This is a genomic window from Streptomyces sp. CB03234, assembly GCF_001905885.1.
Lineage (GTDB): Bacteria > Actinomycetota > Actinomycetes > Streptomycetales > Streptomycetaceae > Streptomyces.
The window spans coordinates 165,351-396,036 of sequence record NZ_LIYH01000008.1 but is presented as its reverse complement, the minus strand read 5'-3'; the positions used below and the strand labels follow the sequence as shown (position 1 = coordinate 396,036).

The window sequence follows — 230,686 nt, the reverse complement described above, 5'->3', positions numbered from 1 at the left end:
CTCCGGCCGCGAGCGCAGCAGCGCCAGCTGGTCGCGGTTGCGCAGCAGCGCCAGCATGCCGTTACCGATCAGGTTGACCGTCGTCTCGTGGCCGGCCACCAGCAGCAGGCCCGCTGTCGAGATCAGCTCCTGCTCGGTGAGCCGGCCGTCCTCCGTCGACGCCACGATCAGCGCGCTCAGCAGATCCGGCTGGGCGTCCTCGTTGCCGGTCGCCGTACCCGATGCCCGGCGCTTCTCCGCGACCAGGTCCGTGAAGTAGCCGCGCAGCAGCCGGTTCGCCTCGTGCGGCGGCATCGGCGCGTCGTCCTCGTACGTCGGGGTCAGCGCGGCCGTGCTCCAGACCCGGAACTGCGCCCGGTCCGCCACCGGCACGCCGAGCAGCTCGCAGATGACGGTGATCGGCAGCGGGAACGCCAGCTCCGTGATCAGATCGGCTGTGCCCCGCCCGGCGAACGTGTCGATCAGCCCGTCCGTGATCTGCTGCACGCGCGGCTGCATGGCCTCCACACGGCGCGGTGTGAACGCCTTCGCGACCAGCTTCCGCAGCCGCGTGTGGTCGGGCGGGTCGCAGTTGAGCATGTGCGGCTCGGAGCCCTCCTCACCCTCCGCGTACAGGCCCGACCGGCGCAGCGCCTCCCACGCGTGCTTCGGGTCGCGGGACAGCCTGCCGTCGGCGAGCGCCGCCCGGGCGTCCTCGTAGCGTGTGATCAGCCAGTGCTCGATGCCGTTCGGGTCGCGGATCAGATGGACCGGGGCCTTCGCCCGCATCCGCGCGTACACGGGATACGGATCGGTCCGGGCGTCGGTCGCGTACAGCTCGTGAGGCCCCGGGGCCCCCGGCCGCGGATCGGCCATGACACGTACCTCCTGACTAGACCGTCGGAACCATCGGAGCGGGATTCGGTCGGGTGACGTCGGCCGCGGGCAGCTCGCCGTCGACGAGGTACGCGGTGACGAGCTCGTCCGCGCCCGGATTGCCGTAGAACGGGAACACGCGGTGGTGCGCCGTGTCCGCCACGGTGAGCAGCCGGGACGTGTCGCCCAGGACCTCCCGCATCCGGCGGGCGGCTGCCAGGGGTGTCGACATGTCGTCGGCGGCCTGGACGAGGAGGATGCTGTCCGCCGGGTTGTCCGGACCGAGCCGGGTCACCGGCTCGCTGGGCGGCACGGGCCAGAACGCGGGCGCCTTGATGCCGGCCATCGCCGCCCCGGTGAACGGGTGCGTACGGGACGCCCGCTCCATGTCGCGCTCGTACAGGTCGACATTACGCGGCCACGCCCAGTCGCCGGCGAGGATGGCGAGCTGCGCCACCGTGCCGCTCTCCTCCTTCGGCTGCCCGAACATCTGGCCGAGGAAGCCCATCGTGGCCGGCTCCAGCTGCCCGCCGTGCACCGCCGAGCGCACGATGTCACCCAGGAACGGGTAGTTGCGGTCGCTGTTGAGCATGCCGACCACGATCAGCCGGGCCAGCGTACGGTCCAGCGGGAATCCCGCGACCGTCACCTCGCGGTCGGTGTCGACCCGGGCCAGCACCCCGTCGTACGCCGCGCGCACCGCCCCGTCCGTGGCGCCCAGCCCCAGGTCGGCGTCGCGCGCGGCGGCCCAGCGGGCCCACCGCGTCAGCGCCCGCTCGCCGTTGGGCGGGAAGTCCGTGAACAGCCCCCGCCACACCCAGTCCGGGCTGCAGATGCTGTCCAGCACCACCCGGTCGGCGTGCTCGCCGAACATCTGCGTCCACACAGCGCCCAGGTACGTACCGTACGAATAGCCGAGGTACGAGATCCGGTCCTCGCCCAGCGCGCCCCTGATCACCTCGATGTCCCGGGCGATGTTGCGGGAGCTGGCGTACGGGAGGATGTCCAGGGCGTGCTCGGCCACCTTCGCCGCGACGTTCGCCTGGAACCGCACCTCGTGGTCGAAGTCGCGCGGGTGGTGGAAGACCCAGAACCGCTCCTCCGGTTCGAGCCCGCACACCACGGGGCTGCTGCGGCCCATGAACCGGTGGTCGAAGGCCACCACGTCGTACTGGGCCAGCACCTCCTTCGGCAACTGCCCCACGAGCTGCGCGCCGAGGAGCGTGCCCCGGTTGCCCAGGTCGTCGCCAGGACCGACCAGCAGCACACCGCGCCGCCGCTCGGGGGCGGTCGCCCGGTGGCGGACCAGGCCGAGCGTGAGCGTGCGGCCGGCGGGCGCGCGGTAGTCGAGCGGGACCGTCAGCTCGGCCGCCTCCAGGCCGCGCAGTGCCTCCTCGTCGTCCGCCGGGCGCCACACGGGCGACTGCGCCTGGAAGGCCCGTACGGCGTCGGTGAGCAGGTGGGGTTCGTGCCGGGCGGCCGTCACGACGGGCTCCCTTCCCCGGCCGGGCCGCCGTCCGCCGCCGCCGCGCGCAGCGTGAGGTCGGTGTCCGGCAGCTTTCCGGTCAGCAGGTACGCGGCGGCCGCGCGGTTCACGCCCGGGTCGCCGTGGAACGGGAAGACACGGTGCTGCACGGCACCGGCCAGCGTGACCAGACGCGTGTTGTGGGCGAGGAGTTCCCGCATCCGCCGGGCACCCCGGGCGGGCGTGAACATGTCCTGCTCCGACTGGACCAGCAGGACGCTCTCCGCCCGGTTGTCCGCACCGAGCACCGTCACCGGCTCGGCCGGCGGCACCGGCCAGAACGCACCCGCCTTCGGGCCTGCCATCGCGGGCCCGATGAAGGGATGCCGCGCACCGTGCCCGGCCAGGTCCCGCCGGTACACCTCCATGTCGCGCGGCCACGCAGCGTCCCCGCACAGCACGCCGAGCTGCGCCACGGCGCCGCTCTCCTCCTTGCCCCGCCCGAACATCGCGCCCAGCGCCCGCAGTGTCGACGGCGCCGCCTCGTCCCCGTGGACGGCGGCCCTGACGATGTCGCCGAGGAAACCCCAGGCGCGGTCGCTGCTGAGCAGCACCATCGTGAACAGCCGCAGCATCGTGCCGTCCACCGGCATCCCCGCCACCGGCAGCGGCTCGCGATCGGCCCGCCCCGCCAGCGCGTCCAGGGCCGCCCGTACGGTGGGTGCGTCACGGCCCAGGTCCAGCTCGCCGTCCCGCTCCGCCGCCCAGTGCGCCCAGCGCTCCAGCGCGGCCTCGCAGCTCACGGCGTAGTCCAGGAACATCCGCCGCCACACCGACGACGGATCGATGACGCTGTCCAGGACGACGCGGTCGGCGTGCTCGCCGAACATTTGCGTCCACACCGCGCCCAGGTAGGAGCCGTAGGAATGCCCCAGGTAGGAGATGCGGTCCTCACCGAGTGCGCGGCGGATCACGTCCATGTCGCGGGCGATGTCGCGGGACGTCAGATACGGCAGGACGTCACCGGCCGCGTCGAAGCACCGCTCCACGACCGCCCGCTGGAACCGCGCCTCGCTCTCCACGTCCTGTGGCCGGTGGAAGATCCACAGCCACTGGTCGGGCGTCAGACCGCAGGACAGGGGCGCGCTGCCGCCGCTGAACCGGTGGTCGAAGCCCACGACGTCGTACCCGTCCAGCACGTCCGCCGGCAGGTCGCGCACCAGCTGCGGCACCAGCAGCGTGCCCGGATTGCCCGGGTCGTCGGGACCGACCAGCAGGACCCCGCGCCGCCGCCCGGCGGAGCGGGCGGGGTGCCGGGCCAGGGCCACTTCGAGCGTGGGCCCGTCGGGCCGGGCGTGGTCCACCGGAACGGTCACGGTCGCGCACTCCAGACCGGCCAGGGGCGTGTCGTCCCCGGCCGGACGCCACGAGGGGCGCGGCGCGGAGAACCGTACGGATCGATGTTCCGTCACTACTTCCCCATCTCCTCAGCTCGCGGTGTGTCAAGGACGGATCTCGTACAGGGCGTTGAGGGGCGTGGGGCTCGGCAGTCGCTTCACGGACCGCAGCCCGGCCTCGGCGCACAGCGCGCGCACCTTCCCCGGCGGCAGGCCCATCAGTCCGAGCGCCGCGCCGCCGGCCGCACGCGACGCGGGCACGCTGTACAGCACGCTCGCCCCGTACAGCATCGCGGCGGCGGACCCGCTGTTGTCGGCGGGCCGGTCCGCGCCGTTGCTCTCCAGGAGCAGGAACACACCGTCGGGCGCCAGCGCCCCGCGCACCGCGCGCAGGGCCGCCGCTGGGTCGGGCGCGTCGTGCAGCACGTCGAAGCACATGACCAGGGCGTGGTCCCCGGTCGCGGGCAGCAGCCGCTCCGCGTCGCCCTCGACGATCTCGACGCGGTCGGTCACACCGGCGTCCGCGGCCTCCTGCCGTGCGCGCTCCACGTTGAGCCGCAGCCGGTCGTAGCCCGTGCAGCGGCAGTTCGGGAACGCCTGCGCGAGCAGCACCAGGGCGCGGCCGCCGCCGCTGCCGACATGGGCGACCGGCGCACCCGACTCCAGCCGCTTCGCCAGGCCGTCGATCGCCGGGATCCACTGCGGGAGCAGCAGCGTGTTCAGCCAGCTGGAGCTCATCTGCCACATGGTCCGGTACAGGGCGGCGGGATACCGCTCCTGCGGCACACCCGCACCCGTGCGGAACGCCTCCACCAGCGCGTCGCTCATCGCCGCCAGGGCCGGTACGAGCCGCGAGGCGCCGCCCATGAAGAACGGCGACTCCTCGAACGCCACCACGGCGGCGTGCTCGGCGGGCAGCGTGAACCGGTCGGCGCCGCCGTCGCCCGTACCGTCCGGGTCACCCGGGTCGACCGTCACGTAGCCCGCGCTCGACAGGCACAGCAGCCACTCCCGTACGTACCGCTCGTCGAGCCCGGTGCGGGACGCGAGGTCCGCGCTGCCGGAGGGGCCCTGCTCGGCCAGCGCGCGGAACAGCCCGAGCTGGTCGCCGAGCGCGCACATGATGCTGACCATGCCGCCGCCCATGTCGTCCAGGAAACGGCCGGCGAATGCCTCCGTCGCGGCCATGTCCAGGCCACGGGTCTGAGCCTCCATCACGGCGCCTCCCAAAGGGGTCGGGGATCGTGAGGCGGCACGACTCTAGGTGGCCCGCCGGAAGGGGGCCTTCTCTCAGGTTGCTGACGCCCCCTGGGCCTTGGAGCACGTTGGCCGAGATTGCTACTATCATCGATAGTGATGCGGTGAGAATACTGAGGACACGTCATGACGGGTAAGCGGAGCTACGGCCAGTTCTGCGGGCTCGCCGCCGGGCTGAACGTGATCGGTGAGCGCTGGGCGCTGCTGGTCGTACGGGAACTGCTCATCGGCCCGGCGCGGTTCAACGAGCTGCTGGCCAACCTGCCGGGCCTCGGCCCGAACCTGCTCTCGGACCGCTTGCGCGCACTCACCGACCACGGCGTGATCGAGGCGGCCCCGGTTCCCGGCGACGGCCGCGGCCGGCAGTACCGACTCACGCCCCGAGGGGAGCAACTCAGGGAACCACTGCTGTCACTCGCCCGCTGGGGCATGCCCTTCCTCACCGAGGAGGACGCCACGTCCGGCTGCGCCCGCGCCGCCTGGGGTTTCCTGGCCGTCCAGGCGATGATCCAGGGCCGGCCCGTGCACGGTGTCGATGAGGCCTACGAGTTCCGGGTGGCCGACGAGGTCTTCCACATCGAGGTGCGCGACGGCACCGCCGCCACCCGGCGGGGACCCGCCGCCGAGCCCGCCCTGGTGGTCACGACGGACGCGGACACTTTCGTGCGCATCGGCGCCGAGATGCGCACCCCGTTCGAGGCCCTGCTCTCCGGGCGGCTCAGGATCGACGGCCACTACGACGCCGTGCAGCGCTGCATGGAGTTCATGGGCCTGCTCGACGCCCCGAGACGCCCGGCGCCGGCGGGGGCTCCGCCCGCGGCCTCGACCGCGGCGTCGACCGTGGCGTCGACCGGTTCCGGAAGCGTCTGACGGTCCATCAGTCCTCTGAGTCCTCCGAGGTCGCGGACCGCGCCCCCGTCGGCGTCGCCCGCCCGACCGACACCGGAGAAGGGACTCGCACCATGACCGAATCCGCCACGCACTCCACCGCGCCCGCGGCTTCCACCGCGCCCGCCACGCCTTACAGGCCCGCGACGCCCGGTCGTGAACTGGCCGGCACCGCCGCCCTGGTGACCGGTGCCTCCAGCGGCATCGGCGAGGCCGTCGCCCTCGCACTCGCCGAGCGCGGAGCCCATGTCACCCTCGTCGCCCGCCGCGCCGACCGCCTCCGGCAGGTCGCGGAGAAGATCACCGGCAACGGCGGCGAGGCCCACGCGGTCCAGGCCGACCTCGGCGAAGAACCGGGCGCCCACGCCGCCGTGGAGGCGGCTGTCGGCGCCGCCGGCCGGCTCGACATCGTGGTCAACAACGCCGGCGTCCTACTGCTCGGCCCCGTCGAGGACGCCCCCACGGACGAGTGGTGGCGCATGGTCCGGCTCGACCTCATGGGCGTCGCCCTCGTCACCCGCGCCGCCCTCCCGCATCTGCTGCGCGCCGCCCGCAGCGCACCCCGGCAGGTGGCGGACGTCGTCAACGTCAGCTCCGTCGGCGGCCGGATCGCGACACCCGGCACGGCCGTCTACAACGCCGCGAAAGCCGGAGTCAACGCCTTCAGCGAGTCACTCCGTCAAGAGGTGACCCGGCGCTACGTACGGGTCTCGGTCATCGAACCCGGCTTCGTCGCCACCGAACTGCCCCTCCAGTCACGGCCGGAGGTGCTCGCCGCACTCGCCGACGGCTTCGACCCCGGACCGCCGCTGGCCCCGGCCGATGTGGCCGACGCCATCGCCTACACCGTCACCCGGCCCAGGCACATCGCCCTCAACGAGATACTGCTGCGCCCCACGGAACAAGTGGCCTGACTTCTCCGCCCCGTCCGGGCACCACGCCCGGACGGGGACTTGTGCCGTTGACAGTCACTTCAGCAACTGATAGCAATATGCGCATTGCGCTTGCCGTCGGCAAAGGAACCGACCAGCCGGTGCCGGTCGATTCGGCCGAGCACGCCTTGCGCATTGCACATGCGGGACATCACCCAATACGACCGGGCGGAACGCGCCGCGCTTCCACGCGCACCGCCCCGGAAAACGGAGGGCGCCCCATGTCCGTATGGCCGTCAGTGCCGCCGCATTTACGTTCCGGCCTCCGCCGGGCCCCCGCCGCGTCGCGCTGGGGCCGGCGTCTGCAACTCGGTGCGGGACTGGCCGATTTCGCCGCCCGCGGATTCCACTGCGGGCGGCCGACGAGCCGCGACATCCTGGAACGCCACGCACGTGCCTTCCTGGGCGGCTTCAACACCGCCGTCCGGTCCACCCCTTCGGTCACCCACCACGAGCTCGGCCACCTCGACGCCGGTGAGCGCGGCTTCGCGTACGAGGGCGCCGGCATGGCGTACGCCCTGCTCGACACCGCCCTGTTCGGCCGCGGCCGTCGCACCACAGTGCTGCGGGAAGGCCCCGGCCGCGCGTACACGCACCTCATCCACGTCGGCGCCGGCTGGGCCCTGGCCCGGCTCCGCCACCCCGGCGCCCGTGCCCTCCTCCGCCTCGACCCGCTGCACCAGTGGCTCGCCCTCGATGGGCACGGCTTCTCGCACGGCTTCTTCGGCGGCCGCGCCGCCGTCGCCCGGTACGCGCGCGGTGCCACGCCCGGCCGCGCAGCCGCCGTCCGCCACCAGGGCCTCGGCCGCAGCCTGTGGTTCCTGGAGGCCGCCGACCCCGACCGCATCGCCCGGACCGTGGGCGCTTTCCCCGAGGACCGGCGCGGCCACCTGTGGAGCGGCGTCGGCCTGGCCGCCTGCTACGCCGGGGGCGCCGACGACGACGAGCTGGACCGGCTGCGCGCCCACGCCGGACCGTACGGCCCCGACCTCGCCCAGGGCGCCGCGTTCGCGGCGGAGGCCCGCCGCCACGCAGGACACGTCCCCGAGCACACCCGGCGGGCCGTACCCCGGCTGACCGGGACCGACGTGGACGCCGCCGCCGACTGGACCGTCGCCGCGCGCGACCAACTCCTCGGCGACGGAAGCCTCGACGACTACCTGCTCTGGAGAGTGCTGATCGCCCGCCGGGCCGTCACCGCCGGCTGATCCGCCGCACGGCGCACGTTTCACATCGCGTCACCCGTTTCACCCCGCGAGCACATTCCACGGATTCCGTCCTGCACGGAAACCGCCATTCCCCGTTGCACATTTTCCGTTTGCCGCCCGTTCTGCGTTTCCGCGCTCAGGCGCTCAGGCGCTCACGCGCTCACGCGCTCACGCACGGAAAATCCCGAACCGCACCACATCCCGGCGTCGAATTCCGGAGGGAACATGCTCCGTCGTCCCTGGCGTGCCCTCGCCGCCCCCGTCGTGGCGGTCGTGGTCGCCTCCTGTCTCGGAATCGCCGCCCGCCAGCCAGGAACGCCGGCGGCGGAGCGAGCAGAACTCGCGAGCAGGTTCCAATTCTCCCGCACCGCACTCAACGAAGAGCCACCCAACGCCCGCGACGTCCGCCAGGTCCAGCCCGCCCTGGAGCGGATATCCGGCTGGATCTCGGCCGTGGGCGCCGGTGCCGCCGTCGGCGACATCGCCGGCACCGGCCGCGAGGGCGACGTGTGCCTCGTCGACCCGCGCGACGACTCCGTCACCGTACGGCCCCTGCCCGGATCCGGCGGCACGTACGAGCCGTTCACGCTCACCCCCGCCGGCACCGGCCTGCCCTGGGACCCGTCGACCATGGCCCCGATGGGCTGCGTCACCGGCGACTTCGCGCAGCACGGCCGTACCGGCGTCCTCGTCTTCTACTGGGGCCGCTCCCCGGTCCTCTTCCTGCGCCGCGACGGGGCCGCCACACCCACGGCCCAGGCGTTCCACGCCACCGAACTCGTCTCACCCATGCAGGTGTGGAACACGACCACCGTCAACCACACCGACATCGACGGCGACGGCCGCCCCGACATCCTCGTCGGCAACTACTTCCCCGACGGCGCCAGGGTGCTCGACCCCAGGGCCGCGGACGACCCGCGCATGGCCATGCAGGACGGCATGTCCAACGCCCGCAACGCCGGCACCGCGCACGTCCTGCGATGGACGTCCGGTACCACCGGCACCCGGCCCACCGCCGCTTTCGAGGACCTCCCCGACGCCCTCCCGTCCGCCGCCCGCAACGGCTGGGCGCTCGCGCTCGGCGCCCAGGACCTCACCGGCGACGGCCGCGCCGAGCTGTACATCGCCAACGACTTCGGCGCCGACCGCCTCCTCGTCAACCGCTCCGAGCCGGGCCGCGTCCGCCTGACGCTCGCCGAGGGCCGCCGCGACGTCATGACACCCAAGTCGAAGGTGCTGGGACGGGACTCCTTCAAGGGCATGGGCGTCGCCTTCGCCGATCTGACCGGCACGGGAGAACCCGACATCCTGGTCAGCAACATCACGCTCCCGTACGCCCTGCACGAGAGCAACTTCGTCTTCACCAAGGACGGCCCCGCCTCGGACCTGCTCAGCGGTACCGCCCCCTACCGCGACCGCAGCGAGGACCTCGGCCTGTCCCGCTCCGGCTGGTCCTGGGACGTCAAGACCGGCGACTTCGACAACAACGGCTCACCGGAGATCCTCCAGGCCGTCGGGTTCGTCAAGGGCCACATCAACCGCTGGCCCGAGCTCCAGGAACTCGCCATGGCCAACGACAGCGTCCTCCACTCGCCGCGCAGCTGGCCCGACATCGTCCCCGGCGACGACCTGTCCGGCGACGCCGACAACCGCTTCTGGGTACGGAACGCCGACGGCCGCTACACCGACCTCGCCGACGAGTCCGGACTGCGGCAGGACGTGCCGAGCCGGTCGTTCGCCGTCACCGACGCCGACGGCGACGGCCGCCTCGACATCGTCGTCGCCAACCAGTGGGGCGACTCCTCGTACCACCACAACCTCAGCCCGGCCGCACCGCACTTGACGCTGCGCCTCCGCGTCCCGGCCGCCACCGGCGACGGCACGGCGACGACCCCCGCGATCGGCGCCCGCGTCACACTGCGCACGGCCGACGGCCGGGTGACCGCCCAGCAGCTCCAGCCGGCCAACGGCCACACCGGCGTCAACACCACCGACCTGCAGTTCGGCCTCGGCGCGCACGCGAAGGCCGGTGCGGCCGGCGGCGCGGCCGCACCCGTCACCGCCGAGATCAGCTGGCGCGACGCCGCCGGACAGCACCGGATCACCCGGACGTTCCAGCCCGGCCGGCACACCGTCGTCCTCACCGATCCCGCCCGGACCGCGACCACCCGCCCGCAGAGCTGAGGGGTACCCGTGACCACCACCGTCCCCGCCTCCACCGCGGCCGCCGAAGCCGCCGCGCCCGCGACAGCCGAGCCGGGGCTCAGCCCCGCACAGCGCCGCAGCAAGGCCCTGCGCCGCTTCGCCCTGTCCATCACGGTCCTCAACATCGTCGGCCTCGCCTGGCTCGGCTTCGAACAGGCCTTCATCACGCCGTTCGTCGCCGTCGGTGTCGCGTACGCCGTCGAACTCCTCCTGGAGACCGCCGACGCCGCCGCCCACGGCCGACGGCCCCGCTACCTGGCGGGCAGCTTCGGCGAGGTCCTCGACTTCATGCTGCCCGCCCACATCACCGGCCTCGCCTGCTCGATGCTGCTGTACGCCAACGACCGCCTCTGGCCCGTGGCGTTCGCGGCCGCCGTCGGCATCGGTTCCAAGTACGTCGTACGCGCCCGCGTCCGCGGCAAGTCGCAGCACGTACTCAACCCGTCCAACACCGGCATCGTCGCCGCACTGCTGCTGTTCCCCTGGGTGGGCATCGCACCGCCGTACCAGTTCACCGAGTACCCGCCCGGCATCGTGCGGTGGATCATCCCGCTGGTCGTGCTCGTCGCCGGGACCATGCTCAACGCCAAGCTGACGGGGAAGATGCCCCTGCTGTACGGCTGGATCGCCGGGTTCGTCCTCCAGGCGCTCATCCGGTCCGCCGTCACCGACGTCTGGCTCGCCGGCGCGCTCCTGCCGATGACCGGCGTCGCGTTCATCCTCTACACCAACTACATGATCAGCGACCCGGGGACGACCCCCTTCCCGCCGCGCCGTCAGTTCGCGTTCGGCCTGGGCATCGCCGCCGCGTACGGGGTCCTGATGGTGTTCCACGTCAGCTTCGGGTTCTTCTTCGCCCTCGGCATCGTGTGCCTCGTGCGGTGGCTGGCCCTGGTGAGCCTGCCCGTGACACGGCCCCTCTGGGACCGGCTCAGGACCCGCACGGCCACGGGGCCGGCCCGTGCCGCCGCCGGCGCCACGTCCAAGGAGGCTTCGTGACGTCCACGATCGCCGTCGTCGGCATGGCGTGCCGGTACCCCGACGCCGACGACCCCCACCAGCTGTGGCAGACCGTGCTCGCCGGGCGCCGGGCCTTCCGCCGCATCCCGCCCGAACGGCTCCGCGTCGCCGACTACCAGGAAGGACCCGGAGGCCCCGACGCCCCGGACGGCATCCACGCCCGACAGGCCGCCGTCCTGGAGAACTGGACCTTCGACCGCTCCGCGTTCCGCGTACCGGGCCCCGCCTACCGCGCCACCGACCTGACCCACTGGCTCGCCCTGGACGTCGCGGCCGCCGCCCTGCGCGACGCCGGACTCCCGGACGGCGACGGCCTCGACCGCGACCGCGCGGGCGTCGTCATCGGCAACTCCCTCACCGGCGAGTTCTCCCGTGCCGGACTCGTACGGCTCCGCTGGCCGTACGTCCGCCGCACCCTGGACCAGGTTCTGCGCGACCGGGGCACGGCCCCCGCCGAGCGCCGCGAACTCCTCCAGGCGCTGGAGGAGGCCTACAAGGCACCGTTCCCCGCCCCCGGCGACGAGACCCTCGCCGGCGGGCTCGCCAACACCATCAGCGGGCGCGTCTGCAACCACTTCGACTTCCACGGCGCCGGCTACACCGTCGACGGCGCCTGCGCCTCCTCGCTCATCTCCGTCGCCACCGCGTGTGCCGCGCTCGCCCAGGGCGACCTGGACTTCGCGCTGGCCGGCGGCGTCGACCTCAGCCTCGACCCGTTCGAGCTGGTCGGCTTCTCGCGCCTCGGCGCACTCGCCCGCGGCACCATGCGCGTCTACGACCGCAACCCCACCGGGTTCCTGCCCGGCGAGGGCTGCGGCATGGTCGCCCTCGCCCGCGAGGACGACGCCGTACGCATGGGCCTGCGCGTCCACGCCCGCATCGAGGGCTGGGGGCTGGCGTCCGACGGCCACGGCGGCCTCACCCGCCCGGAGCGCACCGGGCAGGCCCTCGCCCTGCGCCGCGCCTACGCCCGGGCGGGGTTCGGTCCCGAGCGCACGGGCCTGGTCGAAGGCCACGGTACGGGAACGGCTGTCGGTGACGACGTCGAACTGGCCGTGCTGGACGCCGAACTGAGAGCAGCGGGTGCCGGTGGAGTGCGGCCGCCCGCGCTCGGCAGCATCAAGGCGAACATCGGCCACACCAAGGCCGCGGCCGGTGTCGCCGGGCTGATCAAGGCGGTCCTCGCCGTCCGGGACGGCGTGCTGCCGCCCACCACCGGGTGCCCCGACCCGCACCCGCTGCTCGGTGCGGACGGCGCCGCCCTGCGTACCCTCGCGGAACCGGAGGACTGGCCGGACCGGGAGCGCCACGCCTCCGTCAACTCCCTGGGCTTCGGCGGCATCAACGCCCATGTCGTGGTCGGTACGGGACCGGCCCCGCGCCCCTCGGTGCTCACCGCCGTCGACCGCCGCAGGTACGCGCCCGCGCCCGGCCGGGAGGTGTTCCCCGTCAGCGCCGACGACCCCCACGACCTGGCGTCCCGCCTCCAGACGCTCGCCACGACCGCGGAGACCCTGTCCGGGGCGGAGTTCGTCGACGCGGCGGCCGAGCTCGTCCGTCGCGCCGACCCCGGCCGCCGCTGGCGCACCGCCGTCGTGGCCGGCGACCCGGCCCAGCTCGCCGAGCGCCTCCGGCACGCGGCGGGGCGGCTCCGGGACGACGCCCAGGACCGGGCGTTCACGGCCGACACACGCGACGGTACGTTCACGGGGTCCGGCCCCGCGGCCCGCCTCGGCCTGCTGTTCCCGGGCCAGGGGACGGAGGCCCACACGGCCGCCGGGACGCTGAGCCGACTGGTCCCGGTGGACGACCTGTTCGTCGCGGTACCGCAGGCGAAGGAACCGGAGACCGGGCCGTCCGCCGAACCGCCTGCCCAGTCGGCCGCCGACACCGCCGTCGTCCAGCCCGCCGTCGTGGCGGGCTCCCTGGCGGGGCTGCGCTACCTCGACGAGCTCGGCGTACGGGCGGACGCCGCGCTCGGCCACAGCCTCGGTGAGCTGACCGCCCTGTGCTGGGCCGGCGCCCTGGCCCCGGCCGACGCCGTCCGGCTCGCGGCCGCGCGCGGCTCCCTGATGGCCCGGCACGCCGAATCCGGCGGCGGCATGCTCGCCGTCGCGGCGCCGCCCGACGCCGCCGAGGCCCTGCTGCACGGCACCGACGCCGTCGTGGCCGCCGTCAACGGGCCCCGCCATGTCACCGTCGCCGGGCCCCTGCCCGTACTCGACCTGATCCGGGAGCGGGCGGCCCGCGAAGGCACGCCCGCGCTGCCGCTCCCCGTTTCGCACGCCTTCCACTCGGCCGCGATGCGCCCCGCCCTGGCCCCGCTCGCCCGCTGCTTCGCGGACGCCCCGCTGGCTCCGCTCACCCGTACGGTGGTGTCCTCCGTCACCGGGACGGTCGTCGCGCCGGACGCCGACCTGGCGGCCCTCCTCACCGAACAGATTCTCGCGCCCGTGGCGTTCGCCAGCGGGGTACGGGAACTCGCCCGCCACGCCGACCTGCTGCTGGAGGTCGGCCCCGGCCGCGCCCTGACCACGCTGGCCGCCCCCGGCACCGACCTACCGGTGCTGTCGCTCGACACGACCGGCGGACCCGAGGTCGTGGCCACCGCCACGGCCGCCCTGTACGCGGCGTGCGGGGCCGACCCGTCACCCTGGACCCGCCACCGCTTCTCCCGCCCCATCGACCTGACCCGCCCCCGCCGCTTCCTCACCAACCCCTGCGAACTCGCCCCACCCCCGGACCCGTCCGACCCCGGCCACACCCTCACCGGCGCCCGGCCGCCACACACGGCGAACGGTCCCGAAGCCGGGCGCCCGTCCGCCCAGGCCCGGAGCGCCGCCGCCGAGCCGGGCGCCCCACAGAGCCATGCGACCCCCGACGACGACCCGTTGTCCGTCGTACGTGCCGTGATCGCCGGCGCCCTGGAGCTCGACCCCGAGTCGATCCGCGCCGACGACCTGCTCCTCGCCGATCTGCACGTCAACTCGCTGCGCGTCGCGCAGATCGCCGCCGACACCGCCGCACGCCTCGGCCGGGCCGCGCCCGCCACCACCGCGCCGCTCGCCAACGCGACCGTCGGCGGGCTCGCCGCGTATCTCGCCGAACTGCCCCCGGCCGGCTGTGGCGACGGCGACACGGGCGGCACCGCGGGCGTCGGGCCCTGGGTGCGCGCGTACACGCACCGCCTCGTGCCGAGTCCGCACCCCGGGCCCGTACCGGGGGACACACCCGCGTACGCCTGGACCCGGGCCGCCGACGCGCACCCCCTGGGCGACACCATTCGCGAGGCGTTCCCCGACGGCACCGGGCCCCGCGCCACGGTCGTCGTGCTCCCGCCGCACGAGCCGGGCCCGGCGGCCGCGCCCGTCGAAGCCTGGGCCGCGGCCGTGCACGCGGCCGTCTCCGGGCCGGGGCCGCTCGTGCTGGTCCACCACCGGGGCGTGGGCGCGGCGATGGCCCGCAGCATCGCCGTCGAACGCCCCGACCTGGCCTGCCTCGCTGTTGACGTGCCGTCGAACCCCGACGGCATCCGCTGGGCCGCCGCCGAGGCCGCGCGGGGCGTCACCGGCTACACCGAGGTGACGTACGACGACGAGGGCGCCCGCCACCTCCTGGTCACCGCCCACCGGCCGTTGCCCCCGCCCGACCCGGCAACCGTCCCGCTCGGTCCCGACGACGTGTGCCTCGTCACCGGCGGAGCCAAGGGCATCGGCGCCGAGTGCGCCCTCGCGCTCGCCCGCGCCACCGGTGTCCGGCTCGCCCTCGTCGGCCGCAGCCGCCCGGAGGAGGACGACGAAGTCGCCGGCAACCTGCGACGGTTCCACGACGCCGGACTCACCGTCCGCTACCTTCGGGCCGACGTCACCGACCCGGCCGCCCTCCGCGCCCGGACCACCGAGGCCGCCGGACACCTCGGGCCGGTCACGGCCGTACTCCACTGCGCGGGGCTCAACGAACCGGGACTCCTGGAAACCCTCACACCTCAGCGGCTGCACGCCGCCACCGCGCCCAAGACCGGCGGCCTCGACGCCGTACTCGCGGCCGTCGACACCGGGCGCCTGCGGCTGCTCGTCACCTTCGGATCGGTCATCGCGCGCATCGGCGTACCGGGGGAGTCCGACTACGCCCTCGCCAACGAACTGCTGCGGCTCCGCGTGGAGGAGACCGCCGCGGCGCTGCCGCACTGCCGCTGCCTGAACGTCGAGTGGTCGCAGTGGTCGGGCGCCGGCATGGCGCACCGGCTCGGCGCCGTGGAGTCCCTGCGCCGCCGGGGCGTGGCGCCCATCCCGGTCGCCACGGGCACGGACCTGCTGCTGTCGCTGCTGGCGGCGCCGGACCTGCCGAACACGGTCATGGTGGCGGGACGGCTGCCGCGCATGCGGACGCTGCACCACAGTGACGAGGGGCTGCCGCTGTCGCGGTTCCTGGAGCAGCCGGTGGTGCACCAGCCGGGTGTGGAGCTGGTGGCCGACGCGGAGCTGAGCCTGGGCACCGATCCGTACCTCGCCGACCACGTCATCGACGGCGTACCCGTACTTCCCGCGGTGGTCGGCCTGGAGGCCATGGCCCAGGCGGCGGCCGCCGTCACCGGCGCGTCGGGCGGACAGCGGCTGCCGCCGCCCGGCTTCACGGACACCGTCTTCCAACGGCCGGTCACGGTACCCGGCCACGGCTCGCGTACCGTGCGCGTCGCCGCGCTGCGGCACGACGACGGCACCGTCGAAACGGTCCTGCGCAGCGCCGAAACCGGCTTCGCCGTCGACCACTTCCGTGCCCGCTGCCGCTTCCCGGGCCACGACTCCGGCCCCCTGGCCGCACCCCTCCCGTCCACGGCCACCCCCCAAACCGCCACCGGCACCGCGCCCGCGAACGGATCCGCGCCCCGAACCGCCGCACCTGGCACCGCGTGCGCCCCGACCGGCAGCACGGCGGCGCCCTCTGCCGAGGCGACGGCCGAGGCGACGGCCGAGGCCGCTCCGACGGAGCCCGCGGCCGGGATCGCCGCCGGGCCTGCCCCCGGGCCCGGAACCTGGCCCGGGACCCGCGCCCCGGCGCCCGGAATCTCCCCGGCCGGCACCGCCGCCGGCACCACGCCGATCGGGACCACGCCGATCGGGACCACGCCGAGCGGGACCACGCCGAGCGGGCCCGTTCCCGGGGGCGCCGACCGTCCCGGCGGTGTGCCGCACCGGCCCGGTCCGGCGACGGACGGCGGCCCCAGGTCGCCGTACTACGGCGACCTGTTCTTCCACGGCCCCCGTTTCCACCACCTCCGCCGCTACGAGCTGCTCAGCGGCCGGCGGTGCGAGGCCGTGGTGGACGCGGCGGCCGGGGCTGAGTGGTTCAGCGGGTTCCACAGCCCGTACCTGGCCCTGGGCGACCCCGGCCTGCGGGACACCTTCATCCATCTCCTCCAGGGCTGTGTCCCGCACCGCCGGGTCCTGCCCGTCGCCGTGGACGCCGTACGGATCCACCGGCGCGCCCCGAGCGGCGGCACGGTAGTCGTCCGGGCGTACGAGACCGCCCAGGACGCCGACGGCTACCGCTACGACCTGACCGTGGAGGCTGCCGACGGCACGCTCCTCGAGACCTGGCAGGGCCTGCGGCTCAAGGACGTCGGCCCGCTGCCCCGTACGGCGCCGTGGACCGCCGAGCTCCTCGGCCCGTACCTGGCCCGGGCCCTGGACCGGCTGCTGCCCGACGCCCGGGCCGACCTGGCCGTCGGCGCCCCCGGCGACGGCGACGGGCGCCCCTCCGGGCGTTCCCCGGCACTGGCCTCCGCGCTCCTCGGCGACGGCCGGCACTCCTACGTCACCCGGGCCCCCGACGGGCGCCTCGTCGCCGAGAAGGGCTTCGTCTCGGCGAGCCACCACGCCGGCCACGTCCTCGTCGCCGTGGCCGACCGGCCCGTGGCCGTGGACTGGGAGGGCGTCACCGAAGAGCAGCCCGCACGCCGCGGCGACGACGTACTCGGCCGGCAGGCCGCGGCCGCCGCGGAGCAGCTCGCCGCCCTCACCGGCGAAGGCCCGCAGCACGCTTTCACCCGCGCCTGGACCTGTCGCGAGACCCTGACCAAGCTCGGCGTGGACCTGGGTACGGACCCCGGCGCGCCCCTCCTCGTGGAACGCGCCGCCGACGACGGCTGGGTGCTGCTGCGCTCCGGCGAGTTCCGGATCGCCAGCGTGGTGGCGGATGTCGCCGGCCTGCCCCACCCCGTCGCCGTGTCCCTCTGCGTCGGCACCCCCGCCGGGGCCCGCCCGACCGCCCGGACGCCCGCAGAAAGGAACCACACGCCCTCATGACCCGACCCGCCTACGTCCACCGCCACCGCGTGCCGTTCGAGGAGACCAACCTCACCGGCAACGTCTACTTCGCCCACTACGTACGGTGGCAGGGCCACTGCCGCGAGAGCTTTCTCGCCGAGCACGCCCCGCAGACCGTGGCCGCGCTCGACGACGGCCTCGCCCTGGTCACCGTGGCCTGCGGCATGGAGTACCTGCGCGAGTGCCGTGCCCTGGACGACATCGACATCCACATGTCGCTCCGACACGTCGCGGGCAGCCGCGTCACCATGGACTTCGCGTACTGGCGGGCCGCCCCCGGCCCCCGGGAGCTGGTCGCCCGCGGCCACCAGACCATCGCCTGCATGCGGCGCGACGGCGACCGCATGGAACCCGAGCCCGTTCCGCTGGAGCTGCGCGCCGCCCTGGAGCCGTACCAGCCCGTCGCCGCCGTGCGCTGAACCCGAGCCGCACGCCGAACGGCCCGGCGCCCTCTGGGCACCGGGCCGTTGGGACGCGCAGCCCCGGCGGGCGTCAGCCGGCCGCCGACGTCTCCGCCTCGCACACCACCAGCGACAGGCCCCGCGGCGTCATCGACACGTCACCGATCCGCAGCCCCGCCTTCCCGGCCAGATCCGCCAGCTCGTCGAGGCGGCGCTCCCGGCCCCCGTACACCAGCATCATCACCAGATCCAGCTCGGCGAGCCCCGCCGCCCCCGGGCCGCCCGCGCCCTCCTCCACCAGGTGCTCCGCGATCAGCACCCGGCCCCGCGGGCCGACCGCCTCGGCGCACCGGCGCAGCACGGCCAGCGCGTGCTCGTCCGCCCAGTCGTGCAGCACGTTGACGAGCAGACAGGCGTCCGCGCCCGACGGCAGCGTGTCGAAGAAGCTGCCGCCGCTGAACGTGCACCGCTGCCCGGCCTCCGACGCGCCCCACGCCTCGCGCCCCGCCGCCACCGTCGGCGCCCGGTCCAGCAGCGTTCCCTTCAGCCCCGGTCGGGCGCGCAGTACCTCGGCCAGCACCCCGCCCGTACCGCCGCCGACGTCCATCACATGCCGGACCGCCGACCAGTCGAACCCGGCCGCGACGTCCCCGGCGATCCAGGAGGCGCGCTGCGCCATCGCCGCGTCGAACGCGGCCCCCAGCGCCGGCCGGGCCGCCAGGTCCTCCCACACGGGGCGCCCGTACGTCCGTTCGTGGACCGGGCCGCCGGTGCGCAGTGCCTCCAGGATGTGCACACACGTCCGGTCGCCCCGTGCCACCGGGCCCTCCAGATCGAGCCACGGGCGCATGCTGCGCGGGTGATCGCTCTGGAGCAGCCGGGACAGGCCGGTCGGCCCGAACACGGCGGGGCGCGGCTCCGTGAAGACGCCGCGCCGGGCGAGCAGCCGCAGCACCCGGCGCAGCGCGTCGGGCACGGCGCCCGACCGTTGGGCCAGTTCGGAGACGTCCTTCTCGCCCTCGGCGACGAGGTCGGGCACGCCGAGCGTCACCACGGCCCGCAGCGCCCACGGGGTCATCGTGTCCTTGAGCCGCAGCAGGTGGACGAACGCGTCGTCGTCGGCCATGGCTGTCCTGCCCTCCTAGGGACGCAGCGCGTACAGCGCGGTGAACGGATTGCCGGTCGGCACCTGCTCGACCCGGCCGAAGCCGGCCGCTTCGGCCAGGTCGCGGATCCGGCCGGGCGGCAGACCGAGCGTGCCGAGGCCGGGCGCGCCGTCGGCGAGCGCGGTCGGCAGGCAGTACAGGGTGCTCGTGGCGTACAGCACGGTGGACTGCGGCCCGGTGTTGTCCGCGGGGTCGTCGGCGGACAGCGACTCCAGCACCAGCAGCGTCCCGTGCGGCGCCAGCGCCTCCCGTACGGTGCGCAGCAGCTCCTCGGGCGCGGCGACGTCGTGCAGCACGTCGAACAGGGTCACCAGCACCAGCGGCCCGCCCGGCCCGCCGTCCTTCTTCGCGAGGGCCGCGAGCGCGCCGCCCGCGTCGGCCTCCTCCACCGTCACCCGGCCGTCGAGGCCGGCGGCGGCGACGGCCTCGCGGGCGCGCCGCACGTTCGGGCCGTGCAGGTCGTACCCGGTGAACCGGCAGTTCTCGAAGGCCCGCGCCATCCGCAGCAGCGCCCGCCCCCCGCCGCAGCCGATGTCCGCGACGGCCCCGCCCTTCTCCAGCGCGGGCAGCAGGCCGTCGACCGCCGGGATCCAGTGGTCGGTCAGCAGCCCGTCCAGCCAGGTCGCGCTCATCCGCTCCATCGCCGTGAACAGCCCGTCGGCGTACGCGGACCGCGCGACGCCCTCACCGGTACGGAAGACGTCGGCCACCTCGTCGACGGCGGCCGCGAGCGGCGGCAGCAGCTCGTACCCCGGCGCCATGTGGAACGGCGACCCCTCGAACGCGAGCACCGCCGCGTGCGCCGCGGGCAGCGTGAACCGGCCGTCGTCCGGGTCGTGCTCCACGTACCCGGCGGCGGCCAGGCCGCGCAGCCACTCGGTGACGTACCGCTCCGACAGGCCGGAGCGCTCCGCGAGTTCGGCGGGCGTCGCCGGGCCGCCCCCGGCCAGCGCGGTGAACAGTCCCAGCCGTACCCCGAGGGCGCACAGCACGCCCGCCATGGCCGCGCCGAGGTCACCGACGGCCCGCTCCAGGAATTCCCGTACCTCCACCGGATCGGTCCCCGGCGGCATCCCGGGCACCGCCCCGCCGGCCATCGCGGCCATGGCCCCGCCGGGCATTCCCGGCACGGACCCCGGGTGGGCGGCCGCGGCGCTCACCGACCACCCGTGCGGCCCGGCCGGCGCGCCCTGCGGCAGGAACAGCGTGTGGGCGCGGCCCGCGGCCGCCGTCCAGTAGCCCGTGAGCAGCTTCCGCTCGGTCACCGGGTCCGCGATGTCGAGGTTCTCCCACCCGAAGTGGCAGACCTGGAGCAACGACCCCTCCAGCCCCGCCGGTTCGATCCACAGCCGTCCGCCCAGCGCCGCCGTCCACGACGGTCGCCGCAGCTCGAACTCCAGGTACGGCATGTACGAGGGGAACTCCTGCGCGGCGTCCACCATCCGTGTCACCCGCATCCGTACCGTCCCGCTGGCGTCGCCCATGACGAGTGTCAGTTCCTCGTCCGGCGCCAGCGACCCGGTCGAGCGCTGCAGCCAGTGCTGCACCCCGCCCGGGCCGGTCAGCTCCTGCCACGCCCGGTACGGCGACACGGGCAGCGGTATCTGGAGGTACGGCCCGACCCGCCGCCACGGCCACCGCCAGCCGGTCCCGGTCCGCAGGTGCGCGGCGAGCTGGTCGAGGATGCCCGGCCAGCCCATGCCGTTCCACGACCGCCAGTCCGACGGTGGGTTCTCGGCCTCCTCGACGACGGTCACCGTGCAACCGCCCGTCCCGCTCATGGGGCCGGCCGGGGCGATGGTCCACGTCACCGCCGTGGCCGGCCCGACCCCCACCCACCGCCACAGCAGCCGCAGCCTGCCGGACGTGTGCGCCCGCGGCGGTACGGCGGCGAGGGTGCGGCACCAGAAGAACTCGCCGTCCTCGAAGTCCAGCATCGACTCGCGCCCCGCCACGGCCCAGGCGCCGCGGCACACCGCGAGCCACTGCGCGACGCGTTCGGGATCGGTGAGCGCGGCCCACACCTCGCCGGGGGACTCCGGCACGGTGACGGTGCTGACCAGCCGCTCCCACCGCTCCTGCGCCACGGGTACGGCGCTGCCCTGGAGGGGTGGGAAGGCCGCGGCGGCACGGCCGAGACCGGTCGCCGGGGCGAAAGGCGGGTGCGGGCGCGGGGGTTCGGCTGTCATGGGCACCTTCCTCGTCTGGGGCATACGGGACACCGGAGGTACGGGACACCGGAGCTACGGGACACCCGGAGTACGGGACACCGGGCGTGCGGGACTCCGGGGCGTACGAGAAAGCGGCCGGCGGGGTGTCGTCCCCGCCGGCCACCGCCGTTCCTACGCGCCGAACTGCTCCTTGGGCAGGTAGCCGCCCATGGTGAAGCGCAGGCTCGTCACATAGGCGATCGGCGAGTCCTCCTGGCGTTTGATGTCGTGCAGCGGCAGCATCCGGTAGATCTGGCCCTTGCCGGGCGAGCCGGCCGGCGGAATCTGGCGCACGTCGTCGATCGTGAGGATGATCGGCTCCTTGTTGACCAGCTTCAGCCCCAGCTTGGGCATGTCGAAGATGGCGCCCACGGCCATACGGCACGCCTTGGCGGCCGGGCCCTCACCCGCGTACGGGTCGAACGGGGTGCGGATCTGCCCGGCGGACAGGCAGTCCGGGTTGAGTGTGACCGTGATGGGGCCGAGCTCCTCGCAGGAGCCCTCCATCTTCATCTCGATGAGGTTGGTGTACACCTCGGCGTTCGACCACTCCTCGGACGTCGGCTCGGAGCGCACCACGCGCACGAAGCCGCTGAACGACACGGTGTACTCACCGACGCCGGGCACGGCGAAGGTGTCGACCGAGGTGATGCCGAGGTTGTCGATGCCCGGAACGGGCGGCGTCCAGGGCGTCACGTCGGTGCCGGAGTAGCGGTTGGGCACGCCGTCGGTGGTGACCGGGCGGCCGAAGACCACGGACGGCTGCTGTGTCTCGGTGGACATCTCTCTCCTTTCGGTGGATCGGGGATGTCAGGGCAGTCGCTGCTGCGTGGTCCAGTCGCAGCAGGTAAGCCCCGGCTGGTCGGGAATGCCGTCCTGGTCGGTGTCGATCTCGCCGTCGACGGTCGAGTACACGTCGCGCGAGTTCAGGTCGATGACGCCGTCGCCGTCCCAGTCGTTCAGCTTGCCCTTGAACGTGCCGAGGATGAACGCGTTGGTCATCGGGCCGACCTCGGGGTCGTGCAGGGTCGACAGGACGCCGTTGCCGGGGGTGAGGATCTGCTCCAGGGGCTGGCCCGCGATCCGGGCGAGGTTGACGTGGCCCCAGCCCTGGAAGCGGCCGCGGACGTACCGGATCGCCCACTCGTCGTGGACCTTGAACTGCGGCTCCAGGTGCCAGGTGCCGTAGCGGGCGAAGCCGATGTTGGCCTCGCGGACGCCCGCCGACGGGTCGTCGGCACGGCCCGACTTGAAGAACGGCCGGGGCACGAGCGACTCGAAGAAGAAGTTGCCCCGGTCCCGGCGGGTACGGTCCGTGAAGCCACGGAACAGGTAGTTGTCCACGTGCGGGGAGCCGTCGGCGTGCAGGCCCTCGATGGTCTTCGCGATGACGAGCTGCTTCTCGCGGGTCGCGACGTTCGGGCAGGCGTGCGCCTGGCCGTAGATCCGCGCCAGGCCCTGCGGGGCCAGCGAGATCTTGCCCCAGTGCTGGTTGGAGTCGTCCAGCCGCACGTAGAGGTCGCAGTGGATCAGCAGGAAGATCGTCTCGTCGAAGGTGCGGCCCGGCGTGAACCTGCCGGCCCGCCCGTCGAAGGCCGGGTCACCGGTCTGCAGCTCGCTGATGAACAGCTTGGACCACTCGGCGATCTCCGGGTCGGAGTCCTTGAGGAACGTCTGGAGCGTCGCCACGGCCTCCGGGCCGCCCAGCTTCTCCACGGCCCACAGCGCGTCCCAGCGCACCTGGCGGTCGCGGTCGTTGCGGATGGCCTCGGCCAGCAGCTCGATCGCGTCGCCGTGGTCCCGGTCCGCGTACTCGAAGAGCGCCTGCTCGCGCATCGCCGGGTCGGGGTGGTTCAGCGCCTGGTCGCGCAGCTCGTCGTTGCTGCGGTTGTCCAGCCGGATGGCCACCCGGTCCAGGGCGTAGCCGAAGTCGCTGGCCCAGGCCGCGGGGTCACCGGCGACGAAGCGCGGGTCGACGTTGCTGAGGGTGGTGCGGTACGCGAAGTTCAGCGCGTCCCGCTGCTCCGTACCCAGGTCCTCCAGCAGGACGGGGTCCGCCGCCGCGTCCGCCCAGGCGCCCGCTTTGCCGTCGGCGAGAGCGGCCGGGGACTTGTTGCACAAGTCGATAGCCATGTTCTGCGCTTCCTTCCCTTGAGGGCACATCGCTATCTGTAAGTTAAGTGAGTTTTGCTGGTGTGCCTTCTCTCAAGTTGGCAAGGCGTCAGGTCCGCACCGCGGCGGGCGGGAACAGGGGGTCGCCGGCCCCGACGAGCACCAGCGCGTCGGCGTTGCCCGGTCCGGCCGGCCGGGCGAGGAGCCGGGACAGCGCGGCCATCCCGGGCCGCAGCGCCACCGGCACCATCCCCATGCGCCGCGCCTGCGCCACCGCCCCCATGGCATGGGCCTGCCCGGCCCCGCTCCACAACGACCACTCCGCGACCACGGTCGCCGCGTACGGCAGGTGCGGCGCCCACCGCAGGGTCTCGCGCCGCAACACCTCGTTGGCGAGGGCGTACCCGCCCATGTTCCGGTGCGGCGCCCGCGCGGTGACCGAGCCGAACACCACCAGGTGCCGCAGCTCCTCGGCGTCGATGCCCGCCAGTACGTGCCGCAGGGTGCCCACCTTCGCGTCCCGCAGCTCCCGCAGGTCATCGGCCCGGGTACGGGCGACCGGACCGCCCGCGACGAGCCCCGCGCAGTGCACCACGGCGCGCACCGGGCCCGGCACCCGCCGCAGCGCGGCGTCGGTCGCACCGGCGTCGGTGAGGTCGACGCGCAGCGCCATGACCCCGCTCTGGTCCCGCAGCCGCCGCCATACGCCGGCGTCGCGCCCGGCCAGCTCCTCCGGCGCCGAGACGTCCAGCAGCACGGGTCGCATCCCGTGCACCACCGCCAGCACACTCGCCACCCGCAACCCGAGCCCCCCGAGCCCGCCCGTCACGATCGCGGTTCCCCCGCACGGCATCGCGGTTCCCCCGCACGGCCCGGTGCCTCCAGGCGGGCCGGCGCCTTGGCACGCGTCGGTGCCGTCCCGCGACGGGGGCCCCTCGCGGGACTGCACGCGGGACGTCAGCGCGGCGGGCTGCCACCCGAGTCGCGCCACGGCACCGGCCGCCGGCACCCCCGTCCTGCCCGCCACCCGCAGCTCGCCCCCCACCGCGTCAGCCACCCCGGCGAGCCTCCCGGCGTCCCATCCCGCCGGCCATGGCGCACTGCGGTCGGCCGGAAGCTCCGCCGACGCGACTCGCAGCCGCCCCGCGGACTCCCGCGCCGCCGCCCGCAGCAGACTCGCCCCGCCGGCCCCCCGGTGCAGCAGCACCACCCGCCCCGCCCCCGCCTCGGCGCGTGCGACCGCGTCGAGCAGCACCGCGTCGTACGCGTCGCGGTACCGCTCGCCCAGCACCACCGCCACCCCCGGCGCCCCGCCCGGCCGGGACGCCCGGCGCAACGCGTCCGCCACCGGGCCGTCCTCCGCCCCGAGCACTGTCCAGTCGCGCACCCCGCCGCCCGTCCCCGGGGCGACATCGGGGACCGGCTCCGGGACCGCCCGGAACGCCCGTACCCGGCCGCCGCCCCCGACTGCCTCGCCGCTCACCGGTTCAGCGCCGTGAGGAGCGTGGGAATGGCCTCACCCTGGAAGTCGACGTCCACGTCGAAGTCGTTGATCATCCCTTCCAGGACCAGCAGCGACAGCAGCGGGAACACGAACGCCGGCGCCGCCGCGACCCCCGACCGCCGCTGGAGGTCGAACAGCCGCGTCGCGAACGGCGCGAGGCGGAACTGCCCCGCCGTACGCCCCGTCGTGGCCGCGACCAGCTCCTCGACACCGGCCTTGAACGCGGTCAGGTCGCACTCGTCCGGTATGTGCTCCGCACTGCGCAGCACCACCTCGGCGCAGTCCGCGCCCCGCCCCAGGGACATGTTCATGAAGAACTGTGCGAACAGCTTCCGCACGTCGGGCGCCAGCTGGATGACGAACCCCGCGTCCAGCAGCACCACCGCGCCGTCCGGGTCCAGATACAGGTTCCCGGGGTGCATGTCGCAGTGCACCAGACCGTCGATGAACAGCATCCGGTACACACCCTGCAGCACCTGCCGCACGATCTGCCGGCGTGCCTCACGGTCCATCCCCGACGCCTCGAAACGGTGCAGTGGCTCCATGAACTCCATCACCAGCGCCCCCGGCCCGGAGGCCTCCGGCACCGGGGCCGGCAACCGGAAGCCGGGCAGGGCGGACAGGTTGGCGCGCAGCTTCGCCAGTGCCCTGGCCTCCTGCTCCAGGTCCAGCTGGGCCAGCACGGCCCCGCCCACCTCCTCCACCATCCGCCGCGCGGGCACCCGGCGCAGCGGCGGCAGCTGCTGCACCACCCGGGCCCCGGCCCGCAGCAGGGCGACGTCCGCGTACATGTGCCGCCGGATGCCGGGGCGGCGCAGCTTCACCGCCACCGTACGGCCGTCCGCGAGGCGTGCCCGGTGCACACAGGCGATGCTGCCGCTGGCGGTGGCCCTGCGCTCGAACGCCGTGAACGGCCAGTCCCGGCCTGGCGGATAGGCCTCCGCCAGCGCCCGCGACGTCTCCGCCGCCGTCATCGGCGCCACCCGGTCGTGCAGCCGCCCGAGGGCGCCGCACACCCGGGGCGGCAGCAGATCGGTGCGGGTGCTGAGCAGCTGCCCGCCCTTGACGAACGTAGGCCCGAGGTCGCTGAGGAGCCGTACGGCCCGGCCGTTGACGGCGTCGGACCGCCCGCCGCGGCCGGCTCGCAGCGAGTCGAACAGGCCGCCCGCGGCGTGGCGGACGGCGGTCGCGGTGATCACGGCGAGCCGACCGGCGAGCGCCGCGGGGGCAAGCCGCCGCGACGGCGCAGAGAAGTGGTCCACGGCATTCCTTCCGCTCCACGGCTGGTGACTTGGGAAACACTTACCGATGAGGAAGCCGAACGACCAGATGTCCGTACGAAAAGGCGGGAAACCACGGCGAGTTCACGCCGTTGACAGCACATGACTACTACTTAATATGAGAGCGATCCGGTGGGCGGCCGCCCACCGTGCGGAGCTCCAGGCCCCCGTCGAGCATCGGAGGACAGATGTCGGACCACCACGGCCCCGTCCCGCCGGAACCGCCCGTCGGGGAACTGCGCCGCGGAGCGGTCCGCGTGACGCTCCGTCTGGCCGCGGAGCCGGACCGTGTGTGGCCCGCACTGACCGAACCCCACGCGCTCGCCAGCTGGTTCGGGGACTTCTCCGCACCGCTGCGCGTCGGCGCGGACACCCGCCTCGACTTCGGTGACGGTGACTTCTTCACGGTGCGCCCGACGGCGATCGTCCCGGGGCGGAGCGTCGCCTTCGACTGGCGGTTCCTCGGCGTCGGCAAGCCGCAGTCCGTCGTGTGGACGCTGCGGCCCGGCGCCGAGGAGGGCCCCGGATCCGGGTCGGTACTGACCGTCGAGGACCACGACGACACGCGCGGCCCCGCCGAGGCCGCTCAACTCCTCGACGGCTGGGCCGACTTCCTCACTCGCCTCGGCACGCACATGCACACCGGCCGCAACACCCGCTACCAGTGGCGCGACGACATCGACGGCTCCGTGGACCTGCCCGCCGAACCGTTCCGGCCGCTGCGCCACCCGGCCGTCCTCGACTGGCTCCCCATCGCCGTGGACGGTTTCCGGCCCGCCTGGTTCTTCATCGTCGACGACGAGGGCCCCCGGCGGTTCGCCGTCAGCGACTGGCAGCTCCGGCTCGACGAGGAACTCACCTTCACCGTCGAGATCCCCGACGCCCGCACCCACCCCGCCTGCCGCGTCTCCACGGCCCCCGCGGGGCCCGGCAGAACCCGGCTGTCGTTCGTGCACCACGGATGGACCCGGCTCGGCCTGGCACAGGGCCGCGCCCAGGAACTGCGCCGACGCTTCGCCGCGACCTGGGTCGCCTCCCTCCGCACCGCCCGCGACAAGGCCACCACGGCCGGTACCGGCAGCCTCGGCGGCACCGACTGACCCGGTGGCTCCCCGGACGGCCCCGGGCCACGGAGGCCGACCCGCGACCCCGTGACCCCGCGACACGCCCGGAGCCGCACCCCGCGCCGTACGGCAGCAACCGACCGAGCCGTACGTCCCGCCCCCGACCGATCCGTACAGCGCGCCCCGCACACCGCCGCTCGTCCCCCCGCCCGCACGCGCCGCGTCAAGGAGGCGACGGACCATGCCCCCGTACCCGCCCGCCCCCGCGCCACCGGCATCACCGGCCGACGACCGGCTCGCCTCGGTCGAACGCGCCGTACGCCGGATGCGCGACCGCCTCGGCGAGGCCCAGTGCCTCTCCGACCACGCCGAGGCCGGCCTCTTCAGCCCGTTCCACTTCCACCGCGTGTTCCGCAGCGTCACCTCCGTGACGCCCGGCCGCTTCCTGGCCGCCCTGCGCATGGCCGAGGCACAGCGGATGATGATCCGCGGTGCGCCCCGCGTCACCGATGTGTGCACCGCCGTCGGCTACTCCAGCCTCGGCACGTTCACCACCCAGTTCACCAGGCTCGTCGGTATGTCCCCGAGCCGCTTCAAGCTCCTCGTCGACGAGCACGGCGACCGCCGCATCGGTGACATCGCCGACACCTGCGACGTCGCCGGAGCCGGGGGACTGCCCGCCACCACGCGTCCACGCCCGTACGAGGACACCCGCGGCGACATCACCGGCGAGGTCACCGGCGCCGGGCGCGACGCCCGCGGGCTGCTGTTCGCGGGCCTCTACCCGTATGGCGTACCGCAGGACCTGCCGGTGGGCTGCGCCGTCACGACCACCCCCGGAGCCGTGCGCCTCCGCGTGCCCGACGACGGCGCCTACCACCTGCTCGCCGTCTGGTTCGACCGTGACACCCGGGTTGCGGACGCCCTCGACGACCCCGCGGGCGAACGCCGCCTGGTCGGCACGGCCCGCGCGCCGCGCCGCGGCTCCCCGGCCCCCCTCACGCTGCGGCTGCGAGCCCCGCTGATCAGCGACCCGCCGATCGTGGTCGCGCTGCCCCTGCTCCTCGCCCTCGCCACCGAGACGACGCGCGTGGCGGACACCACCGGCCGCCGCCCCCGCACCACAGCGCCCGCCGCCGCCTCCGGCAGCGGCTGACCCGCCCGCCGTCGGACCATCCACCTGGGGGAGAGATGCTGACGTCCACCGAGTGCACCACCTTCCTCGACGCCATGGCCGCCGTTCCCGGGCCGGTCGCCGTCGTGACCACCGTCGACCCGTCCGGCGCCCCCTGGGGCTTCACCGCCAGCTCCTTCTGCTCACTGTCGCTCCACCCACCCCTGATCCTCGTCTGCCTCGCCAAGTCGGCGTCCTGCCACCCGGCGTTCACGCGGTCCGACGCGTTCCTCGTCAACGTGCTCGCGGACGATCAGGCCGACATCGCCCACCGCTTCGGCCGCACCGGCCTCACCGACAAGTTCGCGGACGGGCCCATGACGCCCACCGAACTCGGCATCCCCGGCCTCCTGGGCGCCGCTTCCCGCCTGGTGTGCGCCACCCACGCCGTCCTCGACGGCGGCGACCACAACATCCTCGTGGGCCGCGTCCACACCGCCATCGTCCAGGAGCGGCGTACGCCACTCGTCTACTGCAACCGCCGCTTCACCTCTACCGCCCGCGCCGGCTCGCGGTGAAGCTGTGGCCCGCGTGGACACGCAACCGTAGAGCGATTCGCGGCGCCCAGCTGGGCCATCAGGATCTGCAGGCGGCGGTACAGCGTGCGGCGGCTGCATCCCATTTCGCGGGCGATGACGTCGTCGCTCGCGCCACCCGCCAGGAGCCACAGCAGGCGGCGGTCGGCGGGGGGCAGTCCGCCTGGGCGGGTGGTGTGGCCGTGGAACGGCAGGGCGTTCTGCCACGACTGCTCGAACAGTGCCATCAGTGCGGAGAGCAGGCCGAACGGCTGCACGACGAGCATGGTGTTGTGCACGTCGGCCTCCTTGATCGACAACGACACGAGCGCGTACGCCTCGTCGATGACGACGAGTTCGACCGGCACCGACGGCAGCACCCTGGCCTGCTCACCGGCCTTGACGCACGGTTCGACGACCTCCGCCAGGTGGCCGGGGTGCTCCAGCGACTCCCGCGAGTACACGACACGCTGCGTCACACCGCGGGCGAGCGTGGCCAGCGCGTCCGGGCCGCCGCCTGGTCGATGCCCTACTGTGCCCAGGCCCGGAACGGGGGGTACGTCGACGGCGTGCTGCGGCCCGGCATGGTCCTCACCGTCGAGCCCGGCCTGTGCTTCCAGCCGGACGACCTCACCGTGCCGGAGGAGTGGCGCGGCATCGGCGTCCGCATCGAGGACGACCTGGTCGTCACCGACGACGGGCACGAGAATCTGTCGGCGGGCCTGCCGCGGTCGGCGGACGACGTCGAGGAGTGGATGGCCCGGTTCGCGGGCTGACTCCGAGGCGTAACGGCGGTGAGGGCTCAGGCGGCGGTCGCAGCGGCCCTGAGCGGGAGGAACCACCCGGGGCCGCGAGGTCAGTCGGCGGACTCGGTGCGCGCGGTGAGCAGCCCCTTCTCGGCGATCGCCGCCAGGGACAGTGTCCGGTACCCCATGGAGTCGAACAGAACGGTGATCCGGTCGCCCTCCTCACTCATGACCGTGCCGTCGCCCCACTCGCTGTGCCGGACCTGCGTACCCGCCGGGTACGAGGCCGCGGCGGGGTGCCGGGGCCGGGCGTCGTCCGGGTCCCCCACGCCCTCGGCGACTGTGCCGTCGGTCGAGGTGGGTGGGCGGCACACATCGCAATGGCCGCACGGGGGGTCGTACGGCTCACCGAAGTAGCCGAGCAGGAAGCGACGGCGGCAGGAGGTCGTCTCGGCGTACGCCAGCACCATCGCGAGCCTCGACCGCTCCAGCCTCCTTTGTGACTCCGCCGCCTCCACCGCCCGCGCGGTGGCGTCCTCGGACGTCACGCCCGGAACGGAACGCACCTCCCCGTCGGCGTCGGTGCGCACAGCTCCCGCCTGCTCCAGGAGGTTGGCCGCGGCCGTGACGCGGCGGTGTGACAGGTCCGTCCGCTCACCGACGTCGTCCAGGGCGACGGAACCGTTCCGTTCGTGGATCTGCTCCGCGACCTCGCCGAGGGTCTCCTCGTCGGGTGCCCGGGTGGCGAAGAGACGCTGGAGGCCGCTGTCCTCCGGCCGGTAGTGGAGGACCGCGACCGCCGGGTCTCCGTCGCGCCCGGCTCGGCCGATCTCCTGGTAATAGGCGTCGAGGGAACCGGGAACCGAGGCGTGGAGTACGAACCGGACGTCCTCCTTGTCGATGCCCATGCCGAAGGCGGACGTGGCCACCACCACGTCGGTCCCGCCGGACAGGAAGGCGTCGTGCACCCGGGAACGCTCACCGGCTGCCAGACCGGCGTGGTAGGCCGCGGCCGACAGGCCCAGCCCGGCGAGCTCGGCCGCGTACTTCTCGGCATCCTTGCGTGTCGCGGTGTACACGATTCCGGGCTTGCGCTCCGCCGCCGCGCGCTCCACCACCGCCCGGCGCTTGTCGGCGTCGTCCGGGAACCGGCGTACCTCCAAGGTGATGTTCGGGCGGTCGAAACCGGCCACGACCAGTGCGGGGTCCTCCATGTCCAGCCGCCGCACGATCTCCTCGCGGACCGGGGGAGCAGCCGTGGCCGTGAGCGCGAGGACCGTGGGCCGGCCCACCCGCTGGACCGCCTGCGCCAGGCGCAGGTAGTCGGGACGGAAGTCGTGGCCCCAGGACGCCACGCACTGCGCTTCGTCGACGACGAACAGCGAGGGCGCGGCACGTGCGAGGCGCTCGATCACCTTGTCCTTCGTCAGCTGTTCGGGGGAGAGGAACAGGTACTCGGCGTCGCCGTGCCGCACCGCCTCCCACGCTGCCTCCGTCTCTCCCGCCGCCTGGGCGGAGTTGACCGCGACGGCCTCCGGGGCGTGGTGGCCCAGCAGGCCGGCGATCTGGTCCCGCTGCAGGGCGATGAGCGGGGAGACGACGACGGTGGGCCCGGGAAGCAGCAGCGCGGCCACCTGGTACACCGCCGACTTGCCGGCGCCGGTCGGCATGACCGCCAGCGTGTCGCGGCCCGCCATGACCGCTTCCATCGCGGTCAGCTGCCCGGGCCGCAGGGCCCGCCAGCCGAACACGTCGGCGGCGGTGCGCTGCAAACGGTCCGAAGTGCCGGGGTCGCTTTCCTGCGGCATGGTGCCTCATTCCTGTACGTGGCTCAGCTGCGGTCCGGCCGCCCTTCCTCCCCGGTCGTCATGAGGTTCGTGTACCCCGCCCGCCGGGGGTTTGTCCGGTTGCGGGCGCATCAGCATGAATGTCCGATGAGCGGGTAGCCGCATTTCACTTGATCGACCGGGTGGATCCGTCTCTGCCCAGGCCGCCGGGGAGGCAGCATGCGAGGACCGGGGTACGGGCCGGGGGCCGGCGCGCTGGTGCTGGCCGTCCTTGCCGCGGTCAGTGCCTGCGGCACGCTTCCCGAACGGCGCGATGAGGTCACCGCGGAAGTCACCCGTTTCGAGCAAGCGCTGGACGCCGGACAGCACGAGCGGCTGTGCGCGGCTCTCGCTCCCGCCACCAGGGAGGAACTGGAGCACTCCGCCGAGACCCGTTGCGAGCAGGCCATCGGCCGGGCGATCGATGAGCGGGAGCTTCCCGCGGCGGGCGCTGTACGGGGCGTGGATGTGTACGGCGATCAGGCCCGGGTGGTGCTGGAGCGGGACACCGTGTTCCTGTCGCACTTCCCCGCCGGCTGGAAGGTGACGGCCGCCGGGTGCCGGCCGCGCCCCGAGCGGCCGTACCAGTGCGAGATCAAAGGCGGGTGACCACACATGAGGACACTGTTCATCGGAACCCTGCTGGTGATCGTCGGCGGTCTGGCGTACTTCATGGCCCTGGGGCTGATGCACCGATGAGCCCCGCACCGGAACCCGGCGGGGCGGCAGCGCCGGACCAGCACCGCGTACGGCGGTTTCTGCGGCACAACAGCCTCGGCCTGTTCTTCCTGGTCACGTTCGTGCTCGCCCTGGCCGGACAGGCGGTGGCCGGGTACGCGGCGTTCAACAACCAGCTCGTCGCCGACGGGCTGGCTCCCGTCGGCTTCGGGGCGTACGTGACGTCGTCGGACTTCGCCGTCGACGTCACGGAGAACTGGCAGTCGGAGTACCTGCAGTTCTTCCTGTACATCTTCGCCACCGTCTGGCTGCTGCAACGCGGGTCACCGGAATCCAAGGAACTCGACAAGGCCGGTACCGAGTCGGACAAGGACCAGATGGTCGGGGAGCACGCCACAGCGGACTCCCCGCGCTGGGCCGCGTACAAGGACTGGCGCGGAGTCGTCTTCTCGCGCTCGCTGGGCCTGGTCATGGGTGGGATCTTCCTGCTGTCCTGGCTCACCCAGTCGGTCACCGGTGTCGCGGCCTACAACGAGGAGCAGTTGCGCCGGTTCCAAGCCCCCACCACATGGGCCCACTACCTGTCCTCCGCCGACTTCTGGGACCGCAGTTTGCAGAACTGGCAGTCCGAGCTGCTGGCGGTCGCCTCCATGGCCATTTTCGCCATCTATCTGAGGCAACGCGGATCACCGGAGTCCAAGCCCGTCGGCGCGTCGCACTCCGCCACCGGCGTCGAAGGCTGAGCCGCTCACGGGCAAGCCTCCAGGGCAACCGCCTCAAGGGCAACCGCCTCCAGCGCAACCGCTTCAAGGAGGCGGTGAGGCAGCGCAAGGAAGCACCCGAAGGGCACCCGCCGAGCGGTGGAACGGGCAATCCGGTGCTTGAGTGACTCATCGGACATGATGCGAAGAAGGGGTTTTCCATGCGAGTGCGTGATTCCGTGGTCGTGGTCACCGGGGCTTCCAGCGGCATCGGCCGCGCCACCGCCGTTGCTTTCGCCCGCAAGGGGTGCCCCGTGGTCCTGGCGTCGCGGCGCGCGGAGGCGCTGGAGGCGGTCAGGCAGGAGTGCGAACGTCACCGTGGCGCTGAGGCGCTCGTCGTGCCGACCGACGTCACGGACCCCGGGGCGGTCGATGAACTCGCCCGGCGCACGGTGCGGCGCTTCGGCCGCATCGACGTCTGGGTCAACTGCGCGGCCGTCACCGTGTTCGGACCCTTCCAGGAGGTCCCCCTGGAGGACTCCCGCAAGGTCATGGACGTCAACGTCATGGGGTACGTGCACGGTGCCCGCGCCGCCCTCCGTGCCATGCGCGAGCAGGGCCGGGGAACGCTGATCAACGTCTCGTCCATCGTGGGCGTCGTCAGCCAGCCGTACACCCACGCCTACGGCATGTCCAAGTACGCCACCCGGGCGCTGAGCGCGAGCCTGCGCCAGGAGCTGCGGCTGGACAAGGCGAAGGGCATCCACGTGTGCACGGTGCTGCCGGCCACGATCGACACACCGCTGTTCGATCACGCCGCGAACTACACGGGCCGCAAGCCGCTGGCGATGCCCCCGGTCTACACGCCGGAGCGGGTGGCGCGGGCCATCGTGGACCTGGTGCGCGCGCCCCGCCGTGAAGTCGTGGTCGGTCCGGCGGGCCGTTCCATGGTGCTGGAGTCCAGGGTCATGCCGGGCATGGTGGAGCGGATGATGGCCCGCCAGGTGGACAAGGCCCACCTGTCCCGCAAGGAGCCCGCCCCGGCCGGCCACGGCAACCTGCACGTACCGGCGCCAGGGACGGGCGCGGCCCACGGCGGGTGGGGTGGGCGCCGCCGTACCGCGATGCGCCGGCTGACCACTGCCACCGTGCTGGCCTGTGCGGCGGTGGGCGCCGCACGACGGGTCCGCCCCCGTTGAAGACCTCCGGCAGACGGAACGTCCCTACGGTTGCGTGATCCGGTCGCGCAGCCAGGAGTCGACGCTGCTGAGCGCCGTCCTGGCCATGGCCGTGGGGTGGCCCGTGAAGCCGTGGGGGGACTCGGGGTAGACCTGGACCTCGACGTCATTGCCGCCTGCCGACAACCGGGCCGCCATCGCCAGGTTGTCCTCCAGCAGGACGTCCGCGCTTCCGACGATCAGCAGCGTTGGGGGGAGCCCGCCGAGGAAGCCGTAGACGGGAGAGATGTCGGGAACAGTGCGGTCCTCCACATGTCCGGCGTACGCCTGGATGAAGTACTCGTCCGCGATGCGCCGGCCGGCCGGGGTCCGCGCGCTCAAGTCGTAGGTGCCGAACTGGAGCGCGGCGCCGGTGAATCGGCCAACGGCACCTCTGTCTCTCAGCCGGAGCAGGGTCGCCAGGGCGAGTGTGGCACCCGCGGAGCTCCCGCCGATCGCAAGCCGGGACGTTCCGAAGCGGGCCTCGGCTTCTTCGACGAGCCAGAGCGCCGCTGCTTCACAGTCGTCGGGTGCCGCCGGCCAGGGGTGCTCAGGCGCCAGCCGGTAGTCGACGCCGACGACGGCGAGCTGCAGGGCGTCTGCGAGCCCGCGGTTGCGTCCGTCTCCTCGCGCCGCGGAGTCCATGTAGAAGCCGCCGCCGTGTATGTCCAGGTAGACACCCCGCGGCGGCCCGTCCACGGGCGTGAAGATCCTGACGGGGACGCGCAGTTCCGCGACTTCGATCGTCTCTTCGACGGCAGGCGGATCGGTGGCACGAGGAGCGGACCTCCTCGCGCGTGCCTCCTTGAGCTCCTCCAGTGTGCTGGGGCCACGGCCTGCCGCACGCCGCTTGTAGAACTCACGAGCTTCGTCGACCTGCTCCGCGGGTACGTCGGCGAACAGTGCCTCCAGCGCGAATCGCACGCGCCCTCCTCATCATTCGGGTCTCGACTCCACGCTATCGCCGACTGCTCCTGTGGAAGCACGTGCCCGTGCACGCCCGGCTGTCACGGCAGCCCATGGCTGATCACCCACCAACCACTGGACGCGTCTGCGCGCGCTCAGGCTCGCTCTGCGCAGCCTGGCCCGGTGAGACGCTCGGCGCTGCCACTGGGCACGTCCGGATGCATCTGGACCCATCGGCCGTCGATGGACTTCATCTCCACCCCGTAATACGGCTGGGGCGCCACAGTGGTCGCGTCGCACATGGCGGCGACCGGGATCACGCCGAACTGCAAGGACCTCGTGGTCCGGGCCGGATCGGCGCCCCTGTCGAGGACGTCGATCCGGTCGGCGAGGGCGGCGGCGTGCCCGGGGTCGGCGTGGTGTGCCGGATTGCCGTGCGGTGGTGTCCTAGCCGTCCTTGCCCATGGCTTTGCGGACGGCGTCCTTGGTGCGGTCCATGAGGGCGGCGACGGGTCCCACCATGACGTTGGCCGCCGCGGACTCGACGCCGGGGTGGGGCCGGGTGGGCGCCATCATCTCGGCGGCTTTGACGGCCCTGGCCATGGCGGCCAGCCCGGCCGCATCCGTGCTGCGGCGGATGTGGATGAACTCGTAACGCTCCTCGGCCCGTGCGTGGGCCTGCACATCGGCGCGCAGTGCCTGGAGCCGGGGCAGGAACTTCGGGTCGTCGGTGTCCATGTCGTCGAGCGCGGCAAGCGTCTCCTTGGCCGCCCGCTCCTCGGCGAGCCGTTCATCGACGACCTGCTCCCCACCCGGCAGGCTGCGGCGCGCGAAGGGGTGGACGACCTCTTCCTCGGCGGTCTCGTGGACCGCGAGGAGGCGTACGAGACGTCGGAAGGCCTCCCGCCGCTCGTCGCCCTCGGCGTGCTCCACGTCGTCCAAGAGGTTGCGGATGTCTCCGTGCTGGCGCATCAGCAATGCCACGACGTCGTCGTCCGCGGCGTTGTCCTGGCCCGCCGGAGGCGTAGGGATCTGGGACACGTCGGCTCTCCTACTTCTCCCGCATCGCGGGGTCGGGGTGCTCGCCCTCGGTCTCGACGCGGTACTCGCGCCCGAACATCTCGTCGTGCTGCGCCATCACCCGCTCACTCGGCGGCTCTTCACCGCCGTGGATCTGCGCCTGCATCCGCTCGAAGCGCTCGTGCGCCTCGCGCACATAGCCCGCACCCAGCGTGGTCAGGTCCATCTGGGTGTCGAGCAGCTCGCGCAGGTACGCTTTGTTCGGCTCGAACGTCAGTACGTTCGGTAGCTCGGGTGCCAGCACCGACTCCGGGTCACGGCCGTCGTGGCGGCGCATCAGGTCGCAGGCCAGGTGCAGGTGCTCCAGCTCCATGTTCAGATGCAGCTCCCAGACGGCCTTCACCTTGGGATCGCTCTCCTGCTCCATGAAGGAGTAGTACAGGTAGCACTCGTTGTACTCGTGGGTGACCAGCTGCTCCCACCATGTCTCTCCCGGGTCGACCAGCGACTCGTAGTGGGTGACGTGCTCCTCCTCGATCAGCCCGATCTCCTGGTACAGCTGGCGGGCGATCGGCTCCATGTAGGTGGGGCCGGTGTTCATGTAGAAGTTCATCGTCTGCTGCTCGGCCGACAGGATCGTCAGCGCGTGCAGCTTCGACAACGGGCTCGTGGCCTCGCGGTCGTACGGGTCACGGACGTTGTCGAACGGGTGACGGTGGTGGAACTTCGTCGGCCGGCCCGGCATGACCTCGGTGAGGCTGTCGACGATCGACTCGGCCTTGCGGTGCTCGATCATCTCGTACAGGTTCGCGTACCGGTACAGATGGTCGAAGTCCTCCAGCACACCGAACTGGTACGCCTGCTTCAGATACGGATCCGGCTCCATCCGGGCCACCCAAGCGGTCAGGTCGACCGCCACCTGCTCATAGGCGATCGTCGTCTCCAGCACCGACGACACACCCGGCAGCAGCCAGTTCACCACCTTCTGCTGCTGCGCCTCGATGTAGCGGGTCTGCGCCAGCTGCCGCTTGACCTCGGGGTCGACGGTGTTGCGGGCCAGCTGGTGGCTGAAGAGGACCGCCTCGACCTCGATGCCGTTCATCGTGATGATCCGGCAACGGGTGTACGGGTCGCAGCGGTCCGGGTCGATCGGCTCGACATCGAGCTCGCGCCAGTTCCTGATCTGACGGTCCAACGGGATACCACGCTGCTGCAGCGGATCGAACGTCATCCATGCCTCCTGGAGGCCGGTCGTGGGTCACACGGCTGGGTACCCCTGAAGGTGAGGGAGGAACAATGCAAAGACAGGGGCATGGCCATCCCTAGCCATTCGAAGCCCCGGCACTGCGCGGATCCGGTCTTCGTCATCCCGATGGGCCACCGCACGACTCGGGCCGGACCGGCACCGGGACCATCGCGGGTCGCCCGTGGCCCGCCCGAAGTGCATCGCCCGGTTCCCCGGCGGAGACTGTGTGCGGGGACGTTCCGGCATGCCGGCCGACCGATGGGGCCGCCGGCCGTGATCGCCTGCTCAGCCTCCCGCCGAGCGCCGTGACGACGCTGTTGCCGCGCTTGTCCACGGTGAGCCGGGTACCCGCTCTGCGCTTGGCATGTCCACCCACCGCCCCGGGCGCCTCGGCCGCTGTCCGGGGCAGAAAGGCAGAACCCGATGAACCGGTCGGCGCCTTCTCCCGCTCCCCCCGGCGGACCCCCTCAGCCTCGCAGGTCGATGGCCGTGACCGCGGTCATCGGAGTGGCCGTCATGGCAGCCGTCGACGAGATCGTCTTCCACCAGGTTCTGGGCTGGCACCACTTCTACGACCGCTCCACCACCGGCGTGGGCCTCATGTCCGACGGTCTGCTGCACACGGGGGAGTTGCTCGCCCTGGTCGCCGGGTTCTTCCTGTACGCGGACCTGCGCCGCCGCCGCGCCCTGGTTCCCGGCCACGCCTGGGCGGGGTTCTTCCTCGGTCTGGGTGCCTTCCAGCTGTTCGACGGGATCGTGGACCACAAGCTGCTGCGTCTGCACCAGATCCGCTACGGCGTGGACGTCACGCCCTACGACTGGGCGTGGAACGGGTGCGGCCTGCTCCTGCTCCTGGCCGGCCTCGCCCTGGGCGTCCGCGCCGCCCGGCGTACCCGCACGCCGGCACCGTGACACCGGCACACGTCCACCCCGGCCCGGCCGACGCGCCCGCCGCCCTGGCCGGGCCGCTGACCGCCGCTGCCGCCCTGCTGGTGGCCGGCGCCTACCTGGTGGCCGCGGCTCGCCTGCGCCGCCGCGGGGACGCGTGGCCGTGGTGGCGGGATGTGTCCTTCACCGGCGGAAGCGCCGCGTTGGCATGGGCGGTGGTGGGCGGGCTGCCGGACGGTCCCTTCACCGCGCACATGGCCCAGCACCTGCTCGTCGGCATGGCGGCACCGCTGCTGCTGGTCCTCGCCCGCCCCCTCACCCTCGCTCTGCGCGGCACGCCGGCCGGCCCCGTACGGCGGTGTCTGCTGGCGGTGGCGCGTTCACGGCCCGCCGGATGGCTCGCGTTCCCGCCGGTGGCGGCCCTGCTGGACATCGGCGGCCTGTGGCTGCTCCACCGCACCGGCCTGTTCGCCGTCACCCGGCATCACCCCGTGTGGCACCTGGCCGTGCAGGCGCACGTACTGGCCGCCGGAGCGCTGTTCACCTTCACCATCTGCCAGGTCGATCCGGTCCGCCGCCGTTGGGGCCCGGCTTTGCGCGGTGTCACGCTGCTCGCCGCCGGCGCCGGCCACGCCGTACTCGCCAAGACCCTCTACGCCGCTCCGCCTCCCGGCACCTCGTACGACGCGTCGGACCTGCATACCGGCGCCCAACTCATGTACTACGGCGGCGACCTGGTCGAGCTCGCCCTCGCCGTCACCCTGGCCATCCAGTGGTACGCGAGGACCGGCCGCGCCCACGCCCGCCGCGCCGTCCTCACCGGTCCGCGACAGGCCGGCTGACCGCGGCCTGTGACCACTGTCACCAGCCCGTCCGGCACCGTGTGCCCGAGGCGGTGTGGTGAGGTGTGGTCCATGACGACGACCGACTCGACGACCGACCCGACGCGTGACGCGACGCGTGACGCGATCGTGGTGCCGGAGCTGTATGTCGGCTATCCCGGGGTGGCCTTCGGAGGCCATGTCGCCGGCCTGCTCGCCCAGCGTGTGGAGGCCGGGACCGTACGGGTGGATTTCCGCGGTCCCGTGCCGGTCGAGACGCCCGTGCGGATCGCCCGAACGGCGGACGGCGGCTGCGAGTTGGGGCACACCGGCCGGCCGCTGGTGACGGCGGCTCCGGCCCGGGGGCCGCTGCTCGACGTGCCCGAGGCGCCGTCCTGGGACGAGGCGTGGGCGGCGGCCGAGACGTTCCGGGCGGACCCGCCCGACGGTGTGATCGACTGCTTCGGCTGCGGTCTCCGTACGCCCGGACGCGGCCTGCGCCAGCATTGCGCCCCGGTGCCGGGCCGCTCCGTCGTGGCCTGCGGCTGGACCCCGGAGCCCACCCTCGCCGGCCCGGACGGCCTCCTCCCGCCGGAGCTGGTCTGGGGCGTCCTGGACTGCCCGGGCAACTGGGCGGGCCGCCTGCTCGGCACCCAGCGACCGGGCGCGGTCACCGCCTCCCTCACGGGGACGCTCCTGCGCCCGGTGGCCGTGGGCGAGCCGTACGTCTCGTACGCCTGGCTGCTCTCCGAATCGGGCCGCAAGCATCGTATGGGCGTCGCCCTCGCCACGGCCTCCGGCGACCTCTGCGCCCTGGGTGAGTCCCTCTGGCTCGACCCGCGCCCCCAGGGCTGAGGGGCCGGCTCACGCGCCGTGCCCGAGTCGCAGCAGGGCCGCACGGTCCACCTTGCCGTTGACCGTGCGCGGGAAGTCCGGCAGGAGCAGGATGCTTTCGGGGACCATGACGGCGGGGAGCAGCTCGGCCATCCGCGTCCGCAGGGTTCGTTCGTCGGCGAGGTGATCGCCGGGTGCCGTCGCAGGCGGTGCGGTGGAGGCCAGGGCGAAGGCGATCAGGCCCGTTCCGGTGTCGTTGGCGACGACGACCGCCTCGCGGACGCCCGGCTGGGCCGCCAACTGGGCTTCCACTGCACCGAGTTCGACCCGGTGGCCACGGATCTTGACCTGGTGGTCGCGGCGGCCGACGAAGTCGAGTGTGCCGTCGCGGTTCCAGCGGACGAGGTCCCCGGTCCGGTACATGCGCGCGCCGTCGACGCCGGCGAACGGGTCGGTGAGGAAGACCCGCCCGGTCGCCTCCGGCCTGCCGTGATAGCCGCGGGCGACGCCGGCGCCGCCGATGTACAGCTCGCCGGTGACGCCCACCCGCACCGGGCGGCATTCCTCGTCGAGTACGTACAGCCGGGTGCCCGGGACCGGCCGGCCGATGGACACGGGCCCGGGAGCGTCGAAGCGCGCATAGCTGGCCCAGACGGTCGCCTCGGTGGGACCGTACTCGTTGACCAGTGCCACTTTTGTGTCGGACAGCAGCTCGAAATGACGGTGCAACAGCGACTGGGGGAGGGGCTCGCCCGCGACGGTGACCGTGCCGAGGGAGCGCAGAGCGTCCATGCCCAGGTGCTCGGCCGCGTCGAGGAGGACGGCATACAGGGACGGTACGCACAGCAGGTGGGTGACGCCGTGCCGGGCGACGAGCCGGACCAGCAGGCCGGGGTCGCGTACCTCTTCCGAGGTGGCGACCACCAGATGGCCGCCGGCCGTGAGGGTGCCCCAGATCCCCGCGACGGAGGAGTCGAAGGCGAGCGGTGACACGAGGAGGAACACCGGCTCGCCCGGGTACACCGTGCGGCGGGCCGCGGTCGAGGCGGCGAGTTCACGGTGACCGACCAGGACGCCCTTCGGCTCGCCCGTGCTGCCCGAGGTGTAGATGAGGTAGGCGGTGTCCTCGGGTCCCGCGTCCTCGTACGACGGCTCGTGCGGCTCGTACCGCTCGTGCGGCTCGTGCGGCTCGTGCGGCTTCCGTGGGTGTACGGACGTGTCGTCCGCAGCCCGGCCGGCCGCCCCCTGGTCCTCCTCCGTCCAGTTGCCCCCCACCACTACGCGCGGCAGGCCGGGCGCGACGGCGCGGGACGCCGTCAGCGGTGTCACGGCCACGGCGGTGACACCGGCGTCCGACAGGATGGAGCCGATGCGCGCGTCCGGATGGGCGGTGTCCACGGGCACGTACGCGGCGCCGCAGCGCAGTGTGCCGAGGACGGCGGCGACCATCGCCAAGGAGGGCTCGGCCAGAACGCCGACGCGGTGTCCGCGCGTGACGCCGGCCGCGGCCAGCCCGGCGGCGACGCGCGTCGCCCAGGAGTCGAGCTGCCCGTACGTGACCGACGCGCCACCGCTGCTCACGGCCACGCGCTCGGGATGGGTCCGCATCCACTCGGTGACGCGTACGTGGACGGGCACGGTGTCGGTATCCGTACCCGTCAGCTGCTCCCCGTGGCCCAGGGCCAGGAGCGTGTCCGGGTCCACCTCCTCCGCCGGATCCGGGAGCAGGTCCGCCACGGCCGTCGCCGCGGCCGGTACGGACTCGCTCACGGGCGCGTCGAGCTCCGCGAGCGACCGCTCGATGGCGTGCAGGGTGGGGTCGTGGCGCAGCATGTCGCGGTGGCTCACCTCGACGTCGTACGCGCGGAAGTCACGGAAGCCCAGTTCCGACCAGTCGCGGTCGTCCTCGCCCATCAGCGCCACGTCGTCGGGGTGGTAGCGGTCCGGCGTGGCGAACAGACGCACCGGGATGTCCTGGGGCCGGGGCCGGTAGCCGGTGACGGCCGTCCAGAGGGATCCGTACACACGCAGACGCGCTTCGAAGGAGGCGAGGTCGGCTTCGAGGATGTCCTCGCTCCTGTCCTTCAGCGCGTGGAAGACCTGGGCGGCGTCCAGCTCGCCCGCGGGCATCTCCAGGCCGGTGGCCGAGGCGATGCCCGCCAGGCGCTGCTGGATCAGTTCTTCGAGGACGAGGGGCCGGCGGTAGAGCGAGGTGTTGAACAGGGAGACGGACAGCACGTTCCAGCCCCGGGCGCGCAGCTCGCGCGCCAGCTCGTAGGCGAAGGTGCCACCGGAGCAGTAGCCGGCCAGGTGCAGGGTGCGGGGCAGCGCGGACTCCTCCACGACGCGCACGAAGTCGGCCGTCATCTCGTCCAGGTCCGTGAAGGGCAGGCCGTCGCGCGGGTCGAGCCCCCGCGCCTGGAGCCCGAACACGGGGCGGTCGAACGGCGCCCCGCCGAAGCGCTGCAGACCGATGACCCCGCCCCCGCCCGAGGGCAGGAGCAGCAGGGGCGCTCCGGCGCCCTTCTCGTTGAGCGTCACGAGCCGCTTGCCCGACGCCGGTACGCCTCGTCGGATCCAGTCGCTGATACCCCGGAACGTCTGGGCATCGAACACGACCTGCACCGGGAAGTCCGTACGGAACGCCTTGCACAGTGCCGTGGTGAGGCGGGCAGCGGCCAGCGAATTGCCCCCGGAGTCGAAGAAGTTGGTGTCGAGCGACGGCGGCGTCGAACCGAGGACGCGGAACCACTGTGCTGCCACGACCACTTCCACGGCATCGCGTTCGACGAAGGACGACATGGTGGGGGACTCCCTTGGATGACGGGGCGGATCAGGCATGGGGGTGGAGACAGAAACCCGGCTACGACTACGGCCGGTCCGCGGCTACGGATACGCACGCCGGTCGGCGCTCGCCATGGGCGTGAGTGACGGCGGTACGGAGGAACCCACTGCGACGGGCGTGCCTGCGGGTGCGGCTGATGATGAGCCGGCTCTCCGCGCGGTACGCGTCGCACAGTTCATGGTGGGCCGGCTCGCCCCCGGCACACCCGCCGGACACTAGCAGATGGTTCGAACACCCCTGTCCGGCAAGGGCTTTGAGCGAGCGATGTCACACGCGCTTTACAATCGGGCAGGAGTGTGCAACGTTTCGATCAGCGCCGGGCTCGTGCTGGAGGCGCCGACAGCGGTCGCACGTCTCGACCGGACCGAGCGACCATCGGTCGACGAGGACCGCTCCGCACGTACACACCACCGTTTCGGGGGAAACGACGATGAAGACGCCGCATTGGCATCGCTCGCGCAGGCTTGCCGCCCCAGGGGTACGGCAAGCCGGTTGACGCGGCCCCACCCGTGTAGGGTGACGCTCCATCGCGGCCAACGCCCTTTGTTTTGCACGGTCTTTGGCCCGCGACGCGCGAACACACAACTTCACCAGGGCGGCAGGGCCCAGGAAGCCGGTGCGAATCCGGCACGGTCCCGCCACTGTGACTCAGGCTCCGCCTGACAGTCAGGAACTGACCTGTCGCCTTTCTTTCCGACCGCTTAGGGGACGTGGAGATCCCTGAAGGAGGCATCTCGCCATGGCTCGACCCATCAGTACACGCCACCGGCGCTTCTCGCGACGCACCTGGTCACCGTGATCTGAGTCCGGAACCATCCGCGTCCGGAGCGCCTGCCTGCCCGGCCGGCGAAAGCCTCGGCGAACGCATTCCGCGACACACACGCACTGCGACACACACCGCGCCCACCGTGCCCGCCGCCCCGGGCGCGCGCGGCGTTGGAACCGCGTCCTGTCAAACCACCCGCCCGGAAGGGGCTGTTCGTCTTGCTCGTCCCCCGGCCCCCGAGGGCAGGCCATCGACCATGACCGACCTCGCGACCCCACCACCCGCTCTCGTTCCCCTCCGCCGCAACTGGAGGTTCCAGAGCTACTGGCTGGGCACCACCGTCGGTGCCATCGGCACGTCGATGTCCCTCCTGGTGTATCCCCTCCTGGCACTGTCCCTGACCGGGTCGCCCCTGCAGGCGGGACTGCTCGCGGCGACCCAGTCCGCGACGGCAGTCCTGCTCGGCATACCGGCCGGTGCGCTCGCGGACCGGTTCAGCAGGCGCAACCTCCTGCTGACCTCCGAGGCGCTGAGGACACTGGCGACCGCGGCCGTCCTCGCCTCCGTGGCCACGGGCGCGGCGAGCGTCGCGGGGCTGTTCGCGGCGGCGGCCGTGCTCGGCGTCTCCGGCGCCATCGGCATGCCCGTACGGCGCCTGGCGCTGCGCTCCATCGTGCCGCCCGAGCACCTGCGCCAGGCCCTGAGCCAGGACGAAGTACGGGTGAACATCGCCATGCTCGCCGGGCCGCCGCTGGCGGGGCTCCTGTTCGCGGCGGGGCCGGTCCAGCCCTTCGTCGCCGTGCTGGCCTGCTACGTGGCGTCGATGGGCTCCGCCTTCCTGACCCGGCTGCCGGCGACCGGGCAGCAGCCAGGCCGGCTCAGGCCGTCGGTCCTGTTCAAGGGCGCGACGGTCGGCCCCCGGATCGTCTGGAGGGACGCGGTCCTGCGCGCCGTCACGGGACTGATGACGATCGAGAACTTCATCTTCGCCGCGCTCAACCTCATACTCATCAACCACTTCCAGCAGCAGGGCGTCGACGCCCGCACCATCGGCCTGGCACTGTCGGGGGAGGCCATCGGCTACCTCACCGGCGCGGCTCTGGTGACCCGACTGCACCGCCGGTTCCGCCCGGGTGTGCTCCTGCTCGGCGTCGTGTGGACCTCCCTGCTGGTCACGGCCGCACTGCTGCTCCCCTCCTCCCCGGTGCGCGTGTTCTGCCTGCTCTTCCTCATCTCGCTGGGGAAGCCGGCCCTGTACGTACTGATCGACGTCATCGTTTTCCAGCAGGTGGACGACGCCGTCCGTGGACGGGTCATCTCCGGCAGCTTCACCGTCCTCGCCGTAGGGGGTCCGCTCGGAAGTGCCGCGGCCGGCCTGCTGCTGGGCCACCTCTCGCACCACACCGCGATCGGGCTCCTGTGCCTGGTTCTTGTGATCCCCCTGTGCGCGGCGACCGTTTCGCGGAAGCTGCGCCGCGCCGACTGGCCGGACCAACCCTAAGGACACGCACGTGAACGCAGAACGACCGCGTCCCGGCACGCTCGACGCGACCGCCGTCCAGGACCTGGTCCGCGCCCAGGCCGCGGACGTACTGGGGCACGATCCGGTCCGCGCGTCGGACAACTTCTTCACCCTGGGCGGAGACTCCGTACGGGCCGGGCGCCTGGTGATGCGCCTGACGAAGGCACTGCCCGGGGACGGTGCCGTCGACATCCAGGACGTCTTCGGCGCCGCCGACTTCGCCGACCTGGCCGCGCGCATCGACGCGCGCCTGCGCGACGGCGCCGCCGCAGCGTCACCGGCATCCGGTGGCCCACGTGACGCCCGCGCCACCGGCGGGTACGAGGAGTCAATGCCGGAGCACGGTGCGGGCCGCCGGCCGGTACCGCTGTCGTACGGTCAGCTGCGCAGGCTGCAGCGGGACGCCGACTCCGTCGGAGCGCGCATCCCGCACCATGTCTCCACGTCGTTCCGGATCCACGGCCCTCTGGACCCCGCGAGCCTCGAAGCCGCCTGTCTCGCGCTCGTCGAACGGCACGAGGCGCTGCGTACGGTCTTCGAGCTCGACCTCCGGCACGGCCGGCACCGGGCGTACCGGCTCGATGCCCACCAGCTGGACCTCTCCCGCCTCTTCCGGGTACGGCGGCTGGGCGCCGAGGCGGAGGTGGAGGACGAGGTGACCGCCGAGCGGACGGCCCTGTTCGACCTGGCCACCGAGGCGAAGCTGCGGGTCCTGGTGCTCGTCACCGGCAAGGACGCGGCCACGGTCGTGGTCACCGCCGAGCATCTGGTGTGCGACGGGGACTCCTTCGCGATCCTGCTCCGGGATCTGGCGGCTCTGTACAACGCCCGCGTCACAGGCGCACCGCAGGACGCCGCACTGCCTCAACTCCCGCCACGGTGCTGGGCGGAGGAGGAGAAGCGCCGGCACCACGCCGCACTGGAGGAGCGGCTGGCCCACTGGCGGAGCCGGCTCGACCCGCTGGAGGCGCTGCCCGAGGTACGGCTCACGGGCATGCGGGATCCCGACGTGTGGCCGACGACCGCGGCCCAGGTGCACGGCCGGCTGTCCGCCGCCACCGTGCGGCGGCTGCGCGAGACCTGTGCGGCCGAGGCGGCGACGCCGTTCTGCGGGTTCGTCGCGGCCCTGGCGCTGGCCGTCCTCGACGACGCGGGCCACACCGTGCCGGGCATGGTGAGCCCGACGTCCGGCAGGCCCGCGGGCTGGGAGGACGACGTCGACTGGTTCGCCACCTCGGTCATCCACCGCTTCCGCGTCAACACACAGCTGACCGTCGGCGACGTGGTCCGCTCCGCGAAGCAGTCCGTCGCCTCGGGCCTCGCGCACTCCGTGCCGCTGCCGTTGCTGCTGGAGCATCTCCAGTTCAACAGGGACCTCGAGCAGCGCTGGCGCCCCTGGCTGTACCTGGCGGTCGACGCCGAGGACGGCTCGCCCCTCCCTCTGCACGGCGTCGACGTCGAGCCGGCGGTCGCCGATGCGCGGCTGGCCCTGCGGGCGGGCGTGACCGTACGGGTGGACGTGCACGACTTGCACCACCCGGGCAACGACGCTGTGGGCGCCACCGTGCTCCTCCAGTACGAGCGCGAGGTGTGGCCCGCCGAACGCGCCGAGGCCTTCATGGAGACCTTCACCCGGATGGTGGCCCTGGTCTCCGAGAACCCGGCCGGCATCGATGTCGCCACCCTGCTGCGGACCTACCGGCCCGGACCCGGCCGGTAGCGGCCGCGTACCCCCTCCTCACCGCCCGGCCCCACCCAACCCCCCACCCACACTTCAGGAACCAGCTCATGGCGCACCTTCCCAGCCCTCGGACGACCAGGGGCACAACGGCGACGACCACGCCGGACACGCGGCCCGTCCTTCTCGTCCTCGACTACCCGGGGCACCGTCCCGAGGCGAACCTCTCCGACCTGCGCCTGGAGGACGCCGGGTTCGACGTGCGGTACCTCCTGGCACGCCCGCTGCCCAGGGACCTCACCGCCGAGGCCTACACCAGGCGGGCGCTGGAGAGGGCGGGAGACGTGCCGGGGGCCGTCCACGCGGTCCTGGCCTACTGCATGTCGGCCTCGCTGGCCCGGCACGTCGCCGAACAGACCTCGGCCACCCGTCTCCTCCTCTTCGACGCGGAACGCTCCACCGCCGCGACCCTCGCCGCTGAACTGCTCGCCGCCCTGCGTTCCTACGACGAGGGGGCCCAACTCCCCGACTGGTGGAGCGAGGACGCCCTCGCGCGCCGTCCCGACGCCGTCATGGAACGGATCGAGGCCCACCTCTTCGAGGTGATCCGCACCGCGCTCGCCCAGGACGCGGGCGATCCGGACCCGGACGAGGTGGAGGACCCGGCCGTCAACCAGGTCGCCCGCAGCCTGATGGGCACGTACCTGGACTGGTTCGCCCACCTCGTGGCCGCGTACGACGCCGACTCACGCGCCCGATCCGGCACCCGCGCCCGATCCGTCACTCACGCCCCCTCCCGTGCCGTCGCCCACATCGTGTCGGCCGGGCACGTCCTGCCCGACGACTGGCCGGACATCGACTCCGCGGCACGCCACGCGGTGGAGACCGGCCGGATCGGCCTCGCGGCGGCCGAGGAGACGCGGGGCCTGGCCCTGCGGATCCTGCGGCCGGGCAGCCCCAGCCCGGTGACATGAGCCGGAGCGTTCACCAGGGGCCATACCCGCCGGCCGGAGGGCCGGCGGATGGAGAACCAGCAGCACACACGGGGGGAAAGAACATGCCGAGTCCGCTCGGGGGAATGCCGCGGGACATCCGGACGGGGACCGTGGCCACGCTCGGCCCCGCCGGTACGGACGCGCACGCGGAGGCGGCCCGCCATTTCGGCCGCGTCCTGCTCGCCGACTCCTTCAACGCGGCCATGGACCTGGGCCTGTCCGAGGGCGTGCAGGTGCTCGTCGCGGCCGGGTTCGTGGAGCGTGACGAACACACCCTGGTGGACAGCTGGGTGGACATGCACTTCCGGAACTACGACCGGATACGTCTGGTGGCCACCTGGGAGAGCCCGACCAAACCCATGTGCGTCGCGGTGAACCGGGCCCGCGCCACCTCCCTGGACACCGTGGATTCCCTCGCCATACACCCGGCCACGGCGGCCTTCGCACGTAAATTCGTACCGCATGCCGTCCCCCGCTACGTCAATGCCAAACCGATCGCCGTCCAATGGGCCGTGGAAGGGCTCGTGGACGGCTGCATAGGATCGCTCGACATCGTCCAGGAGAACAGCGAACTCGACGTCAAGCACATCTGGCAACCAACGATGGTGTGGTGTCTGTACGAGCCGAAAAGCGCCCCGGTCCCGACCGTCCATGAAGCGGAAAGTGCGTCCGCTACACTGTTGCAAAAATCCTGGACGGGGAAGAATCGGTCCACACCCGGACAACCCCGCGCGGACAATAGGGAGCGCTCATGAAGGTCCTTATCGCCGGTGGTGCCGGCTTCATCGGCAGCACCGTCGCCTCCGCCTGCCTCGACGAAGGCATCGAGCCCGTCATTCTCGACAACCTGGTGACCGGTCGGAAGGAATTCACGGCCGGCCGGGTATTCTTCGAGGGGGACATCGCGGACGGAAATCTCATCGACGAGATCTTCGCCGCCCATCCGGACATCGAGGCCGTCGTCGACTGCGCCGCGCTCATCGTCGTCCCCGAATCCGTCGCCCAGCCGCTGCGCTACTACACGGAGAACGTGGCCAAGGGGATCACGTTCCTCGGACACCTCGCCCGCAACGGCTGCCACCGGCTCATCTTCAGCTCCTCCGCCTCCATCTACGCCACGGGCACGGACTTCGCCGTCGACGAGGACTCGGCGCTCGCCCCGCTGAGCCCCTACGCCCGCACGAAGGCGCTGTTCGAGACGGCGCTCGAGGACATCAGCTCGACCGGGGAGATGAACGTCGTCTCCCTGCGCTACTTCAACCCCATCGGCGCCGACCCGAAGATGCGCACGGGACTCCAGGTGCGCCGGCCCACGCACGCGCTCGGCAAGATGATCGAGGCGCACCGGCTGGGCGAGACGTTCCAGATCACCGGCGTCGACTGGCCCACCCGGGACGGCTCCGGCATCCGCGACTACATCCACGTGTGGGACCTGGCGCGGGCGCACGTGCAGGCGCTGCGCCGCTTCGACTCGCTGTTCCCGTCCGAGCCCCGTACGACCTACCGGGTCATCAATCTGGGCACGGGCACCGGCACCACCGTACGGGAGCTCCTCGACGCCTTCGCGACCGTGACGGGCGCGCCGCTGCCGTCGGTGGAGACCGGGCGCCGCCCCGGCGACAGCGCCGGCGCCTTCTCCCGCGGCGAACGGGCCGCCGAACTGCTCGACTGGCGCCCGAGCCATTCCCTCGAAGAGGGCATCAGGGATTCCCTCACCTGGTTCGAGAAGCGTGATTCCATTATCGGTACGGATCCCCAGGCGTAAGGTGACATGAATTCAGACCACCCACTGTCCATCGAAGAAGCGATTCCGCCGCCCGGTATCCGGTCACGTATCGGGCCGATTTCACTTCTGGCAGCGAAATATCCGGGCGCGATAGGCGCGTGGGTGGCCGAGATGTCCTACGGCGTGGCCAGGCCGATTCATGACGCATTGAAACGGGAAATGGGAGCCGAAACGCTCGGCTACAATGACCCCGTCAGTATCGGCCTGGCGCGCGAATCAATCGTCCGCTGGATGAAGAACGGATACGACTGGTCCGTACCTGAAAATTCCATCGGATTCGTCAGTGATGTCGTCACCGGATACGGTGCGGTTCTCCAGCATTTCCTCCCGGCCGGTTCCGACGTCATTGTCCCGACCCCCGCGTATGCGCCACTGCTCACCGTTCCTTCCTTATTCGGGCACCGTGTGGTGCAGGTTCCGTCGCGGACCGGCGATACGGGCCACCACATGGATCTGGAGGGGATCGAGCGGGCTCTCGAGCGGGGTGCGCGCCTGGTGGTGCTCTGCAATCCGAACAATCCCACCGGGCGGGTTTACACCGCCGGGGAACTCGGCCGGCTGGCGCGGCTGGTCGACCGTCACGGTGCCCGCGTGTTCAGCGACGAGGTCCACGCGCCACTGACCCTGGCCCCGGTTCCCCACATCCCCTACGCGACGATCAGCGCGGCCGCGGCCTCCCACACCATCACGGCGACCTCCGCGTCCAAGGGGTGGAACATCGCCGGACTGAAGTGCGCCCAGCTCATCTTCTCGGCACCCGAGGACGCCGAACGCTGGCAGCAGGTGGCCGACTTCTTCGTCAGGTCCGTCTCCCGGCTCGGCGTGGCGGCGCTCCGTGCCGCGTACGACCACCCCGAATCCCACGCCTGGCTCGCCTCCGTCCGCGCCCGGCTCGTCCGCAACAACGCGCTCGTCGCCGACACCGTGGCCCGTCACCTGCCCGAAGTCCGCCACTTCCCCGCCGAGGCCACCTACCTCGCGTGGCTCGACTGGCGTGGGCTCGGACCGGACGAACCGGCCGCCTTCTTCCGGGACCGGGTCGGTCTCGCCATGTCCGAGGGGTCGGAGTTCGCGGCCCCGGGACACCTCCGACTGAATTTCGCGCTGCCGGAAGACCTGCTGCGCACAGCGCTCTCGGCACTGGTCCGCGGAGCGGACATCCTCCGGTCCGGCCGGCAACACGGGAAAGCGGTGACGCACCATGCTTGAAATTCTCGTCGTGGGATACGGCGTGATGACCCGCGGAATCCTTCCGCACCTTCTGCGGCGCGAGGAACTGTCCGTCTCCCTGATGAGCCGGCACCTCACCTCACCTCCGTATCCGGAGGTCCGGCTCGTCCGGGCAGCGGAACTGGAACGCCCCGACGTCATTCTCGGCTGCTTCGAGGACGACGACGCGAGCCGGGACTTCTGGACCTCGCCGCACGTGACGGAAGCCGTCGCCCGTGGGCGCTCCGCCTGCATCGAGATGTCCACCCTGAGCCCGGCATGGATCGACGCGTGGCACGGGCACATACGCCAGTCCGGCGGCGTGGCCGTCGAATGCCCGGTCACCGGCAGCCGCTCGGGAGCGGCCGACGGCACCCTGTCCGCCTTCGTCCACCAGAGCGCGTACGACGCCCGCGTGGAGACCGTGCTGAACGCGTTCACCCGGCAGCGCTACAGCTTCGGCACGGCCGGGAACCCCACACGCTTCAAACTGGTCTACAACGCCTGGGGAGCGGCGCTGCTGCACTCGCTCACCGCGTTCGTCCCCACCCTCCGCACCGTCCTCGACGACGACTTCCACGTGGCTGCCCGCATCCTGTCGAGCGACGGCTGGATGGCCCCGGTGTGCGCGAGCAAGCTCGACCGGATGGTCGAATCCCGGTTCGACGACCCTGACTTCGCCCTGCGCCACATGGTCAAGGACCTGCGGTACGCCCACGACGTCCTGCCCCCGCCGCACCCCCTGCTCGACCTGGTCCACGACTCCTTCACCCGTGCCCTGTCGGCCCACGGCGGTGACGCCGACTACTCCGCCGTCACGGGAACGGGAACGGGAACGGGACCGGGAACCGGAACGGCCACGGGAGCAGGAACCGCGACCACGACCGCGACCGGAAGCGGGCGGTCATGAGGGCGACGGACCTGGAGAACCTGCGGCCCCATCTGACGTCCGTCTGCCGGACCGTGACCGCCGCGTCCGTCGCGCTGTCGGGTTCCCTCTCCCGCGGCGAGGCCCGGATCGTCGGCGGGCGCGTCCTGTCGGACCTCGACCTGATACCGGTCGTGGCGGCACCCGAGGACGCCGCCCTGGCCCGCAAACAACTCGCCCCGGTCCTGCAGGAGCTGGCGGACCGGTACACGATCACCTGCACGGCGGCGCTCACGCTGGAGGAGAAGTTCCTCCGCGTACGCCACGCCGGATACGTCACCAGCATGGCGACCCAGCCGTTCGTCTGGGATCCGCTCGGCGTACGGCACCGGCTCGACGCCCGTGAGGACACCACCACGCGCCCGGCCGACGTACTGCCGTGGCTCGCTCAGCCCGTGACGTACTACCTGGCGAAGGCCGGCGCCACCGCGCCCGAGGAGAACCTGGCGAAAGCGGCCCGCGCCGCCCGCCGTCTCCTGGACGCCGCCGGCCTCCGGCCCGACGCGCCCGAACCGCTCACCGAGCACACCCCCGACCACCCCCCTCTCACGGCTGATGCCCGGCGCGGTATCGCCGAAGCGTGCCTGCGTGCCGTACGGGACGTTGCCGCCGCGCACGGGCTCACCCTGCTGCCCTCCTCGCGGGAGTTCCTCGCGCGGACGGGCTCGCCGCACCACGCCGAGGGCACGCGCGAGACGTTCCACGCCGTGCGCGACCGCGCGTTCCTGGAGAACCAGGGCCTGCCGTTCGGCCTGTCCGCCATGACGGCCCGGCCCACCGCCTGAGAAAGGTCCCCGCATGTCGCTCGTCCTGCCCAACTCCTTCGCCTGCGCGTCCCGGACGGCTCTGCTCGACACCGCCGCGCCGGTCGACTTCCGCCCTCTCGCGCAGCACGGTGTGCCGGACCTCGTCACCCGGCAACTGGCAGCCGTCTCCCGGTTCCTCGTGACCGTGTCCCGGGTGCGTTCCTCGGTCTGCGCCGACCGGTCCATCGACTTCACCGAGACGCTGGTCAAGATTCCGGTCCGTGCCGGCGGACAGGACCGGCTCTTCCCCGTCGTCACGTACGTGGACCACGAGTACTCGTTGATCCGCGGATATCTGCTCGGCTTCCACAAGCTCTTCGCGGCCGGCGCGCACCACGCCACCCTCCCGCTCGTCGCCCTGCCGGGCCTCGATCTCGACTTGCGGGACGACGGCCCCCGGGCGGGCGACGAGAGCGACCTGCCGCCCGAGCAGAGCCTGCCGTTCCTGCTCTGGACGGACTACGCGGTGGCGGACGCGCGGTCCCACGGCTGGCGCGCACTCGACGTCGAGCAGTACGAGAGGACCCGGCTCGCCTTCCTGGAGTGCGCGCGCCCGGAACAGACCGTCGCCGGCGAGAAGGCCACGGTACGGGCCCTGTACGAGACCGCCGACCGGTTCCTGATCCCCGGCACCCGGGCGCTCGAGGTCTGAGGGCACGGAGTTCCGGTGAGTACCGCCCGGCTTACGAGACCTGGCCTACCGGTCGAGGATCAGGTCGCCGGCGCGGGCGAGGACCTCGGCCCGGCTGCGGCCCTCGTGGTCGGCGGCGAGCGAGTGGTGTCCGATGGCCACACAGAAGGCGATCAGGCTGCGGGCCTCGACCTCGTCGGGGTCGGAGCAGAAGGTGCCGATCATCTCGCGCAACAGGGCCATACGCCGGTTGTCCACGCGCCGCAGGCGCTCGGCGACCGCGGCGTCGCGCCGGGCCCAGTCGCGGACCGCGAGGTCGATGGGGAGCAGCCGGCCGCTGGAGAAGGTGAGCATGCCCGCGCGCTGGGCCTTGGTCCTCGGGTCGCCGCCCTCGCGCTCGACCCGGTCGATCACCTCGTCGGTGCTCTCCCGCTCCCAGGCGTCCAGCATCGCCTCCAGCAGCGCGTCGCGGTCGGCGAAGTACCCGTAGAACCCGCCCTTGGTGACGCCGAGCCGCTTCGCCAGCGCCTCGACCCTGACGGCGTCCGGACCGCCGTCGGCGAGCACCCGCAGCCCTTCCTCCACCCACCTGTCGCGCGGCGTGCGAGCAGCGCCCACGATGTGCTCCACCTCACTCATCGACCGATATACGCATCCGTATATGTGGGTCTAACCTCGACTTGTACGCAAGCGTATAACGCGGGGCGGCAACCGGCGTCCCGAGGCGGAAAAGGCGGCAGCAGCCATGAAACTTCCCCGCACGGCCCACACCGGTCAGCCATGGCGGATCCATGAGCTCACCCCGGACTTCCGGACCGAGGACGTGTGGTCCTTCCGCACCCCCGGCGCCGGGCCGGACGACTTCCCGCTGATGCTCGACGCGATGCGGACGGGCGGCGGATTCGCCAAGCAGACCCCTGCCGTCCGGTTCCTGTTCGCGCTGCGCTGGAAGCTCGGCGCCCTGTTCGGATGGGACGAGCAGACGGCGGGCCTGGGTGCCCGGGTCCCCTCGCTGCGCGACCGCCTCCCGAGCGACCTCCGCGAGACCGTGGACGAGACCGCGGACGGCCCCGACTCCGGCAGGAGCCCCTTCACCCTCGTGTACGAGCTCGCCGACGAGTCCGTCCGCGAACTGGCGAACAAGACCTGCCACACCCTCATGCACCTGGGGTGGGTGCGCGACGGCGACGGCGACCACGAACTGCGGATGGCGGTCCTGGTCAAGCCCAACGGCCGGTTCGGGCGGCTGTACATGGCCCTCATCGCACCGTTCCGATACCTGATCGTCTACCCGGCGCTGACCCGCCAGTGGGAGCGCGCCTGGCGGGACCGCGCGCTTGTGCCGCCCGAGGGCGGCAGCCCCCGACCGTGACCGGGGTGGCCGGGGTGGCCGGGCGGTCAGTGGCCTGACGACACGGTGAGGTCCCCGCGCAGGAAGCGGCGCAGTCTGGCCAGCGGCCAGGTGTTGATGACGTCGTCCTTGGTGAGCCAGCCCCGCTGCGCCGTGCCCACGCCGTAGCGCATGTACGGCAGATGGGTCACCGCGTGGGCGTCGGAGTTCACGGCGAACCTCACGCCGTACCGCTTGGCCCGCAGGATGTCCTCGTCGCACAGGTCCAGGCGGTTGGGGTGGGCGTTGATCTCCAGGGCCACCCCGGTGCGGGCGCAGGCCTCGAAGACGGCGTCGAAGTCGGCGTCGATGCCGGGGCGTTTGCCGAGCAGCCGGGTGGTGGGGTGGCCGATGACGGAGACGTGCGGGTTCTCGCAGGCACGGACGAGGCGGCGGGTCAGCTCCTGGCGGCTCTGGTTGAAGTGCGAGTGGACGGAGGCGACGCACAGGTCGAAGGTCTCCAGGAAGTCGTCGGGCCAGTCGACCGTCCCGTCCGGGCCGATGTTGAGTTCGGTGCCGTGCAGCAGCCGCATCCCGTGGTACGCGCGGTCCAGTTCCCTGACCCGCTCCCGCTGGGCGAGGATCTTCTCCCTGGTCATGCGCTGCATGGCGAGGTCGGGGGCGTGGTCGGTCACCGCGTAGTAGGCGTAACCGCGCTCGGCGGCCGCGGCGACCATCTCCTCCAGCGGGGCGAGACCGTCGGTGAGGTCGGTGTGGGTGTGCAGGTCGCCCCTGATGTCGCTCTCCTGCACCAGTTCGGGCAGTTCGTCGCGCAGTCCGGCGGCGATCTCGCCCCGGTCCTCCCGCAGGGTCGGCGGGATCCAGGGCAGTCCGAGGCGGGCGTAGATCTCCTCCTCCGTCTCCGAGGTGATCTTCTTGCCGCTCCTGGCGTGGAAGAGGCCGTACTCGGACAGCTTGAGCTTGTGGCGCACGGCGATCTCGCGGGTGCGGATGTTGTGCGCCTTGGAACCCGTGAAGTACTGGAGGCCGGCACCCCAGGAGTCCGGCGGGAGGACCCGGACGTCGATCTGCAGGCCCTTGGTGGTGCGGATGGACGTCTTCTTCTCGCCGTGCGCGATGACCTCGGCGGTGTACGGGAGGCTGCCGAGCGCCTCCATGAACGGTGCCGACCGCTCCGCCGCCACCAGGACGTCGATGTCGCCGATGGTCTCGCGCATATGGCGCAGCGACCCGGCGTAACCGCAGCGCGCGCAGCCGGTGATGCGGGACAGTTCGGCGACGAGCTGCTCGGCGGTGTCCATGGCGGAGTCCAGGAGGATGCGGTCCCCGGCCTTCTGCATGAGCCGGATGCCGTGGAGGATGTTCTCCTCGGTCTTCTCGCCGAAGCCCTTCAGGTCGCGCAGGCGCTCCTGCTGAAGGGCGTCGAGCAACTGGTCCACGGAGGAGATGCCCAGCTCCTCGTAGAGCACCATGGCCTTCTTCGGGCCGAGCATGGGAATGGTGATCAGCTCGCGGACCCCGGCGGGGATGGCCTCGCGGCGCTCCTCGACGGCGGAGACGTGGCCGGAGGTGAGGTACTCGACGATCTTGTCGGCGATGGACCTGCCGACGTTGGGGATGTCGCGCAGCTGCTTGGCGCCCAGCGTCGACACGTCCGCGTGGTACCCGCCCACCGCGCGGGCGGCCTTTTCGTAGGCGCGCGCCTTGAAGGCGTCGCCTCCGGTGATGGCGATGAGGTCGGCGTACTCCTGGAGCAGTGCCTGGACCTCCTCATTGGCTCGGACCATATTCCCAGGATGCGCCGCCCAGGACCGGCGGGCATGCGCGGTGCGCCACCGGGGCACCCGTGCCTGTGCCCCGGTCCCTCCTATGACGCGGGTCGGACGGCGTGGAGTTGGCCGAGCGTCCGCTTCAGCTCTTCCCGCAGACAGCTCCCGGCCGCTTCGGCGTCTCCGTGCGCGGGCCGACCTGCGCCACCTGCGGTCGTACGTCGGCCATGCGGGCCCCCGGCACGCTCCGCGCTCGCCCCTGAGCGTCCATGTCGTCGGTGCTGGTCACCCACCACCTGGAGGAACTGCCGCCCGGCACCACCCAAGCTGCTGCTGCGCGACGGACGCCGTCTGGCCTCCGGGCCGGCCGACGACGTCCTGACCAGCGACCGGGTCAGCACATGCTTCGGCCATCCGGTCCGCCTCACCCGCATCGAGGGACGGTGGAGCGTGCGGGGCAGCCGCCCGACCGGACGCTGAGGGCCGGATGGCGGCGGGCGCCGGCCGTGACCGTGCCACGCGCGCGGGTCTCGACGCGGCCGGTGCCGTCCTGCACACTGACCGGCACGGTGGAGCGCCGTGGAGCACGGCAGGTCGGAAAAGAACGGGAGCGCCGGTGAAACACCCCGCACCGAAGGCCGGTCCGGTGACCCGCCGCCCCGGCCCGGCCTCGGGCACCGGGCCGGTGCTGGGCCGCGCGCTGCAGATCCTCGGTGCGTTCAGCGCGGACTGCCCGGAGATGACGCTGAGCGAACTGTCGCGGCGGTCCGGGCTGCCGGTGTCGACCGTGCACCGGATGCTGGCCGAGCTGATCGCCTGGGGCGCGCTGGAGCGCGGTGACAGAGGCTGCTACCGCGTCGGTCTTCGGCTGTGGGAGGTCGGTTCCCTCGCGCCGCGCGGACAGGGCCTGCGGGAGCGGGCGTTGCCGTTCCTGGAGGACCTCTCGCAGATCACCCGCGAGAACGTGCAGCTGGCGGTGCGCGAGGGCACCGAGGTCGTCTTCGTGGAGCGCATCGCCGGTTCCGGTGCGGTGCCCGTGCTCACCCGCGTCGGTGGCCGGTTCGCGCTGACCGCCACCGGCGTCGGGCTCGCCCTGCTGGCGCACGCCCCCGCCGAGGTGCAGGACCAGGTGCTCGCCGGCCCCTTCGAGCGCTACACCCCCCGCACGGTCGTCGATCCGCGCCTGTTGCGGCGCATGCTGGCCGAGGTGCGGATGAACGGGTACGCGGTCAGCGACCGCCAGGTCACCATGGACGCCCTGTCGGTCGCCGCACCGGTGCACGGCGGCGACGGTGCGGTGATCGCCGCGGTGTCGCTGGTGGTACGTCACGGCAGCGCCTCACCGCACGCGCTGGCCCGGCTGGTCTGTACGAGCGCCCGGGCCATCTCCCGCGCCATGGTTCCGCCGCCGGCCTGACCCCCTCGCCGACCGCCGCCTGAGCCGCGCCTCCCGCCAGGCGGCCGCGGCCGTGTGGCGCGGCGGCTGTTCCGTACACGTTTCCCGGCATCCGGAAAGACCCCTGGTGACGCGGTGCGCCCGGCCGCACGATGGTCCGCACCCGGTCGACGCCGGGCCCCGGTCCACCGGGGCCGCACCCCCGTCTGGTGCGCCAAGGGCGTCGACGATCACCACGCGGTCGACAAGGGAGTGCTGCCATGGTTGTGCCATCCTCTTCCCCCGCACCCAGGCCGGTGAGCGGCCCCTCCCTGCGCGCCGACCTCGACGAAGGGCCGATGAGCCGGTTCCAGTGGGGCGCGATCGCGGTGTGCGTCGTGCTCAACATGCTCGACGGCTTCGACGTCCTCGTCATGGCCTTCACCGGCAAAGCCGTGTCGGCGGACTGGGAGCTCAGCTCCTCCGAGCTGGGGCTGCTGCTCAGCGCGGGCCTCGTCGGCATGGCCCTGGGCGCGATGTTCGTCGCCCCCTGGGGCGACCGGATCGGCCGCCGCCCGGTCATCCTCGGCTGCCTGGCCGTGGCCGCCACCGGGATGCTGCTCTCCTCGGTCAGCCAGTCGCCCGCCCAGCTCGGGGCGCTGCGCGTGCTCACCGGCGTCGGCATCGGAGGCGTCCTGGCCTGCAGCAACGTCATCGCCGGCGAGTACGCCTCCCGCCGCTGGCGGGGCCTCGCCGTCAGCCTGAACTCCGCCGGTTACGCGGTCGGCGCCACCGTCGGCGGACTGCTCGCCGTCTCCATGACCGGTCAGTTCGGCTGGCGTTCGGTCTTCCTGACCGGTGGCCTGGCCACCGCCGTCGCCGTCCCGCTGGCCTTCGTCCTCCTGCCCGAGTCCGTGGACTTCCTGGCCTCCCGCCGGCCCAAGCGGGCCCTGGAGAGGATCAACGCCCTCGCCCGGCGCATGGGCCGGCCGCCGCTGGAGACCCTGCCCGAGCCCACCGCCGTACCGGCCGGAATCGGCGCCGGTTTCCGGGAGTTGCTCTCCCCGGCGCTGCGCCGCTCGACGCTGCTGCTGTGGTCGGCCTTCTTCCTCGTCATGGCCGGCTTCTACTTCATCACCAGCTGGACGCCGACCCTGCTGGTCGAGGCGGGGCTGTCCGGCAGCCAGGGGCTGACCGGCGGGACGCTGCTCAACGTCGGCGGCATCTTCGGCTCGGCCGCCCTCGGAGCGCTCGCCGCCCGCTTCGCGCTCCGCTCCGTCCTCATGGCCTACTTGATCGCCACCGCGGTGCTGCTGTCGGCCTTCATCGCCGCCACCTCCTCCCTGGGCGTCGCCTTCACCCTCGGCGCGCTGATCGGCCTGTTCGCCAACGGCTCCGTGGCCGGGCTGTACGCCCTGACCCCGGCCACGTACGGCACGGGGGTCCGGGCGACCGGGCTCGGCAGCGCCCTCGCGATCGGCCGCATCGGCGCGATCGTGGCCCCGACGGTCGCGGGCGCCCTCCTCGACAGCGGCTGGACGCCGCAGAACCTCTACCTGGCGGTCGGCGTGATCTACGTCGCCACCGCCGCGCTCCTCCTGCTGCTGCGCCCCGCCACGGCGGAGGACACACAGCCCGCAGCGGCGGCCCCGGCCACCGCGCACTGAACCCCACTCCCGGAAGGACACGAGAATGACCGCTTTCGTACGCGACCAGTGGTACGTCGCCGCCTACGGCCGCGAGGTCGGCCGCGAACTCCTCGGGCGCACCGTGCTCGGTGAGCCGATCCTGCTGTACCGGACCGAGGACGGCCGGCCGGTGGCGATGTCCGACCGCTGCGTGCACCGCCGCTTCCCCCTCTCCCAGGCGCCGAGCCGGCTGGACGGCGACCGGGTGGTGTGCGGCTACCACGGGTTCACCTACGGCACGGACGGCGGCTGTGTCTTCGTACCCGGCCAGCAACGCATCCCGCGCACCGCCCGCCTGACGGCCTATCCGGTCGTCGAGCAGGACTCCTTCGTGTGGGTGTGGATCGGCGACCGTGAACCGGGGGACGTGCGGCCGCCCCGCGCCCCGTGGATGGACTCGCCGGACTACACCGTCGTCTCCGGCATGGAGCCGATCGACGCCGACTACGGGCTGCTCGTCGACAACCTCATGGACCTGTCCCACGAGACCTACCTGCACGGCGGCTACATCGGCACCCCGGAGGTCGCCGAGACCCCGATCACCACCGAGGTCGACGACAAGGCCGGCATCGTCCACGTCAGCCGTCACATGGACGACGCCGAGTGCCCGCCGTTCTACGCCAGGTCCACCGGCATCGAGGGCCGCATCACCCGGTGGCAGGACATCGAGTACCACGCCCCCTGCCTCTACCTGCTCCACTCGCGCGTCGCCCCCGTCGGCGCGCCGGGTCCGCGTCCGGACGGCAGCGACCCGCACGCCTTCCACGTCGAGGTCGTCTACGGCATCACCCCGTCGACGGAGAAGACGACGTACGACTTCTGGGCCGTGGCACGTGACTTCGCCCTGGAGGACCAGGAGGTCACCGACTTCCTGCGCACCAACAACCACACGGTCGTCATGCAGGACGTCGTGGCACTCAATGTGCTCCAGAAGTCCCTGGACACCGAGAAGCCCGGCTACCAGGAGCTGAGCATCGACATCGACACCGGTGGCCTCGCCGCCCGCCGCGTCCTGGCCCGCATGGCGCAGACGGCGACGGCCCGATGACCCCGCCGCACCCCGCCGTACTGACGGAGCTGTGGGACTGGCTGCCGGGCCACCCCGACGGGCACCACCCGGGCACGGATCCGGACAAGGAGGAACGGTGATCACCGAACCCGGCCTGACCCTCACCCTGACACGCAAGGAGGTCCTCGCCGAGGGCGTCGCCCTGCTGACGCTCACGCACCCCGCCGGCTCCCCGCTGCCCGAGTGGCGCCCCGGTGCCCACATCGACCTGGTCCTCGGGCCCGATCTGGTACGCCAGTACTCGCTGTGCTCCGACCCGGCCGACCGCTCCCGCTGGCAGGTGGCGGTGCTGCGCGAGCCGGAGAGCCGGGGCGGTTCCGCGTGGGTCCACGAGCGCCTGCACGAGGGGGCCGCGGTAGGGGTGCGCGGACCGCGCAACCACTTCGCCCTGGAGCCGTCCCCGCGCTACCTGTTCATCGCGGGCGGCATCGGCATCACCCCCATCCTGCCCATGGTCGACGAGGCCCGGCGGCAGGGTGCCGACTGGCACCTGGCCTACGGCGGCCGCAGCCGCCGCACCATGGCCTTCCGGGAGCGCCTGGAGGCCGCGTACGGACAGAGGGTGTCCGTACGCCCCCAGGACGCGTACGGGGCGCTCGACCTGGACGGGCTGCTGGGCACCCCACGGCCCGGCACCCTGGTCTACTGCTGCGGCCCCGAAGGTCTGCTGAAGGCCGTCGAGCAGCGCTGTTCCGCATGGCCGGCCGGCGCACTGCGCATCGAGCGGTTCACACCCGGGGACCGTGGCCCGTACGGCCCGGACGACGCCTTCGACGTCGAACTCGCCCGGAGCGGTGTCACCGTGACCGTCCCGCCGGGCAAGTCCGTCCTCCGTGCGGTCGAGGAAGCCGGTGTCCAGGTGCTGTCCTCCTGCCAGGAGGGCACCTGCGGCACCTGCGAGACCACCGTCCTCGACGGGGCGGTGGACCACCGCGACTCCCTGCTGACCCCCGCCGAGCAGGCCGCGCACGACACCATGTTCATCTGCGTCTCCCGCGCCGCCTGCCCGCGTCTCGTCCTTGACCTGTGAGGCGTACGGAGGCAATGGCACCGCCGTGTGCGGGCGCCCGGCGGTCGCCATGCCGGCGCACCGGGAGCCCCCCGTACGTCCTGGAGGAACCGTGCCCCTGTCACCCGACCTGATAGCCCTCCTCGCCCCGCCCGCGCCCACCCGACTGCCGCTGCCGGCAGCCGCGCATCCCGCCCCCGGCGTCCGGCTGCTGCGCGGCGCGGTCTACTCCGCGCCCACCGACACCCGCCCGCTGGAGCTCGACCTGTGGCTGCCCGACGAGCCGCAGGGCGTGCTGCCGGTCATCGTCTACCTCCACGGCGGCGCCTGGCGTACCGGAACGCGCGGGGAGATGAGCCCGCGCATGCGCGACTGGCAGCCCGCACCCTTCGCCCGGCTGGCCCGGGCGGGGTTCGCCGTCGCCAGCATCGACTACCGGCTCAGCGGCGAGGCGCCCTACCCCGCCCAGCTCGACGACGTCACCGCCGCCCTCGCCTGGCTCGACGCCCGCGCCGCCGAACTCGCCCTGGACACCCGCCGGATGGTGACCTGGGGCGAATCCGCGGGCGCCCACCTCGCCGCCCTGCTCGCGCTCACCGCCCCGGCCGCGGTCAGCGGCTGCGTCGTCTGGTACGGGCCGGCCGACCTCACCACCCTGCCCGGCCAGGCCCCGCCCGGCGCGTACGACCCGGCCGACCCGAGCACCCCCGAAGCCCTGCTCATCGGTGCGGCGATCGCCGACGCACCCGACCGCGCCCGCACGGCCAGCCCGGTCACCCACGTCACCGCCGACGCGCCGCCCTTCCTCGTCCTCCACGGCACCGACGACGCGGTGATCCCCCTCGCCCAAGGCGCACAGCTCGCCGCCGCCCTGCGCGACGCCGGCGCGGACGTGGACTTCCGGCCGGTGCCCGGCGCCGACCACCTCTGGGCCGGCCTGCCCGACGAAGACGTCGAGCGGTGCTTCCACACCTCCCTCGCGTTCGCCCGCTCCCACACCACCGATCAGGGGCCCATCGGGGCGTAATGCGGCCGGCGGGCGTGATGCCCGGCGCCGTGGTGGTACTCCATCAGGATTCGGCAGGGCTGGTGGAGCCCCGGCCGCACGGCGTGTGGAGGTATCGATGGCGCGGAAGGTACGGGAAGTCATGACGGCCGACCCTGTGGCCGTGGGGCCGCAGACCTCCGTGGTGGAGGTGGCCCGTCTGATGCGCGACGAGGACATCGGCGCCGTCCTGGTCGCCGAGGCGGGCCACCTGCGCGGCCTGGTGACCGACCGGGATCTGGTGGTGCGCGTACTGTGCCGAGGGGGCAACGCCGAGGACCACAGCGTCGCCGACGCCTGCAGCGACGACCTGGTCCACGTCACACCGGACGACGACGTCCAGCAGGCCGTGCGGCTGATGCGCCGGCACGCCGTACGCCGACTGCCCGTCGTCGAGGAAGGCCGGCCGGTCGGCATCGTCTCCCTGGGCGATCTCGCCGTCGAACGCGACACCGACTCGGCCCTGTCCGAGATCAGCGCCTCCGAACCCGACCGGTGAGGAACCCGCCGCCCGGTCGCCGACCGGTCACCGTTCCCGCGCTTTCGAGAGGCGTAAATCTCGCCATGCGGTGAACTGGTGTAGGAGTGCACAAAAGGGCGGAACTCGCGAGGGGCCGATCATGGCAGACCGAAGCAGCGTGACCGTAGGGGTGCTGGGCTCCTACGGGGGCCGGAACGTGGGCGACGAGGCGATCCTCACCGCCATGCTCGGCCGTATCCGGGCCCAGCGTCCGGACGCACACGTCGTCCTCTTCTCCCGCAACCCCGACCACAGCCGCATCGCCCATCCGGACGTCGAGGTGGTCGGCTGGGAGGGCGTGTGCAGGGAGCGGATCTCCGAGCACCTGCGCCGGCTGAGCGTACTCGTGCTCGGCGGCGGCGGGATCCTCTACAACACCGAGGCGCGTCGCTACCTGCGGCTGGTCAGGACCGCCCAGGACCTCGGCGTTCCGGTCTTCACCTACGCCGTGGGCGCCGGACCGCTCACCGACGAGGCGGACTGCGCGTGGATCCGGGCGACGCTCTCCGACGCGGCCGAGGTGACGGTCCGCGACGAGGAGTCGAAGCTGGTGCTGGAAGAGGCCGGGCTGACCCGCCCCGTCTCGGTCACCGCCGACCCCGCTCTGCTGCTCCAGCCCGGGGACGGCGGCGGCGAGCTCCTGCGGGCCGAGGCCGTACCGCGCGGAGTGCGGCTGGTGGGGATGAGCGTGCGGGAGCCCGGCCGCGCGGCCGAGCACCTCGACGAAGAGGGCTACCACCAGCTCCTCGCCAATGTGGGTGACTTCCTCGTCCACCGGCTGGACGCCCATGTCGTGTTCGTACCGATGGAGCGCGACGACATGAGGCACGCGCACGCGGTGGTGTCCCGGATGGCCGACGCGGACCGCTGCACGGTGCTGCACGGCGCCTACCGCCCCCAGCAGGTCCTCGACATCGTCAAGGAACTGGATTTGGCCATCGGCATGCGGCTGCACTTCCTGATCTTCGCCGCGCTCGCGGGGATCCCCCTGCTGCCGCTGCCCTACGCCGGAAAGGTCTTCGACTTCGCCCAGCAGATCGGCGCGCCCGCCTTGCGCGGCGTGGTCAGGGAGACCGCGGGACTCCTCCTGGCCGAAGTGGACCGCCTGTGGGACGAGCGGCCCGCCCGCGCGGCGCACACGGCGGCCCGGACGGCGTCGATGCGGCTGCGGGCCGCCCAGACCGCCGACCGGCTCCTCGGCTACCTGGACCGCACCGCGCCCCGCCCCCTCATCGACAGCGTCGTGCCGACGGCCGCGTCCGCGACCGGCTGAGCCCGCCGCCGGCCACTGGATCCCCAGGGAGGAACCGTGTCGTACCTGATGCCGCCCCGCGTCCCCCGCAGCGTGGAGCTGCCCCCGCGGCAGGCCCTTCACGCGGGTTCCACCCAGGTGCTGGTGATCGGCGGCGGACCGGCCGGTATCGGGGCGGCCCTCGGCGCCGCGAACGCGGGCGCCGAGGTGGTCCTCGTCGAGCGGTACGGATTCCTCGGCGGCAATGCCACGGCGGCGCTGGTCATGCCGCTGATGAGCTTCCACAACGAGGTCAAACAGGCGGTCGCCGGCGACTCCGCACGCCTCCTGCCGCCCGATCACGGCGAGGGCGAGCCGGTCGTCGGCGGCGTGCTGTGGGTGCTGCTCGAACAGCTGGTGCGCGCGGGAGCGGCGATCCGCCCCTCGATCGAGACCGGCTACACGGTGCCCTTCGACGCGGAACTGTTCAAACTGGTGGTGTACGAGCTGCTGGAGACCCATGAGGTCCGTACGCTGCTGCACGCCTTCGCCTCCGACGTCCTCAACCTGCCCGACCGCGCACGGGCGGTGTTCGAGACGAAGTCGGGGCCGGTCGTCATCGACGCCGACGTGATCGTCGACTGCACCGGCGACGGCGACATCGCCGCGGCGGCCGGGGCCGCGTACGACATCGGCCGGCCGGAGGACGGCTGGACACAGCCCATGACGCTGATGTTCCGCATGGTCCGCTTCGACCACGAGGAATTCGCCGCGTACGCCCGCGCCAACCCGGACCAGTGGAAGGGCGTGCACGGGCTGTGGGACCTGGTCCGCGCCGCCACCGACGCCGGGGAACTGGACCTGCCGCGTGAGGACATGCTCTTCTTCGCCACCCCCAACACCGGTGAGGTCGCGGTCAACTCCACCCGCGTCACCGAAGTGCTCGGCACCAGCGTCTGGGACCTCACCCGCGCCGAGTTCACCGCCCACCGCCAGATGGCACAGATCGCCCGCTTCCTGCGGGACCGCGTGCCGGGCTTCGCCGACTCCTACGTCGTCCAGAGCGGCGTCCAGGTCGGGGTCCGCGAGACCCGCCGGATCACGGGCGAGTACCAGCTGACCGGCGATGACGTGCTGACGGCCCGCAAGTTCGACGACGTCGTCGCCCGCGGCGCCTACCCGGTGGACATCCACAACCCGAGCGGTCGCGGCACCACACTCAAACGGCTGCCGCGCGGCCAGTCCTACGACATCCCCCTGCGCTGCCTCTTCCCGCGCGACGTGGACCGGGTCCTGGTCGCCGGCCGCTGCATCTCCGGTGACCACGTGGCCCACTCCTCGTACCGCGTCATGCCGATCTCGATGGCCACCGGGCAGGCGGCGGGTGTCTGCGCGGCCCTCGCGGCAGCCCAGGGCAAGCGCCCGCAGGACATCCCGGCGAGCGCGGTCCAGCGGCAACTCCGCACCCAGGGCGCCAGTCTGCAGTGAAGCCCGGACGCCGGAGGGAGCGCGGATGTGGCCGGACAGAGGACTTGAAGTGGCTGTGCTCATCGGGTTGCAGGCATCCGGGAAGTCGACGTTCTACGAGCAGTGCCTCTCCGACCGGTGCACGCTGGTCAGCAAGGACCTGTTCCCCCGTGGCGCCCGCAACAAGCAGCAGCGGCAGATGCGGCTGGTCGACGAGGCGCTGAGCGCCGGGAGATCGGTGGCCGTGGACAATACGAACCCGTCGCCGGAGGAGTGGGGGCCCTTGATCACCCTGGGCCACGCCCGCGACGCGGCCGTGACGGCGTTCTGGTTCCCACCCGACGTCGTGGGATCCCTGCAGCGCAACGCCGCACGCGAGGGACGGGACCGCGTCCCGGACGTCGGGGTCTTCGCCACCCTCGAGCGGCTGCGCGGGCCCGCTCTGTCCGACGGGTTCGACACCGTGCTGGAAGTGCGGTTCGACGGCCGGGGCGGATTCGAGGTGCGGTCGGCCCCCGACACCTGAACAGCGACCGCATGGACGAGCGCCCCGCCCTTGCTGCGCCAGACGCGTGCATCTGCCGAACCGTTCCGTACGGCGGTACGCGTGCCGGGTATGACGTCGGCATGGCTGGAATCGAGCTCAAGAGCAGTGCCTTCAACGACGGCTCCTTCATCCCGCGCCGGTACGCGAAGGAGGGGGAGGACGTCTCACCCGACCTGACCTGGTCGGGCGTGCCCGACGACGCCGCCGAGCTGGTGCTCCTGTGCGAGGACCCGGACGCCCCGTCGGGGACCTTCGTGCACTGGCTGGTCACCGGCATCGACCCCACGAGCGACGGCGTGGCGGCCGGACGGACACCCCCTGGTGGCCGGGAGCGGCGCAACGGCTACGGGGGCACCGGCTGGGGCGGCCCCAACCCGCCCGCCGGTGACCGGGCGCACCGGTACTTCTTCCGCCTCTTCGCGCTCCCCGAACCGGTCTCCCTGCCCGACGGCGCGACGGCGGCCGACGTACACGCGGCCGTCGACGAGCGCCGGCTGGCCGGCGGCACCCTGATGGGGCTCTACCAGCGCTGAGCCGCCCGCACGGCGTGCCGCAGCAGGAGACGCGGTGACCGGCGCACCAGCAGCCCCGCCGCCAGGCCGATGGCGGCACCGGCGGCGACGTCGCTGGGGTAGTGGGCGCCGGAGTGCACCCGCTCCACCCCCACGATCACGGCCGGGACCGCACAAGCCGCAGCCGCCCCCGGCCACACGCCTGCCGCCGCGACGGTGAAGCCGACGGCGGCCGCGGTGTGCCCGGAAGGGAAGGAGGAGCTGTCCGGCCGCTCGTGCACGTCACCGTGGGGGATGAGGTCCTCGGGCGGACGGCGGCGTTCGTACAGCGGCTTGCACACGGCATTGGAGACGAGCTCCGCCGCACCCATCCCGATGAGGCCCGCCGCCGCGGCCGTCCGGCCCCGCAGGCCGCCGGCGGCGGCCATGACCGCTGCCGCGGCCCACCACAGCTTGGTGTGCTCCGCCGCCGACCGCGCCGCCGGCAGCACCCGGCGCGCCAACGGCGCTCGCCAACCGGCCACGCGACGGGTGAGGCGCCGATCCGCTTTCTGCCACTCATGCCACTCAGCCATGTCCTCCATGATCATCTGCTTCCCGCTCGGCGCGCGCGCAATCGCCTACGGACGGCGTGGGCACTGGTGCCGACACGGTCACCCCGGCCCGTCGGCAACCGTGGGGTCAGCCGCGTGCGCCGAACACCTGGGTCCACCACGGTCCGCCCGGGCCCTCGTGGATGCCCACGCCGATTTCCTTGAACGAGCAGTTGAGGATGTTGGCACGGTGACCCGGGCTGTTCATCCAGGAGTCCATGACCGCGGCGGGCGTCTGCTGGCCCCGCGCTATGTTCTCGCCGTACGTCGACCACGCGTAGCCCGCCGCCGTGATCCGCTCGCCCGGACCCTCGCCATCGGGGTTCGTGTGGTCGAAGTAGTCGCGCGCGGCCATGTCGTCGGAATGGCGCCGCGCCGCCGTGTCCAGGAGGCCGTTCTGGCCCACCGGGCCACAACCGTTGTCCGCGCGTTCCGAGTTGACCAGTCGGGTCACCTGCTCGGCGAACGAGCCGGATGGAGCCTGCGGCCGCTCGGGCCGCGGAGCGGAACGCGTGCGGGACGGGGACGGCTCCGGAGGCGGCTTGGGCGCCGTCCGGCTGGGCGTGGGCCTGGGCGCCGGCTTCCGGGACGCCGGCGCCGAGGGCGAAGGGCTCGCGGAGGCGGACGGTGACGCCGAGGCCGACGGGCTCGCGTTCGACCGGGCGGGGGCGGCCGAGGGCGCGAGCGGTGTGCGGGACGGCTCGGCCGCGTTCTGCGTACGTACCTCCCGCCCGCCCTCGTCGGGCCCCAGGAGCTCCAGCCCGGCCACCCCGCCGCCGGCCACCAGCAGCGCCACCGCGGCCACGGCCACCCGGCGCTGCCGCCGGCGCCTGGCCTGCCGCTCCTGCCGCCGGCCCCCCGCACCGGACCCGCCCGGGCCCCCGGCCCCGGTGAGGACGAGCGCGTCGCCCGTACCGCCCCCGGCGAGCGCCGCAGCGGCAGCCACCGGCACCAGGCCCAGGCCGACCAGCAGCCCCTCGGCGGGGACCAGCCCGGCACCGTGGGCGGAGCAGACCGTGCACCCGCGCGCGTGCCGGGCGATCCGCTTGCGCCAGAGCGCGGACGGCAGCCCGTCCCACCCGGCCAGCGCGTCGTCCAGCAGCACACAGCGCGGGACCGCCGCCAGTGCCCGTACGACGATCCGGGCCGTCTCCAGCTGCGCCTTCATCCGCTGCACGCGTACGGCGGTGTGCTGCGGCGTCAGCCCCATGGCATCGGCGACCTCGGTGCGGCTGAGCTCGCCCGCGGCCTCCAGCCACCAGAGCGACAGCAGCTCCCGGTCACCGCCGTCCAGCCACCGGGTCGCCTCGGCGACCTCCCGCCGCTGCCCGGACAGGCCGAGTCGCATGATCGTCAGGTCCACGAAATCCGCGCCCGGGTCGGCGAGGTCCGGCCCCTCGGGCAGGGCGGAGACGAGCGCCGGGTCGAAGCGGTGGTCGCGTATCCGGTTCATGGTGATCGCCACGAGCCAGGACCGGAACCGCTGCGGGTCCCGCAGCGAACCAAGACCACCGAGCGCCCGGATCATCGTCTCCTGGACGACATCGTCCACATCCGCGTGCCCGCTCAGCGCCCGCCCGACGATGTTGTGGACGAGCGGCAGGTACGCCGAGACCAGCTCGTCCTGCGCCCGCTGGTCCCCGGACTGGGCCGCCCTGACCAGCCGTACCTCGTCTGTGTGGCTCACCTCTCGGCTCCTTTCTCCCCCGGGCGGCGATCCACCCGACACCTGGGAGACCGGCCGGCGGGCCGGCGATAACGAAAACAACGAGCCCACCCCCGGGCCGCCCCATTGTTTCCCGTCCCCTTCGCGGGGCAACGGGGAGGGGGAGGTGCCGAGTGAGCGTACGGAGCAAGGCAAGGGGCAAGAGCGGCAGAACCGCGGTCGAGGTCGCGGGGCGGTGGGGATTCGCCGCACGGGGTGTGATCTTCCTGCTCGTCGGTGTCCTCGCCCTGCGGATCGCCTTCGGTGACAACGCCGAACAGGCCGACAAAGGGGGCGCCCTCACCGAGGTCGCCGCGCAGCCGCTGGGGTCGGTACTCCTGTGGCTGCTGGGCATCGGCCTGGTGGGGATGGCCCTGTGGCAGCTCACCGAAGCACTGTGGGGAAACAAGACGACGCATCGGCTGTTGTCGGCCGGACGCACCCTGTTCTACGCCGTGGTGGCCTGGTCGGTGCTCGTCTTCGCCAGTGGCGACCACAGGGGTGGCGGCGGGGAGAGTGACCGGCAGTCCCACGACATGACGGCACGCGTGCTGGAACTGCCGGCCGGGCAGTGGCTCGTCGCGGCGGCCGGCATCGCCATCGCGGTCACCGGCGTCGTCGGTGCCGTACAGGCGGTCCGGCGCACCTACCGCAAGCATTTGCGGCTGGGCGAGATGAGCCCCCGGGTCCGCGACGCCGTGGACGTGACGGGGGTGGCCGGAGGAGTGGCCCGTGGGCTGGTGTTCATGGTGGCGGGCGGGTTCGCGCTGCGTGCGGCGATCACCTACCGGCCGAGCGAGGCCAAGGGCCTCGACGACACGATCCGCTCCTTCGCCGAGACCCCGGTCGGCCCGTGGCTGCTCGTGGTGCTGGCGGTGGGACTCGCCCTGTACGGGCTGTTCTCGTTCGCGATGGCGGTGTGGCGCCGGGTGTGAGCCCCCGTGCACGGCGGCGTCGCGTGCCCCGCGGCTGACGCGGGGCACGCAACGGCACGGCCGTGGGCGGGTGATGCTCAGAAGGTCAGGTTCCAGGCGTCGATCGTGCCGGTGTCCTGGGAGGCGCCGTCACGGACACGGAGCTTCCATGTGCCGTTCGCGGCCTCGCCGGAGGCGTTGACCGTGTACGTCTTGCCCACATTGTCCGTTCCGTCGTTGTTGGCGAAGTCCTCCAGCAGGTACACCGTGCCGTCCGGTGCCACCAGGGAGACGACCAGGTCACCGCGGTAGGTGTGCTTGATGTCCACGCCCACCTTGAGGGTGGCCGGGGCGTTGCCGCTCACTCCCGAGACGGTGAGGGGGCTGTCGACGGTCGCGTTGTCGGTGATCGCGACGTCCGTCGTCGTCTCGAAGTACGAGCCCGGGGGAGGCGTCGCGCCGCTGAGCGCCTTCAGGGCGTCGGTCTGGCCCTCGCCGAAGAAGCCGTTCTTGAGCGTCGTACCGGTGCACCGGCTGTCCGAGGGGCAGGCCACGTCCGTGGCCTGGACACCGAGCCGGGAGCGGATGTCGGCCGGAGTGGCGGCCGGGTCGGCGCTCGCCATCAGCGCGGCGACGCCCGCGACGTGCGGCGAGGCCATCGACGTACCGTTCATGTTGCCGTACTTGCCGCCCGGCAGCGTGGAGTAGACACCGGACGTGCCGTCACCGCCCGGGGCGGCGATGTCGATGACGCCGTTGCCGTAATTGGAGTACGACGCCTTGACGTTGCCCTTGCCCATCGCGGCGACCGTCACCACCCCCGGCAACTCGGTGGGAATGTCCAGGCACGCGTTGGTGATGGTGCGGGTGACGGGTGTGGAGTCGTTGGGGCTCTCCGTGTCGACCGTCTTGTTCGCGAGGTCGAGGTTGGAGTTCCCGGCCGCCGCGATCTGGAGGGAGCCCTTGTTCTCGGCGTACTCCTGGGCGCGCCTGACACCCTCGATGATGGCGGCCTGGTCGGCGTTGTCCGGGCAGTTGAACTGCCAGGGGTCGGTGTAGTAGCTGTTGTTGGTGACCTTGAAGCCGTGGTCACCGGCCCACATGAAGCCGCAGATGGTGTTCTCCGCGAAGAACAGGCTGCTGCCCGGCTCGGCGATGCGGACCGAGGATATCTTCACCCCGGGCGCCACACCGACGACGCCCTTGCCGTTCTTGGCGGCCGCGATCGTGCCGGCGACGTGCGTACCGTGCGTGCCGACGTCCCGCCAGGCGCCCGCGCGGGTGTCCGCCTTGCCGTACGCGCAGGAGACGGAGTCCGCCGCGTTGAAGTTGGGGGCGATGTCCTGGTGCTGGTCGTCCACGCCCGTGTCCAGCACACCGACCTTGACCGCCGCCGAGCCGGTGGTGACGGCCCAGGCCTGGTCGGCCTTGATCTGGGTCATGTCCCAGCGGGTCAGGCTCTCCGTCAGCGTGGTCGGGGACTGGGAGGGGTTCGCCGGCAGGGCCGGGTTGTACGCGTCGGCCGGAACGTCCGACGTACGCGTCGCCCCGACCTGCTGGACACCCGGGACGCCGCGCATGGCGGCGGCGAAACCGGAGGAGGCGGAGTGCGCGACTATCACGCCGATCGCGTCGTAGGAGGCGAACACCGTGCCGCCGTTGCCGGTGACGGCCGCCCGTACGGCGGATGTGCCGCCGGGTGCGGTGATGACGAGATGGGCGCGGGTACCGGCGGCCCAGACGGAGGCGGAGGCGGGGGCGGCAGCGGCGGAGGCGGCAGCGGCGGGCGCGGAGCCGGGGGCGGACGCCCGCGGTGCCCCGCCGGCGGCCAGGGCGGGGGTCCCGAGGGCGAGAGTGACGCCGAGGGCGGCCGCGGCGGCCGTGATCGCTGTCGCGGGGCGCCAAGGGGATATGTGACGTGTCAACGCGTCCTCCGAATCCCGGCGCGCTGGTCGGGCGGCCGGGTCGAATGTGTAGGGGGCGAACGCAAGATGTCAGACACGCGAACCACTGAGGAAGAGGGGAATCCCTTGCTTCTCGCACCGCGCGGCACAGGGGTCCCCGCGCGGGTCCGCGGCCGGGGGCGGCCACCCGCCCGGGGCGCGGCAACGTACAGTGCTGTGTGGGCGCGGCGCGAGCATCAGGAGAGCAAGTGACTGCGGTGAGCCTTGAGCACACGACCGTGCCCGCCGACAGGGGCGAGGTGACCCTGTTGATCGCCCGGCAGGTCGAGCCCGGATACGAGGCGGCGTTCGAGCGATGGGCGCGGGGCATTCTCGCCAGCGCGGCGCAATTCCCCGGGCACCTGGGCCACGGCTTGTTCCGGCCGTCCTCCGACGGCGCCCCATGGTTCCTCGTCCACCGTTTCCGGGACGCCGAGGCATGTCGGGAATGGCAGGAATCGCCGGACAGGGCGGCCTGGTTCGCCAACTGCGAAGGCCACCATCACACCGAGGTGGCGCGGCGGCAGCTGACGGGCATGGAGACCTGGTTCGCCAAGCCGGGAACGACACCGCCCGTACCCCCGCGGTGGAAGATGGCGATCAGCGCCACCCTGGCCATCTACCCGATCTCCCTGCTCGGCAGCTACTTCCTGGTGCCGCACCTGACGGGCCTGCACCCGGTCGTCGGCAGCGCCGTGATCGCCTGCGTCTTCAACGTCCTCATGACGTACGCGGCGATGCCGGCCGTGAGTCGCCTCCTGCGCGGGTGGCTCAGCCGGTAGGGGAGTGGTCGCGTTGCGCAGGACCGCCCCTCCGCGAGTGTGTCGCCCGCGGCGCAACGGGTACGCGCGCCCCATGGAGCCGGTGCCCCAGGACAATCACAACGCCCTCCGCGAGGACATGGACAACGCGTACGAGGAGGCGGCCCTCGGCGTCGCGCAGGCGCGACAGGGCGCCGTGGCGCTGGCGGCCGGCGGCGCATGCGGCCTGCTCGCGCTGTGGTCGGCGCACACGACGCTGCTGCGCGGCCTGGAACGCGTCTGGGAGCCGCGGCGGGTCGCGGGCGCGCTCACCCTCGTCTACGCGTCCGGCGCCTCGGTCCTCCTCCATTACGGATCGAAGCGGCTGCGGGTGGCCCGCGGCGCGTCCCGTGAGGCGCTGCACTCCTCACTGGACGTGGTGCGGCACGTGGTGGACGAGCTGAAGGACGGCTGACGCCCCGCCGGCGCGGCCCGCGGGGCGTCGGACGCCGCTCACCGGGTACGCGCGGAACATGACACGACACCACAAGGACGAGAACGACGATGTGACAGGGAGGCACCGGTGAACCCCCTCGTGACCGCCGCGCAGGACGCCGCGACCGCACCGGCGTGGCTCCATGTGACGGTGATGGTCGTCGCCGTACTGGTTCTCCTCTACAGCCTCACCAGGCACAGCAACTGACCTGGCGCGCCTACGGCGTGTGCGGGGTGAGCCGCCCGTCCTCGTGACGCAGTACCTCGCGGGCCGTGGCCAGCGCCGCCTCCCGGTCGGGCGGCACGACTCCGATCCGGGTGCGGCGGTCGAGGACGTCGGCCTCGTCGAGGGCGCCCTCATGGCGTACCGCCCACACGAGTTCGGCCACCGTGACCGGGTGGCCCGGTACGACGGGACGCGCCAGGGCCGGGTCCGCGAGGCCCAGTGCGTGCACGGCCGGGGCTTCGGTGCCGTAGCGGCGCACCAGCCGACGGGGAGCGCCCAGGGCGGCGAGCGTGCCCGGTGCGGCCGCGCCCACGAGGGGCAGGCCGGCTGTGCGGCAGGGCCCCGCCGTGAGGCCGCGCGCGGAGACGGCCGCGTCCAGGGCGTCCTGCGCCATGCGCCGGTACGTCGTGAGCTTGCCGCCCACCACCGTCACCACCCCGTCGGGCGAGGTCAGCACCGCGTGCTTGCGGGAGATGTCGGCCGTACGGGACGTACCGGGCACACCCGGCGTACCCGACGTGTCGAGCAGTGGCCGCAGCCCCGCGAACGCGCCGATCACGTCGTCGCGGCCCGGCGACACGTCGAGGGCCGAGCCGAGCACGTCGAGCAGGAAGCCGATGTCCGTCTCCGGCACTTCGGGGACGTCCGGTATGTCGCCGTCGACCGGTTCGTCCGTCAGTCCCACGTACACCCGGCCGTCGCCCTGCGGCAGGACCAGCACGAAGCGGTTGGCCTCGCCGGGGATCGGGATGTGCAGGCCCGCCGTGAGAGAGCCCAGGTCCCCGGAGCGGAGCACCAGGTGGGTGCCCCGGGAGGGCCGCAGCCGGATGTCGTCGACCAGGCCCCCCGCCCACACGCCGGCGGCATTGATGACGGCACGCGCCCTGATCCGCGTCTCCTCGCCGGTGAGTTCGTCCCGCACCCGGGCGCCGCCGCCGTCGAGGGACAGCGCCCGCGTACGGGTCAGGATCCGCGCGCCGTACGAGGCCGCCGTGCGGGCGACGGCGGTCACCAGCCGGGCGTCGTCGCTGAGCCGGCCGTCCCAGGAGAGCAGCCCTCCGCGCAGTCCGGCGGGCCGCAGCACGGGCGCCATGTGCCGGGTCTCCACGGGGGACAGGGCGCGCGGCGCCGGCAGCGTGGAGCGCGACGTACGCGCCGAGGCGCGCAGCAGGTCACCGGCGCGCAGGCCGGCCCGGGCCAGCGCCGCCTGCGACCGGGAGACCAGGGGTGTGAGCGGCAGGACGAAGGGCTGTGCGGCGACCAGGTGCGGCGCGGTCCGCTCCATCAGGATGCCCCGCTCCACGGCGCTCTCGTGGGCGACGTCCAGCTGTCCGGAGGCCAGGTAACGCAGGCCCCCGTGGATGAGCTTGGAACTCCACCGCGAGGTGCCGAACGCCAGGTCGTGGGCGTCGATCGCCGCGACCGTCAGGCCGCGGGAGGCGGCGTCGAGGGCGACGCCCGCGCCGGTGATCCCGAGGCCGACGACCAGGACGTCCACCTCCGCGCCGTCGGCGAGCCCGGCCAGTTCACGGTGGCGGCGCGCGGCGGTGAGCGACGGCGAGCCGGGGACGGGTGCGCCGGTGACGCGGGGAAGGCTCATGGGGCGAGGGTCCTTTCCAGAAGGGTCCGCAGCTCACCGAGGAACGCCGCTTCGTCGAGCTCGGGGTCGGCGTCATCGGTCATGGTGCGCAGCGAGAGCGTGAAGGACTGGACGATCAGCAGCACGGACCTGGCCTGGAGGCCGGGGTGCGCCACCCGGACCGATCCGTCGGCGTGTCCTTCCTCCAGCGCGCCGGTGATGAGGCCGAGCAGCGCGTCCTGGCTGGCGCCGCGCCGGTCGAGCACATAGGGCAGCAGGAGTTCGGGGTCCACATCCAGGATCTTGTGGAACAGCGGGTGCGCGCGGAACGCCTCGACCCCCGCGACCAGCCCGTCGACCAGCCTCCGCCGGGCGGGGGCGCCGGGTCCGGGCATGGCCGCCACGGCCAGGGCGACCCACTCACGGGTCATCACATCCCCGACCAGCGTCCGGACATCGGGCCAGCGGCGGTAGAGCGTCATACGGGAGACCCCGGCGCGGCGGGCCACGTCGGTCAGCGTCGTCCGGCGTACTCCGACGGCGAGGACGCAGTCACGGGCCGCGTCGAGGACGGTTTCCCCGTCCGAATGGTTGTGACGAATGGGCGTCATCTGTCACAGTGTACCGCCAGTGCGGGCCTCGGAGCACGCCACGATCCAGAACCGACGGTGAGGAAACCGACCCCGTGGACATGTTGTGGAGCGGCTGGGGCGACCCGGCCAAGGCGGCACCCCTGCCCGACACCGTGACCGGCCTGCTGCGCGACCTGCTCGGCGTCACCCCGCGCGAACACGGCCCCGCCGCGCTGGAGGACATCGCCGTCCCCGACTCCCCGCTCACCGACGAGGTACGCCGCGCCCTCGCCACCTGCCTGGGCGACCCCGCTCACCTGCGTACCGACGCCGAGACCCGCATCCGCCACACCCGTGGCAAGTCCACCCCCGACCTGCTGCGCATCCGCGCCGGCGACGTCGACGACATCCCCGCCGCCGTCCTGCTGCCCGGCAGCCACGACGAGGTCCTCGCCGCCCTGCGCGTGTGCGCCCAACACCAGGTGGGCGCCGTACCGTTCGGCGGAGGCACCTCCGTCGTCGGCGGCCTCGCCCCCGAGCGCTCCACCTTCGTCGCCCTGGACCTGCGCCGTATGGACGCCCTCCTCGGCCTGGACGAGGTCTCCCGCACCGCGACCCTCCAGCCCGGGCTGCGCGCGCCCCGCGCCGAAGCGCTGCTCAATGAACGCGGTTTCACACTGGGCCACTTCCCCCAGTCGTACGAATGGGCCACCATCGGCGGCTTCGCCGCCGCCCGCTCCAGCGGCCAGGCATCCGCCGGCTACGGCCGGTTCGACGAGATGGTCCTCGGCGTCACCGTGGCCACCCCCGAGGGCACCTGGGAGGCCGGCCGCGCCCCCCGCTCCGCCGCCGGACCGGATCTGCGCCAGCTCGTCCTCGGCTCCGAAGGCGCCCTCGGCGTGATCACCTCCGTGACCGTCCGCATCCGCCCCCTGCCCCGGAAGCGGCTCTACGAAGGATGGCGCTTCGCCTCCTTCGAGGCCGGCGCCGCCGCGCTGCGCACACTCGCCCAGGACGGCCCGCGCCCCACCGTCCTGCGCCTGTCCGACGAGACCGAGACCTTCATCGGCCTCGCCCACCCCGACCGCATCGGCAGCGCAGGCGCCATGGAGCCGGCCGGCTGCATGGCGGTCGTCGGGTACGAGGGAACGGCCGCCGAGACCGAACAGTGCCGGGCGGGCGTCCACCAGGTGCTCCAGGCGGAGGGCGGCGAGTGCGTCGGCCGGGAACCGGGGGACCGCTGGGCACACGGCCGCTACGACGCGCCCTACCTGCGCGACGCGCTGCTCGACGCCGGGGCCTTCGCCGAGACCCTGGAGACGGCCGCCTTCTGGTCCGCGCTCCCGCGGCTGTACCAGGGCGTCCGCCAGGCGCTCACCACCGCCCTCACCGACGCGGGCACGCCCCCGCTGGTCATGTGCCACATCTCGCACGTGTACGAGAACGGCGCCTCGCTCTACTTCACGGTCGTCTCCGCCCAGGGCGAGGACCCCGTCGCGCACTGGGCACCGGCCAAGCACGCCGCCAACGAGGCGATCCTTGCCGCCGGCGGCACCATCAGCCACCACCACGGCGTGGGAACCGACCACCGCGACTGGTACGCCCGGGAAGCGGGCCCCCTCGGTGTCCGCGTCCTCCAGGCCGTCAAGGCGGAGCTCGACCCGGCGGGGGTGCTCAACCCGGGCATCCTCGTCCCCGTCCGTCACCCCTGACCCGAGCCCCGCCCCTGCCCCGACCTGCCCTACGGAGGCGCGCACATGCGACAGTTCACCGCCGTCGTCAACCCGGCCGCGGGACGTTCCAGCGGCACGGCGGCCCTGCTGCCCGTGGCCCGGCTCCTGCGGGAGGCGGGAGCCGGACTGGACACCCGCTACAGCCGCAGCCTCGACCACGCCCGCGAGCTGGCGCGGCAGGCCGCCGCGCAGGGGCACGTGGTGCTCGCGGTCGGCGGCGACGGGATGGCCGGCGCCGTCGGCGGCGTACTCAGCGGCACCGACGCGGTCCTCAGCCTCGTCCCGTCCGGCCGCGGCAACGACTTCGCCAGGGCCCTGGAACTGCCCACCGAACCCCCGGCCCTGGCCGACCTGCTGCTGCACGCCGCACCACGCGCCGTCGACACCATCGAGGCCGAATCCGCCGTACACCCCAAGGTCCCGGTGCTCGGCAGCGTGTACGCCGGGGTCGACGCGCTGGCCAACCGGTACGCCAACCAGTCCCGGCTGCTGCGCGGCTCCGCCTCGTACTACGCGGGCGGGGCGCGCGCGGTGGCCGGCTGGCGGCCGGCGACGTACCGCATCACCGTCGACGGCACGACGCACGAACGGCGTGGCTACACGGTCGTCGCCGCCAACTCCGCCTTCTACGGCTTCGGCCGCCGCATCGCGCCGGACGCGCGTGTCGACGACGGCCTGCTGGACGTCGTCGTCATCCAGCACGCCCCGAAACGGCTCTTCTTCGCGATGATGAACGAGCTCAAGACCGGCGCGCACCTGCGGCGGCCACAGGTCGAGGTCCTGCGCGGCAAGGAGGTCCGCATCGAGGCCGACCGCGACCTCCCCTACGGCACGGACGGTGAGGTCGACGCGACGCTCCCCGTCACGGCCCGGGTGCGACCGGGCGCGCTCAACGTGCTGTGCTGAACGCGCCGCGGTGAACGCGCCGCGTCAACGGGAGGAGCCGGTCCGCCCGTCCACGGCGTCCCGCCAGTACTCCGCGACGGTCACCCCCGCCCGGGCCGGCGTGCCCAGCACCGGTGCCGTGAGGTCGGGGGCCGGGTAGGGGCGGGTGCCCGACAGGAGGCCGTGCTCATTGTCCTCGTTGTGCCACGAGGTGGTGGCGAACACGTACTTCCCGCCCGGCTCCAGGGTGGGATGGCCCTCCGGCTGCGTGAGCGTGACGGTACCCGTGAGGCCGCCCTTGAAGACGTGCCCGACGCGCACCTCGTACAGCCGGGAGGGGATCTCGGCGATGGTCCGCCGGCCGGTCAGGCGTACCACCGTGCCGTGGAAGACGTCGTCGGCGCTGCTCGCCACGTCACGGGCCGCGCCGGGGTCGTAGGAGGCGGTGACGGTTCGGACCGGCTCGGAAGGGTCGGTGACGTGCTGGAGGGCGAGGTACCCGCCGGTGGCCACGGCGGCGGTGAGAACCGCGGCCAGGCAGGCGAGGAGAGGTTTCTTCATGGTCATCCCCAAGGGGCGTGTCGAGGGCTGAGGACCAGCCGGTGTGTCGCTGCCCCGCAGCAGGGCGGGTCATCCGCCCGCGCGCACTAGTCGTACTGAACGGCACCCGATCGCGGGGGACCGCCCGGGGCGCGCCGACCGCCGGTTCCCCCGGACGGGCGACCGGCGCCGTGACCGGCCCGGCAGGGATCGTTGGCCGGGCATGCCACGTACAAGCAAGCGCCCCCTGGCCACGCTCGCCCTCACCGGCGCCGCCCTGTCGGTCTGCGGGACCGCCCACGCCGAATCCCTCAACGAGGGCCTGATCGACCGCGTCCAGGTGGGAGTCGACGGCAAGCTCGGACAGCATGTACTGGACGAGGCCGTGCACACCGTCGACACGGTGCAGTCGAAGGCCTCGATCCAGCCGGGCGCCCGCGCGTCCTCCTGACTGTCGGACCCGCCGCATAGAGTGATCGTCGGCGGAACCGACGTACGGGGAGGGGCACATGGCCAGGGAACGAGACTTTGGGCCGATCCAGTTGGCCGACTGGCTGGGGCTGGAACCGAGGGACGTGCGCCGGGCCCAGGCGCGCGGACTGATACCGCCCCCTGACATCGACGACGAGCGGTGGTCGCTCACGCTGGCCAAGACGCTGCCGGACCGCATCGAGGAGATAGTGTCCGCGCTGGGCGGCCGAGGCAGCGGACAGGCCTCGGCGACCGCACCGGCTCCGGGGGCCGCGGGTTCGGGCTTCGGGAGGGCCAACAGCGGGAAAGGCGCCAGGGGGCGGGCCTTCGGACCGATCCAGCTGGCGAAATGGCTGGGCCTGGAGAACTGGCAGGTGCCCCGTGCCGTTCAGCACGGCGTGATCCCGCCCCCGGACGTGGACGACAAACGCTGGTCGTACACCGTGGCCGCCACTCTGCCGGACCGTGTCGAAGAAATCCGCGCCGCCGTGGGCGACCATCCCGGTCTCGGGTCCATCAAGGCGGCGGAGCACCTCTCCCGGCGCACGCAGATGGAAGTCGAACGCGTGGATGTGCAGGCCCTGGCCGATCGCGGACTGCTGCGCCCCATCGCCGAATTCAAGGGACATCCCATGTACGCGGTGGGCGATCTCGACGGGCTCGCCGAGGAGCAGATCACCGCCACGGTCCGCGAGCGCCATGCCTGGATCGCGGCCAGCCTGACGACCAAGGAAGCGGCGGCACTTCTGGGCTGGCCCGTCGGGAAGTTCGAAGTGACCGCCGAGCGCCTCGGAATCCGACCGGGAGCCCTGGGGCGATACGCCAGGGAGGACGTGGAAGCGCTGCCTGACCAGCCCGGCCGAACCTAGGAGGAGCTTTTGCGGGCACGGCCGTTGACCGGCCGCGCCGGCTGTTTCCCGGCCCGGTCCCGGGCCGCCGAACGGTCGGGGGACAGGTATGCCGGAGGTCAGGAGAAGACCACACACGCGGCGGCCGGCACCGCCACCGCGCCGACGTGGCGCAGTTGTCCGCTGTCCGTGTCCACGTCGAACCAGGTGATGTCCCCGGACCACTCGTTGACGACGTACAGCCGGCGTCCGGACGGATCCGCCACCAGGTCGCGCGGCCACACGCCACCGCAATCCACGCTGCCGGTGAGCCGTGGTTTCTCCGCCCCGTCGGAGAGGGAGAACGTCAGGACCCTGTTGCTGCCGCGCACGGCGGCCCGGACGAAACGCCCGTCGCGCGAGACGCGGACGACGGAGGGGTGGACCCGGTCCCCCTCGGACGCGCCTTCGGGATCGATCGCCACCTCCGCCAGCGGTTCCAGGCGCCCGGACGCCGGATCCCAACGGCAGACGGTCATCTGCGGCTCCAGCTCGTGCAGGACGTACACCACCTCGCCGTCCGGGTGGAAGGCGAGGTGCCGCGGCCCCGACCCGGCGCGGAGCGCGGTCTCGGTGTGGAGCCGGAGCTCTCCGGAGGCCGGGTCGAGCGCGCAGACCCGTACCGAATCGGTGCCCAGGTCGACACTGAGCACCCATCGCCCGCCGGGGTCGGGCAGCACCTGGTGGGCGTGCGGACCCTGCTGCCGGTCGGGGTCGGGGCCCGAGCCCCGGTGCGCGAGTACGGCGGGCGGACCGGCGAGGCTGCCGTCGGGCCCCACCGCGAGGCTGCTGACGCTGCCCGAGCCGTAGTTGGCGGTGAGCAGCCTGCGCCCGGCGACGATGAGGTGGGTGGGGCCAAAGCCGCCGACGTCGGCCGGCGGGCCGAGGGCGGTGAGGCTGCCGTCCGACCCGGCCCGGAACGCGGCGGCCGCGCCCGGCTCCGTATCGCTCACCGCGTAGAGCACCCCGGTCCCGGGGGCCAGAGCCAGACACGAGGGGTTGACCACGGTGTCGACGCTCGTACGCGGGGTCAGCGCCCCGGTCGCCGGGTCGACGGCCGCGACCGTGATGCCGCGGCCGCCCCCCGAGGTGAACGAGCCGATGTACGCCCACTGCACGCCGATGCCCTCTCTGCCGTTCCTGACGGACTGGCTGGGCACTGTAAGCACGGCCGGCCGGCGTCAGCGGCTGAACACGCCGACCTCATGGAGCGAGTAGCCCCATCCGGTCCCGCGTTCCAGTCCCATGACGCGGACGAAGCGGGCCGGTACGGCGGAGAACCGTACGGTGTCCAGGCCGCCGTCCCCGGCGGTGGTGGACCGGACGGTGCGCCAGTCGTCGCCGTCGGCGGACACCTCGATCCGGTACGCCTTGGCGTACGCGCGCTCCCAGTCGAGCGTGACCCGCCCGACCGCACGCGTGGTTCCCAGGTCGATCCGCAGCCACTGGGGGTCGCGCCAGTCGCTCGCCCAGCGCGTGCCCGGGTCGCCGTCCACGGCGCGGGCGGGGGCGTGACTCGTGAACGGGTTCCACTCCGACGTACTGGCCGTGACGGTGGAGCCGGCCGCCAGGTTCTCGTCCGGGCGGTGGCGCTCCGAGGCGCCCCAGGTGGTGAGGTAGGACTCGGCGCCGCGGAAGAGGTCGTCGATGACGTCCTGGCCGCCGGTGACGCGGATGTCCTCCAGCCAGTCGGGCACGAGGCCGTAGTGGGCGGCGCCGTCGGTGTTGATGTCCCAGGTGCGCTCGCCGGTGGTCTGCCGGTCGATGAGCGAGCCGCCGTCGGCGCTGCGGAACGGGTAGCGCACGGGGTCGGGGGTGTCCGTGCCGCGGGGCGCCGGCCAGCCGCCGACGCCGTTCATGTCGGTGCCGTAGCCGTAGCCGGCTCCGTACTTCTCGCGCAGGGCGTCGGTGCGCCGCGCCTCGGCGGTGAAGGCCTCGGCGCCGTGCATGTACTGGGCGATGAAGCCACCGAGGCGGTAGACCCGCTCCGTCCAGTCGATGTCCATCCAGCTGTGCGAGGAGAGCACACCGGGGTACGACTCGGACTCCAGGACGTCCAGGACGCGGCCCGTGGCCTTCACGCTCATGTGGTCGATCTCGATCATCATCCCCCGCCGCATCATGCCGCGCAGCGCGTACTCGCCGAGCGCGGTCAGCCCCCGGGTGTTGCAGCGCGCGTCGGCCGCGTACGAGGGGACCGTCACGCCCGGCGGGAGCTTCTTCTCCGCCTCGGCCGCCGGTGCGAGACCGATGGGGTTGTCGGCCTGGGGCCCGGTGCACTTCTCCGTCTTCCAGAAGGTGCCCGTCGACAGGAACTGGCCGACATTGATGGCCGTTCCGAGGGTGCCCGAGTCGAACCTGACCCCGCACAGGGCGTTGTCGAACTTGTGGCACAGGAACATGCTGCGGACGCCGAGCGCGTGCAGCTCGTCCAGACCCCGGTCGATGTCGTCCCTGCCGCACTGGGGAACGTCCAGGATCTGCTTGCAGCCGAACGGCTCCGAGGTCTCCACGCCCAGGACGACGGCCATCTTGCCCTGCTCGATCACCGCGCGTGCCTGCGCGGAGTCGGTGACGATCCGGAACCAGCCCTTGCCGGGCCCGCCGTACATCCGGTCGACGTACGCCTGCATCTCGTACGTCTTGCGTGCCTGGAGGCGGATGGAGGTCATCTCGTCGCAGCCGCGGTCCTTGAAGAAGTAGACCGAGCAGATGACGCCGTTGGTGACGAGGTCGTTGACGAGCACGCGCTGGCCGCCGCGCCAGGCGCGCTCCACCCAGGCGTAGTAGTTCTGCTGGTGCGTCAGCGAGTCATGGGCGGGCCAGTCCTTGAACGTCGGCCAGCCGTGCGGGTCGTGCCTGCCGTCGCCGCCCTTGGTGATGAAGTCGAAGACCGCGAGGGAGCCGTCGGGGTAGTGCTCCGGGCAGTCCTTGAGCGCGTCGGCGACGCCGAGCTCCGAGAAGGGCTTGCCGCAGATCAGCCGGCCGCCGAAGGCCTCGTTGGACATCAGGTGGTCGTGCGCGTCGACGAAGCCCCGCACCCGGCCCTGGGCGTCGGTGCCCTTGAACGGCTCCCCGGTGACGTCGACGCGGGAGTCGGGCGTGGGCCGGGCGACCGGGTCCCACCATCCGGGGCCGGCCGACGGGCCTGCCCCCGCGGGGGTGGGGCCCAGGGCCATGAGGGAGAGGAGCAGGGACAGCACCGCGAGACCCTTGAGCCTGGCGTGCGAGCGTCGCAGCAAGGTCATCACCCATGTCCGGACGAGGGCGGCACCGTCGAGGAGCCGGGCGCGGGCAAGTCCCGAGCCTCAGCGGTGATTGTCATGTTCGCATAAATTGTGCGAGGAGGATCGCGGCTGTCACCGGAGCAGTCAAGAGCCGGGCAGGGGCATGCCGCGCCGGCCGGCCGGTTCAGCGGCCGGGCAGCGACAGGCGTCCCTGTAATCGCTGGGCCCGGAGGACCAGCTCCAGTTCGAAGCGGCGGTCCGGATCCTCCACCTCGTCACCCCACAGCTCCTTGATCTGCCGCATCCGGTAGCGGACCGTCTGCGGGTGCACCCCGAGCCGCGCGGCGACCTCCGGCGCGCCGCCCCGGGTTTCCAGCCAGGCCAGCAGGGTCTCGGCCAGGCGGCGGCGCTGGGTGGGCCCGCGGTCGGCGAGCGGGGCGAGGCACCGGTCGGCCAGCGCCTCGATCAGCTCCTCGGGCGGGAGCAGGACCAGGGCGTCGATGTGCTCCGTGCAGTGCAGGAGCTCGCCCGACGGCAGCAGGCCGCGCTCGATGAGGCCCATCGCCTCCGTCGCCCACCGCAGCGAGGCCGCCGCGTCCCCCAGCGGGACGGCCGGACCGATCGCCCCCGTCCAGCCCCGCAGCGCCCGGTGCAACTGCTCACAGCGGCCCGGTACCGCCGGATCCGGTACGAACAGCAGCGGCCGTTCGCTCTCCATGTCCAGCAGCACCTCCGCCCCCACGGCCGGTGCCACGCAGTCGCGGGCCGGGCGCAGCAGCACCCCCACGGCCACCCGCTGCGGGAGGGTCCAGCCGATGCGGGCGGCATGGGCGGCGGCGTGCTCCTCCAGGGGACGGGACCGGTCAGGGCGGCGCTCGCCGAGCAGGGCCTGCGTCAACTTGCGCTGCAGCCTGAGCCGTTCACCGGCCTGGCGGGCCGCGGCCTCGGCGTAGCCGCGTACCGTCTGGTCCACCAGGCCGTCGAGGAAGGCGAAGCCCGCCTCCGCGAGGTCGTACATCGCCGGAGGCGGGATCCGGGCCTCATGGCCGATCTCCGCCAGCCGCCGCCAGGCGAGGCGTACCCCGAGCCGGTAGACCGCCTGGAGGGAGTCGAGGGTGCGGCCCTGCTGACCCTCCCCGCGGCCGAAGTCCTGGAAGACCTCCAGGTGCAGCTGGGGGCTGCCGGAACCCCGGACGAGGTGCTGGAGGAACTCCTCCAGGGCACGCCGGATGCCGACCAGCGCGACCAGCTCGCCGGAGTCGTCGACGAGGAGCGGCATCCGGGGATGCTCGCGGCAGATCGTGTCCAGGATCTCTTGGGCGAGTGCGGGTACTTCGGCCATGGCGCGGTCGGCGAACTCGCGCACCTGCCGGTGCGGCAGGTCCGCCCAGGCCGAACGATCACCGGCCGGCGCCCGCAGGCCTTGCGTGTCCACTCCGGTCAACTCGGGTCACCCCCGGGGCAGAGCCGTCTCATGGCTGATCAGTGGCACATTGGGCTGTTCCGGGGTGGTGTCGAGCAGGGCCACGATGGCGAGGGCCGCTCCCACGGCGAGAGCCGCGGCGACCGCCACGGTGAGGGCGGCGGCGAGCAGTCTGGGCATGGTCGGGTCGGCCTTTCTGACGCTGGAACCCCACCACGAGTCCGCCACCCCGAACGGCGACGACCCCATGGCACCAGTGCATTGACAGCCCGTCAAGAGGACCCCTACGGTTCCCGGCCCATACGCCAGTGCACGTGTACGCCGCGCAGTCCCGCCCCGGCCCCCAACGGAGTGTCCGCAATGCGTCGCACCGCTTCGCCCCTGTCCCTGATCCTTCTCGGTACCGGTGTCTTCCTGCTGGTCCTCGCGCCTTTACTGGTCTGGTACGTCCAGCCACGCGCCAAAGTGACCCCCGTCGACGTCGACACCGTCACCGTCTTCACCGGTACGGGCAGTTATTTCGACACCCGCCGGATCGAAACCGTCACCGGACGCCCGCTGACCATCACCCGCCAGGTACGCGGTGACGTGGCCGACAGCGTCCGCAGCGGCCGGGCGGTCTGGGACGTCTCCACCTCGGTGGACGCCGAGCACACCCTGCCCGCCGCGGCCACGCACGACTCGCTCCAGTGGACGCTGGAGCGCTGGGTCACCGACCGGCGCACCAATGAGCCCGTGCACTGCTGCCAGGAGACGCCGACCTTCGACGGCGAGGCCTACCTGAAGTTCCCCTTCGACGTGGAGAAGCGGTCCTACCGCTGGTGGGACGGCACACTCGGGTCCACCGTGACCCTCCGCTTCGACGGGACGCAGAAAGTCCAGGGGTACGAGGGCTACCGCTTCACCGGCCGGGTGGAACCGGCGAAGACGGGCACCCGGCTGGTGCCCGGCCGGCTGGTGGGACAACCTGGCCGGCCCCAGGTCCTCGCCGAGGAGTGGTACTCCAACCACGGCATCGAACTCGTCGTCGACCGGCGGACGGGCCGCATCATGAACGCGGCGATCGGGCCGCGGAAGGTGCTGCGCGCACCCGGTTCCACCAAGGACGCCGTGGTGCTCCTCGACAGCCGGCGCATGGAGTTCACCCCCGCCACCCAGCGCGCCCAGGTGGCGCTGGCCTCGGCCGACAACCGCAAGCTGCGCCTGCTGGGTCAGGCGGCGCCCCTCGGCGCGGCCGTCCTCGGCGCGCTGCTGACGGCCGCAGGGGCGGTGCTGCTGGTCCGGGGCGGGCGGCGCGACTCTCCTGCCGGACCAGCGATGTGACGGTACGTCACTCACTGATCGGTCGAAATTTGTCACCCAGGTGAGTAGCTGTGCCGAGGGAGTTGGCGAAAACTGACCAACCCACCGCACCGCCACATCCGCTTCCCCGGGCGCCCCATGACCTGCTCCACCCCCCACCCGGTGCCGACGACCGCTCTGCCGGCCCGGGAGCAACCGACATCCGGTCATCGACCCGAACGAGTTGGAGCTCGTATGCCCCAGCACGTACCCCCCACACTGACCGCGGCCGTTCCCCCCGGTGCCCGGTCGTCCCAGGGCGCTGCTGTCCGTCCCCCTCGCCGCGTCGTCTTCCTCTCCCGCCGCGACCTCGGCAACCCCGCCGCGGGCGGCTCCGAACTGCTCGTCGACCGGCTCGCGGAGGGCCTCACGGCACTGGGCCACGAAGTCACCCTGCTGTGCGGAGGCCCGGCCGCGTACCGCGACTACCGGGTCGTCTCGGCGGGCGGAGACCTCGGCCACTTCCTCCGGGCGCCCAGCGCCTTCACCCGGCACGTGGGCGACTGCGACCTGCTCGTCGAGGTGTGCAACGGCCTGCCCTACCTCGCCCCGCTGTGGCACCGGGGGCCCACCCTCTGCCTGGTCAACCACGTGCACACCGAGCTGTGGGGCATGCGCTACCCCCGCCCCGCGGCGGGCATCGGGCGGCGGCTTGAACGCTGGGCGCTGTCCGGTGCCCAGCGCGACAACCTCCTGGTGGCCGTCTCCGAGTCCACCGCGTCGGCGCTCGGCGCGCTGGGCGTCGACCCCGGCCGGATCCGCGTCGTGCACAACGGCGTCGAAGAGCCGGGGCGCCGGACCCCGCGGTCGGCCCAGCCGATGTTCCTGGCGGTGGGCCGGCTGGTCGAGTACAAGCGCATCGACCTGCTGCTGCGGCTCTGGGAACGGGTGCGGCCGGTCACGGGGGGCGAGCTGGTGATCGTCGGGGACGGCCCCGAGCGCCGCCGGCTCGAAGCCCTCGCCGGCCCCGGCGTCGTCTTCACGGGCCGCGTGTCCGACGAGGAGAAGCACCGGCTGCTGTGCGCGTCCTGGCTGCTCCTGCACCCCTCCGCCGTCGAGGGGTGGGGCCTCGTCGTCACCGAGGCGGCCACGCGCGGCACACCCTCGATCGGCTTCGACGTGCCGGGCCTGCGGGATTCCGTGGACGACGGCGTGACCGGCGCGCTGGTACGCGGCGAGAGCGCCTTCGCGGCCGCCTGGTGCGCGCTCGCCCTCGACCACGAGCGGCGTGAAGCCATGGGCAGGGCCGCCGCCGTGCGGGCGGAGCGCTACCGGTGGGCCACGACCGTACGGCGCTTCCGGGCCGTCGCGACGGAGGCCGCTGCCCGCCACGGGACGGCCGGGCGGCCGGGCGGCGTCACGGCGCGCCACCGCGCCACCGGGCGCGACGGCGCCACCGCGCACGCCCCGGGCGACCCCGACGCGGGAACCCACGACCGCGCGGATCTGCGCCGGGCGCCTGTCGGACGAGCCGAATGAAGGACCCCTCCCTGCGCCGGTCCCTGGCCCTCTTCCGCGGCTTCCTCCGCGAACCGTCCGACCCTCGCGGCTTCTACGAGCTCCTGGCCCGGGACGCGGCCGACCAGGTGGAGCGGTACGAGCCGCTCGCCGGGCGGGTCGTCGTCGACGTGGGCGGCGGAGGCGGCCACTTCACCGAGGAGTTCCGCAGGCGCGGCGCCCAGGGCTTCCTCTTCGAACCGGAGCCGCGCGAGCTGACGGCGGCGCGACGGCGGCCGCCCGAGGGGGCCGTCGTCGCCGACGGGTACCTGCTGCCGCTGGCCGACGGCACCGCCGACATCTGCTTCTGCTCCAACGTCCTGGAGCACGTGGCGGACCCGCGCACCTTCCTCAGCGAACTGATCCGCGTCACCCGCCCCGGCGGACTGATCTACGTGTCGTTCACCAACTGGCTCTCGCCCTGGGGCGGTCACGAGTGGGCCCCCTGGCACTACCTGGGCGCCGAACGAGCCCGTCGCCGCTACGAGCGGCGGACCGGGCGCCCGGCCAAGCACGTCCTCGGCGAGAACCTCTTTCCCGTCCACGTCGGCGCGACCCTGCGCCAGGTCCGGGCCCGTGACGACGTGACCGTGGTCTCCGCCCGGGCACGCTACTGGCCGTTCCTGCCCGGCCTGGTGACCAGGGTGCCGCTGTTGCGCGAGTTCGCCACCTGGAACCTCCTCCTCATCCTCCGGCGGTGCCCATGACCACCACCATCCCGGCGCCTCCCCACACGCCCGCGCCCGGAGCGCCGCCCGCCGCCGAACCGGCCGGCGGGCCGCGGTCGCGCCGCTGGCTGTGGGGCTTTTGGGCCGCCGTACTGCTCGCGTTCCTGGCCGTGTCACCGGGCAGGATGACGTTCGACACCAAGCTGGGCGTTGCACTCGACCCGCTGCGCTTCCTCGCCGACCTCGGCGAGCTCTGGCACCACCGCGCCGGATTCGGCGGGATCTTCGACCAGTACGTCGGCTACGCCTTCCCCATGCTGCCGTTCTACGCGCTCGCCGACCTGGCGCAGGTCCCGGTGTGGCTGGCCGAGCGGCTGTGGCTGTCGATCATCGTGACCACCGCCTTCTGGGGCGCGCTGCGGCTCGCCGAACGGCTGGACACCGGCACCGCCCGCACCCGGCTGCTCGCCGCCGTGGCGTACGCGCTGTGGCCCACCTTCACCGTGGTGATCGGCTCCACGTCCGCCGCCGCGCTGCCAGGAGCCCTGCTGCCCTGGGTGCTCCTGCCCCTCACCGACCCCCGCACCCCCGCCAGGGCCGCCGCCCTGCGCTCCGCGCTGCTCATCCCCTTCATGGGCGGCGTCAACGCGGCCTCCACGCTCGCCTCCCTGCTGCCCGTCGGCCTGTACCTGCTCAGCCGGCCGGCTGGCCCCCGGCGCCGGTCCCTGCTCGCCTGGTGGATCCCCGGGGTGCTCCTCGCCACCGCCTGGTGGGTGATCCCCCTGCTCCTGCTGGGCCTGTACGGCGAGAACTTCCTCCCGTACGTCGAGCAGTCCGAGACCACGACGGCCACCATGTCCGCCACCGAACTGCTGCGCGGCGCGGGCAACTGGGTGGCCTACCTCCACTTCGGTGAGGCATGGCTGCCCGCCGGCTGGACGGTGGCGACCTCGGTCCTCACCGTCCTCTGCTCGGCGTTCGCCGCCGCCCTCGGACTGGCGGGCCTCGCCCGGCGCGACATCCCGGAGCGGCGCTGGCTCCTGCTCGTGGTGCTGTCCGTGGCCCTGGTGACCCTGGCCGGGTACGGCGGCCCGCTCGGCGGGCTCTTCCACGGGACCGTGCAGGACTGGCTGAACGGCTGGCTCGTACCGTTCCGCAACATCTACAAGTTCCAGCCGGGCCTCGCGCTCGCCCTCGTCCTCGGGCTCGCCCACCTCACCGCGGTCCTCGCCCGCCGGCGCGGCCTGCGCGCGGCACGCCGGCGGCCGTACGTCCCGCTGGTCGCCGCCGCGCTCGTCCTGCCCGGCCTGATCCTGCCGTACGTCAACGGGAGCATCCTCCAGCCGGGTGCCTTCAGCAAGCTCCCCACCCACTGGGAGCGCACCGCCGACTGGCTGAAGGAGCACTCGCCCACGACCCGCGCCCTCGTCGTCCCCGCGACCGCCCACGGCATACACACCTGGGGCACCACCATCGACCAGCCCCTCGACGTCCTCGCCGAATCCCCGTGGGCGCAACGCGACTACGTGCCGTTCGGCACGCCCGGCAACCGGCGGGCGATGGACGCCGTGGAGCAGGCGCTGCTGTCCGGCGGTGAAGTGCCGGGCCTGAGCGACTACTTGCACCGGGCGGGGCTCCATTACGTCGTCGTACGCAACGACCTCGACCCCGACCAGATCGGCTACGTCCCGCCGCAGACCGTCGAACGGACGCTGGAGGCCTCCGGCTACCGGCGGATCACCGGCTTCGGCCCCGTCCTCACCGGCGGGCGGATCCCGGACGACACCCCCGTACAGATCGAGGGCCTCTACCCCCGCCGGCAGGCAGTGGAGATCTACGAACCGCCGCGGGCCGTCCAGCGGCCCGGCCGGGCCGCCGTCAAGCCCGTCGCGGACACGGCCGTCGTCAGCGGCGGCCCCGAGTCCCTGCTGCGGCTGTCCGCCGACCCGCTGATGCGCGACCGGCCCGCCGTACTCGCCGGCGACGCGACCCCGGGCGTGGGCACACCGCCCGTACGGGCCGTGGGGGACGGACTGCGGCGCGCGGACACCCGGTTCGGGCTGGTCAACACCAACACCTCGTACACCTATACGGCGACGGAGCGGAATCCCTCGGCAAGCGTCCAGGACCCGGGCCGCCCGCCCCGGCAGATCCTGCCCGTGGACGACATCCGGCACCAGACGACGGCCGTGCTGCGCGGAGCCGCGTCCGTCACGGCGTCGAGCAGCGGCAACTGGCTGTTCCACCTGCCGCAGTACGACCCGGTGAACGCGTTCGACGGCAACCCCGACACCGCCTGGACCGAGGGCGGCGCCGACTCCCCGGTCGGCCAGTGGCTGCGCGTCGACTTCGAGCGGAAGCTGTCCCTGCCCGGCTCGATCCGGCTGACACCGCTGCCCTCCGGCGGGTTGCGCGCGGCGGCCACCTCCGTACGGGTCGAGACCGAGCGGGGCAGCGAGGTCAGTCCGCTCCGGCCGGACGGTACGCCGCAGACGGTGCGGGTACCGGCGGGGGAGAGCGGCCACCTGAAGATCACCATCGAGGGTGCCCAGCAGGGCCGGCCGGGCCTGATCGGTGCGGGCTTCTCGTCCGTCGACATCCCCGGCGTCACGGTCACCCGGCTGCTGGCCCTCCCGGAGGACACCGCGGGCGAGGAGAGCGCGCCCCAGGAGGTCTACGCCCTGCACCGGGGCAGCGACCCCGGCGGCCTGTCGCCCGCGTCCGCCGAAGTCGGGCTGCACCGGCAGTTCCTGACCCGGACGCCGGGCGCGTACGCGCTGCGGGCGACCGCGCTGCCCGTACCGGGCGACGCACTGGACCAGCTGCTGTACCGGCTGGCACCCGAGCAGCGCAGGAAGCTCACCGCCACCGCCGACTCGACGGCCCGGCTCGGCTCGTCGCTCAGCCCGCGCAACCTCGTCGACGGCGACCTCACCACGGCGTGGATCGCCGGGGAGCGCGCGGTGATCCACCTGCGGTGGCCGGAGAAACGGGCGGTCGGGGAGATCGTGTTCGCACCGGCGGGAGGCCTGTCCACCCGCGCCCAGCAGGTGGAGATCAGCTCACCGGACGGCGCGGCGACCGCCTCGGTGGACGAGAACGGCCTCGCCCGCTTCCAGCCCATCAGGACCGACCGGCTCGACATCACCATCTCCCGGACCGCGCCGCTGACGCTGCACAACCCGGTCGCCGACGGCCGGCTGCAACTGCCGGTCGGGCTCAGCGAGGTGTACGTACCGGCACTCGACGCGTATCGGGTGCCGCAGCCGGACCCCGACACGGCATTCGAGCTGCCCTGCGGCCAGGGCCCGGTGCTGTCCATCGACGGCACGCTGCACGCGACCACCGCCCGCGGCAAGCTCCGCGACCTGACCGAGCGCCGCCCGGTCGACGTCGCCCTGTGCGCGGGCGCCGAAAGCGGCGGCACCGCCCGGCTGGCCGCCGGCACCCACCAGGTGGAGGCGGGGGACACCGGTCCGCTCGCCATCACCGACCTGACCCTCACCCGGGGCCGGGCGCCCGCCCCCGCCACGGCGGCGGAACGGCGCGAACTGACCGTCGGCGACTGGTCGGGCGACCGGCGCACCCTGGACGTGGGTACCGGCCCGGCCTCGTACCTCCAGCTGTTCGAGAACCACAACGACGGCTGGCGCGCCACCCTGGACGGGCGCGACCTGACACCGGTACGGATCGACGGCTGGCAGCAGGGCTTCCTGATCCCGGAAGGCGAAGGCGGCACCGTGCGGCTGGAGTTCGCCCCGGCGCGGTGGTACGTCGCCGGGCTCATCGGAGGTGCGGTGGGCGTCCTGGTGCTGGTGGGGCTGGTGCTGCTCCTGGGGCGTGCTCGGCGTTCCGATGCCGCCGAACCGGGCGAGGTCCCGGCACCCGGGCCCGTGCTGGGGGTGGTGGCGCTGACCGTGGTGGTCGCGCTGGTCGCCGGATGGGCGGCGCTCGTCGTCCCCGTCCTCGCCGTGATCGCGCACCTGCGGCGCTCGCTGCTGGTGCCGGTGGCGTTGGCCGCCATGGGCGCGGCGGGCATCGTGGCGGCCTGGGAGGCGGGCGCCCTGCCGTCGGCACGGGAGGGGGCGTTCGGGCCGGTGGCCCAGTTCCTCGCCGTGACGGCACTGGCGGCGGCCGTGGTGACCACGGGCCGGGCGACCTGGCGGCGGGCGGCACGCAGTGGCCCGGGTGGCGCCGGTGGCCCGGGTGGCCCGGGTGTGCAGGCGGGTCCCGGCGGTACGGGCGGCCCCAACGGTCCCGCTCACACGCGTGCTTCCGGGGCCCCGGGGCACGCACCAGGGCCCCCGGCCACCGGGGAGGCGCCGCGAAGCGGGCGTACGCCACCGGCACAGGCCGGCGCGGATCACGGTGCCCCGCCCCCGGCGCCGGACACGCGGCCCGACCCGCGCACCACCCCGCTGCCACAGCGGCGGCGAACGTCCGCACCACGCCCGCCAGACGAGGGAACCGGCCGATGACGGCACTGCACCACCCGGCCCGGCAGGGCGGCCGCGAGCCGCTCGTCCGGGTGCCCTTCTCCACGGTCGACGAGGTGACCCGGCACTGCCTGACCCCGCAGGAGCCGGAGACGGTCCACATCGAGGTGCACCTCCCGGGCCGTCCCGATGCCGCGCGGCTGAGCGCCGCGTTCACCGAGGCCCTCCGGCGCCACCCGCGCATCCTGATGCGCGAGGCGCCCGGGCCCTGGTACCGGCGGCGGTACGCGTGGGAGCTGACCGCCGGCCCCGACACCGGCGCCGAGGTCGTCTCCGTACCCGCCCCCGGACCCGGCGCGCTGGAGCGGGCGAGGCAGCGGGCCCTGAGCGAGGCCCCGCCCCTCACCGTGTCCCCGCCGGTACGGCTGGAGATCGTCGACCGCGTCCTGGTCCTCACCATCAACCACACGGCACTGGACGGCCCCGCCTGCCTCCGGGTCCTGGCGACCGCCGCGGAACTCTACGGCGGCCGGGACAACTCGCCCGCGACACCCCCCGTACGGCCCCCGGCCGACGGCGCGCCGCGCGGCCTGTTCCCCGAGCCCGGCGGCACCGGCTTCGCCCGGGTGGCGCGGGTCGCCCGGGGAACCCCGGGCCCCGGCCACGCCGCCAACGGCATGCTGGTCACCGAACTGGGCGTACCCGAGCGGCCCAAGGACGCCCCGTACACGGTCAACGACCAGCTCATGGTGGCCACGGCCCGGATGATCGCCCGGTGGAACCAGGGGCGTGACCGGCCACGCCCGATGCGTATCACCATGCCCGTGGACGACCGGCCACGCGGAATGGACATGCCCATCGGCAACGGCACCCGCCTGGTGGAAGTCCCCTTCACCCCACGCGAGTTGGCGCTCCCCACGGCCGACCTGCTCCGGCTGACCGCCGCCCGCACCCGTGCGCTGAAGGCCCTGTACCGCCCCCAACTCGGCCGTGGCGCCGTCCTGCTGACCGCACCCGTCCTGCCGGTGGCGGTCCGCTCCCTGATGGCGCGCACCGCACGCCGTGCCCTGGCACCGTGGACGTCCACCACACTCCTCAGCAACATCGGCCGGGTGCCCTACCCGCTCGACTTCGGCGAAGGGGTGGGCACGGCGCGGGCCGTCTGGTTCTCCGCCCCGGCGCGCATGCCGCGCGGCCTGACCGTCACCACGGCCAGCACCGGCGGCCGGCTGCACCTCGCGCTGCGCTGGTCGGCCGCGCTGCTCGGCCCGGACGACGGCACCCGGCTGCGCGACCTGTTCGCCCAGCACCTCGACGAGACGGGCGGGACCGTATGACCACGGTGCGGCCCCCCGCGCCCGGCTTGCGGGACTTCTACGAGAACCCGGCCGTCCCCGTCGCCTCCGGTGACGCCCGCAGCCGCCGCCAGGCACACATGCTGGCCGACGCCCTGCGGGACAGGACCGGCGCCACCGTCCTGGACGTCGGCTGCGGGGACGGCACCGCCGCGGCCGTCGCGGCCCCCCTGCTCCGCGGCCACCGGATCATCGGCGTCGACTGGTCGCAGGACGCGCTGCGCCGGGCCGCGCCCCGCATCGGCACGGTCGTGCGCGGCGAACTGGGCGACGGCGGACTGCCGTTCGCGGACGGGGCGGTGGACGCCGTCCTGTTCAGCGAGGTCGTCGAACACCTCGTCGACCCGGACAGCGCGCTCGACGAGCTGCGCCGCGTCCTGGCACCCGGCGGCCACCTGATGCTGTCCACCCCGAACCTGGCCGCCTGGTACAACCGTGCCCTCCTCCTCGCCGGCGTCCAGCCGGTGTTCTCCGAGGTCAGCCTGCGCGGCATCCACGGCCGCCCCGGCTCGGAGGTGGTGGGCCACCTGCGCCTCTACACCGCCCGCGCCCTGCGGGAGTTCCTGACCGCCTCCGGGTTCCGGGTCGTCCGCGTCGCCGGGGCGCCCTTCCACGGCGTACCGCGTGCGCTGCGCCCGCTGGACCGGCTGGCCTGCGCGGTGCCGAGCGCGGCCTCGATCCTGCTGGTGCACGCCCGGCGCGCCCGGTGACGAGCGCGATGTGGTGGGGTGTGGCGGCCGCGCTGTCCGCGAACGTCCTCTACAGCTCCGGCTTCGTCCTGGAGAAGCGCGCCCTGTCCGCCATCCCGGCCCTCGACGTCCGCCGCCCCCTGCGCCTGGTGCGGCTGCTGCTCGGCAGCCCGCTGTGGATCGTCGGCTCACTGGCCCTGGCGGGCGGTTTCGGGGCGCAGCTGGTGGTGTACCGGACGCTGCCGATGGCAGCCGCGCAGGGCCTGTTCGTCTCCGGGCTCGTCCTGCTCCTCCTGCTGTCGTCCCTGGTCCTCGGCGAACGCCTGTCACCGCGCGAGCGGTACGCCACGGCCGGAATCCTGGCCGCGCTGCTGATGGTGGTCGCCTCACTGCGCCAGGACACGGACGCGGTGGGCGACAGCGCGTCCGCCGCCGCCGTCCTCGCTCTCAGCGCCGTCTCACTCGTCGCCGGTTTCTGGCTGTACGCCACCGCCGAGCGCCGCACGGCCCGCCGCCGGCACGCGGCACCCCCGGCGGGGATCGCGTACGCGGTCGCCGTCGGCCTGGTCTACGGAGTCAGCTCCCTGGCCATCAAGGGCATCTCCGCGCGCCTCGCCCTCGACGCGCCGCTCGCCTCGGCGCTCTCGCTGGCGGTGACCCCGTACCCGTACCTGCTGCTGATCACGGGCGCCGGTGGGCTGGTCCTGTCGCAGACGGCACTGCAGCGCTGCCGGGCGTCCCTGGTCGTCCCGGTCTGCACGACGACCTCGTGCCTGTACACCGCGACGCTGGGCACCCTCGCGTTCGGCGAGTCGCTGCCCGAGGAGCCGCTGCGCCTGTTCCTGCTGCTGGTGGGAGCGTCCCTGGCCGTGTCCGTCCTTCTCGCGCTGTCCGTCCAGTCCGCTCAGCAACCCAAGGAGCCGAGCCATGAAGCCCGATGACCCGCTGCTGAAGATCCTCGTCTGCCCCCTGGACAAGGGCCCTCTCACCCTCCTGCCGGCCCACGAGGCCCTCTACAACCCGCGCCTGCGGCGCCTGTACCCCGTCGTCGACGGCATCCCGCAGCTGCTGCCGTACTCGGGGACACAGGTCACGGACGACGAACACGAACGGCTGCTCGGCCGCGCGTAACCGTGCCGGGCGCGCTGAGTGGTACGGCGGCGCGGAAGGGGCTCCCTGGGGACGATCGCGTAAGGTCCGCCCATGGTGCATGTATTGAGCAGCAGGGTCCTGCTGCGTCCCAGTGACCCGCAAGCCTCGCGCGACTTCTACGGCGACACCCTGGGCCTCGCCGTCTACCGGGAGTTCGGTACCGGACCGGAGCGCGGGACGGTCTACTTCCTCGGAGGCGGCTTCCTCGAGGTGTCCGGGCGCTCGGACGACCCGCCGACGACCACGCTGCAACTGTGGATGCAGGTCGCCGACTGCGCCGCGGCTCATGAGGAGCTGTCCGGGCGCGGTGTGCAGGTGCTGAGGGAGCCGGTGAAGGAACCCTGGGGCCTGGTCGAGATGTGGATCGCCGACCCGGACGGCCACCGCATCGTGCTCACCGAGGTCCCCGCGGACCACCCGCTGCGCTACCGCCCCTGACGCCGACCGGCACCTATGGCGCGGACGCCGCTCGCACCAGTGGCCGACCCCCGTGGCGGTCACTGGTGCGAGCGGCGCGCGGTGGCGTCAGGAGGAGCAGGTGGGGACTCCTGCCAGCCGCGCGGGGCCCTGGATGTAGATGTTGGTCACCCAGGCCCTGTAGTCGGGGAGGTAGGACCAGGCGTCATTGGTGTAGCCGTCGGAGGTGACCGTTTCCGCGTGCTTCTGGCACTGGACGCGGATCGTCGTCGGTCCCGGGAAGGCGTACACGCGCGCCGCCTTGGTGGAGGGCTCGGCCTTGGTCCACACGCCGGTGCCCCAGGTCTGGAAGACGTGGCCCGTCACCGGGCCGGGGTCGACGCGGACGGCGCCGTAGTAGCCGCCGTTCAGCCGGACGTCGCTGACCATGAGTTTGGTGCCCGACTGCCGGGCCTCCACCATCGTGCCGGCGCCCAGGTAGAGGGCGATGTGGTGCAGCTTCTGCGAGGTGCCCCAGACCAGCAGGTCGCCGGGGACCAGGGGGGCGAGGCCCTGGGCGGCGGTGAAGCGTTCGGCCGCGCGGTGCGTGTAGTACTGGGCACTGGCCACGCCGTTGAGGATGTCCGACCCGGTGGCCTCGGCGTAGGCGTACCGGACCAGCCCGGAGCAGTCGAAGCCGAGCCGTTCGGGGTCGTGCTCGCTCGCCGGGTCGGTCGGGTCCACCTGCCCGTACGTGGGACCGGGCTTCGGGCCGTGACCGCCGCCCCAGGTGTACCAGACGCCCGCCGCCACCTGCGCGCAGGCGGCCTCGACGGCGCGCTCGGCCGCCGCGGAGGCTCCCGGCGCGCGGACGGCGCACGCGCCGTCAGAGGCCGCCGACGCGGGCGCCGGTGCCCAGAGGAGGAAGGCCAGTAATCCGATGAGAGTGCCGATGAGACCGGAGCGGCGAAGCATGCTGGACCCTCGTTTCCTGTCGACGCACCTGCCGGACAGCAGCCTGCTGCCCGGGGCACCCGCTCGTCGAGCATCCCGCGTCGCCCTGCCCGAACGGGCAACGGGAAACACCCGGGAAACCCCGGACGACCAGGGCGTCAGCGACCGGCACAGGCTCCGCCCGGGGAGACCGGCAGACCCGGCATGAGCGTCTCCCGCTCCTTGGGACCGATGCGCTGCCGCACCCGGCAGATCTCCGCCAGCCGGGCCCCGACGTCCAGGTTCCACAGCCGTACGGTGCCGTCGTTGCTGCTGCTGGCCACCGTCCGCCCGTCGCGGGAGAACGCGATGCCCCACACCGCGTTCGTATGACCCGTCAGGGCCGCCCACAGCCGGCGCCCCGCCACGTCCCACAGCCGTACCGTACGGTCGTTGCCGCTGCTCGCCAGCGTCCGCCCGTCGGGGGAGAAGGCGATGCCCCGCGCGGAACCGGTGTGGCCGGTCAGCGCCCCGGCCGAGCGGCGCAGCCGGGTGTCCCACAGCCGTACGGTCCCGTCGTTGCCGCTGCTCGCGATCGTCCGCCCGTCCGGGCTGAACGCCACGCCCCGCACGGCGCCCGTGTGGCCGGTGAGCGTGGCCAGCGGGCGGCGCCCCGCCACGTCCCACAGCCGTACGGTCAGGTCGTCACCGCCGCTCGCCAGAGTCCGCCCGTCCGGGCTGAACACGACGGTGTTGGCGAAGTCCGTATGGCCGGTCAGCGTGGCCACCGGACGGCGCGCGGCCACGTCCCACAGGCGTACCGTCCGGTCGGAGCCGGCCGACGCCAGCGTCCGCCCGTCCGGGGCGAAGGCCACCGAGAACACGTCCCCGTGCGTGCCGGTGAGCGTGGCCACCGGGCGGCGCCCGGCCACGTCCCACAGGCGTACCGTGCCGTCGGAACCCGCCGACGCCAGCGTCCGCCCGTCCGGCGCGAAGGCCACCGAGAACACCGTCTCGCGATGACCCGTGAACGTCGCCAGGACCCGGCGCCCCGCCACGTCCCACAGCCGCACCGTGTGATCGGCGTCGGCGGTCGCCAGCAGCTTCCCGTCCGGGCTGTACGCGGCCTGCCAGACCTCCGTGAACGGACGCGACGTCAGGACCGAACCGCGCAGGTCCCACAGCACCACGGAGCGGTCGAACCCGGCGGTGGCCAGCACCGCGCCGCCCGCGTCCACGGCGACCCCCAGCACGTAGTCGGTGTGGCCCGTCAGCGTCGCGGTCGGCCGGCCGCTGCGCACGTCCCACAGCCGGGTCGCACCGTCACCGCCCGCGCTGACCACCATCGTGCCGTCCGCCGTGTAGGCGACCGCGTTGATGTCGTCGCTGTGCCCGGTCAGCGCACCCACGGCGCGGTGCAGCCGGGTGTCCCACAGCCGCACCGTCCGGTCCACGCCCCCGGTCGCGACCGTCCGCCCGTCCGGGGCGAACGCCGCACCCAGCACCTCGTCGGTGTGCCCCCGCAGGACGGCCAGCGGGCGGCCACGGACCGCGTCCCACAGCCGTACGGTCCGGTCGGAGCCGGCCGACACCAGCGTCCGCCCGTCCGGCGCGTACGCCAGGGCGTTGACCCTCCCGGCGTGACCGGTGAGCGACGCGACGAACCGGGGACGGTTCCCGCCGGCGTCCCACAACTGGACCGTCCCGTCGGCCGCCGCGACGGCCAGCGCCCGCCCGTGCGGGGCGAAGGCCACCGCCCGTGCGCCCGCCGTGCGCGCGGGCAGCGCCCTCGCACGCCGGCCAGAGGTCTCCCAGAGCCGTACGGGTCCGTCCGTCGACGTCGCCGCGAGCGTCCGCCCGTCCGCGCTGAAGGCCACCGCCCGCACTCGCCCGGGGACCGTGTACGTCGCGGTCGTCCGGCGGTCGGCGACCCGCCACAGCCGCACCGTCCCGTCCGAACTCGCCGACGCCAGCAGCCCGTCACCCGGTGCGAAGGCCACCGCGTTGACCGGACCGCCGTGCCCGCCGAGCCGGGCGGAGAAGGGCTGCGACTGGGTGCTCAGCAGCGCCCCGCGCGCCTCGGTCGTCGCCTCCGTACGGTAGGCCTCCTCGGCGAGCAGCATGGAGGCCTCCGGCTGACCGGCGGCCAGGGACGTGGACCGCACGGCGAGCGCCTGCGAGCGGGCGACACGCTCCTGGCCGAGGGCGCCCGCGCGCTGCTGGTACGCCGCCCCTCCGGCGGTCAGGGCGAGGAGCAGCAGGACGACGAGGGTGGCCAGCATCCGCTGCTGCAACCGGACCTGGCGCCTGGCCTGCTCGCTCCTGCCGTCCTCCTCGGCCTGGCTCGCCCGGAGGAAGGCCGCCTCCCGGGGGCTGAGCCGGCCCCTGCCGCCGAGCTCGTCGGCCCACGAGCGCACGGTGGCCAGCCGGGTCCCCCGGTAGAGGGCGGACGGGTCGCGGCCCTCGCGCTCCCACTCCTCGGCGGCGTGGGCCAGCTGCTGGTGGATCAGCAGGCCGGCCCGGTCGGCGTGGATCCAGCCGCGCAGCCGTGGCCAGGCGTGGAGCAGGGCCTCGTGGGTGATCTCGACCGTGTCGCTGTCCATGGTGATCAGCCGGGCCCGTACGAAGGCGTCGAGCGCGGCCGAGGCGTCGAGCGTGGCGGAGGCACCGTCCGCGTCCGCCGACTGCTCCAGCAGAGCGGCCCGGTTCATCCGGCGCCGCGTCGCCCCGGCGCCGTCGGCGACATGGACCAGCCGCACCAGGACGCGGCGAATGGTCCGCTGCTCGGCCGGGTACAGGCGGGCGAACACGTCCTCGGCCGTACGCGCGATCGCCCCCTGGATGCCGCCGGTGGCCTCGTACCCGGCGACGGTGAGCGTGGTGCCCTCGCGCCGCTGCCAGGTGGCCATCAGCGCGTGCGAGACGAGCGGCAGGGCACCGGACGGCGCGTGCCCCGGAGCGTGCCCCGGATCCGCCGACTCCCGATCCGCCGTAGCCGTCCCGTCGCGCTCGTCGCGCAGCCCGGCGTCCCGCAGCCCCGCGTCCCGCAGCAGCAGGGGGACCAGGCCCGGTTCGAGCGTGACACCGGCGAGCTCCGCCGGGCGCGTGATGGACTCGCGCAACTCCGCCACCGACATCGGCGGCAGCACGAACAGCCCATCGGTGAAGACCGGGGCCAGCCCGGGCAGGTCCAGGCAGTTGCCGGTGAAGTCGGCCCGCACGCCGATCACCACGACGGCCGCGTCGTACCCGGCCGTCTCCGCCCGGGACGTCGCCACGGCGGTGAGCACGCGCACGAAGGCGCGGCGCTCCTCCTCGTCGCAGCAGAGGGTGAACAGCTCCTCGAACTGGTCGACGATCAGCACCGGTCGTACGGGCGGTGGTGGCCGCCGCTCTCCGGGAGCCGGCGCCGGCCGGTCGTCGAGGAGCCGGTGGACGGCTTCGAGCAGCGCCTCGGGCCGGTCGCGCAGCTGCCGCGTACTGATCCCGAGATCGCCGCCCACCGCCTTCGCGGTGCGGTCCAGCAGCTCCTGCAGCGGCTGCGCGGTGGGCGTGAGCACCACCACCGGCCAGCCGTCGGCGCCGGGCATCGGAAAACCGCCCCTGCGCCGCAGAGCCGGTACGAGACCGGCGTTGAGCAGTGACGACTTGCCGGCGCCCGAGGGGGCGACCAGCAACAGCGGTCCGCCGCCGATCCGTTCGAAGACCCGCTCGACGAGCGCGGCCGTGGCCCGCTCCCGGCCGAAGAACCACCCCGCGTCCTGGGCGGTGAACGCCGACAGGCCCCGGTAGGGGCAGTCCGCGTCCGGCGGCTGTGCGGGCGGCGAGTGGGGCGCCGGTGCCTCCCGCACCAGCCGCAGCAACTCGCCCTCCGCCCGCAGGACCTGGTCACAGCGGCGTGCGACATCGACGGTGACCCGCTTCGCGCCCGTCTCGATCTTGCTCAGATAGCCCTTGCTGTAGTGCGTCTGACGTGCCAGGTCGGCCAGCGACAGGCCGCGTTGCAGCCGCAGGCGTCTCAACTGCGCGGAGAAGGACGCCGCGGTGTCGTCGGGCAACTCGTGCGGACGGTCGGTCTTCCGTCCGCGCTCCGGATCCCCCAAAGCATCCCCCATGGCAAGGTGCGCCCAGATTGTGAGATGACAGGCGTCCAGGCTACAGCGGGGGTCCGACGGCCGGCCCGGCCGATCGTCCGGTGTGGCGGAAACAGGACTTCCGGAGCCGCCGGGTCGGCGGCTCCGGAAGTCGTCCATGACGCCGGGTTACGGCTGGAGGGTGATCGAGTTGATCGGCGTCATGTCCTTGTCGATGTAGTAGCCGGCCGGCAGGTAGCCCTGGCAGCCCGTGCCGTTGTACCCGGTGCAGGTCCGCACGGTGGCCCCGCCGGTCTGGTTGTTGAAGATGCGGTACGTCCCGTACATGTTGCTGAGGTTGTGGGCCCCGTACGTGTAGTACGTGTGGGTGGGACGGTCGTTGTTCCAGCCCGCACCCGGGTACAGGCACACGTACCCGGACCGGCAGCCGTGGCTGGCGGCCGCCTCCGCGGCCTGGGCCTGGGTCGCGGTGACCGTGGTCATCGTCCCGACGGCGAGCGCGAGTGCCGCGGCGGTCCTCATCATCTTGATCCTTCGCACGTTTCCCCCTTGTGGGTGTTGCGGCGTGCTGACGACTTCAGCCTGTCCACGCCACGCACCCGGGTCGACGGGTTTCCTGTTGCCCGTCCTGCGCCCACCCGGGAAACCGCCGGTGACCAGGCGGTCACGGGACCGGAGGTCAACGCCGGGAGGGTGCGTCGGAGCCCGCCGGGGACGTACGCGGACCCGGCAGGTGGACCTGCTGGGCCAGACGCTGCTGCAGGCGGGCGTGACGGAACTGGTGGACGGGCCCGACCTGCCGCAGGACGCCCAGCCGGTGGGCGTCGGCGAGGAAGTCCTGCAGCCGCCAGGGAAGCCGGCCCCGCGCGGCCGGCACCAGACGCGCGACGGTGTAGTGCGGCCACGAGGAGGCGGCCAGGGCGAGCACCAGCCCGGCCGGGCCCACGCCCAGGAACGTGACGGCCAGACGCGGCAGCACGACGCCGACCGCCGCTCCGTGGGGCGCGGTGCTCGCCTCCAGCACGGCCAGGATGTCGTGGGGAAGGGTGATCAGCAGAACCCCGACACCGCCGCCGACGAGAGTCACGAGCCGGTCGGCCCGGACGGCGGAGGCCGGGGTCGTGAGGTCGTCGGCGCTCGTCGTGCCGCGCAGCCAGTACAGCAGGGCCTGCACCGCGCCGAAGACGGCACCCATGGACAGGCCGTACGCCCAGGGCAGCTCCGGTGTCTGCGACGGCCCGCCCCCGGCAGTCTTCTGCGGCGGCACCACGACGAGCGCGTAGACACGCAGAGCGGCCCCGGTGAGGAGCGTGGTCCCGGCGAACACGGCTGCCGCGCGTGGCAGCCGGTGACGCCAGTGCCGCGTGCTCAGCGTGCCCCGGCTCGGCATGACGGGCGGGACCGGGAGCCCCGTGGTGTGGAGGACCAGGAGGAAGGCGAACCCCACGAAGCAGAGGCACCCCACCATGTACCAACCGGGCGGCACCCCGCGGACGGGGGCGAACGTCACGCCGGGAACGGCGAACGCGACGCCCCCGCACACGGCGGTCAGGACGGCGCCCGAGAGCCGGGAAGCGCCCGGTCCGCGCCGTGCGGCGTACCAGGCCGCGAACCAGCACATGGCGGGCGTGGCCGCGGCCATGCCCAGCAGATACCAGACCGTCGTCCCCCGATTGGCCGCGGGGAGCCCGGGAACCACGCAGGACACCCCGTAACCCAGCAGGGTGAGCCCGGTCAGGGCGACCGTCCAGAAAGCCGCGCGGGACCAGGCGTACGCCAGTGGCGGCACCCAGCGGTGGAGCTGCCACCACGCCAGGTCGTAGACGCCCTGCCGCTGCATACCCGCGGCGAGTTCGGCGAGGTGACGGTGGGCGCGCTCCGGGCTCCAGCGGCGCGGCCGGGAAGGATCCTGGCGCAGGGCGCGGGCGTAGACTGTGGGTACGAGGGCGTCCAGCAGGTGGTCCTCGAAGGCCTCCCGGCTCGTGAAGCGGTCCAGCTCTTCCGGGCCGGGCGGGGCGTCGGCGTACACCGTGCGGGCGAGCGCCACCATCAAGGGGCTGGACAGGGCCTGGGCGACCGGGCCCTGGGGGCTGCGCGCCACGTGCCCCGCCAGGCCGTTCCAGCGCGCCGGCCGGCTCCTGCGCAGCAGTTCGAGGGCGTCGACCGCGTCCACCGGGGCGGGTTCGACGACCGCCGCGCCGGCCAGGACGTCGGCGGCGGCCACGGCGGCGGTGTAGGCCTCGGTACGGCAGGTCAGAACCACGCGCGCGTGGGGGTGGGCGTCGAACGTGTCGTTGAGGGCTTCGAGGACCTTCGGCCGGGCGGATGCGGGGAGTTCGTCCAGGCCGTCGACGACCGGCAGCACCCGGTGCCCGGACATGAGGTCCTCGACCGCGCCGGCCCCGTAGGTGTCCCCATCGGTCAGGGCGGGGTAGTCGGCGGCGATCCGGCGGCACAGCCACGCGTGGAGGCTTTCGTGCTCCGGGTCGAACGAGGCCGCGGACAGCAGCACCGGTACCGGCTCGTCGCGCTCCCGGCCCTCCAGCAGGGACAGCGCCAGCACCACCGCGAACGTGGACTTCCCGGACCCGGCCGGGCCCAGCACCACGAGCCGGCGGCGCGGCAGCCGGCGGAACATCGCCGACAGCTCCTCCAGCCGGTCGGTGCGGCAGGAGACCGGCCCGCCGATGGACTGCGCGTGGTCGGCAACCTCCTCCAGGACGGAGTCCGACCAGACCACCGGGAGCGGCACCGGATGGAACAGCCGCCGCAGCCCCGCCTCCTCGCGCCACTGACGCTCCACCAGCCGCGCCAGCGCCTGCTGCGCCTCCGTCAGCTGTTCCGTGGAGGAACGTCCTCGCCGGGGAGCATGGCGCCACGCCCAGACCGACAGCACGCCGAACAGGGCGACGACCGCCGAGAGGATCGAACTCCACGTCGCGACGGATTCCTTGCCGCGTTGCGCCAGCAGGATCGCCAGCGACACGGCCACGGCTCCGCACAGCGTCCACGTCCATACCCAGCGCCCACGCATCCCTCGCCCCTCCACGCCAGTGCCGGTACCCCGGAGACCAACGAGGGCGGAACGGGCGGGAAACGGCCCGCCTTCAGGCGGCCGTGTCCGCGAGCAGACGTGCCAGGGGCACCGGCACACGGGCCGGGTCCAGGCGCTGGACGAGCAGGCGCGCGTACTGCGACTTGCGGCCGCTGTGGGTGCCCATGAACCGGTGCAGCTGCTGCTCGACGGTCCGTTCCCGCTGCGCCGGCTGCCTCTGGAAGGTACGGAACGCCCGCCACTCGCCCGCGGCGGCGATGACGTCCCGGACCGTGTCCGCGCCCACCGCCCGTATCAGCTCGTCCTCCAGGTCGGCCACGCACACATGGAAGCCGCGCCGCTCCATCCCGGCGCGGCCGAGGGCGCTCCCGAGCCCGGCCCGCTCCAAGCCGCGCTGGAACCAGTGCTCTTCCGGGGCGTCGCACAGGCCGGCCATGGAGAGGCCCAGCCCCTGGGGCCCGAGCACCTCCAGGAACCGTCCGATGCTCGTCACGCCGCCGAGCGCGACGACCGGGAAACCCTCGGCGTCGAGGTCCCGGCCCAGCCGCGCGGCCAGCGCCTCGACCGCGGCCCGGTCGCTGCGGCCCTCGACGAGGACGACCCTCTTCGGCCGGATGCGAGCGGCCAGTTCACGCGCCTCCGCGGCGGCCGCCCGCGCGTCGCCGCCGCCCGCCGCCCAGGCGACCACCGCCGACCGGAACCGCCCCGCATCGTTCACCCGCTCGTTCACCCGCGCGTCCATCCGCTCGTCCATCCGCGCCAGCTTCGCAAACCCGCGCGGTCACCGCCCCCGAATTTGGGGCCCGCCCAGGCCCGCCCCGGCCCGCCCAGGCCCGCCCTGGCACCCACCGGCCACCTCCGAGACCGGCGATTACACCGATGCCGCACCGGCCCGGCCGCCCCGACAGTGGCACCGCCATCCCCACCACGGCGATGCCGACCGGCCCCCAACCGGGACGCACCCGCCACGACAGAGAGGACGACTCCGTCGTGCAGCAGCAGAGCCGCAACGGAACACACATCACCGCCGCCCCCACCCCCGCCCCCGCCGCGTCGAGGCGCCACCGGCCGTTCACCGCGGCCCTGGTGGCGCTCCTGGCCGTCGCCGGCCTCAGCACCGCCATGACCTCGGGCGCCCAGGCGGCGGACAACCCCTACGAGCGTGGCCCCGCCCCCACCACCGCGAGCATCGAGGCCGTCCGAGGCCCCTACGCGGTGTCGCAGACCACCGTCTCGTCGCTGAGCGTCAGCGGATTCGACGGCGGCACGATCTACTACCCGACCACCACCAGCGACGGTACGTTCGGGGCGGTGGCGATCTCGCCCGGCTTCACCGCGACCCAGTCGTCCATCGCCTGGCTCGGCCCGCGGCTCGCCTCCCAGGGGTTCGTCGTCATCACCATCGACACGCTCTCCACCCTCGACCAGCCCGACAGCCGGGGTCGCCAGCTCCTCTCCGCGCTGGATTACCTGACGCAGCGCAGCACCGTCAGGAGCCGGATAGACAGCACCAGACTCGGCGTCATGGGACACTCGATGGGCGGCGGCGGCTCCCTGGAGGCGGCCAAGAGCAGGCCCTCCCTCCAGGCCGCGATCCCGCTCACCGGATGGAACACCGACAAGACATGGCCGGAGCTCAGGACGCCCACGCTGATCGTCGGGGCGGACGGCGACACGGTCGCTCCGGTCTCCTCGCACTCCGAGCCGTTCTACGAGTCGCTGCCCGCCACGCTCGACAAGGCGTACCTGGAGCTGAACAACGCCTCCCACTTCACGCCGAACACCTCCAACACCACCATCGCGAAGTACAGCATCTCGTGGCTCAAGCGGTTCATCGACAATGACACCCGCTACGAGCAGTTCCTGTGCCCGCTCCCGCGCCCGAGCCTGACCATCGAGGAGTATCGCGGCAACTGCCCGCACACCTCCTGACGCTCCACCCCGATCCGGTGGCGGCCGCCGCGGGCGCGGCCGCCACCGGCGCACGTTGTGCACACGCACAGAGTTGCCGCACCGCCGTTGGGAGCGGGCCCATCCGCAGGGCATCCGGCATGCCGTTTCCCCACGTCACAAGGGTACGGGCGTCCCCGCGCAGCCGTCGGACGCAAGGCTTCCGACCCGCGTTACGCGCAAGTAACGTGGCCGGTGTGACCACGAAGACGACCGCCGCCGCGACCTCGCCGCGACTGTTCGGCCGCGACGCCGAACTGGACGCCGTGGCCGCCCTGTCGGGACGCCTGCTGTCCGGCCGGTCAGGAGTGCTGCTGCTCACCGGGGAGCCGGGCCTCGGACGTACCGCGCTCCTGGACCGGGCGGTACGGGACTTCGACGCCGGACCCGTCCTGCACACCCGCGCCGCCCCCGCCGAGCGCCACCTCGCCCACAGCGGAGTACACGCGCTGCTGAGCACCGCGCCCCTCCCGGTCGGCGCGGGCGGCCCGCCCACCGGCCTGCCGCCCACCGCCCTCCCGCCCGCCGGCCTCCTGTGCCTCCTGGACCTGCTGCGGCGTACGTGGACGCACCGGCCCCTCCTGGTCTGCGTCGACGACGCGCACCTGTGGGACCCGCCCTCGCGCGCCGCCCTCGGTTTCGCCGCCCGCCGCGTGGAGTCCGTACCGGCCGTCGGCCTGCTGCTGTCGGTGTCCGCCCACCGGGCCGGCGCCCCCGACTTCGCCGGGCTGCCCCTCCTGCGCCTCGGCCCGCTCACCGAACACGCCGCGGGCGCGCTGCTGGACGAGCTGACCGGCGGCGCCACCGACCCGCTCGTACGCGAGGAACTGCTGTACGAGGCCGAGGGCAACCCGGCCCTGCTCACCGCCCTCGTCGACCGGCTGTCCGGGTCCCAGCTGTCCGGGCACGCCCCGCTGCCCAGGCCGCTCGCCGACGGACCGGCTCTGCTGCGTGTCGTGGGCGCCCGGCTGGCCGAACTGCCGCCCCCCACCCGCGACCTGCTCCTCCTGGTCGCCGCCGCCCACGAGCAGCACCCGGACGGCTCGGGCGCCGACGCGTCCCTGGTGCTGCGGGCCGCCCGCGCCGCCGGTCTCGACCCGGCCGCGCTGGACACCGCCGAGGCGGCCGGCGTGGCGCGCAGCGCAGGGAACCGCATCCGGTTCGACGACCCCCTCGTGCGCCGCGCCGTCCACCTCGGCGCCCCGCTCTCCCGCCGGCGCGCGGCGCACACGCTGCTCGCGGACGCCCTGGACGCGGAGCGCCACCGGCTGGCCCACCTGTCGCACCGCGCCCTGGCCGCCGACGGCCCCGATCCCCGGCTCGCCGCCGAGCTCGCGTCCGCCGCGGCCGCCCCGGACGGACGGGCGGATCCTTTACAGCGGTCGCTGGCGTTCGCCCGCGCGGCCGACCTCACCGCCACGGACAGCGCCCGCGCGGCCGGGCTGACGGCCGCCGCCGAGTACGCCAGGCTGGGCGGCCGCCCGCGCCGGGCCAGGGAGCTGCTGGCGGCGGCCCGCGAGGGCGCGGCGGCGCACGACGCGGTGCGGGGCGGCACCGAACTCGTACGCGGCACCCTCGCGTTGCGCGACGGCCCCGTGGGCGACGCGCACGAGGCGCTGCTCCTGGCGGCCGCACTGCTCGACCCGTACGACCCGGAGGGCGCCCGGACGGCCCGGTTCGGCGCCATGGAGGCGGCGTGGGCCGCGGGCGACGTCCAGGGCTGTCTGGCCGCCCTCGGCGGACAGGGCCCGGTCGCCCCCGCACCCGGCCGGGACGGCCACCGGGCCGACGGCCACGGGACCGACGGCCACGAAACCGACGACTACCGGACCGGGATGCTGGCCGCGCTCAGCGGCCGGTTCGGCGAGGCGCGCGGCCCGCTGCGGCGGGTGCTGGAGCGGGCCGGGAACGACGACGACCCGGCCGGGCTGCTGCGCGCCGGGGTCGCGGCGCTCGTGCTCGGCGACACCACCACCGCCTGCCACGTCAACGCCCGGGCACTGGCGGCGGCCCGGGCACGGGGCATCGCCACCCTCGTACCCCAAGCCCTCGAACACCTCGCCTACGCGGAGCTGCGGGCCGGGCGGCACACCCGCGCCCGTGCCCACGCCGAAGAGGGCCTGCGCGCCGCGCACCGCGCGGGCCAGCGCAACGTCGTGGCCCACCACCACGCCGCCCTCGCCCTGGTGGCCTCCATCGAGGGTGACGGCGCGGCGCTCACGGCGCACACCGACGCCGCCCTGGCGGTCGCCGGTCCCCATGGGCTCGCCCAGGCCGCGAGCCTCGCCGAATGGGCCCGCGCCCGGGCGGACCTGGGGCGGGGCCTGGCCCTGGACGCCGCCTCCCGGCTGGGCCCCCTGGTGCGGCCGGGGCACCGGCGCGGTCACTTCGCCGTACGGATGCTCATGGCGCCCTGCTTCGTCGAGGCCGCCGTGCTCGCGGGCGAGCCGGGCGCCGACGCGCGCACCGCCGTCGAGGAGTTCGCCCTCTGGGCGGCGGTGGGCGGCGACCCGCAGGCCCCCGCCCAGCTCGCCCGCTGCCGCGCCCTGCTGGCCCCGCCGGGGGAGACCGAGGCCCTCTACGCGGACGCCCTCACCCGGCACGAACGCGGGGGCGGCGACTTCGAGCGCGCCCGTACCCTGCTGCTGTACGGCAAGTGGCTGCGGCGGCGGCGAAGGCCGCGTGAGGCCAGGGGCCGGCTCAAGGACGCGCTCTACGCCTTCGAGCGCTCCGGTGCCCGGGTATGGGCCGAGCAGACCCGGGCCGAACTGCGCGCCACCGGCGCTGCCGCCGCACGGGAGGCGGCCGGTCCGCTGGCGTGCCTCACTCCGCAGCAGCTCCGGATCGCCCGGTGCGTCGCCGAAGGGGCGACCAACCGCGAGGTGGCGCTGCGGCTGTCCATCAGCCCCCGTACCGTCGACCACCACCTGCGCAACGTCTTCTCGCTCCTCGGGGTGCGCTCCCGCGTCGAACTGTCCCGTCTGGTGGCCCGGGAGGAACAGGACGTCACAGCCGGATGATCGCCAGTCCGGCGCTGAATCCGCTCGCCATGCCGATGAGGGCGACCTGGTCGCCGGGTTCGGTCCGGTCGCTCTCCCGGGCACGGACGAGCTGGAGGGGGAGCGAGGCGGACGCGGTGTTGCCGTGGTCGGCCACCGTCGGCAGGCAGCGGTCGGCGGGCAGGTCGAGGGCGGTGAGGACTTCGTCGTACTGCCGGCGCGAGATCTGGTGGAAGGCGATGAACGCGCTCTCCCGGGCCCGCCGCAGCTCCTCCGGTACGCGGCCGAAGGCCCGGGGCGCCATGTCGAGGGCGGCGCTGCGCAGCAGGTCGCCGTTGAGCCGGATGTAGGTGGGCTCGTCGTCGGCCGGGCGGAAGTGCAGCGAGCCGCCGCTCTCCACGGTGCACGCGTCCCAGGCGGTGGAGTCGGCCCCGAAGTGGGTGGTCAGTACGCCCGGGTCGTCGGCGCCGGCCGGTCCGGCGGTCAGGAGGAGGGCGGCTCCGGCGTCGGACAGGGTGTACCCGGGCAGGGCGCGGAGGAACGCCTCCTGGTCGGGCACGCGCCAGCGGGTGGTCATGGTGGGGGTTTCCCCGCAGGCGATGAGTACCGTGGCGTACCGGCCCGACTCGATGAAGGCGCTTGCCACTTCCAGCGCGTTGAGCACGCTGTTGCACGCGTTCTTGACGTCGAACACCGGGCAGCCGGCGCCGAGTTTGGCGGCCACGATGTGCGCGGTGGCCGGCTCGATGAGGTCCTGGCAGCACGACGCGAACAGCAGCAGATCGAGGTCCCCGGCGCCGACGCCCGCTTCCGCCATGGCCTTTGTGGCGGCGGAGACGGCGAGATCCGAGGCCTGCTCACCCGCTTCCCTGACATGTACCCCACGGATACCGGTGAGGTCTTCGAGCGCACCCGGAGGCGGGACGAAGGGGCTCTGACGCGCGATCTCCTCGCGGGTCTTTTCCATGGTCCGGTACTGGGCGGGAAGCGAGACCGCGAGACCGGAGAGCCGGGCGCGTGTGGGAGGCAGCATTGCGCCACGGTATCGATTTCGGAGCCGTACCGGATCAGTCCGGGAATACGGACATCGTATTCCCTCCAAAGGAGGGAAGTTTCCCGATCCGGAGGAGCCCGGCGTGTGCGCCGAACGCGTTGCGCCGACGGCCGTAGGTTGAAGATTCGAGGACTGTGATGCCCCACGGCCGTGTACTCCTACGGAAGGCATATTCATGGGATTTACCGACGTCGACGGTTCTGACGGTGCCGTGGCTGTGGTCGGTGTCGGATGCCGACTGCCGGGTGACATCAACGACTTGAGCGGCCTGTGGGGTGCCCTGCGGGACGGGCGGGACCTGGTGGGCCAGGTGCCGGACGACCGCTTCGACGTGCCGCGGTTCGTCGACAGGCGTACGCCGCGGCCCGGAAAGGCGTACACGGCCGCGGGCGGATTCCTTTCCGATGTCGCCGGATTCGACGCGGGATATTTCGGCATCTCCCCCAGGGAGGCGGCGCAGTTGGACCCCCAGCACCGGCTGCTGCTGGAAATGGCGGTCGAGGCGCTGGACGACGCCGGAATCCCGGCCTCGTCACTCACCGGTTCGGATACCGGTGTGTTCATCGGAATGTCCGACCATTCGTACGGCACGTTGCAGCTCTCGCTGACGGCCGGCGTGAACCCGTACACCATGGTCGGCGGCGCCGCCGCCCTCGGGGCCAACCGCCTCTCCCATTTCCTGGACGTACGCGGGCCCAGCATGGCGATCGACACGGCCTGCTCCTCCTCCCTGGTGGCGCTGGACCGGGCATGCCGCTTCCTGAAGGAGGGCGGCGGCCGTACGGTACTGGCCGGTGGCGTCAACGTCCTGATCAGTCCTCTCTGTTACGTGGGTTTCTCCCAGGCGGGAATGCTGTCGCGGCGCGAGCGGTGCGCGGCGTTCTCCGCCGAGGCCGACGGTTTCGTACGCGCCGAGGGCGGGGGAGTGGTGGTCCTCAAGCGCCTGTCCGACGCCCTGGCCGACGGCGACCGCGTCCACGCCGTGATCGCCGGCTCGGGCAGCAACTGTGACGGCAGGACGCAGGGCGTGGCGCTGCCCAGCGCGTCGGCACAGGAGGCACTGCTGCGCTCCGTCTACGCGGAGGCGGGAGTGGACCCCGACGACCTGGTGTACTTCGAGGCCCACGGCACGGGCACCCCGGCCGGTGACCCCGTCGAGGCCCGCGCCGTCGGCCACGCGCTGGGGCGGCGCCGCAGCGTGGGCGCGCTGCCGCTGGGCTCCGTCAAGTCGAACCTCGGGCACCTGGAGCCCGCGTCCGGCATGGCCGGCCTGTTCAAGGCCCTGCTGGTCCTCCGCCACGGGCACGTCCCCGCGTCCCTGCACGCCGCGCCGCTCCACCCGGACATCGACTTCCCCGGCCTGGGGCTCGCCCCGGCCGTCGAGCCCCATCCCGTCACGGTGACCGAGCGGTCCGCCGTGGGCGTGAACTCCTTCGGGTTCGGCGGTGCCAACGCCCACGTCGTCCTGACCCCGCCGCCCGTCACCGTCCCGCTGCCCCGGCAGGCCACGGCACCGGACGGCGACCGGCCGCTGCCGGTGCTCGTCTCCGCACGCTCGGCACAGGCGCTGCGCGAAGCGGCCGCCCGGGTGGCGGAACGCCTCGCCACCGCCGACCCGGGAGACTTCTACGACCTGGCCCACACCACGTGCCTCCGGCGGAGCGCGCACCCGCACCGCGCCGTCGTCCTGGCGAGCGGGGCCCGGGAGGCGGCGGCCCGGCTGACGCGACTGTTCCCGGGCGACGGCGACAGCGACGACCCGGGGCGCACCGGCGAAGCCGCCGCCGGCGCCGTCGGCGAGACGACCGGAAACGGCACGGTGGCGTTCGTCTTCTCCGGCAACGGCTCGCAATGGCCCGGCATGGCCGCCGACCTCATGGCGCACGAACCGGTCTTCGCAGCCGCCGTCGACGATGTCGACACGGCCCTCGCCCCCCACCTCGGATGGTCGGTGGCCAAGCGGCTGGAGACCGGCGACCGCACCCACTGGCAGCGCACCGAGATCGCCCAGCCGATGCTGTTCACCGTGCAGGCCGGCCTGGTCGCCCTGCTCGCGGAACGCGGCGTGCGCCCCTCCACCGTCATCGGCCACAGCGTCGGCGAAGTGGCCGCCGCCCACGCCGCCGGGGCGCTGGACCTGCCCTCCGCCGCCCGCGTGATCGCCGAACGCAGCCGCGCCCAGGCCGCCACGGCGGGCAGCGGACGGATGGCCGCCGTGGGCCTCGGCGAGGCCTCCGTACGCGAGGTCCTCGCCGCGTACGAAGGGCGGCTGGAGATCGCCGGGATCAACAGCGGCCGGGACGTCACCGTCGCCGGAGACCCCGACGCCCTCGCCGCCCTCGGCGAGGAACTCGCCTCCCGCCAGGTCTTCTTCCGCGACCTGGGCCTCGACTACGCGTTCCACAGCCGCGCCATGGACGCACTGCGCGAACCGCTCGCGCACGCCCTGACGGGCCTCGCCCCCACCGCGACACGGCTGCCGATGATCTCCACCGTCACCGGCGAACCCGTCCCCGGCGAGGAACTCACCGCGGACTACTGGTGGCGCAACGTCCGCGAACCCGTGCGGTTCGCCCAGGCCGTCGACCGCGCCCTCGCCGACGGCGCCGACATCGTCCTCGAAATCGGCCCGCACCCGGTGCTGCGCCCCTACCTGCGGCGCGCCGCACACATGACGTACGTACCGACACTGCACCGCGACGCCGACGGCCCGGCCGGGATGGCGGACGCCCTGGCGGCACTGCTCGCGGCGGGCGCCCGGGTGGACTGGGACCGCCACTTCCCGCGGCCCGCCCGCCCCGCCGACCTGCCGGCGTACCCGTGGCAGCGCGAACGCCACTGGAGCGGCGCCCCCGAGAACTGGGTGCTGCGCACCGGCGGCAACGGCCGGATCGACCACCCGCTGCTCGGCGAGCGGATCCCCGCGCCGCAGCCCCTGTGGTCCGGCCAGGTGGACCCCTCCCTCGTCCCCTGGCTCGCCGACCACAGGGTGGCCGGGACCGTCGTCATGCCCGCGACCGGCTACGTCGAGATGGCCCTGGCGGCCGGGCGGCGCGCCTTCGCCTCCCCGGCCGAGGTGGCGTACGTCCAGATCCACCGCCCCCTCGCGGTGCCGTGGCCCGACCCCGAGTCGCTGGGTACGCAGGTGTCGGTGACACCGGACGACGGTGTCCTCACGGTCACCAGCACCGACGCACGTGGCGACGAACCGCGCGTACACGTACGGGCCCGGGTGCGCGCCCTGCTCGGCGCGCGCCCCCGGCCGCTCGACGCCACCGCCGTACGCGACCGGTGCCCGCGCACCGTCAGCGGCCCCGACCACTACCGGGCCTGCGACCGTGCGGGCCTGACGTACGGGACCGCGTTCCAGGTGCTCACGGACCTGCGGGTGGGCAGCGGCGAAGTGCTCGCCTCCTACCGGCACGAGGACGGCACCGCCGAGGAGACCCCCTACGAGGCCCACCCCGCCCTCCTGGACGGCGCGTTGCAGGCCGGAGCGCCCCTTCTGTACGACGACCCGGCCGCCAGGGCCGCCTACCTGCCGTCGGCCATCGGTGCCGTACGCGTCTGGCGCGCCCCCTGCGCCACCGGCCTGGTGCACGTGCGGGAGCGATCCCGTACCACGGCCGAGGTCTGCTGGGACATCACCGTCACCGACGAGGACGGCACCGTCACCGTGGAGCTGGAGGGCTGCCGGCTGCGGCGCCTCGCCGAGGCCGAGACGGCACCGGTCATGCTGCGCCACACCGTGCTGCGCGCCGCGCCCCGACCCGACGGCCCCGCGCCGGTGTTCCCGCCGCTCACGCCGTCCGGCATCGCGGCGGCGGCCGCCGAGCGGATCACCGCGCTGCGTACCGCCTGGCGGGAAACGCCCTACGAGGCGTTCGTCACCGCGTCGAAGGAAGGCCTCGCCCATCTGTGGGGCGACGTACTGAGCGGCTTCCTGCCCGAGCCCGGCGCGGCCTTCGACATGCGGACGCTCACGGCGGCCGGGCTCCAGACGCGCCACCGCCGCCTGGTCAAGCTGATGCTGCCCCTGATGGAACGGCACGGCCTGCTGTCGTCCCTGCCGGACGGCAGGTGGCGCCTGACGACCGACACCTTCCGCGCCGCCGAACTGCTGAGCGCGTTCGTGGCCGACCACCCGGCCTTCTGCTCCCAGGCGGCCCTCTACGCCCGGCGGGCACGGCACCTGGACGCGGTTCTGCGCGGGACCCGTGACCCCTTGGAGCTCCTGGCGTCCGACGGCTCCGCGTACGAACAGTCCTACGACCTCGCACCGGTGACCCGGTTCCACAACCGCGTCGCCCAGTCACTGGTGCGCGGCCTCGTCGAAGCGTGGCCGGGCGACCGGCCGCTGCGGGTCCTGGAGGTCGGCGCCGGAACGGGCGGCACCACGGCCGCTCTGCTGCCCTTCCTGCCGCCGGAGCGCACCCACTACACGTACACGGACGTCTCCGCCGCCTTCCTCACCCGCGCCGAACACCGCTTCGCCGCCCACGACTTCCTCCACTACCGCACCCTCGACCTCAACGCCGACCCCGGGTCGCAAGGCTTCACCGAAGGTGCCTTCGACCTGGTCGTGTCCGCGCACGCCCTGCACGCCACCACCGATGTGGCCGCCGCGCTGCGCCGGGTCCGTACCCTCCTGGCGCCGGGCGGACTGCTGCTGGCCCTCGAACCCCACGACACGGAGCAGCTGAGCGCCGTCTTCGGCACCCTGGAGAGCTTCTGGCAGCGCGGCGACCAGCATCTGCGCCCGCACTCGATCCTGCTCGCCCGCGACCAGTGGCCACCGCTGCTGGAGGAGTGCGGCTTCACCGACGTCGTCCTCAGCGGCGACGACCGGCAGCCCGCGCGGGACGACTACTCCGTCCTGCTCGCCGCGGCTCCGGCCGCCGAGGGGCCCGCCGGCCCGGCGCCGCTGCCCGCCCCGGACGGGCACACCGCCTGGATCGTCGCCGTCGAGAGCGAACGGGAGACCGCGACGGGCCGGGCGGTCGCCGAACAGCTACGGCAGGCGTCCTCCGAGGCCCCCGCCACCGTCACCACCCTCGTCGCCGACACCGCGCCCGAGTCCTACGCCCGCCTGCTGACGACGGGCGCCCAAGAAGTGGTCCTCACCCTCCTCTTCGCCGAACCGGAGACCGACCCGGCCGGCATGACCGCCCAGGCCACCCGCAGGGCCGCCCTCCTGCGCGCCGTGGCCTCCGCCTGCCGGGACGACCTGCCCGAGGGCGTCACCGTCCGGCTCTGGCTCGTCACCCGGCCCAGCGGGCTGTTCCCCGCCCCGGAGAACCCCGCCTTCCCCGGTGACGCCCCCGTCTGGGGCATGGCCCGCTCCCTCGCCAACGAGCAGCCCGCGCTCGGCATCCGCCGCGTCAGCCTGGAGCGCTGCGGCGAACCGGACACCGATGCCCGGCGGCTGGCCGCCGAACTGCTCGCCCCCGGTGACGAGGACGAGATCGTCCTGACCCGCAATGGCCGCTTCGTACCGCGCGAGACGCACACCCGGCCGGGCCTCGTGCCGCAGACCGCGCACACGCCGTCCGCGGCCTCGCCCGTGACCGCGCCCGCGTCCGTACCCGCGTCCGCGGCCGTGGCGGCGCCCGTGGCCGCGCCCACCGACGCGTACACGCTCCGCGTGTGCGACCCCGGGCTCCACTACCGCCTCACCTGGCAGCGCACCACCCCCGCCCGGCCCGGCCCGGGACAGGTGGCCGTCGCCGTACGGGCAGCGGGGCTGAACTACCGTGACACGCTGAACGCGAACGGGCTGCTGCCCCAGGAAGCGGTGGAGAACACCCCCAGCGCGCAAGGCCCCGGCCTGGAGTGCGCCGGCGTGGTCACCGAGGTGGGCCCGGGTGTGACGCGATGGGCGGTGGGGGACCGGGTGTTCGGGCTCGCTCCCGCCGCGCTGGCCTCGCACACCGTCACGTCCGAGGAGGCCCTCGGCCGGATCCCCGAGGGGATGGGCTTCGCGGAAGCGGCGACGCTCCCCGTCGTCCACGCCACCGTCCACCACAGCCTGCACCGCCTGGCCCGGCTCGCACCGGGGGAGACGGTGCTCGTCCACGGCGGCGCCGGAGGCATCGGCCTCGCCACCCTCCAGTACGCCCGCTCCTGCGGCGCCCGGCTGATCGCCACCGCGGGCAGCGAAGCCAAACGGGACTGGCTGCACGCCCTGGGCGTCGCACACGTCCTGGACTCCCGCAGCCTGGACTTCGCACCCGAGGTACGCCGGATCACCGACGGCGCCGGGGTCGACGTGGTCGTCAACTCCCTCGCCGGTGAGGCCATCGCCCGCAGCATGGACCTGCTGCGGCCGGGCGGACGCTTCATCGAACTCGGCAAACGCGACATCTACGAGAACAAGCCGCTGTCGCTGCGCCCCTTCAACCACAACATCGCCTTCTTCGGCGTCGACCTCAACACGCTGCCGCCCGAAGCACCCGGCAACGGCCGTCTGTTCGCCGAGGTGTCCGACCGCGTGGCGGCGGGAACGTACCGGCCGCTGCCGCACAGCGCCTACCCGGCCGCACGCGTCGACGAGGCCTTCCGCCTCCTCCAGCACTCCCGCCACATCGGCAAGGTCGTCGTCACGTTCGACCCCCTGGACGAGCCGGTCCAGGTGACGGCGGGAGGCCCGGCGCCCGCCCTCGACCCGTCCGGCACCTACCTGGTCACCGGCGGGCTGGGCGGCTTCGGTGCCGCGACCGCGACCCGGCTGGCCGAACTCGGCGCCCGGCACCTCGCCCTGGTGAGCAGGCGCGGCGACCGGGCCCCCGAAGCGGCCGCCGTCCTGGCACGCCTCAGCGAGCGGGGCGTGAAAGCCACCGCGTACGCGGCCGACGTCACCGACCCGGACGCCGTACGGCGGCTCCTGCGGGACATCGACGCCACCGGCCACGTGCTGCGCGGGCTGGTGCACTGCGCCATGCACCTGGACGACGCGCGCCTGACCGAGCTCACCGACGAGCGCGTCGGCGCCGTCCTGGCCCCCAAGACGACGGGCGGCGCCCTGCTGGACCTGCTCACCCGAGACCGGGCGCTGGACCTGTTCCTCGCGTACTCCTCGCTCACCGCCTCCCTCGGCAACATCACGCAGGCGCCCTACGCGGCCGGCAACGCCTATCTGGAGGCGCTCGCCCGGCACCGCAGGGCCGCCGGCCTGCCCGCCACGACGATCGCGTGGGGCGTCATCGGGGAGGCGGGGTACGTGGCCCGCCACGACATGGAGCAGTCCCTCGCACGAGCCGGAATGGTCTCCCTCACACCACGGGAGGCGTTCACCGCGGCCGGCGCCCTGCCGGCCGGCGAGACCGCCGTCGCCGGTGTCGAGCGCTGCGACTGGGCACGCGCCAAGGACCTGTTCCCGCTGCTCACAGGCCCCCGCTTCCACCGGCTCGTGCCGGACGACACGGACGACACCAGCCGCCCCCACGCCGACGTGCTGCGGGAACTCGCGCGCATGGCACCGGAGGACGCCGAGGCGGCCGTCACCGCCATGCTCGCCACCCTCCTGGCAGGCGTGCTGCACATGAGCGGCGACGAGCTGGACCCCCGGCGCCGCCTGGAGGACTACGGGCTGGACTCGCTCATGGGCGCCGAACTCCTCGTCGCCGTCCGCAACCGCTTCGACCTGCTCATCTCGCCCGCCGAACTCATGGGCAGCGGCCTGACGCTGGCCGACGTGGCCCGCCTGGTCCACCAGCGGCTGAGCCTGCGCCCCGACGACGGTGCGGAGGCCGGACGCAGGCCGGCGGGCCGGTGAACGCCGCCGTGACGCGTGAGGTGCGTGAGGTGCGTGAGGTGCCCTGGGCCCCCGGACGCCGGGGCCCGCTGGGCCACCTGCCGCTGCTGCGGCACGGACTGCTGCCCGCGCTCCTGGAACTGGGCGCCGCCGGCCCCATGGTGCGGGCCCGCCTGGGAACCACCACCGTGTACGTGGTGAGCGACGGCGACCTCACGCACGAGGTCCTGGCCGACCGGGCCGCCGCCTTCGGCCGCGAGCGAGTCGCCCGGGGAATGCGGGAGGCCATGGGGGACGGGCTGTTCACCGTCGAGGCGGAGATCCACCGAGAGCGCCGGAGGATCGTGCAGCCCGCGTTCGGGCGTGCCTCCCTGGCCGCCACCGCGCCCCTGATGTGCCGGGTCGCGTCGGACGTCGCCGGGCAGTGGCCGGTGCGCACGGCGTTCGACGTGGGTGACGAGGCGCTGAAACTGAGCACCGCTCTCACGGTACGTGCCCTGTTCCGCTCCGAGGCGTCGACGGAATGGGTGGCACGCCTCGTGGGCAGTGGGGCCATGCTGTCGAAAGGTACCCGGCTGCGGGGCGTCGCACCGCGGTGGTACTCCCGCGTGCCGACCCCCGGGAACCTCGCCTACCGGCGAGCGGTACGCCTGCTGCGGGAGGCCCTGGAGGCGCTGTACGCACACCACGCGCCGCCCGCCTGCGGCGGCGACCTGCTGAGCCTGCTGAACCGCGCCGCGTGCCCCGGCGAGGGAGCACCCCATGAGGGGACGGCCGGCAACGGAACACCCGGCATCACGCGCGCGACCGTACTCGACGAGATGGCCACCTTCTTCCTGGCGGGCGTCGGCACCACCGGCCGGGCAGTGGCCTGGGCCTGCCACGAACTGGCCGCCAACCACCACCTGGAGGAAGCCGTACAGCGCGAGGCCGACGCTCTGTTCCACAGCGGCCGGCCCCTGCCGGCGAACGTCCTCGACGCCCTGCCCGTCACCAGCCGCGTCATCTCCGAGGTCCTCCGGCTCTATCCCGTCCCGGTGCTGCCCCGCGAAGCGCTGCGCGAGGTGACCGTCGGCGGCTTCCGCCTCCCGCGCGGAGCCGTGGTCGTCCTCAACCTGTACGCCCTGCACCGCGACCCCGCCGTCTACCCCCGCCCGTCCGCCTTCGACCCCGACCGCTGGTCACCCGACGCCCCGCACCCGGTGCCGCGCACCGCCTACCTGCCCTTCGGCGCGGCCGCGCACCGCTGCGTGGGCGCCCCGTTCACCACCCTCGCCGCCCCGGTCGCCCTGGCGGCCATCGCCACCCGATTCCGCCTCCGCCCAGCCGACCCGCACCGCCCGGTACGCGCGGTGGGCGGCGTCACGACGTTCCCCGACCGGATGCTGATGACGGCGACCCCCCGCTCCGGCGCGAACGGCCGGGCGGCCGGCGTGCTCAGCCCTGGGCGGGGGTGAGGACCACGAAGTCGGCCCCGGCCGGGTCTACGCAGACGGCGAGCCGTCCGACGTCCTGCGCGTCCTCGGGGCCCATCTGGATGGTGCCGCCCTTCTCCCTGACCTTGGCGACCGTCGCGTCGCAGTCGGTGGTGCCGAAGACCGGGTGCCAGTAGGGGCGGCCGCCGGTGAGGGTGAGTGCGTCGGGCGGAAGCTGCATCACCCCGCCGTGCATCCGCTCCGGAGGCAGGCCCGCCGGAGTGATCAGCGAGTACGTCCCACCGCCGCCCGGCAGCTCCATGTCCTGGGTCTGCCAGCCGAACAGGTTCCCGTAGAAGTCCTTGGCGGCGGCCGCGTCCGTCGTGTACAGCTCGATCCAGCCCAGGCTGCCCGGCCCGTCCACCGCCTCCACGCCCTTGGTCGAGCCCGGCTGCCACACGGCGAACTGACCCCCCTGCGGGTCGGTGTACTGGGCCATCCGGCCCTCGCCGTCGGCGTCCATCGGGGCGACCCGTACCGTGCCGCCCGAGCGCTGCACCGCTTCGGTCGTGGCGTCGGCGTCGGGCGTGCTGAAGTAGATCATCCAGGCCGAACGGGCGCCCTGCTCGGTGAGCTTCCCGAGCCCGGCGACCGTCTTGCCGTCCAGCTTGAAAAAGCCGTAGTCCCCCTCCTCCGGGGTGAACGGCTGGAACTCCCAGCCGAACACCGAGGCGTAGAAATCAGCCGCCGCCGGGACATCGGGCGCGCCGAGGTCGAGCCAGCAGGGGGATCCGGGGGCGAAGTCAGTGGTGATCACGGCGCATGCCTCGTTTCGCGGCTGTCACGGAAATCGCGTACGGCAGAAAGCGTGACACCCGCCACTGACATCCGCCCTCCGGGAGGGACGAACCGGTGAGTGAGCTTCAGAAGGTGTGGGCGTGGCGGAAGATGCGCCCGGGGTCGTACGCCGCCTTCACCTTCACCAGCCGGGCGGTGTTCGCCCCGTAATAGGCACGGCGCCAGTCCCGCAGGGCCGGGTCGGTGTAGTTCTGGTACGCCTGGCCGCTCGCCCACGGCCGCATCACGTCGTACGTGGCGTCCAGCCAGGCCCGGTGACGGGCCACCGTGGCGGCGGGGGCGCGGTCGGGCCAGGAGACGATGTACTGGGCCAGGAAGAGCGCGTCGCGGTGGACGAACGCGGTCTCGGCCGCCCGTACCCGGTTCACCGCGCCGCCCATCGCGTCCAGCGCGACACTGCCCGCCCCGCCGCCGCTGAGCCGCGCCAGCTGTTCCACCCGGGTGATCAGCGCCTTGACGCCGTCGGCCGGGACGGGGCGTGTGTAGAAGTCGGAGCGCGCGGCGTACGACTCGCGCGCCACCCGGCCCTGCGGGGTACGGCCCGGCAGGGTGCCCTTCTGGTGGGCCTGCGGGACGGTCATGCCGGACACCCCGCCCATCACCTTCATCGCGTCCATGAAGGGGCGGGTACGGACCGACTCCGACGCGGGCGGCGCGCCGACGGCGCCGGCCAGCCGGTCGAGCCGGTTCTCCAGGTCCCGCCGGCCCGTCAGGGCCAGGCCGCCGACGCGGACCGACCCGGGCCGTCCGCCCACCGGGGCGGCCAGGTGGAGGTTGGCCCATATCCCGTCCGGCGCGGTGGGAGCCCAGCGCTGCCACTCACGCACCACCGCGGCGGCACGCGACCAGGGCCAGCGGAGGAAGAACGTGGTGCACTCCGGCGCCGCGTGCGTCCGCATCCGCAGTTCGGTCACGACCCCGAACTGCGCGTTGCCGCCGCCGCGCAGCGCCCAGAACAGCTCCGGGTCGCGCTTGGCGTCCACGTCCCGTATCCGGCCGTCGGCGGTCACGATCCTGGCGCCCGTCAGGCTGTCGCTGGTCAGCCCGTAGGCCCGGCTGACGACGCCGATGCCGCCGCCGAGCGCCAGGCCGGCGACACCCACCGTGGGACAGGACCCGGCCGGTACGGTCCGGCCGCGGGCGGTCAACCGGTCGTAGACGTCGATGAGTTTCGCGCCCGCGCCGATCGTCGCGGTGCCACCCGTCAGGGAGACGGACGCCATCGACTGTACGTCGACGATCAGACCCGTCCCCGACGACCAGCCCGCGTACGAGTGCCCGCCGCTGCGTACCGCGACCGGCACCCCGTGCCGGCGGGCGAACTCCAGGCAGCCGCGCACGTCCTCGGGCCGGGCGCAGTAGGCGATCCCGGCCGGGCGCACGGCGTCGAAGCGGGGGTTGAACAGCGTACGGGCCACGTCGTAGTCGCGGTCGCCCGGCCGTACCAGAGTCCCGTCCAGCCCCTTGGCCAGCGCCGCCCAGTCCGCCGGGCGGGGCGCGCCCGGCGCCCTGCCCGCCGTCCCGGCCCCCGCGCCCGACGCCCGGGTGCCCGCCAGCCCCGTGAGGAACGCCCCGGAGAGGGCAGCGCCGGCACCGGCGCCGAGGAGGCGACGACGGCTGGGCCCGCCGCCCGGTTCCGTTCGCGTGCCGCTTCCTGGTGTCGTCGTCCGGTCCATCGTCCGTTCCCCACTGCTGTGTTGACCTGTCGCAGGGAGGATGATGTGAACCAGCAGCAAGAGGTTGCGCGCGACCACCCGACCATTGAGAGGGATTTGACGTGGCAGGCACCACCGAACGTACCGACAGCCCACTGGACCGGCTCCTATCGCTCGGCACCCTCGCCGTCGCGGCGGCCGCGCTGACGGGGACCGTGGCGCTGTCCATGGTTCTGGTGGCCTTCGGCAACATCACGGACTTCGGGTCCAACCAGCAGTTCGTCCAGCATGTCCTGGCCATGGACACCACGTTCAAGGACCCGCAATTGATGTGGCGGGCGATCACCTCGCCCGCCCTCCAGAACGCGGCGTACATCGCCATCATCGTCTGGGAGGTCCTCACCGCGTCCGTCCTCGTGGTCGCCACCTGGCTCTGGGCGGTCGGGCTGCGGCGGAGAGCCTACGACCGTGCCCGCCGGGCGAGCACCGTCGGCCTGGTGATGGTCCTGCTGCTCTTCGGGCTCGGCTTCTTCGGCATAGGCGGTGAGTGGTTCGTCATGTGGCAGTCCTCGGACTGGAACGGGCTGGACTCGGCACTGCGTTACGTCGTGCTGGCGGCCTTCGCCCTGATCGTGGTCCACCTTCCGGCCGCGCGCCCCGACCGGCCGGCGTAAGCGGTCAGAGCCTCCCCGGGTCGGTGGAGGGCGGCCGGGAGACGGTGTGCCTGGTACGGAGGCGCGGCACGGGGACGGTCCTCCGGGGCGGGCCACTGCCTCAGCGCCTCGACCAGCCCCGGTGCCGGTCCGGTCCCACTGCCGCGTGCCGGGATCGAGGGCAGCCTGACCACCGCGTCGATGCCGCCCCGGGAGGCCTGGCTCCGGGGCGGCGTGGCCGCCGCAGGCGGCCGGAGCCGCCGCACCAGGGGCAGGCCGATTCCGCTGCCCCCCCCGGTCGAGCCCGATGCGCGCCAGAACCGGTCGAAGGCGCGTTCACGCTGTTCGGGAGGCATCCCGGGGACCTGCGCCCTTCACTCCGGCAACACCGTCTGCGGCGCCCTGGGAAACCCTGCCCCTGACGGCCGTCGTCGCCCGCGGCTCCGCCAACGTCCAGTCCTGAGCGCGCACCCGGCTCTCGCGCAATGCCGAACGGCGCCGGCACGGCCGGCGGCGGGGAGGGGGCCCGGCCTCGACAAGGACGGGGATCAGGAGGGCGACGGATTCGCATGGTTCACCGACACCAGGGGCTGACCCGGTCACCCTGTCACCCGTCTCCTGTCGGCCGTCACCCGTCTGCCCGGGACCGGTGGCCCGGCGGTATCGGCGACCGCAAGCTGGCGTTTCCGCGTACGGAGCGGCAGCAGGTCCTGCTGGTATCGCCGGGGTGTCGGGAGAGTCACGTGCGGGTCGCCATCGTTGGGCAGGGTTATGTCGGAGTGACCGGGGCCGTCGCCCTCGCCCGGCAGGGGCATCACGTGACGGGCATCGAGCGCGAGCCCGCCCGGCTGGCCTCGCTGGAGGCGGGGCGCACGCCGGTGTCCGAGCCGGGTCTGCAACAGGAGCTGTCGCTTGCGAGGGAGACCGGGAGGCTCACCTTCGCGTCCGACCTGGCGCACACGCACCTCAGACAGCCCTTCGAGGTCGTCCTGATCACCGTGGGGACACCGCCCGACGAGACCGGGGCCGCGGACCTGTCACAAGTGGCGTCGGCCCTCGCGGACGTGGCGGCCCTGCTGCCGCCCCCGGCCGTGGTGCTGAAGTCCACGGTGCCGCCCGGCACCAGCGCCCGGCTCCTCCAGGCCCATCCGCAGATGCGCGACCGCTACGCCTACAACCCGGAGTTCCTGAACCAGGGCAGCGCCCTGGACGACTGGACCACCCCGTCCCGGACGGTGGTGGGCCTGTGGTCGCAGGACGCGCTGCCGGTGCTGCACCAGCTGTACGGGGAGCAGACGTGCCCCTGGGTGGTGACTACGCCCGACACCGCCGAGATGATCAAGTACGCCGCAAACACCTTCCTCGCCATGAAGATCAGCTTCGCGAACGAGTTCGCACGGTTGTGCGCCGCACCCGACCTCAACATCGACAAGGTGATGCAGGGCGCGGGCCTCGATCCGCGTATCGGGCACGCCTTCCTCCAGCCGGGGCTCGGCTTCGGCGATTCGTGCCTCCCCAAGGACACCGAGGCACTGGCGCACTGGGCGGCCGGCCGCGGCGTGGCCACGCCTCTCCTCGACGCGACCATCGCCGTCAACCGCGCCCAGCCCGGACTCGTGTGCGACGTGCTCCGTGAGGAGCTGGGCGAGCAGCTCGCCGACTGCGAGATCGCCGTCCTGGGCGCCCGCTACGAGCCGTGGAGCGACGACATGCGGGCGGCGCCCAGCCGGGTCCTCGTGCCCCAGCTGGTCGCCGAGGCGGCGGCCGTACGCATCTGGGACCCGGCCACGGACCCGGAACACCTGCAGCGGCTGTTCCCGGGCACCCGGCCGTGCCCTGAACTGCGCGCCGCCGTCCAGGGCGCCCGGGCGGCGCTCGTCCTCACCGAGTGGCCGGAGACCATCGAGGCCGACTGGTCCCTGATGGCCGCCAGAATGGCGCCGCCCGCGGTCGTCGTGGACGGCAAGAACTGCCTGCTTCCCGAACGGCTGGCCGGCCTGCCCCTCACGTACCGCAGCATCGGCAACCGCCTCCCCGACCGCGTCACCGCCCCCGCCGAGACGCCGCGCCCCGCGACGAGCGCGTAGGCACGGCGCCCCGGCGACCGTATCCCTCCGGATCAGGCGGCGGACGGCAGTTTCCGCTGCACGGTGATGGCGTTGAGGCGGATCGTGTACTGGGCGGTGTCCTCGACCGTCAGCGTCCTGACCTCCTCCGGGCTCAGAGCGACCGTCACATTGGCACAGAAGGCGACGGCGTACAGGGAGTCGTCGGTCTCCTCGTCCTGGAGGGCGAACAACACGTTGTAGTAGTAGCTCGTGTTGTCCGGGTCCTCCCGGTAGAAGGAGAGGTGGGTGCCCGTCTGCCCGTGCAGTCCCACGAAGGCGTCGGTGAGCGCCTGCTCGACCTTCTCCCAGAAGGCGGGGTTCGCGAACGGCTGCGGAAGGGCCTGGCGTACGGCCTCCCTGAGGGAGAGGACCATCACGCTGACGGGAGCCGTCTCCTGCAGACCCCAGCCGCGAATGATCTTCACGGTCGAGCTGTCCGGGATACCGCTCGCCGCCCGGCTGATCTCACCGAAGTCGAAATCCACCGTCGCCGGGGCGATCGCGTGCTGGAACCTGGCCTCGACGCCCTGCGCCTGCTCCATGAAGGACGACCCCACCTCGAAGACCGGCCTGAAGGTCGTCTTCTCGGTGGCGATCCGGTCAACCATGGCTGCTCCTAGCATGTCGAAAGTGATCGCGCCCGGTCGGTCAGTATGCCGTTCACCCGAACGCCCGATGCACGGGCACCCGATTCCGCCCCCGGGCACGCCGTCCTGGGCCGCCGGCCCATCGTGTACGCCGGCCTGCGACATGCCGGCCCCGTGTGTATGTCGGCCTGCGACATGCCGGCCTGGGCACGCCGAGCTTGGGCACGCCGAGCTTGGCCAGGTGGGGCGCGTGCACGCCGAGCCTGGGCGCGCCGGCCGCTCGGGCACACGCGGACGCCCGGGTACGCCGGTCTCGGGCGCCCGGCCTCGGGCGCGTCGGACTGCTAGGCGCCGGCCTCGTACACGTCGAGCCTCCCGCACATCCCGAACCTCCCGGACGCGGAGGGCAGGTGCGCGTGCACCTCCGCGGCGGCCAGGTAGCCCGTCTCGCCGCGCTCCAGGAGGTCCAGGTGGCGGGCGGTGGCGTCCGCCGAGGCCGCCGCGCCCTTCCGCCAGCGCCTCCGCCATTCGGCAGCCCGCGCCCGCACCAGCCGGGCGGCCGCCCGGTGGAACGCGGCCAGGGGCTCCGGGGCGCCCGCCTCGGTCGCCGCGCGCAGCACGGCGAACCCCTCCAGTGCCAGGTCGCGCCGGCGGCGGGCGGCCCGCGCGACCTCCGCCTCCGGGCGGTCCGCCGGCAGCGCGACCGCCGCGCGGTACGTTTCCGGGTCGGCGAGCAGCGGCGGCGGCAGGGTCAGGACCGCGTCGCCCGCCTCGGGCAGGCCCCGGTTCTGCATCAGCACGGTGATCTCCAGCGCACCGTCGTCGTTGACCAGCCGGTGGACGGTGCCCGGCGTGAACCACACCAGCCCGCCAGGCACCAGCGGTGTCTCCCGGAGACCGGAAGCGGTCAGGGTCTGCACGCGGCCACTGCCGCCCGTCACCACATAGCCCTCGGTGCACGTCAGATGGACGTGCGGAGTGCCGCCGCGCGACCCGTCGGCGGCGGGCCAGTCGTACACCCGCAGCCGTGACACGCCGATCCCGCCGGGAAGTCCGCCGTACGTCGCGGAGGGCGTCACCAGGGCAGCTCCTTCAGCCGCGCGGTGATCCACTCGCGCTCCCAGGCGGCGTCCGCGATCAGGATCCGGTAGCGGCGGGCGAGGGTGTCGCCGGGTGCCAGCACCAGTTCGTCGTGGAAGGCGAAGGAGGGCGCGACGGCCGCCATGGGGTCGTTGCGTACGAACCAGTGCGCCGGGTGTGTGCCCGCCGCGCCGTCGTGGTCGTTCTCCGGAGCGTGCGCGAAGACGAGAGTGGCGTGGCCGTCGACGCCGTCGTGCTCACCGATGTAGGCCAGCCACTCCGACTGGCTGCCCATCAGGTCCGGGCCCTCCGCGCCGTCGGGGCCGAGCACGGTCCCGCCCGCGAAGGCGCGCGGGCCGCGCCAGAACAGGCCCGTGTAGCCGGCCATCTCCCGCCCCTGCGTGGTGGGGCTGCCGAACCGCAGCGGCTCGTCGCGGCGGTTGGTGACGGCCGACGACCAGGTCAGCGCCCAGGAGCCGGACGCGGGGCCGGATCCGGGGTCGACGTCGTGCACCTCGATGCGGCGCAGCTCGTCCGCCCACAGCTCACCGCTGTACGGGTGCCAGGTGAGCCGCTCGGTGAGGGTGATCCGCCCGTCCCGCTCCGACACCTCGTCGAAGGACCGGTGGACCATCGAACCCACCCGCTCGGGCAGCGCCCGGTACCCCTCGCCCGGGACGTACGTGTTGCCGCCCCACAGGTTCTGGCCGGAGAGGTGGGAGGCCGTCATCTGAAGGCCCTTGTGCCAGCGGTGGTCGTTGGGCCGGTACCCGGTGACCGTGTGCCCGGCGAGGGTGCGCAACGGGTGGATGTACGGCTTGGGCGCCTCCCACGCCGCCTCGGGCCGGTACACGTACCGCAGCAGCTCGACGTCGCCCGCCGACACCGAGACGTGGTCACCGTGGGCGTGGACGACACGCGGCGCGGGGTTCACCGGGCCGCCGCCTTCCGGGGCGTGGGGACGGTGCGGGGCCGGGGCCGTGCCCCGGGCGCCCAGCCGGGCGCGTCGCCGTGCAGGGCGGTGTAGTACGGGTCGCCCGGGCCGATCTCGCCGGCCCGCACGGTGGCGCCGGTGAACGCCGACTTGTACAGCGCGGCGACCAGCTCCAGGCTCGTACGGCCGTCGGCGCCGCTGCTGCGGGGGCGGCGCCCGGCGCGCAGGTCGGCGAGCAGGCCGCGCAGTTGCGCCAGGTGGGAGCTGGGCTCGTCCGCGCCGAACTCCCGCCAACGGTCGGCCTCTTCAGCCGGGACGCCCGGCGCGGGCGTGATGCGCCAGTCCGCGTTCCGGTAGCCGTACAGATGGGTCAGCTCGACGGTGGCGCGCTCGCAGTCGAGCCGGATCCGGCTCACCTCGTCCGGGCTCAGCACGCTGTTGACGACCGTGGCGAGAGCACCGCTGTCGAAACGGATCAGTGCGGTCGACACGTCCTCCGTCTCGATGTCGTGGACCAGCCGCCCCGCCATGGCGCTGATCTCCGCCCAGGGGCCGAGCAGATCGAGCAACAGGTCCATCTGGTGGATGCCGTGGCCCATGGCGGGCCCACCGCCCTCGGTGTCCCAACGCCCGCGCCAGGGAACGGCGTAATAGGCGGTGTCCCTGTACCACGTCGTCTGGCAGTGCGCCACCAGCGCCCGCCCCAGGGCCCCTTCCGCGAGCAGGCCCTGGATGTGCCGTGCGCCCGAGCCGAAACGGTGCTGGAAGACGATCGACGCGTACGGTCCTCCGTCCGTCTGCGCGCCCGGCGCGCCCGGCCCGCCCGGCCCGCCCTCCGCCGCCTCGATCGCGTCGAAGTCGGCGAGCGACGGGCACGGCGGCTTCTCGCACCACACCCACGCCCCGGCGCGCAGCGCTGCCACGGTCTGGTCGCGGTGGAACCGGGGCGGGGTGCAGATGGTCACCAGGTCCGGGTGCTGCTCGTCGAGCATCCGGTCGAGGTCGGTGTACGGGTGGGGGATGCCGCCCTCCGCGCAGAACGCGGCGGCCGCGGCGGCGTCGATGTCGACCGCCGCGACGACCTCCAGGGGCTGTTCGGCCGCGAGCGCCGCCAGCGCGGGCAGGTGGCTGCCCCGGGCGATCGCTCCGGTGCCGACGACGGCGACCCGGACGGTTCCGTCGCGCGCTGCACGCCTGGACGTGACACACACCCCCTCGGGGAGCGGGGGCGCGAGCACGGACAGCAAGCGCTTTCTCCCCGTCGCCGACAGAACCTAGGTCCGCACCGGCTCGCGGTCAATAGTCCCGGGCCGCCGCGCCCGCCTCCCCCCGTTCGCCGACCGGGGTTGTCAGGCCGTCAGCTTCCCCGGCAGCCAGCGCAACTGGGCCGCCTGCTGGAAGGTCTCGCCGCCCTCGTGGTCGTTGAAGTCGTAGACCTCGATCGCCTTCTCCTCGTGCGCGTACGCGTTGAACGCCGCGAACACCGTCGACGGCGGGCACGTCAGGTCCTCCAGGGCGGTGGAGAACAGCGCCGGCGCGGTCCCGCGCGCCGCGAAGTGCACACCGTCGAAGTACGCCAGCGTCCGCGCGACCTGCTCCGTGCGGCCGCGGTGCGTCTTCAGGTACGTGGCCACCTCCCGGTAGGGGGTGCGGTCGGTGAGCGTCGTCGCGCGCGGGAAGTCGCACAGGAACGGTACGTCCGGCGCGATCGCGACCAGGTCGGGCACCAGTCCGCCGACGGCCAGCGTGATCCCGCCGCCCTGGCTGACGCCGACGGCCGCCGTGCGCGAGGCGTCGGTCAGCGGGTGCGACCGGGCGGCCTCCACCGCGCGTACGGCATCGGTGAACAGGCGCCGGTAGTAGTAGCCGTACGGGTCCTCGATGCCCCGGGTCATGAAGCCCGGGTACGCGGGCCCGCTGCCCACCGGGTCGGGCGTGTCGCCGCCGGCCCACCCGCTGCCCTGGCCGCGGGTGTCCATCACGAAGTGCGCGAAACCGGCCGACGCCCAGAGCAGATGCGTGTGCGGCAGGCCGCGCCCGCCGCCGTAGCCGAGGAACTCGACGACCACCGGCAGTGGTTCTCCCGTCCCGGCGGGCAGGACGAACCACCCCTTCACGGGGTGGCCGCCGAAGCCGGCGAAGGTCACGTCGTGCACCTCGACCGTCGTGAGTCCCGCGTCCACCCGCTCGAAACGCGCGGCGAGTTCGTGGGAGCGGGCCTCGTCGAGAGTCTTGGTCCAGAAGGCGTCGAAGTCCTCGGGCTCATGGGACGAGCTGCGGTACGTACGGAGCTGGTCGAGGGGCAGGTCGAAACGCGGCATGCGGCACCACCGTGATCCTTGATCGTCGGGAGCGGGTCGGCACACGCTAACCGCCGCCGCGGAGACCGGGAAAGGCGGAGATTGTCATGAACCTTGCAAATCTCAACTCCACCCTGCTATCCATTGGTTAGGAAAGTTTCCTTCCAGTCTTGAACTCCCGTCAACGCATCGGAGACCCCCACATGAGACCGGCACGGATCCGGAGGCGTCCCCTCCGCAGCGCAGGCGCGCTCCTCGCCGCGCTTCTCCTCGCCCTCACGGCGCTCACCGCCCTCACCACCGGTCCGGCCGCCGGCGCGGACCAGGAAACGGTGAGCACCTCACCCGCCCCCACCGCCGCGACACCGGTCGCCGTCAACGGCAGGCTGAAGGTCTGCGGCACCAAGCTCTGCAACCAGCACGGCACACCGGTCCAACTACGCGGCATGTCCACCCACGGCCTGCAGTGGTACCGCCAGTGCGTCACCAACGGCTCCCTCGACGCCCTGGCCACCGACTGGAACGCGGACGTCCTGCGCATCTCCCTGTACATCCAGGAGGGCGGCTACGAGACCGATCCGCGCGGCTACACCGACCTCGTGCACCACATCATCGAGCAGGCCACCTCACGGGGCATGTACGCCATCGTCGACTGGCACATGCTCAGCCCCGGCGACCCCCACCACAACCTGGGCCGCGCCAAGACCTTCTTCTCCGAGATCGCCCAGCGCCACGGCGACAAGAAGAACCTGCTGTACGAGATCGCCAACGAACCCAGCGGTGTCAGCTGGTCCCGTATCAGGAGTTACGCCGAGGAGCTCATCCCCGTCATCCGCGCCAAGGACCCACGCAGCCCGATTCTCGTCGGCACGCGCGCGTGGTCGTCGTTCGGCGTCTCGGAGGGCTCCGACGAGACCGAGGTCGTGAACAACCCGGTACGGGCCTCCAACATCATGTACACCTTCCACTTCTACGCCGCCTCGCACCGGGACGCGTACCTGAACACCCTCTCCAGGGCGGCGGACAAGCTGCCCGTCTTCGTCACCGAGTTCGGCACCCAGGACTACGCGGGCGAAGGCGCCAACGACTTCGCCATGGCGCGGCGCTATCTCGACCTCATGGCGCGGAAGAAGATCGGTTGGGTCAACTGGAACTTCTCCGACGACCACCGCTCCGGCGCCGTCTTCACCACCGGCACCTGCGCGGACAACGGCCCCTGGGCCGGAACCGGATCCCTGAAGCAGGCCGGTGTCTGGATCCGCGACCGGATCAGGTCCGCGGAGCGCTTCCGCACCGGCTGACACCGTCGCACCCGACCGGCCCCCGCCCGCACATGGTCCCCGTGCGGGCGGGGGCGCTCCACCGCCTCTGGACCCGACGAGGCGTGGAACGTCACGACCGGTCGGTGATCGCGGCCGTATCCTGCCGCCATGACCGATCAAGTGAACGACCAGCTCCAGCCGATGCCCGAGGACTGGCAGCGCGCCCTCGCCGTCGTCGCCCACCCCGACGACCTCGAGTACGGCTGTTCCGCCGCCGTCGCCTCCTGGACCGACGGCGGCCGCGAGGTGACCTACGTGCTCGCGACCCGAGGCGAGGCGGGTATCGACACCATCGACCCCGCCACGTGCGGGCCGCTGCGCGAGCGGGAGCAGCGGGCCAGCGCCGCGGTCGTCGGAGTGCCGGAGGTGGAGTTCCTCGACCACAAGGACGGCGTCATCGAGTACGGTCCCGGGCTGCGCCGCGACATCGCGGCCGCGATCCGGCGTCACCGGCCCGAGCTGGTCATCACGCTCAACCACCGTGACACATGGGGCGGGGTCGCCTGGAACACCCCCGACCATGTCGCCGTCGGACGTGCCACCCTCGACGCCGCCGGCGACGCCGGGAACCGGTGGATCTTCCCCGAGCTGATCGAGCAGGGCCTCGAACCCTGGAACGGCGTGCGCTGGGTGGCCGTCGCCGGCTCCTCCATGCCGACGCACGCGGTCGACGCGGGGCCCGGCATGGAGCGCGCCATACAGTCGCTGCTGGAGCACCGTGCCTATATCGAGGGGCTGACCGACCAGGACCCGGAGGAGTACTGCCGTGCCTTCCTCACCGCCAACGCCCAGGCCGCGGCCGCGCGCTTCGGCGGCCGGCCGGCCGTGACGTTCGAGGTGTTCAGCCGCTGACGAGCCGGTCGACCGCCGGGGTGCCGGAGGAGGTGTACCCCCTGGCCATGGCCATGGGCCCGACAACCGGAACGGCGGCGGCCGCAGCGGCCGGCATCCGAGCCGGTGCCTGTGCCTGTGCCGGTGTCGGGGTCTGTACCGGCACCGGCGCCGACGCGGGGACGAGCTGCAGGCCGTGCGGGACGCCTGCCACCGGCGTCCCCGCCCCCGCCCCCGCCTGTGCGGCCGCAAGCGGCGGCGCCGGCACGGGGACAGGGTGGACCGGACCTCCGTACAGCACCTGCCCCAGCGCCGTGACGAGTTGCCCCACCTCCTGCGGCGGGCGCACGACCAGCCGCAGGAACCGGCTGGAGCTGCCCACCTTGTTGCCGCACTCGCGCACCAGGACCCCGTGCCCGGTCAGCAGCCGGTCGCGCAGCGCCGCCCCGTCCACGCCCACCGGCAGCCGTACGTACACGAAATTGCCCTGCGAGGGATAGACGGTCAGCCCTGGCAGCATCGAGAGCCGGGCGGTCATCTCCTGCCGGTCCTGCCGGGACCGGCGCAGGCTCTCCTCGTACTCCCGGCGGTGTTCCCCCAGCATGAACACCACCGCCTCCGCGAGGGAGTTGAGGTTCCACTTCGGCAGCATCGACCGGATCCGTCCGGCGAGCGCCGGGTTGGCGACCAGGTAGCCGAAACGCACCCCGTGCAGGCCGAAGTTCTTGCCGAGGCTGCGCAGCACGATCACATGGGGCCGGAGCACCGCCTCCTCGGCGATGCTCGTCTCGGCGGCGGCGTCGGAGAACTCGAGGAACGACTCGTCCACCACGACCAGGTCCAGGTCCTGGAGGGTGTCGCACAGCGCCAGCACCTGCTCCTTGGTGAGCAGCCCGCCGTCCGGGTTGTTGGGGTTGCAGATGACCGCCGTCCGCGAACGCCGGGCGCGGATGAACCGTACGAACGCGTCCGGATCGAGCCGGAATCCGTGGGCCTCCGGCAGCAGCATCATGTCGACGCGCTTGCCCGTCTCCATGGGCTGGTCGGTCCACCGGCCGAAGGTGGGGACGGGCACGGCGAGCGATTCCCGGACGAGCAGGTGGTCGATCCAGGTGATCAGTTCGGTGGAGCCATTGCCCATGGCGACGGTCTGCGGATTGAGCCCCAGGGTCTGGCACAGCTCGGCGGTGATGGTCTCCGAACCGCTCGGGTAGTAGGTGAGGATCTCTCTGAGGCGCCCACCCAGCTGCTCGAACATCGCGGGCGTGGGGAAGTAGGGGTTGCAGGGGATGCAGAAGTCGGTGATCCGCCCGGGCGTCCCGCCCGCACCTGTCCCGCCCGCACCTGTGCTCCCCGCCCGGTCGAGCATGGCGATCGACGGGCTGTGTGCGGTGGACGCCCGGAAAAGCGTGGTGACATCGCCGGCCATGGAACTGCCCTCCCTGCCCGAGGCAGGCCCGCACAGGGGAGTGCGAGCCGCCGATCCATACGGATACGGGTGGGACGGTGTTCAACCGGTGAGGCGAGTTCCCCGAAGCTGTTCCCTCCGGGCAAGCGACCGCTTAGTATGCGGACGAGTGTGACCCAGTGCGGTACTGCCCGACTCTTTGTGGAGGCCCTCGATGCAGGCATGGCGAGTACACCGGAACGGCGAGCCGAGCGAGGTGATGCGGCGCGAAGAGGTGGACCGGCCCACGCCCGGCGACGGTCAGGTCCTGCTGAGGGTCCGGGCCGCGAACATCAACTTCCCCGACGCGCTGCTGTGCCGGGGCCACTACCAGGTACGGCCGCCGCTCCCCTTCACCCCGGGCGTGGAGATCTGCGGCGAGACCGAGGACGGCCGGCGCGTGATCGCCACCCCCGCCCTGCCGTACGGGGGGCTCGCCGACTACGTCGTCGCCGACGAGGCCGCGCTCCTGCCCGCGCCCGACGCGCTCGACGACGCCGAGGCCGCCGCCCTGCACATCGGCTACCAGACCGGCTGGTTCGGCCTGCACCGCAGGGCCGCCCTGAAGGAGGGCGAGACGCTCCTCGTCCACGCCGCCGCGGGGGGCGTCGGCAGCGCCGCCGTACAGCTCGGCAAGGCGGCCGGCGCGCGGGTCGTCGGGGTCGTCGGGGGCGCCGACAAGGCCGCCGTCGCGCGCGAGCTCGGCTGCGACGTCGTCATCGACCGGCGTACCGATGACATCGTCGGGGCCGTCAAGGAGGCCACCGGAGGCCGGGGCGCCGACGTCGTCTACGACCCGGTCGGCGGTGACGCGTACGCCAAGTCCGCCAAGTGCGTGGCCTTCGAGGGCCGGATCGTGGTCGTCGGCTTCGCGAGCGGTGACATCCCGGCCCCCGCCCTCAACCACGCCCTGGTCAAGAACTACTCGATCCTCGGCCTGCACTGGGGCCTGTACAACCAGAAGGACCCCGACGCGATCCGCCGCTGTCACGACACCCTCACCCAGTACGCGGCCAAGGGCCTGATCAAGCCGCTGATCAGCGATCGGGTCCCCTTCGAGGACGCGGCGGCGGCCGTGCAACGCGTCGCCGACGGCACGACCACGGGCCGGCTCGTCGTCCTCCCGGCCGCCACGGAAGGAGTCACGAAGTGACCGACGCCGCCGAACTGCGCACCCGTACGCAGGAGTTGCTGAAGGCCCACCCGCCCGCCACCACCGACCGCACCGACTTCCTCAAGGCCCGCTTCGACGCCGGCCTCGCCTGGGTCCACTACCCCGTCGGCCTCGGCGGGCTCGACGCGCCCCGCTCCCTCCAGGCCGTCGTCGACGCCGAGCTGGAAGCCGCCGGAGCCCCCGACAACGACCCGCGCCGCATCGGCATCGGCCTCGGCATGGCGGCCCCGACGATCCTCGCGTACGGCACCGAGGAGCAGAAGCAGCGCTTCCTGCGCCCCCTGTGGGTGGGGGAGGAGGTCTGGTGCCAGCTCTTCAGCGAGCCCGGCGCCGGCTCCGACCTCGCCGCGCTCGGCACCCGGGCCGTCCGGGACGGGGACAGCTGGGTCGTCAACGGCCAGAAGGTGTGGACGTCCAGCGCCCATGTGGCCCGCTGGGCGATCCTCATCGCCCGTACCGACCCCGACCTGCCCAAGCACCGGGGCATCACGTACTTCCTGTGCGACATGACCGACCCGGGCGTCGAGGTGCGGCCGCTGCGCCAGATCACCGGCGAGGCCGAGTTCAACGAGGTCTTCCTGACCGACGTCCGCATCCCCGACGCGCACCGCCTCGGTGAGGTCGGCGACGGCTGGAAGGTCGCCCAGACCACGCTGAACAACGAGCGCGTCGCCATCGGCGGCGCCCGCATCCCGCGCGAGGGCGGCATGATCGGGCCCGTCTCCCGTACCTGGCGCGAACGCCCCGAGCTGCGCACCCACGACCTCCACCAGCGCCTGCTCGACCTGTGGGTCGACGCCGAGGTGGCCAGGCTGACCGGCGAACGGCTGCGCCAGCAGCTCGTGGCGGGCCAGCCGGGACCCGAGGGCAGCGGGATGAAGCTCGCGTTCGCCCGCCTCAACCAGGAGATCAGCGGCCTGGAGGTGGAGCTCCTCGGCGAGGAGGGGCTGCTGTACGGGGACTGGACGATGCGCCGCCCCGAACTCGTCGACTTCACCGGCCGCGACGCCGGTTACCGCTACCTCCGCTCCAAGGGCAACTCCATTGAGGGCGGTACGAGCGAAGTGCTGCTCAACATCGTCGCGGAACGCGTCCTCGGGCTGCCCTCCGAGCCGCGCAACGACAAGGACGTCGCATGGAAGGACCTGGCGCGATGACGGACCTGCTGTACTCCGAGGCGGAGGGCGACCTGCGAGCCGCCGTACGCTCCCTCCTGGCCGACCGTGCCGACCCGGCGGACCTGCCCGGCCGTATCGAGGCCGACAGCCCCTACGACCCCGCCCTGTGGACGGCGCTCGCGGCCGACATGGGTACGGCCGGGCTCCTCGTCCCCGAGAAGCTCGGCGGCCAGGGCGCGTCCCACCGCGAGGCCGCCGTCGTGCTGGAGGAGCTGGGCCGCGCGGTGACGCCGGTCCCGTACCTCACCAGTGCCGTCATCGCGACCGAGACGCTGCTGGCGGCCCGGGCGGGCGACCTGCTCGGCGAGCTCGCCACCGGCCGTAAGGCCGCCGTGCTGGCCGTCCCGCTCTCCGCCGGCCCGGACCACGAGCCGGCGGCCACCGGGACCGTCACCGGCGTGGCGGACGCCGCCCGCGCCGACGTGCTGCTCGTGGTCCGCCCCGACGGGCTGTACGCGGTCGACGCCGCCGAGGCCGGTATCGTGCCGCAGACCCCGCTGGACCTGACCCGCCCGGTCGCCACCGTGACCGCCGAGTCCGGCGGCACCCGCCTCGCGGACGCCGGCACCGCGCGCGAGGCGGTGCGCCGAGGACTGCTCGCCGGAGCGGGACTGCTCGCCTCCGAACAGCTGGGCGTGGCCGAGTGGTGCCTGGAGGAGACGGTCCGGCACACCCGCGAGCGCCACCAGTTCAACCGGCCGGTCGGCTCCTTCCAGGCGCTCAAGCACCGCATGGCGCAGCTGTGGCTGGAGGTGGTGGGCGCCCGCGCCGCCGCCCGCAACGCCGCGGACGCGCTCGTCGGCGGCAGCCCCGAGGCGCCGCTCGCCGTGGCCGTCGCCCAGGTGTACTGCTCGCGCGTCGCGGTGCACGCCGCCGAGGAGTGCGTCCAGCTGCACGGCGGGATCGGTATGACCTGGGAGCACCCTGCTCATCTCTATCTGAAGCGGGCTAAAGCGGACCAGATCGCTCTCGGCTCGGCGGGACACCACAAGCAGACCCTCGCCGACCTGGCCGGTCTCCCCGCCCCGGCGTGACCCGGTAAGGAGCGCGGGAGGATCCCACCCCTCTACATGCTGTTTAATTGCGAGTCGTTCGCAACAACAGCCGATCTTCACTAGCTTCACGAGGGGTGTGGAACCATGACCGCCCGATCCATACGCGGCATGGCCGCCGCCACGCTGGCCGGAACCCTGGCCATCACCGCGGCGGCCTGCTCGAACCCGGGCGCCACCGGAGCCGGCTCCGCCGCCGGGGACAGCGCGGTCGTCGGCATCGCGTACGAGCCCGAGTCGCTCAGCCCGCTCCTCGGCTACGGCAAGGACGGCAACTCCAAGATCTTCGACGGGCTGCTCGCCTTCGACGGCGACATGAAGCTGAAGCCCGCCCTCGCGGTCGCGCTGCCCGAGGTGAGCGCGGACGGCCTGACGTACACGTACAAGCTCCGCAAGGGCGTGAAGTTCAGCGACGGCAAGCCCTTCACGGCCAAGGACGTCGTCTTCACCTACCGCACCATCCTCGACAAGAAGACCAACAACGCCTCCAAGACCGAGCTGGACGCCCTGAAGGACGTCAAGGCCGTCGGCGACGACACCGTCGTCTTCACCCTGAAGTACCCCTACGCCCCCTTCGCCGAGCGCACCGTCCTCGGCATCGCCCCCGAGCACATCGCGGCGAACCAGGACGTCAACAGCGGCCCCTTCACCACCAGGCCCGTCGGCACCGGCCCGTACGTCCTCACCGACTGGTCCAAGGGCGAGAAGATCAGCTTCAAGGCCAACCCGGACTACTGGGGCGGCGCGCCGAAGGTGAAGAAGTTCACCATGGCGATCATCAAGGACGACGACGTCCGCGCCACCCGCCTCCGCTCCGGCGACCTCGACGGCGCGATCCTGCCCCCGAACCTCGCCAAGGGCTTCAAGGGCGACAGCGCGAAGAAGACGTACGAGGCGACCACCTACGACTACCGCCTGGTGACCCTCCCCACCCACAACAAGGTCACCGGCGACACCGCGATCCGCCGCGCCCTCGACGTCGCCGTCGACCGCGGGGCCATGGTGGACAAGATCCTGGAAGGCGCCGGAAAGCCCGCCTATGGTCCGGTCCCCACCGACAGCGAGTGGTTCACCAAGGGCACCGAGCGCACGCACGACCTGGCCAAGGCCAAGAAGATCCTCGACGACGCCGGCTGGAAGACCGGCCCCGACGGCATCCGCGTCAAGGACGGCGTCCGCGCCGCCTTCCCCCTCTGGTACCTCTCCGGCGACAAGCTCCGCCAGGACCACGCCCTCGCGTACGCCTCCGACGCCAAGAAGGCCGGCATCGACATCACGACCCAGGCCGGTACGTGGGAGGTCATCGAGCCGCGCATGAAGCACGACGCGGTCCTCGCGGGCGGGGGCTCGCCCGGCGACCCCGACTTCGACCAGTACCTGCTGCTGAAGTCCTCCCTCGGCGGCGACGGCTTCAACAACATGGCCTGGTACGACAACCCCGTCGTCGACAAGGCCCTCGACGACGGCCGCAAGACCGACGACAAGGCCGCCCGCAAGGCCGCGTACGACACCGTCCAGCGCGAACTGGTGAAGAACCCCGGCTACACCTTCCTCACTCATATCGACCACCTGTACGTGGTGAACGACTCCTGGGACGGGCTCTCCACCCAGGTCGAGCCGCACGACCACGGCCTCGCCGCCGGCCCCTGGTGGAACGTCGAGAACTGGATCCCGAAGAAGTGACCGTCAAGCACGTCCGCCGTCGCCTCCCCTGGGGGGCGATGGCCCGGATGGCGGGACGGCGGGCCCTGTTCGCCGTCCCCGTCCTCCTGGTGGTCACCTTCGCCGTCTTCGCCGTCGCCGCGGCCTCCCCGTTCGACCCCGTCAAGGCGTACGCCGGCACGGCCGGACTCACCGCCTCCCAGGAAAACCTCGACCAGCTGCGCGCCAACCTGGGCGCCGACCAGCCCCTCGTCCCGCGCTGGTGGCACTGGCTCACCTCGGCGCTCACCGGCGACCTCGGCGACTCCAGCGTCATGCGCCAGCCCGTCGCCGACGTCATCGGCGAACGCATCGGCTGGTCGGCGCTGCTCGCCGCCACCGCCTTCGCCGTCGCCATCCTGCTCGGGACGGCCCTGGGCGTCCTGGCCGCCCGCCGGCAGGGCGGCTGGCTCGACCGGTGCGTCAGCTCCGCCGCGTACACCCTGGAAGCCGCCCCGGCCTTCTGGCTCGGGCTGCTCGCCATCTGGTTCTTCGCCCTGGAGCTGGGCGTCCTGCCGGCAGGCGGGCTGACCGACACGGCCAGCGAGACCGTCACCTTCGGCCAGGTCGCCTCGCACCTGGTCCTGCCCGCGCTGGTCCTGGGCGTCTCCCAACTGCCGTGGTTCTTCCTGTACGTACGCCAAGGCGTCGCCGACGCGCTCGACGAGGACCCCGTGCGCGGCGCACGCGCGCGTGGCCTGAGCGAACGCACCGTGCTCCTCGGGCACGCCCTGCGCTCCGGCATGCTGCCGATGCTCACCCTCGTCGGCTCACGCGTACCCGAACTCATCACAGGCGCCTTGCTTGTTGAGTCGGTTTTCAGCTGGCCCGGTATCGCGGCGGCCACCGTGCAGGCCGCCACCTCCGTCGACTTCCCGCTGCTTGCCGCGCTGACCGTGCTCGCCACGGCGGCGGTGCTGCTCGGCAACCTCCTCTCCGACCTGCTGTACGGACTCGCCGACCCGAGGGTGGGATTCGATGGCTGACACCACCTTTCCCGGGAGTTCCCCCCGGACCCCCTGCGCATGGACGTCCCACGGACGCACCCGCCGCTCCACCCGTACCGTCCGGGTCTCGGTCTCGGCCGTGATCGTCGCGGCGGTCGTCCTCGCCGTGCTCCTCGTACCGCCACTGGTCCAGCTCGACCAGCAGGCCGTCGATTTGTCGCTCAAGCTCCAGTCACCCTCCTGGGCACACCCCTTCGGCACCGACGACGTCGGCCGCGACCTGCTGCTGCGCTGCGTCTACGGCCTGCGCGTCTCGCTGCTCGTCGGGCTGGTCGCGGCGCTCGTCGCCACGATCATCGGTACGGCCGTGGGCGCGGCGGCCGCGGCCTTCGGCGGCTGGACCGACCGGCTCGTCATGCGGCTCGTCGACACCTTCTCGTCCGTACCGCACCTGCTGCTCGGTATCTTCATCGTGGCGATGTTCCGCCCCGGCGTATGGCCGGTCATCGTGTCCGTCGCCCTCACGCACTGGCTGTCCACCGCCCGGATCGTCCGCTCCGAGGTGCTGTCGCTGCGCTCCCGCCCGTACGTCGACGCCGCCGTCTCCGGCGGCGCGTCCCGGTGGCGCGTGACCGTCCGCCACCTGCTGCCTGCGGTGTTGCCGCAAGCCGGCCTCGCGGCCGTACTCATGGTGCCGCACGCCATGTGGCACGAGTCCGCGCTGTCCTTCCTCGGCCTGGGCCTGCCCGCCCACCAGGCGAGCCTCGGCAACCTGGTGCAGACGGCCCGCGGTTCGCTGCTCGCCGGGGACTGGTGGCCGACCCTCTTCCCCGGCCTGTTCCTGATCATCCCGACGCTCGCCATCGCGGGCCTGGCCGGCGCCTGGCGGGAACGGATCAACCCCCGCCGCCGATCGGAGCTGATGCTATGAGCCCGGTGCTCTCCGTGCGCGACCTCTCCGTACGCTTCCGGATGCGCAGCGGCCGCCACATCGCCGCCGTCACCGGCGTGAGCTTCGACCTCGCGGCGGGGGAGTGCCTCGCCCTCGTGGGCGAGAGCGGCTGCGGCAAATCGGTCCTCGCCTCCGCGCTGCTCGGCCTCCTGCCCGGCAACGCCCAGACCGCCGGTACGGCCGTGATCGACGGCGTCGACCTCCTCGCGGCCGACGAGCGCACCCTCGCCCGTACGGTACGAGGGCGGCGCGTCGGACTGGTCCCGCAGTCCCCGGCCGCCCACCTCACCCCCGTACGCACCGTGCGCGCGCACGTGGAGGAGACGCTGCGCGAGCTGGCCGGAACGCCCCGGGCGGAGCTGCGCGACGCGGCGGTGGCCGCCGCCGAACGGGCCGCCTTCCCGCCCGGCCTGCTCGACCACTACCCGCACGAACTGTCCGGCGGCCAGGCCCAGCGCGCCGCCACCGCCCTCGCCCTCATCGGCGACGCCCCGCTGCTGCTCGCCGACGAGCCGACCACCGGCCTCGACCGCGACCTCGTCGACCGCACGGCCGACGAACTGCGCCGCCACGCCGACGACGGCCGGGCCCTGCTGATGATCACCCACGACCTGGCGGCCGCCGAGCGCATCGCCGACCGCGTCGCCGTCATGTACGCCGGCCGGATCGTCGAACTGGCCGGCGCCGACCGCTTCTTCGGCGACCCGGGCCCCCGCCACCCCTACGCCCGAGGCCTGCTCGCTGCCCTCCCGGAACGGGACTTCACCCCCATCCCGGGCATGCCCCCCGAACTCGGCGACCTGCCGGACGGCTGCGCCTTCGCCGCGCGCTGCGACCGGGCGAGCGACGCCTGCGCGGTGGTGCCGCGCTTCGAGGGCGGCCTCGCCTGCCACCACAGCGAGGAGACGGTCCGTGCTTGAACTCGACGCCATCACCGCCGGATACGACCCGCGCAGCCCCGTCTTCCGCGCCGCGTCCCTGACCGTCCAGCCCGGCGAGGCCGTCGGCCTGCTCGGCCCCAGCGGCTGCGGCAAGTCCACCCTCGCGCGGGTCGCCGCCCTGCTGCACCGGCCGGACGCCGGCCGCGTCGTGGTGGACGGCGAGGAGGTACGCGGCTGGCGCCACCGCGCCCCCCGGCACCTGCGCACCGCGATCGGCGTCGTCTTCCAGCAGCCCCGCATGTCCGCCGACCCGCGGCTGCGGCTGCGCGACCTGATCGCCGAGCCGCTGCGGGCGACCGGCCGCCGCCAGGAGGCGGCGGCCCGGGTGGCCGACCTGGCCCGGACGGTCGGCCTCACCCACGACCTCCTCGGCCGCCGCCCGCACGAGGTCAGCGACGGCCAACTCCAGCGCGCCTGCCTCGCCCGCGCTCTCGTGCTGCGCCCGCGCTGGCTGGTGTGCGACGAGATGACCGCGATGCTCGACGCCTCGACGACCGCCGCGCTGGTCGCCGTGGTCGAGACGTACCGCCGCGACCACGGCGCGGGCCTCCTCGCCGTCGGCCACGACCGCGTCCTGCTGGAGCGCTGGTGCGATCGAACGAGTGAATGGTCCGACTGCACGTCTGAACGAGTGTGACCTGCGACGATGCGGGCAGGCGCCACCGTATGACCGAGACGTTCAAGGGCGGTGCGTGGGACACCGACGACGCACGGGACGACCTGGCGCACCTCCGTGACCAGGTACGTCACCTCAGGGCCCAGGCCCGTAACCGTCCTCTCATCGCGGAGGCGCAGGGCATCCTGCGGGAGCGTTACCGCCTGGCGGACGCCGAAGCCGCCTTCGCCCTGTTGCAGCACGCCTCACAACGCTTCAACGTGAGGCTGCGCACCCTCGCCGGCGCCGTCGTCCGCCTCGAGCGGCCCGACGACCGGGCGGACCAGTGGTTCCCGGGCCGGGTGAGGCACCCTGCCCCCGCCCTGGACTCGCTCGCCATCGACGACGCCTCCCGCGCGCACCGGGGCGCCGTGCTCGGTGCGGTCCTGTCCCAGACGCTGGCCGTCACCTCCACGCACATGGGCAATGTGCAGGTCGGGGACCACGCGGCGGGCGGGCTGTGGCTGGAGAAGCACGCGGGGCTCAGCGAGGACTTCGTGGACTTCTTCGACTTCGTCGGCGACGAGGGAACGGCCTGCGCGCAGGCGGCCAAGGACATGCAGCAGGTCACCGTGCGCGACGTCGCCACGGACCCGGTGTTCACCGAGGACGCCCGCCGGGCGATCCTGGAGGCGGGCAGCCGTTCCGCCCACAGCGTGCCGCTGATCAGCGGCGGGCGTTGCGTCGGCATGGTCTCCGCCCATTTCGAGCGGCCCATCCAGGACCTCCACGCCGCGCAGCGCAGGGCCCTTGAGCACACGGGCCGCGAGGTCGGCCGCTGGCTGGCCTGGTACGACCGTACGGTCGTCCTCGACGCGCTCGAGCACCTGCACCACGCGGCGCGCCACCCGGACATGACGAGGGCCCGCCGCCGCTGAGCCCGTGTGCCCGCGAGGCGGACCAGGAGGGACGCGGCGGCCACGTACCGGCCAACTCCGCGTACGGGCTCAGCGGTCGGAGGGGCGGGGCCGCCATACTCGGTCCCGTCCCTCCGCCCCTCGTCCCCCGGAGGCCTCCGTGGCACCGCTGTCCCGCCGTTCCGCCGTCGTCACCCTCGCCACCGCGGCCACCACCCTCGCACTGCCGGTCCAACGGGCGGCCGCGCATCCGGCGCCCGTGCACCCCACGCCCACGCACCCAACCCGCGTGCACCCCACGCCCACGCACCCCACGCCCACGCACCCCGCCGCCGTACACGCCGCGCCCGTACACCCCGAGCCCGTACGCCCCCTCCGCCGTGCCCACGCGCACAACGACTACCTGCACCGGCGGCCCCTGTACGACGCCCTGTCGCACGGCTTCACCAGCATCGAGGCCGACATATTCCTCGTCGACGGCGAACTCCTCGTCGCCCACGAGCCCGCACAGCTCGACCCCGCCCGCACCCTGCGCTCCCTCTACCTCGACCCGCTGGCGGCCCGCGTGAAGGCCCACCACGGCACGGTGTACGCCGGTCACCGCCGGCCCGTGCAACTGCTCATCGACATCAAGGCCGACGGGGCCGCCGCGTACCGCGAACTCCACCGCCAACTGGCCCGCTACCGGCGGGTGCTGAGCACCTGCGCGGACGGCAGGGTCCGGCTCGGCGCGGTCACGCCCGTGATCTCCGGGGACCGCGCGGCCCGGGCGCCCATGGAGCTCCAGCGCGTCCGGTACGCCTTCTACGACGGCCGCCTCGACGACCTCGGCACCGCCGCCCCGGCCTCCCTCATCCCGCTGGTCAGCTCCAACTGGACGCACAGCTTCAGCTGGCAGGGCGCCGGTCCCTTCCCCGACGCCGAGCGCGCCAGGCTCCGCGCGCTCGTCGCCACCGCGCACCGCGAGGGCCGCCGCGTACGGTTCTGGGCCACGCCCGACGCGCCCGGGCCCGCCCGCGACGCCGTCTGGGCCGAACTCCTCGCCGCCCGCGTCGACCACCTGGGCACCGACGACCTCGCCGGTCTCGCCCGCTTCCTCCGGACCCACGACGAGTAACGGGTCACCGCCAGGTAATACCCGTTCGGCCGACACGCCGTACGTCCGGACGGCGCCTCCGCTCCGCCAGACTGGCCGCCGAATGCCGCACAGCGGGTGCGGCGACTGGCCGAGGAGGGCGACACATGGCCGTATCCATCTCCGTGGTGCTGCTTCTGCTGATCCTGGCGGTGATCTTCCTGCGCAACGGCGGACTGAAGATCTCCCATGCGCTGGTGTGCGGCCTGCTCGGGTTCTTCCTCGCGAGCACCAGCCTGGCGCCCACCATCTACAACGGCGTCTCCGCCACGGCCGACGTCGTCAGCAGCCTCAAGCCCTAGCCTCAGGGCTTGTTGTCCTCTCCCCGTACGAAGACCCCGATGCCGTTCGGTACGGCACGCTGGACGCCGCCGCTGGGATGGTTCAGCACGCTCACCTTCGCCGCGCCGCCCTCCCGGGCCACCAGCGTGGAGGACCCGCCGCCGTCCAGGTTGACGGCGTCCGACGCGCCCAGGTCCCGCATCGCGTTCGCCACTTCGACGACGGTCAGCCCGCTGCGGAACCCCGGTGACCCGTCCAGCGCCAGCAGCAGCAGCCGCTGCCCGCCGTCCCGGATGCCCGCCGCCGTGCGCACCGCCGGCGTCACCTTGTCCATCCCGCTCAGCGGCTCCCCACCGCGCAGCACCGGATAGCCGCCCACGGCGAAGCGGTACGCGCCCCCCACGGCGCCCTGACCGTCCGCGACGAGCGCGTACGTGACCTTCACCTGGTCACCGACGGCCATCTTCCGCAGCTCCCGCGCCCCCGCCTCCCGCCCCACCAGAACCTCGGTGCCCGGCTCGATCGCGCCCCGCCCCGGTGTGTCCGCCACCGCGACGACCTTGCCACCGCGCACCGTCACCTCGTACGTCTCGGTGCTGCACGGCGCGTCCCGCTGTGTGTCCGTGCCACAGGTGGCGCGCTTGCGTGAGGCGGCGCCCCAGTCCTTGGTGAACACCCCGACCGAATCCACCGGCAGGGCGTACTGGTTCAGCCCGCCCAGCGGCAGCTCGCCCTGCGTCGACGACACCGTCCCGTCCAGCGCCAGCTCGCCGATCCGGGCCGTACCGTCCTCGCTCACGCCCAGCACCTGGCGGGTGTTCGTACCGGGCGGCAGGGCGGGCCCGAAGCGCTGCCCGTTCGGCACGGCGGCCTTCAGGGCGCGTCCGTCCGCGACGGCGGGGCCGACCGGCGCACCGGTCGCCTCGACGCCCGGGTGCTGGCTCTCCGACAGGTGGAAGAAGTCACCGTTGACGCCGCCCACCGCGCCGGCGTTGTCGGCGAGTGTGGACAGCGGGGAGCGCGCCGCGACCACCCCCGGATACAGCAGACCCATCGACACGCGCGCGTTGCTCAGGTCCACCGAGAGCAGATGGGCCCGCGCCGTGCCGCGCGAGGACCGGATGTCGAACCACCGGTACTCGACCCCGGCCGTGACCCGCTGCCAGGAGGGTGCCGGAGCGGCGGGCGGAGCGCCCGCCAAGGAGGCGCCCAGGAGGGACGCCAGAACGAGCATCAGAAACGCACGGCCACGCGGCACGGTCACAGTCCCCCCAGGGTCAAGGGCAACTCCCACAGGTCTCGGAAGAGTTGCCCGGCCGGGGCCTCCTACGAACCGGCCAGTCGCGAACGGATGAGGAAACGTACGCCATTCGGGGCCTCCAGGGAGAACCCGCTGCCCCGCCCCTCCACCACGTCCACGATCAGCCGGGTGTGGCGCCACACCTCGTACTGGGCCTTCGACATCCAGAACCCGACCGGCTCCGCCACCCCCTCCACGGTGAGCGACTCCAGCAGCACGTCGGCGTCACCCGTACGGAACTCCCCGGCCGGAAAACACATGGGCGCGCTGCCGTCGCAGCAGCCACCCGACTGGTGGAACATCAGCGGACCATGGGCCGCGCGCAGCTGCCGCACCAGCTCGGCGGCCGCCGGCGTCAACTCCACGCACGGATACTGATTCCTCGTCACCATCCCCCAGGAGAACCACACCGGACGTTGCGACCGGGTTGCATCACCGGTTGCGCGCCAGCCACAGCCGCGCGAAGTCCACCGCGTCGGCCATGCCCACGAGCCGGCAGCGCGCCGACCCCACCACACCCGTCCGTACCGAACCACCGGCGTACCGCTCCAGGTCCGCGCCCAGCTCGGCGAAGTCGCCGTCGTCCAGCGCGACGTCCTCGTACTCCCACCACCGCCGCACCCCACCGGCCCGCACCACACAGCGGTACGTACGGCGCGGCGGCCCGGCCACCCGGTACTCGCCGAGATGGAACGCGGTACAGCTCGCGAAACCCGCCCCCAGCAACAGGATCTGCGCACGGAGGTCGTACAGCCGCGCGAGCGGCGAGTCCTCGCCGAGATGGCAGTCCTGACGATGGCCGGAGACGACCTTCTCGGCGTGCGGCCCCAGGGCGGCGAACGAGGTCTGCGGGTGCGCGCTGCGCACCGCGCCCGGCTGCCTGCGGACGATCTCGGGCAGCACCCCGATCCCGTCGTCGCACGGCATCGTGTCCGCGTCGTACGGCGGCATCGCCGCGCGCACGGCCGCCCGCTCCGCCTCACCGAGCCCGCGCACCCGCTCCCGGTGGGCCGGGGAGGTGTCCGAATTGCGCGCCGTGAACGCCGGGACCACCACGGTGCCGTCCGGCCCGAGCGCGCCCCGCACCGCGCGCAGCACCGCCTCGCCACCGCCCACCACGGCCCCCACCGCCCGTAAGGACGCGTGCACCAGCAGGAACCCGCCCGGCTCGACGCCCAGCTCGGCGAGCTGCCGGGTGAGCTGACGCTCCGTATGGAGCCCGGTCCCGGTCAAAGACATCGGCCCATCGTAGAGGCTTCCACGGGTCGCGTCGGCCCACAGAAACAGCCAACCCGGCCGCCACCCCCCGTCAGGACGGCGTCAACACCCGCCGCCGCCCCGTCAGCATGGCGTCAACGACGCACTCCCGACCGCGCCGCCCGGGCATATCGTCGGGGTCTCTCTCCTTTCGAGGACCCTCCAGGAGGACCCATGGCGCAGCTCCCGTGCGGTGACGATCCGGAGCCTTCAGAACCCGCCCCGGCCGGACCGCTGTACGTTCCCGTCCGGCCGGGGCCTCTGGGCTGTGCGGTACGGCTGTTCCGCACTCCGCCCGGTAGCCGCACCGCCGTCTGCTTCACCACCGAGCACCGGCTCACCACCGCGCTCGGACCGCACCAGGCGTGGATCCGGCTCGCCCACCCCGCACTGCGGACGCTCACCGCACCCCTGGGCGTCACCACGGTCACCGTGGACCCCCGGTTCACCGCACCCGCCGCGATCGCCGTACCCGCCCCCATGCCCCCGCGAACCGGGCTCCCACAGGCCGGGCTCCCGCGAGCCGGTTGCCTGCCGACCGGCTGAAAGGACCGCCCATGACCACGCTCCACACCCCCGCGGCCGGCACGGCGACGCCCGACGAGGACGGCCTCTCCCTCTGGCCCGCCTCGACAGGGCGGCTGGCCGACGGCGACCTGTCGGTGGGCGGCGTTCCGCTCGCCGCGATAGCCGACCGGTTCGACACGCCCGCCTACGTCCTGGACGAGGAGGAGGTACGCGCCCGGTGCCGCGCCTACCGGCACGCCTTTCCCGGCGCCGAGGTGTTCTACGCCGCCAAGGCTTTCCTGTCCCGCGCCATGGTGCACTGGGCCGACGACGAGGGCCTCGGCCTCGACGTGTGCTCCGCGGGCGAGCTCGAGCTCGCGGTCACCGCCGGCTTCCCGCCCGAGAACATCGTGCTGCACGGCAACGCCAAATCGCCGCGCGACCTGGACACCGCGCTGCGGCTCGGCGTCGGACGCGTCGTCATCGACAGCCCGTCCGAAATCGCCCGCCTAGCCGCCGCTCTGGGCCCCCACGGACACCAGAAGGTGATGGTCCGGGTGGTGCCCGGTGTCAGCGCGGGCGGCCACGACAAGATCCGCACCGGCACCGAGGACCAGAAGTTCGGCCTGTCCATCAGCGACGGGTCGGCCCAGCACGCCATCGCCCGCGTCCTGGACCGGCCGCAGCTCGAACTGACCGGCCTCCACTGCCACCTCGGCTCGCAGATCGCCTCCGCCAAGCCGTACGCCACGGCCGTGCGCCGCCTGGTCGGGCTGATGGCACGCGTCCGCGACTCCCACGGCGTCGTCCTGCCCGAGCTCGACCTGGGCGGCGGCCACGCCGTCGCCTACCGGCCCGGCGAACGGGCCCTCGACATCACCGCACTCGCCCGCACGGTCCTCGCCGCCCTCGCGGACGGCTGCGCCGCCGCCCGCCTGCCCGTACCCCGCCTGCTCATCGAGCCCGGACGCGCCATCGTCGGCCCCGCCGGCATCGCGCTCTACCGGGTCCTGACCGTCAAACGCACGGGCGACCAGTTCTTCGTCGCCGTCGACGGCGGCATGAGCGACAACCCCAGGCCCGCCCTGTACGGCGTGCGCTACACCCCCCGCCTCGTCGGCCGGCACCCGACCGCCCCTCCCCGCACGGTCACCGTCGTCGGACGGCACTGCGAGGCGGGCGACGTCCTGGCGGCAGGCGTCGAGCTGCCCGGCGACATCCGCCCCGGGGACCTCCTCGCCGTCCCGGTCGCCGGCGCCTACCACCTGTCCATGGCCTCCGGCTACAACCTCGTCGGCCGCCCGCCGGTCGTCGCCGTCGCCGAAGGCCACGCCCGGCTGCTCGTCCGCCGCGAGTCACTGGCCGACTTCCGCACCAGGGACGTCGGCCTGTGAACGGACGGACGTGATTGTCATAGCCCTCCGCTACGTTGCGGGCATGACGGAATTCGTACTTGTCGCGGGGGCGTGGCTCGGATCGTGGGCGTGGGACGACGTGGTGCCCGAGCTTCGTGGGGCCGGCCACGGCGTGCACCCGCTGACGCTGTCCGGCCTCGCCGACAGACAGGGTGTACCGGCCGGGCAGCAGACCCATGTCCAGGACATCGTCGGGAGATCGAGCGCCGTGATCTGCGCGACGTCGTCCTGGTCGGGCACAGCTACTCGGGCATTCCGGCCGGCCAGGCCGCCGAGCGGATCGGTGACCGGCTCGCCCGCGTGGTGTTCGTGGACTCCAACGTGCCCGCCGACGGCGAGTCGTTCGTGTCCGCGTGGCCGGACGGGCGGGCGATGGTGGAGAAGTCCATAGCCGGGAACGGGGGGTTCTGGGCACCGCCGACCGAGGCCGACTGCGCCGGCCAGGACCTCACCGACGAGCAGATCGCACGGCTCGTGGGCGGAGCGACGCCGCACCCCGGCGCCACGCTGACCGAACCGGCCGTGCTGGCACGCCCGCTCGGTCAGCTGCCGGCGACGTACGTCAAGTGCCTGCTGGACGGGGCCGAGCCGAGCGGTGACGTGGTCGAGCTGCTGGCGGGCGAGCGGTGGCGGCTGGTCGAGATGGACACCGGCCACTGGCCCATGTTCTCCCGGCCGCGCGAGCTGGTAGGCGTCCTCCTGGAGGCGGCGGCCAAGGGATGAGTAGGCGTTGAGTACCCGTACTCATGTACGGATCCTTCGGTGGCGCCACGATGCGAGAAGCGTGGCGCGGCCGCGCCGTACAGGCTCATGGGGGATGTCATGGGGAAGTCCTTACGGGCGGTCCTGGCCGTCGTGGTGACCGCGGCGGCACTGATCCTGGCCCATGCGGTCGGGGTGCCGCCGGCGGTGGTGCTGGGGGCGGCGGCCGGGGTGGTCGTTGTGCTGTGGCTGCTGCTGCTCCTGACCGTCCCGTGGAGCGTGTACTTCCGGGCGCACGCGGTGCTCGGTGAGATAGCCGTGAGCCGGGACAAGGGCCTGAAGGTCCCGGCCGCGCGGGACGCCGAGGCCGCGCGCATCGCACGGATGATGCTGCGCGCGGCCGTGGCCGGACATGTCGTCACGGCGGCGGTCGCGGTGGCGGTCGCGCGGGCGACGGAACAGCCGGTGGGCTACTGGCTCGCCGGGCTGTTCCTGCTCAGCACCCTCTTCCGGCCCGCGGGCGCCTGGTTCACCCAGCTGCGGCGGCGCCTGGGCACGCTCCTGAAGGACGTGACGTATCCGCGCGACGACGTGGTGGAGCTGCGGGCGCTGGTGGACCGCCTGGACTCCGGGGTTCAGGTCCTGGAGGCCAAGGCGGAGGAGCAGTACCGCGCGCTCGCCGAACTGCGGCGCACCGTCGACGCGTTGGGCATGGCCTCGTACGAGCGGGCCGACGAGGCCGACCGGAAGATCGCCGCGCTGGGCCGGGAGTTCGAGTCGACGGTGAACCGCCTCACCGACAACCAGGAGCTCATCGCGGGGGTCAAGGCCTTCCTGCGCCTGCTGCGGGAAGGCGGCCCCGGCATCGAACCGGCGAGGGGCCCACGGCCGGTGTGACCCCTCAGACGGGCGCCGTCGTCCGCGCCTTGGCGATGACCGTGTCGAGGAGCGCGAGCAGCGCACCGCGGACGTCGGCGCGGGCCCGCGCGTCGAGCATGAGAATGGGCGTCCGCGGATCGCGCAGGTGCAGCGCCGCCCTGATCTCCCCTTCCGTATAGGGCTGTTCGCCGTGGAAACAGTTCGCGCCCACCACGAACGGCAGCCCGCGGCTCTCGAAGAAGTCGACGGCCGGGAAGCTGCGGTCCAGGCGGCGGGTGTCGACCAGCACGACCGCCCCGAGCGCCCCGTTCAGCAGCTCGTCCCACATGAACCAGAAGCGCTCCTGTCCCGGCGTACCGAACAGGTAGAGGACGACTCCCGCGTCGTCGAGGGTGATGCGCCCGAAGTCCATCGCCACGGTGGTCGCCGTCTTGGACTCGATGCCGTCGAGGTCGTCGACGCCGACCCCCGCGGCCGTCAGCCGCTCCTCCGTACGCAGGGGCTCGATCTCGGAGACCGTCTCCACCAGGGTCGTCTTGCCGACGCCGAATCCCCCGGCGATCAGGATCTTGACGGGGGCCGCTTCCTGGGCAGGGGTGTCATATCCGGGCAAGGTTGTCCCTGATTCTCATGAGCAGGTGGACATTGGTGGTCTCGGCGCCCTCCAGGGGCGGCCGGTGGTGGATCAGCCCGCGGTCCGCCAGTTCGCCGAGGAGGAGCGTCATCGGAGTGAGGCGCATCCCCATCCGGGCCGCGATCTCGGCGACCGCCCGCCCGTTCGGTGGCGGGCACATGGCAAGGACGGCCTGCCACTCGGTCGGCAGGCCGTCGTGGTCCTCCTCGGTGACGGCCGCCGTGATGGTGGTGTCCATCGTGAGGACGGTGTGCGGGGCGGCTGTACGGCCATCGGTCAAGGCGTACAGCCGCGTCCTGCGACGGCTTCCGCGCTGCGGCTCGTCGGCCATTACGACGTGGCAGCCTGGGTGCGCTCAGGTGTGCTCAGCCACTCGCCCAGCGCCTGCGCGGTCCTGACGGCCTCGCCGCCCAGCTCTCCGAGCCGGGCCTTGCGGGACGTCACGACGATGAGCGTGCTGCCCTCGCCGCATCCGACGATGCACAAGTACCGGTCGTCCATCTCGACCAGCTGGCGGATCACCCGGCCGCCGTCGATCTCCCGCGAAATCGCCTTCATGGTCGACGCGATGCCCGAGGACGCGGCGGCGATGCGCTCCGCCTGCGGCCGGTCCAGCAGGTAGGCACTGAGCTTGATCCCGTCGTTGGACAGGAGCACGGCTCCCTCGATACCGGCGATCCGGCTCAGATTGTTGTCCAGAACGCTGTAGATCATGTCGTTCGTTGTCGTCGTCATGGCTGATCCTGTCGGAGTTCGATTTCCACTGTCCGGGTGCCCTGTTCGTAGTCGTCCCAGGCGTCGGCCACCTCCTGAGGCGTCGCCGTGTCCGGCGTGATCGCTGTGTCCGTCGTGCGGGGCTCACGCAGCTGCCTTGCCATGTGGGACTGCGGGACGCGCTCGGGAAGGGCGGGAAGGGCGGGGCGGGCGGCGCTGGCGTGCTCGACCGTGGCCTGACGGTCCGTGGCCTGCCGCACCGGCAGCGGGTCCGCCGCCACGTGCAGGACCAGCTCGGGCCTGCCCTCGTCGGAGCGGCGCGGCTCGGCCCCCGGCCCGAGTTCGGGCTCAGGCGCAGGCTCGGGCCGGTCCACCGCCGTGGCGGGGCGTGCGGTCCCGCCCACCGGCTCGCGCTCGCGCTCCGTCGGGACCAGGAGGTCCCGGGGGACGATCACCACGGCCGATGTGCCGCCGTACACCGAGCGGCGCAGCGTGACGGTCGCTCCCAGCTGGTCCGCGAGGTGCCCCACCACGAACAGGCCCAGCCGGTGCGCGTTCTCCGCCAGGACGGAGTACGGCGGGGCGGAGTGCAGGCGCCGGTTCATCTCCTCGTACGTCGCGGGCGTCACCCGGGGGCCGCGGTCCTCGATCTCGACCGACAGCCCGTCGGCCACCAGCTCGGCCCGGATCACGACCTTCGACCGCGGCGGGGAGAACCGGGTGGCGTTGTCCAGCAACTCCGCCAGCAGGTGGCTGATCTGGCTGATCACCCGCGGTTCCACGCTGATCTCGTCCAGTGCCTGGCGCTCGATCCGCCGGAAGTCCTCGACCTCCGCGGCCGCCTCGCGCAGCAGATCGGCGACGCGCATGGGCTCGGTGTGCGGGTCGGGGATCTCGCCGCCCGCGAGGATGAGCAGGTTCTCGATCTGTCGGCGCATACCCACCGTCAACTGGTCGGATCGCATCAGCTGGGCCAGCAGCGCCTCGTCGCCGCCGAAGGTGTCCTGGAGCTCCTCGGTCAGGGTCAGCTGGCGGCTCACCAGGTTTCCGGTCCGGGAGGCGATGCCCGCCGCGAACATGCCGAACCCATGACGCTCGGCCGCGAGCTGCCGGTGCCCGTCCACGGACACGGCCACGACCCGGGCGAACGCGTCGCTGACACGCCCCACCTCGTCCTGCTCGCCGCCGACCGCCGGCAGCGCCCCCGCGTCGACGGGCTGCCCCTGCTGGAGCCGGGCCACCACGTCCGGCAGCGTCTCCTCGGCGATGGTCACCGTACGCTCGTGCAGCACGCGCAGGCGGCGCAGGACCGAGCGGGTGGTGAACACGATGACGACCGCGACGATCAGCAGGGCGCCGCTGCTGCCCGCGATCAGCCAGGTGACCTCCGCCTCGAGCTCCGACGCCCTCGCGTCACCGTTCGCGAGCAGCGCCCGCGTCCGCTCCATGTTGAGCGCGTCCACCTCGGCCGACCACTTCTTGTGCGCGGCGACCCAGTCGCGGATGCCCCGGGGCAGCTTCACGCCCGAGTCCGTGTCCTTGTGGTCGGACAGGATCTCGTTCTCGATCCGGGTCTTGGTCTGCCAGGCGTCCGAGCCGGCGATGCCCGAGTAGCGGTCGCCGGCCTCGGTGGGCAGGAACGGCACGACCCACCGGTCGTACAGATGCCGGTGAGCCCCGACGGCGTTGACGAAGTCGGCGAACCGACGCGTGCTCAACTCCCTGGACGGCCCGGCCAGCGCGAGGATCGTGTCCTCCTGGGCCAGCATCTCCGCGGCCGAGAACATGGTGATCACGACGCGGCTCTCCTGGGTGAGCCCGGCGTCGTCCGTGTGGCTGAACCCGTCCTGGAAGTAGCGGATCGTCTGGCTGATCAGGTCGCTGTAGAAGACGATCACGCTGTCGGCGCTGCCGATGCGGGCGTCCGCGCGCTCCCGGTAGGTGTTCAGGTCGGCGAGGCCCTCCATGACCTCCTGGAGGCGGCGGTCCGCCTCCTCCGACCCGGCCCCGGCGCTCGCCGACGACCGCCGGAACTCCTCCGCGGCCGCGTCCGTGGCGGCGCGCTGGGCGCGCACGGCGTCCTCGGACACGGCGGAGCCCACCCACCGCGCGGCGGTCATCGTCCGTTCCGTCTGCAACTCGAGCATGAGCGAGTGAAGGGGGATGCCCAGCCGCTCACCCGCCGCCACATCGGAGCGCAGGTGCCCGGACTGAGCCAGCAGCCGGTCCGCGGTCACGGCGACTTGCGTGCCCATCGCCACGGTGGGGACCAGCGCCAGCAGGATGAGCAGCGTACGGAGGCGCACGGTGCGCCGCCGCCGAGGAGGCGTCGGCGCGGCGGGTGGACGTTCGGGTTCTATGGAAGACATCAGCCCTCGGGAGCGGGAGCGGGGACAGGCCGGCAACCGGGACCGGCACAGCCCTGGGGGAGGGCGTGGGGGACGACCGGTCCGGCTGCGGTGACGCGTGCGGGTGCCGATCATAACCAGCCAAGTCGAGTAACGGAGAGGTTGCTTCCGCTCGTACAACGTGGTAATTGCGCCCGCCACGTTGCCGACACGATGCCTTCCCGAAGCCCAACCGGTACGACGCGCCACGCGCGTTGCGGGCGCGCCGGAAGTGACCAAACAGGCCACTCCCGGATGCTTCGGGCGCCTCAGGACGCTTCGGCCGGTGGCGCAAAGGGTGAACCACCGGCCGAAAACGGGTCCTTGAGGGGAAAAACCTCAGGCGCTCAGGGCGGCCGACACCACCGAGCGGGCCTCCTCCTGCACACGGGCCAGGTGATCGGGACCGAGGAAGGATTCGGCGTACACCTTGTAGACGTCCTCGGTGCCCGAAGGGCGCGCGGCGAACCAGGCGCTGTCGGTGGTCACCTTGATGCCGCCGATGGCGGCCCCGTTGCCGGGCGCCTCCGTGAGCACGGACGTGATCGGCTCCCCGGCGAGGCTGTCGGCCGTCACCTGGGAGGGGGAGAGGCGGCTCAGGACGGCCTTCTCCTCCCGCGTGGCGGGGGCGTCGATACGGGCGTACGCCGGTTCGCCGAACCGCGCGGTGAGCGACGCGTACTGCTCACTGGGCGTGCGCCCCGTCACCGCCAGGATCTCGGACGCCAGCAGCGCCAGGATGATGCCGTCCTTGTCGGTGGTCCACACCGAGCCGTCGCGGCGCAGGAAGGAGGCCCCGGCGGACTCCTCGCCGCCGAAGCCGAGCGTGCCGTCGGCCAGCCCGTCCACGAACCACTTGAAACCGACCGGGACCTCCACCAGCCGCCGGCCGAGGTCGGCGGCCACCCGGTCGATCATGCCGGACGACACCAGCGTCTTGCCGACCCCGGCCCCGGCCGGCCACTGCTCGCGGTGGCGGTACAGATACGCGATCGCGGTGGCCAGGTAGTGGTTGGGGTTCATCAGGCCGCCGTCCGGGGTGACGATCCCGTGCCGGTCGGCGTCCGCGTCGTTGCCCGTGGCGATCCGGAACCGGTCGCGCCCCTCGATCAGCGACGCCATCGCATACGGGGACGAGCAGTCCATCCGGATCTTGCCGTCCCAGTCCAGCGTCATGAACCGCCAGGTGGGGTCGGTGACCGGGTTGACCACGGTCAGGTCCAGCCGGTGCTCCTCGGCGATCCGGCCCCAGTACGCCACGGACGCCCCGCCCAGCGGGTCCGCCCCGATCCGTACCCCCGCCGCGCGCACCGCGTCCAGGTCCAGCACGGACGGCAGGTCGCGCACGTACGAGCCGAGGAAGTCGTACCGCCCGGTGGTGGGGGCCGCCAGCGCGCGGGCGTAGGGCAGCCGCCGTACGTCCTTCAGGCCGCCCGTCATGATCTCGTTGGCCCGCTCCTGGATCCAGCCGGTCGCCTCGGAGCCGGCCGGTCCGCCGTTCGGCGGGTTGTACTTGAACCCGCCGTCGGCCGGCGGGTTGTGCGAGGGGGTGACCACCACGCCGTCGGCGAGGCCGGAGGCGCGGCCGCGGTTGTGGGTGAGGATGGCGTGCGACACCGCCGGGGTGGGGGTGTAGCCGTCGGCCGCGTCGATGAGGACGGTCACGCCGTTGGCCGCGAAGACCTCGACCGCGGTGACCCGGGCGGGCTCCGACAGCGCGTGGGTGTCCGCGCCCAGGAACAGCGGCCCGTCAATGCCCTGTCCGGCCCGGTACTCGCAGATCGCCTGGCTCGTCGCGGCGATGTGGTCCTCGTTGAAGGCCCCGGCGAGGGAGGACCCGCGGTGCCCGGACGTGCCGAAGGCCACGCGCTGGGCCGGCTCCGCCGGGTCGGGGTGCAGGGCGTAGTACGCGGTCACCAGCCGGGCCACATCGATGAGGTCCTCCGGCCGCGCCGGCCGCCCCGCGCGCTCGTTCGGCATCCGTCCACTCCTCCATGTCCGTCGAAGAATCGGTTGGGCGATCAGTCCAGGGAGATGATCGCCCGTCGACCGCCTCTGGCACGACTGCCCCTCCGCAGGTGTCCGCAAGGGGCGTTCCCGTCGGGCATGCCCAGCGCGGCGCCGGGCACCCGCACCGCATGGCGATTTTGCGAAAGTTGGCCCGTCCGCTGCTGGCATCCACGTTCGTCACCGGAGGGCTGCACACCTGGCGCGACCCCAAGGGCGTGGCTCCGGTGGCCGAGCCGGTGGCCCGGCCCGTCGCCGCACGGATCCCGGCCCTGCCCGACGACCCCGAGAAGCTGGTACGCGTCAACAGCGCCGTTCAGGTCGGTGCGGGCGTGCTGTTCGCCACCGGCCGCCTCCCGCGCCTGTCCGCGCTCGCCCTGGCCACCACCCTCGTCCCCACGACGCTCGCCGGGCACGCGTACTGGACGGTGGAGGACCCGGAGGAACGCGCCCGGCAGCGGATCCACTTCTTCAAGAACCTCTCCATGCTGGGAGGCCTGCTGATCGCCGCCGCGGACACCCACGGCAAACCGTCCCTGGCGTACCGCGTCACAAGCCATGGCTAGGCCGGTTCCCCGGATCACTTCCGTCGGCCGAGGTCGTCGTCGATGATGTCCGCGTGACCAACCGCATCAGCGTTCTGATCTCCGCCCTCGGCGTTCTTCCCTGCACGGTGATGCTCGTCGTCGCCGTTCGCGAGTACCGCTCCGGGGCGTCGGCTCTCTGGATGGCGGCCGGAGCTGCGATCCTCCTCAGTGCCGTGTACGCGCTCGCGCGGGATGTCCGGCGGCTCCGCGCGGGGCGGGCGACCTGACGAGCGGCGCCGCTCCCGGCCGTGTCCTCCGGCCGCTGGTGCGAACCGGCTGCGACCGCTCTACCCGGCCGTGCGTGGGGGAGGTGTCATGGCCCAGCGGATCGTTCTGGTCAGCGCGTGCCCGGAGGCCCGGACGAAGGTTCCCTCAACCCCCGGCAGACGGGGCAGGCCGAGTTCCCGGCGCGCCCACGGCGGGAGGGTGGACACCGCGTTCGCCGCGAGGACGGCGTACGGTGCCCGGGCGATCCAGGGCAAGGGCGGGTGGAGCAGGATGAACCGGGCCGCCTCCCGTGCCTCTTGTGTGGCGTACAGCTCCGGCCGGTAGGCGGCCAGCCGGTCGGCCAGCCCGGCCCGGTCGCGCGGCGGGTCCACGATCCCGAGCGCGGTCGCCACGCGGGCTGCGTCGGCGATGTACGCGTCGCAGTCGGCGGCGTCCAGCGGATGCGCGCCGTAGCGCTGGTGGGCGGTCAGGAAACTGTCCACCTCGGCGACGTGCACCCAGCCCAGCAGGTGCGGATCGGCCGCGTGGTACGCCTGCCCGGCGGCGGTCGTGCCCCGTACGCGGTCGTGCACGGCCCGCACGTGGTCGACCGCGCGCTGCGCGTCGTCCGCGGTGCCGTACGTGGTCACGGCGAGGAACGTGCTGGTGCGCTGGAGCCGCCCCCACGGATCGCCCCGGTAACCGGAATGGGCCTCCACCGCCGCCATGGCCAGCGGGTGCAGGGACTGCAGCAGCAGTGCCCGCAGCCCGCCGATGAACATCGACGCGTCGCCGTGGACGGTACGGATCGGCCGGTCGGGAGCGAACCAGCGGGGCCCCGGCGTGCCGTGGATCCGGGCGCGGTTGGCCGGGCCGCCGGGACCCGCCACGCGGGTGAACAGGCTGCGGCCGAGATGCTCCCGCAGGTGGTTCATGCCGCAAGTATCCGTCCGGCGGGTGCCGCACCGGAATGGTCGCGCGCGGCACGGCCGCAGCGGTACGGCCGCAGCGGTGCGGTCACTGCAGGGCGTGCACGGCCGCGGCGAACACCGGCGGCATCCGGGCGGCCGCCGGCACGACCAGGCGGGCCGTGTCCGGCCGGCAGCCGACCCGGACCAGGGCCTCGGTCATCAGGCGGTGCCGCCGGGACAGCCGCCGCCACGCCCTCTCGTACGCCCCCGGCCGGCCCGCCCGCAGACACCGCACCGCCGCCTCGGCCGACGCCAGCGCCAGGGACACGCCCTCGCCGGTGAGCGCATCCACGTACCCCGCCGCGTCACCCACGAGCAGCACCCGCCCGGCCACCCGGCACCGCACCCGCTGCCGCAGCGGCCCGGCACCGCGTACGGTGCTCACGGCCGTCCCGCCGCCCAGGCGGGCCGCCAGCTCGGGGAAGTGGCCCAGGTGAGTGTCGTACGGGCGTCTCGCCGTGCTCAGGACAGCCACCCCGACGAGGTCCTCGGCGACCGGCGTCACGTACGCCTCCCCGCCGCCCGACCAGTGCACCTCGACGAAGTCCGACCACGGCGGCATCCGGTAGTGCCGCCGCTGGCCGAACCGCCGGGGCCGGCGGTCCGGCAGCTCCAGACCGAGGGCCCGCCGTACGGGGGAGCGCAGGCCGTCCGCCGCGACGAGCCACCGGGCCCGCAGCCCCGCGGCGCTCACCGCGTCCGCGCCCTGCCGTACGTCACCCACCTTCCCGGGCACCACCCGCACGCCCAGCTCGGCGGCCCGCCGGGCCAGCGCGGCGCTCAGCACCGTCCGGCGCACGCCCAGTCCGGTGCCCTCACGGAACTCCGCCTCGGCGCGGTGCGGACCGTCCACGTACCGGATGCCGCGCAGCGCATGGCCGGCCGGGCGGACGCCGAGAGCGGCCAAGGACCGCACACCGCCCGGCATGACCCCCTCGCCGCACGCCTTGTCCACCGGCCCCGGACGCGGCTCGATCACCACGGCCTCCATCCCGTGCAGCGCCGCGTGGATCGCCGTGGCGAGTCCGGCGGGCCCACCGCCCGCCACCAGCAGATCGATCACCGGGCCCCGCCCGGCACGGCCGCGCCACCGGGGGCCGGAGCAGCGCCGAGCGCCGCCTCCTCGCAGCGGATCCGTACGGTGAGCAGCACCGCGTTGCACGCCGTGAACAGCGCGGCGGTCAGCCAGGCGGAGTGGACCAGCGGCAGCGCGACGCCCTCGGCCACCACCGCCACGTAGTTGGGATGGCGCAGCCACCGGTACGGCCCGCCCGACACCAGGGGCAGACCGGGCACCACCAGTACGCGGGTGTTCCAGCGCGGCCCCAGGGTCCGTACGCACCACCAGCGCAGGCCCTGGGCGGCGGCCACCACGGCCAGCATGGTCCAGCCCAGCCCCGGGTGGAACGGCCGTCCCATCGCCCACACTTCGGCCAGGCAGCCGGCGAGAAGCCCCGTGTGGAGCACCACCATCACGGGGTAGTGGCCCCGGCCGGACTCCACCGCGCCCCGGGCCAGACTCCAGCGCGCGTTGCGGCGGGCGACGACCAGTTCGGCGAGCCGCTCCACGCCGACGGCCAGCACCAGCAGGGCGTACCAGACCATGCGTCTCTCCCGTTTCTACCAGCGCAGCAGGACCAGTTCGGTGCAGAACCCCGGGCCCATGGCGAGCAGCACCCCCGGCGTCCCCGGGGGCGGGGCCGCCGCCGTCAGGGTGTCGCGGAGGACGTGCAGCACGGAGGCCGACGAGAGGTTGCCGACCTCGGCGAGCGAGCGCCGGCTGACGGCGAGGGCGCCGTCCGGCAGGTCGAGCGCCTCCGCGACCGCGTCGAGGACCTTCGGGCCGCCGGCGTGGCTGACCCAGGCGGTCACGTCGGCGCGGCTCAGGCCGTGGTCGGTCAGGAAGCCGTCGACGTCGTCGGCGAGGTTCTTGCGCACCACGTCGGGCACGGCGGGGTCGAGGACGACGCGGAAGCCTGAGCCGGAGATGTCCCAGCCCAGCAGCCGCTCGGTGTCCGGGTACAGATGGCTGCGGCTGGCCACCACGGTCGGGCCGCCGCCGCCGCCGCCCCCGCTTTCCCCGTCGCCCGGCGTGTGCCGCCGGGCACCGCAGGCGACGACGGCCGCGGCGCCGTCACCGAACAGGGCGGTCGCGATCAACTGGGCGAGTGAGGCGTCGGCCCGCTGGAAGGTCAGCGAGCACAGCTCGACGGAGAGCAGCACGGCGACGTCGTCCGGCCGGCCCAGCAGATAGTCGTGCAGGCGGGCGATCCCGGCGGCCCCGGCGACACACCCCAGGCCGAAGACCGGCAGCCGCTTGACGTCCGGCCGCAGCCCGAGCCGCCCGGCCAGCAGGGCGTCCACGGACGGCGCGGCGATGCCGGTCACCGAGGTGAAGATCAGTAGGTCCACGTCGCGCGGCGACAGGCCCGCCCCGCGCAGCGCCCCGGTGACCGCCTCGGCCCCCAGCTCCACGGCGCCGTCGATGAACGCGTCGTTGGCCGCGCCGAAACCGTCCAGCCCGCCGTACCGGTCCAGCGGGAGCGCCATGTGGCGGGAGCGCACCCGCGCGCCCTCGTGCAGCCGGTCCAGTACGCGCCGGTCGGCGCCGGCGGGCAGGCAGTGACGGGCCACCATGTCGGTGATCTCGCGCTGGGTGTGCCGGTGCGGCGGCAGGACTCCGTGAACGGCTGCGATCCGGGTCATCAGAGCTCCAGGTCGGCGACGTCGGTCCCCCATGTGTGCCCTTGTGCCGTGTCGCCGTACCGCTCGGACCGGCCGTTCGCCCGATGAGCGCCTACGCTCGGCCCGTGAACGCCACCGACCGGCCCGCGTACGGACACAGTGGTGTCGTCGGCGGCCTGCTGATGGCCTGTCACCCCGGCCCGGCCGCCGCCGTCACCGTCCTGGTGACGGTACTGGCGGCGGCGGCCGGGCACGACGGGCGCGGCTGCCTGCTGATCGCCGCCGCGGTGCTGGCGGGCCAGCTGTCGGTGGGCTGGTGCAACGACGCCGTCGACGCCGCCCGCGACCGGGCCGCCGGACGGTCCGCCAAACCGGTGGTGTCCGGGGCCGTCGGCACGACGGCCGTGTGGGGTGCGGCCACCGTGGCGCTGGTCCTCGCCGTGCCGCTCTCCCTCGCCTGCGGTCCGCTCGCCGGAAGCGTCCACCTGGTGGGCGTGGGTGCGGCGTGGGCGTACGACCTGGGCGTGAAGGCGACGGCGCTGTCCTGGCTGCCGTACGCGATCGGCTTCGCCGCGCTGCCCGCCTTCGTCACGCTGAGCCTGCCCGGGAGCCCCTGGCCGGCCTGGTGGGTCGTCGTCTCCGGGGCGCTGGTGGGCGTGGGCGCGCATCTGGGCAATGTCCTTCCGGACATCGGTTCCGACCTGGCCGTCGGGGTACGCGGCTGGCCGCAGCGCCTGGGTCCGGCACGGGTACGGCTGCTGCTGCCGGTTCCGCTGGTGGCCGCCTCCGTGGTCCTCGCCCTCGCCGGGCCGCCGCCGGGCACGGGCGGCTCGGGCGCCGTCGGCTCCGGCGCCGTCGGCCCGGTCGCGGTGGCGGTGGCCGTGGTGACGGCCGTGACCGGGGCCCTCCTCGGGCGCCGCCGGCCCGAGGTGCCGTTCATCGCCGCGATCGCCGTGGCGGCCATCGATGTGGCGATGGTGGTGTGGCGGGGCGCCGCGATCACCTGACGAAACGGAGGGGCGGGCCGGCGGCCGGCCTGGCAGGATCAACGCCCGATGACGAGGATTCCGGGCTGCGTGGTGTGTGGCGGAACCGTGGCCCCCGACGGCCACTGCTGGGACTGCGGCGAAGCCCAGCCGGCGTTCCGTTCCCACCTGGAGCTCACGACCGACGGTGGTGCCGCGGGAGTCAGCGACCGCGGCAAGCGGCGGGGCGTCAACGCCGACGCCATGGCGCTCACCACGGCGCTCACCGCGACCGGGGCGTGGACGGTCGGGGTCGTGTGCGACGGGGTGTCGATGTCGCCCCGGGCGGAGCGGGCGGCGCAGGTCGCCGCCGAGGTCGGCGCCCGCGCCCTGCGGGAGCGCCTGGAGGCGGGCGCGCTGCCGGAGACCGCGCTCGACGACGCCACCCTGGCGGCGGGGCGCGCGGTCAGCCCCCTGGCCGCGTCCCCGGCTGCCGCACCCGCCTGTACGTACGCCGCCGCCGTCGTCGGCCCCGGGGGCTTCTGGTGCGCCTGGGTCGGGGACAGCCGCGCCTACTGGCTGCCCGACCAGGGCCCTGGAACGGTGCTGACCGAGGACGACACCGGCGAGCACGAGGCGCTGACCGCGTGGCTGGGCGCGGACGCCGGCGAACCGGCACCCCGCCTCCGGAGCCTGAGGCCCTCCGTACCGGGCCGTCTGCTGCTGTGCACCGACGGGCTGTGGCGCTACCTGCCGGACGCCGACGCCCTGCGGGACGCACTCGCCCGCCACCGGCCGCCCGGCCCCGGCGGGCTGCCGGCCCAGGCGCGGTCACTGGTCACGTACGCCCTCCACGCCGGCGGACACGACAACGTCACCGCCCTCCTCATCCCCGTCCGGCCCTGAGCCGGCTCACTGGTCCAGTTCCTCCTGCACCGGCGGCTTCGGCGCGTCCCGCAGGTGCTGCGACAGGCCGGGCTTCCCGCCCTGCCGTGCCTGCGCCGCCCGTTGGCCGCGGCTGTGCCCGAGATCCGCGTCGGGGTCCACCCGCACCGAGCGGGCCACGTCCTCGCGGTTGGTGTACTGCTCCGCCGGGATGCCCCGCAGAGCCTTGATCACTTCCTCGGAGGCGCCGGCGCGCTGCGCCGCCGACACGAGCGTGTCCTTGTCCGCCGGAAAGTCGGCGTCCTTGATCGCGCCCAGGACTTCCGGGACGTCGGTGTGAGCCATGAGTGCGTCTCCTCCCTCGGTATCGCCGGGGTCACCGGGAGCCCCGGGTACCCGGGGCGGCCTCAGCGATTCCCGCTCCGGCCGAACCGGACGAGGACGTACCTGATGAGGCGGGCGGCGGTCACCGTGCCCAGGAGGCGCACCCGGCCGTCACCCTCGCGCTCGACCACCGCGACCAGGGGGCTGTGCGTACGTGCCATGAGCGCCGCGACCTCCATCGGTGTGGCGTCCGGTCCCACGTACGGAGGCGGGAAGAGCCGCCGCGGCACCCACTCGGCGACCGTGAGCCCTTGCAGCTTCTCGGCGATCTCCGCGTCCATCCGGTCGTCGACGGAGGACGCCAGCAGCGGGTCGTCGATCGCGTACGCCGGGACCAGCCGCCGCAGCAGCTGCGACCCGGGCACGATGGCGTGCGGCAGCCCGTCCGCGTCCAGGACGAGCAGCGCCGGCAGCGAGTTCTCGGCCAGCAGCCGGGCGGCGTCGATCGCGTCGTCGTCCGTCGTGACGTACGGATAGGGCTCGGCCAAGTCATGGGCACGCACATGTCCAACGTAGGCCCGCTGCCCCGGCGCCGCCTCCCGGGCCGGTCCGGCCCCCCAGGAGGAGCGTCAGGCGCGTGGCTGATCGCCCCGCTCGGCCTTCTTCTCCTTGATCCGCACCGCTTCCTTGCGGACCTCGGCCTGGACCGCGCGTTCCCGCACCAGCCACTCGGGGCTCTCCGCCTTGAGCGCGTCGATCTGCTCCGTGGTCAGGGGGTCCGTGATGCCGCCCCGTGCGAGACCGGAGATGGAGATGCCGAGCTTCGCCGCGACCACGGGCCGGGGGTGCGGGCCGTTGCGGCGCAGCTCACGCAGCCACTCGGGCGGATCGGTCTGCAGCGCGGCCAGCTCGGTGCGCGAGACGACACCCTCCTGGAACTCCGCGGGGGTGGCCTCGAGGTACACACCCAGCTTCTTCGCCGCGGTCGCGGGCTTCATCGTCTGGGTGCTCTGGTGCGACGTCATGTGTCAAGGGTATCGAGCATGCGAGCGACCGATGACCACGACCGCCGACCACGGCGGGTAATCTGTCGGGGTGACAGGCTCCGACGCATCCCCTTCCTTCCGGCTCGCCTACGTCCCGGGTGTGACGCCGGCCAAGTGGGTGCGGATCTGGAACGAGCGGCTGCCCGACGTCCCGCTGACCCTCGTCCAGGTGTCCGCCGCCGAAGCACCCGACATGCTGCGGAACGGCGGCGCGGACGCGGGCCTCGTGCGGTTGCCGATCGACCGGACGGACCTCAGCGCGATCCCGCTCTACGCCGAGACGACCGTGGTCGTGATCCCCAAGGACCACGTCGTGGCGGCGGTCGAGGAGGTGACCGCCGAGGACCTCGCCGACGACATCGTGCTGCACCCCCTCGACGACACCCTCGGCTGGGAACGTCCGCCCGGCCTGGCCGCGATCGAGCGCCCCGCCACGACGGCGGACGCCATCGAGCTGGTGGCGGCGGGGATCGGCCTCCTCGTCGTCCCGCAGTCCCTCGCCCGCCTGCACCACCGCAAGGACCTCACCTACCGGCCCGTGTCGGACGCCCCCCAGTCGCGCGTCGCGCTGTCGTGGCCGGAGGACCGGACCACCGACCTGGTGGAGCACTTCATCGGGATCGTCCGCGGGCGGACCGTCAACAGCACCCGGGGCCCGCAGACCCCCGCCCAGCCGAAGGGCAAGCGCCCCGACAAGAGCGGCGCCGACCGGCGCAAGCCCGCGGCGGGCAAGCCGACCGGCAAGGGCGGTCCCCGCGGCGGCTCCGGCACCGCCAAGGGCGCCAAGCGCGGCAAGCCCCGCCGCCGGTCGTAGTCCCGGCCGCCTTCCTCGCGTCCCCGGCCACCGGCACGCGCGCGAGGACCGGCCCGCGCCCGCCGCAGGACGGCCAGGGCGCCATCCGGTCGTCACCGCCCCCCCCTGCGAGGAACCGGGCAACTGCCCTTGCCGGTACGGATGATGAGGATTCCGGCATCCGGCCGCAGCGGACCACGGGTGGACCACGGGACTTATTCGCTGTCGTCCACGGCCTCCCGGAGGCGACAATGCCCCATCTCGAACGGGAGGACCCCAATGAGCCAGGCATACCTGACTCTTCACGAGCTGCTGCCGCCGCAGGAACTGGCGACGGCGCTCGACGCCGGTCACGTCACTCGCAAGGCGCACCCAGAACTGCCGCTGTCCATCTACACGTACACACGGACCTGCCAGTACGAGCGGATCTGGAACCGCGTCACCATGCGCTGCCGCGGGCTCGTCGCCGACGACGTCACCGGCGAGGTCGTCGCGCTGCCGCTGCCGAAGTTCTTCAACGTCGGGGAGCACGAGGCCGGTCAGCCCTACGCCCCCGCTCTGCCCGACGAACCGTTCGAGGTGTACGACAAGGTCGACGGCAGCCTCGCCGTGGTCTTCCACTACGCCGGCCGGTGGCGCGTCGCGTCCAAGGGGTCGTTCATCAGCACGCAGGCCACCTGGGCGCAGCGCCGGCTCGACGGGAAGGACACCTCGGGCCTCACCCCGGGCGTGACGTACCTCGCGGAGATCCTCTACCCGCAGAACCGTATCGTCGTCGACTACGGCGACCGCCGGGACCTGGTGCTGCTCGCCGCCTTCGCCAAGGACGGCACGGAGATACCCCTGGCCGACGCCGCCCCCGCCTGGGAGCCGGTCGGCTCCGTCGTCACGGTCCGCCCGGCCATGCCGCTGGCCGAGCTGCTGGCCCTGACCGAGTCGAACACGCTGCCCGACGGCCGGGCCGCCACCGGCACGGACGCGGAGGGCTTCGTGCTGCGCTTCGCCTCCGGGGTGCGGGCGAAGGCCAAGCTGTCGGAGTACGTACGCCTCCACAAGGTCCTGACGGGTGTCACCGAGCGGGACATCTGGCGCGGCCACGGCATCCAGCGGTTCGCGCACCTGCCCGCCAGGCAGATCGCCCAGGCGCTGGGCTGCTCGGCGGCGGACATCACGGCGTCGGGCGGGCGGCCGCTGGACGCGCTGCTGGAACAGGTGCCGGACGAGTTCGACGCCTGGGTGCGCGAGGTGATCGCACGGATCGAGAAGGACGTGGCGGACCGCGAGCGCGCCATCGACGACGCCTACCGCTCCCTCGCCCCGCTGGCCGGCGACCGCGCCGCCTTCGCGCGCGCCGTGAAGGCCCTGCCGGACGCCGCGGTCCGCCCCGCGATGTTCCTGCGCCTGGACGGCCGCCCGACCGAGCTGGTGACGTACCGTTCGGTGCGGCCGGAGGCGTCCGATCCCTTCAAGAACGACGAGGAGAACTGACCAGTGCTGCCCGTAGTACATGTGATGACGGGCCTTCCGGCATCGGGGAAGACGACCGCGGCGCGGGCGCTCCAGGCCCGGTCCGAGGGCCGGATGCGCCGGGTCAACCTCGACGACCTGCGCACCATGCTGGACATCCCCACCCAGGAGCGGAATTCCCACGCGCACGAGCAGACGGTGCTCGCCATCCAGGACGCGGCGGTCCGGGCGGCCGTCGACGGCGGGTTCGACGTGGTCGTCGACAACACCCATCTGACGCCCCACATCCCCAAGCGGCTCAAGGCCGCCGTCGGCGGGCAGGCGACGTTCGTCGTGCACGACTTCACCGACGTACCGGTGGAGGAGTGCATACGGCGCGACGGCGAGCGGGAGCGGTCCGTGGGGGAGGAGATCATCCGCCTGCTGGCCGACAAGCACGCCAAGGCCACGAGGGGCGGTTGGCGGCTCACCGACGCGTGGCTGAACGACCAGCCGCCCGTGGAGCCCTACGTCGCCGACCCGTCGCTCCCGTCGGCGGTCATGTGCGACATCGACGGCACCCTCGCGCTGCGCGGGGACCGCGGCCCGTACGACTTCACCCGCTGCGACGAGGACCTGCTCAACGTCTCGGTGCGCCAGGCCCTGCACTCCTTCCGGCGCGCGGACGACGACGTCATCGTGCTGCTCTCGGGACGAGGCGAGGAGCACCGGGAGAAGACGGAGGAGTGGCTGCGACGGCATGAGGTGCCGTACGACGAGCTGTGGATGCGGGCCGCCGGTGACGGCCGCCGCGACGACGTCGTGAAGGCCGAGCTGTTCGACCGGCACGTCCGCCACCGCTTCGCGGTACGGGTCTCCCTGGACGACCGGGATCGCGTGGTCGCCGTGTGGCGCCGCATGGGCCTGCCCACGTGGCAGGTCAACTACGGCGACTTCTGAGCGCCCCGCCGGTCCTCAGCGCCCCGCCGGTCCTCAGCGCCGCCGGGCGCACGTCCAGGCGTCCATGCCCTGCATCGCGGCGAGCCGCTTGGCCGTGGCGATCTGCTCGGCCTTGGTGGCCAGATCCGCGCGCGGCGCGTACTTCAGGCCGCCCGCGGCCACCCAGCTGGACTGCTTGAACTGAAGCCCGCCGTAATGCCCGTTGCCCGTGTTGGCCTGCCAGTTGCCGCTGGACTCGCACCGGGCGATGGCGTCCCAGTCCGCGCGTTCGCCGGGTCCGGGAGCGGCGGCCCGGGAGGCGGGGGCGGCGAGCATCAGGACGGCCGACGCGCACAGCGCCGTCGTGGTGAGCCTGCCGATGGTGTTCCGGCTGTTCCGGCCGTCGGTACGGCTGTGGTGACCATGCATCAGGTGCCCTCTGGGTCCGTCACGTCGGCCCCCGGCAAGGGGCCGGCTGAGGACTACGACCGTAGGGTCGTGCGACGTGGGCGGCACGTGGTGTTGCGCCCATCGGGTCTACGGGTCCGCGAACCGTCGGTCCGTCGGTCCGTCGGTCCGTCAGTCCGTCAGGGAGGCGAGAGTGGCTTCCAGGTCGGCGGCGCGGGGACGGTTGTGCGGCAGCTTGGCCAGGACGCGGGCCATGCCGCAGGTGTCGGTGAGCGCGGAGAACACCAGGCCGCCCGCCACGCCGGCGGACAGCAGGCGTGCGGCCGGCCGGCGCCGCCCCGCGAGGAGCCCCGCCAGGACCAGGGACCCGGCGGCGAGGCGGACCTGGCGCTCCATGGCCCAGGCGGTGCGGGCACCGGCGGGCCGGTGGACGTCATGGCCGGACGCGATCCAGGCGGTGGTCCCACCGGTGAGGGTGGCGGCGGCGATGCCGTGCCCGGCCAGGGCCTCGCACGCCCGGGCGGAGCGGGTGCCGGAGGCGCACACCATGAGCAGGCGGCCGCGGCCGGTGGCCGTCCTGAGGGCGGGCAGGGCGGCGTCCAGGTGGTCGAGGGGGATGTTGTGGGCGCCGGGCAGGTGGCCGGAGGCGTACTCCCCGGGGGTGCGTACGTCGATGACGGTCAGCTCGTCCAGCTGGGCGCGCGCCTGCTCGGCCGTGAGGGCGGGGGTGGTCATGTGGCTTCTTCCTCGTCTTCCCGGGGCGTTGTACGCGGGCCACGATACGGGCGGCCGGGAGTCCGTCGCGACGCTCCGTCACGGCCGGGGCCGGGACAGGTACTCCGCGACGCGTTCGCCCCAGGTGCGGACGTCGGCGCGGGTCCTGGACACATGCAGCTCGGCGTGGAGCAGTCCGGCTGCCGTCTCCGCCGTCGACAGGGGATGCCCGGGGTCGTCCGCCCAGGCCAGGATCAGGGCGGGCAGGCGCAGCCGGGTGAGTGCCGCCGGGGGAGGCAGGTCGGACAGCGCCAGGCCCCGCAGGACCGACGGCAGGACCCGCTCGTCGGGCGTCGGCGGTACGTCGGGGACGTCGGCCACGACCGCGGGGCGAGGGGCACGTGCCCGGCCGGCGAGCCAGGCGTCCACGCCTTCCCGTTCGATCGTGTCCGCGGACTCGCGGTTGCGCCGCGCGTACGCCTCGCGCGTCGCCCAGGCCGTGGGCGGGACGAGCAGGACCAGCCGGGCGAACCGTTCGGGTGCCTGGACGGCGGCGTGCAGCACCGTGGCACACCCCATGGACGCGCCCATGGCGTCGACCGGCCGGTCGGCGCGCAGATGGTCGAGCAGGGCCAGCAGATCACCCGCGAGGGAGGGGTAGGTGTAGTCGCCGGTCACCGGTTCGCCGGTGGAGCGGCCGTGTCCCCGGGCGTCGTAACGGACCAGGCGCCGCCCCGCGTCCACGACCGGCGCCCAGTCGAACAGGCCCATCCGGTCCTCGGCGGCCCGGCCGGCGAACCCGCCGTGCGCGTAGAGCGCCGGAGGCCCGTGGCCGGCCTCCTCGTAGAACAGCTCGGCCCCGCGGTGACGGAAGGAGCCTTCGCGGACGGTGTGTTCTCCCACGGCTCATCCTCCGAGCCCATTATGGGCGTTTCGTGCGTGATGACTTTCGAGAATGATCACTCTTCTTCCTAGTGTGATCGTCATGACCCGCACATCCCCCGAGTCCCGGCGCAGCCGCCCCCACCACGAGAGGCGCCGGGCCTACCTGGCGGCGGCCGCGGTCTTCGCCATCGGCATGGCCGGTACGACGCTCCCCACCCCGCTGTACGGGCTGTACCGCCAGGAACTCGGCTTCTCCGAACTGATGGTGACGGTCGTCTTCGCCAGCTACGCCGTGGGCGTGATCCTCACCCTCCTGCTGGTCGGCAACTACTCCGACGAGGCGGGACGGCGCCCCGTCCTGCTGTACGCGCTGGTCCTGGCCGCGGCCAGCGCCGTCTGCTTCCTGCTCGAAGGCGGCCTGCCCGCCCTCTTCGCCGGCCGGGTCCTGTCGGGCTTCTCGGCCGGGCTGCTGAGCGGGGCGGGCACGGCCACCGTGCTGGAGCTCGCGCCGCCGGAGCACAGGTCCCGCGCGGGCCTCGCCGCGACCGCGGCGAACATGGGCGGCCTCGGCTGCGGCCCGCTGCTGGCCGGGCTGCTCGCCGAGTACGCCCCGCTGCCGCTGTCCCTGCCCTTCCTGGCCCACCTCGCGCTGGTGGGCATCGCCTGCGTCATCGTCCTGCTCCTGCCGGAGACGGTCCGGGGCGCGCGGCTGAAGGCCCGGCCGAGGCCGCTGGGACTGTACGTACCGTCGCAGGTCCGTGGCGTCTTCGCGCCCTCCTCCCTCGCCGCCTTCGCCGGATTCTCGCTCCTCGGCCTGTTCACCGCGGTGGCGCCGAGCTTCGTCTCCCACACCCTGGGAATCGGCAACCTCGCCGTCTCCGGACTCGTCGTCTTCTCGGTGTTCCTCTCCTCGACCATCGGGCAGTCCCTGACGAGCCGGGTGGCGGCGGGGACCGCACTGCCGCTCGGCTGCCTGGTGCTGGTCGCGGGGCTCCTCCTCGTCGGCGCGTCCCTGTGGGCCAAGGCCCTGCCGCTGATGGTGGCCGGCGCGGTCTGCGGCGGGCTCGGCCAGGGCCTCGCCTTCCGTGCCGCGCTGACCGCCGTCGGCGAGGCGGCGCCTCCCGCGCACCGGGCGGCCACCATCTCCTCGTTCTTCGTCGTCGCCTACACGGGCATCTCGCTGCCGGTCGTCGGTGTGGGCGCGCTGACGATGTGGCTGGGCCTGCAACGCGCCGGGCTGACGTTCACCGCCTGCGTGACGCTCCTCGTCGCGGCCACCGCGCTGCACCTGGTACGGCACCCTGCCGCGAAGCGCGGTCACTGACGCCTCGGATAGGATGATTTACCGGTATTTGAGCCTTGAGGAGAGGTTTCGCGAGCAGAGGCGTCATGCCCCCGTGGTGAGGTCATCGCGTTGGACACGCACGAGTCGACCAGTGGTGCACCCGATCAGCCCCTGACCGCGGTGGGGTACGCCGGAGTGCTCCGTGACCTGCTCCCGATCGCGCTGTGGAGGTCCGACGCGGACGGCCACATCGTCGAGTGGTCGCTCGCCGCCCAGGACGTGCTGGGCCACGCCCCGGAGGAGATCATCGGCCGGCACGCGAAGCCGGCACTGGTCCCCGAGGCCAACTGGGAACTGGCCGAGCAGCTGGCCGGAAGGGTCATGGCCGGGGAGGCCGTGGCCGCCACCCTCCCGGTACGGCACCGCGACGGGCACCTCGTGCGGATGGAGATGTGGATCTGCCCGGCGGCCGACCGGCAGGGACGGACCGGCATCCTCGCCATCGCCGTACAGACCTCGGCGGTCCTGCACATGCGCGATTCGCTGGCCGCCCTGGAAGGGCTCTTCACCCAGTCACCCATCGGCCTCGCCCTCCTCGGACCCGATCTCCGCTTCCTGCGCGTCAACGAGGCCCTGGCACGGATGAACGGCGTCCCGGCCCGCGACCACCTCGGCAAACGGCTCGCCGACGTCGCGCCGGGGATCAACGCCGCCGCGCTGGAGACGGTGATGCGGCAGGTCCTGGAACGCGGCGAGGCGGTGGTCGACGTCCGCCGCACCGGCCACACCCCCGCCGACCCCGGCCGCGAACGGACCTGGTCCTGCTCGTACGCGCCGCTGCTGGACAACGCCGGCCGGCGCCTCGGCCTGGTCGCCTCCCTCATCGACATCACCGACGGGCAGCGGGCGCAGGCCGAGGCCGAGCGGGCACGCCGGCGTTTCGCCCTCCTCGCCGAGGCCGGCACCCGCATCGGCACCACCCTGGACCTGCGGCAGACCGCCGAAGAGGTCGTGCACGTCCTCGTGCCCCGGCTGGCCGACTCGGCCGACGTACACCTGCGCGAGAAGGTGCTGGACCCCGACGAGGCCGGCGCGTCGACCCGCGGCGTGGTGCGCCGCGTCGCGATCGCGTTCACCGACCCGTCCGCCCCCGCCGGGCCACTGGCGGTGGGCCGCACCTACCAGCTCCCACTCGGGTCGGTGTACGAGCGGGTCATCGCCGACGGGCACCCCATGAACCTCTACCAGACCGACATCCCCGCGCTGGTCAGCGATCCGGGAGCCGAGCAGCTGCGTACCTACCTCAGCACCCGTCTCGGCTCCGCCCGCCTGGTGCCCCTGATCGCGCGCGGCAAGGTGCTCGGCGCCGTGGTGGTGACCCGCACCCGCAGCCGTGAGCCGTTCGACGAGCAGGACTGCGTACTCATCGACGAGCTCGTCGCCCGGGCGGCGCTCAACATCGACAACGCGCTCATGTACACCGGCCAGCGGGAAGCGGCCCTCACCCTGCAGCGCAGCCTCACCAGCAACGCGCTGCCGGACGTGACCGGCCTGGAACTCACCGGGCGCTACCTCCCCGCCAGCGACCACGAGGTAGGCGGCGACTGGTTCGACGCCATCGCCCTGCCCCGCGGCAGGACCGGTCTCGTCATCGGGGACGTCATGGGGCACGGGATCCACGCGGCGGCCGTCATGGGACAGCTCCGCACGGCGGTACGGACCCTGGCGCGCCAGGACACCCCACCGGCCCGCATGCTCGTCTCCCTGGACGCCGCCGTGGCCGACCTCGGCGAGAACGAGATGGCGACCTGCGTCTACGCCGTCCACGACCCTGCCACCGGGGACTGTGTCATCGCCCGGGCCGGCCATCCACCGCCCGCCGTGGCCGATGCCGGGGGGAGGATCACGTTCCTCGACGGGCCCCCCGGCACACCCCTGGGCACGGGCGTACGGGACTTCCGGCCCGAGCGCGTGCCCCTGAGGCCCGGCGGCCTCCTCGTGCTCTACACCGACGGCCTCATCGAGGCCCGCGACAGGGACCTCGACCAGGGCATGGACCAGCTGGCCCGGTCACTGGGCCGCCCCGACCGCCCGCTGGACGAGATCTGCGACGGCGTCCTCGGCCGGCTGCTGCCCTCGGCGGCGCAGGACGACGTGGCGGTGCTCCTCGCCAGAGCGCTGCGCCCCACCGGCGCGGCGGGGAGCCACGCCGACCACCACCACCGGCACGGTCCGGATCATATGGTGCGAGAGTGGTAGCGATGGACACACCGGTGACGACGTTCAGTGAGGGTCCCGAAGACCCGTTCGCCGTGCGGCGCTCGGCCTCGGCGGTGCTGGACGACCGGGGCACGGTCGTCGGCTGGAGCGAACGGGCCGAGGCGCTGCTCGGATACCCCGCCGAGGAGGCGCTGGGGCGGCCGGCGGCCGGATTCCTGATCGACCCGCGCGACGCGGGCGTCGTCACGGACGCCGTGGCGGCCTGCGTACGCGACCGGGGCTGGTTCGGGGTCGTACCCGTCCGGCACCGCGACGGCCGGCGGGTCGAGGTGGGCTGCCGGGCCCGCTCGATCGTGCGGGACGGCACCCGCCAGGAGTGGTTCCTCGTCGGCGCGCCCGCCGAGGAAGTGATCCAGTGGGAGACGGACCGGTCGGTCCTGGACGGGCTGTTCAGCCGCTCACCGATCGGGCTGTCCGTCCACGCCCCCGACCTGACCATCCTGCGGGTGAACCGGGCGATCGCCAGGTTCAGCGGGATTCCGGTCGATCAGCACCGGGGGCTGTGCATCAGCGACTTCCTCATCCAGCGGGACACCGACACGGTGGAGACACAGCTTCAGGACGTGCTGGAGACCGGCCGGTCCTCGGTCTTCACCGAGCAGCCCTGCGTACTGCGCCGGGACCCCGGCCGCGAACTGGTCGTGTCGGTGTCGGCGTTCCGGATGCAGGACCCCTCCGGGCGCACCCTCGGCGTGACCCAGACCGTCGAGGACGTGACGGACCGCTACCGGGCCCGCCGCCGGCTCGCCCTGCTCAACGAGGCCAGCGCCCGCATCGGGACCACCCTGGACGTGACCGAGACGGCGCGGGAGCTGGCCGAGGTGGCCGTTCCGGACCTCGCCGACTGCGTCTCCGTCGACCTGCTGGAACCGGTCGCCCGCGGCGAGGAGCCCCTCCAGGACATGGTCGGACCCCTGCGCCGCGCGGCGGTACGCAGCGACCCGCCGGACGCCGCCGGGCTGATGCACCCGGTGGGCCATACGCTGCACGTCCCGCCGGGCACCGTCCAGGCCCGCTGCCTCGCCGAACGCAAACCCATCCTCGACGCCCGGCTGGAGGGCCCCGCCGCGTGGCTCTCCATGGAGCCCGGGCGTGCACAGCACACCCCCGGCCCGGACATCCACGCCCTGCTGGTCGTGCCGCTGGTCGCGCGGGGACTCGTACTCGGCCTGCTCAGCCTGTGGCGCACCCGACGGATCGAACCGTTCGAGGAGGACGACGTCACCCTCGCCGAGGAGTTCGCCTCCCGTGCCGCCGTCTGCATCGACAACGCACGCCGCTACACCCAGCAGCACGCGGCGGCGCTCACCCTCCAGCACAGCCTGCTCCCGCACGTCGTGCCCCGGCACCCGGCCGCCGACGTCGCCCACCTCTACCTGCCCGCCGACGCCGCGGCCGGTGTCGGCGGCGACTGGTTCGACGTCATCCCGCTCTCCGGGCTCCGCGTCGCCCTCGTCGTCGGCGACGTCGTCGGCCACGGCCTCCACGCCGCGGCCACCATGGGCCGCATGCGCACCGCCCTGCACACCCTGGCCAGCCTCGACCTCACGCCCGACGAGGTGCTCACCCACCTCGACGACCTCGTGGACCGGCTGGCCGCCGAGCAGGGACCGGCCGACGACCTCTCCCGCCAGGTCGTCGGCGCGACCTGCCTGTACGCGGTGTACGACCCGGTCTCACGGCACTGCGCCTTCGCCCGCGCAGGTCACCCGCCGCCCGCCGTGGTCACCCCGGACGGGCGGGTGAGCCTCCTCGACATGCCCGCGGGCCCGCCGCTGGGCCTGGGCGGACTGCCGTACGAGTCCGCCGAGCTGCACCTGCCCGAAGGCACCCTGCTGGCCCTCTACACCGACGGCCTCGTCCAGGCCGGCGACCGGGACGCCGACGAGCGGGACGTCGACGAGCGGGTGGCGGACCTGTGCGCGGCCCTGACCGGGCCGGCCCGCACGCTGGAGGACACCTGCGGCGCGGTGCGCGACACGCTGCTGCAGGACCGCCCCACCGACGACGTGGCCCTGCTCCTGGCCCGTACCCGGGTCCTCGCGCCGGAGAAGGTGGCCACCTGGGAACTGCCCGTGGAGGCGACCGCCGCCGCGAGCGCCCGCACACTGACGGCACGTCAGCTCGCCGAGTGGGGACTGGAGGAGATGCTCTTCACCACCGAGCTGATCGTCAGCGAGCTGATCACCAACGCCTACCGGTACGGCGGCGGACCGATCCACCTCCGGCTCATCCGTGACCGCCACCTCATCTGCGAGGTGTCCGACACCAGCAGCACCTCACCGCACCTGCGCCGCGCCCGCTCCACCGACGAGGGCGGCCGGGGACTGTTCCTGGTGTCCCAGCTCACCGAGCGGTGGGGGACCCGCTACACGCGCGAGGGCAAGACCATCTGGACCGAACAGGCGCTGCCCGCCGTCACGCCAGGGCCGTCGCTGCCCCTCTGAGTACCAGCCCGCACCCCAGCGCCAGCACGACGGCGGCCGTGGCGAGCGGTGCCGACCGGTGGGCGAGTGTGAAGACCCTGCCCTGGGGCCGCCGCGCCAGCCTGCGCGTCGTGGTGTCCCACAACCGCACCACGGCGAGCCCGGCCCCCGCGAGGGTGAGCGCGACGCCCGCCCCGTACGCCAGGACGAGCAGGAAGCCGAACCACGCCTGGCCGAGGGCGGCCGCCCCGATCAGCACGACCACGGCGGACGGACTCGGCACCAGCCCGCCGGCCAGGCCGAGGAGGATCACCCCGCGCAGGCCGGGAGCGGGCGGGAGATGGGAGTGGGAATGGCCGTGATCCCCGTGCTCGTGCCCGTGCCCGTGCTCGTGAGTGTGGGTTTGTCCGTGTCCGTGTACGTGACCATGGGTGTGATGCCGGCGCCGCCGCCACGCCCGGCGCAGCAGCAGCGCGCCCGCCACCGCCACCAGGGTGCCGCTCGTGATGCCCAGCCAGGACACCACCGTGGGCGCCGCCGCCGAGCCCGCGGTGACCAGGGCGCCGAGGACGAACACGCCCAGGGTGTGAGTGAGGGTCACCGAGGCCCCGAGCGCCAGCATGTCGCGCCGTGAACTGCGGCCGCCCGCCGCCGCGGCGGCCATCATGGTCTTGCCGTGCCCCGGGGCCAGCGCGTGCATGGCGCCCAGCAGCAGGGCCGCGCCGAGCGCGAGCGCCGCGAAACCCGCCGTCAGGTCGTGCCGGGCCACCAGTCCGGTCAGCGCCTGCGCCCAGCGGTCCGCGCCGCGCGGGAGCACGCCGGTCGCCGGGGAGGCCTCCGTACCGTCCTGCCCGCCCTCCAGCGCCGGTCCGCCGGAACGCACGGAGAACGCGGCCGACCGGGAGTCGGGCGGCGAGGAGAGCAGATCGTCCGGGTAGGCGGTGAGCCGCCCGGAGACGGAGCCGGCCGGCACGTCGGACCCCGCGAGCGTCATCCGGTCGCCCCGCGCGGTGATCTCCCGCCACCCCGCTCCGGCCGCCACCGGCGCCGGTGCGTACATGAGGCGCGTACGCTCATCGGCCGGCAGGGGTGCGGTCAGCGCGCACGTCACACGCAGCGTACGCAACCCCGCCTGTCCCGGACGCTCCTCCGCTTTCGCGCTTCCGGCCGCCAAGGAGCGGGCGGTTCTGTCCTCGACCACGAGCCGGGCGCCCTTCGCCGCCGTGTCACAACGCGTCCGCGCCCATGCCGACAGCTCGGCGGGCGCCAGCCGGCCGTCCCCGTCGGCGTCGATGCGCCCGCGTGCCTGCGAGGCCGGGATCTCCGCCAGGTCCTCCACATGCTCCACGCTCAGTTCGCCCGGGGCGACGACGAGACCGTCGTACTGGCTGACGGTGAAGTTGCCCAACGGGTGCGCCTGTGCCGCGTGGGCGGGGAGCAGGGCCAGGGCAGCGCCCGTGACCAGCGTGGCGAGGGCGCAGGCGGCGGTACGGCGGCTCACGACTCCCCCTGAAGACCGGACAGGCCGGACAGGGCGGACAGGGCGGACAGGGCGGCCTTCGCCTCACGGGCGCCCGTCACCGAGAAGCCCGGGTTCAGAGCCAGCGCGGCACGCAGATCGCGGCGCGCGGCCGCGTCGTCGCCCAGCGCGCGTTCGATCATGCCCCGGTGGAAGAGGAACGAGGCGTCGCGATGGCCGGGGGACAGGGCGGCCGCCTGCTTCGCGTACGTCAGCGCCTCCTCGTCCCTGCCGTTGGCGTGCAGCGCCCAGGCGAGCGCGTCCGCCGTGTGGACGCTCCGGCGCCGTGCCCATTCGGCCCGCGCCGAGGCCAGCGCCCCGGCGGCGTCGCCGTGGTCGGCCTCGACGAGGGCAAGCTCCAGATCGGTGGCGACACCGTTCGCGCGGGCCAGCCGGGTCCAGGTCCGCACGAGCGCGTATTGCTCCTCGGCCCGGTCGCGCCGGCCGAGCGCCTCGTACACCTCACCCAGCACGGCCAACTGGCCCGGCAACGGGTGGCGCCGCACCACCTCCTCCAGATCACTCACCGCGCGTTTCGTGTCACCCAGCGCGGCGTACGCACGCCCCCGCCCCTCCCGCGCCGGCACATGGCCGGGCTCGGCGCGCAGCGCGGTCGCGAAATGCTCCAGGGACTCGGTGAAGTCGCCCTGCGACCAGGCGAGTCGGCCGAGCGCGGTGGCGACGTACGCCACATCTCCGGGAGTGAACGCCGAGTCCAGCGCCCGCAGCAGCACCCGGCGCGCACCGCCCACGTCGCCGCGCAGCTCCAGGACGTACGCGTACCGCGTGAAGACCGGGATGCCGGGGCGCCGCCGGTCGGCGAGCCGTACCGCGCCCAACGCCTCGTCGTAGCGGCCGAGTTCGACCAGGGCGTCGACCCGGGTGGCCAGGGCGCGTTCACTGTACGGATTGACCCGCAGGGCCTGGTCCGCCCGGCGCAGCGCGGTGGTGAAGTCGTGGCGTGCGGCGGCCAGTGCAGCCTGCCCGGCGAGCGCCGCGTCGTTGCCGTCGGCGGGGCGCAGCTCCAGCGAACGCCCGAACGCCTTCTCCGCCTGCGGATACCGGGCCGGATCACCGGTGCTCCGCGCCTGCTCCACGTACGCCGCTCCCAGCGTCGCCCACCCGGTGGCGTCCCGGGGCTGGGCCTTGAGGTGCTGCTGCAGGCCGGTGATGCCCTGCGCCAGGTCCCCGGCCGCCAGCCGCTCCACGGGCACGGTCGCGGCGAGCGCGCGCGGTGTGCCCGGGGAACGGTCCGCGTCGGCCCCGGACGCCACCGAGCCGGCGGTGAGCCCGAGCGCCACCGCCACGACCGCCGCGATCCGCCACCGCCCGGGCCGCCCGTGCCATGGGGCGAACTGCGGCTTCCGTACGAGCATCGGTTGTGCCTTCCTCGGTTCCGTGTGGGGTGGCCCGGCAGCGCCGTGGGGGAAGGGGGACGCTGCCGGGCCGTCTTCGGGGGGTGTCAGCCGAGCCAGGACCGGCGTTCGGGCTGACGGCGGGAGCGTGACCACATCGCCCTGCCGAGGCCGGCGAGCAGCACGCACACGGCGCCCGACGCGGCCGAGACGAGCACCACCGTGTTGTCGTCCCATGACGAGGTGAGCGAGGAGACTCCGCCGGTGAGCCCCGTCGCATCGGCCTTGGTGGACACCTCGGCCGCCTTGACGTCGGAACCGGCGGTGGGCAGTGCGACGTACGGGAAGCTGCGGCCGAACTCCTTGTCGTTGGCGTCGACGGCGTCGCCCAAGTCGTTCTTCGCGCCGACGAGTTCGCCCTCGACGACCTGGAGTGCGATGTCGAGTACGTCGTCCGTCAGACGCCGTCCGTTGGGGAAGCCGGCGTTGTCACCGTCCAGCACACCGAGCCGCTTGGGTTCCGCCACCGGCTTGATGGAGGTGTTGAGGCGCAGCATCTCCGAGGGCGTGCCGCCCGGTTGCTGATTGAGGTCCTCGACCCCGGTGAGGAACACCGAGACGAGGTCGTTGCGCGGCTCCGCCGGGGCCTTGATCTTGTAGATGCCCTCGATGAGCTTCGGCAGCTCGGGTTCGGTGACGTTCTTCAGGAAGTCCCCGTCGTTCTCGGGCGAGGAGGCGTTGAACCTGTCCTTGTCCTTGACCGGGTTGACGACCTCGTTGACCAGGGGCATGCCGAGCCGGGAGACGCGCGTCCAGTCGCCGTGGGCGTTCTTGCGCTCCGTCGTCGCGTAGACGCCGACGACCGGCTGCTTCTCGGACTCGCGGAGGTACGAGCTGGGCACCTGCAGGGCGATGGTGTTGACGTTGTAGCCCTTGAGCGTGTCGTTCCCGACCTCCGACAGGTCGCCGCCGTACAGCAGGTCGAAGACCCGCAGGTCGAGGAAGAAGGGGTCGTCCGCCTGGCCGGCGAACGCCTTGAGCCCACCGGGGACCTTCCGCACCGCCTGGTCGCGCAGCTTCTGGTAGTCGGGCATCGACGCCTTGCCGACGTTCGACGGCGCGACCGGCAGGCTCTTCGCCAGCTGGTGGCGCGAGGCGACCTTCCCGTGCTTCAGACGCAACAGTTCGATGTCGTACGTCTGGGTGAAGTTGAGGTCCGGGTCGTCCAGGCTCTCCACCACACCCGTGTTGTAGAGGAAGGTGTTCTCGTTCTTGCGGTGGTCCGTGAAGGTGAACCGGTACAGCAGGTCGTCCTGGGCGTCACCGTCGCTGTCGACGTGGATGTCGTAGCGCGCGTCGTTGGCGAAGGTGAAGAAGTTGGGGCCGCCCGCCGGCTCCTGGAACGGCAGCCAGTTCGCCACCAGCGTCGTCGAGTCCGGATGGTCGGGGCTGACGAACGCGTACACATCCGTGGTGTCGAACTGGGGCTGCCCGGATATCAGGGGGGCCTCCCGGTGGCTCGAGGCCGTAGCCGTCCGGGGCTCCAGCACACTCACGCCGGCGGCCGCGAGCCCCCCGGCGGCCACTGCGCCACAGGCGAGCAGGGCCACGCTCCTGCTCCGCCACGTCCGGCCGCTTCTGCTGGTTGATGGTGGGGTCATCTCGTCCGTCCTTCATCGTTCATCGCGTCCGTTCCGGCTTGCTTGTTGGACCAGTACGTGCGCCGGGGCCGTGTTGTTCGGTCCTCACCGGTACGAGATCCGACGGATCCTGGAACCGTGCCGCGGCCGCCCGGACCTCGATGTCGTAGTGCCCGGAGGACCGGCCGCCCGGATGGAGCCGCGGGATCCGGTACGTCCGCCTCGGCACCTCGCGCCGTTCACCGGCGTCCTCGCCGTCGGAGCCCCATGCGCCCTGGTGCGGGGGCCGGTCCGGCCGCGCGGCGGGCGCGGACTCGCCAGGCGCCAGGGCGCCGCTGGTCAGCACCGTGGACGCCACGATGAGGCCACCCACCGCGCCCACTCCGCACACCCCCGCCCAGCGCCCGCGTTTGAGGGCGAGGCGTGGCTGGACGGTGGGCGGTGCGCCACGCGCCCACAACGGTTCCACCGTGACGTACGGCGGTGGCGAGCCGGCGCGCGGAGCGCGGGGGACGGTGGCGCGGGGGCCGGGGGCACGAGGCCCGGGGGCGCGGGATCCGGTGGCGCGGGGATCCATGGCGTGGAGTTCGGCGCGTGCGGCGTCCAGGTCGTCCAGCACCCGCTGGAAGGAGTCCATGAGGGACTGGGTGGGTTCGTTGTCATCAACGTGCACGATGGTGCTCCTCGGCGGAGTACATGCCTTCCGAGACTGCTTCGTCGTCAGGCAATACGCAGCGCGAGCGAGCTTGTCTCAACCCACCTCCGATGACCCGTCAGGACGACTCGGCCGTGCGGGCCGTGCGGGCCGTGTGGGCCGTGTGAGCCGTGCGGGCCGGCTCCAGGCCCAGGTGCGGGAGGTGGTGGCCGAGGCGTTCCCGCTTGGTCCGCTGGTAGAAGAGGTTCTCCTCACGCGGTGGTATCAGCAGCGGAACCTGTGCGCCGACCGTGACCCCGTGCCGTTGCAACGCCTCGCGCTTGCGCGGGTTGTTGGACAGCAGCCGTACGGAGCGCACCCCGAGGTCGTGCAGGATCCCCGCCGCCACCCGGTAGTCACGGGCGTCGTCCGGGAACCCGAGCGCCAGATTCGCCTCCACCGTGTCCAGCCCCTCCGCCTGCAACCGCATCGCGCGCAGCTTGGCCAGCAGGCCGATGCCACGGCCCTCGTGGCCCAGGAGGTAGACGACGACGCCGCGCCCCTCGTTCACGATGGCGCGCAGCGCCGCCGAGAGCTGCTCGCCGCACTCGCAGTGCCGGGACCGGAAGGCATCCCCGGTCAGGCACTCGGAATGGAGGCGGGTGAGAACGTCGTCCCCCTCGATATCCCCGTACACCAACGCTATTTGTTCCTCACCCCGGTCGTGGTCCAGATAGCCGGCGGCGAGAAAAACACCGAACTCGGTGGACAACTGCACATTCACCACGTGCTCGACGCCTGTTCGGCCGGTGGTGTCACGGAGCATGTCATCGGTATCTATCATGGCCCGATCGTATCGGGTAACCTCCCGCAGTGGGCGGGAACTTGACGACAGGAATGGGGCGGGGAAGATGAGTGTGCCGCAACCGTGCAGGCCGGCATTGGGCATGCTGCCGATGGAGACGACAACACGGGATGTGGAGGAGAGCCGCGCCGATGTCGCGCTCCTTCCCATAGGGAGTTTCGAGCAGCACGGTCCGTTTCTCCCCTTGATGACCGACACGGTCATCGCGTGCGCGATCGCCCGCGAGGTTGCCGCTGTCCACCCCGTACACCTGCTCCCACCAGTGACGATTTCCTGCTCGCACGAGCATGCCGCCTGGCCGGGGACCGTCAGCATTTCCGCCGCGACGCTGTATGCCGTCGTGCGGGACATCGCCGGATCACTCCGCCGCTCCGGTATCGAAAACCTGGTTCTGGTCAATGGTCACGGCGGCAACTACGTATTGCGCAATGTGGTTCAGGAGTCCGCCGGAAGCGGTACACGCATGGCTCTTTTCCCTGGTCCGGGCGACTGGGATACGGCAAGAGAAAGGGCCGGTGTGCGGACGCCGTCGTCCAGCGACATGCACGCGGGTGAAGTGGAGACGTCCATCCTGCTGCACGATCACCCGGAACTGGTCCGGCCCGGTTATGAGACCTCCGATTGGCTCGCCGACGACCGGAAGCATTTGCTCTCCCTCGGTATGCGCGCCTACACGGAATCCGGAGTGATCGGCCGCCCCTCGAAGGCATCGGCCGAAAAGGGGAGGGAATTGCTGACCGCCCTTGTCGACTGTTTCGGCGCATACCTTTCCCTGCTGTCCCCGGGCTCCCGGCGGGGCGTGCGGTGACCGGCGTCGTTCTCCCGGTCGACGCGGCCGGGGCGTGGGAGCGGCTGCGCGGCATCCGGTCCATCACGGACGCCGACAACGCCGGACTGGTCCGCAGTGCGAACGGCCGGACGCGGTGGCGGTACGGCTCCCCCGAGGCGGACGCCCTGGCCGACCGGTACCTGCCCCTGTGCCTGGCCGGACCGCACGTCACGTTCGCGCAACTCGGCCAGAGCCTGGACGGTTTCATCGCGAGCCGCACCGGCGACGCGGACTACGTCACCGGTGAGGAGGACCGCGAGCACCTGCACCGCCTGCGCGCCCTCGCCGACGCGGTCGTCGTCGGGGCCGGCACCGCCGTCGCGGACGACCCCCGGCTGACCGTGCGCGCCTGCCCCGGCGACAACCCGGTGCGCGTCGTCCTCGACCCGCGCGGCCGCGTACCGCGCGGGCACCGGGTGTTCACCGACGGCGAGGCGCCCACCCTGTGGGCCGTGGCCGCCGGAGACGCGCCCGGGCGGCCGCCCGCCCGGCGCCCGGACGGCGTGGACGTACTGACCCTGCCCGACCGCGCGGCGTTCGCCCCGCGCAACGTGGTCCGGGAGCTCGCGCGCCGGGGCCTTCGCCGCGTACTCGTGGAGGGCGGCGGCGTCACCGTGTCGCGCTTCCTCCACGAGGGCGCGCTGCACCGGCTGTACGTCACCGTGGCACCGGTCCTGCTCGGCGACGGCGTCCCCGGACTCGCCTTCCCCGGCCCGGACCTGATGCGTGACGCGCTCCGCCCGCCGATGCGGCGCACCATGCTCGGCGAGGACACCCTGTTCGAACTCGACCTGCGGACGCCGCCGCATCCCGGTCACCGACCGGGCCAGGAGCACGACCGCGCCGGGCAGGCTCGCGGCGAGGCACAGTAGCCCGTACACCACCGCGACGGTCAGCCCCTGGGCCGCGCCCAGCCCCGCCGCTCCGAACGCCCAGGCGGTGACACCCTCGCGGGGCCCCCAGCCGCCGACGTTCAGCGGCAGCGCCATCGCGAGCAGCGCCAGCACCATCAGCGGCAGCAACTCGCCCGCCGGCGCCGTCGAACCGGCGGCGCGGGCGGCGAGGAGGAACATGGCGAGATACCCCGCCAGCACCGCTACGGAAGCCACCAGCACGCCCGCCCAGCCGCCCGGGGCAAGCTGTCCGAGGCCGCCCGCCCCGGTGACCGGCTTCCGGCGGAGCCGGGCCCGTACGACCGCCGCCGCGACCAGCCCGCACACGACGGCGGTACCCGCCACGGCGCCCCTGACGGCATGGCCCGCCTCCACCAGGACCGGCGACGGGTGCGTGAACAGCAGCGCCACCCCGACCGCGACCAGGACCACCTGGCCCGCGACCCGTTCCACGACGACCGCGCGGACACCCCGGCCCATGTCACCGGCGCTCCGCCCGTGCCGTACCGCGCGGTGTACGTCGCCGAGGACACCGCCCGGCAGCGCCGCGTTCAGGAACAGGGCGCGGTAGTAGTCGGCGACGGCCCGGCCCAGCGGCAGCCGGACGCCCAACGCGCGCGCCACCAGGCACCAGCGCCACGCGCTGAGCACCGTGGTGAACAAGCCGAGGCCCAGGGCGCCCAGCAGGGTGGCGCCGTCGATGCCCCGCAGCCCGTCCAGTACGGGGCCGCCGCCGAGCCACCACACCACCGCCACCAGGATGGCCGCGCCGGCCGCGGTGCCGACGCGTGGGGCCGCCACGCCGAGACGGCCGGGTCTCCCCGTTACGCCGACGCGGCCGCGAACCCCCGCAGCCTTCGCGGCCACCGCCGCCGCCCGCGCAGCCCACACGGCCACCGCCACCCGCGCGGCCCGCGCCGCCCGCGACGCGCTCATGCCGGGCCGCCCACGGGCGCCGGCAGGGCCAGCAGGTCATGGTGGTGCACCACCACCCGCAACTCGCCCGCCTCGCACGCCTCCAGGCGCCGCCGCAGATACGCGGTGGCACGCGGCGCGAGGTCCGGCCGCTGCTCCCGCGCCGCGCCGACCCAGCCCCGCAGCCACTCGGCCGTCAGCGCGGAGTCACCGGCGCCGCCCAGCCGCCACGGGCTGGAGTGCGTCCGTACGGTCATGCCACGGCCCGCGAAGAGCTCGCGGGCCGCCGCGACGGCGTCGGGTCCCAGGAGCCGGCGGCCGTCGTCGAGCCGGCGCTGGTGGTCGTTGAACGCGCCGCCGATCGCGGCGTCCAGCGGGTCCGCCGGGGTCAGCTCCACCCGCCCCGCCACGGAAAGCGCCAGCAGCGCCGGGCACCCCGCGCCCGCGCAGGCAGCGGCCAGCCGGTCCACCTCCGCGCGCGTGAGCAGGTCCAGCAGGGCGGACGCCGTCACCAGACCGGTGCCGGAGAGCTCCTCGGCGGTGAGCCGCCCGATGTCACCGCGCCGGGTAGCGACCGTGACCCGGCTGCCGTCGGCGCCCGTACGCGGCAGCCGCGCGGCGGCCAGGCCGAGCAGAGCGGCATCGTGGTCGTGCAGGACCCAGTGCTGCGGGCCGCGCAGCCGGGGGACGAGCCAACGCCCCATCGAACCGGTGCCGCAGCCCAGGTCACGGACCACGAGCACGGCACCCGGCCACGACCGGTCCGCGTCCAGCCGGCGCCGCAGCGGGCCGAGGAGTTCCGTCGCGCGGGCGTCGGCGTCGGCGCCCTCCCGCAGCGCCAGCCAGTCGGGGGCGAAGCGGGGTCTGTCGGTCACGCTCACACGGCCTCCCGGGGCTGTCGCCGGAGCTGTTCGAGGGCCTTGGCCAGGCTCCTGGTGGTCGTCTCCCACCCGGCCAGTGCGGTACGCCGCCGTCGTGCGGCGACCTTCGCGCGGTGGCGTTCGCCGGGCTCACCGAGCCAGCGCCGCAGCGCCCCGCTGAGCGCCGCCGGGTCGTCCGGCGGTACGAGGACGCCCGGCACGCTGCCGTCGGGGGTGCGCCCTACCGCCTCCGGCAGCCCGCCGACGGCCGTCGCCAGGACGGGAACGCCCCGCGCGAGCGCCTCCGTCACGGCCATGCCGTACGTCTCGGCGCGCGAGGCGAGCACCAGCAGGTCGGCGCCCGCGTAGCCGGCGTTCAGCGCGGGCCCGCTCAGGGGCCCCGCGAGGTGGACGCGGTCGTCGAGACCGTACCGCGCGATCAGCTTCCGCAGCCGGTCCACGTAACCGGGGTCCTGGCCGAGCCCGCCCACGAAGCAGCAGGTCCACGGCAGCTCGGCGACGGTCGCGAGGGCCTCCACCAGCTCGTACTGCCCCTTGCGCGGGGTCACCGAGGCGACGCACAGCAGCCGCGGCGCGCTCCCGGTCCCGCTCCCGGCCCCGTTCCCGGTCCCGGACGAGGTGCCGGGAGCCAGCGGCCCGATGTCCACGCCCGGCGCGGCGACATGGACCCGGTCCGGGGCGAGCCCGTGGTGGCCCACGAGCCTGCCCGCCGCCCAGCGGCTGGTGGCGACGACCGCCGCCACCGCGTGCAGCGTCCGGCGCTCGGCGGCGTCCAGCACCGCTGCCCGCTCCGGGGCGAGCCCCGTCTCGTCGCCGAGCGGCAGGTGCACCAGCACCGCCAGGCGCAGCCGCCCGGCCTCCGGGACGATGACCTCGGGGACGCCGCAGGCGACGAGCCCGTCGAGGAGGACCACGCTGCCCTCCGCCGACTCCCGCAGCACCCGGGCCAGTTCGGCGCGCGCGGCGGCCGCGGGCCGTGGCCAGCCGCCCGCGACGACGTGTTCGTGGACCTGCCAGCCGACGCCGGGCAGGTCCCGGCACACCCGGCGGTCGTAGACGTTGCCGCCGCTCGGCGCGGCCGGGTCGTCGACGCCACCGGGCATCACCACCCGTACCGAGCGCCCGGGCGGACCGGCGGCGGCCGCTTCGTCGTTCACAGAGCCCGCTCGTAACTCGCCCACGCGATGTGCGACTCGTGCAGCGTGACGGTGATGCCGGCCAGCCCGCGGGCGCCCTCGCCCAGCGCCCCGGTGTGCACCCGGTCGGCCAGCCGGTCGGCGACGACCTTCGCCAGGAACTCCGTCGAGGTGTTGACACCCGCGAACTCCGGCTCGTCATCCAGGTTGCGGTAATGGAAGTCGGCCACCACGGCGCCCAGTTCCTTCATGGCGAGCCCGATGTCGACGACGATGTTGTCGGCGTCCAGCTCGGCACGGCGGAACGTGGCGTCCACGAGGTACGTCGCTCCGTGCAGACGCTGCGCGGGTCCGAACACCTCCCCGCGGAAGCTGTGGGCGATCATGAGGTGCTCGCGGACTGTGACACTGAACAACGGCTGTGACCTCCCGGTCCGTCCTGTGCGGGCCGGTTCTCCGGCCCCTGTCGTTCAGTACGGCCGGAGGGTTCCGTGCGTTCAGGCCGGGCCGTACGCGACCCGGTGGCACAGTCCGGGCACGTCACCGGCGGCGATCCCGCGCAGCACCGACGGCAGTTCCTCGAAGGCGCACTCGCCCGTGACCAGGGCGTCGAAGACGGGATCGGCGAGCAGGCCGAGCGAGAGCGCGAGCCGGTCGGCGAACGTCCGCCGGGAGCGTCGCGCCGGGGACACCCGTCCCACCTGGCTGCCGCGCACGACCAGACGTCCGGAGTGGAACGCCTCGCCCAGCGGCAGGCTGACCTGCCGGTCCCCGTACCAGCTCAGCTCCAGCACCGTCCCCTCCGGGGCGAGGAGCTCCAGCGACCGTACGAGACCGGCCTCGGTGGCGCTGGCGTGGACGGCCAGGTCGCAGCCGTCCAGGGCGTCCTCCGGCAGGGCGAAGTCGACGCCCAGCGCGGCGGCGACGGTCGCGCGGGCGGGGTCGGCGTCGACGAGCTGCACCCGTACGCCGGGGAAGCGGGCGAGCAGCGCGGCGACCGAGCAGCCGACCATCCCGGCCCCGACGACCGCGATCCGGTCGCCGACCAGCGGCGCCGCGTCCCACAGGGCGTTCACCGCCGTCTCCACCGTCCCGGCCAGCACCGCCCGCGCGGCGGGGACGGAGTCCGGCACCGGTGTCACGGCGCCGGCGGGGACGACGTACCGGGTCTGGTGGGGGTACAGGCAGAAGACGGTCCGGCCGACAAGTTCCCCCGGTCCCTCCTCCACCACACCGACGTTGAGATACCCGTACGTGACGGGCCCGGGGAACTCACCCTTCTGGAACGGTGCCCGCATCGCCGTGTACTGGCTCTCCGGTACGCCACCGCGGAAGACGAGGCTCTCCGTCCCCCGGCTCACGCCGGAGAACAGGGTGCGTACGACGACGTCGCCGGCGGCCGGCTCCGGCAGGGCCACGTCCCGTATCTCGCCGTGGCCGGGGGAGCGCAGCCAGAAGGCGCGTGCGGTGGGCTTCATCGGTTTCTCCTCTTGAACGCTGGGGTGCCGGTGCACGTTTGGAGGGTGACGAGGCCGAGCGCACGGTGAGCGGCGGCCATTGACTCTGTCACAGGTCCGGAGGGTGTCCCGTGTCCGTGGGCGACATGTCCGAAGCACGTTCCGAAGCACGTCTCGAAGTACGTCCCGAAGTACGTCCCGAAGTACGCTCGTTGCGCCTTGAGCCCGCGCTCGGCGTGGCCGCGCAGATCGGTCTGCTGCTCCTGCTCGGTACGGTGACGGGTCTCGGGCCCGTGGGATGGCTGACGGGCCTGGCGTTCACGGTCGCCACCTGGGCCGTGCTCAGCCGGGCCCTGTGCCGCTCCTGGCCCCGGCCCACGCCCTTCGGCCCGGCCAACGCCGTCACCCTGGCCCGGACGACGCTCGTCGGGGGCGTGACCGCGCTGGTCGCGGAGCTCTTCGTGAGCCGGCCGCCGGTCGTGGTCCTGGTCGCGCTCACCACGGTGGCGCTGGTCCTCGACGCGGTCGACGGCCGGGTCGCCCGCCGCACCGGGACGGCGTCGCCGTTCGGGGCGCGCTTCGACATGGAGGTCGACGCCTTCCTCATCCTGGCGCTGAGCGTCTGCGTCGCGCTGTCGATGGGCGCCTGGGTGCTGGCGATCGGCGCGATGCGGTACGTCTTCGTCGCGGCGGCCCGGGTGCTGCCGTGGCTGAACGGCCCGCTGCCGCCGAGCCTGGCCCGCAAGACGGTCGCCGCCGTGCAGGGCGTCGTCCTGCTCGTGGCCGCCGCCGGGATCCTCCCGCCGGTACCGGCGTACGGGGCGGTCGCGGCGGCGCTGGCGCTGCTCGTGTGGTCCTTCGCCCGGGACGTCCGGTGGCTGTGGCGCGTCAAGGTCCCCGGCCGCACAGCCGGGGTGGTCCAGGAGCCCACGCGCGAAAGCGTGTGATCGCCCCCTCACCGCGGGCCGTAGGCGGTCAGGAAGCGGTCGCGGAAGACGTCCATCCGCCAGACAGGGGCGTCCGGCCCGGGCTTCAGCCCGTCCTGCCAGCCCCAGCCGGAGATCCGGTTCAGCACGACCGGGTCGCGGGCGACGACCGTCACGGGTACGTCCCGGCCGTAGCGGTCCCGGGTGACGGTCGGGACGGGCTGGTGGTCGCCGAGGAAGACGACCACGGTGTCGTCGTCGCCGTACCTCTCCACGTACGAGATGAGGCTGTTCAGCGAGTACTCGATCGCGCGCCGGTATGCGCTGCGCACCCGGGCGGGGTCCTTCCACACGTCCTTGGGGTCCTCGCCCGCCTTCTTGACGGACTCGTAGACGGAGCCGTCGCCCATCTCGTCCCAGCCGAGCATGGCCGGAATGGGCGCCCAGGGGTTGTGGCTGGAGGTGAGGACGATCTCCGCCATCAGCGGGTCACGGGCCGGCCTGCCGTGCTCCAGGCGCTCGAAGGCCGCCAGGCTGTACTGGTCGGGCACGGGCGTCCAGCTGAACTTGGGGCCCCGGTACCCGAGGTTCCGGGAGTCGTAGACGTTGTCCAGACCGTAGAACCGCCCTTCCGGCCAGGCCCGTGTGACGCCCGGCATGATGCCGACCGTCCGCCAGGCTCCGGTCCGCCGGAAGGCGCTGGTGAGGGTCAGGCGGTCGCCGGAGGTGAGGTCGCGGTAGCGCTGCTGGTTGTCGATCCACAGGCCCGACGCGAAGGTGGAGTGGGCCAGCCAGCTCCCGCCGCCCGTCGTGGGGGAGGTGAGGAAGGCGCTGCGGGCGGAGAACCCGGCGGCGCCGAGCCGGCGCGATCCGTTCGCGAGCACCGCGCCGACGTCCGGTGCCATGCCGGGGTCCTCGATCGCGTTGCGGCCGTAGCTCTCGATGAAGACGAACAGGACGTCCTTGCCACGCAGCCCGGTCAGCAGCCGGTCCGCGGGCGTGTCGCGGAAGGCGTCGACGGCGGACTCCTCGGCGAACGCCTCCCTGTCCGCCACCCCGGCACGCACCTGCTGCACCCGGCTCCGCACGGTGTCGGCCGTGCTGCCGGAGGCCACCGCCGCGCCCGACACCTGCACCCCGAGGGCCGCGCAGAGCACCCAGACGGTCCCGGCCACCAGGGCCGTAGGCGTCGTCACGGCACTGTGCCGGACCACGACGTGACTGAGCCGGACGACCGACAGCACCATCACCACGAGCAGGGCGGCGACGAGGACCCCGGCCCCGACGACGGCACCGAGGGCGCCGGCCGGGCCTATGGAGTCGCTGAGGAACGCCTCGGCGTCGTCGAACAGGATCCAGTCGAGCACGGGGTCGAACGGCCGGGCGAGGATGGAGCGGAAGCCCATGTCGAGGACGTTCAGGAGGGTCAGCAGGCCCAGGACCACCCCGGCGACCACCGCCACCACCCGCCTGGCCCTCGGCCGCAGCACCAGCAGCAGCGCGGCGCCGCCTATCGCCTCCACCGGTAGGCGCGTGAACGCACCGGGCGAGAGGCGTTCCAGCCGGTCGGGCAGCAGCAGGGCCACGACCACCAGCACAGCGGCCAGCCCCGTACCCACCCGTGACGCCGCGACGCGCGGCAGCTGACGAGACGTTCTGATCGACACCCGGAGGTCCTTCCGTACGAAGCGCGGGGGTACGGCGGGCTCCGGCGCACGAGCCGGGGCCGCCGTGGAAGGTACGGTCCACCGGCCGGTGCCGTTCAAAGCCGGAGAGCCGGAGAACGGACGCCGGGTGAGCCGCGTCTCACCCGGGCGGTGGCGCTTGTCTATGCAACGAGTTGCATAGAAAGATCGGGGCATGGCGCTCGACCACGCGATCCTCGTGTCCCTGCTGGAGAAGCCGGGCTCCGGCTATGAGCTGGCCCGGCGGTTCGAGCGGTCCATCGGCTACTTCTGGACCGCCACCCACCAGCAGATCTACCGCGTGCTCAAGCGCATGGAGAGCGACGGCTGGATCGATGTCCGCGAGGTGCCCCAGCAGGGCCGACCGGACAAGAAGGAGTACTCCGTCGCCGCGCTCGGGCGGGCCGCCCTCTCCGCGTGGCTGCACGAGCCGATCGAACCCGAGAGCGTCCGGCACGACCTCGCCGTGAAGATCCGTGGCGCGGCCTTCGACGACCCGGCCGCCCTGATCCGCGAGGTGGAGCGGTACCGGCAGATCCACACCGAGCGGCTCGCGCACTATCTCGCGGGCGAGCTGCGCGACTTCACTGGACCGGAGGCGCCCCACGCCGCCGGACCGCCCGACGCGGGGCGGGAGCTCCAGCACGTGGTGCTGCGCGGCGGCATCGCGTACGAACGGATGACGCTCGCCTGGCTGGACGACGTACTCGCCACCCTCCGCCGGCTCGCCGCCGGTCGCTGACCACCCCTCACGCACACACCTCCCCGGAAAGGCGGACACCCATGGCCGACCCGCTGCTGTTCAACCCGCGCACCTACGACCCGGCGCACTTCGACCCCGAGACCCGCAGGCTGCTGCGCGCCACCGTCGACTGGTTCGAGGCGCGCGGCAAGCGCAAGCTGATCGAGGACTACCGTTCCCGTGCCTGGCTGGCGGACTTCCTCGCCTTCTCCGCCAAGGAGGGGCTGTTCGCGACCTTCCTCACTCCTGCGGCAGCCGGGGACGGCCACCCGGACAAGCGGTGGGACACCGCCCGGATCGCCGCCCTCAACGAGATATTCGGGTTCTACGGGCTCGACTACTGGTACGCCTGGCAGGTCACCATCCTCGGCCTCGGCCCGGTCTGGCAGAGCGACAACGCCGCCGCCCGCGCCCGTGCGGCCGAACTCCTCGACCAGGGGGAGGTGTTCGCGTTCGGCCTGTCGGAGAAGGCCCATGGCGCCGACATCTACTCCACCGACATGCTGCTGGAGCCCGACGGCCGGGGCGGTTTCCGCGCCACCGGTTCCAAGTACTACATCGGCAACGGCAACGCCGCCGGGCTCGTCTCCGTCTTCGGCCGCCGCACCGACGTCGAGGGCCCGGACGGCTACGTGTTCTTCGCCGCCGACAGCCGCCACCCGGCGTACCACCTCGTCAAGAACGTCGTCGACTCGTCGAAGTACGTCAGCGAGTTCCGGCTGGAGGACTACCCCGTAGCCCCGGAGGACGTCCTGCACACCGGGCGCGCCGCCTTCGACGCCGCGCTCAACACCGTCAACGTCGGCAAGTTCAACCTGTGCACCGCGTCCATCGGCATCTGCGAGCACGCGATGTACGAGGCCGTCACCCACGCGCAGAACCGCATCCTCTACGGCCGCCCCGTCACCGCCTTCCCGCACGTGCGCCGCGAGCTGACCGACGCGTACGTCCGTCTCGTCGGCATGAAGCTGTTCAGCGACCGCGCCGTCGACTACTTCCGCTCCGCCGGCCCCGACGACCGCCGCTACCTCCTCTTCAACCCGATGACGAAGATGAAGGTGACCACGGAGGGCGAGAAGGTCATCGACCTGATGTGGGACGTCATCGCCGCCAAGGGATTCGAGAAGGACAACTACTTCGCCCAGGCGGCCATCGAGATCCGGGGCCTGCCGAAGCTGGAGGGCACGGTCCACGTCAACCTCGCGCTGATCCTGAAGTTCCTGCGCAACCACCTGCTGAACCCGGCCGAGTACGAGCCGGTCCCCACCCGCCTCGACGCGGCGGACGACGACTTCCTCTTCCGCCAGGGACCGGCCCGCGGCCTCGGCTCCGTACGCTTCCACGACTGGCGCCCCGCCTTCGACGCGTACACCCACCTCGCCAACGTCGCCCGCTTCCGGGAGCAGGCCGACGCCCTGTGCGAGTTCGTCACCACCGCGGCGCCCGACGAGGAGCAGAGCCGTGACCTGGACCTGCTGCTCGCCGTCGGCCAGCTGTTCGCGCTCGTCGTCCACGGCCAGCTCATCCTGGAGCAGGCGCGCCTGACCGGTCTCGACGAGGACGTGCTGGACGAGCTGTTCGCCGTTCTCGTCCGCGACTTCTCCGCGCACGCCGTCGAACTGCACGGCAAGGACTCCGCCACCGAGCAGCAGCAGCTCTGGTCGCTGGGCGCGGTCCGCCGCCCGGTGGTCGACGAGGCCCGCTCGTCCCGGGTCTGGGAGCGCGTCGAGGCGCTGTCCGGCGCGTACGAGATGACGCCGTAACACCCACGGCGAACCGTGTGCGGGCCGGTGGGGCCGGGTGGTCAGTCACCCGGCCCCACCGGCCCGGCTCATGCGGATGTCTGTGGGCTCCGCAGCATGGACGAGAGCGTGCGGTCCAGGATGTCGGGCACGTCCCGCTTCCTGAGCCGGCGGGCCTCGGCCTCGGACGCCGCCGCGTGCAGCAGGCTGTAGAAGGTGGTCACCAGCCAGCCCACGGGCAGGTCGGCGCGGAACACCCCCTCCTCCTGGCCACGCACGAGGATGCGCTCCACACGTCCGAGGACCTTCTCGTGGTGCGCGCGGCGGCGGGCCGGGGCGATGACGCCTTCGGAGGCGGACAGCAGGAACGCGTGCCGCTCCAGGATGCGCCAGCTCGACCGTACGAGGCGGGAGAACGCCTCGTCGGCCGGGCCCTCGTCGAGGTGCTGGTCCTGGAGGACGGCGTCCGCCTGTTCCACCGAGTGCGCCAGAACCGCGTCCAGCAGCGCTTCGCGGGACGGGAAGTGCGCGTACAGGGTGACCCGGCTGACGCCGGCCGCAGCGGCCACCGCCGTCATGCTGACGTGCGGGTCCTGGACGAAGCAGTCGAGAGCGGCGGCCACGATGGTGGCGATGCTGCGTTCGGCGTCGGCGCGGCGGACCTTCTGATGCGGGCTGGGCATGTGGGGAGCGTATGTCACCCCCGTCCACCAACCGAATATCTTGAACAATGCTGTTCAGCTTAAGGCTCTGTTGGCCTACGCTGATCCTTAACAGTGTTGTTCAAGTTAAGGGGTTTCGGTGACACAGCACCAGGCGACGCAGCACCCTGCTCAGTCCCAGGCCGGTCCACCGGACCCACGCCGGTGGGTGATCCTGGCGCTGCTGTGCACGGCACAGTTCATGCTGATCGTCGACGTGACCGTGGTGAACGTGGCGCTGCCCACGATCGGTGACGAGCTGGCGCTCGGCGCCGGCGCGCTGACCTGGGTCGTCACGGCGTACACCCTGTTCTTCGGCAGCCTGCTGCTGCTCGGCGGGCGGGTCGCCGATCTGCTCGGCAGGCGGCGTGTGTTCCTGGCCGGGCTGGCCGTGTTCACGGTCGCCTCGCTGGTGTCCGGGCTCGCGGAGAGCGGCGGTGTGCTGATCGCCGCCCGCGCTGCCCAGGGCGTGGGCGCCGCGATCATGTCACCGTCGGCAATGGCCCTGGTCATGGCGGTGTTCCACGGTCCGGAGCGCCACCGCGCCCTGGGCGTGTGGGCGGCTGTCGGCGGCACGGGTGCCGCCTTCGGTGTCCTCCTCGGCGGGGTTCTGGTGTCCGGCCCGGGCTGGGAGTGGGTCTTCTACGTCAATGTCCCGATCGGCGTCCTCGTACTGGTCGCGGTCCCTGCCCTGCTCAAGGAGCAGGCGGCCGGACAGGGGCACGGGCACCACGGCCACGGACACGGCAGCGGCAACGGACATGGCCACGGACACGGACATGGCCACGGACACGGCCACGGGCATGGGCACGGGGCGACGCCCGGTGTGGACATCCCGGGCGCGCTGACGATGACCGCCACGCCCGCGCTGCTCATCTACGGTCTGGTCCAGGCCAGGGACCACGGGTTCGGCGATGCGTCCGCGTGGCTGCCGCTCGTCGGCGCGCTGGTCGGAGCCGCTCTGTTCGTCGTGGCCGAGCGGTCCGCGGCCGCGCCGCTGGTGCGACTGCCGTTCCTGGCCCGTCGCTCGCTGCTGGGCGGCTGCCTGGTCATGCTCGCCGCGTCGGGCGTCCTGATCTCCGCCTTCTTCCTCTGCTCCTTCTACCTCCAGCACGTGCTCGGTTTCTCCGCGCTGAAGACGGGCCTCGTCTTCCTCCCGGTCGCCGTGGTCACCACCGTGGGCGCCCACCTCGGCTCACGGGCCGTCGCGCGGCTGGGCTGGCGGGTGACAGCCGGTGCCGGGCTCGGAGTCGCCGCGGCCGGGGCGCTCCTGCTGACGGGGCTGGAGCGGGACGGCAACGCGTGGACCCAGGTGCTGCCCGGATTCCTGCTGCTGGCGTTCGGGCTGGGAGCCGGCTTCGTCTGCGCCATCACCAGCGCCATGCACGGTGTGGAGCACGCCGACGCGGGCCTGGGTTCCGGGCTGGTGAACACCGGTCACGAGCTGGGTGCCGCTCTCGGTATCGCGGTGGTGGCGGCCGTCGCCGGGGCGAGCCTGGAGGGCGGCGGGGCGGCGGGCGCCCCGTCGGTCGAGGGTTTCGGGGCCGCGTTCGCCACCTGTGCGGTCATCTGCGCCGTGGTCGCCGTGGCGAGCCTGGCTCTGCTGCCCAAGGGGCGCCCGGACCCGTCGGCAGGTCCGGTGTTCGCCCACTGACGCCCTGTCCGGTGGAGTAAATAGGCACAAACGCCATCAGATAGACCTGGCATCCCGCTCAGGTGGCCCGTTTGAATGATCAAAATGGAGGGGGGTTAGCATATGAGCACCGCCTAGCTCGAAAGATGAACCTGTGACTGTCAATGAGGACTCGTTCACCAGCTGGAAAAACCGCGAGGAGATCGCGGAGTCGATGATCCCGATCATCGGGAAGCTGCAGCGGGAGCGGGACGTCACAGTCCTGCTCCACAGCCGTTCCTTGGTGAACAAGTCGGTGGTCAGCATCCTCAAGACCCACCGATTCGCGCGGCAGATCGCCGGTGAGGAACTTTCCGTCACCGACACGATGCCGTTCCTGCAGGCGCTGACGACGCTCGATCTCGGCCCTTCCCAGATCGACATCGGCATGCTCGCCGCCACGTACTGGACCGACGACCGAGGTCTCTCGGTGGCGGAGTTCACCGCCGAGGCCGTCGCCGGCGCCACGGGGGCCAACAAGATCGAGCGCCGTCAGGCGCGCGACGTCGTTCTTTACGGCTTCGGGCGCATCGGCCGCCTCGTCGCCCGCCTGCTCATCGAGAAGGCCGGATCCGGCAACGGCCTGCGCCTGCGCGCCATCGTCGTCCGCCAGGGCGGCGAACAGGACATCGTCAAGCGCGCCTCGCTGCTGCGCCGCGACTCCATCCACGGCCAGTTCCAGGGCACGATCACCGTGGACGAGGCGAACAGCACGATCGTCGCCAACGGCAACGAGATCAAGGTGATCTACGCGGGCGACCCGTCGGAGGTCGACTACACGGCGTACGGCATCAAGGACGCCATCCTCATCGACAACACCGGCAAGTGGCGTGACCGCGAGGGCCTGTCGAAGCACCTGCGCCCCGGTATCGAGAAGGTCGTCCTGACCGCCCCGGGCAAGGGCGACGTCCCCAACATCGTCCACGGCGTCAACCACGACATGATCAAGCCGGACGAGCAGATCCTGTCGTGCGCGTCCTGCACCACCAACGCGATCGTCCCGCCACTGAAGGCCATGGACGACGAGTTCGGCGTACTGCGCGGCCACGTGGAGACCGTCCACTCGTTCACCAACGACCAGAACCTGCTGGACAACTACCACAAGGCCGACCGCCGGGGCCGCTCCGCGCCGCTCAACATGGTCATCACGGAGACCGGTGCCGCTTCCGCGGTCGCCAAGGCGCTGCCCGACCTCAAGGCGCCGATCACCGGCAGCTCGATCCGCGTTCCGGTGCCGGACGTCTCGATCGCGATCCTCAGCCTGCGGCTCGGGCGGGAGACGACCCGCGAGGACATCCTCGACTACCTCCGCGACGTGTCGCTGACCTCGCCGCTCAAGCGCCAGATCGACTTCACGACGGCCCCCGACGCGGTCTCCAGCGACTTCATCGGCTCGCGCCACGCCTCGATCGTCGATGCCGGCGCCACCAAGGTCGACGGTGACAACGCGATCCTCTACCTGTGGTACGACAACGAGTTCGGCTACTCCTGCCAGGTCATCCGCGTCGTCCAGCACGTCTCCGGGGTGGAGTACCCGACCTACCCGGCCCCGGCGGTCTGACGCCGGCGGACCCTCCGTGAGGCAGACCCCGCCGGTCTGCCTCACGGAGTCAGTTCCACAACCGCCGCTCCGCCCCGCGCGGGTCCTCCACGACGCCCTGTTCCGGATGGTCGAAGACCATCACGGGGCGGCGCTGGAGACCGTACGGCTCCCAGCCGGGGTCGCCGTGCGCGGTGAACGCCACCCAGGCGGCGTGCATCCGGCGCGCGAGGTCCTCCGGTGCCTCGTGGCCGGCCAGCCCCTCGGCGCCCGGCCTGTCCAGGGTGTCGAAGGCGAAGCCGATCTCCAGGGCGTGGCAGGCGCCGAGGTCGCCGACCGGAGTGCGCCAGGCGAACTCGTACATATGGGTGGTGGCGCCGGCCCGGGCGCGGGCCTCCGCCATCCGGATCGCGGGCAGCCGGAAATAGCGGTCGGTGAGTACGGCGGCCAGCACATCGCCCGGCGTGGCACCGGGCCGGGCCTCGGCGTAGGCGTCCGCGACGGCCGGCGTGGCCAGGGACCGCACCGCGTCCGCCCCGATGGCCCCGGCGGCACCGGTCGGGACGAGGAACAGCCGCTGTTCCTCGGTGGTGGTGCCCGTGAGCAGCGGAACACCGTGGCCCGCGCCGGCGGCGATCGCGTCGAGCGGTGGCCGCTCCAGTACGTCGCCGTCCACGACCGGCGGAAACGGCATCGCGGCCGCCACCACGCTGGGTCCGTAGCGGCCGTGACCGGGCCGTGAGCCGAGGTCGGCGGAGATGCGCCGTTGGGCCGTGAGAAGGTCCGGCAGTGGTACGGAGGCGAACGCGCGGGCGGTCGGTTCCACCCCGAGGAGCCGTGCCGCTTCCGAGGTCACCAGCCGGGCGTCCTCGGCGGTCACGTATCCCTGGCCGGCGCCGCTCTGCGCGACGGCGCGGTGGAACAGCCCGGCGCTGTGGCCGCTGGACAGCAGTGAGACGACGCTCATGGCCCCCGCGGACTCGCCGGCCACGGTGACCTGCCCCGGGTCGCCCCCGAACGCGGCGATGTTCTCCTGGACCCAGGCCAGCGCCGCCACTTGGTCGCGCAGGCCCAGGTTGGCCGGGGCGTCGGGGAAGAGCGCGAAGCCGGGTACGCCGAGCCGGTAGTTGAGGGAGACGAAGACGACACCGTCCCGGGCGAAGGCGTGCCCGTCGTACGTGGGGACGGCCGAGGAGCCGTGCATGAAGGCACCCCCGTGGATCCACACGAACACGGGCAGGCCCGAGGCCGCGGGGTCGGGCGTCCACACATTGAGGTTGAGGAAGTCCTCGCCAGGTATGGACGGTTCGGGCAGCAACCGGGCCAAGGCCGGCGGGTAGGCCGGCGCGGGAGCCGTCGGCCCGAACCCGACCGCCTCCCGGACCCCGTCCCAGCCCTCCGGCGGAGCGGGCGCCCGGTACAGCCCGTCGCCCCTGGGAGCGGCGGCGTACGGGATGCCGAGGAACGAGGCGACGTTGTCGGTGACGCGCCCGCGCAGGCGGCCCTGCTTGATGGTGACGACCATATCCATTCGTACCCCCTCGACGTCATGGAGCCCACAACATACCGAGCGGTCGCTCAGGCGGCTAGGCCGGGGGCTCGGCCGGGGCTTGGCCGGGCGTGATGGGTCAGTGGTTGATCGTGTCGCGGACCTGGGCGTACACAGTGGCGTCCGTCAGGAACGCGCTGTGGCCGATGCAGGCGGTCTGCCTGTTGGTGGCACCGTCGAGGGAGACGCTGCTGTCGGGGTTGATGAAGGTGTCGCAGGGCGACCACCAGGTCGCGTACCGGGGGCTTCCCGGGGTTTCGTCACCGGAGTTGAGGGCGGTGAGGAAGTCCGAGCCGATGCGCATGTCGTAGCAGGAGGCGTCGAAGCAGGTGTTCGCCGTGTCGGTGCCGTGGTTGGGACCCGCGAGCGAGACCCATGTGTCGATCCGGGCGCTGCCGTCGAGGTACTTGGCGTAGTGGCGCGAGGAGAGTCCGCCCATGGAGTGGGTGACGACATCGACCTTCGAGGCGCCGGTGGCGGCCAGCAGCCGGTCGACCTCCGCGGCGAGTTCCTGGGCGGTGGTGGCGTTCGCCTGCTGTGAGTCGTACTGCCACTGACGCAGGTGCGAGGCGGGCCAGTCGTCGTTCCTGAACCGGCTCGCCATGGTGTCCCAGTTGGCCGCGCTGCCGTTGTAGCCGTGCACGAACAGGACCGGATGGCTGGTGGAACGGAACGTCGATGTCCCGGCCGCGCCGGCGGGGGCCCAGGACAGCAGGGCCAGGACGGCGACAGCGAGGCAGGCGACGAGTGCGGGCTTTCTCACGAGTGACCTCACGGGGAAGGGGGGAGCGGGGCACGGAGCAACGCCTGGGGCGGAGGGGGGCTGTTGCGGAGCGCGTCATTCCCGGGTCACGGAAAGACCGAGGGGCACGAGGTGCCGAGGAGGTGCCGAAAGGTTACTGCCGGGTATGTGGCGGAGGGCAAGAGGCGTGCGGCAGATACTTCGTGAGCCGTGGGTGGCGCCGGCCGGCGGACCGGCGCCACGGTGGCGAGGGCGAGGTCAGACGGTGGTGGTGTCGCAGAGCACCACACCGAGAACGTCGTTCCCGGTCGTGCCGTAACCGGGAAAGGTCACGGTGTCGCCGGGGGCCGCCGTACGGCAGGGCATCGAGGTGCCGTCCCGGTACTCGACCGTCACGTGCTGCGTACTCTCACAGCCGTTGCTGACGAACGTGTAGCGCCAACCCGCCGAGTACTCCACGCACGCCGGTGCCGCGCCGCCGGTACCCGTCGCCTCCGCCGCGGCCGGGGTCGCGCCTGCGACGGACAGCACCACTCCCACAACTCCGTACATGACTGAACGCACAGCCTGGGACACGAGAACTCCAGCCTTCATAGGTCGAATGAGTCACCTTCAGTATGGAGACGTCTCGCCATGGCTGAAAAAGTTTTCGCCAAGTTGCGCAAGTTTTCCGGAGGTTGGAGGCCCTGAGGTCAGGCATGGCTTCACCTTAGGGACTCGGGAACCGCCAGGTGGTTCTCGTGTCACCTTCGATGGGGTGTCCGGCCGCACGGCGCATCGAACGCGACCAAAACACGCAGGTGTCTCCTTCCCTTCTGTCTTCAGGAAGTTATGGTCGGTCGATGCAGCATCCGGCGGGCGGCCGCGTCCCACGCGGTCCGGTCACCCGTCGGTTCATAGCGCGTCAGGGGCTGGGTACGGGCGAGCAGGCGGCGCATCGCGGGCCGGTCGCCGACCAGGCCGCCGGCCCTCGCCTGCACCAGCACGTTGCCCAGCGCCGCGGCTTCGGCCGGCCCCGCGATCACGGGCAGACCGCACGCGTCGGCGGTGAGCTGGCACAGCAGGGCGTTGCGGGCCCCGCCGCCGACCACATGGACGACGTCGACGGGGTGGTCCGCGAGCCGCTGCGCGTCCTCGACGGCGAGCCGGTGGGCCAGCGCGAGGGAGTCCAGGATGCAGCGCGCGATTTCCGCCCGGGTGGAGGGCACCGGCTGGCCGGTGGCCCGGCACGCGTCGGCGATGCGCCCCGGCATCCGGCCGGGCGCCAGGAACACGGGATCGCCCGCGTCGACCACCGACCGCAGGGGCGGCTGCCCGGCCGCGTCGCGGAGCAGCGGCGCGAGCTCCGGCGAGCCCCATTCCCGCAGGCACTCCTGGAGGAGCCACAGGCCCATGATGTTGCGCAGGTAGCGGACCGTGCCGTCGAGGCCCAGCTCATTGGTGAAGTTGGCGGTACGACTGGCCTCGCTGAGGACCGGGGCGTCCAGCTCCAGGCCCACCAGCGACCAGGTGCCCGTACAGATGTAGGCGAACCTCCCCCCGCCCGTCGCGGGTACGGCGGCGACCGCCGACGCGGTGTCGTGCGAGGCGACGGTGGTCACCGGCACGGGGCCCGGCAGCCCGGTCGCCTCCCGTACGTGGGGCAGGAGGGTGCCCGCCGGGTCGCCCGGGCGCCGCAGCGGCGGGAAGAGGGTCAGGTCGATGCCCAGCCGGGCGGCCACGTCCCGCGCCCAGTCGCCGGTGCGCGGGTCGATCAGCTGGGTGGTCGAGGCGTTCGTCAGCTCCGTGCCCTGCCGGCCGGTGAGCCAGTACGCGATGAGGTCGGGGATCAGCAGCAGGCGCCGGGCCGCCGCGAGCCCGGCGGTGCCCTGCGCCGCGACCAGTTGGTAGAGCGTGTTGAAGGGCGCGTACTGAATGCCCGTCACCGCGTACAGCTCGGCCGCGGGCACCCGCGCCCACACCTTCTCCGCCACCCCTTCGGTCCGGCCGTCCCGGTAATGCGCCGGATTGCCCAGCAGCGTTCCGTCCGCGTCGAGCAGGCCGTGGTCGACCGCCCAGCTGTCGATGCCGACCGAGTCGACCGGCCCGGCCGCGCGGAGCCCGTCGACGACTCCGGCGTACAGGCCGAGGACGTCCCACCGCAGCCCTTCGGCCAGCCGCACCGGCCGGTTGGGGAAGCGGTGCACCTCCAGCAGGTCCAGCGATTCCGCCCCGGCCGGGCCGGTGCCCACCCGGCCGACCATGACGCGCCCGCTGGACGCGCCCAGATCGACGGCCGCGTACGACGCCGTACCGCTCACCGGAGGAACGCGGCGGCCACGCCGGCGTCCACCGGAACGTGCAGCCCGGTCGTGTGCGTCAGCTCCCCGCCCGTCAGAGCGAACACCGCGTTCGCCACGTGCTCCGGAAGCACCTCCCGCTTGAGCAGGGTCCGCTGGGCGTAGAACTCACCGAGCTTCTCCTCCGCCACCCCGTACACCGCCGCCCGCCGCGCACCCCACCCGCCCGCGAAGATGCCGGAACCGCGCACCACCCCGTCGGGATTGACGCCGTTGACACGGATGCCGTGCTCGCCCAGCTCGGCCGCCAGCAGCCGCACCTGGTGCGCCTGGTCGGCCTTGGTGGCCGAGTACGCGATGTTGTTGGGCCCCGCGAAGACGGCGTTCTTGGACGCGATGTACACCAGGTCACCGCCCAGGCCCTGGGCGATCATGATCCGCGCGGCCTCCCGGGAGACCAGGAAGGAACCGCGGGCCATGATGTCGTGCTGCAGGTCCCAGTCCCTCGCCGTGGTCTCCAGCAGGGGCTTCGAGATGGAGATGCCCGCGTTGTTGACCACCAGGTCGACCCCGCCGAACGCCAGCACAGCCGCCGAGAACGCCTCGGCGATCCGGTCCTCGGAGGTGACGTCCATGGTGACGGCGACCGCCCGGTCCGCGCCGCCGAGCTCGTCGGCCACCGCCTCGGCACTCTCGCCGTTCACGTCCGCGACGACGACGCACGCGCCCTCGGCCGACAGCCGCCGCGCGACGGCCTTCCCGATACCGCTACCCGCGCCCGTCACCAGCGCCACCCGCGCCGCGAGCGGCCTGGGCTCCGGCATCCGCCGGAGCTTGGCCTCCTCCAGCGCCCAGTACTCGATGCGGAACTTCTCCGACTCCTCGATGGGGGAGTACGCCGAGACCGCCTCGGCACCGCGCATCACGTTGATCGCGTTGACGTAGAACTCACCGGCCACGCGTGCCGTCTGCTTGTCCTTGCCGAAGCTGAACATGCCCACGCCCGGCACGAGCACGATCGCCGGGTCCGCACCGCGCATGGGCGGCGAGCCGGCCGTGGCGTGCCGCGCGTAGTAGGCCGAGTACTCCTCGCGGTAGGCGGCGTGCAGCTCCCGCAGGCGCGCCACCGCCTCCTCCAGCGGCGCGCCGGGGACCACGTGCAGGACGAGCGGCCTGACCTTCGTACGGAGGAAGTGGTCCGGGCAGGACGTGCCCAGGGCCGCCAGCCGGCCGTGTTCGGCACGCGCCAGGAAGTCGAGGACCACCTCGGAGTCGGTGAAGTGGCCGACCTGCGGGCGGTCCTGGGACGCCACGGCGCGGACGTACGGAGCCAGCGCCGCCGCCCGCTCACGGCGCTCGGCCGGCGGCAGCGCCTCGTACCCCTCGATCACCGGGCCGAAGGGATCCGGCCGGCCCCTCTCGGCGAGGAACGCCTCGGCGGTGCGGATGATGTGCAGTGAGTTGCGTTCGCACTCCTCGGAGGTCTCGCCCCAGGCGGTGATGCCGTGGCCGCCGAGGACGCAGCCGATGGCCCGCGGGTTGGCCTCCTTGACCGCGGCGATGTCGAGCCCGAGCTGGAAGCCGGGACGCCGCCACGGCACCCACGCCACCGTGTCGCCGAAGCACTCGGCGGTCAGCTTCTCCCCGTCGGCGGCGCAGGCGAGCGCGATCCCCGAGTCGGGGTGGAGGTGGTCGACGTGCGGCGCGTCCACCAGGCCGTGCATCGCCGTGTCGATGGACGGCGCGGCGCCGCCCTTGCCGTGCAGGCAGTAGTCGAACGCGTCGACCATCTCGTCCTCACGCTCCACGCCCGGGTACACCTGGGCCAGCGCCCGCAGCCGGTCCAGGCGCAGCACCGCCAGGCCCGCCTCGGTGAGCGTACCGAGGTCGCCGCCCGAGCCCTTGACCCACAGCAGCTCGACGTCGCCGCCGGTCACGGGATCCGTGGCGGTCCCCTTCGCGGAGGCGTTGCCGCCCGCGTAGTTGGTGTTGCGCGGGTCCGCGCCCAGGCGGTGCGAGCGCGCCAGCAGGGCGGCCGGCGCGGGATGGAGTGCGGAAGACATGGGGTGTCCTTCGAGCGTGGGAGGAGGGGGAGTGATGGGGGAGCGGCGTGTGGGCGAAGGGCTCGCGTGCCGGTGAAAGGGAGCCGGTGAAGGGAGCCGATGAAGTGCGTCGATGAAGGGCTCCGGTAGAGGCTCCGTAGAGGGCTCCGGTAGAGGGCGCCGGTGAAGGGCGCGCTGCTCAGGCGCCCCAGCCCGCCTGTTCGCCGCCGATCCGCTCCTGGGCGATCTTCTGCGCCCAGCCCGAGCGGTGGTAGGCGGCGACGGGGTCCGGGTCGAGGCCCGACTCCTCGCGGAGCTCGGCCAGCAGTGGGCGTACGTCGGTGTGGTAGGCGTCCATCAGCACGGCGTTCGCGGCCAGGACGTCGCCGGCCCGCTGGGCGGCGGCCAGGGCCTCACGGTCCACCAGGAGCGCCTTCGCCGTGGCCTCCTGCACGTTCATCACGGAGCGGATGATCGCCGGGATCTTGGCCTCGATGTTGTGGCACTGGTCGAGCATGAAGGCGACACCGGACGTGAGCGCCCCGCCCCGGACCACTTCGTCCATGATGCGGAACAGCTGGAACGGGTCCGCGGCGCCCACCATGAGGTCGTCGTCGGCGTAGAAGCGGGAGTTGAAGTCGAAGCCGCCGAGCCTGCCCTCGCGCAGCAGCGTCGCGACGATGAACTCGATGTTCGTGCCCGGTGCGTGGTGCCCGGTGTCCACCACGACCTGGGCCTTGGGCCCGAGCTTCAGGCAGTGGACGTAGGCGGTGCCCCAGTCCGGGACGTCGGTGGTGTAGAACGCGGGCTCGAAGAACTTGTACTCCAGCAGCATCCGCTGGTCCTCGCCCAGCCGGTCGTACACCTCCCGCAGCGCTTCGGACAGCCGGTCCTGGCGCTCCCGGACGTCGTCCTGGCCGGGGTAGTTGGTGCCGTCCGCGAACCACAGCTTCAGGTCCCCGGAACCCGTCGCGTCCATGATGTCCACGCAGGCGAGCAGGTGGTCCACGGCCTTGCGGCGGACCTTGGCGTCGGGGTGGCACACACTGCCGAGCCGGTAGTCGTCGTCCTGGAAGGTGTTGGAGTTGATCGTGCCCAGGCGCAGGCCCCGCTCCTGGGCGTACGCGGCCAGCGCGGCGTAGTCGTCGACCTCGTCCCACGGGATGTGCAGCGCCACGGTCGGGGCGACCCCGGTGAGTTCGTGCACCTTCGCCGCGTCGTCCAGCTTCTCCCACGGGGTGCGCGGGACTCCCGGCTGGGCGAAGACCTTGAAGCGTGTGCCGGAGTTGCCGTAGGCCCAGGAGGGCGTCTCGACGGCCTGGGCCCTCAGAGCGGCCTTGGCGGCCGCCTTCGCGTCAGTCATAGCCACCTCATGAATCGTTTCATCGAGAGGCTATGTGTACCGACCAAGGCCGTCAAGGCATCGAACTCCGTTGATTGAATGGATTCAAGCGCCCCGCCGCTGTCGCGCGGCCCCGCCCTCCCGGGCGGGGCCGCACGCGGGGGTCTACCGCGTCAGCAGCGCGTGGCGGACCGCCGGCGGCACGGGAGCGTAACCGGTGGGCCGGGTGGTGAAGGTGCCCCGGCCGTGCGTCCGGCTGCGCAGCCGGGACGCGTAGCCGAACAGTTCGGCCAGCGGCACGGTCGCCGTGATCAGTGCCGTGCCGGCCCGGGCCGTCGACCCCGACACCCGGCCGCGCCGTGCCGCGAGGTCCCCGAGCACACCGCCCACGGCGTCATCGGGAACGGTGACCGTGACCTCGACGACCGGCTCCAGCAACGCCATCTCCGCGGCGCGCAGCGCCTCCCGTACCGCGAACCGGCCCGCGGTACGGAACGCCATCTCCGAGGAGTCCTTGGAGTGGGTGGCCCCATCGGTGAGCGTCACCCGCAGCCCGGTCACCGGGTGCCCGCCGAGCGGCCCCTCGGCCAGGGCGTCCCGGCACCCGGCCTCCACCGCGCGGACGTACTCCTGCGGTACGCGGCCGCCGACGACCGCCGACCGGAAGGCGAACCCCTCGGTCCCACCGCCGTCACCGTCACCGTCGCCGTCACCCAGCGCCTCCACGTCGATGACCACATGCGCGAACTGGCCCGCGCCGCCGTCCTGCTTGACGTGCCGGTACACCAGCCCACGCACCCCGCGGACGACGGTCTCCCGGTACGCCACCTGCGGACGGCCGACGGCGATGTCGAGCCCGTGTGCGCGACGCATCTTCTCCACGGCGACCTCCAGGTGCAGCTCACCCATCCCCGACAGCACCGTCTGGCCCGTCTCCGGATCGCTCCGTACGACGAGGGAGGGGTCCTCCTCCACCAGCCGGGCCAGCGCCGAAGCCAGCCGGTCGGTGTCGGGACTCCTGCGCGCCTCGACCGCCACGGAGACGACCGGGTCGGCCACGCCGGCCGGTTCGAGAACCAGGGGCGCCGCCGGATCGCACAGGGTGGTCCCCGGGCGGGCGGCCTTCAGCCCCACCACGGCGACGATGTCCCCGGCCGCCGCACGGTCCACCTCCTCGTGCCGGTCGGCCTGCACCCGCAGGATCCGGCCGATCCGCTCGGTGCGCCGCCCGCCCATGTCCAGCACGGCGTCTCCTCTCCGTATCGTCCCGGCGTACACACGCAGGTAGGTCAGCCGGCCCGTCGCGGCCGCACTCACCTTGAAGGCGAGCGCGGCCAACGGCGCCTCCGGGTCGGCCGCCCGCTCCTGCACCGTGCCGCCCGACGTGCCGCGCACCGCCGGTACGTCCAGCGGTGAGGGCAGGTACGCCACCACGGCCTCCAGCAGCGGCTCGATGCCGCGATTGCGGTAGGCCGACCCGCACAGCACCACGACACCCTCGCCGTCGCGGGTCAGGTCCCGCAGTGCCGCGTCCAGCGTGCCCGGTGACAGCGTCGCCTCCGTGCAGAACTCCTCCAGTGCGAGCGGGTGGAGCTCGGCCACCGTCTCCTCCAGCAGCCGGCGGCGCCGGTGCGCCTCCTCCCGCAGGGCGTCGGGCACCGGGCCCTCCTCGGCGGTGTCGCGGCCGGCGGCCCAGCGGAGCGCGCGCATGCGCACCAGGTCCACGACGCCGGTGAACTCCCCCTCGCGCCCGATCGGCAGCTGCACCACCAGCGGGACCGTGCCCAGCCGGGTACGGATGGACTCGACCGCCCGGTCGAGGTCCGCACCGGCGCGGTCCAGCTTGTTGACGAACGCGATACGCGGCACCCCCAGCCGGTCGGCCTGACGCCACACCGCCTCGCTCTGCGGCTCCACGCCCGCGACGGCGTCGAACACCGCCACGGCGCCGTCGAGGACCCGCAGCGCCCGGACCACCTCGTCGGAGAAGTCGACATGGCCCGGTGTGTCGATGAGGTTGATCCGGTGACCGTCCCAGGTACAGCTCACCGCGGCGGCGAAAATGGTGATCCCCCGATCGCGTTCCTGCGGGTCGAAGTCGGTGACGGTGGTTCCCTCGTGGACCTCCCCACGCCGGTGGGTGGCACCGGTGACGTACAGGATCCGTTCGGTGAGGGTGGTCTTGCCGGCGTCGACGTGGGCGAGGATGCCGAGATTGCGGATGCCGGAGAGAGGAAGAGTGGTACGCACGGCCCGAGGCCTTTCGTCGGTGTTCGAGAAACGGGCAGCGCGATTCCCGGGACGAACGCGGCCGGCCGGTACGCCGGAACGCGTCCGGGCAGTGGCAGCAGTGGCAGCTGTTGCAGGCAGAAGTCAGGTGTTCGTCACGGGCATCCGGCGACGGCCGCGCAGCCGTCGCCGGGCCGACGAAGACACCGGGATCACGTCGAACCGCGACCGGGAAACCACGAAAGCAGCGCGGCAACGCATGATCGGGCTCCCCTCTCTTGATCCACTGGCGGCAGCAGCGCGCGCCACGGCGAGTGTAGTGAGCCGGTCAGGCCCGGCGCGTGCGAATATCGACGCCGCGACAGGGCTCCCACGGGTGACGGCCGCGTCCGAGAGGCCCAGTAACGTGGGGTTGTTCATCCCGGCCTAGCGTCAGGACGGCCGGATCACCGGAGGGGGTGACCCTGTGCGGGTCAAGGATTTCGATCACGTCGTGCTCAACGTGGAGGACGTCGAGCGGTCGCTGGCGTTCTACTGGCCCTCTCGGCCTGGAGCCGGTGCGGGTCGAGGAGTGGCGGGCCGGGAAGGTCCCGTTCCCGTCCGTGCGGGTCAGCCCGACGATGATCATCGACTTGCTCGGCCGCCGGCGTGGCGAATCGAACGTGGACCACATCTGTCTCGTCGTGGACCCCGTGGACTGGCAGGAGGTCATCGACTCGGGCACGTTCGACGTGCTGGAGGGCCCGGTCAGCCGCTTCGGCGCACGCGGCACTGCCCAGTCCGTCTACGTCAAGGACCCCGACGGCAACACGGTCGAGCTGCGCTGGTACCCGCAGGACGCCGAGGGCTGAGCCGCAACGCCCCGCTCCGCCCGCCATGGCGGGGCCCGCGGGCGACGCCGGCCGCCCCGGCGGTCAGCTCACGGCTCGCCGGCCGTCCGACTCCAGTGCCGCCTTCAGCCGCTCCAGCGTGGTGCGGATGTTCCCCCGCTGGAAGTCGGCGAACGTGTGCCCCCGCGTCGCTATCCGGTCGAACGCGCGCGCAACGGCGTCGGGCCACGCCCGCCGGTCGTCGGTCCAGATCTCGGTGACCCGGGTGGCGCCGCCCTCGGCCGGCTCCAAGCGGTACTCCCAGGTGGCGATCGGCCCCGGCAGCCACGGACGCCGCGCCCCGATCGCGTGCACGCGGAACGCGAAACGCTCACCGGGGTCGGCGGCCGTGACCGTGCACCTCGTCACCCACGCGAAGGAACCGCGCTTGTTGCGGCCCTCGAAGACCATGCCCACGTACGCGCCACGGCGCTCCCCTCGTACGGTCGCGCCACGGTTCTCCGGGCTCCAGTGGCCCATGGCGGTCGGGTCGCTGAGCCGCTCGTACACGACCATCGGGGCCACATCGATGACGATGCTGTCCGACACGGACATGGTGCGGGGCATGGCGGCACCTCCTGGTCCACGGCTGTCCGGCACAGCCGGTGGCGGTCCACACCCTACTCAGCGGTAATGCCGCGCGCCCAGTGGGCACTCGCCGGCCGGTGCGGTGATGATCGGCCACAGGGGCATGTCGCCGGCCCCGTACAGCCCCGGGAGTGGTGCCATGACCGTCGCGGTCGTCCTCTTCACATCGGATCTGCGCCTGCACGATCACCCGCCCCTGCGCGCGGCGCTGCGCGCGGCCGACGAGGTCGTGCCGCTCTTCGTCCTCGATCCCGGCATCAGCGCGGCGGGGTTCGACGTGCCGAACCGCCGCGCCTTCCTGGCGGACTGCCTGACCGACCTCGACGCGCGTCTGCGGGAGCGCGGCGGACGGCTCGTGGTGCGCTCCGGGCCGGTGGCCCGGGAGGTGGGTGCCGTCGTCGCCGAGTGCGGGGCCGGCCAGGTGCACATGGCGGCCGGTGTCACGCGCTACGCCCACCGGCGGGAGGAGGCGCTGAGCGCGGAGCTTCGGGCGCGTGGCGTCGCCCTGCGGGTGCACGACGCGGTGGTCACGGCGGTGGCCCCGGGCGCGGTGACACCGGCCGGCTCGGACCACTACGCCGTGTTCACTCCGTACTTCCGGCGCTGGTCCCGGGCAGGCCTCCGGGACACCTACGACGCGCCGGGCACCGTACGGGTCCCGGAGGCGGTACGGGGGGAGAAGGTGCCGTCCCGGGAAGACGTCGCCGGGGTCTCGCCGGGGCTGGTGGCGGGCGGTGAGACCGCGGGCAGGAAACGGCTCTCCCGCTGGACTCGCTCGGGCCTCGCGCACTACGCGGACCTGCACGACGACCTGGCGGGGGACGCGACGTCGCGCCTGTCGCCGTACCTCCACTTCGGTGCCCTCTCCGCCGTCGAGCTCGTCCGACGGGCGTCGGCCCACGGCGGGGCGGGTGCGGAGGCGTTCGTGCGGCAGCTGTGCTGGCGCGACTTCCATTACCAGGTGATGGCGGCCCGGCCCGCGGCGTCGGTGCGGGACTACCGGTCGCGGCAGGACCGGTGGCGTTCGCCGGGGGAGGCGGCGGAGGAGATCGCCGCCTGGCGGGAGGGCCGTACCGGCTACCCGGTCGTCGACGCGGCGATGCGTCAGCTGCGGCACGAGGGCTGGGTGCACAATCGGGCCCGTCTGCTGGCGGCGAGTTTCCTCACCAAGACGCTGTACGTGGACTGGCGCATCGGCGCCCGGCACTTCCTGGACCTCCTGGTCGACGGGGACATCGTCAACAACCAGCTCAACTGGCAGTGGGTCGCGGGCACCGGCACCGACACGCGGCCCCACCGGGTCCTCAACCCCGTGGCCCAGGGCAAGCGGTTCGACCCCAGGGGCGAGTACGTACGGCGGTGGGTGCCCGAGTTGCGGGGCGTGGACGCGCGCCGGATCCACGAACCGTGGCGGTTGCCGCAGGCCGAGCGGGCCGCGTTGGACTACCCCGAACCGCTGGTCGACCTCGCGGAGGGCCTCGCGCGCTTCACACACGCGCGGGGGCGGGACTGACCGCTCCGTACGCACATGGCAAAGGCAAGGAGGCTATCCACTCCTTGCCACTCTCAACGTATAGCGCACCGGGGGCCTTGCGGCAAGGCCCGGCTCGTACCGCAGAATGGCCGACCCATGGCTTGCGCGAAGCGGCCGGCCGGAACCCAACTCATGGAACGGGCGTGTGTGTTGATGGTTGACGTGATCGTGGTCGGCGGCGGACCGACCGGCTTGATGCTGGCCTGCGAGTTGCGGCTGCACGGCGTACACGTGGTCGTGCTGGAGAAGTTGACCGAGCCGACCGGGCAGTCCCGCGGGCGCGGCCTGCACGCGCGCAGCGTCGAGATGATGGATCAGCGCGGCCTGCTGGACCGTTTCCTCGCGGTCAGTGAGAAATTCCAGGTCGGCGGTCTCTTCGGCGGCATCACCAAGCCGTGGCCGGACCGGTTGGACACGGCCCACCCGTACGGCCTCGCCACCCCGCAGCCGGTGACCGAGCGGCTGCTCAACGAACGTGCCCTCGAACTCGGTGCCGAGATCCGGCGCGGCTGCGAAGTGGTCGGGCTGAGCCAGGACGAGGAGGGGGTGACCGCCGAGCTCGCGAGTGGGGGCACCCCCGCCGACGAGGGCGTAGCCGGCGGGGGAGGCACGCGCCTGCGCTCGCGCTACCTCGTGGGATGCGACGGCGCCCGCAGCGTGGTGCGCAAGCGGCTCGGCGTCGGTTTCCCCGGTGAGCCGGCCACGGTCGAGACGCTGCTGGGCGATATGGAGCTGACCGAGGACCCGGCGACGATCGCCGCCGTCGTCGCGGAAGTCCGCAGGACCCAACTGCGGTTCGGCGTCATAGCCGACGTGGACGGCCACGCGGGGGTGTACCGCATCGTCGTACCCGCCGAAGGGGTGTCCGAGGACCGTACGACCGCGCCGACCCTCGAGGAGTTCAGGCAGCAGCTGCGGGCCGTCGCCGGCACGGACTTCGGCGCGCACTCGCCCCGCTGGCTCTCCCGGTTCGGCGACGCCACCCGGCAGGCCGAGCGCTACCGGGTCGGCCGGGTGCTGCTGGCCGGCGACGCGGCGCACATCCACCCGCCGACCGGCGGGCAGGGGCTCAACCTCGGGTTGCAGGACGCGTTCAACCTCGGCTGGAAGCTGGCGGCCGAGGTGGACGGCTGGGCGCCGGCTGGACTGCTGGACAGCTACCACGCCGAACGGCACCCGGTGGGCGCCGCCGTGCTGGACAACACCCGCGCGCAGACACGCTGCTGGGGACCGATCCGGGTGCGACCGCGCTGCGGGACCTGTTCTCGAAGCTGATGGACTTCGAGGAGGTGAACCGGTACGTGACCGAGATGATCACCGCGGTCGGGGTCCGCTACGACCTCGGTGACGGCCACGAACTGCTCGGCCGGCGGCTGCGGGACGTGAAGCTGAAGCAGGGTCGCCTCTACGAGCTGATGCACCGCGGCCGTGGCCTGCTCCTCGACCGGACCGGCCGGCTCTCGGTGGACGGCTGGGCGGACCGGGTCGACCACGTCGTCGACGTCAGCGAGGAACTGGACGCGCCGGCGGTGCTGCTGCGGCCGGACGGCCACGTGGCGTGGGCCGGTGAAGATCAGCAGGACCTGCTCACCCGCCTGCCCACGTGGTTCGGCGCCGCCGCGGCCGGCTGAGCGTCGCACCCGGACAGTGGAGAACCGGCCGAACGGCGACGACCGCTCCCCACGATGGGGAGTACGCGCCCGAAAGCCGGGCCGCCGACCCGAAAGCCGGGCCGCCCACCCGGGACACCGCCGCCCCGGCGCACCGCCGCCGCGGCAACCGGCGGCCGATCAGGCGATCGGGCCGCTCCGTGACCTCGTCACCGAGTTCAGGCCGGCGCGCCCGCCCACCGGCGCGCTCCGGCGCACGACGCGGCTCCCCGGGCCGCTGCGCGCACGGCTGGCCGGCTCACCCCGCACCATCCCCCTCACCACCGAGCGCACCGCTACGGGCGCCTGCCCGGGCACCCGACCGGCAGACCCTCGCCCCACCCCTCGACGCCGCCACGCTCTAGACTTTTCGTGTGGTGAGACGGTCGCCGCTGGTCGGCCGAGCAGCCGAGCGGGCAGAACTGCTCGACGCGCTCGCGCGGTGCCGTGCCGGTGAAGGCGGCCTGTTCCTGCTGAGCGGGGACTCCGGGTCCGGCAAGAGCCGGCTCGTCATGGACGCCCTCGCCGACTGGCACGGAGGCGCGGTGTCCGCCGCCGCCACGCCGGGCGCGGGCGCGTACGCGCCGTTGGGCGAAGTGCTACGCGCCGTGTCCGACGAGGGCGGCGAGGTGCCGGCGTACCGCGCGGGTGATCAATCGGCCCTGCTCGGCACGGTCGAGCGCACCTTCCGGAACCTCGGGCGGCGACAGCCGACCGTGGTCGTCCTGGAGGACCTGCACTGGGCCGGCGCCGCCGCCGTCGACCTGCTGCCGGCGCTCGCGGTGTCGATGGCGGCCGAGCCGTTGCTGCTGATCGGCACGTACCGCGGTGAAGAGCTGTCCCGTACGCATCCCATCCGGCACATGCGCACCGAACTGCGCCGCAGCGGCCACTTCGTCGAGGTCGCACTACGTCCGCTGACCGCCGGAGAGACCGGCGAGCTGCTCACCGGCCTGCTCGGAACGGCACCCTCTCCCGGGCTCGTGTCCGCCGTACACGACAGGGCGGAGGGCCTGCCGTTCTACGTGGAGGAACTCGCCGCCGCTCTGGCGGAGAGCGGTGCCCTGCGGGAGTCCGACGGCGGGCCCGACTTCGCGGCAGGCACCGAGCTGCCCCTGCCGGAGAGCGTGCTGGACGCGGTGCTGGTCCGCACGGCGGCGCTGCGGGAGCGGCACCAGGCCGCCGTCGAGCTCGCCGCCGTCCTCGGCGTACGGGTGGATCTGCCGGCGCTCTGCGACCTGGTGGAAGCGGCCGACGTCGACCAGCTCCTCGACGGCGGGCTGCTCACGGAACGGGCGCACGATCCCGGCTCGGCGGAATTCCGCCACGCGCTGGTACGGGACGCGCTGTACCGGACCATTCCCTGGGCCCGTCGGCGTCACCTCCACCACCTGGCCGCCGAGTGCCTCACCGCCCGGGGCGCGCCGCCCGAGACGGTCGCCGAGCACTGGATCGCCGCGCACGAACCCGACCGTGCGAAGCCGCTGCTCCTCAGCGCGGCCGAGAGGCACTGTTCCGTGTACGCCTACAAGGACGCCGCCGCCCTGGCGCGGAGGGCACTCGCCCTCTGGCCGGAGGGGACCGACCCGGCCGGCCGGACGGCCACCATGGAACGCCTGGCGGAGTGCGCCGAGCTGTGCGGGGAGCTCGACTCGTCCGTGGCCCTCTGGACGGACGTCGCCCGGCTTCGCCACACCAGCGGTGACCTCGCGGCGGCCGGGGCGGCGTACCGGAGACTGGCCAACGCCGCCGGGCTGCTGGGCGACTGGGCCCGTGCGGTCACCGCACGCGAGAGCGCGGCCGGCACGTACGCGGCGGCGGGGATGCGCGGTGAAGCGGCGGTGGAACGGCTTACGCTGGCGGACCAGCTGAAGGATGCGGCGCAGCACTCCAAGGCGCTGGACCAGGCCGTGGCCGCGGCCGAGGACGCCGAGGCGGCGCAGCGCACCGACCTCAAGGCGCGCGCCCTCGCCCTGCAGGGCTCGCTCCACTCCGCCCTGGGAGACGGCGTGCGCGGGGTCGCACTCGCACGGTCCGGGCTGGAGCTCGCCCTCGCGGGTGAGCTGCCCGAAGCGACGGGCGAGGCGTACTACGAGCTCGGGGAAGCCCTCGCGTACGCGGCCGACTACGCGGCGGCCGCGGACGCCATCGACTCGGCACTCGAGCTGTGCCGGGCGCACGGTGTCACCGAGCTGGCGCAGGTCTGCTACACGTGCATGTCGCCGGTGGTCCGGCTCATGGGCGACTGGGACCGCTCACTGGCCATCTGCGGCGAGGTGCTCGGCGACGGCCGGACCCCACAGGTGCTGCGTATGGTCGCCGAGGAGGAGTCGGGGCTGATCACCGTGCTCCGGGGAGACCTCCGGCGCGCGAGGGGGCCGCTGCGGCGCTCCGCCGCCTTCGGGCGCGACAACGAGGTCTTCGGCATGGAAGTCGGCGCGACCTGGGGCCTGGCCATGGTCGCCGACCTCGACGGCGACGAGCGGACGGCCCTCGACACGGTGACCGCCATGCTGGCGCGCTGCCTCCTGAAGGAGGAATCACACTACTCACTGCCCGCGCTGCGATGGGCCGCCACGTTCCTGGCCGAGCGGCACGACGGCGACGGGCTGGCCCAATGCCACCGCGTACTGGCCACGGCCGCGACACAGAACAGTTCACCCAAGGTGCTGGCGGCCCTCGCACACGCGGGCGGCGAGCTCGCCATGGCCGAGGGCGACACCGCTCAGGCGGCGACACACTTCGGCCGGGCGGTGGACCTCATGGGCGGCATCAGCGCGCCCTTCGAGCGGGCGCTCAGCCAGTTGCGCCGGGGGGTCGCGCTGGCGGGTGAGGGGGACCGGGACGCCGCGGTCGCCACCGTGACCAGCGCCTACCGGACCTCACGCCGTCTGGGGGCCAGGCCGCTGGCGCGCCGTTGCGCGACCGAGCTGGCCGATCGGGGGGAACAGGTCGACCAGCGGCTGGGGCGCCTCGCCGCCCGCTCGCTGGAACCGGTCGGCCTCACCCGCCGGGAGCAGGAGGTGCTGCGCCTGCTCGCGGACGGCCGCACCAACCGGGACATCGCCCGACAGCTCTTCGTCAGCCCCCGCACGATCGACATGCACGTGCGCAACCTGCTCGGCAAGGTCGGCTGCTCCTCGCGGGTGGAAGCCGTCCGATACGCGATCGACCACGGACTGGCCCAGGCATCCACGAGCCGAACCGAAGGTGCCCCTGAGCAGCGGCGGAAAATACGGCACTAGCGGATCGCGAATACGGCAGGACGACGCATGCTGTCTCCTTTCCCGCTCCCTAGCGTGGAGGCCGGACACCAAGGACAGGCACCCGAGAACCGGGAGACAGCCATGGAAAAGCTGGCCATCGTCGTGCGGGACGACGCCTACGACAAGATGCTCACCCCACTGACCTTCGCCTGGCTGTACGCGGAAAAGGGCGTGCAGGTCGACATGCTCTTCGTGCTGTGGGCCGTGCGTGCCCTCACCAAGGAGGGCGCCGCCTCACTGGAGATCGAAGGGCGGCACCGCGGAGCGGACGAGGAAGCGCTCCGGCAGAAGATGATCGAGGACGGGGAACCGACCGAGATCCTGGACTACCTCACCCACCTCAAGGGCACCGGCCATGTGAACCTCTACGCCTGCCGTCTCGCCGCCGGCACGTTCGGCGTCGACGAGTCGAACCTGATCCCCGAGTCGGCGGGCATCGTGGACGCCACCTGGTTCCTCGAGGAGAAGGCGACCACTGCGGATCACTGCCAGTACTTCTGACCATCCGAACCAGCTCACCGATGCGGCATGCCATGCCGGTCAGTGTCCGGAGGCCCTGAGCCGTGCTCCACGGGGATCCTGCCAGGAACTCGATCCTCCACGTCGTGCCCGTCGGCGGGGCTGTCCCCGATGGAGCAGGCACGTGCGGACACGGGCGCCGGTGGGGATGGTCCAAAGGCGCGGCCATGCCGGCCGGGCGGTCGTGCGGTACGCCGCAACTGCCCGGCCGACGCCGTCGTGCAACCCGATCCCGCTGGGTGGAGCCGGCTCAGCCCTGATCGGCCACGAAGGAGGCCATCCAGGTCAGGGCGGAGTTCCAGTTGATGGTGATCTCGTTGGTCGACCAGGACTGGATGTCGTCGATGTAGCAGAACTGACCCGTGCACCCCTGGAGTTTGCTCTGCGCGAGCGGGTCCTGAATGCTCGAGTTCGGACCGCCGGACAGCGAGCCGGCCGGCGGGTGGGGCAGCTTCGGGTCGAGCTGGTGGGCGTACCAGCGGCTGTGCTGGTTCTCCGCGCTGACCTCGCCGAAGCCGGTGACGTAGGAGATGTTCAGGGCGTTGCGGCCCAGGATGTAGTCCATGGTCTGGACGGCCCCGTCGCGGTACTTGGCGCTGCCGCTGATGTCATAGGCGGTGGCCAGGACCACGGCGTTGTTCAGGGTCTGGTGCGTGGAGCCCCAGTCGTACCTGTTGCCCTCCGGGGCGTACGGCATGCCGTACGGGTGGGCTTTCAGCGTGGCCAGGTAGCGGTCGGCTCCCCCGAGTACGGACCGGCGGACCGCGTCGCGGCCGGGCAGCCGGTTCGGGACGGTGGCCAGGTCGAGCCGGGCGGGGACGGCCGTGCGCGCCCAGTCGAAGCTGATCGGCCCGAAGATGTCGGCGGTGTGGACCGGGGAGTTCAGGATGTGGTCCTGGAACTCCTTCCCGCCCGTGGTCAGGTACAGCTCGGTGGCCGCCCAGTAGAACTCGTCGCTGACGTCACGGTCGGCGTAAGTGCCGCCGCCGATGCCGTCGCTCTCTGAGGCCAGGACATCGGGGTGGGCGAGGGCCGCGGCCCACGCCGTGCGCGCCGCCGCGAGCGCGGTGGCGGCGAACCGGGGGTCGTACGCCTTGTACAGGCGGGCCGCCTGGGCGGCGGTCGCCGCGAGGTTCAGGGTGGCGGCGGTGGTCGGCGGGTGCAGTTCGCGCTTCTGCGGGTCGTCGGCGGGCATCATCGGCAGGCCGGTCCACTTCTCGTCGTGGATCTTGTGGTGGACCATGCCGGCGAGCGGCTTGCCCTCCGGCACCTGCATCTTGAGCAGGAAGTCCAGCTCCCAGCGGACCTCGTCGAGGATGTCCGGCACCTTGTTGCCGCTCTCGGGGATGTTCAGCGTGGCGTCGCCGAGCTTCTCGGCCTGCCCGGTGCGGGCGTGCAGGGCGCGCTCGTAGGTGCTGAGCAGCTGCCAGACGGAGATGCCGCCGTTGACGACGTACTTGCCGTGGTCGCCGGCGTCGTACCAGCCGCCGGTGACGTCGAGCGTGTAGTCGCACACGCCGGGCTGGCAGGGCACGTTCCCGTCACCCTGGTTGGGGGCGACGTCGACGTGACCGGCCGCGCGGCCGTAGCCGGGCCGCAGGTCGTCGCGGATCTCGACGCCGCTGCGCTGGGGGTAGTAGAACTTCGCTGCGTCCAGGCGCAGTTTTTCGTAGGCGGCGGTGCCGATGTCGAAGGGCCGGCTGGTCTCGCCGTCGGCGACCAGGGTGAGGCTCTCCCCGGCACTGCGGTAGTCACTGAAGTGGATCGAGTGGACGTTCTGCCCGGAGGAGGGGTCCAACCCGCGGGGTACGGTCCAGCCGCGCGCCACGACCGCCCCGGAGGCGATCTTCAGCTGCCAGGGCAGCCGCTCGGTCGCGTCGGTGACGAGGGTGGCGTTCTTCGGCCCGCGGGGCAGGTACGCGACCTGGTTGACCCGGACCCGGGGGCCGGTGTCGGGCCTGTACTCCTCCGGCGGCACCCCGCCCAGCAGGGACACGTCGTCGAGGCAGAACCGCCAGGGGTCGGCCCCGCCGCCGAGCTGGAAGCCGACCTGGCCCTGGGTGGTGTCGACGGGGGAGGAGAAGGTGTAGGTGTACGTGTTGCCGGAGACGCTCAGTTGGGGGGTGACCTCGTAGTACGTGTCGTACGGCGCCACTTGCAGGCCCACGATCGCGCGGACGGAGTTGCCCTCGGGGGCGCCCGTCGCGTGGAAGCTGAACCGGTACGACTCTCCCTTGACGAGCGTGATGTCGTTCTGGCCGACGGCGGCGTCCCAGCGGTTCGTCGTGCCCCCCGGCACATCGGCGCAGAGTCTGCCGTCGGCCGGCCCGGCGGTGACGTTGTCGGTCCACCACAAGTCGGTGGTGGTGTCGAAGGTGCCGTTCCTGACCTGCTCGACCTCGTCCGCCCCGGCCGGCCCCGCGGGCACGACGGTGATGGCCGTCGCCAGCAGGGCCGTCAGGGACAGCAGAGCGGTTCTGCGTCTGTTCACGTCTGAGCTCCTCGTCGGAGGTGCGGAGCGACTCGCGGGTTGGGAGCGCTCCCATGAAGGCGTGGACATACTTGTGGCTACAGTGCCGGGTCGTCAACGGCCCGGACCGGACGGGGTCGACGAGCGGGCCGCGTGGGCGACGTATCCGGGCCGCGGTCCGCCGCGTGTCGTGGGTGTCCACCGTGGCGCAGTCCGGGTTCGCGGGCCCGCGCGACGACGGGTGCTCCGGCCGACGGGGATGACAGGGGTCGTGCCGGCTCATTCGGCGGCTCGGCGCTTCGGCGGCCCCGGAGTCTTGCGGGGAGGAGGACCGGCAGGGGTCCCAGCCCCCGGGCGTATGCCAGATGCGTATCGGCACCTTTCCTTGCCGCTTCTGGCCTGGCGCTGCGGAATCCGTTCGACGCATTCGATTCCGATGGGTTGTCAGGAGACCGCGGGACTCCTACAGTCCCCACGAAGCCGGCATGTGGGAGCGCTCCCAATAGTGGGTGGCTGGGAGCCCTTCCGATTCCCCGATGAGCCCACCCTGGTCATCCGTCCCAGAGAGGCCCCGTATGCGAGCGTTGCCGCACCGCCCCGCCGCACCGACGGCTCGGGCTGACACCCCGATCTGCGAACAGTACGGTTCGACCACGGTCCAGGGCCGCTGGGTGGTCCGGAACTCTCGCCGGGCACCAACTCCACCCAGCGCGCCACCGCCACCGCCACCGGCTCCCGGGTGACCCGCGACGGCGCCGTCCCCAGCAATGGCGCCTCGAAGTCCTACCCATCGGTCTTCAACCGCTGTCGCTGGACCGGCTGTTGGACCGGAACCGGTCTCCCTGCGCGGGACAGAGGCATGGCCAGTGTCCCCAGCGGTTGCGCCGCCCGTCACCTCCCCGCGCGTACAGGGGGCGGCCCCCGGCGACCCACCGGCCCGTGCTCCTTCGCTCCTCCGGCCCAGGCCCGGCCGCCCCATCACACCGCAGTCCGGCGGCTGTTGCCGCCCGTCTCGTCCCCGGGCCCGCCCGGAGGGGGCACCACCCGCCTGAGCCACCCAGAGCCTTTCCGGATCGCCCGGCCCGTCCGGCGGAACCATGCCCCGCGCGGGCGGGGGCTTCCTCCTGGACGGTCACCGCAAGAGGAGAAGACGAACCCGACAAGAGTGCGTACCAATGACAACAGGAGACACGATGGCAGGACGCAAGAAGCGACTCGGCTTTCTGGCAGCGGTGCTCGCCACCCTGCTCAGTGGCATCGGCCTGACCCTGCTGGGCCAGGGCAGCGCGCAGGCGCACGGTGTCACGATGATGCCCGGATCGCGCACTTACCTCTGCTGGCTGGACGCCAAGACCAGCACCGGCGCCCTGGACCCGACGAATCCGGCGTGCAGGGCGGCGCTCAACGAGAGCGGCGCGACCGCGTTGTACAACTGGTTCGCCGTGCTCGACTCCAACGCCGGTGGGCGCGGCCCCGGTTACGTCCCGGACGGGAAGCTGTGCAGCGCCGGTGACCGGTCGCCGTACAACTTCACCGGATACAACGCCGCACGCGCCGACTGGCCCCGGACGCACCTGACGTCCGGGAGGACGATTCAGATCAAGCACAGCAACTGGGCCGCGCACCCGGGCTCCTTCCGGGTGTACCTGTCCAAGCCCGGCTACTCGCCCAGCACCGAACTGGGCTGGGACGACCTGGAGCTGATCCAGACCGTCACCAACCCACCGCAGATCGGCTCGCCGGGCACGGACGGCGGCCACTACTACTGGAATCTGAGCCTGCCCTCGGGCCGCTCGGGTGACGCGGTGATGTTCATCCAGTGGGTGCGCTCGGACAGCCAGGAGAACTTCTTCTCCTGCTCCGACGTTGTCTTCGACGGCGGCAACGGCGAGGTGACCGGCATCCGTGGCTCCGGCAGCACTCCGACTCCGACTCCGACTCCCACCCCGACCCCGACTCCCACCCCGACCCCGACTCCCACCCCGACCCCGACTCCTACGCCCGTGCCGACCGACCCCCACACCGGGTGCATGGCCGTCTACAGGGTGACCAACTCCTGGAGCGGCGGCTTCCAGGGCTCCGTCGAGGTCATGAACCACAGCACGACAGCGCGTGACGGCTGGGCCGTGAAGTGGACGCCCGGCACGGGCACCAGAGTCAGCAGTGTGTGGAACGGTGCGCTGACCACCGGATCTGATGGCACGCTCACGGTCAGGAACCTCGACTACAACCGGACCATTCCGCCGGACGGCAGCGTCACCTTCGGGTTCACGGCGACATCGACCGGCAACAACTTCCCGGTCGGCTCGATCGGCTGCATCAACCCGTAGCCGCTGATGGAGGCGCCGGTTCCGCATCGCGCGGGAACCGGCGCCTCTCCGGCTGTCTCCAGAACCGTCGCTGGAAGAAGCCGAGCAGGCTCAGCCTCGTGCCGCTTCACCGGGGTCGTCCGCCAGGGGCTGGCGGGACAGCCAGGACGCCGCGTCGTCGTCGTCGGTCAGGCCGAGGGCCTCCGGCGCCACGTCGAGCCCGTCGGTGAGCATCTCGATGAGCTGATCCGCCCTGTTTACGGATGAAGCGCAGGACGTTGCCGCAGTAGGACGGGGACATCTCGTCCAGTCGGTGGCGGCGGTCCAGGCGCCCCCGACTGGCCGGGCACCACGCCACCGAACGGCTGCGCCCTGCCCGCACAGCGCTACCGGCAACTCCTCGCAGAGCGGACGACGGGCGCGCTCCTGACCCCGGGCCCGGACGCTGTCCTGGTCCGGGGCTGTCCGCGTGGCGCGACCGTACAGCTGGGGGACGGCACGTCCGTGGAGTTTCACCCGGCCGAGCACTCCCCGGCCGAACTCCCCTACCCGCGCGTGGCACCGGACGACCCGGAGGCCGGCCACCGTGGCGCCGTTGTCTTCACCCGGAGCGACCGCTTGGCCACGGGCTTGCCGGCCGCGTACAACGGCTTGGCTGAAAGCCGTCCCGGTGGGGGCAGTCCTTCGCGAAAGCCCTGCAGCCACGTGCAGTGCCGGCACCGGCAATCGGCGGTACACACGCCCTTCACCGAGACCTCGTCCTGGAGCGCCGCGAAGACGTGGGCCGACTGCGCGCCGGGGAAGCGCCCGGGGGAAAGCGCCCTCCCTCGGCTTCGGGCAGGAACACCTGTCCACGGCCTCATCGAAGACAACCGCCGCATCAACGAGTTTTGGTGGGGCCGCGCACCACCGACGAGGGGCCGGCCGGGCCGGTCCGGCACATGGTGCGGGTTTCGTCCCGCCAGAGTCTGTGAAGCGGAACGCGCTGGTGGCACCATGGCCACACGAGCAGTACCGACGGTCGGTACGTGTTCCCTGGGGCATCAATGAACATCCGGCTCCCCTTCCGGCTCCTCGCCGCCGCGGCGGCGGCCGTCCTGGCCCTCACCGCCTGCAGCGGTTCCGACGGCTCCCGGGGCGCGCCGACGTCCCCGTCCACCAGGACCACCACGGGCACACCCGCGCCCGGAACATCCCTACCGAGCACCTCTGCTCCGGCATCGTCACCGTCACCGTCGTCGCCGAAACCGGCACCGAGCACCCCGCCTCCGACGAAGCCCGCCCCCGGCACGAGCGCGCCGCTGATCGGCGTGGGCCGCTTGCAGCCTCTGTGGCCGTTCACGTCACTCGACCAAGCTCGGGCCTGGCAGCGGGAATACCGGTCCGGCGGCCACCAGCCCTGGCATCTCAGCCCTGAGCAGACGGCACTGGCGTTCACACGGAACTACCTGGGCTTCCATGAGATCGACCGCATCACCAAACGCACGGTCAGCGCTCTGCACGCCCGCATCGGCGTCGGGCTGAGCGACCCCGAGACCACGGGCACCGCGGCGGTCGTCCACCTCGTGCGGTACGGCACCGGCCCGGACGCCCCGTGGGAGGTCGTGGGAACCGACGACACGCACTTCTCCCTCACCAGGCCGGCGTACGGATCGTTCGCGCTCTCCCCGCTGCGGACCGGCGGCCGGATCTCGGGCGTGGACGAATCGATCCGCGTACAGGTGCGCCAGCCGTCGTCCGAGGCGCCGCTCGGCTCGTCGTGCTGCACCCCGGGCGGCGGCACGGGCCAGCCCTGGTCCTTGACCGTGTCCTTCACCGGCGCCACCGACCCTGTGCTGACCGTCGTCGCGACGACCGGTGGCCACATCGCGGAGGTCGAACGCTTCACGGTCACAGCGGTACGCACTCGCTGACCCGCCCGCGGCCCTTACGGCCCTCCGCGGCCCCGGAAGCCTGCTCCGCCGGCCGCTCCCGGCGGAAACGGGGCGGTCTGCCACTGGTGCGGGCGTCCCGGCCGCTCATCCCCTCCCCGCGCCGGTCTCGGCGTGCGACGGACCGGAGGTGGATGGAGGATGAAGCCGATGAGGGAGCAGCCGTGGTCAAGACACATGAGACGCCGGGCACGCACGGCGACCTGGTGGTGCTGAGCAACGTCAACAAGCACTTCGGCGCGTTGCACGTGCTGAAGGACATCAACCTGCGCATTGCCCGCGGCGAGGTGGTCGTCGTCATCGGGCCGTCCGGCGGTGGCAAGTCCACCCTGTGCCGAGCCATCAATCGGCTGGAGACGATCGACTCGGGAGAGATCGCCATCGACGGCAAGCCGCTGCCCGCCGAGGGCCGTGAGCTGGCCGCACTGCGTGCCGATGTGGGGATGGTCTTCCAGTCGTTCAACCTCTTCGCGCACAAGACCGTGCTCCAGAACGTGACGCTCGGGCAGATCAAGGTCCGCAAGAAGGACAAGCACGCTGCCGAGGAGCGGGCGCGCGCCCTCCTCGACCGGGTCGGCGTGGCCTCCCAGGCGGACAAGTACCCTGCTCAGCTCTCCGGTGGCCAGCAGCAGCGCGTGGCCATCGCCAGGGCGCTGGCCATGGAACCCAAGATCATGCTTTTCGACGAGCCGACCTCGGCACTCGACCCCGAGATGATCAACGAGGTACTGGAGGTCATGCAGCAGCTCGCCCGTGAGGGCATGACGATGGCCGTCGTCACCCATGAGATGGGTTTCGCCCGTTCGGCCGCGAACCGCGTGGTCTTCATGGCGGACGGCAGGATCGTGGAGGAGACGACGCCCGACCAGTTCTTCAGCAACCCACGGACCGATCGCGCCAAGGACTTCCTGTCGAAGATCCTTCACCACTGAGCCGGCCCGGTGAGGAACCGGTCCGGCCCCGCAGTCCCACCCCCACACAGTAATCCGCAGGGATGATCACCATGAAACCTCTGAAGGCCACTGTCGCGGCCACCGCCGCAGTCGCGCTGTCCCTCACCGCCGCCGCATGCGGCGGCGACGATGGCGGCGGTGGGGCGGGTAACGGTGGCGACAAGATCACCGTCGGCATCAAGTTCGATCAGCCGGGCCTCGGCCTGAAGACGCCGGACGGCAAGTACACGGGCTTCGACGTCGACGTGGCGACCTATGTGGCCAAGGAACTCGGATTCGAGCCCGGCGACATCGAATGGAAGGAAGCCAAGAGCGCGGACCGCGAGACGCTGCTGCAGCGCGGCGACGTCGACTTCATCGCGGCCACGTACTCGATCAACGACGAGCGTGCGAAGAAGGTCGACTTCGCCGGCCCCTACTTCCTGGCGCACCAGGACGTCCTCGTACGTGCGGACGACAACACCATCAAGCGGCCCGAGGACCTGAACAACAAGAAGCTCTGCTCGGTCACCGGGTCCACGTCCGCACAGAACGTCAAGGACAGGATCGCCCCCAGGGCCCAGCTCCAGGAGTACGGCGGTTACTCCGAGTGCCTGACCGGCCTGGAGAACAAGGCTGTCGATGCCCTGACCACCGATGACTCGATCCTTGCCGGTTACGCCGCGCAACCGGAGCATCAGGGCAAGTTCAAGCTCGGCGGTTTCAAGCTCAGTAACGAGAACTACGGCATCGGTGTCCAGAAGGGCAGCGACCTGAAGAACAAGATCAACACCGCACTCGAAAAGATGGTCTCGGACGGTTCCTGGGACGAGGCAGTGAAGAAGAACTTCGGCCCGGCGAACTACCAGAACGAGCGCGCACCGAAGATCGGCAACATCGTCAAGTGAAGCAGGACCGGCACGGCGCGCCGCCGCTGAGGGTGGCGCGCCGAGCCGTCCCCGCGCGCGAAAGGGCGGGAGATCGTGTTCGACTTTCTTGAGGGCTACGACCTGCTGGGCGCCTTCTGGGTGACGGTCCAGCTCACCGTCTACTCCGCCATCGGCTCCTTGGTCTGGGGAACCCTGCTGGCCGCGATGCGGGTCAGCCCAGTGCCTCTGATGCGCGGCTTCGGTGCCGCGTACGTCAACATCGTGCGGAACATCCCCCTGACGGTGATCATCGTCTTCACGTCGCTGGGCCTCTTCCAGACGCTCAACGTCACCCTCGGCGCGGACGACTTCAAGACCATCAACTTCCGGCTCGCCGTGCTCGGCCTGATCGTCTACACCGCCGCGTTCGTCTGCGAGGCGCTGCGGTCCGGCATCAACACCGTGGCCATCGGCCAGGTGGAGGCGGCACGGGCCATCGGACTGCCGTTCACCCAGACGCTGAGACTGATCGTCCTCCCGCAGGCCTTCCGCTCGGTGGTGGGCCCGCTGACGAACGTACTGATCGCACTGACCAAGAACACCACGGTGGCCGCCGCGATCGGGGTCGCCGAAGCAGCGCTGCTGATGCGCGAGATGATCGAGAACGAGGCACAGCTCATCCTGATCTCCGCGCTCTTCGCCTTCGGGTTCATCTGCCTCACGCTCCCGACCGGGCTGATTCTCGGCTGGGTGAGCAAGAAGGTGGCGGTGAAGCGATGACCTCCGTCCTCTACGACGCCCCGGGGCCCCGTGCCAAACGGCGCAACGTCCTGTACACCGTGGTGTTCCTGGTCGCCCTCGCCGCGCTGATCTGGTGGGTGGGCCGGGCTCTGGCCGACAAGGGCCAGCTCGAATGGGTCAAGTGGGAGCCGTTCGTCACCGACGCCCGGGCTTGGAGCACCTTCCTCCTTCCGGGACTCGAGAACACGCTCATCGCCGCCTCGCTCGCCATGGTCATCGCGTTGCCCCTCGGAGCACTCTTCGGCATCGCCCGGCTCTCCGACCACTGGTGGGTACGCGGGCTCGGCGGGACCGTCGTGGAGTTCTTCCGCGCCATCCCGGTGCTGATCCTGATGCTTTTCGCCAACGCGGCGTACGCGGAGTTCACCGACATCAGCCCCGAGAACCGGCCGCTGTACGCCGTGGTCACCGGTCTCGTCCTCTACAACGCCTCGGTTCTGGCCGAGGTGGTACGAGCCGGAATCCTGTCCCTGCCCCGAGGCCAGACCGACGCGGCCAAGGCGATCGGCATGCGCAAGGGCCAGACCATGACGTACGTCCTGCTGCCGCAGTCGGTCACGGCGATGCTGCCGGCGCTCGTCAGCCAGCTCGTGGTCATCGTGAAGGACACCGCGCTCGGCGGCGCGCTCCTGGGATTCTCCGAACTGCTGGCATCGGTCCGGCCCATGAGCGCCAACTACGGCGCGAACACCATCGCCAGCTTCACCGTCGTGGCCTTGATCTTCGTCGTGCTGAACTTCCTGCTCACCACCTTCGCGAGCTGGCTGGAGGGCAGGCTGCGCCGCGGCAAGAAGTCCACCGGCGCGGTGGTCGGCGCCGACGCGGTCGCGGAGCTCGCGACACCGGGCGAGCACGTCGTCCCGGATGAGCACGGCGGAGCGGACAGGCGCGCGCCGGGCGGCAAGGCCGAGCGGAACGGCGAGGAGAAGTAACCGTACAGCCGCACCAGGGTCCGGCCCTCGTCCGGGTCGCCGGCCGTACGGCTGAGGACCATCGGCGCGTCGAGTGCTACATCGAGGTGGGCGGGTGCGGTGAGCGGAGCACGAGCAGGGTGATCTCGCTGGGGGCGAAAACGCGGAACGGGGGTCCCCAGAAGCCGGTGCCGCGGCTGGTGTAGAGGAGGGTGCGGGGGCCGTGGTGGCTGAGGCCGGCGAGGGCGGGCTGGTCGAGGCGGACCAGGTGGTGGAAGGGCCAGATCTGGCCGCCATGGGTGTGACCGGAGAGTTGGAGGTCGATGCCGGCTGCTGCTGCCCGGTCGATGAACTTGGGCTGGTGTGCCAAGAGCAGGACGGGCAGGCCGGGGTCGGCGCCGTCCAGGGCTCCGGCGAGGTGGGCACGGTGGCCTGCCAGCCCGGACGACTCGGCGGTGACGTCATCCACGCCGGCGACCACGAGGGTGTCGCCTCCGCGTTCGAGCAGCAGATGCCGGTTGCGCAACGGCTCCCAGCCCAGCTCGTCCATCAGATCGACCCAGCCCTGGGCCTGGCTGTAGTACTCGTGGTTGCCGGTGACGTAGACCCGGGCCCTGGTGGCCCGCACGGTTCCGAGTGGGGCGGCCTGGGCGCGGCGGCGTTCGGCCGTGCCGTCCGCGATGTCGCCGGTGTGGCAGACCAGGTCGGCTTCCAGAGTGTTCACCGTCTCACACACCCGTGCCGACCAGCGGGCGCGATCGAGTGGGCCGTAGTGGGTGTCGGTGATGAGGACGACGCGGGTGCCGTCCAGCCCGGCACCCAGCCGCGGGAGTCGCACGTCGAGTCGGCGCACGCGGGGCACGCGGCGGGCCTCGGCGTACCCCCAGGCGAGCAGCACGGCCGTGACGGCGAGGACGGCCCACGTGACGATCCGGGCCCGGTCCTGACTCTCGCCGACGCCGCCCACGGCCAGGGTGAGCCGCAAGAAGACGCCGAGCAGAACGGACCAGGTGAACAGAACCCAGCTCGTGCCCAGCAGGGTGTCACCGATGATCGCCGCCCGGTCCTGCTGGCGTCGGCCGTGGCCGCGCACCATCGCGAGCGGCATGCATATCAGGCCGAGGGCGAACAGGGCGGTGCCGGCCGGCGTGACGGGCAGCGGCCAGTGCTGGCCGGTGTACAGGAGCACCCAGCAGGGCACGGTCCACAGCAGTACGGGGGCGATCAGGGGGATGTAGCGCATCAGGCGGTGCAGTCGGCTCGGCCGCGCAGTTCGCGCTTCGCTGTCGGCGGATCGGGTATCGCTGGTGTCGGTCACGCTTGCCCTCTCTGACCAGGCTGCCGTCTCGCGCACTGTATCCGGTCGCCCTCGGGCCGGCCGGACCGGCGTTCATGGGCCCTTGGGGCGAAGGGTTCTCCGCGGGATGGCAAGACTCTGCCGCAGACAGGGCGCCGTGCTTGGTGATGACGCCACGGCTGAAACAGGCGTTCAGCTCACGGACGAGCTGCGGTGGGCACCCACCGGGTCGGGTTGCCCGGAGCGCGACGACGCCTCCGGGCAACCCGGCTCGAGGCTCTAGAAGAAGCCAAGTTTCTTCGGGCTGTAGGAACAGAGAATGTTCTTCGTCTGCTGGTAGTAATCCAGCATCATCTTGTGTCCCTCGCGTCCGATGCCCGACTGCTTGTAGCCGCCGAACGCCGCGTGCGCCGGATATGCGTGGTAGCAGTTCGTCCAGACCCGGCCCGCCTGGATGGCGCGTCCGGCGCGGTACGCGGTGGTGATGTCGCGGGTCCAGACGCCGGCGCCGAGGCCGTACAGGGTGTCGTTGGCCGTCGAGATGGCGTCGTCGAAGTCGGTGAACGACGTGACCGCGACGACCGGCCCGAAGATCTCCTCCTGGAAGATCCGCATACGGTTGTCGCCCTCGAAGATGGTCGGCTGGACGTAGAAGCCGCCGGCCAGTTCGCCGTCGTACTCGATGCGCTGACCACCCGTCAGGATTTTGGCGCCTTCCCGCTGGCCGATGTCGAGGTACGAGAGGATCTTCTGGAGCTGGTCGTTGGACGCCTGCGCGCCGATCATCGTGTCCGTGTCCAGCGGGTGGCCGGGCACGATGCGTTCGGTACGGGCGACGGCGGCCTCCAGGAACTCGCTGTAGTGGCCGCGCTGGATGAGTGCGCGTGACGGGCAGGTGCACACCTCGCCCTGGTTGAGGGCGAACATGGTGAAGCCCTCCAGGGCCTTGTCGCGGAAGTCGTCGTCCCTCGCCCATACGTCGTCGAAGAAGATGTTCGGCGACTTGCCGCCCAGTTCCAGGGTGACCGGTTTGATGTTCTCGGAGGCGTACTGCATGATCAGCCGCCCCGTGGTCGTCTCGCCGGTGAAGGCGATCTTGGCCACGCGCGGGCTGGAGGCGAGCGGCTTGCCGGCCTCCACACCGAAGCCGTTGACGATGTTCACCACGCCCGGCGGCAGCAGGTCGGCGACCAGGTCCATCAGGACGTGGATGGACGCCGGGGTCTGCTCGGCCGGCTTGAGGACGACCGCGTTGCCCGCGGCGAGCGCCGGGGCCAGCTTCCAGACCGCCATCAGGATCGGGAAGTTCCACGGGATGATCTGCGCCACGACACCGAGCGGCTCGTGGAAGTGGTACGCGACGGTGTCGTCGTCGATCTCGCTCAGCGAGCCCTCCTGGGCGCGCAGCGCGCCCGCGAAGTAGCGGAGGTGGTCGACGGCCAGCGGCAGGTCGGCGGCGAGCGTCTCGCGGACCGGCTTGCCGTTCTCCCAGCTTTCCGCGACGGCCAGCCGCTCCAGGTTCGCCTCCATCCGGTCGGCGATCCGCAGCAGGACGGCCGCCCGCTCGGCCGGCGCCGTACGGCCCCACGCGGGCGCCGCCGCGTGCGCCGCGTCCAGGGCGCGTTCGACGTCCTCGGCGGTACCGCGGGCGATCTCGGTGAAGGGGCGGCCATTGACCGGGCTGGGGTTCTCGAAGTACTGGCCTCGGGCGGGCGGCACAGGGGCGCCGCCGATCCAGTGGTCGTAGCGGGACTCGTACGAGACGATCGCGCCCTCGGTGCCGGGCGCTGCGTAACGGGTCATCTGCGGGGCCTCCCTGGGGCTGCACCATGGACGGGTGCTCGCGGCGAGGCTAGGGACGCGGACGTTGCAACCGCGTTGCGCCGGCCCTCAGTTCCGCGTCGAGGGCCTGAAGGCGCGCCTGTACGGGGGCGAGGCGACCCGGCGGTACGGCGCCCGCCAGCGCCCGCCACACCTCCAGGTCCTCCTCGCCCCAGGGGCTGTGCGCCCAGTCGGCGAGGAGCGCCGGGTCGCCGCGCGCGATGAGCGCGGCGCGCAGCTCGTCGGCCAGCCGCCGCCGCAGCCGCGTCACCGCGGGCGCGCAGGAGCCGGGCAGCAGCGGCCCGGCGTACCCGCCCAGCGCCGAGGCGACCGCACCGGAGGCCAGTCTGCGGCCCACGGCGTCGAAGTCGGCGTCGACCGGCGCCGCCAGCCGGTACGGGCGCGAGCGCAGCACGCCGGGCCCCAGCAGGGCGCGCAGCCGGGACAGTTCGGCGCGCAGCGTGACCGGGGTGACCGACTCGTCCTCGTACAGAGCCGCCAGCAGCTCCTCGCCGCCCATGCCCTGCGGGTGGTGGGCGAGCGCTACCAGGATCTCGCTGTGCCGGCGGCTCAGGCGCGTCCGCCGCCCGCCCGCCACCAGCACCGCTTCGTCCCGGCCCAGCGCCGTCAGCCCCAGCCTGTCGCCGGCCCCGGGCGCCCGCTCCAGCAGCGCGAGCTGTGACTCCGCCGCCCGCGCCACCGCCTGCACGAACGCCAGGCTGTGCGGGTGCGCCAGCCCGTCCCCGCCCGTGATGTCCACCGCCCCCAGCACCCGCCCGGTACGCGGGTCGTGCACCGGCGCCGCCGCGCACGTCCAGGCCTGCACCGGCCGCCGGAAGTGCTCGGCGGCGAAGACCTGGACCGGCCGGTCGACGGCGATCGCCGTACCGGGGGCGTTCGTCCCGGCCGCCGACTCGGCCCACCGCGCGCCCGCCACGAAGTTCATCCGGTCCGCGCGGCGCAGCGTCCCCGGGTGCCCCTCCACCCACAGCAGCCGCCCATACGTGTCGCAGACCGCGACCAGGTGCTCCCCGTCCGCCGCGTACGCGCCCATCAACTCCCGTATCACGGGCATCACGGCCGCCAGCGGATGCCCCTCCCGGTACGCCGCCAACTCCTCCTCGTCCAGCTCCACGCACGCGTTGCCGTCCGGACACACCCTGGCCCGCGCCGAACGCCGCCACGAATCGGCCACCACCGGCCGTACCACCGGCCGCACCGGCTCCCGCGGCCGGCCGCCGCCCGCCGTGAACGCCTCGTGCGCTCGGCGCAGCGCCCTCGCCCGCTCCACGGGATCCGCGCCCGGCTCCAAGGCCACCCAGGGGTCGTTCACATCGCCCTCCCCATTGAGGTCGTCCGCGCCCGTGCCATCGTCGCCGCGCCGACCGGCCCCCACAAGCGGGCCTCCGACCGGGCTCATAGGAGGCGGCCGGGAACCGTCCCGTAGAGTGGGTGCCGGGTCGTGACTGGCGCTTGGGTGGAGTACCACCGGGGAGCGGCCCGGCGGACCGACGCCACTGCCGCGCGCCTGGGCGATCCACTGACGAACGCCCGGGAGTTCCCGTGTCCACCACCCCTGCCACCGCACGCCTCATGGACGGCAGCGGCCCCGCCCGCCGCCTCGTCGAGGAGACCGCCGCCCGCGCCGCCGGCCTCACCGCCCGCACCGGCACGCAGCCCTGCCTCGCCACCGTCCTGGTCGGCGAGGACCCGGCCTCCGTGACGTACGTGAAGATGAAGCGCGCCCGCTGCGAGAAGGCCGGTATCCGCTCCCGCCACATCGAGCTGCCCGCCACGACGACCACCGCCCACCTGGTCGCCACCCTCGAGGGTTTGTCCCGCGACCCCGAGGTGCACGGCATCCTGCTCCAGCACCCGGTCGGCCCCGGGATCGACGAGCGGGCCGCCTTCGAGGCCATCGCCCCCGAGAAGGACGTCGACGGCGTGACGTTCAGCTCCTTCGCCACGATGAGCTTCGGCCTGCCCGGCTTCGTCTCATGCACGCCCGGCGGCATCATGCGGCTGCTCGACGCGTACGACGTCGACCCGGCCGGCAAGCGGGCCGTCGTCGTCGGCCGCAGCGCCATCCTCGGCAAGCCCGCCGGGATGCTGCTGCTGGCGCGGAACGCGACGGTGACGTACTGCCACTCGTACACCGCCGATCTCGCGGCAGCCGTACGGGAGGCCGACATCCTGGTCGCCGCGGTCGGGCGGCCCCGGTTCATCAGGGGCGCGGACATCAAGCCCGGCGCCGTCGTCATCGACGCGGGCTACAACCCCGGCAACGTCGGCGACGTCGACTTCGAGACCGCGGCCGCCCGCGCGAGCCTGATCACGCCGGTGCCGGGCGGCGTCGGACCGATGACCATCGCGGTGCTGCTCGCCCAGACCGTCGACGCGGCGGAGCGGCAGCTCGCGTAGCCCCCGGCGTCGGGGTCGGGCCGGAGCCGGGCCCCGTCCCGGGGCCCGCGCTCCGGCGGGAGGGGCGTTCCGGCTGCCGGGGCGTCAGGGGGCGCCCGGTGTCAGGCGTTGTCCGGGGGTCAGGCGTTGTCCGGGTGTCAGGCGTGGTCCGCCGGTGTTCCGGCGAAGGCGGCGGCCGGGTCGGGGTCGGGCGGGCCCGCCGGTGTCCAGCGCCCGGACTCCTTGCGGTACGGCCACCAGCGGCCGTCGCGGTCCAGCCGGACCTGTACGCCCGCGCCCGCCACCGTCCAGCGGCCCGGGCGGTCCGCCCGGAGCGGCGGGCGTTCACCGTCCTCCCACGCGGCGGCGAGCTGAGCGGTGGCCCGCGCCAGCAGCTCCGGTTCGGGCGTCCACTCCTCCTCCAGTACGGCCAGGGCATCCGCGCCGCCCAGCCGCCACGCGCGCGTGGCCGGCTCCAGGTCGGCGCGCCGGCGGCCGGTTCCGGCGGCGAGCCGGTCCAGGGCGGCCGGCGCCCACGGTGCGCCGGAGGCCGCCAGCCGGACGGCGTCCTGGCCGG

Annotated in this window: 186 protein-coding genes, 8 pseudogenes and 2 riboswitches (2 of these 196 only partly in view); of the genes and pseudogenes, 107 read left to right on the top strand and 87 right to left on the bottom strand. The window is 73.0% G+C overall.

Annotated elements, in window-relative coordinates; translation table 11 throughout:
* The 4 genes in view from AMK26_RS32590 to AMK26_RS32575 are tightly spaced (at most 30 nt apart) and all read right to left on the bottom strand, a layout consistent with a single transcriptional unit that may run on beyond the window.
* Positions 1-855, bottom strand: partial view of a cytochrome P450 family protein gene (locus tag AMK26_RS32590; RefSeq protein WP_073759289.1) — the 5' portion only. The gene continues 408 nt to the left of window position 1, outside the view; only the first 855 of its 1,263 coding nucleotides appear in the window; its start codon is at positions 853-855; the stop codon falls past the left edge of the window.
* 16 nt (positions 856-871) lie between these two features.
* Positions 872-2,341: an alpha/beta fold hydrolase gene (locus tag AMK26_RS32585; protein WP_073759229.1), complete on the bottom strand. Its 1,470-nt coding sequence runs from the start codon at positions 2,339-2,341 to the stop codon at positions 872-874.
* Positions 2,338-3,792, bottom strand: coding sequence for an alpha/beta fold hydrolase (locus AMK26_RS32580; RefSeq protein ID WP_073759227.1), 1,455 nt, complete (start codon positions 3,790-3,792; stop codon positions 2,338-2,340). The genes AMK26_RS32585 and AMK26_RS32580 overlap by 4 nt, the downstream gene beginning before the upstream one ends.
* A gap of 30 nt (positions 3,793-3,822) precedes the next feature.
* Positions 3,823-4,932 carry a class I SAM-dependent methyltransferase gene (locus AMK26_RS32575; protein WP_079277925.1) on the bottom strand — a complete coding sequence of 370 codons (1,110 nt, stop codon included), beginning with the start codon at positions 4,930-4,932 and terminating at the stop codon, positions 3,823-3,825.
* Positions 4,933-5,100: 168 nt separating this feature from the next.
* On the opposite strand from AMK26_RS32575, the gene AMK26_RS32570 reads away from it, so the two are divergent.
* The 7 genes from AMK26_RS32570 (at position 5,101) to AMK26_RS32540 (ending at position 17,972) form a co-directional block, all read left to right on the top strand.
* On the top strand, positions 5,101-5,844 hold the full coding sequence (locus AMK26_RS32570; protein ID WP_073759225.1) for a winged helix-turn-helix transcriptional regulator: 744 nt from the start codon (positions 5,101-5,103) through the stop codon (positions 5,842-5,844).
* A 92-nt stretch (positions 5,845-5,936) separates the two neighbouring features.
* Positions 5,937-6,776, top strand: a complete 840-nt coding sequence (locus AMK26_RS32565; protein WP_079277924.1) for an SDR family NAD(P)-dependent oxidoreductase — start codon at positions 5,937-5,939, stop codon at positions 6,774-6,776.
* Between the two features lie 257 nt (positions 6,777-7,033).
* Positions 7,034-8,002 (top strand): DUF1702 family protein, encoded by a 969-nt coding sequence (locus tag AMK26_RS32560; RefSeq protein ID WP_158071167.1) that lies wholly within the window; start codon positions 7,034-7,036, stop codon positions 8,000-8,002.
* Between the two features lie 225 nt (positions 8,003-8,227).
* The gene (locus AMK26_RS32555; protein WP_073759223.1) at positions 8,228-10,186 is read left to right on the top strand and encodes an FG-GAP repeat domain-containing protein; all 1,959 of its coding nucleotides are present in this window, start codon (positions 8,228-8,230) and stop codon (positions 10,184-10,186) included.
* A gap of 9 nt (positions 10,187-10,195) precedes the next feature.
* Positions 10,196-11,206 (top strand): enediyne biosynthesis protein UnbU, encoded by a 1,011-nt coding sequence (locus tag AMK26_RS32550; RefSeq protein WP_073759221.1) that lies wholly within the window; start codon positions 10,196-10,198, stop codon positions 11,204-11,206.
* The gene (locus tag AMK26_RS32545) at positions 11,203-17,532 is read left to right on the top strand and encodes a type I polyketide synthase (RefSeq protein WP_073759219.1); all 6,330 of its coding nucleotides are present in this window, start codon (positions 11,203-11,205) and stop codon (positions 17,530-17,532) included. The genes AMK26_RS32550 and AMK26_RS32545 overlap by 4 nt, the downstream gene beginning before the upstream one ends.
* Complete coding sequence (locus tag AMK26_RS32540; protein WP_073759217.1) at positions 17,529-17,972, top strand: acyl-CoA thioesterase; 444 nt, start codon at positions 17,529-17,531, stop codon at positions 17,970-17,972. Before AMK26_RS32545 ends, AMK26_RS32540 begins: the two co-directional genes overlap by 4 nt.
* Positions 17,973-18,045: 73 nt before the next feature.
* Here the strand turns inward: AMK26_RS32540 and AMK26_RS32535 are convergent, their stop codons facing one another.
* From AMK26_RS32535 to AMK26_RS32505, 6 genes are all read right to left on the bottom strand, one after another.
* Positions 18,046-19,080 (bottom strand): methyltransferase, encoded by a 1,035-nt coding sequence (locus AMK26_RS32535; RefSeq protein ID WP_073759215.1) that lies wholly within the window; start codon positions 19,078-19,080, stop codon positions 18,046-18,048.
* A gap of 15 nt (positions 19,081-19,095) precedes the next feature.
* Positions 19,096-21,309 (bottom strand): methyltransferase domain-containing protein, encoded by a 2,214-nt coding sequence (locus AMK26_RS35935; RefSeq protein ID WP_158071166.1) that lies wholly within the window; start codon positions 21,307-21,309, stop codon positions 19,096-19,098.
* Positions 21,310-21,462: 153 nt separating this feature from the next.
* A complete protein-coding gene (locus AMK26_RS32520; protein ID WP_073759213.1) occupies positions 21,463-22,113 on the bottom strand; it encodes a DUF6073 family protein in 651 nt (216 codons plus the stop codon).
* A 27-nt stretch (positions 22,114-22,140) separates the two neighbouring features.
* The gene (locus AMK26_RS32515; RefSeq protein ID WP_079277921.1) at positions 22,141-23,463 is read right to left on the bottom strand and encodes a HEAT repeat domain-containing protein; all 1,323 of its coding nucleotides are present in this window, start codon (positions 23,461-23,463) and stop codon (positions 22,141-22,143) included.
* An 88-nt stretch (positions 23,464-23,551) separates the two neighbouring features.
* Positions 23,552-24,925, bottom strand: a complete 1,374-nt coding sequence (locus AMK26_RS32510) for a KR domain-containing protein (RefSeq protein WP_073759211.1) — start codon at positions 24,923-24,925, stop codon at positions 23,552-23,554.
* Positions 24,922-26,208, bottom strand: a complete 1,287-nt coding sequence (locus AMK26_RS32505; protein ID WP_073759209.1) for an ABC1 kinase family protein — start codon at positions 26,206-26,208, stop codon at positions 24,922-24,924. Before AMK26_RS32505 ends, AMK26_RS32510 begins: the two co-directional genes overlap by 4 nt.
* 275 nt (positions 26,209-26,483) lie before the next feature.
* Here AMK26_RS32505 and AMK26_RS32500 point away from each other — a divergent pair, with 275 nt between their 5' ends.
* From AMK26_RS32500 to AMK26_RS32490, 3 genes are all read left to right on the top strand, one after another.
* Positions 26,484-27,326 carry an SRPBCC family protein gene (locus AMK26_RS32500; protein ID WP_158071165.1) on the top strand — a complete coding sequence of 281 codons (843 nt, stop codon included), beginning with the start codon at positions 26,484-26,486 and terminating at the stop codon, positions 27,324-27,326.
* A 205-nt stretch (positions 27,327-27,531) separates the two neighbouring features.
* Positions 27,532-28,446, top strand: a complete 915-nt coding sequence (locus AMK26_RS37470) for a helix-turn-helix domain-containing protein (RefSeq protein ID WP_073759205.1) — start codon at positions 27,532-27,534, stop codon at positions 28,444-28,446.
* Positions 28,447-28,481: 35 nt separating this feature from the next.
* Complete coding sequence (locus tag AMK26_RS32490; RefSeq protein WP_073759203.1) at positions 28,482-28,982, top strand: flavin reductase family protein; 501 nt, start codon at positions 28,482-28,484, stop codon at positions 28,980-28,982.
* Here AMK26_RS32490 and AMK26_RS32485 read toward each other — a convergent pair.
* Positions 28,934-29,497, bottom strand: a pseudogene (locus tag AMK26_RS32485) (hypothetical protein); the annotation flags it as partial. The gene AMK26_RS32490 and the pseudogene AMK26_RS32485 overlap by 49 nt on opposite strands.
* Before the next feature lie 15 nt (positions 29,498-29,512).
* Between AMK26_RS32485 and AMK26_RS32480 the strand changes: the two are divergent.
* Positions 29,513-29,755 (top strand): annotated as a pseudogene (locus AMK26_RS32480) (M24 family metallopeptidase); the annotation flags it as partial.
* 80 nt (positions 29,756-29,835) lie between these two features.
* Here the strand turns inward: AMK26_RS32480 and AMK26_RS32475 are convergent.
* Positions 29,836-31,533: a RecQ family ATP-dependent DNA helicase gene (locus AMK26_RS32475; RefSeq protein WP_073759201.1), complete on the bottom strand. Its 1,698-nt coding sequence runs from the start codon at positions 31,531-31,533 to the stop codon at positions 29,836-29,838.
* A gap of 198 nt (positions 31,534-31,731) precedes the next feature.
* Here AMK26_RS32475 and AMK26_RS32470 point away from each other — a divergent pair, with 198 nt between their 5' ends.
* From AMK26_RS32470 to AMK26_RS32460, 3 genes are all read left to right on the top strand, one after another.
* Positions 31,732-32,160 (top strand): hypothetical protein, encoded by a 429-nt coding sequence (locus tag AMK26_RS32470; protein WP_073759199.1) that lies wholly within the window; start codon positions 31,732-31,734, stop codon positions 32,158-32,160.
* An 86-nt stretch (positions 32,161-32,246) separates the two neighbouring features.
* Positions 32,247-32,972, top strand: a complete 726-nt coding sequence (locus tag AMK26_RS32465) for a DUF6766 family protein (protein ID WP_073759196.1) — start codon at positions 32,247-32,249, stop codon at positions 32,970-32,972.
* Positions 32,973-33,151: 179 nt separating this feature from the next.
* The gene (locus AMK26_RS32460; protein ID WP_073759194.1) at positions 33,152-34,129 is read left to right on the top strand and encodes an SDR family oxidoreductase; all 978 of its coding nucleotides are present in this window, start codon (positions 33,152-33,154) and stop codon (positions 34,127-34,129) included.
* A 24-nt stretch (positions 34,130-34,153) separates the two neighbouring features.
* On the opposite strand, the gene AMK26_RS32455 is transcribed toward AMK26_RS32460, so the two are convergent.
* From AMK26_RS32455 to AMK26_RS32445, 3 genes are all read right to left on the bottom strand, one after another.
* Entirely contained in the window at positions 34,154-35,071 is a 918-nt protein-coding gene (locus AMK26_RS32455) for an alpha/beta hydrolase (RefSeq protein ID WP_073759192.1), read from the bottom strand.
* Between the two features lie 429 nt (positions 35,072-35,500).
* Positions 35,501-36,094 (bottom strand): hemerythrin domain-containing protein, encoded by a 594-nt coding sequence (locus AMK26_RS32450; RefSeq protein WP_073759190.1) that lies wholly within the window; start codon positions 36,092-36,094, stop codon positions 35,501-35,503.
* 10 nt (positions 36,095-36,104) lie between these two features.
* Positions 36,105-37,304, bottom strand: coding sequence for a hypothetical protein (locus tag AMK26_RS32445; RefSeq protein ID WP_073759188.1), 1,200 nt, complete (start codon positions 37,302-37,304; stop codon positions 36,105-36,107).
* 498 nt (positions 37,305-37,802) lie between these two features.
* Between AMK26_RS32445 and AMK26_RS32440 the strand changes: the two genes are divergently transcribed.
* From AMK26_RS32440 to AMK26_RS32430, 3 genes are all read left to right on the top strand, one after another.
* Positions 37,803-38,231, top strand: coding sequence for a DUF2243 domain-containing protein (locus AMK26_RS32440; RefSeq protein WP_107421087.1), 429 nt, complete (start codon positions 37,803-37,805; stop codon positions 38,229-38,231).
* Positions 38,228-39,049 (top strand): cytochrome c oxidase assembly protein, encoded by an 822-nt coding sequence (locus AMK26_RS32435; protein ID WP_073759184.1) that lies wholly within the window; start codon positions 38,228-38,230, stop codon positions 39,047-39,049. Before AMK26_RS32440 ends, AMK26_RS32435 begins: the two co-directional genes overlap by 4 nt.
* 72 nt (positions 39,050-39,121) lie before the next feature.
* Entirely contained in the window at positions 39,122-39,883 is a 762-nt protein-coding gene (locus AMK26_RS32430) for a hypothetical protein (RefSeq protein ID WP_073759182.1), read from the top strand.
* Positions 39,884-39,892: 9 nt separating this feature from the next.
* On the opposite strand, the gene AMK26_RS35930 is transcribed toward AMK26_RS32430, so the two are convergent.
* Entirely contained in the window at positions 39,893-42,664 is a 2,772-nt protein-coding gene (locus tag AMK26_RS35930; protein WP_158071164.1) for an amino acid adenylation domain-containing protein, read from the bottom strand.
* 626 nt (positions 42,665-43,290) lie between these two features.
* Positions 43,291-43,403, top strand: a riboswitch (cobalamin riboswitch).
* Between the two features lie 326 nt (positions 43,404-43,729).
* Between AMK26_RS35930 and AMK26_RS32410 the strand changes: the two genes are divergently transcribed.
* From AMK26_RS32410 to AMK26_RS32370, 9 genes are all read left to right on the top strand, one after another.
* Entirely contained in the window at positions 43,730-44,974 is a 1,245-nt protein-coding gene (locus AMK26_RS32410; RefSeq protein ID WP_073759180.1) for an MFS transporter, read from the top strand.
* A gap of 10 nt (positions 44,975-44,984) precedes the next feature.
* On the top strand, positions 44,985-46,715 hold the full coding sequence (locus tag AMK26_RS32405; protein WP_073759178.1) for a condensation domain-containing protein: 1,731 nt from the start codon (positions 44,985-44,987) through the stop codon (positions 46,713-46,715).
* A gap of 68 nt (positions 46,716-46,783) precedes the next feature.
* Complete coding sequence (locus AMK26_RS36490) at positions 46,784-47,647, top strand: hypothetical protein (RefSeq protein ID WP_073759176.1); 864 nt, start codon at positions 46,784-46,786, stop codon at positions 47,645-47,647.
* A gap of 131 nt (positions 47,648-47,778) precedes the next feature.
* Positions 47,779-48,423 carry a hypothetical protein gene (locus tag AMK26_RS32395; protein ID WP_198944218.1) on the top strand — a complete coding sequence of 215 codons (645 nt, stop codon included), beginning with the start codon at positions 47,779-47,781 and terminating at the stop codon, positions 48,421-48,423.
* Entirely contained in the window at positions 48,420-49,433 is a 1,014-nt protein-coding gene (galE, locus tag AMK26_RS32390; protein WP_073759174.1) for a UDP-glucose 4-epimerase GalE, read from the top strand. The genes AMK26_RS32395 and galE overlap by 4 nt, the downstream gene beginning before the upstream one ends.
* Before the next feature lie 6 nt (positions 49,434-49,439).
* The gene (locus AMK26_RS32385) at positions 49,440-50,663 is read left to right on the top strand and encodes a MalY/PatB family protein (protein ID WP_073759172.1); all 1,224 of its coding nucleotides are present in this window, start codon (positions 49,440-49,442) and stop codon (positions 50,661-50,663) included.
* Positions 50,656-51,573 carry an NAD(P)-binding domain-containing protein gene (locus tag AMK26_RS32380; protein WP_079277919.1) on the top strand — a complete coding sequence of 306 codons (918 nt, stop codon included), beginning with the start codon at positions 50,656-50,658 and terminating at the stop codon, positions 51,571-51,573. Before AMK26_RS32385 ends, AMK26_RS32380 begins: the two co-directional genes overlap by 8 nt.
* Positions 51,570-52,376, top strand: coding sequence for a hypothetical protein (locus tag AMK26_RS32375; protein ID WP_158071163.1), 807 nt, complete (start codon positions 51,570-51,572; stop codon positions 52,374-52,376). Before AMK26_RS32380 ends, AMK26_RS32375 begins: the two co-directional genes overlap by 4 nt.
* Positions 52,377-52,389: 13 nt before the next feature.
* Positions 52,390-53,049: a hypothetical protein gene (locus AMK26_RS32370; RefSeq protein ID WP_073759166.1), complete on the top strand. Its 660-nt coding sequence runs from the start codon at positions 52,390-52,392 to the stop codon at positions 53,047-53,049.
* 45 nt (positions 53,050-53,094) lie between these two features.
* On the opposite strand, the gene AMK26_RS32365 is transcribed toward AMK26_RS32370, so the two are convergent.
* The gene (locus AMK26_RS32365) at positions 53,095-53,646 is read right to left on the bottom strand and encodes a TetR/AcrR family transcriptional regulator (RefSeq protein ID WP_241838176.1); all 552 of its coding nucleotides are present in this window, start codon (positions 53,644-53,646) and stop codon (positions 53,095-53,097) included.
* A gap of 127 nt (positions 53,647-53,773) precedes the next feature.
* On the opposite strand from AMK26_RS32365, the gene AMK26_RS32360 reads away from it, so the two are divergent.
* Positions 53,774-54,400, top strand: coding sequence for a DUF2867 domain-containing protein (locus AMK26_RS32360; protein ID WP_073759162.1), 627 nt, complete (start codon positions 53,774-53,776; stop codon positions 54,398-54,400).
* 26 nt (positions 54,401-54,426) lie between these two features.
* On the opposite strand, the gene polX is transcribed toward AMK26_RS32360, so the two are convergent.
* Positions 54,427-56,166, bottom strand: a complete 1,740-nt coding sequence (polX, locus tag AMK26_RS32355) for a DNA polymerase/3'-5' exonuclease PolX (protein WP_073759160.1) — start codon at positions 56,164-56,166, stop codon at positions 54,427-54,429.
* Between the two features lie 251 nt (positions 56,167-56,417).
* Between polX and AMK26_RS38195 the strand changes: the two are divergent.
* The 11 genes and pseudogenes from AMK26_RS38195 to AMK26_RS32300 all read left to right on the top strand — a co-directional run.
* Positions 56,418-56,628: pseudogene (locus AMK26_RS38195) on the top strand (ABC transporter ATP-binding protein); the annotation flags it as partial.
* Positions 56,629-56,764: 136 nt separating this feature from the next.
* On the top strand, positions 56,765-57,565 hold the full coding sequence (locus AMK26_RS32345) for an IclR family transcriptional regulator (RefSeq protein WP_241838175.1): 801 nt from the start codon (positions 56,765-56,767) through the stop codon (positions 57,563-57,565).
* A gap of 239 nt (positions 57,566-57,804) precedes the next feature.
* Entirely contained in the window at positions 57,805-59,190 is a 1,386-nt protein-coding gene (locus AMK26_RS32340; RefSeq protein WP_073759158.1) for an MFS transporter, read from the top strand.
* A 25-nt stretch (positions 59,191-59,215) separates the two neighbouring features.
* Positions 59,216-60,259: an aromatic ring-hydroxylating dioxygenase subunit alpha gene (locus AMK26_RS32335; RefSeq protein ID WP_073759156.1), complete on the top strand. Its 1,044-nt coding sequence runs from the start codon at positions 59,216-59,218 to the stop codon at positions 60,257-60,259.
* Between the two features lie 100 nt (positions 60,260-60,359).
* Positions 60,360-61,310, top strand: a complete 951-nt coding sequence (locus AMK26_RS32330) for a PDR/VanB family oxidoreductase (protein WP_073759395.1) — start codon at positions 60,360-60,362, stop codon at positions 61,308-61,310.
* A gap of 91 nt (positions 61,311-61,401) precedes the next feature.
* Entirely contained in the window at positions 61,402-62,316 is a 915-nt protein-coding gene (locus tag AMK26_RS32325; RefSeq protein ID WP_073759154.1) for an alpha/beta hydrolase, read from the top strand.
* A 97-nt stretch (positions 62,317-62,413) separates the two neighbouring features.
* Positions 62,414-62,833, top strand: a complete 420-nt coding sequence (locus tag AMK26_RS32320; protein ID WP_073759152.1) for a CBS domain-containing protein — start codon at positions 62,414-62,416, stop codon at positions 62,831-62,833.
* Positions 62,834-62,954: 121 nt separating this feature from the next.
* Positions 62,955-64,127 carry a polysaccharide pyruvyl transferase family protein gene (locus AMK26_RS32315; RefSeq protein ID WP_073759150.1) on the top strand — a complete coding sequence of 391 codons (1,173 nt, stop codon included), beginning with the start codon at positions 62,955-62,957 and terminating at the stop codon, positions 64,125-64,127.
* 36 nt (positions 64,128-64,163) lie between these two features.
* Positions 64,164-65,573 carry an FAD-dependent oxidoreductase gene (locus tag AMK26_RS32310; protein ID WP_443333203.1) on the top strand — a complete coding sequence of 470 codons (1,410 nt, stop codon included), beginning with the start codon at positions 64,164-64,166 and terminating at the stop codon, positions 65,571-65,573.
* Between the two features lie 49 nt (positions 65,574-65,622).
* Entirely contained in the window at positions 65,623-66,078 is a 456-nt protein-coding gene (locus AMK26_RS32305) for an ATP-binding protein (protein WP_241838172.1), read from the top strand.
* A gap of 101 nt (positions 66,079-66,179) precedes the next feature.
* The gene (locus tag AMK26_RS32300) at positions 66,180-66,632 is read left to right on the top strand and encodes a YbhB/YbcL family Raf kinase inhibitor-like protein (RefSeq protein ID WP_073759146.1); all 453 of its coding nucleotides are present in this window, start codon (positions 66,180-66,182) and stop codon (positions 66,630-66,632) included.
* Here the strand turns inward: AMK26_RS32300 and AMK26_RS32295 are convergent.
* A complete protein-coding gene (locus AMK26_RS32295) occupies positions 66,620-67,186 on the bottom strand; it encodes a phosphatase PAP2 family protein (protein ID WP_241838170.1) in 567 nt (188 codons plus the stop codon). The genes AMK26_RS32300 and AMK26_RS32295 overlap by 13 nt on opposite strands.
* Before the next feature lie 106 nt (positions 67,187-67,292).
* The gene (locus tag AMK26_RS32290; RefSeq protein WP_073759144.1) at positions 67,293-68,891 is read right to left on the bottom strand and encodes a sigma-70 family RNA polymerase sigma factor; all 1,599 of its coding nucleotides are present in this window, start codon (positions 68,889-68,891) and stop codon (positions 67,293-67,295) included.
* 152 nt (positions 68,892-69,043) lie between these two features.
* Between AMK26_RS32290 and AMK26_RS32285 the strand changes: the two genes are divergently transcribed.
* Positions 69,044-69,844, top strand: a complete 801-nt coding sequence (locus AMK26_RS32285) for a DUF1206 domain-containing protein (protein ID WP_073759142.1) — start codon at positions 69,044-69,046, stop codon at positions 69,842-69,844.
* Positions 69,845-69,921: 77 nt separating this feature from the next.
* Here the strand turns inward: AMK26_RS32285 and AMK26_RS32280 are convergent, their stop codons facing one another.
* Positions 69,922-71,748, bottom strand: coding sequence for a S8 family peptidase (locus AMK26_RS32280; RefSeq protein ID WP_443333202.1), 1,827 nt, complete (start codon positions 71,746-71,748; stop codon positions 69,922-69,924).
* A 227-nt stretch (positions 71,749-71,975) separates the two neighbouring features.
* Here AMK26_RS32280 and AMK26_RS32275 point away from each other — a divergent pair, with 227 nt between their 5' ends.
* Both AMK26_RS32275 and AMK26_RS32270 read left to right on the top strand, forming a co-directional pair.
* Positions 71,976-72,548 (top strand): antibiotic biosynthesis monooxygenase, encoded by a 573-nt coding sequence (locus AMK26_RS32275; RefSeq protein ID WP_073759140.1) that lies wholly within the window; start codon positions 71,976-71,978, stop codon positions 72,546-72,548.
* An 82-nt stretch (positions 72,549-72,630) separates the two neighbouring features.
* Positions 72,631-72,981, top strand: a complete 351-nt coding sequence (locus AMK26_RS32270) for a phage holin family protein (RefSeq protein WP_143608682.1) — start codon at positions 72,631-72,633, stop codon at positions 72,979-72,981.
* Between the two features lie 238 nt (positions 72,982-73,219).
* On the opposite strand, the gene AMK26_RS32265 is transcribed toward AMK26_RS32270, so the two are convergent.
* Positions 73,220-74,827, bottom strand: coding sequence for a glycerol-3-phosphate dehydrogenase/oxidase (locus AMK26_RS32265; RefSeq protein WP_073759136.1), 1,608 nt, complete (start codon positions 74,825-74,827; stop codon positions 73,220-73,222).
* The gene (locus AMK26_RS32260; RefSeq protein WP_073759134.1) at positions 74,824-75,417 is read right to left on the bottom strand and encodes a TetR/AcrR family transcriptional regulator; all 594 of its coding nucleotides are present in this window, start codon (positions 75,415-75,417) and stop codon (positions 74,824-74,826) included. Before AMK26_RS32260 ends, AMK26_RS32265 begins: the two co-directional genes overlap by 4 nt.
* Before the next feature lie 74 nt (positions 75,418-75,491).
* Here AMK26_RS32260 and AMK26_RS32255 point away from each other — a divergent pair, with 74 nt between their 5' ends.
* Positions 75,492-77,090 carry an FAD-binding oxidoreductase gene (locus tag AMK26_RS32255; RefSeq protein ID WP_073759132.1) on the top strand — a complete coding sequence of 533 codons (1,599 nt, stop codon included), beginning with the start codon at positions 75,492-75,494 and terminating at the stop codon, positions 77,088-77,090.
* A gap of 45 nt (positions 77,091-77,135) precedes the next feature.
* Positions 77,136-78,017: a diacylglycerol/lipid kinase family protein gene (locus AMK26_RS32250; protein ID WP_073759130.1), complete on the top strand. Its 882-nt coding sequence runs from the start codon at positions 77,136-77,138 to the stop codon at positions 78,015-78,017.
* Between the two features lie 24 nt (positions 78,018-78,041).
* On the opposite strand, the gene AMK26_RS32245 is transcribed toward AMK26_RS32250, so the two are convergent.
* The gene (locus AMK26_RS32245; RefSeq protein ID WP_143608680.1) at positions 78,042-78,557 is read right to left on the bottom strand and encodes a hypothetical protein; all 516 of its coding nucleotides are present in this window, start codon (positions 78,555-78,557) and stop codon (positions 78,042-78,044) included.
* A 202-nt stretch (positions 78,558-78,759) separates the two neighbouring features.
* On the opposite strand from AMK26_RS32245, the gene AMK26_RS32240 reads away from it, so the two are divergent.
* Both AMK26_RS32240 and AMK26_RS32235 read left to right on the top strand, forming a co-directional pair.
* Positions 78,760-78,987, top strand: a complete 228-nt coding sequence (locus tag AMK26_RS32240) for a hypothetical protein (RefSeq protein WP_073759128.1) — start codon at positions 78,760-78,762, stop codon at positions 78,985-78,987.
* Between the two features lie 58 nt (positions 78,988-79,045).
* Positions 79,046-79,876, top strand: coding sequence for a hypothetical protein (locus tag AMK26_RS32235; RefSeq protein ID WP_198944216.1), 831 nt, complete (start codon positions 79,046-79,048; stop codon positions 79,874-79,876).
* 98 nt (positions 79,877-79,974) lie between these two features.
* On the opposite strand, the gene AMK26_RS32230 is transcribed toward AMK26_RS32235, so the two are convergent.
* The 4 genes from AMK26_RS32230 to AMK26_RS37465 all read right to left on the bottom strand — a co-directional run bounded on the left by AMK26_RS32230 (position 79,975) and on the right by AMK26_RS37465 (position 84,724).
* A complete protein-coding gene (locus AMK26_RS32230) occupies positions 79,975-81,054 on the bottom strand; it encodes a lactonase family protein (RefSeq protein WP_241838169.1) in 1,080 nt (359 codons plus the stop codon).
* A gap of 21 nt (positions 81,055-81,075) precedes the next feature.
* Positions 81,076-83,073: a discoidin domain-containing protein gene (locus tag AMK26_RS32225; RefSeq protein WP_443333204.1), complete on the bottom strand. Its 1,998-nt coding sequence runs from the start codon at positions 83,071-83,073 to the stop codon at positions 81,076-81,078.
* A gap of 232 nt (positions 83,074-83,305) precedes the next feature.
* A complete protein-coding gene (locus AMK26_RS32220; RefSeq protein ID WP_241838168.1) occupies positions 83,306-84,565 on the bottom strand; it encodes a helix-turn-helix domain-containing protein in 1,260 nt (419 codons plus the stop codon).
* A gap of 6 nt (positions 84,566-84,571) precedes the next feature.
* Positions 84,572-84,724 (bottom strand): hypothetical protein, encoded by a 153-nt coding sequence (locus AMK26_RS37465; RefSeq protein ID WP_179166682.1) that lies wholly within the window; start codon positions 84,722-84,724, stop codon positions 84,572-84,574.
* A 180-nt stretch (positions 84,725-84,904) separates the two neighbouring features.
* Here AMK26_RS37465 and AMK26_RS32210 point away from each other — a divergent pair, with 180 nt between their 5' ends.
* The 9 genes from AMK26_RS32210 (at position 84,905) to AMK26_RS32170 (ending at position 96,120) form a co-directional block, all read left to right on the top strand.
* On the top strand, positions 84,905-85,867 hold the full coding sequence (locus AMK26_RS32210) for a DUF3068 domain-containing protein (protein ID WP_073759122.1): 963 nt from the start codon (positions 84,905-84,907) through the stop codon (positions 85,865-85,867).
* A gap of 213 nt (positions 85,868-86,080) precedes the next feature.
* Positions 86,081-87,364, top strand: coding sequence for a glycosyltransferase family 4 protein (locus tag AMK26_RS32205; RefSeq protein WP_073759120.1), 1,284 nt, complete (start codon positions 86,081-86,083; stop codon positions 87,362-87,364).
* Positions 87,361-88,089 (top strand): class I SAM-dependent methyltransferase, encoded by a 729-nt coding sequence (locus tag AMK26_RS32200; RefSeq protein ID WP_073759118.1) that lies wholly within the window; start codon positions 87,361-87,363, stop codon positions 88,087-88,089. The genes AMK26_RS32205 and AMK26_RS32200 overlap by 4 nt, the downstream gene beginning before the upstream one ends.
* Entirely contained in the window at positions 88,086-92,528 is a 4,443-nt protein-coding gene (locus tag AMK26_RS32195) for an alpha-(1->3)-arabinofuranosyltransferase domain-containing protein (RefSeq protein WP_079277915.1), read from the top strand. The genes AMK26_RS32200 and AMK26_RS32195 overlap by 4 nt, the downstream gene beginning before the upstream one ends.
* Positions 92,525-93,823 carry a condensation protein gene (locus tag AMK26_RS32190; protein WP_073759116.1) on the top strand — a complete coding sequence of 433 codons (1,299 nt, stop codon included), beginning with the start codon at positions 92,525-92,527 and terminating at the stop codon, positions 93,821-93,823. Before AMK26_RS32195 ends, AMK26_RS32190 begins: the two co-directional genes overlap by 4 nt.
* Entirely contained in the window at positions 93,820-94,551 is a 732-nt protein-coding gene (locus AMK26_RS32185) for a class I SAM-dependent methyltransferase (RefSeq protein ID WP_073759114.1), read from the top strand. The genes AMK26_RS32190 and AMK26_RS32185 overlap by 4 nt, the downstream gene beginning before the upstream one ends.
* 8 nt (positions 94,552-94,559) lie before the next feature.
* Positions 94,560-95,471, top strand: coding sequence for a hypothetical protein (locus tag AMK26_RS32180; protein ID WP_073759112.1), 912 nt, complete (start codon positions 94,560-94,562; stop codon positions 95,469-95,471).
* A complete protein-coding gene (locus AMK26_RS38770) occupies positions 95,458-95,661 on the top strand; it encodes a Trm112 family protein (RefSeq protein ID WP_073759110.1) in 204 nt (67 codons plus the stop codon). The genes AMK26_RS32180 and AMK26_RS38770 overlap by 14 nt, the downstream gene beginning before the upstream one ends.
* Positions 95,662-95,733: 72 nt before the next feature.
* Entirely contained in the window at positions 95,734-96,120 is a 387-nt protein-coding gene (locus tag AMK26_RS32170) for a VOC family protein (protein ID WP_073759108.1), read from the top strand.
* A gap of 87 nt (positions 96,121-96,207) precedes the next feature.
* Here AMK26_RS32170 and AMK26_RS32165 read toward each other — a convergent pair whose 3' ends face one another.
* The 5 genes from AMK26_RS32165 to AMK26_RS32145 all read right to left on the bottom strand — a co-directional run bounded on the left by AMK26_RS32165 (position 96,208) and on the right by AMK26_RS32145 (position 104,914).
* Positions 96,208-97,053 carry a C40 family peptidase gene (locus AMK26_RS32165; protein WP_073759106.1) on the bottom strand — a complete coding sequence of 282 codons (846 nt, stop codon included), beginning with the start codon at positions 97,051-97,053 and terminating at the stop codon, positions 96,208-96,210.
* 137 nt (positions 97,054-97,190) lie between these two features.
* Positions 97,191-101,126, bottom strand: coding sequence for an nSTAND1 domain-containing NTPase (locus AMK26_RS32160; protein ID WP_241838166.1), 3,936 nt, complete (start codon positions 101,124-101,126; stop codon positions 97,191-97,193).
* Between the two features lie 147 nt (positions 101,127-101,273).
* The gene (locus tag AMK26_RS32155) at positions 101,274-101,645 is read right to left on the bottom strand and encodes a hypothetical protein (protein WP_073759102.1); all 372 of its coding nucleotides are present in this window, start codon (positions 101,643-101,645) and stop codon (positions 101,274-101,276) included.
* 139 nt (positions 101,646-101,784) lie between these two features.
* On the bottom strand, positions 101,785-104,139 hold the full coding sequence (locus tag AMK26_RS32150) for an NACHT domain-containing protein (protein WP_107421086.1): 2,355 nt from the start codon (positions 104,137-104,139) through the stop codon (positions 101,785-101,787).
* A 73-nt stretch (positions 104,140-104,212) separates the two neighbouring features.
* Complete coding sequence (locus AMK26_RS32145; RefSeq protein WP_443333201.1) at positions 104,213-104,914, bottom strand: TOPRIM nucleotidyl transferase/hydrolase domain-containing protein; 702 nt, start codon at positions 104,912-104,914, stop codon at positions 104,213-104,215.
* Positions 104,915-105,150: 236 nt separating this feature from the next.
* Here AMK26_RS32145 and bdeA point away from each other — a divergent pair, with 236 nt between their 5' ends.
* The gene (gene bdeA, locus AMK26_RS32140; RefSeq protein WP_073759377.1) at positions 105,151-106,092 is read left to right on the top strand and encodes a bis(hydroxyethyl) terephthalate hydrolase; all 942 of its coding nucleotides are present in this window, start codon (positions 105,151-105,153) and stop codon (positions 106,090-106,092) included.
* Between the two features lie 215 nt (positions 106,093-106,307).
* Entirely contained in the window at positions 106,308-109,130 is a 2,823-nt protein-coding gene (locus AMK26_RS32135) for a helix-turn-helix transcriptional regulator (protein ID WP_073759098.1), read from the top strand.
* Here the strand turns inward: AMK26_RS32135 and AMK26_RS32130 are convergent.
* Positions 109,117-110,142: a 3-oxoacyl-ACP synthase III family protein gene (locus AMK26_RS32130; RefSeq protein ID WP_073759096.1), complete on the bottom strand. Its 1,026-nt coding sequence runs from the start codon at positions 110,140-110,142 to the stop codon at positions 109,117-109,119. The two genes, AMK26_RS32135 and AMK26_RS32130, sit on opposite strands and share 14 nt — an antisense overlap.
* A gap of 196 nt (positions 110,143-110,338) precedes the next feature.
* Between AMK26_RS32130 and AMK26_RS32125 the strand changes: the two genes are divergently transcribed.
* A complete protein-coding gene (locus AMK26_RS32125; protein WP_073759094.1) occupies positions 110,339-117,937 on the top strand; it encodes a type I polyketide synthase in 7,599 nt (2,532 codons plus the stop codon).
* A 29-nt stretch (positions 117,938-117,966) separates the two neighbouring features.
* The gene (locus AMK26_RS32120) at positions 117,967-119,373 is read left to right on the top strand and encodes a cytochrome P450 (protein ID WP_143608678.1); all 1,407 of its coding nucleotides are present in this window, start codon (positions 117,967-117,969) and stop codon (positions 119,371-119,373) included.
* Here the strand turns inward: AMK26_RS32120 and AMK26_RS32115 are convergent.
* Complete coding sequence (locus tag AMK26_RS32115) at positions 119,354-120,148, bottom strand: VOC family protein (RefSeq protein ID WP_073759090.1); 795 nt, start codon at positions 120,146-120,148, stop codon at positions 119,354-119,356. The two genes, AMK26_RS32120 and AMK26_RS32115, sit on opposite strands and share 20 nt — an antisense overlap.
* 106 nt (positions 120,149-120,254) lie before the next feature.
* Positions 120,255-121,865 carry an FAD-binding oxidoreductase gene (locus AMK26_RS32110; RefSeq protein ID WP_073759088.1) on the bottom strand — a complete coding sequence of 537 codons (1,611 nt, stop codon included), beginning with the start codon at positions 121,863-121,865 and terminating at the stop codon, positions 120,255-120,257.
* Between the two features lie 101 nt (positions 121,866-121,966).
* Here AMK26_RS32110 and AMK26_RS32105 point away from each other — a divergent pair, with 101 nt between their 5' ends.
* Positions 121,967-122,518 (top strand): DUF2165 domain-containing protein, encoded by a 552-nt coding sequence (locus AMK26_RS32105; protein WP_079277913.1) that lies wholly within the window; start codon positions 121,967-121,969, stop codon positions 122,516-122,518.
* Here AMK26_RS32105 and AMK26_RS38625 read toward each other — a convergent pair.
* Complete coding sequence (locus tag AMK26_RS38625; RefSeq protein WP_338015610.1) at positions 122,446-122,853, bottom strand: hypothetical protein; 408 nt, start codon at positions 122,851-122,853, stop codon at positions 122,446-122,448. The genes AMK26_RS32105 and AMK26_RS38625 overlap by 73 nt on opposite strands.
* A 387-nt stretch (positions 122,854-123,240) precedes the next feature.
* Here AMK26_RS38625 and AMK26_RS32100 point away from each other — a divergent pair, with 387 nt between their 5' ends.
* Entirely contained in the window at positions 123,241-124,584 is a 1,344-nt protein-coding gene (locus AMK26_RS32100; RefSeq protein WP_073759086.1) for a UDP-glucose dehydrogenase family protein, read from the top strand.
* Positions 124,585-124,616: 32 nt separating this feature from the next.
* On the opposite strand, the gene AMK26_RS32095 is transcribed toward AMK26_RS32100, so the two are convergent.
* From AMK26_RS32095 to AMK26_RS32075, 5 genes are all read right to left on the bottom strand, one after another.
* On the bottom strand, positions 124,617-125,213 hold the full coding sequence (locus AMK26_RS32095) for a Type-2Aa cytolytic delta-endotoxin (protein WP_073759084.1): 597 nt from the start codon (positions 125,211-125,213) through the stop codon (positions 124,617-124,619).
* A 323-nt stretch (positions 125,214-125,536) separates the two neighbouring features.
* Positions 125,537-126,274, bottom strand: coding sequence for a cupin domain-containing protein (locus AMK26_RS32090; protein WP_073759373.1), 738 nt, complete (start codon positions 126,272-126,274; stop codon positions 125,537-125,539).
* Complete coding sequence (locus AMK26_RS32085) at positions 126,268-127,206, bottom strand: PmoA family protein (RefSeq protein WP_073759082.1); 939 nt, start codon at positions 127,204-127,206, stop codon at positions 126,268-126,270. Before AMK26_RS32085 ends, AMK26_RS32090 begins: the two co-directional genes overlap by 7 nt.
* The gene (locus AMK26_RS32080; protein ID WP_073759371.1) at positions 127,203-128,417 is read right to left on the bottom strand and encodes a Gfo/Idh/MocA family protein; all 1,215 of its coding nucleotides are present in this window, start codon (positions 128,415-128,417) and stop codon (positions 127,203-127,205) included. The genes AMK26_RS32085 and AMK26_RS32080 overlap by 4 nt, the downstream gene beginning before the upstream one ends.
* 138 nt (positions 128,418-128,555) lie before the next feature.
* A complete protein-coding gene (locus AMK26_RS32075; protein ID WP_073759080.1) occupies positions 128,556-129,527 on the bottom strand; it encodes an acetylxylan esterase in 972 nt (323 codons plus the stop codon).
* Positions 129,528-129,709: 182 nt separating this feature from the next.
* Here AMK26_RS32075 and AMK26_RS32070 point away from each other — a divergent pair, with 182 nt between their 5' ends.
* The gene (locus AMK26_RS32070) at positions 129,710-130,807 is read left to right on the top strand and encodes a glycoside hydrolase family 5 protein (protein ID WP_073759078.1); all 1,098 of its coding nucleotides are present in this window, start codon (positions 129,710-129,712) and stop codon (positions 130,805-130,807) included.
* A 129-nt stretch (positions 130,808-130,936) separates the two neighbouring features.
* Positions 130,937-131,680, top strand: a complete 744-nt coding sequence (locus tag AMK26_RS32065) for a PIG-L deacetylase family protein (protein ID WP_073759076.1) — start codon at positions 130,937-130,939, stop codon at positions 131,678-131,680.
* Here the strand turns inward: AMK26_RS32065 and AMK26_RS32060 are convergent.
* On the bottom strand, positions 131,670-133,088 hold the full coding sequence (locus AMK26_RS32060) for a pyridoxal phosphate-dependent aminotransferase (RefSeq protein WP_073759074.1): 1,419 nt from the start codon (positions 133,086-133,088) through the stop codon (positions 131,670-131,672). The two genes, AMK26_RS32065 and AMK26_RS32060, sit on opposite strands and share 11 nt — an antisense overlap.
* A 193-nt stretch (positions 133,089-133,281) precedes the next feature.
* Between AMK26_RS32060 and AMK26_RS32055 the strand changes: the two genes are divergently transcribed.
* From AMK26_RS32055 to AMK26_RS32005, 11 genes are all read left to right on the top strand, one after another.
* Positions 133,282-134,259 (top strand): NADPH:quinone oxidoreductase family protein, encoded by a 978-nt coding sequence (locus AMK26_RS32055; RefSeq protein WP_073759072.1) that lies wholly within the window; start codon positions 133,282-133,284, stop codon positions 134,257-134,259.
* Positions 134,256-135,437: an acyl-CoA dehydrogenase family protein gene (locus tag AMK26_RS32050; RefSeq protein ID WP_073759070.1), complete on the top strand. Its 1,182-nt coding sequence runs from the start codon at positions 134,256-134,258 to the stop codon at positions 135,435-135,437. The genes AMK26_RS32055 and AMK26_RS32050 overlap by 4 nt, the downstream gene beginning before the upstream one ends.
* On the top strand, positions 135,434-136,492 hold the full coding sequence (locus tag AMK26_RS32045; RefSeq protein WP_073759068.1) for an acyl-CoA dehydrogenase family protein: 1,059 nt from the start codon (positions 135,434-135,436) through the stop codon (positions 136,490-136,492). Before AMK26_RS32050 ends, AMK26_RS32045 begins: the two co-directional genes overlap by 4 nt.
* 105 nt (positions 136,493-136,597) lie before the next feature.
* Positions 136,598-138,193: an ABC transporter substrate-binding protein gene (locus tag AMK26_RS32040; RefSeq protein ID WP_073759066.1), complete on the top strand. Its 1,596-nt coding sequence runs from the start codon at positions 136,598-136,600 to the stop codon at positions 138,191-138,193.
* Positions 138,194-138,231: 38 nt separating this feature from the next.
* Positions 138,232-139,197 carry an ABC transporter permease gene (locus AMK26_RS32035; RefSeq protein WP_073759369.1) on the top strand — a complete coding sequence of 322 codons (966 nt, stop codon included), beginning with the start codon at positions 138,232-138,234 and terminating at the stop codon, positions 139,195-139,197.
* Entirely contained in the window at positions 139,190-140,089 is a 900-nt protein-coding gene (locus AMK26_RS32030) for an ABC transporter permease (protein ID WP_073759064.1), read from the top strand. The genes AMK26_RS32035 and AMK26_RS32030 overlap by 8 nt, the downstream gene beginning before the upstream one ends.
* Positions 140,086-141,030: an ABC transporter ATP-binding protein gene (locus AMK26_RS32025; protein WP_073759062.1), complete on the top strand. Its 945-nt coding sequence runs from the start codon at positions 140,086-140,088 to the stop codon at positions 141,028-141,030. The genes AMK26_RS32030 and AMK26_RS32025 overlap by 4 nt, the downstream gene beginning before the upstream one ends.
* Positions 141,023-141,688, top strand: coding sequence for an ABC transporter ATP-binding protein (locus tag AMK26_RS32020; protein ID WP_073759060.1), 666 nt, complete (start codon positions 141,023-141,025; stop codon positions 141,686-141,688). Before AMK26_RS32025 ends, AMK26_RS32020 begins: the two co-directional genes overlap by 8 nt.
* A 29-nt stretch (positions 141,689-141,717) precedes the next feature.
* Positions 141,718-142,584 carry a GAF and ANTAR domain-containing protein gene (locus tag AMK26_RS32015; RefSeq protein ID WP_079277911.1) on the top strand — a complete coding sequence of 289 codons (867 nt, stop codon included), beginning with the start codon at positions 141,718-141,720 and terminating at the stop codon, positions 142,582-142,584.
* Positions 142,585-142,723: 139 nt separating this feature from the next.
* Positions 142,724-143,680, top strand: a complete 957-nt coding sequence (locus tag AMK26_RS32010; RefSeq protein ID WP_073759058.1) for a phosphatidylinositol-specific phospholipase C/glycerophosphodiester phosphodiesterase family protein — start codon at positions 142,724-142,726, stop codon at positions 143,678-143,680.
* A 125-nt stretch (positions 143,681-143,805) separates the two neighbouring features.
* The gene (locus AMK26_RS32005) at positions 143,806-144,000 is read left to right on the top strand and encodes a hypothetical protein (RefSeq protein WP_073759056.1); all 195 of its coding nucleotides are present in this window, start codon (positions 143,806-143,808) and stop codon (positions 143,998-144,000) included.
* Positions 144,001-144,002: 2 nt separating this feature from the next.
* Here AMK26_RS32005 and AMK26_RS32000 read toward each other — a convergent pair whose 3' ends face one another.
* The 3 genes from AMK26_RS32000 to AMK26_RS31990 all read right to left on the bottom strand — a co-directional run bounded on the left by AMK26_RS32000 (position 144,003) and on the right by AMK26_RS31990 (position 146,519).
* Positions 144,003-145,214, bottom strand: coding sequence for a phosphodiester glycosidase family protein (locus tag AMK26_RS32000; RefSeq protein ID WP_073759054.1), 1,212 nt, complete (start codon positions 145,212-145,214; stop codon positions 144,003-144,005).
* Between the two features lie 92 nt (positions 145,215-145,306).
* Positions 145,307-145,672: a DUF779 domain-containing protein gene (locus AMK26_RS31995; protein WP_073759367.1), complete on the bottom strand. Its 366-nt coding sequence runs from the start codon at positions 145,670-145,672 to the stop codon at positions 145,307-145,309.
* A gap of 40 nt (positions 145,673-145,712) precedes the next feature.
* Positions 145,713-146,519: an aminoglycoside N(3)-acetyltransferase gene (locus tag AMK26_RS31990; protein WP_073759052.1), complete on the bottom strand. Its 807-nt coding sequence runs from the start codon at positions 146,517-146,519 to the stop codon at positions 145,713-145,715.
* Positions 146,520-146,711: 192 nt separating this feature from the next.
* Between AMK26_RS31990 and AMK26_RS31985 the strand changes: the two genes are divergently transcribed.
* The 4 genes from AMK26_RS31985 to AMK26_RS31970 all read left to right on the top strand — a co-directional run bounded on the left by AMK26_RS31985 (position 146,712) and on the right by AMK26_RS31970 (position 150,058).
* A complete protein-coding gene (locus tag AMK26_RS31985; RefSeq protein WP_073759050.1) occupies positions 146,712-147,083 on the top strand; it encodes an SAV_915 family protein in 372 nt (123 codons plus the stop codon).
* Positions 147,084-147,094: 11 nt separating this feature from the next.
* The gene (gene lysA, locus AMK26_RS31980; protein WP_073759048.1) at positions 147,095-148,438 is read left to right on the top strand and encodes a diaminopimelate decarboxylase; all 1,344 of its coding nucleotides are present in this window, start codon (positions 147,095-147,097) and stop codon (positions 148,436-148,438) included.
* Between the two features lie 72 nt (positions 148,439-148,510).
* A complete protein-coding gene (locus AMK26_RS31975; RefSeq protein WP_338015609.1) occupies positions 148,511-149,182 on the top strand; it encodes an alpha/beta fold hydrolase in 672 nt (223 codons plus the stop codon).
* A gap of 99 nt (positions 149,183-149,281) precedes the next feature.
* Entirely contained in the window at positions 149,282-150,058 is a 777-nt protein-coding gene (locus AMK26_RS31970) for a hypothetical protein (RefSeq protein WP_073759044.1), read from the top strand.
* 4 nt (positions 150,059-150,062) lie between these two features.
* Here AMK26_RS31970 and AMK26_RS31965 read toward each other — a convergent pair whose 3' ends face one another.
* The 5 genes from AMK26_RS31965 to pgm all read right to left on the bottom strand — a co-directional run bounded on the left by AMK26_RS31965 (position 150,063) and on the right by pgm (position 155,755).
* Positions 150,063-150,653, bottom strand: coding sequence for a GTP-binding protein (locus tag AMK26_RS31965; protein ID WP_073759042.1), 591 nt, complete (start codon positions 150,651-150,653; stop codon positions 150,063-150,065).
* Entirely contained in the window at positions 150,640-151,005 is a 366-nt protein-coding gene (locus AMK26_RS31960) for a DUF742 domain-containing protein (RefSeq protein ID WP_073759040.1), read from the bottom strand. Before AMK26_RS31960 ends, AMK26_RS31965 begins: the two co-directional genes overlap by 14 nt.
* Complete coding sequence (locus tag AMK26_RS31955) at positions 151,005-151,409, bottom strand: roadblock/LC7 domain-containing protein (protein WP_073759038.1); 405 nt, start codon at positions 151,407-151,409, stop codon at positions 151,005-151,007. Before AMK26_RS31955 ends, AMK26_RS31960 begins: the two co-directional genes overlap by 1 nt.
* Positions 151,406-153,694, bottom strand: a complete 2,289-nt coding sequence (locus AMK26_RS31950; protein ID WP_241838165.1) for a sensor histidine kinase — start codon at positions 153,692-153,694, stop codon at positions 151,406-151,408. Before AMK26_RS31950 ends, AMK26_RS31955 begins: the two co-directional genes overlap by 4 nt.
* Before the next feature lie 420 nt (positions 153,695-154,114).
* Positions 154,115-155,755 carry a phosphoglucomutase (alpha-D-glucose-1,6-bisphosphate-dependent) gene (gene pgm / locus AMK26_RS31945; RefSeq protein WP_073759034.1) on the bottom strand — a complete coding sequence of 547 codons (1,641 nt, stop codon included), beginning with the start codon at positions 155,753-155,755 and terminating at the stop codon, positions 154,115-154,117.
* A 158-nt stretch (positions 155,756-155,913) separates the two neighbouring features.
* Between pgm and AMK26_RS31940 the strand changes: the two are divergent.
* Both AMK26_RS31940 and AMK26_RS31935 read left to right on the top strand, forming a co-directional pair.
* A pseudogene (locus AMK26_RS31940) lies at positions 155,914-156,330 on the top strand (DoxX family protein); the annotation flags it as partial.
* 71 nt (positions 156,331-156,401) lie between these two features.
* Positions 156,402-156,596: a hypothetical protein gene (locus AMK26_RS31935; protein WP_073759032.1), complete on the top strand. Its 195-nt coding sequence runs from the start codon at positions 156,402-156,404 to the stop codon at positions 156,594-156,596.
* 60 nt (positions 156,597-156,656) lie between these two features.
* On the opposite strand, the gene AMK26_RS31930 is transcribed toward AMK26_RS31935, so the two are convergent.
* The 4 genes from AMK26_RS31930 to AMK26_RS31915 form a co-directional block, all read right to left on the bottom strand.
* Positions 156,657-157,511: an oxygenase MpaB family protein gene (locus tag AMK26_RS31930; RefSeq protein ID WP_073759030.1), complete on the bottom strand. Its 855-nt coding sequence runs from the start codon at positions 157,509-157,511 to the stop codon at positions 156,657-156,659.
* An 82-nt stretch (positions 157,512-157,593) separates the two neighbouring features.
* The gene (locus AMK26_RS31925) at positions 157,594-158,610 is read right to left on the bottom strand and encodes an NAD(P)/FAD-dependent oxidoreductase (RefSeq protein WP_073759028.1); all 1,017 of its coding nucleotides are present in this window, start codon (positions 158,608-158,610) and stop codon (positions 157,594-157,596) included.
* Positions 158,607-159,152, bottom strand: a complete 546-nt coding sequence (locus tag AMK26_RS31920) for an isoprenylcysteine carboxyl methyltransferase family protein (protein ID WP_073759027.1) — start codon at positions 159,150-159,152, stop codon at positions 158,607-158,609. Before AMK26_RS31920 ends, AMK26_RS31925 begins: the two co-directional genes overlap by 4 nt.
* A 15-nt stretch (positions 159,153-159,167) precedes the next feature.
* The gene (locus AMK26_RS31915) at positions 159,168-160,253 is read right to left on the bottom strand and encodes a type III polyketide synthase (protein ID WP_073759025.1); all 1,086 of its coding nucleotides are present in this window, start codon (positions 160,251-160,253) and stop codon (positions 159,168-159,170) included.
* 104 nt (positions 160,254-160,357) lie between these two features.
* Between AMK26_RS31915 and AMK26_RS31910 the strand changes: the two genes are divergently transcribed.
* Together AMK26_RS31910 and AMK26_RS31905 are read left to right on the top strand one after the other, a co-directional pair.
* On the top strand, positions 160,358-161,239 hold the full coding sequence (locus tag AMK26_RS31910) for a UbiA family prenyltransferase (RefSeq protein ID WP_241838164.1): 882 nt from the start codon (positions 160,358-160,360) through the stop codon (positions 161,237-161,239).
* 48 nt (positions 161,240-161,287) lie between these two features.
* Positions 161,288-162,103, top strand: coding sequence for a PP2C family protein-serine/threonine phosphatase (locus tag AMK26_RS31905; protein WP_079277908.1), 816 nt, complete (start codon positions 161,288-161,290; stop codon positions 162,101-162,103).
* A 6-nt stretch (positions 162,104-162,109) separates the two neighbouring features.
* Here the strand turns inward: AMK26_RS31905 and AMK26_RS31900 are convergent, their stop codons facing one another.
* From AMK26_RS31900 to AMK26_RS31890, 3 genes are all read right to left on the bottom strand, one after another.
* Positions 162,110-162,427, bottom strand: a complete 318-nt coding sequence (locus AMK26_RS31900; protein ID WP_073759019.1) for a DUF2795 domain-containing protein — start codon at positions 162,425-162,427, stop codon at positions 162,110-162,112.
* 62 nt (positions 162,428-162,489) lie between these two features.
* Positions 162,490-162,969: a CBS domain-containing protein gene (locus AMK26_RS31895; protein ID WP_073759017.1), complete on the bottom strand. Its 480-nt coding sequence runs from the start codon at positions 162,967-162,969 to the stop codon at positions 162,490-162,492.
* A gap of 66 nt (positions 162,970-163,035) precedes the next feature.
* Positions 163,036-163,431 carry a DUF5997 family protein gene (locus AMK26_RS31890; protein ID WP_073759015.1) on the bottom strand — a complete coding sequence of 132 codons (396 nt, stop codon included), beginning with the start codon at positions 163,429-163,431 and terminating at the stop codon, positions 163,036-163,038.
* 70 nt (positions 163,432-163,501) lie between these two features.
* Here AMK26_RS31890 and AMK26_RS31885 point away from each other — a divergent pair, with 70 nt between their 5' ends.
* The 3 genes from AMK26_RS31885 to AMK26_RS31875 all read left to right on the top strand — a co-directional run bounded on the left by AMK26_RS31885 (position 163,502) and on the right by AMK26_RS31875 (position 166,651).
* Positions 163,502-164,266, top strand: a complete 765-nt coding sequence (locus AMK26_RS31885) for a LysR family substrate-binding domain-containing protein (RefSeq protein ID WP_073759013.1) — start codon at positions 163,502-163,504, stop codon at positions 164,264-164,266.
* A gap of 258 nt (positions 164,267-164,524) precedes the next feature.
* A complete protein-coding gene (locus AMK26_RS31880) occupies positions 164,525-165,733 on the top strand; it encodes an RNA ligase (RefSeq protein WP_073759011.1) in 1,209 nt (402 codons plus the stop codon).
* A 3-nt stretch (positions 165,734-165,736) separates the two neighbouring features.
* Complete coding sequence (locus AMK26_RS31875; protein WP_241838162.1) at positions 165,737-166,651, top strand: phosphatase domain-containing protein; 915 nt, start codon at positions 165,737-165,739, stop codon at positions 166,649-166,651.
* Between the two features lie 33 nt (positions 166,652-166,684).
* On the opposite strand, the gene AMK26_RS31870 is transcribed toward AMK26_RS31875, so the two are convergent.
* The 3 genes from AMK26_RS31870 to AMK26_RS31860 all read right to left on the bottom strand — a co-directional run bounded on the left by AMK26_RS31870 (position 166,685) and on the right by AMK26_RS31860 (position 168,655).
* Positions 166,685-166,966, bottom strand: a complete 282-nt coding sequence (locus tag AMK26_RS31870; protein WP_073759365.1) for a transglycosylase family protein — start codon at positions 166,964-166,966, stop codon at positions 166,685-166,687.
* A 243-nt stretch (positions 166,967-167,209) separates the two neighbouring features.
* Positions 167,210-167,773 (bottom strand): rhodanese-like domain-containing protein, encoded by a 564-nt coding sequence (locus tag AMK26_RS31865; protein ID WP_073759007.1) that lies wholly within the window; start codon positions 167,771-167,773, stop codon positions 167,210-167,212.
* 78 nt (positions 167,774-167,851) lie between these two features.
* The gene (locus AMK26_RS31860) at positions 167,852-168,655 is read right to left on the bottom strand and encodes an alpha/beta fold hydrolase (RefSeq protein ID WP_073759006.1); all 804 of its coding nucleotides are present in this window, start codon (positions 168,653-168,655) and stop codon (positions 167,852-167,854) included.
* Between the two features lie 82 nt (positions 168,656-168,737).
* Here AMK26_RS31860 and AMK26_RS31855 point away from each other — a divergent pair, with 82 nt between their 5' ends.
* The 3 genes from AMK26_RS31855 (at position 168,738) to AMK26_RS31845 (ending at position 174,649) form a co-directional block, all read left to right on the top strand.
* Positions 168,738-169,961, top strand: a complete 1,224-nt coding sequence (locus AMK26_RS31855) for an MFS transporter (RefSeq protein ID WP_073759363.1) — start codon at positions 168,738-168,740, stop codon at positions 169,959-169,961.
* Positions 169,962-170,051: 90 nt separating this feature from the next.
* Positions 170,052-172,181: a SpoIIE family protein phosphatase gene (locus AMK26_RS31850; protein WP_079277906.1), complete on the top strand. Its 2,130-nt coding sequence runs from the start codon at positions 170,052-170,054 to the stop codon at positions 172,179-172,181.
* A 2-nt stretch (positions 172,182-172,183) separates the two neighbouring features.
* Entirely contained in the window at positions 172,184-174,649 is a 2,466-nt protein-coding gene (locus AMK26_RS31845) for a SpoIIE family protein phosphatase (RefSeq protein WP_073759004.1), read from the top strand.
* On the opposite strand, the gene AMK26_RS31840 is transcribed toward AMK26_RS31845, so the two are convergent.
* From AMK26_RS31840 to ribA, 5 genes are all read right to left on the bottom strand, one after another.
* Positions 174,621-176,129, bottom strand: a complete 1,509-nt coding sequence (locus AMK26_RS31840; RefSeq protein WP_198944214.1) for a nickel transporter — start codon at positions 176,127-176,129, stop codon at positions 174,621-174,623. The genes AMK26_RS31845 and AMK26_RS31840 overlap by 29 nt on opposite strands.
* On the bottom strand, positions 176,126-177,523 hold the full coding sequence (locus AMK26_RS31835) for a tetratricopeptide repeat protein (protein ID WP_073759002.1): 1,398 nt from the start codon (positions 177,521-177,523) through the stop codon (positions 176,126-176,128). Before AMK26_RS31835 ends, AMK26_RS31840 begins: the two co-directional genes overlap by 4 nt.
* An 86-nt stretch (positions 177,524-177,609) precedes the next feature.
* A complete protein-coding gene (locus AMK26_RS31830) occupies positions 177,610-179,163 on the bottom strand; it encodes a DUF4331 domain-containing protein (RefSeq protein WP_073759000.1) in 1,554 nt (517 codons plus the stop codon).
* A gap of 19 nt (positions 179,164-179,182) precedes the next feature.
* The gene (locus AMK26_RS31825) at positions 179,183-179,815 is read right to left on the bottom strand and encodes a hypothetical protein (protein WP_073758998.1); all 633 of its coding nucleotides are present in this window, start codon (positions 179,813-179,815) and stop codon (positions 179,183-179,185) included.
* 100 nt (positions 179,816-179,915) lie between these two features.
* Positions 179,916-180,620 carry a GTP cyclohydrolase II gene (ribA, locus tag AMK26_RS31820; RefSeq protein ID WP_079277905.1) on the bottom strand — a complete coding sequence of 235 codons (705 nt, stop codon included), beginning with the start codon at positions 180,618-180,620 and terminating at the stop codon, positions 179,916-179,918.
* 67 nt (positions 180,621-180,687) lie between these two features.
* On the opposite strand from ribA, the gene AMK26_RS38190 reads away from it, so the two are divergent.
* Together AMK26_RS38190 and AMK26_RS38185 are read left to right on the top strand one after the other, a co-directional pair.
* Positions 180,688-181,449 carry a creatininase family protein gene (locus tag AMK26_RS38190; RefSeq protein ID WP_073758996.1) on the top strand — a complete coding sequence of 254 codons (762 nt, stop codon included), beginning with the start codon at positions 180,688-180,690 and terminating at the stop codon, positions 181,447-181,449.
* The gene (locus AMK26_RS38185; protein ID WP_073759359.1) at positions 181,446-182,342 is read left to right on the top strand and encodes a RibD family protein; all 897 of its coding nucleotides are present in this window, start codon (positions 181,446-181,448) and stop codon (positions 182,340-182,342) included. The genes AMK26_RS38190 and AMK26_RS38185 overlap by 4 nt, the downstream gene beginning before the upstream one ends.
* Here the strand turns inward: AMK26_RS38185 and AMK26_RS38180 are convergent.
* From AMK26_RS38180 to AMK26_RS31785, 5 genes and pseudogenes are all read right to left on the bottom strand, one after another.
* Positions 182,274-183,299 (bottom strand): annotated as a pseudogene (locus tag AMK26_RS38180) (lysylphosphatidylglycerol synthase domain-containing protein); the annotation flags it as partial. The gene AMK26_RS38185 and the pseudogene AMK26_RS38180 overlap by 69 nt on opposite strands.
* Positions 183,296-184,159, bottom strand: coding sequence for an SAM-dependent methyltransferase (locus AMK26_RS31800; protein ID WP_073758994.1), 864 nt, complete (start codon positions 184,157-184,159; stop codon positions 183,296-183,298). The pseudogene AMK26_RS38180 and the gene AMK26_RS31800, both read right to left, overlap by 4 nt.
* A complete protein-coding gene (locus AMK26_RS31795) occupies positions 184,156-185,262 on the bottom strand; it encodes a glycosyltransferase family 4 protein (protein ID WP_079277934.1) in 1,107 nt (368 codons plus the stop codon). Before AMK26_RS31795 ends, AMK26_RS31800 begins: the two co-directional genes overlap by 4 nt.
* A gap of 50 nt (positions 185,263-185,312) precedes the next feature.
* Positions 185,313-185,711: a 6-pyruvoyl trahydropterin synthase family protein gene (locus AMK26_RS31790; protein WP_073758990.1), complete on the bottom strand. Its 399-nt coding sequence runs from the start codon at positions 185,709-185,711 to the stop codon at positions 185,313-185,315.
* An 81-nt stretch (positions 185,712-185,792) separates the two neighbouring features.
* Entirely contained in the window at positions 185,793-186,773 is a 981-nt protein-coding gene (locus AMK26_RS31785; RefSeq protein ID WP_073758988.1) for a zinc-dependent alcohol dehydrogenase, read from the bottom strand.
* A 125-nt stretch (positions 186,774-186,898) separates the two neighbouring features.
* On the opposite strand from AMK26_RS31785, the gene AMK26_RS31780 reads away from it, so the two are divergent.
* A complete protein-coding gene (locus tag AMK26_RS31780; protein WP_079277933.1) occupies positions 186,899-187,699 on the top strand; it encodes a CDP-alcohol phosphatidyltransferase family protein in 801 nt (266 codons plus the stop codon).
* Between the two features lie 8 nt (positions 187,700-187,707).
* On the opposite strand, the gene AMK26_RS31775 is transcribed toward AMK26_RS31780, so the two are convergent.
* Positions 187,708-189,345 carry a sulfatase gene (locus tag AMK26_RS31775; RefSeq protein WP_241838161.1) on the bottom strand — a complete coding sequence of 546 codons (1,638 nt, stop codon included), beginning with the start codon at positions 189,343-189,345 and terminating at the stop codon, positions 187,708-187,710.
* 193 nt (positions 189,346-189,538) lie between these two features.
* Between AMK26_RS31775 and AMK26_RS31770 the strand changes: the two genes are divergently transcribed.
* Positions 189,539-190,105, top strand: a complete 567-nt coding sequence (locus AMK26_RS31770) for a PadR family transcriptional regulator (RefSeq protein WP_073758984.1) — start codon at positions 189,539-189,541, stop codon at positions 190,103-190,105.
* Positions 190,106-190,146: 41 nt separating this feature from the next.
* A complete protein-coding gene (locus AMK26_RS31765; protein WP_073758982.1) occupies positions 190,147-191,868 on the top strand; it encodes an acyl-CoA dehydrogenase family protein in 1,722 nt (573 codons plus the stop codon).
* A gap of 68 nt (positions 191,869-191,936) precedes the next feature.
* On the opposite strand, the gene AMK26_RS31760 is transcribed toward AMK26_RS31765, so the two are convergent.
* Complete coding sequence (locus AMK26_RS31760) at positions 191,937-192,530, bottom strand: TetR/AcrR family transcriptional regulator (RefSeq protein WP_073758980.1); 594 nt, start codon at positions 192,528-192,530, stop codon at positions 191,937-191,939.
* A gap of 220 nt (positions 192,531-192,750) precedes the next feature.
* Here AMK26_RS31760 and AMK26_RS31755 point away from each other — a divergent pair, with 220 nt between their 5' ends.
* Both AMK26_RS31755 and AMK26_RS31750 read left to right on the top strand, forming a co-directional pair.
* Complete coding sequence (locus tag AMK26_RS31755) at positions 192,751-194,202, top strand: MFS transporter (protein ID WP_241838184.1); 1,452 nt, start codon at positions 192,751-192,753, stop codon at positions 194,200-194,202.
* 133 nt (positions 194,203-194,335) lie between these two features.
* A complete protein-coding gene (locus AMK26_RS31750; protein WP_073758976.1) occupies positions 194,336-195,781 on the top strand; it encodes a glyceraldehyde-3-phosphate dehydrogenase in 1,446 nt (481 codons plus the stop codon).
* Positions 195,782-195,830: 49 nt separating this feature from the next.
* Here the strand turns inward: AMK26_RS31750 and AMK26_RS31745 are convergent, their stop codons facing one another.
* From AMK26_RS31745 to fusA, 7 genes are all read right to left on the bottom strand, one after another.
* Positions 195,831-197,291 carry a carboxylesterase/lipase family protein gene (locus AMK26_RS31745; RefSeq protein WP_073758974.1) on the bottom strand — a complete coding sequence of 487 codons (1,461 nt, stop codon included), beginning with the start codon at positions 197,289-197,291 and terminating at the stop codon, positions 195,831-195,833.
* Between the two features lie 97 nt (positions 197,292-197,388).
* Positions 197,389-198,072, bottom strand: coding sequence for an esterase/lipase family protein (locus AMK26_RS31740; RefSeq protein ID WP_073758972.1), 684 nt, complete (start codon positions 198,070-198,072; stop codon positions 197,389-197,391).
* A gap of 237 nt (positions 198,073-198,309) precedes the next feature.
* Complete coding sequence (locus AMK26_RS31735) at positions 198,310-198,582, bottom strand: alpha-amylase (protein WP_241838159.1); 273 nt, start codon at positions 198,580-198,582, stop codon at positions 198,310-198,312.
* Positions 198,583-198,872: 290 nt separating this feature from the next.
* The gene (locus AMK26_RS31730; RefSeq protein ID WP_073759355.1) at positions 198,873-200,294 is read right to left on the bottom strand and encodes a rhamnulokinase; all 1,422 of its coding nucleotides are present in this window, start codon (positions 200,292-200,294) and stop codon (positions 198,873-198,875) included.
* 53 nt (positions 200,295-200,347) lie between these two features.
* Entirely contained in the window at positions 200,348-202,393 is a 2,046-nt protein-coding gene (locus AMK26_RS31725; protein ID WP_073758968.1) for a bifunctional rhamnulose-1-phosphate aldolase/short-chain dehydrogenase, read from the bottom strand.
* A gap of 178 nt (positions 202,394-202,571) precedes the next feature.
* The gene (rhaI, locus tag AMK26_RS31720) at positions 202,572-203,735 is read right to left on the bottom strand and encodes an L-rhamnose isomerase (protein ID WP_073758966.1); all 1,164 of its coding nucleotides are present in this window, start codon (positions 203,733-203,735) and stop codon (positions 202,572-202,574) included.
* A gap of 144 nt (positions 203,736-203,879) precedes the next feature.
* Positions 203,880-205,964, bottom strand: a complete 2,085-nt coding sequence (gene fusA, locus AMK26_RS31715; protein ID WP_073758964.1) for an elongation factor G — start codon at positions 205,962-205,964, stop codon at positions 203,880-203,882.
* Positions 205,965-206,409: 445 nt separating this feature from the next.
* Here fusA and AMK26_RS31710 point away from each other — a divergent pair.
* Positions 206,410-206,794: pseudogene (locus tag AMK26_RS31710) on the top strand (VOC family protein).
* Between the two features lie 63 nt (positions 206,795-206,857).
* On the opposite strand, the gene AMK26_RS31705 reads toward AMK26_RS31710, so the two are convergent.
* Positions 206,858-207,379, bottom strand: a complete 522-nt coding sequence (locus tag AMK26_RS31705; RefSeq protein ID WP_073758962.1) for an SRPBCC family protein — start codon at positions 207,377-207,379, stop codon at positions 206,858-206,860.
* Between the two features lie 160 nt (positions 207,380-207,539).
* On the opposite strand from AMK26_RS31705, the gene AMK26_RS31700 reads away from it, so the two are divergent.
* The 4 genes and pseudogenes from AMK26_RS31700 to AMK26_RS31685 all read left to right on the top strand — a co-directional run bounded on the left by AMK26_RS31700 (position 207,540) and on the right by AMK26_RS31685 (position 214,350).
* On the top strand, positions 207,540-208,913 hold the full coding sequence (locus AMK26_RS31700; RefSeq protein WP_073758960.1) for a cryptochrome/photolyase family protein: 1,374 nt from the start codon (positions 207,540-207,542) through the stop codon (positions 208,911-208,913).
* A gap of 174 nt (positions 208,914-209,087) precedes the next feature.
* A pseudogene (gene rox, locus AMK26_RS31695) lies at positions 209,088-210,565 on the top strand (rifampin monooxygenase).
* Positions 210,566-210,957: 392 nt separating this feature from the next.
* Positions 210,958-213,828 (top strand): helix-turn-helix transcriptional regulator, encoded by a 2,871-nt coding sequence (locus AMK26_RS31690; RefSeq protein WP_073758958.1) that lies wholly within the window; start codon positions 210,958-210,960, stop codon positions 213,826-213,828.
* A gap of 102 nt (positions 213,829-213,930) precedes the next feature.
* Complete coding sequence (locus AMK26_RS31685) at positions 213,931-214,350, top strand: DsrE family protein (RefSeq protein WP_073758956.1); 420 nt, start codon at positions 213,931-213,933, stop codon at positions 214,348-214,350.
* 268 nt (positions 214,351-214,618) lie between these two features.
* Here AMK26_RS31685 and AMK26_RS31680 read toward each other — a convergent pair whose 3' ends face one another.
* The gene (locus tag AMK26_RS31680; protein WP_073758954.1) at positions 214,619-216,859 is read right to left on the bottom strand and encodes a glycoside hydrolase family 9 protein; all 2,241 of its coding nucleotides are present in this window, start codon (positions 216,857-216,859) and stop codon (positions 214,619-214,621) included.
* Positions 216,860-217,413: 554 nt separating this feature from the next.
* Between AMK26_RS31680 and AMK26_RS38175 the strand changes: the two are divergent.
* Positions 217,414-217,715 (top strand): annotated as a pseudogene (locus AMK26_RS38175) (GH12 family glycosyl hydrolase domain-containing protein); the annotation flags it as partial.
* Positions 217,716-218,031: 316 nt separating this feature from the next.
* Positions 218,032-219,168, top strand: a complete 1,137-nt coding sequence (locus AMK26_RS31675) for a lytic polysaccharide monooxygenase auxiliary activity family 9 protein (RefSeq protein ID WP_073758952.1) — start codon at positions 218,032-218,034, stop codon at positions 219,166-219,168.
* A gap of 90 nt (positions 219,169-219,258) precedes the next feature.
* Here the strand turns inward: AMK26_RS31675 and AMK26_RS38460 are convergent, their stop codons facing one another.
* On the bottom strand, positions 219,259-219,381 hold the full coding sequence (locus AMK26_RS38460; RefSeq protein WP_274536139.1) for a hypothetical protein: 123 nt from the start codon (positions 219,379-219,381) through the stop codon (positions 219,259-219,261).
* A 1,085-nt stretch (positions 219,382-220,466) separates the two neighbouring features.
* On the opposite strand from AMK26_RS38460, the gene AMK26_RS31665 reads away from it, so the two are divergent.
* The 5 genes from AMK26_RS31665 (at position 220,467) to AMK26_RS31645 (ending at position 224,612) form a co-directional block, all read left to right on the top strand.
* Positions 220,467-221,060: a hypothetical protein gene (locus AMK26_RS31665; protein ID WP_241838157.1), complete on the top strand. Its 594-nt coding sequence runs from the start codon at positions 220,467-220,469 to the stop codon at positions 221,058-221,060.
* 152 nt (positions 221,061-221,212) lie between these two features.
* A complete protein-coding gene (locus AMK26_RS31660; RefSeq protein WP_443333200.1) occupies positions 221,213-222,010 on the top strand; it encodes an amino acid ABC transporter ATP-binding protein in 798 nt (265 codons plus the stop codon).
* 71 nt (positions 222,011-222,081) lie between these two features.
* On the top strand, positions 222,082-222,918 hold the full coding sequence (locus AMK26_RS31655; RefSeq protein WP_073758946.1) for a glutamate ABC transporter substrate-binding protein: 837 nt from the start codon (positions 222,082-222,084) through the stop codon (positions 222,916-222,918).
* Positions 222,919-222,993: 75 nt separating this feature from the next.
* Positions 222,994-223,659, top strand: coding sequence for an amino acid ABC transporter permease (locus AMK26_RS31650; protein ID WP_073758944.1), 666 nt, complete (start codon positions 222,994-222,996; stop codon positions 223,657-223,659).
* Positions 223,656-224,612 (top strand): amino acid ABC transporter permease, encoded by a 957-nt coding sequence (locus tag AMK26_RS31645; protein WP_079277903.1) that lies wholly within the window; start codon positions 223,656-223,658, stop codon positions 224,610-224,612. The genes AMK26_RS31650 and AMK26_RS31645 overlap by 4 nt, the downstream gene beginning before the upstream one ends.
* A gap of 76 nt (positions 224,613-224,688) precedes the next feature.
* Here the strand turns inward: AMK26_RS31645 and AMK26_RS31640 are convergent, their stop codons facing one another.
* The 3 genes from AMK26_RS31640 to AMK26_RS31630 form a co-directional block, all read right to left on the bottom strand.
* Entirely contained in the window at positions 224,689-225,909 is a 1,221-nt protein-coding gene (locus AMK26_RS31640) for a metallophosphoesterase (RefSeq protein ID WP_073758942.1), read from the bottom strand.
* A gap of 258 nt (positions 225,910-226,167) precedes the next feature.
* The gene (gene exaC, locus AMK26_RS31635) at positions 226,168-227,691 is read right to left on the bottom strand and encodes an acetaldehyde dehydrogenase ExaC (RefSeq protein WP_073758940.1); all 1,524 of its coding nucleotides are present in this window, start codon (positions 227,689-227,691) and stop codon (positions 226,168-226,170) included.
* Positions 227,692-227,740: 49 nt separating this feature from the next.
* Positions 227,741-229,042, bottom strand: coding sequence for a GAF domain-containing protein (locus AMK26_RS31630; RefSeq protein ID WP_073758938.1), 1,302 nt, complete (start codon positions 229,040-229,042; stop codon positions 227,741-227,743).
* A gap of 119 nt (positions 229,043-229,161) precedes the next feature.
* A riboswitch (ZMP/ZTP riboswitch) is annotated at positions 229,162-229,250 on the top strand.
* A gap of 52 nt (positions 229,251-229,302) precedes the next feature.
* Between AMK26_RS31630 and AMK26_RS31625 the strand changes: the two genes are divergently transcribed.
* The gene (locus AMK26_RS31625; RefSeq protein WP_073759353.1) at positions 229,303-230,130 is read left to right on the top strand and encodes a bifunctional 5,10-methylenetetrahydrofolate dehydrogenase/5,10-methenyltetrahydrofolate cyclohydrolase; all 828 of its coding nucleotides are present in this window, start codon (positions 229,303-229,305) and stop codon (positions 230,128-230,130) included.
* Positions 230,131-230,267: 137 nt separating this feature from the next.
* Here AMK26_RS31625 and AMK26_RS31620 read toward each other — a convergent pair whose 3' ends face one another.
* A protein-coding gene (locus AMK26_RS31620; RefSeq protein WP_073758936.1) for an SWIM zinc finger family protein crosses the window boundary here: on the bottom strand, positions 230,268-230,686 show its 3' end. 889 nt of this gene lie beyond the right edge of the window; the window shows 419 of its 1,308 coding nt (coding positions 890-1,308); its start codon lies off the right edge, out of view; its stop codon occupies positions 230,268-230,270.

Coding starts and splice junctions, on each gene's coding strand:
- AMK26_RS32575 (WP_079277925.1), bottom strand. CDS start 4,932: ATGGAGGCTCAGACCCGTGGCCTGGACATGGCCGCGACGGAGGCATTC.
- AMK26_RS32570 (WP_073759225.1), top strand. CDS start 5,101: ATGACGGGTAAGCGGAGCTACGGCCAGTTCTGCGGGCTCGCCGCCGGG.
- AMK26_RS32565 (WP_079277924.1), top strand. CDS start 5,937: ATGACCGAATCCGCCACGCACTCCACCGCGCCCGCGGCTTCCACCGCG.
- AMK26_RS32555 (WP_073759223.1), top strand. CDS start 8,228: ATGCTCCGTCGTCCCTGGCGTGCCCTCGCCGCCCCCGTCGTGGCGGTC.
- AMK26_RS32540 (WP_073759217.1), top strand. CDS start 17,529: ATGACCCGACCCGCCTACGTCCACCGCCACCGCGTGCCGTTCGAGGAG.
- AMK26_RS32535 (WP_073759215.1), bottom strand. CDS start 19,080: ATGGCCGACGACGACGCGTTCGTCCACCTGCTGCGGCTCAAGGACACG.
- AMK26_RS35935 (WP_158071166.1), bottom strand. CDS start 21,309: ATGACAGCCGAACCCCCGCGCCCGCACCCGCCTTTCGCCCCGGCGACC.
- AMK26_RS32520 (WP_073759213.1), bottom strand. CDS start 22,113: ATGTCCACCGAGACACAGCAGCCGTCCGTGGTCTTCGGCCGCCCGGTC.
- AMK26_RS32515 (WP_079277921.1), bottom strand. CDS start 23,463: ATGGCTATCGACTTGTGCAACAAGTCCCCGGCCGCTCTCGCCGACGGC.
- AMK26_RS37470 (WP_073759205.1), top strand. CDS start 27,532: ATGCCCCCGTACCCGCCCGCCCCCGCGCCACCGGCATCACCGGCCGAC.
- AMK26_RS32490 (WP_073759203.1), top strand. CDS start 28,482: ATGCTGACGTCCACCGAGTGCACCACCTTCCTCGACGCCATGGCCGCC.
- AMK26_RS32475 (WP_073759201.1), bottom strand. CDS start 31,533: ATGCCGCAGGAAAGCGACCCCGGCACTTCGGACCGTTTGCAGCGCACC.
- AMK26_RS32470 (WP_073759199.1), top strand. CDS start 31,732: ATGCGAGGACCGGGGTACGGGCCGGGGGCCGGCGCGCTGGTGCTGGCC.
- AMK26_RS32465 (WP_073759196.1), top strand. CDS start 32,247: ATGAGCCCCGCACCGGAACCCGGCGGGGCGGCAGCGCCGGACCAGCAC.
- AMK26_RS32460 (WP_073759194.1), top strand. CDS start 33,152: ATGCGAGTGCGTGATTCCGTGGTCGTGGTCACCGGGGCTTCCAGCGGC.
- AMK26_RS32445 (WP_073759188.1), bottom strand. CDS start 37,304: ATGACGTTCGATCCGCTGCAGCAGCGTGGTATCCCGTTGGACCGTCAG.
- AMK26_RS32440 (WP_107421087.1), top strand. CDS start 37,803: ATGGCCGTGACCGCGGTCATCGGAGTGGCCGTCATGGCAGCCGTCGAC.
- AMK26_RS32430 (WP_073759182.1), top strand. CDS start 39,122: ATGACGACGACCGACTCGACGACCGACCCGACGCGTGACGCGACGCGT.
- AMK26_RS35930 (WP_158071164.1), bottom strand. CDS start 42,664: ATGTCGTCCTTCGTCGAACGCGATGCCGTGGAAGTGGTCGTGGCAGCA.
- AMK26_RS32410 (WP_073759180.1), top strand. CDS start 43,730: ATGACCGACCTCGCGACCCCACCACCCGCTCTCGTTCCCCTCCGCCGC.
- AMK26_RS36490 (WP_073759176.1), top strand. CDS start 46,784: ATGGCGCACCTTCCCAGCCCTCGGACGACCAGGGGCACAACGGCGACG.
- galE (WP_073759174.1), top strand. CDS start 48,420: ATGAAGGTCCTTATCGCCGGTGGTGCCGGCTTCATCGGCAGCACCGTC.
- AMK26_RS32385 (WP_073759172.1), top strand. CDS start 49,440: ATGAATTCAGACCACCCACTGTCCATCGAAGAAGCGATTCCGCCGCCC.
- AMK26_RS32380 (WP_079277919.1), top strand. CDS start 50,656: ATGCTTGAAATTCTCGTCGTGGGATACGGCGTGATGACCCGCGGAATC.
- AMK26_RS32375 (WP_158071163.1), top strand. CDS start 51,570: ATGAGGGCGACGGACCTGGAGAACCTGCGGCCCCATCTGACGTCCGTC.
- AMK26_RS32370 (WP_073759166.1), top strand. CDS start 52,390: ATGTCGCTCGTCCTGCCCAACTCCTTCGCCTGCGCGTCCCGGACGGCT.
- AMK26_RS32360 (WP_073759162.1), top strand. CDS start 53,774: ATGAAACTTCCCCGCACGGCCCACACCGGTCAGCCATGGCGGATCCAT.
- polX (WP_073759160.1), bottom strand. CDS start 56,166: ATGGTCCGAGCCAATGAGGAGGTCCAGGCACTGCTCCAGGAGTACGCC.
- AMK26_RS32340 (WP_073759158.1), top strand. CDS start 57,805: ATGGTTGTGCCATCCTCTTCCCCCGCACCCAGGCCGGTGAGCGGCCCC.
- AMK26_RS32335 (WP_073759156.1), top strand. CDS start 59,216: ATGACCGCTTTCGTACGCGACCAGTGGTACGTCGCCGCCTACGGCCGC.
- AMK26_RS32320 (WP_073759152.1), top strand. CDS start 62,414: ATGGCGCGGAAGGTACGGGAAGTCATGACGGCCGACCCTGTGGCCGTG.
- AMK26_RS32315 (WP_073759150.1), top strand. CDS start 62,955: ATGGCAGACCGAAGCAGCGTGACCGTAGGGGTGCTGGGCTCCTACGGG.
- AMK26_RS32300 (WP_073759146.1), top strand. CDS start 66,180: ATGGCTGGAATCGAGCTCAAGAGCAGTGCCTTCAACGACGGCTCCTTC.
- AMK26_RS32295 (WP_241838170.1), bottom strand. CDS start 67,186: ATGGCTGAGTGGCATGAGTGGCAGAAAGCGGATCGGCGCCTCACCCGT.
- AMK26_RS32265 (WP_073759136.1), bottom strand. CDS start 74,827: ATGAGCCTTCCCCGCGTCACCGGCGCACCCGTCCCCGGCTCGCCGTCG.
- AMK26_RS32260 (WP_073759134.1), bottom strand. CDS start 75,417: ATGACGCCCATTCGTCACAACCATTCGGACGGGGAAACCGTCCTCGAC.
- AMK26_RS32250 (WP_073759130.1), top strand. CDS start 77,136: ATGCGACAGTTCACCGCCGTCGTCAACCCGGCCGCGGGACGTTCCAGC.
- AMK26_RS32245 (WP_143608680.1), bottom strand. CDS start 78,557: ATGAAGAAACCTCTCCTCGCCTGCCTGGCCGCGGTTCTCACCGCCGCC.
- AMK26_RS32240 (WP_073759128.1), top strand. CDS start 78,760: ATGCCACGTACAAGCAAGCGCCCCCTGGCCACGCTCGCCCTCACCGGC.
- AMK26_RS32235 (WP_198944216.1), top strand. CDS start 79,046: ATGGCCAGGGAACGAGACTTTGGGCCGATCCAGTTGGCCGACTGGCTG.
- AMK26_RS32225 (WP_443333204.1), bottom strand. CDS start 83,073: ATGGCCCTGGGCCCCACCCCCGCGGGGGCAGGCCCGTCGGCCGGCCCC.
- AMK26_RS37465 (WP_179166682.1), bottom strand. CDS start 84,724: ATGCCCAGACTGCTCGCCGCCGCCCTCACCGTGGCGGTCGCCGCGGCT.
- AMK26_RS32210 (WP_073759122.1), top strand. CDS start 84,905: ATGCGTCGCACCGCTTCGCCCCTGTCCCTGATCCTTCTCGGTACCGGT.
- AMK26_RS32205 (WP_073759120.1), top strand. CDS start 86,081: ATGCCCCAGCACGTACCCCCCACACTGACCGCGGCCGTTCCCCCCGGT.
- AMK26_RS32200 (WP_073759118.1), top strand. CDS start 87,361: ATGAAGGACCCCTCCCTGCGCCGGTCCCTGGCCCTCTTCCGCGGCTTC.
- AMK26_RS32195 (WP_079277915.1), top strand. CDS start 88,086: ATGACCACCACCATCCCGGCGCCTCCCCACACGCCCGCGCCCGGAGCG.
- AMK26_RS32190 (WP_073759116.1), top strand. CDS start 92,525: ATGACGGCACTGCACCACCCGGCCCGGCAGGGCGGCCGCGAGCCGCTC.
- AMK26_RS32185 (WP_073759114.1), top strand. CDS start 93,820: ATGACCACGGTGCGGCCCCCCGCGCCCGGCTTGCGGGACTTCTACGAG.
- AMK26_RS32180 (WP_073759112.1), top strand. CDS start 94,560: ATGTGGTGGGGTGTGGCGGCCGCGCTGTCCGCGAACGTCCTCTACAGC.
- AMK26_RS38770 (WP_073759110.1), top strand. CDS start 95,458: ATGAAGCCCGATGACCCGCTGCTGAAGATCCTCGTCTGCCCCCTGGAC.
- AMK26_RS32170 (WP_073759108.1), top strand. CDS start 95,734: ATGGTGCATGTATTGAGCAGCAGGGTCCTGCTGCGTCCCAGTGACCCG.
- AMK26_RS32165 (WP_073759106.1), bottom strand. CDS start 97,053: ATGCTTCGCCGCTCCGGTCTCATCGGCACTCTCATCGGATTACTGGCC.
- AMK26_RS32160 (WP_241838166.1), bottom strand. CDS start 101,126: ATGGGGGATGCTTTGGGGGATCCGGAGCGCGGACGGAAGACCGACCGT.
- AMK26_RS32150 (WP_107421086.1), bottom strand. CDS start 104,139: ATGCGTGGGCGCTGGGTATGGACGTGGACGCTGTGCGGAGCCGTGGCC.
- AMK26_RS32145 (WP_443333201.1), bottom strand. CDS start 104,914: ATGGACGAGCGGATGGACGCGCGGGTGAACGAGCGGGTGAACGATGCG.
- AMK26_RS32130 (WP_073759096.1), bottom strand. CDS start 110,142: ATGCTGCCTCCCACACGCGCCCGGCTCTCCGGTCTCGCGGTCTCGCTT.
- AMK26_RS32125 (WP_073759094.1), top strand. CDS start 110,339: ATGGGATTTACCGACGTCGACGGTTCTGACGGTGCCGTGGCTGTGGTC.
- AMK26_RS32110 (WP_073759088.1), bottom strand. CDS start 121,865: ATGGACCGGACGACGACACCAGGAAGCGGCACGCGAACGGAACCGGGC.
- AMK26_RS38625 (WP_338015610.1), bottom strand. CDS start 122,853: ATGCCTCCCGAACAGCGTGAACGCGCCTTCGACCGGTTCTGGCGCGCA.
- AMK26_RS32095 (WP_073759084.1), bottom strand. CDS start 125,213: ATGGTTGACCGGATCGCCACCGAGAAGACGACCTTCAGGCCGGTCTTC.
- AMK26_RS32075 (WP_073759080.1), bottom strand. CDS start 129,527: ATGCCGCGTTTCGACCTGCCCCTCGACCAGCTCCGTACGTACCGCAGC.
- AMK26_RS32070 (WP_073759078.1), top strand. CDS start 129,710: ATGAGACCGGCACGGATCCGGAGGCGTCCCCTCCGCAGCGCAGGCGCG.
- AMK26_RS32065 (WP_073759076.1), top strand. CDS start 130,937: ATGACCGATCAAGTGAACGACCAGCTCCAGCCGATGCCCGAGGACTGG.
- AMK26_RS32060 (WP_073759074.1), bottom strand. CDS start 133,088: ATGGCCGGCGATGTCACCACGCTTTTCCGGGCGTCCACCGCACACAGC.
- AMK26_RS32055 (WP_073759072.1), top strand. CDS start 133,282: ATGCAGGCATGGCGAGTACACCGGAACGGCGAGCCGAGCGAGGTGATG.
- AMK26_RS32045 (WP_073759068.1), top strand. CDS start 135,434: ATGACGGACCTGCTGTACTCCGAGGCGGAGGGCGACCTGCGAGCCGCC.
- AMK26_RS32040 (WP_073759066.1), top strand. CDS start 136,598: ATGACCGCCCGATCCATACGCGGCATGGCCGCCGCCACGCTGGCCGGA.
- AMK26_RS32035 (WP_073759369.1), top strand. CDS start 138,232: ATGGCCCGGATGGCGGGACGGCGGGCCCTGTTCGCCGTCCCCGTCCTC.
- AMK26_RS32030 (WP_073759064.1), top strand. CDS start 139,190: ATGGCTGACACCACCTTTCCCGGGAGTTCCCCCCGGACCCCCTGCGCA.
- AMK26_RS32025 (WP_073759062.1), top strand. CDS start 140,086: ATGAGCCCGGTGCTCTCCGTGCGCGACCTCTCCGTACGCTTCCGGATG.
- AMK26_RS32015 (WP_079277911.1), top strand. CDS start 141,718: ATGACCGAGACGTTCAAGGGCGGTGCGTGGGACACCGACGACGCACGG.
- AMK26_RS32005 (WP_073759056.1), top strand. CDS start 143,806: ATGGCCGTATCCATCTCCGTGGTGCTGCTTCTGCTGATCCTGGCGGTG.
- AMK26_RS32000 (WP_073759054.1), bottom strand. CDS start 145,214: ATGCTCGTTCTGGCGTCCCTCCTGGGCGCCTCCTTGGCGGGCGCTCCG.
- AMK26_RS31995 (WP_073759367.1), bottom strand. CDS start 145,672: ATGGTGACGAGGAATCAGTATCCGTGCGTGGAGTTGACGCCGGCGGCC.
- AMK26_RS31990 (WP_073759052.1), bottom strand. CDS start 146,519: ATGTCTTTGACCGGGACCGGGCTCCATACGGAGCGTCAGCTCACCCGG.
- AMK26_RS31985 (WP_073759050.1), top strand. CDS start 146,712: ATGGCGCAGCTCCCGTGCGGTGACGATCCGGAGCCTTCAGAACCCGCC.
- lysA (WP_073759048.1), top strand. CDS start 147,095: ATGACCACGCTCCACACCCCCGCGGCCGGCACGGCGACGCCCGACGAG.
- AMK26_RS31970 (WP_073759044.1), top strand. CDS start 149,282: ATGGGGAAGTCCTTACGGGCGGTCCTGGCCGTCGTGGTGACCGCGGCG.
- AMK26_RS31960 (WP_073759040.1), bottom strand. CDS start 151,005: ATGGCCGACGAGCCGCAGCGCGGAAGCCGTCGCAGGACGCGGCTGTAC.
- AMK26_RS31955 (WP_073759038.1), bottom strand. CDS start 151,409: ATGACGACGACAACGAACGACATGATCTACAGCGTTCTGGACAACAAT.
- pgm (WP_073759034.1), bottom strand. CDS start 155,755: ATGCCGAACGAGCGCGCGGGGCGGCCGGCGCGGCCGGAGGACCTCATC.
- AMK26_RS31930 (WP_073759030.1), bottom strand. CDS start 157,511: ATGAACCACCTGCGGGAGCATCTCGGCCGCAGCCTGTTCACCCGCGTG.
- AMK26_RS31920 (WP_073759027.1), bottom strand. CDS start 159,152: ATGGTCTGGTACGCCCTGCTGGTGCTGGCCGTCGGCGTGGAGCGGCTC.
- AMK26_RS31915 (WP_073759025.1), bottom strand. CDS start 160,253: ATGACCCGGATCGCAGCCGTTCACGGAGTCCTGCCGCCGCACCGGCAC.
- AMK26_RS31905 (WP_079277908.1), top strand. CDS start 161,288: ATGACGAGGATTCCGGGCTGCGTGGTGTGTGGCGGAACCGTGGCCCCC.
- AMK26_RS31900 (WP_073759019.1), bottom strand. CDS start 162,427: ATGGCTCACACCGACGTCCCGGAAGTCCTGGGCGCGATCAAGGACGCC.
- AMK26_RS31890 (WP_073759015.1), bottom strand. CDS start 163,431: ATGACGTCGCACCAGAGCACCCAGACGATGAAGCCCGCGACCGCGGCG.
- AMK26_RS31880 (WP_073759011.1), top strand. CDS start 164,525: ATGAGCCAGGCATACCTGACTCTTCACGAGCTGCTGCCGCCGCAGGAA.
- AMK26_RS31870 (WP_073759365.1), bottom strand. CDS start 166,966: ATGCTCGCCGCCCCCGCCTCCCGGGCCGCCGCTCCCGGACCCGGCGAA.
- AMK26_RS31865 (WP_073759007.1), bottom strand. CDS start 167,773: ATGACCACCCCCGCCCTCACGGCCGAGCAGGCGCGCGCCCAGCTGGAC.
- AMK26_RS31855 (WP_073759363.1), top strand. CDS start 168,738: ATGACCCGCACATCCCCCGAGTCCCGGCGCAGCCGCCCCCACCACGAG.
- AMK26_RS31845 (WP_073759004.1), top strand. CDS start 172,184: ATGGACACACCGGTGACGACGTTCAGTGAGGGTCCCGAAGACCCGTTC.
- AMK26_RS31835 (WP_073759002.1), bottom strand. CDS start 177,523: ATGCTCGTACGGAAGCCGCAGTTCGCCCCATGGCACGGGCGGCCCGGG.
- AMK26_RS31830 (WP_073759000.1), bottom strand. CDS start 179,163: ATGACCCCACCATCAACCAGCAGAAGCGGCCGGACGTGGCGGAGCAGG.
- ribA (WP_079277905.1), bottom strand. CDS start 180,620: ATGATAGATACCGATGACATGCTCCGTGACACCACCGGCCGAACAGGC.
- AMK26_RS38190 (WP_073758996.1), top strand. CDS start 180,688: ATGAGTGTGCCGCAACCGTGCAGGCCGGCATTGGGCATGCTGCCGATG.
- AMK26_RS31795 (WP_079277934.1), bottom strand. CDS start 185,262: ATGCCCGGTGGCGTCGACGACCCGGCCGCGCCGAGCGGCGGCAACGTC.
- AMK26_RS31785 (WP_073758988.1), bottom strand. CDS start 186,773: ATGAAGCCCACCGCACGCGCCTTCTGGCTGCGCTCCCCCGGCCACGGC.
- AMK26_RS31780 (WP_079277933.1), top strand. CDS start 186,899: ATGTCCGAAGCACGTTCCGAAGCACGTCTCGAAGTACGTCCCGAAGTA.
- AMK26_RS31770 (WP_073758984.1), top strand. CDS start 189,539: ATGGCGCTCGACCACGCGATCCTCGTGTCCCTGCTGGAGAAGCCGGGC.
- AMK26_RS31765 (WP_073758982.1), top strand. CDS start 190,147: ATGGCCGACCCGCTGCTGTTCAACCCGCGCACCTACGACCCGGCGCAC.
- AMK26_RS31760 (WP_073758980.1), bottom strand. CDS start 192,530: ATGCCCAGCCCGCATCAGAAGGTCCGCCGCGCCGACGCCGAACGCAGC.
- AMK26_RS31755 (WP_241838184.1), top strand. CDS start 192,751: ATGCTGATCGTCGACGTGACCGTGGTGAACGTGGCGCTGCCCACGATC.
- AMK26_RS31745 (WP_073758974.1), bottom strand. CDS start 197,291: ATGGATATGGTCGTCACCATCAAGCAGGGCCGCCTGCGCGGGCGCGTC.
- AMK26_RS31730 (WP_073759355.1), bottom strand. CDS start 200,294: ATGGTCGGCCGGGTGGGCACCGGCCCGGCCGGGGCGGAATCGCTGGAC.
- AMK26_RS31725 (WP_073758968.1), bottom strand. CDS start 202,393: ATGTCTTCCGCACTCCATCCCGCGCCGGCCGCCCTGCTGGCGCGCTCG.
- rhaI (WP_073758966.1), bottom strand. CDS start 203,735: ATGACTGACGCGAAGGCGGCCGCCAAGGCCGCTCTGAGGGCCCAGGCC.
- AMK26_RS31705 (WP_073758962.1), bottom strand. CDS start 207,379: ATGCCCCGCACCATGTCCGTGTCGGACAGCATCGTCATCGATGTGGCC.
- AMK26_RS31700 (WP_073758960.1), top strand. CDS start 207,540: ATGACCGTCGCGGTCGTCCTCTTCACATCGGATCTGCGCCTGCACGAT.
- AMK26_RS31685 (WP_073758956.1), top strand. CDS start 213,931: ATGGAAAAGCTGGCCATCGTCGTGCGGGACGACGCCTACGACAAGATG.
- AMK26_RS31675 (WP_073758952.1), top strand. CDS start 218,032: ATGGCAGGACGCAAGAAGCGACTCGGCTTTCTGGCAGCGGTGCTCGCC.
- AMK26_RS38460 (WP_274536139.1), bottom strand. CDS start 219,381: ATGCTCACCGACGGGCTCGACGTGGCGCCGGAGGCCCTCGGCCTGACC.
- AMK26_RS31660 (WP_443333200.1), top strand. CDS start 221,213: ATGGAGGATGAAGCCGATGAGGGAGCAGCCGTGGTCAAGACACATGAG.
- AMK26_RS31655 (WP_073758946.1), top strand. CDS start 222,082: ATGAAACCTCTGAAGGCCACTGTCGCGGCCACCGCCGCAGTCGCGCTG.
- AMK26_RS31645 (WP_079277903.1), top strand. CDS start 223,656: ATGACCTCCGTCCTCTACGACGCCCCGGGGCCCCGTGCCAAACGGCGC.
- exaC (WP_073758940.1), bottom strand. CDS start 227,691: ATGACCCGTTACGCAGCGCCCGGCACCGAGGGCGCGATCGTCTCGTAC.
- AMK26_RS31625 (WP_073759353.1), top strand. CDS start 229,303: ATGGACGGCAGCGGCCCCGCCCGCCGCCTCGTCGAGGAGACCGCCGCC.